The sequence below is a fragment of the Fundidesulfovibrio sp. YSD1 genome (assembly GCF_055397115.1).
The window spans coordinates 3,119,565-3,339,672 of the sequence record NZ_AP043666.1 but is presented as its reverse complement, the minus strand read 5'-3'; the positions used below and the strand labels follow the sequence as shown (position 1 = coordinate 3,339,672).

The 220,108-nt window shown below is 67.6% G+C and carries 205 protein-coding genes and 2 riboswitches (2 of these 207 only partly in view); of the genes, 99 read left to right on the top strand and 106 right to left on the bottom strand.

From position 1 onward, the window contains the following. The 3 genes from gcvPB to ACZ5V4_RS15515 all read left to right on the top strand — a co-directional run. Positions 1-202 carry the 3' portion of an aminomethyl-transferring glycine dehydrogenase subunit GcvPB gene (gene gcvPB / locus ACZ5V4_RS15525; RefSeq protein ID WP_464315779.1) on the top strand. It extends 1,244 nt beyond the left edge of the window, so only the last 202 of its 1,446 coding nucleotides appear in the window; the start codon falls outside the window, past its left edge; it ends in the stop codon at positions 200-202. A 191-nt stretch (positions 203-393) separates the two neighbouring features. Beyond that, complete coding sequence (locus tag ACZ5V4_RS15520) at positions 394-1,749, top strand: dihydrolipoyl dehydrogenase family protein (RefSeq protein ID WP_464315778.1); 1,356 nt, start codon at positions 394-396, stop codon at positions 1,747-1,749. 23 nt (positions 1,750-1,772) lie between these two features. Next, positions 1,773-3,683, top strand: coding sequence for a molybdopterin-dependent oxidoreductase (locus ACZ5V4_RS15515; protein WP_464315777.1), 1,911 nt, complete (start codon positions 1,773-1,775; stop codon positions 3,681-3,683). 160 nt (positions 3,684-3,843) lie between these two features. Here the strand turns inward: ACZ5V4_RS15515 and ACZ5V4_RS15510 are convergent, their stop codons facing one another. After that, entirely contained in the window at positions 3,844-5,100 is a 1,257-nt protein-coding gene (locus ACZ5V4_RS15510; RefSeq protein WP_464315776.1) for a serine hydroxymethyltransferase, read from the bottom strand. A 36-nt stretch (positions 5,101-5,136) separates the two neighbouring features. Continuing rightward, positions 5,137-5,220: riboswitch (ZMP/ZTP riboswitch) on the bottom strand. Between the two features lie 115 nt (positions 5,221-5,335). Between ACZ5V4_RS15510 and ACZ5V4_RS15505 the strand changes: the two genes are divergently transcribed. After that, positions 5,336-5,941, top strand: a complete 606-nt coding sequence (locus tag ACZ5V4_RS15505) for a Maf family protein (protein ID WP_464315775.1) — start codon at positions 5,336-5,338, stop codon at positions 5,939-5,941. A 190-nt stretch (positions 5,942-6,131) separates the two neighbouring features. Beyond that, positions 6,132-6,728 carry a hypothetical protein gene (locus tag ACZ5V4_RS15500; protein WP_464315774.1) on the top strand — a complete coding sequence of 199 codons (597 nt, stop codon included), beginning with the start codon at positions 6,132-6,134 and terminating at the stop codon, positions 6,726-6,728. A 338-nt stretch (positions 6,729-7,066) separates the two neighbouring features. On the opposite strand, the gene ACZ5V4_RS15495 is transcribed toward ACZ5V4_RS15500, so the two are convergent. Next, entirely contained in the window at positions 7,067-7,438 is a 372-nt protein-coding gene (locus ACZ5V4_RS15495) for a pyridoxamine 5'-phosphate oxidase family protein (protein WP_464315773.1), read from the bottom strand. A 132-nt stretch (positions 7,439-7,570) separates the two neighbouring features. On the opposite strand from ACZ5V4_RS15495, the gene ACZ5V4_RS15490 reads away from it, so the two are divergent. Beyond that, complete coding sequence (locus tag ACZ5V4_RS15490; RefSeq protein ID WP_464315772.1) at positions 7,571-8,059, top strand: Rrf2 family transcriptional regulator; 489 nt, start codon at positions 7,571-7,573, stop codon at positions 8,057-8,059. A gap of 94 nt (positions 8,060-8,153) precedes the next feature. Beyond that, on the top strand, positions 8,154-8,618 hold the full coding sequence (locus ACZ5V4_RS15485; RefSeq protein ID WP_464315771.1) for a phosphatidylglycerophosphatase A family protein: 465 nt from the start codon (positions 8,154-8,156) through the stop codon (positions 8,616-8,618). A 42-nt stretch (positions 8,619-8,660) separates the two neighbouring features. On the opposite strand, the gene ACZ5V4_RS15480 is transcribed toward ACZ5V4_RS15485, so the two are convergent. From ACZ5V4_RS15480 to ACZ5V4_RS15460, 5 genes are all read right to left on the bottom strand, one after another. Continuing rightward, complete coding sequence (locus ACZ5V4_RS15480; RefSeq protein WP_464315770.1) at positions 8,661-8,810, bottom strand: hypothetical protein; 150 nt, start codon at positions 8,808-8,810, stop codon at positions 8,661-8,663. A gap of 139 nt (positions 8,811-8,949) precedes the next feature. After that, positions 8,950-9,840: a tetratricopeptide repeat protein gene (locus tag ACZ5V4_RS15475; protein WP_464315769.1), complete on the bottom strand. Its 891-nt coding sequence runs from the start codon at positions 9,838-9,840 to the stop codon at positions 8,950-8,952. 128 nt (positions 9,841-9,968) lie between these two features. Next, entirely contained in the window at positions 9,969-10,784 is an 816-nt protein-coding gene (gene mutM / locus ACZ5V4_RS15470) for a bifunctional DNA-formamidopyrimidine glycosylase/DNA-(apurinic or apyrimidinic site) lyase (RefSeq protein ID WP_464315768.1), read from the bottom strand. Then, on the bottom strand, positions 10,784-12,013 hold the full coding sequence (locus tag ACZ5V4_RS15465) for a ChaN family lipoprotein (protein ID WP_464315767.1): 1,230 nt from the start codon (positions 12,011-12,013) through the stop codon (positions 10,784-10,786). Before ACZ5V4_RS15465 ends, mutM begins: the two co-directional genes overlap by 1 nt. 91 nt (positions 12,014-12,104) lie before the next feature. Then, positions 12,105-13,370: a phenylacetate--CoA ligase family protein gene (locus ACZ5V4_RS15460; RefSeq protein WP_464315766.1), complete on the bottom strand. Its 1,266-nt coding sequence runs from the start codon at positions 13,368-13,370 to the stop codon at positions 12,105-12,107. A gap of 288 nt (positions 13,371-13,658) precedes the next feature. Here ACZ5V4_RS15460 and ACZ5V4_RS15455 point away from each other — a divergent pair, with 288 nt between their 5' ends. Then, the gene (locus ACZ5V4_RS15455) at positions 13,659-14,558 is read left to right on the top strand and encodes an ethylbenzene dehydrogenase-related protein (RefSeq protein WP_464315765.1); all 900 of its coding nucleotides are present in this window, start codon (positions 13,659-13,661) and stop codon (positions 14,556-14,558) included. Continuing rightward, positions 14,559-17,465 carry an EAL domain-containing protein gene (locus ACZ5V4_RS15450; RefSeq protein ID WP_464315764.1) on the top strand — a complete coding sequence of 969 codons (2,907 nt, stop codon included), beginning with the start codon at positions 14,559-14,561 and terminating at the stop codon, positions 17,463-17,465. Positions 17,466-17,571: 106 nt separating this feature from the next. Here the strand turns inward: ACZ5V4_RS15450 and ACZ5V4_RS15445 are convergent, their stop codons facing one another. Genes ACZ5V4_RS15445 through ACZ5V4_RS15435 form a run of 3 tightly spaced genes read right to left on the bottom strand, consistent with a single transcriptional unit; the run spans position 17,572 to position 21,953 of the window. After that, on the bottom strand, positions 17,572-17,886 hold the full coding sequence (locus tag ACZ5V4_RS15445; protein WP_464317840.1) for a cupin domain-containing protein: 315 nt from the start codon (positions 17,884-17,886) through the stop codon (positions 17,572-17,574). A 51-nt stretch (positions 17,887-17,937) separates the two neighbouring features. Then, positions 17,938-19,299, bottom strand: a complete 1,362-nt coding sequence (locus ACZ5V4_RS15440; RefSeq protein ID WP_464315763.1) for a MinD/ParA family protein — start codon at positions 19,297-19,299, stop codon at positions 17,938-17,940. Further along, positions 19,296-21,953: an HDOD domain-containing protein gene (locus tag ACZ5V4_RS15435; protein ID WP_464315762.1), complete on the bottom strand. Its 2,658-nt coding sequence runs from the start codon at positions 21,951-21,953 to the stop codon at positions 19,296-19,298. The genes ACZ5V4_RS15440 and ACZ5V4_RS15435 overlap by 4 nt, the downstream gene beginning before the upstream one ends. A 187-nt stretch (positions 21,954-22,140) precedes the next feature. On the opposite strand from ACZ5V4_RS15435, the gene ACZ5V4_RS15430 reads away from it, so the two are divergent. Further along, positions 22,141-23,601, top strand: coding sequence for an HD-GYP domain-containing protein (locus ACZ5V4_RS15430; RefSeq protein WP_464315761.1), 1,461 nt, complete (start codon positions 22,141-22,143; stop codon positions 23,599-23,601). 135 nt (positions 23,602-23,736) lie between these two features. On the opposite strand, the gene ACZ5V4_RS15425 is transcribed toward ACZ5V4_RS15430, so the two are convergent. From ACZ5V4_RS15425 to ACZ5V4_RS15415, 3 genes are all read right to left on the bottom strand, one after another. Continuing rightward, positions 23,737-23,898 (bottom strand): rubredoxin, encoded by a 162-nt coding sequence (locus ACZ5V4_RS15425; RefSeq protein WP_464315760.1) that lies wholly within the window; start codon positions 23,896-23,898, stop codon positions 23,737-23,739. 10 nt (positions 23,899-23,908) lie between these two features. Continuing rightward, positions 23,909-24,403: a rubrerythrin family protein gene (locus ACZ5V4_RS15420; RefSeq protein ID WP_464315759.1), complete on the bottom strand. Its 495-nt coding sequence runs from the start codon at positions 24,401-24,403 to the stop codon at positions 23,909-23,911. 94 nt (positions 24,404-24,497) lie between these two features. Then, positions 24,498-24,962 (bottom strand): Fur family transcriptional regulator, encoded by a 465-nt coding sequence (locus tag ACZ5V4_RS15415; protein ID WP_464315758.1) that lies wholly within the window; start codon positions 24,960-24,962, stop codon positions 24,498-24,500. A gap of 169 nt (positions 24,963-25,131) precedes the next feature. On the opposite strand from ACZ5V4_RS15415, the gene purD reads away from it, so the two are divergent. The 3 genes from purD to ACZ5V4_RS15400 all read left to right on the top strand — a co-directional run bounded on the left by purD (position 25,132) and on the right by ACZ5V4_RS15400 (position 28,961). Then, positions 25,132-26,412 carry a phosphoribosylamine--glycine ligase gene (purD, locus tag ACZ5V4_RS15410; protein WP_464315757.1) on the top strand — a complete coding sequence of 427 codons (1,281 nt, stop codon included), beginning with the start codon at positions 25,132-25,134 and terminating at the stop codon, positions 26,410-26,412. Further along, positions 26,409-26,903: a 5-(carboxyamino)imidazole ribonucleotide mutase gene (gene purE / locus ACZ5V4_RS15405; RefSeq protein ID WP_464315756.1), complete on the top strand. Its 495-nt coding sequence runs from the start codon at positions 26,409-26,411 to the stop codon at positions 26,901-26,903. The genes purD and purE overlap by 4 nt, the downstream gene beginning before the upstream one ends. Positions 26,904-27,095: 192 nt before the next feature. Further along, positions 27,096-28,961 carry a sensor histidine kinase gene (locus tag ACZ5V4_RS15400; protein WP_464315755.1) on the top strand — a complete coding sequence of 622 codons (1,866 nt, stop codon included), beginning with the start codon at positions 27,096-27,098 and terminating at the stop codon, positions 28,959-28,961. 128 nt (positions 28,962-29,089) lie between these two features. Here the strand turns inward: ACZ5V4_RS15400 and recJ are convergent, their stop codons facing one another. The 7 genes from recJ to ACZ5V4_RS15365 all read right to left on the bottom strand — a co-directional run bounded on the left by recJ (position 29,090) and on the right by ACZ5V4_RS15365 (position 35,884). Beyond that, positions 29,090-30,787, bottom strand: coding sequence for a single-stranded-DNA-specific exonuclease RecJ (recJ, locus tag ACZ5V4_RS15395; protein WP_464315754.1), 1,698 nt, complete (start codon positions 30,785-30,787; stop codon positions 29,090-29,092). Positions 30,788-30,866: 79 nt separating this feature from the next. Further along, positions 30,867-31,727 carry an HDOD domain-containing protein gene (locus tag ACZ5V4_RS15390; RefSeq protein ID WP_464315753.1) on the bottom strand — a complete coding sequence of 287 codons (861 nt, stop codon included), beginning with the start codon at positions 31,725-31,727 and terminating at the stop codon, positions 30,867-30,869. Between the two features lie 7 nt (positions 31,728-31,734). Next, positions 31,735-32,610 (bottom strand): tetratricopeptide repeat protein, encoded by an 876-nt coding sequence (locus ACZ5V4_RS15385; protein ID WP_464315752.1) that lies wholly within the window; start codon positions 32,608-32,610, stop codon positions 31,735-31,737. A 104-nt stretch (positions 32,611-32,714) separates the two neighbouring features. Further along, positions 32,715-33,341 (bottom strand): guanylate kinase, encoded by a 627-nt coding sequence (gmk, locus tag ACZ5V4_RS15380; protein ID WP_464315751.1) that lies wholly within the window; start codon positions 33,339-33,341, stop codon positions 32,715-32,717. After that, positions 33,328-33,591, bottom strand: a complete 264-nt coding sequence (locus ACZ5V4_RS15375; protein WP_464315750.1) for a DUF370 domain-containing protein — start codon at positions 33,589-33,591, stop codon at positions 33,328-33,330. The genes gmk and ACZ5V4_RS15375 overlap by 14 nt, the downstream gene beginning before the upstream one ends. A gap of 9 nt (positions 33,592-33,600) precedes the next feature. Further along, a complete protein-coding gene (locus ACZ5V4_RS15370) occupies positions 33,601-34,482 on the bottom strand; it encodes a YicC/YloC family endoribonuclease (RefSeq protein WP_464315749.1) in 882 nt (293 codons plus the stop codon). Positions 34,483-34,612: 130 nt separating this feature from the next. Then, positions 34,613-35,884: a MiaB/RimO family radical SAM methylthiotransferase gene (locus ACZ5V4_RS15365; RefSeq protein ID WP_464315748.1), complete on the bottom strand. Its 1,272-nt coding sequence runs from the start codon at positions 35,882-35,884 to the stop codon at positions 34,613-34,615. Positions 35,885-36,072: 188 nt separating this feature from the next. Between ACZ5V4_RS15365 and ACZ5V4_RS15360 the strand changes: the two genes are divergently transcribed. The 8 genes from ACZ5V4_RS15360 (at position 36,073) to ACZ5V4_RS15325 (ending at position 45,754) form a co-directional block, all read left to right on the top strand. Further along, entirely contained in the window at positions 36,073-36,774 is a 702-nt protein-coding gene (locus tag ACZ5V4_RS15360; RefSeq protein ID WP_464315747.1) for an EAL domain-containing protein, read from the top strand. Positions 36,775-36,920: 146 nt separating this feature from the next. Then, on the top strand, positions 36,921-37,328 hold the full coding sequence (locus tag ACZ5V4_RS15355) for a Ros/MucR family transcriptional regulator (RefSeq protein ID WP_464315746.1): 408 nt from the start codon (positions 36,921-36,923) through the stop codon (positions 37,326-37,328). A 218-nt stretch (positions 37,329-37,546) separates the two neighbouring features. Next, entirely contained in the window at positions 37,547-37,786 is a 240-nt protein-coding gene (locus ACZ5V4_RS15350; RefSeq protein ID WP_464315745.1) for a hypothetical protein, read from the top strand. 570 nt (positions 37,787-38,356) lie between these two features. After that, entirely contained in the window at positions 38,357-39,805 is a 1,449-nt protein-coding gene (locus ACZ5V4_RS15345) for an outer membrane homotrimeric porin (protein WP_464315744.1), read from the top strand. 98 nt (positions 39,806-39,903) lie between these two features. Next, positions 39,904-40,446: a hypothetical protein gene (locus tag ACZ5V4_RS15340; RefSeq protein WP_464315743.1), complete on the top strand. Its 543-nt coding sequence runs from the start codon at positions 39,904-39,906 to the stop codon at positions 40,444-40,446. Positions 40,447-40,720: 274 nt separating this feature from the next. After that, positions 40,721-43,120 carry a glycosyltransferase gene (locus tag ACZ5V4_RS15335; protein ID WP_464315742.1) on the top strand — a complete coding sequence of 800 codons (2,400 nt, stop codon included), beginning with the start codon at positions 40,721-40,723 and terminating at the stop codon, positions 43,118-43,120. Between the two features lie 88 nt (positions 43,121-43,208). Beyond that, entirely contained in the window at positions 43,209-44,327 is a 1,119-nt protein-coding gene (locus tag ACZ5V4_RS15330; RefSeq protein WP_464315741.1) for an HD-GYP domain-containing protein, read from the top strand. 491 nt (positions 44,328-44,818) lie between these two features. Further along, positions 44,819-45,754 carry an alpha/beta hydrolase gene (locus ACZ5V4_RS15325; RefSeq protein ID WP_464315740.1) on the top strand — a complete coding sequence of 312 codons (936 nt, stop codon included), beginning with the start codon at positions 44,819-44,821 and terminating at the stop codon, positions 45,752-45,754. Between the two features lie 4 nt (positions 45,755-45,758). On the opposite strand, the gene ACZ5V4_RS15320 is transcribed toward ACZ5V4_RS15325, so the two are convergent. From ACZ5V4_RS15320 to ACZ5V4_RS15310, 3 genes are all read right to left on the bottom strand, one after another. Then, a complete protein-coding gene (locus tag ACZ5V4_RS15320; RefSeq protein WP_464315739.1) occupies positions 45,759-47,189 on the bottom strand; it encodes an SH3 domain-containing protein in 1,431 nt (476 codons plus the stop codon). Positions 47,190-47,324: 135 nt separating this feature from the next. Beyond that, positions 47,325-49,739: a methyl-accepting chemotaxis protein gene (locus ACZ5V4_RS15315; RefSeq protein WP_464315738.1), complete on the bottom strand. Its 2,415-nt coding sequence runs from the start codon at positions 49,737-49,739 to the stop codon at positions 47,325-47,327. 227 nt (positions 49,740-49,966) lie between these two features. Continuing rightward, positions 49,967-50,326, bottom strand: coding sequence for a hypothetical protein (locus ACZ5V4_RS15310; RefSeq protein WP_464315737.1), 360 nt, complete (start codon positions 50,324-50,326; stop codon positions 49,967-49,969). Positions 50,327-50,415: 89 nt separating this feature from the next. On the opposite strand from ACZ5V4_RS15310, the gene ACZ5V4_RS15305 reads away from it, so the two are divergent. The 7 genes from ACZ5V4_RS15305 to ACZ5V4_RS15275 all read left to right on the top strand — a co-directional run bounded on the left by ACZ5V4_RS15305 (position 50,416) and on the right by ACZ5V4_RS15275 (position 59,158). Then, positions 50,416-52,200 carry a sensor histidine kinase gene (locus tag ACZ5V4_RS15305; protein ID WP_464315736.1) on the top strand — a complete coding sequence of 595 codons (1,785 nt, stop codon included), beginning with the start codon at positions 50,416-50,418 and terminating at the stop codon, positions 52,198-52,200. Next, a complete protein-coding gene (locus ACZ5V4_RS15300) occupies positions 52,197-53,495 on the top strand; it encodes a GGDEF domain-containing response regulator (RefSeq protein ID WP_464315735.1) in 1,299 nt (432 codons plus the stop codon). Before ACZ5V4_RS15305 ends, ACZ5V4_RS15300 begins: the two co-directional genes overlap by 4 nt. Then, positions 53,495-55,735 (top strand): ribonuclease R, encoded by a 2,241-nt coding sequence (gene rnr, locus ACZ5V4_RS15295; RefSeq protein ID WP_464315734.1) that lies wholly within the window; start codon positions 53,495-53,497, stop codon positions 55,733-55,735. Before ACZ5V4_RS15300 ends, rnr begins: the two co-directional genes overlap by 1 nt. A 147-nt stretch (positions 55,736-55,882) precedes the next feature. After that, complete coding sequence (locus ACZ5V4_RS15290; RefSeq protein ID WP_464315733.1) at positions 55,883-57,010, top strand: sensor histidine kinase; 1,128 nt, start codon at positions 55,883-55,885, stop codon at positions 57,008-57,010. Between the two features lie 280 nt (positions 57,011-57,290). Further along, complete coding sequence (locus ACZ5V4_RS15285; RefSeq protein WP_464315732.1) at positions 57,291-57,692, top strand: S1 domain-containing protein; 402 nt, start codon at positions 57,291-57,293, stop codon at positions 57,690-57,692. A 250-nt stretch (positions 57,693-57,942) separates the two neighbouring features. Further along, a complete protein-coding gene (locus tag ACZ5V4_RS15280; protein ID WP_464315731.1) occupies positions 57,943-58,572 on the top strand; it encodes a DUF5343 domain-containing protein in 630 nt (209 codons plus the stop codon). Further along, positions 58,565-59,158: a Swt1 family HEPN domain-containing protein gene (locus tag ACZ5V4_RS15275; RefSeq protein WP_464315730.1), complete on the top strand. Its 594-nt coding sequence runs from the start codon at positions 58,565-58,567 to the stop codon at positions 59,156-59,158. The genes ACZ5V4_RS15280 and ACZ5V4_RS15275 overlap by 8 nt, the downstream gene beginning before the upstream one ends. A gap of 268 nt (positions 59,159-59,426) precedes the next feature. Here ACZ5V4_RS15275 and ACZ5V4_RS15270 read toward each other — a convergent pair whose 3' ends face one another. From ACZ5V4_RS15270 to ACZ5V4_RS15255, 4 genes are all read right to left on the bottom strand, one after another. Continuing rightward, positions 59,427-60,917 carry an ABC transporter substrate-binding protein gene (locus ACZ5V4_RS15270; RefSeq protein ID WP_464315729.1) on the bottom strand — a complete coding sequence of 497 codons (1,491 nt, stop codon included), beginning with the start codon at positions 60,915-60,917 and terminating at the stop codon, positions 59,427-59,429. Next, positions 60,917-61,210: a hypothetical protein gene (locus ACZ5V4_RS15265; protein ID WP_464315728.1), complete on the bottom strand. Its 294-nt coding sequence runs from the start codon at positions 61,208-61,210 to the stop codon at positions 60,917-60,919. The genes ACZ5V4_RS15270 and ACZ5V4_RS15265 overlap by 1 nt, the downstream gene beginning before the upstream one ends. Positions 61,211-61,276: 66 nt before the next feature. Continuing rightward, positions 61,277-62,668: a tRNA uridine-5-carboxymethylaminomethyl(34) synthesis GTPase MnmE gene (mnmE, locus tag ACZ5V4_RS15260; protein WP_464315727.1), complete on the bottom strand. Its 1,392-nt coding sequence runs from the start codon at positions 62,666-62,668 to the stop codon at positions 61,277-61,279. Positions 62,669-62,676: 8 nt separating this feature from the next. Continuing rightward, a complete protein-coding gene (locus ACZ5V4_RS15255; protein ID WP_464315726.1) occupies positions 62,677-64,941 on the bottom strand; it encodes a CHASE2 domain-containing protein in 2,265 nt (754 codons plus the stop codon). Positions 64,942-65,064: 123 nt separating this feature from the next. Here ACZ5V4_RS15255 and ACZ5V4_RS15250 point away from each other — a divergent pair, with 123 nt between their 5' ends. Next, the gene (locus ACZ5V4_RS15250) at positions 65,065-66,132 is read left to right on the top strand and encodes a VgrG-related protein (RefSeq protein WP_464315725.1); all 1,068 of its coding nucleotides are present in this window, start codon (positions 65,065-65,067) and stop codon (positions 66,130-66,132) included. Here the strand turns inward: ACZ5V4_RS15250 and ACZ5V4_RS15245 are convergent. Further along, positions 66,117-66,881 (bottom strand): ABC transporter ATP-binding protein, encoded by a 765-nt coding sequence (locus ACZ5V4_RS15245; RefSeq protein ID WP_464315724.1) that lies wholly within the window; start codon positions 66,879-66,881, stop codon positions 66,117-66,119. The genes ACZ5V4_RS15250 and ACZ5V4_RS15245 overlap by 16 nt on opposite strands. Positions 66,882-67,208: 327 nt before the next feature. Between ACZ5V4_RS15245 and ACZ5V4_RS15240 the strand changes: the two genes are divergently transcribed. The 5 genes from ACZ5V4_RS15240 to ACZ5V4_RS15220 all read left to right on the top strand — a co-directional run bounded on the left by ACZ5V4_RS15240 (position 67,209) and on the right by ACZ5V4_RS15220 (position 72,074). Next, entirely contained in the window at positions 67,209-67,826 is a 618-nt protein-coding gene (locus ACZ5V4_RS15240) for a winged helix-turn-helix transcriptional regulator (protein WP_464315723.1), read from the top strand. Then, entirely contained in the window at positions 67,823-68,935 is a 1,113-nt protein-coding gene (locus ACZ5V4_RS15235) for an N-acetylneuraminate synthase family protein (protein ID WP_464315722.1), read from the top strand. The genes ACZ5V4_RS15240 and ACZ5V4_RS15235 overlap by 4 nt, the downstream gene beginning before the upstream one ends. Positions 68,936-68,946: 11 nt before the next feature. Continuing rightward, on the top strand, positions 68,947-70,041 hold the full coding sequence (locus ACZ5V4_RS15230; protein ID WP_464315721.1) for a glycosyltransferase: 1,095 nt from the start codon (positions 68,947-68,949) through the stop codon (positions 70,039-70,041). Between the two features lie 78 nt (positions 70,042-70,119). Then, positions 70,120-70,674 (top strand): C-GCAxxG-C-C family protein, encoded by a 555-nt coding sequence (locus ACZ5V4_RS15225; protein WP_464315720.1) that lies wholly within the window; start codon positions 70,120-70,122, stop codon positions 70,672-70,674. A gap of 107 nt (positions 70,675-70,781) precedes the next feature. Then, on the top strand, positions 70,782-72,074 hold the full coding sequence (locus ACZ5V4_RS15220) for a peptidase associated/transthyretin-like domain-containing protein (protein WP_464315719.1): 1,293 nt from the start codon (positions 70,782-70,784) through the stop codon (positions 72,072-72,074). A 37-nt stretch (positions 72,075-72,111) separates the two neighbouring features. Here the strand turns inward: ACZ5V4_RS15220 and ACZ5V4_RS15215 are convergent, their stop codons facing one another. The 7 genes from ACZ5V4_RS15215 to ACZ5V4_RS15185 all read right to left on the bottom strand — a co-directional run bounded on the left by ACZ5V4_RS15215 (position 72,112) and on the right by ACZ5V4_RS15185 (position 80,084). After that, the gene (locus ACZ5V4_RS15215; protein WP_464315718.1) at positions 72,112-72,768 is read right to left on the bottom strand and encodes a DedA family protein; all 657 of its coding nucleotides are present in this window, start codon (positions 72,766-72,768) and stop codon (positions 72,112-72,114) included. 120 nt (positions 72,769-72,888) lie between these two features. Next, positions 72,889-73,941: an HlyD family secretion protein gene (locus ACZ5V4_RS15210; protein WP_464315717.1), complete on the bottom strand. Its 1,053-nt coding sequence runs from the start codon at positions 73,939-73,941 to the stop codon at positions 72,889-72,891. Further along, on the bottom strand, positions 73,938-74,639 hold the full coding sequence (locus ACZ5V4_RS15205) for an ABC transporter ATP-binding protein (RefSeq protein WP_464315716.1): 702 nt from the start codon (positions 74,637-74,639) through the stop codon (positions 73,938-73,940). The genes ACZ5V4_RS15210 and ACZ5V4_RS15205 overlap by 4 nt, the downstream gene beginning before the upstream one ends. A 2-nt stretch (positions 74,640-74,641) precedes the next feature. Further along, complete coding sequence (locus ACZ5V4_RS15200) at positions 74,642-75,772, bottom strand: ABC transporter permease (protein WP_464315715.1); 1,131 nt, start codon at positions 75,770-75,772, stop codon at positions 74,642-74,644. Positions 75,773-76,042: 270 nt separating this feature from the next. Next, the gene (locus ACZ5V4_RS15195) at positions 76,043-76,243 is read right to left on the bottom strand and encodes a hypothetical protein (protein WP_464315714.1); all 201 of its coding nucleotides are present in this window, start codon (positions 76,241-76,243) and stop codon (positions 76,043-76,045) included. A 239-nt stretch (positions 76,244-76,482) separates the two neighbouring features. Further along, a complete protein-coding gene (locus tag ACZ5V4_RS15190; protein ID WP_464315713.1) occupies positions 76,483-77,346 on the bottom strand; it encodes a PilZ domain-containing protein in 864 nt (287 codons plus the stop codon). A gap of 68 nt (positions 77,347-77,414) precedes the next feature. Next, positions 77,415-80,084, bottom strand: a complete 2,670-nt coding sequence (locus ACZ5V4_RS15185) for an ABC transporter substrate binding protein (RefSeq protein ID WP_464315712.1) — start codon at positions 80,082-80,084, stop codon at positions 77,415-77,417. 313 nt (positions 80,085-80,397) lie between these two features. Between ACZ5V4_RS15185 and ACZ5V4_RS15180 the strand changes: the two genes are divergently transcribed. The 3 genes from ACZ5V4_RS15180 to ACZ5V4_RS15170 all read left to right on the top strand — a co-directional run bounded on the left by ACZ5V4_RS15180 (position 80,398) and on the right by ACZ5V4_RS15170 (position 83,660). Further along, entirely contained in the window at positions 80,398-82,407 is a 2,010-nt protein-coding gene (locus tag ACZ5V4_RS15180) for a methyl-accepting chemotaxis protein (RefSeq protein WP_464315711.1), read from the top strand. Between the two features lie 117 nt (positions 82,408-82,524). Next, entirely contained in the window at positions 82,525-83,121 is a 597-nt protein-coding gene (locus ACZ5V4_RS15175; protein ID WP_464315710.1) for a CBS domain-containing protein, read from the top strand. Further along, on the top strand, positions 83,118-83,660 hold the full coding sequence (locus ACZ5V4_RS15170; protein ID WP_464315709.1) for an HPP family protein: 543 nt from the start codon (positions 83,118-83,120) through the stop codon (positions 83,658-83,660). Before ACZ5V4_RS15175 ends, ACZ5V4_RS15170 begins: the two co-directional genes overlap by 4 nt. Positions 83,661-83,676: 16 nt before the next feature. Here the strand turns inward: ACZ5V4_RS15170 and ACZ5V4_RS15165 are convergent, their stop codons facing one another. The 12 genes from ACZ5V4_RS15165 to rsmI form a co-directional block, all read right to left on the bottom strand. Next, entirely contained in the window at positions 83,677-85,443 is a 1,767-nt protein-coding gene (locus tag ACZ5V4_RS15165; RefSeq protein ID WP_464315708.1) for a chloride channel protein, read from the bottom strand. Between the two features lie 139 nt (positions 85,444-85,582). Beyond that, the gene (locus ACZ5V4_RS15160; protein ID WP_464315707.1) at positions 85,583-85,777 is read right to left on the bottom strand and encodes a hypothetical protein; all 195 of its coding nucleotides are present in this window, start codon (positions 85,775-85,777) and stop codon (positions 85,583-85,585) included. A gap of 70 nt (positions 85,778-85,847) precedes the next feature. Then, positions 85,848-86,135, bottom strand: coding sequence for a late competence development ComFB family protein (locus tag ACZ5V4_RS15155; RefSeq protein ID WP_464315706.1), 288 nt, complete (start codon positions 86,133-86,135; stop codon positions 85,848-85,850). A 236-nt stretch (positions 86,136-86,371) separates the two neighbouring features. After that, on the bottom strand, positions 86,372-87,349 hold the full coding sequence (gene galE, locus ACZ5V4_RS15150; protein WP_464315705.1) for a UDP-glucose 4-epimerase GalE: 978 nt from the start codon (positions 87,347-87,349) through the stop codon (positions 86,372-86,374). Beyond that, on the bottom strand, positions 87,346-89,217 hold the full coding sequence (locus ACZ5V4_RS15145; RefSeq protein ID WP_464315704.1) for a hypothetical protein: 1,872 nt from the start codon (positions 89,215-89,217) through the stop codon (positions 87,346-87,348). The genes galE and ACZ5V4_RS15145 overlap by 4 nt, the downstream gene beginning before the upstream one ends. A 382-nt stretch (positions 89,218-89,599) precedes the next feature. After that, positions 89,600-90,781 (bottom strand): glycosyltransferase, encoded by a 1,182-nt coding sequence (locus ACZ5V4_RS15140; RefSeq protein ID WP_464315703.1) that lies wholly within the window; start codon positions 90,779-90,781, stop codon positions 89,600-89,602. Then, complete coding sequence (locus tag ACZ5V4_RS15135) at positions 90,778-91,416, bottom strand: DUF4136 domain-containing protein (protein ID WP_464315702.1); 639 nt, start codon at positions 91,414-91,416, stop codon at positions 90,778-90,780. The genes ACZ5V4_RS15140 and ACZ5V4_RS15135 overlap by 4 nt, the downstream gene beginning before the upstream one ends. Before the next feature lie 20 nt (positions 91,417-91,436). Further along, positions 91,437-93,248: an ABC transporter ATP-binding protein gene (locus ACZ5V4_RS15130; RefSeq protein ID WP_464315701.1), complete on the bottom strand. Its 1,812-nt coding sequence runs from the start codon at positions 93,246-93,248 to the stop codon at positions 91,437-91,439. A 100-nt stretch (positions 93,249-93,348) separates the two neighbouring features. Further along, positions 93,349-96,120 (bottom strand): glycosyltransferase family 2 protein, encoded by a 2,772-nt coding sequence (locus ACZ5V4_RS15125; RefSeq protein WP_464315700.1) that lies wholly within the window; start codon positions 96,118-96,120, stop codon positions 93,349-93,351. A 297-nt stretch (positions 96,121-96,417) separates the two neighbouring features. Then, positions 96,418-96,765, bottom strand: a complete 348-nt coding sequence (locus tag ACZ5V4_RS15120) for an Hpt domain-containing protein (RefSeq protein WP_464315699.1) — start codon at positions 96,763-96,765, stop codon at positions 96,418-96,420. A gap of 50 nt (positions 96,766-96,815) precedes the next feature. Next, positions 96,816-98,330 carry a two-component system sensor histidine kinase NtrB gene (locus ACZ5V4_RS15115; protein WP_464315698.1) on the bottom strand — a complete coding sequence of 505 codons (1,515 nt, stop codon included), beginning with the start codon at positions 98,328-98,330 and terminating at the stop codon, positions 96,816-96,818. Continuing rightward, positions 98,323-99,168, bottom strand: coding sequence for a 16S rRNA (cytidine(1402)-2'-O)-methyltransferase (rsmI, locus tag ACZ5V4_RS15110; protein ID WP_464315697.1), 846 nt, complete (start codon positions 99,166-99,168; stop codon positions 98,323-98,325). Before rsmI ends, ACZ5V4_RS15115 begins: the two co-directional genes overlap by 8 nt. A gap of 78 nt (positions 99,169-99,246) precedes the next feature. Between rsmI and ACZ5V4_RS15105 the strand changes: the two genes are divergently transcribed. Continuing rightward, a complete protein-coding gene (locus tag ACZ5V4_RS15105; protein WP_464315696.1) occupies positions 99,247-99,450 on the top strand; it encodes a hypothetical protein in 204 nt (67 codons plus the stop codon). Positions 99,451-99,603: 153 nt separating this feature from the next. Here ACZ5V4_RS15105 and ACZ5V4_RS15100 read toward each other — a convergent pair whose 3' ends face one another. The 10 genes from ACZ5V4_RS15100 to ACZ5V4_RS15055 form a co-directional block, all read right to left on the bottom strand. Continuing rightward, positions 99,604-100,434 carry a PEP-CTERM sorting domain-containing protein gene (locus tag ACZ5V4_RS15100; protein ID WP_464315695.1) on the bottom strand — a complete coding sequence of 277 codons (831 nt, stop codon included), beginning with the start codon at positions 100,432-100,434 and terminating at the stop codon, positions 99,604-99,606. A 467-nt stretch (positions 100,435-100,901) separates the two neighbouring features. Continuing rightward, positions 100,902-101,306: a YraN family protein gene (locus ACZ5V4_RS15095; protein ID WP_464315694.1), complete on the bottom strand. Its 405-nt coding sequence runs from the start codon at positions 101,304-101,306 to the stop codon at positions 100,902-100,904. Then, on the bottom strand, positions 101,288-101,914 hold the full coding sequence (locus tag ACZ5V4_RS15090) for a ribonuclease HII (protein ID WP_464315693.1): 627 nt from the start codon (positions 101,912-101,914) through the stop codon (positions 101,288-101,290). Before ACZ5V4_RS15090 ends, ACZ5V4_RS15095 begins: the two co-directional genes overlap by 19 nt. Positions 101,915-102,104: 190 nt before the next feature. Beyond that, a complete protein-coding gene (rplS, locus tag ACZ5V4_RS15085; RefSeq protein ID WP_464315692.1) occupies positions 102,105-102,458 on the bottom strand; it encodes a 50S ribosomal protein L19 in 354 nt (117 codons plus the stop codon). A gap of 36 nt (positions 102,459-102,494) precedes the next feature. Continuing rightward, on the bottom strand, positions 102,495-103,772 hold the full coding sequence (trmD, locus tag ACZ5V4_RS15080; RefSeq protein ID WP_464315691.1) for a tRNA (guanosine(37)-N1)-methyltransferase TrmD: 1,278 nt from the start codon (positions 103,770-103,772) through the stop codon (positions 102,495-102,497). Between the two features lie 8 nt (positions 103,773-103,780). Beyond that, entirely contained in the window at positions 103,781-104,311 is a 531-nt protein-coding gene (gene rimM / locus ACZ5V4_RS15075; RefSeq protein WP_464315690.1) for a ribosome maturation factor RimM, read from the bottom strand. A 19-nt stretch (positions 104,312-104,330) separates the two neighbouring features. Further along, complete coding sequence (locus tag ACZ5V4_RS15070) at positions 104,331-104,564, bottom strand: KH domain-containing protein (RefSeq protein ID WP_464315689.1); 234 nt, start codon at positions 104,562-104,564, stop codon at positions 104,331-104,333. Positions 104,565-104,623: 59 nt separating this feature from the next. Continuing rightward, positions 104,624-104,869 (bottom strand): 30S ribosomal protein S16, encoded by a 246-nt coding sequence (rpsP, locus tag ACZ5V4_RS15065; protein ID WP_464315688.1) that lies wholly within the window; start codon positions 104,867-104,869, stop codon positions 104,624-104,626. A gap of 91 nt (positions 104,870-104,960) precedes the next feature. Further along, positions 104,961-106,418 (bottom strand): signal recognition particle protein, encoded by a 1,458-nt coding sequence (gene ffh, locus ACZ5V4_RS15060; protein WP_464315687.1) that lies wholly within the window; start codon positions 106,416-106,418, stop codon positions 104,961-104,963. A 103-nt stretch (positions 106,419-106,521) separates the two neighbouring features. Next, on the bottom strand, positions 106,522-107,712 hold the full coding sequence (locus ACZ5V4_RS15055; RefSeq protein WP_464315686.1) for a pyridoxal phosphate-dependent aminotransferase: 1,191 nt from the start codon (positions 107,710-107,712) through the stop codon (positions 106,522-106,524). Between the two features lie 208 nt (positions 107,713-107,920). Between ACZ5V4_RS15055 and ACZ5V4_RS15050 the strand changes: the two genes are divergently transcribed. Then, complete coding sequence (locus tag ACZ5V4_RS15050; protein ID WP_464315685.1) at positions 107,921-109,900, top strand: peptidase U32 family protein; 1,980 nt, start codon at positions 107,921-107,923, stop codon at positions 109,898-109,900. Between the two features lie 417 nt (positions 109,901-110,317). Here the strand turns inward: ACZ5V4_RS15050 and ACZ5V4_RS15045 are convergent, their stop codons facing one another. From ACZ5V4_RS15045 to ACZ5V4_RS15025, 5 genes are all read right to left on the bottom strand, one after another. Next, positions 110,318-110,515 (bottom strand): hypothetical protein, encoded by a 198-nt coding sequence (locus ACZ5V4_RS15045; protein ID WP_464315684.1) that lies wholly within the window; start codon positions 110,513-110,515, stop codon positions 110,318-110,320. A 31-nt stretch (positions 110,516-110,546) separates the two neighbouring features. Beyond that, complete coding sequence (locus ACZ5V4_RS15040) at positions 110,547-111,197, bottom strand: peroxiredoxin (protein ID WP_464315683.1); 651 nt, start codon at positions 111,195-111,197, stop codon at positions 110,547-110,549. Between the two features lie 63 nt (positions 111,198-111,260). Beyond that, on the bottom strand, positions 111,261-113,837 hold the full coding sequence (gene glnD / locus ACZ5V4_RS15035; RefSeq protein WP_464315682.1) for a [protein-PII] uridylyltransferase: 2,577 nt from the start codon (positions 113,835-113,837) through the stop codon (positions 111,261-111,263). Positions 113,838-113,891: 54 nt separating this feature from the next. After that, the gene (locus tag ACZ5V4_RS15030; protein WP_464315681.1) at positions 113,892-114,230 is read right to left on the bottom strand and encodes a P-II family nitrogen regulator; all 339 of its coding nucleotides are present in this window, start codon (positions 114,228-114,230) and stop codon (positions 113,892-113,894) included. A 19-nt stretch (positions 114,231-114,249) separates the two neighbouring features. Further along, positions 114,250-115,467 (bottom strand): ammonium transporter, encoded by a 1,218-nt coding sequence (locus ACZ5V4_RS15025; protein ID WP_464315680.1) that lies wholly within the window; start codon positions 115,465-115,467, stop codon positions 114,250-114,252. On the opposite strand from ACZ5V4_RS15025, the gene ACZ5V4_RS15020 reads away from it, so the two are divergent. Both ACZ5V4_RS15020 and ACZ5V4_RS15015 read left to right on the top strand, forming a co-directional pair. Then, entirely contained in the window at positions 115,442-115,687 is a 246-nt protein-coding gene (locus tag ACZ5V4_RS15020; RefSeq protein ID WP_464315679.1) for a hypothetical protein, read from the top strand. The two genes, ACZ5V4_RS15025 and ACZ5V4_RS15020, sit on opposite strands and share 26 nt — an antisense overlap. A gap of 212 nt (positions 115,688-115,899) precedes the next feature. Next, positions 115,900-117,360: an ATP-binding response regulator gene (locus ACZ5V4_RS15015; RefSeq protein ID WP_464315678.1), complete on the top strand. Its 1,461-nt coding sequence runs from the start codon at positions 115,900-115,902 to the stop codon at positions 117,358-117,360. A 241-nt stretch (positions 117,361-117,601) separates the two neighbouring features. On the opposite strand, the gene ACZ5V4_RS15010 is transcribed toward ACZ5V4_RS15015, so the two are convergent. After that, positions 117,602-118,012: a tetratricopeptide repeat protein gene (locus tag ACZ5V4_RS15010; RefSeq protein ID WP_464315677.1), complete on the bottom strand. Its 411-nt coding sequence runs from the start codon at positions 118,010-118,012 to the stop codon at positions 117,602-117,604. 162 nt (positions 118,013-118,174) lie between these two features. Between ACZ5V4_RS15010 and ACZ5V4_RS15005 the strand changes: the two genes are divergently transcribed. After that, on the top strand, positions 118,175-118,834 hold the full coding sequence (locus ACZ5V4_RS15005; protein WP_464315676.1) for an FkbM family methyltransferase: 660 nt from the start codon (positions 118,175-118,177) through the stop codon (positions 118,832-118,834). A gap of 42 nt (positions 118,835-118,876) precedes the next feature. Here ACZ5V4_RS15005 and ACZ5V4_RS15000 read toward each other — a convergent pair whose 3' ends face one another. From ACZ5V4_RS15000 to ACZ5V4_RS14970, 7 genes are all read right to left on the bottom strand, one after another. After that, complete coding sequence (locus ACZ5V4_RS15000; RefSeq protein ID WP_464315675.1) at positions 118,877-119,119, bottom strand: hypothetical protein; 243 nt, start codon at positions 119,117-119,119, stop codon at positions 118,877-118,879. Between the two features lie 193 nt (positions 119,120-119,312). After that, on the bottom strand, positions 119,313-120,107 hold the full coding sequence (locus ACZ5V4_RS14995) for a polysaccharide deacetylase family protein (RefSeq protein ID WP_464315674.1): 795 nt from the start codon (positions 120,105-120,107) through the stop codon (positions 119,313-119,315). Continuing rightward, positions 120,104-121,291, bottom strand: coding sequence for a glycosyltransferase family protein (locus ACZ5V4_RS14990; RefSeq protein WP_464315673.1), 1,188 nt, complete (start codon positions 121,289-121,291; stop codon positions 120,104-120,106). The genes ACZ5V4_RS14995 and ACZ5V4_RS14990 overlap by 4 nt, the downstream gene beginning before the upstream one ends. A 22-nt stretch (positions 121,292-121,313) precedes the next feature. Further along, positions 121,314-121,904: a histidine phosphatase family protein gene (locus ACZ5V4_RS14985; protein WP_464315672.1), complete on the bottom strand. Its 591-nt coding sequence runs from the start codon at positions 121,902-121,904 to the stop codon at positions 121,314-121,316. Next, positions 121,901-123,004, bottom strand: coding sequence for a glycosyltransferase family 4 protein (locus ACZ5V4_RS14980; protein WP_464315671.1), 1,104 nt, complete (start codon positions 123,002-123,004; stop codon positions 121,901-121,903). Before ACZ5V4_RS14980 ends, ACZ5V4_RS14985 begins: the two co-directional genes overlap by 4 nt. Positions 123,005-123,043: 39 nt before the next feature. Continuing rightward, the gene (locus ACZ5V4_RS14975) at positions 123,044-124,321 is read right to left on the bottom strand and encodes a glycosyltransferase (protein WP_464315670.1); all 1,278 of its coding nucleotides are present in this window, start codon (positions 124,319-124,321) and stop codon (positions 123,044-123,046) included. Beyond that, on the bottom strand, positions 124,318-125,514 hold the full coding sequence (locus ACZ5V4_RS14970; RefSeq protein WP_464317839.1) for a glycosyltransferase family protein: 1,197 nt from the start codon (positions 125,512-125,514) through the stop codon (positions 124,318-124,320). The genes ACZ5V4_RS14975 and ACZ5V4_RS14970 overlap by 4 nt, the downstream gene beginning before the upstream one ends. 152 nt (positions 125,515-125,666) lie before the next feature. Between ACZ5V4_RS14970 and ACZ5V4_RS14965 the strand changes: the two genes are divergently transcribed. Together ACZ5V4_RS14965 and ACZ5V4_RS14960 are read left to right on the top strand one after the other, a co-directional pair. After that, positions 125,667-126,884, top strand: a complete 1,218-nt coding sequence (locus ACZ5V4_RS14965; protein WP_464315669.1) for an HDOD domain-containing protein — start codon at positions 125,667-125,669, stop codon at positions 126,882-126,884. Beyond that, on the top strand, positions 126,856-128,850 hold the full coding sequence (locus ACZ5V4_RS14960; RefSeq protein WP_464315668.1) for a putative bifunctional diguanylate cyclase/phosphodiesterase: 1,995 nt from the start codon (positions 126,856-126,858) through the stop codon (positions 128,848-128,850). The genes ACZ5V4_RS14965 and ACZ5V4_RS14960 overlap by 29 nt, the downstream gene beginning before the upstream one ends. A 21-nt stretch (positions 128,851-128,871) precedes the next feature. Here ACZ5V4_RS14960 and ACZ5V4_RS14955 read toward each other — a convergent pair whose 3' ends face one another. Further along, positions 128,872-130,404: a sigma 54-interacting transcriptional regulator gene (locus tag ACZ5V4_RS14955; protein ID WP_464315667.1), complete on the bottom strand. Its 1,533-nt coding sequence runs from the start codon at positions 130,402-130,404 to the stop codon at positions 128,872-128,874. Between the two features lie 140 nt (positions 130,405-130,544). Here ACZ5V4_RS14955 and ACZ5V4_RS14950 point away from each other — a divergent pair, with 140 nt between their 5' ends. Both ACZ5V4_RS14950 and ppnP read left to right on the top strand, forming a co-directional pair. After that, a complete protein-coding gene (locus tag ACZ5V4_RS14950; RefSeq protein ID WP_464315666.1) occupies positions 130,545-131,483 on the top strand; it encodes a hypothetical protein in 939 nt (312 codons plus the stop codon). 25 nt (positions 131,484-131,508) lie between these two features. After that, positions 131,509-131,832: a pyrimidine/purine nucleoside phosphorylase gene (gene ppnP, locus ACZ5V4_RS14945; protein WP_464315665.1), complete on the top strand. Its 324-nt coding sequence runs from the start codon at positions 131,509-131,511 to the stop codon at positions 131,830-131,832. On the opposite strand, the gene ACZ5V4_RS14940 is transcribed toward ppnP, so the two are convergent. Further along, positions 131,833-132,255, bottom strand: a complete 423-nt coding sequence (locus ACZ5V4_RS14940) for a hypothetical protein (RefSeq protein WP_464315664.1) — start codon at positions 132,253-132,255, stop codon at positions 131,833-131,835. Between the two features lie 64 nt (positions 132,256-132,319). Further along, a complete protein-coding gene (locus tag ACZ5V4_RS14935) occupies positions 132,320-132,679 on the bottom strand; it encodes an iron-sulfur cluster assembly scaffold protein (protein WP_464315663.1) in 360 nt (119 codons plus the stop codon). A 482-nt stretch (positions 132,680-133,161) separates the two neighbouring features. Here ACZ5V4_RS14935 and ACZ5V4_RS14930 point away from each other — a divergent pair, with 482 nt between their 5' ends. Genes ACZ5V4_RS14930 through ACZ5V4_RS14920 form a run of 3 tightly spaced genes read left to right on the top strand, consistent with a single transcriptional unit; the run spans position 133,162 to position 136,424 of the window. Beyond that, positions 133,162-133,746 carry a zinc/iron-chelating domain-containing protein gene (locus tag ACZ5V4_RS14930; RefSeq protein ID WP_464315662.1) on the top strand — a complete coding sequence of 195 codons (585 nt, stop codon included), beginning with the start codon at positions 133,162-133,164 and terminating at the stop codon, positions 133,744-133,746. Then, entirely contained in the window at positions 133,739-136,039 is a 2,301-nt protein-coding gene (locus ACZ5V4_RS14925) for a penicillin-binding protein 1A (protein WP_464315661.1), read from the top strand. The genes ACZ5V4_RS14930 and ACZ5V4_RS14925 overlap by 8 nt, the downstream gene beginning before the upstream one ends. A 13-nt stretch (positions 136,040-136,052) precedes the next feature. Continuing rightward, complete coding sequence (locus ACZ5V4_RS14920; protein ID WP_464315660.1) at positions 136,053-136,424, top strand: hypothetical protein; 372 nt, start codon at positions 136,053-136,055, stop codon at positions 136,422-136,424. Between the two features lie 317 nt (positions 136,425-136,741). Here the strand turns inward: ACZ5V4_RS14920 and ACZ5V4_RS14915 are convergent, their stop codons facing one another. From ACZ5V4_RS14915 to ACZ5V4_RS14880, 8 genes are all read right to left on the bottom strand, one after another. After that, positions 136,742-137,842: a DUF1786 domain-containing protein gene (locus ACZ5V4_RS14915; RefSeq protein WP_464315659.1), complete on the bottom strand. Its 1,101-nt coding sequence runs from the start codon at positions 137,840-137,842 to the stop codon at positions 136,742-136,744. Beyond that, positions 137,843-138,427 (bottom strand): hypothetical protein, encoded by a 585-nt coding sequence (locus ACZ5V4_RS14910; protein WP_464315658.1) that lies wholly within the window; start codon positions 138,425-138,427, stop codon positions 137,843-137,845. Between the two features lie 3 nt (positions 138,428-138,430). Then, a complete protein-coding gene (locus ACZ5V4_RS14905) occupies positions 138,431-138,895 on the bottom strand; it encodes a hypothetical protein (protein WP_464315657.1) in 465 nt (154 codons plus the stop codon). Between the two features lie 5 nt (positions 138,896-138,900). Continuing rightward, the gene (locus ACZ5V4_RS14900; RefSeq protein WP_464315656.1) at positions 138,901-139,554 is read right to left on the bottom strand and encodes a CBS domain-containing protein; all 654 of its coding nucleotides are present in this window, start codon (positions 139,552-139,554) and stop codon (positions 138,901-138,903) included. Positions 139,555-139,625: 71 nt separating this feature from the next. Then, complete coding sequence (locus ACZ5V4_RS14895; protein ID WP_464315655.1) at positions 139,626-141,824, bottom strand: ATP-binding protein; 2,199 nt, start codon at positions 141,822-141,824, stop codon at positions 139,626-139,628. A gap of 7 nt (positions 141,825-141,831) precedes the next feature. Further along, complete coding sequence (locus tag ACZ5V4_RS14890) at positions 141,832-142,962, bottom strand: ABC transporter substrate-binding protein (RefSeq protein WP_464315654.1); 1,131 nt, start codon at positions 142,960-142,962, stop codon at positions 141,832-141,834. 203 nt (positions 142,963-143,165) lie between these two features. Continuing rightward, complete coding sequence (locus ACZ5V4_RS14885; protein ID WP_464315653.1) at positions 143,166-143,318, bottom strand: hypothetical protein; 153 nt, start codon at positions 143,316-143,318, stop codon at positions 143,166-143,168. A 298-nt stretch (positions 143,319-143,616) separates the two neighbouring features. Further along, on the bottom strand, positions 143,617-144,078 hold the full coding sequence (locus ACZ5V4_RS14880) for a hypothetical protein (protein ID WP_464315652.1): 462 nt from the start codon (positions 144,076-144,078) through the stop codon (positions 143,617-143,619). 311 nt (positions 144,079-144,389) lie between these two features. On the opposite strand from ACZ5V4_RS14880, the gene ACZ5V4_RS14875 reads away from it, so the two are divergent. Together ACZ5V4_RS14875 and eboE are read left to right on the top strand one after the other, a co-directional pair. Beyond that, complete coding sequence (locus ACZ5V4_RS14875) at positions 144,390-145,538, top strand: 3-dehydroquinate synthase (protein ID WP_464315651.1); 1,149 nt, start codon at positions 144,390-144,392, stop codon at positions 145,536-145,538. Further along, positions 145,535-146,710 carry a metabolite traffic protein EboE gene (eboE, locus tag ACZ5V4_RS14870; protein WP_464315650.1) on the top strand — a complete coding sequence of 392 codons (1,176 nt, stop codon included), beginning with the start codon at positions 145,535-145,537 and terminating at the stop codon, positions 146,708-146,710. Before ACZ5V4_RS14875 ends, eboE begins: the two co-directional genes overlap by 4 nt. 486 nt (positions 146,711-147,196) lie before the next feature. Here eboE and ACZ5V4_RS14865 read toward each other — a convergent pair whose 3' ends face one another. Continuing rightward, on the bottom strand, positions 147,197-148,357 hold the full coding sequence (locus ACZ5V4_RS14865) for a glycosyltransferase (RefSeq protein WP_464315649.1): 1,161 nt from the start codon (positions 148,355-148,357) through the stop codon (positions 147,197-147,199). A gap of 2 nt (positions 148,358-148,359) precedes the next feature. Then, positions 148,360-149,406 carry a polysaccharide deacetylase family protein gene (locus tag ACZ5V4_RS14860; protein ID WP_464315648.1) on the bottom strand — a complete coding sequence of 349 codons (1,047 nt, stop codon included), beginning with the start codon at positions 149,404-149,406 and terminating at the stop codon, positions 148,360-148,362. A 284-nt stretch (positions 149,407-149,690) separates the two neighbouring features. On the opposite strand from ACZ5V4_RS14860, the gene ACZ5V4_RS14855 reads away from it, so the two are divergent. Next, entirely contained in the window at positions 149,691-150,155 is a 465-nt protein-coding gene (locus tag ACZ5V4_RS14855; protein ID WP_464315647.1) for a hypothetical protein, read from the top strand. Between the two features lie 56 nt (positions 150,156-150,211). Here the strand turns inward: ACZ5V4_RS14855 and ACZ5V4_RS14850 are convergent, their stop codons facing one another. Beyond that, positions 150,212-151,201 carry a glycosyltransferase family protein gene (locus ACZ5V4_RS14850; protein WP_464315646.1) on the bottom strand — a complete coding sequence of 330 codons (990 nt, stop codon included), beginning with the start codon at positions 151,199-151,201 and terminating at the stop codon, positions 150,212-150,214. A 61-nt stretch (positions 151,202-151,262) separates the two neighbouring features. On the opposite strand from ACZ5V4_RS14850, the gene ACZ5V4_RS14845 reads away from it, so the two are divergent. The 3 genes from ACZ5V4_RS14845 (at position 151,263) to ACZ5V4_RS14835 (ending at position 154,412) form a co-directional block, all read left to right on the top strand. Next, a complete protein-coding gene (locus ACZ5V4_RS14845) occupies positions 151,263-152,588 on the top strand; it encodes an ATP-dependent 6-phosphofructokinase (protein ID WP_464315645.1) in 1,326 nt (441 codons plus the stop codon). A 27-nt stretch (positions 152,589-152,615) separates the two neighbouring features. After that, positions 152,616-152,778: riboswitch (cobalamin riboswitch) on the top strand. A 263-nt stretch (positions 152,779-153,041) separates the two neighbouring features. Beyond that, the gene (gene cobT, locus ACZ5V4_RS14840; protein ID WP_464315644.1) at positions 153,042-154,115 is read left to right on the top strand and encodes a nicotinate-nucleotide--dimethylbenzimidazole phosphoribosyltransferase; all 1,074 of its coding nucleotides are present in this window, start codon (positions 153,042-153,044) and stop codon (positions 154,113-154,115) included. A 102-nt stretch (positions 154,116-154,217) separates the two neighbouring features. Continuing rightward, the gene (locus ACZ5V4_RS14835; protein WP_464315643.1) at positions 154,218-154,412 is read left to right on the top strand and encodes a hypothetical protein; all 195 of its coding nucleotides are present in this window, start codon (positions 154,218-154,220) and stop codon (positions 154,410-154,412) included. A 9-nt stretch (positions 154,413-154,421) separates the two neighbouring features. Here the strand turns inward: ACZ5V4_RS14835 and ACZ5V4_RS14830 are convergent, their stop codons facing one another. Genes ACZ5V4_RS14830 through ACZ5V4_RS14815 form a run of 4 tightly spaced genes read right to left on the bottom strand, consistent with a single transcriptional unit; the run spans position 154,422 to position 157,533 of the window. Further along, positions 154,422-155,741, bottom strand: a complete 1,320-nt coding sequence (locus ACZ5V4_RS14830; protein ID WP_464315642.1) for a hypothetical protein — start codon at positions 155,739-155,741, stop codon at positions 154,422-154,424. Beyond that, on the bottom strand, positions 155,731-156,657 hold the full coding sequence (gene hemC, locus ACZ5V4_RS14825) for a hydroxymethylbilane synthase (protein WP_464315641.1): 927 nt from the start codon (positions 156,655-156,657) through the stop codon (positions 155,731-155,733). Before hemC ends, ACZ5V4_RS14830 begins: the two co-directional genes overlap by 11 nt. Then, the gene (locus ACZ5V4_RS14820; RefSeq protein WP_464315640.1) at positions 156,648-156,890 is read right to left on the bottom strand and encodes an FmdB family zinc ribbon protein; all 243 of its coding nucleotides are present in this window, start codon (positions 156,888-156,890) and stop codon (positions 156,648-156,650) included. Before ACZ5V4_RS14820 ends, hemC begins: the two co-directional genes overlap by 10 nt. A gap of 13 nt (positions 156,891-156,903) precedes the next feature. After that, positions 156,904-157,533, bottom strand: coding sequence for a D-sedoheptulose 7-phosphate isomerase (locus ACZ5V4_RS14815; protein ID WP_464315639.1), 630 nt, complete (start codon positions 157,531-157,533; stop codon positions 156,904-156,906). Between the two features lie 430 nt (positions 157,534-157,963). On the opposite strand from ACZ5V4_RS14815, the gene ACZ5V4_RS14810 reads away from it, so the two are divergent. The 8 genes from ACZ5V4_RS14810 to ACZ5V4_RS14775 all read left to right on the top strand — a co-directional run bounded on the left by ACZ5V4_RS14810 (position 157,964) and on the right by ACZ5V4_RS14775 (position 167,842). After that, positions 157,964-159,127, top strand: coding sequence for an ABC transporter substrate-binding protein (locus ACZ5V4_RS14810; protein WP_464315638.1), 1,164 nt, complete (start codon positions 157,964-157,966; stop codon positions 159,125-159,127). A gap of 99 nt (positions 159,128-159,226) precedes the next feature. Further along, positions 159,227-160,351 (top strand): branched-chain amino acid ABC transporter permease, encoded by a 1,125-nt coding sequence (locus tag ACZ5V4_RS14805; RefSeq protein WP_464315637.1) that lies wholly within the window; start codon positions 159,227-159,229, stop codon positions 160,349-160,351. A gap of 3 nt (positions 160,352-160,354) precedes the next feature. Then, complete coding sequence (locus ACZ5V4_RS14800; RefSeq protein ID WP_464315636.1) at positions 160,355-161,371, top strand: branched-chain amino acid ABC transporter permease; 1,017 nt, start codon at positions 160,355-160,357, stop codon at positions 161,369-161,371. A gap of 2 nt (positions 161,372-161,373) precedes the next feature. Next, positions 161,374-162,141, top strand: coding sequence for an ABC transporter ATP-binding protein (locus ACZ5V4_RS14795; protein WP_464315635.1), 768 nt, complete (start codon positions 161,374-161,376; stop codon positions 162,139-162,141). Further along, positions 162,138-162,863, top strand: a complete 726-nt coding sequence (locus ACZ5V4_RS14790; protein WP_464317838.1) for an ABC transporter ATP-binding protein — start codon at positions 162,138-162,140, stop codon at positions 162,861-162,863. Before ACZ5V4_RS14795 ends, ACZ5V4_RS14790 begins: the two co-directional genes overlap by 4 nt. Position 162,864: 1 nt before the next feature. Continuing rightward, entirely contained in the window at positions 162,865-163,413 is a 549-nt protein-coding gene (gene thrB, locus ACZ5V4_RS14785) for a homoserine kinase (RefSeq protein ID WP_464315634.1), read from the top strand. Positions 163,414-163,683: 270 nt separating this feature from the next. Further along, the gene (locus tag ACZ5V4_RS14780) at positions 163,684-165,336 is read left to right on the top strand and encodes a serine hydrolase domain-containing protein (RefSeq protein ID WP_464315633.1); all 1,653 of its coding nucleotides are present in this window, start codon (positions 163,684-163,686) and stop codon (positions 165,334-165,336) included. A 196-nt stretch (positions 165,337-165,532) separates the two neighbouring features. After that, complete coding sequence (locus ACZ5V4_RS14775; protein ID WP_464315632.1) at positions 165,533-167,842, top strand: ATP-binding protein; 2,310 nt, start codon at positions 165,533-165,535, stop codon at positions 167,840-167,842. On the opposite strand, the gene ACZ5V4_RS14770 is transcribed toward ACZ5V4_RS14775, so the two are convergent. Beyond that, a complete protein-coding gene (locus tag ACZ5V4_RS14770) occupies positions 167,833-168,729 on the bottom strand; it encodes a LysR family transcriptional regulator (protein WP_464315631.1) in 897 nt (298 codons plus the stop codon). The two genes, ACZ5V4_RS14775 and ACZ5V4_RS14770, sit on opposite strands and share 10 nt — an antisense overlap. Before the next feature lie 134 nt (positions 168,730-168,863). Between ACZ5V4_RS14770 and ACZ5V4_RS14765 the strand changes: the two genes are divergently transcribed. From ACZ5V4_RS14765 to ACZ5V4_RS14740, 6 genes are all read left to right on the top strand, one after another. After that, on the top strand, positions 168,864-169,256 hold the full coding sequence (locus ACZ5V4_RS14765) for a carboxymuconolactone decarboxylase family protein (RefSeq protein ID WP_464315630.1): 393 nt from the start codon (positions 168,864-168,866) through the stop codon (positions 169,254-169,256). Positions 169,257-169,320: 64 nt separating this feature from the next. Then, entirely contained in the window at positions 169,321-169,902 is a 582-nt protein-coding gene (locus tag ACZ5V4_RS14760) for a hypothetical protein (protein WP_464315629.1), read from the top strand. 54 nt (positions 169,903-169,956) lie between these two features. Further along, positions 169,957-171,240, top strand: coding sequence for a DUF401 family protein (locus ACZ5V4_RS14755; RefSeq protein ID WP_464315628.1), 1,284 nt, complete (start codon positions 169,957-169,959; stop codon positions 171,238-171,240). A gap of 44 nt (positions 171,241-171,284) precedes the next feature. After that, complete coding sequence (locus ACZ5V4_RS14750; protein ID WP_464315627.1) at positions 171,285-172,343, top strand: D-alanyl-D-alanine carboxypeptidase family protein; 1,059 nt, start codon at positions 171,285-171,287, stop codon at positions 172,341-172,343. Between the two features lie 541 nt (positions 172,344-172,884). Beyond that, positions 172,885-173,988 carry an alanine dehydrogenase gene (gene ald, locus ACZ5V4_RS14745; RefSeq protein WP_464315626.1) on the top strand — a complete coding sequence of 368 codons (1,104 nt, stop codon included), beginning with the start codon at positions 172,885-172,887 and terminating at the stop codon, positions 173,986-173,988. 103 nt (positions 173,989-174,091) lie between these two features. Then, entirely contained in the window at positions 174,092-174,784 is a 693-nt protein-coding gene (locus ACZ5V4_RS14740; RefSeq protein ID WP_464315625.1) for a flagellar brake protein, read from the top strand. Positions 174,785-174,818: 34 nt separating this feature from the next. Here the strand turns inward: ACZ5V4_RS14740 and ACZ5V4_RS14735 are convergent, their stop codons facing one another. Beyond that, positions 174,819-175,649, bottom strand: coding sequence for a tetratricopeptide repeat protein (locus tag ACZ5V4_RS14735; protein ID WP_464315624.1), 831 nt, complete (start codon positions 175,647-175,649; stop codon positions 174,819-174,821). Positions 175,650-176,055: 406 nt separating this feature from the next. Here ACZ5V4_RS14735 and fdnG point away from each other — a divergent pair, with 406 nt between their 5' ends. The 8 genes from fdnG to ACZ5V4_RS14695 all read left to right on the top strand — a co-directional run bounded on the left by fdnG (position 176,056) and on the right by ACZ5V4_RS14695 (position 185,727). Continuing rightward, entirely contained in the window at positions 176,056-179,085 is a 3,030-nt protein-coding gene (fdnG, locus tag ACZ5V4_RS14730; RefSeq protein ID WP_464315623.1) for a formate dehydrogenase-N subunit alpha, read from the top strand. 14 nt (positions 179,086-179,099) lie between these two features. Beyond that, the gene (locus ACZ5V4_RS14725) at positions 179,100-179,825 is read left to right on the top strand and encodes a 4Fe-4S dicluster domain-containing protein (protein WP_464315622.1); all 726 of its coding nucleotides are present in this window, start codon (positions 179,100-179,102) and stop codon (positions 179,823-179,825) included. Between the two features lie 255 nt (positions 179,826-180,080). Further along, on the top strand, positions 180,081-180,677 hold the full coding sequence (locus tag ACZ5V4_RS14720) for a peroxiredoxin family protein (protein WP_464315621.1): 597 nt from the start codon (positions 180,081-180,083) through the stop codon (positions 180,675-180,677). Between the two features lies 1 nt (position 180,678). Then, complete coding sequence (locus tag ACZ5V4_RS14715) at positions 180,679-181,269, top strand: peroxiredoxin (RefSeq protein ID WP_464315620.1); 591 nt, start codon at positions 180,679-180,681, stop codon at positions 181,267-181,269. Further along, positions 181,266-182,477: an ABC transporter substrate-binding protein gene (locus ACZ5V4_RS14710; protein WP_464315619.1), complete on the top strand. Its 1,212-nt coding sequence runs from the start codon at positions 181,266-181,268 to the stop codon at positions 182,475-182,477. The genes ACZ5V4_RS14715 and ACZ5V4_RS14710 overlap by 4 nt, the downstream gene beginning before the upstream one ends. A 48-nt stretch (positions 182,478-182,525) precedes the next feature. Continuing rightward, the gene (locus ACZ5V4_RS14705; protein ID WP_464315618.1) at positions 182,526-184,487 is read left to right on the top strand and encodes an ATP-binding protein; all 1,962 of its coding nucleotides are present in this window, start codon (positions 182,526-182,528) and stop codon (positions 184,485-184,487) included. Positions 184,488-184,494: 7 nt separating this feature from the next. Next, the gene (locus ACZ5V4_RS14700; RefSeq protein WP_464315617.1) at positions 184,495-185,205 is read left to right on the top strand and encodes a response regulator; all 711 of its coding nucleotides are present in this window, start codon (positions 184,495-184,497) and stop codon (positions 185,203-185,205) included. A 255-nt stretch (positions 185,206-185,460) separates the two neighbouring features. Then, a complete protein-coding gene (locus ACZ5V4_RS14695) occupies positions 185,461-185,727 on the top strand; it encodes an RNA recognition motif domain-containing protein (RefSeq protein ID WP_464315616.1) in 267 nt (88 codons plus the stop codon). Positions 185,728-185,808: 81 nt separating this feature from the next. Here ACZ5V4_RS14695 and ACZ5V4_RS14690 read toward each other — a convergent pair whose 3' ends face one another. The 4 genes from ACZ5V4_RS14690 to ACZ5V4_RS14675 all read right to left on the bottom strand — a co-directional run bounded on the left by ACZ5V4_RS14690 (position 185,809) and on the right by ACZ5V4_RS14675 (position 188,472). Further along, the gene (locus ACZ5V4_RS14690; protein WP_464315615.1) at positions 185,809-186,630 is read right to left on the bottom strand and encodes a transposase; all 822 of its coding nucleotides are present in this window, start codon (positions 186,628-186,630) and stop codon (positions 185,809-185,811) included. Between the two features lie 203 nt (positions 186,631-186,833). Further along, on the bottom strand, positions 186,834-187,718 hold the full coding sequence (locus tag ACZ5V4_RS14685) for a formate dehydrogenase accessory protein FdhE (protein WP_464315614.1): 885 nt from the start codon (positions 187,716-187,718) through the stop codon (positions 186,834-186,836). Between the two features lie 17 nt (positions 187,719-187,735). After that, positions 187,736-188,221, bottom strand: coding sequence for a DUF3426 domain-containing protein (locus ACZ5V4_RS14680; RefSeq protein WP_464315613.1), 486 nt, complete (start codon positions 188,219-188,221; stop codon positions 187,736-187,738). Positions 188,222-188,268: 47 nt separating this feature from the next. Then, positions 188,269-188,472, bottom strand: coding sequence for a hypothetical protein (locus ACZ5V4_RS14675; RefSeq protein ID WP_464315612.1), 204 nt, complete (start codon positions 188,470-188,472; stop codon positions 188,269-188,271). 128 nt (positions 188,473-188,600) lie between these two features. On the opposite strand from ACZ5V4_RS14675, the gene ACZ5V4_RS14670 reads away from it, so the two are divergent. Next, complete coding sequence (locus ACZ5V4_RS14670; RefSeq protein WP_464315611.1) at positions 188,601-188,993, top strand: hypothetical protein; 393 nt, start codon at positions 188,601-188,603, stop codon at positions 188,991-188,993. Here ACZ5V4_RS14670 and ACZ5V4_RS14665 read toward each other — a convergent pair. Further along, entirely contained in the window at positions 188,990-189,532 is a 543-nt protein-coding gene (locus ACZ5V4_RS14665; protein ID WP_464315610.1) for a chemotaxis protein CheD, read from the bottom strand. The two genes, ACZ5V4_RS14670 and ACZ5V4_RS14665, sit on opposite strands and share 4 nt — an antisense overlap. 153 nt (positions 189,533-189,685) lie before the next feature. Between ACZ5V4_RS14665 and ACZ5V4_RS14660 the strand changes: the two genes are divergently transcribed. Together ACZ5V4_RS14660 and ACZ5V4_RS14655 are read left to right on the top strand one after the other, a co-directional pair. Further along, positions 189,686-190,597: an ABC transporter ATP-binding protein gene (locus tag ACZ5V4_RS14660; protein WP_464315609.1), complete on the top strand. Its 912-nt coding sequence runs from the start codon at positions 189,686-189,688 to the stop codon at positions 190,595-190,597. Continuing rightward, positions 190,594-191,382 carry an ABC transporter permease gene (locus ACZ5V4_RS14655; RefSeq protein WP_464315608.1) on the top strand — a complete coding sequence of 263 codons (789 nt, stop codon included), beginning with the start codon at positions 190,594-190,596 and terminating at the stop codon, positions 191,380-191,382. Before ACZ5V4_RS14660 ends, ACZ5V4_RS14655 begins: the two co-directional genes overlap by 4 nt. Positions 191,383-191,531: 149 nt before the next feature. Here the strand turns inward: ACZ5V4_RS14655 and ACZ5V4_RS14650 are convergent, their stop codons facing one another. Then, positions 191,532-192,341 carry a hypothetical protein gene (locus ACZ5V4_RS14650; RefSeq protein ID WP_464315607.1) on the bottom strand — a complete coding sequence of 270 codons (810 nt, stop codon included), beginning with the start codon at positions 192,339-192,341 and terminating at the stop codon, positions 191,532-191,534. A 150-nt stretch (positions 192,342-192,491) separates the two neighbouring features. Between ACZ5V4_RS14650 and ACZ5V4_RS14645 the strand changes: the two genes are divergently transcribed. From ACZ5V4_RS14645 to smpB, 4 genes are read left to right on the top strand one after another with little or no spacing between them, the layout of a single operon-like run. Then, positions 192,492-193,244 (top strand): PTS system mannose/fructose/sorbose family transporter subunit IID, encoded by a 753-nt coding sequence (locus ACZ5V4_RS14645; RefSeq protein WP_464315606.1) that lies wholly within the window; start codon positions 192,492-192,494, stop codon positions 193,242-193,244. A 23-nt stretch (positions 193,245-193,267) separates the two neighbouring features. After that, a complete protein-coding gene (locus ACZ5V4_RS14640) occupies positions 193,268-193,576 on the top strand; it encodes an HPr family phosphocarrier protein (RefSeq protein ID WP_464315605.1) in 309 nt (102 codons plus the stop codon). Positions 193,577-193,594: 18 nt separating this feature from the next. Continuing rightward, entirely contained in the window at positions 193,595-195,388 is a 1,794-nt protein-coding gene (gene ptsP / locus ACZ5V4_RS14635; RefSeq protein WP_464315604.1) for a phosphoenolpyruvate--protein phosphotransferase, read from the top strand. Next, on the top strand, positions 195,385-195,855 hold the full coding sequence (gene smpB, locus ACZ5V4_RS14630; protein ID WP_464315603.1) for an SsrA-binding protein SmpB: 471 nt from the start codon (positions 195,385-195,387) through the stop codon (positions 195,853-195,855). The genes ptsP and smpB overlap by 4 nt, the downstream gene beginning before the upstream one ends. Before the next feature lie 12 nt (positions 195,856-195,867). On the opposite strand, the gene ACZ5V4_RS14625 is transcribed toward smpB, so the two are convergent. The 3 genes from ACZ5V4_RS14625 to ACZ5V4_RS14615 form a co-directional block, all read right to left on the bottom strand. Further along, positions 195,868-196,254, bottom strand: a complete 387-nt coding sequence (locus ACZ5V4_RS14625) for a YkgJ family cysteine cluster protein (RefSeq protein ID WP_464315602.1) — start codon at positions 196,252-196,254, stop codon at positions 195,868-195,870. A 32-nt stretch (positions 196,255-196,286) separates the two neighbouring features. Next, the gene (locus ACZ5V4_RS14620) at positions 196,287-197,189 is read right to left on the bottom strand and encodes a sulfite exporter TauE/SafE family protein (protein WP_464315601.1); all 903 of its coding nucleotides are present in this window, start codon (positions 197,187-197,189) and stop codon (positions 196,287-196,289) included. A 70-nt stretch (positions 197,190-197,259) separates the two neighbouring features. Next, positions 197,260-197,682 carry a universal stress protein gene (locus tag ACZ5V4_RS14615; RefSeq protein WP_464315600.1) on the bottom strand — a complete coding sequence of 141 codons (423 nt, stop codon included), beginning with the start codon at positions 197,680-197,682 and terminating at the stop codon, positions 197,260-197,262. Between the two features lie 204 nt (positions 197,683-197,886). Here ACZ5V4_RS14615 and ACZ5V4_RS14610 point away from each other — a divergent pair, with 204 nt between their 5' ends. The 5 genes from ACZ5V4_RS14610 to secA all read left to right on the top strand — a co-directional run bounded on the left by ACZ5V4_RS14610 (position 197,887) and on the right by secA (position 205,588). Beyond that, the gene (locus ACZ5V4_RS14610) at positions 197,887-198,927 is read left to right on the top strand and encodes a TOBE domain-containing protein (RefSeq protein WP_464315599.1); all 1,041 of its coding nucleotides are present in this window, start codon (positions 197,887-197,889) and stop codon (positions 198,925-198,927) included. 104 nt (positions 198,928-199,031) lie between these two features. Further along, positions 199,032-200,375 carry a dihydrolipoyl dehydrogenase family protein gene (locus tag ACZ5V4_RS14605; protein WP_464315598.1) on the top strand — a complete coding sequence of 448 codons (1,344 nt, stop codon included), beginning with the start codon at positions 199,032-199,034 and terminating at the stop codon, positions 200,373-200,375. Between the two features lie 13 nt (positions 200,376-200,388). Next, positions 200,389-201,774, top strand: coding sequence for an FAD-binding oxidoreductase (locus ACZ5V4_RS14600; protein ID WP_464315597.1), 1,386 nt, complete (start codon positions 200,389-200,391; stop codon positions 201,772-201,774). A gap of 58 nt (positions 201,775-201,832) precedes the next feature. Next, on the top strand, positions 201,833-203,038 hold the full coding sequence (locus ACZ5V4_RS14595; RefSeq protein ID WP_464315596.1) for a (Fe-S)-binding protein: 1,206 nt from the start codon (positions 201,833-201,835) through the stop codon (positions 203,036-203,038). A 36-nt stretch (positions 203,039-203,074) separates the two neighbouring features. After that, positions 203,075-205,588: a preprotein translocase subunit SecA gene (secA, locus tag ACZ5V4_RS14590; protein WP_464315595.1), complete on the top strand. Its 2,514-nt coding sequence runs from the start codon at positions 203,075-203,077 to the stop codon at positions 205,586-205,588. Between the two features lie 225 nt (positions 205,589-205,813). On the opposite strand, the gene ACZ5V4_RS14585 is transcribed toward secA, so the two are convergent. After that, complete coding sequence (locus ACZ5V4_RS14585) at positions 205,814-206,254, bottom strand: hypothetical protein (protein ID WP_464315594.1); 441 nt, start codon at positions 206,252-206,254, stop codon at positions 205,814-205,816. A 38-nt stretch (positions 206,255-206,292) separates the two neighbouring features. Further along, a complete protein-coding gene (locus ACZ5V4_RS14580) occupies positions 206,293-207,318 on the bottom strand; it encodes an SPOR domain-containing protein (protein ID WP_464315593.1) in 1,026 nt (341 codons plus the stop codon). Positions 207,319-207,407: 89 nt separating this feature from the next. On the opposite strand from ACZ5V4_RS14580, the gene rlmD reads away from it, so the two are divergent. The 3 genes from rlmD to ACZ5V4_RS14565 all read left to right on the top strand — a co-directional run bounded on the left by rlmD (position 207,408) and on the right by ACZ5V4_RS14565 (position 209,998). Then, entirely contained in the window at positions 207,408-208,751 is a 1,344-nt protein-coding gene (gene rlmD, locus ACZ5V4_RS14575; protein ID WP_464315592.1) for a 23S rRNA (uracil(1939)-C(5))-methyltransferase RlmD, read from the top strand. A 267-nt stretch (positions 208,752-209,018) separates the two neighbouring features. Beyond that, positions 209,019-209,246, top strand: a complete 228-nt coding sequence (locus tag ACZ5V4_RS14570) for a hypothetical protein (RefSeq protein ID WP_464315591.1) — start codon at positions 209,019-209,021, stop codon at positions 209,244-209,246. Then, the gene (locus ACZ5V4_RS14565) at positions 209,243-209,998 is read left to right on the top strand and encodes a hypothetical protein (protein ID WP_464315590.1); all 756 of its coding nucleotides are present in this window, start codon (positions 209,243-209,245) and stop codon (positions 209,996-209,998) included. The genes ACZ5V4_RS14570 and ACZ5V4_RS14565 overlap by 4 nt, the downstream gene beginning before the upstream one ends. A gap of 181 nt (positions 209,999-210,179) precedes the next feature. Here the strand turns inward: ACZ5V4_RS14565 and ACZ5V4_RS14560 are convergent, their stop codons facing one another. Next, positions 210,180-210,671, bottom strand: a complete 492-nt coding sequence (locus ACZ5V4_RS14560) for a pyridoxamine 5'-phosphate oxidase family protein (protein ID WP_464315589.1) — start codon at positions 210,669-210,671, stop codon at positions 210,180-210,182. A 281-nt stretch (positions 210,672-210,952) separates the two neighbouring features. After that, on the bottom strand, positions 210,953-211,651 hold the full coding sequence (locus tag ACZ5V4_RS14555; RefSeq protein WP_464315588.1) for a type 1 glutamine amidotransferase: 699 nt from the start codon (positions 211,649-211,651) through the stop codon (positions 210,953-210,955). 105 nt (positions 211,652-211,756) lie between these two features. On the opposite strand from ACZ5V4_RS14555, the gene ACZ5V4_RS14550 reads away from it, so the two are divergent. The 4 genes from ACZ5V4_RS14550 (at position 211,757) to ACZ5V4_RS14535 (ending at position 214,631) form a co-directional block, all read left to right on the top strand. Beyond that, positions 211,757-212,467 (top strand): TIGR04283 family arsenosugar biosynthesis glycosyltransferase, encoded by a 711-nt coding sequence (locus tag ACZ5V4_RS14550; RefSeq protein WP_464315587.1) that lies wholly within the window; start codon positions 211,757-211,759, stop codon positions 212,465-212,467. Continuing rightward, complete coding sequence (locus tag ACZ5V4_RS14545; RefSeq protein ID WP_464315586.1) at positions 212,464-213,126, top strand: TIGR04282 family arsenosugar biosynthesis glycosyltransferase; 663 nt, start codon at positions 212,464-212,466, stop codon at positions 213,124-213,126. Before ACZ5V4_RS14550 ends, ACZ5V4_RS14545 begins: the two co-directional genes overlap by 4 nt. A 120-nt stretch (positions 213,127-213,246) precedes the next feature. Beyond that, positions 213,247-213,999, top strand: a complete 753-nt coding sequence (locus ACZ5V4_RS14540; protein WP_464315585.1) for a hypothetical protein — start codon at positions 213,247-213,249, stop codon at positions 213,997-213,999. A gap of 77 nt (positions 214,000-214,076) precedes the next feature. After that, a complete protein-coding gene (locus tag ACZ5V4_RS14535) occupies positions 214,077-214,631 on the top strand; it encodes a hypothetical protein (protein ID WP_464315584.1) in 555 nt (184 codons plus the stop codon). 133 nt (positions 214,632-214,764) lie between these two features. Here ACZ5V4_RS14535 and ACZ5V4_RS14530 read toward each other — a convergent pair whose 3' ends face one another. The 3 genes from ACZ5V4_RS14530 to rfbA form a co-directional block, all read right to left on the bottom strand. Further along, entirely contained in the window at positions 214,765-215,094 is a 330-nt protein-coding gene (locus ACZ5V4_RS14530) for a YbjQ family protein (RefSeq protein ID WP_464315583.1), read from the bottom strand. Between the two features lie 197 nt (positions 215,095-215,291). Continuing rightward, positions 215,292-216,485 (bottom strand): bifunctional glutamate N-acetyltransferase/amino-acid acetyltransferase ArgJ, encoded by a 1,194-nt coding sequence (gene argJ, locus ACZ5V4_RS14525; protein ID WP_464315582.1) that lies wholly within the window; start codon positions 216,483-216,485, stop codon positions 215,292-215,294. A 1-nt stretch (position 216,486) separates the two neighbouring features. Then, positions 216,487-217,368: a glucose-1-phosphate thymidylyltransferase RfbA gene (rfbA, locus tag ACZ5V4_RS14520; RefSeq protein WP_464315581.1), complete on the bottom strand. Its 882-nt coding sequence runs from the start codon at positions 217,366-217,368 to the stop codon at positions 216,487-216,489. An 81-nt stretch (positions 217,369-217,449) separates the two neighbouring features. Between rfbA and ACZ5V4_RS14515 the strand changes: the two genes are divergently transcribed. The 3 genes from ACZ5V4_RS14515 to ACZ5V4_RS14505 form a co-directional block, all read left to right on the top strand. Next, positions 217,450-218,250 carry a MogA/MoaB family molybdenum cofactor biosynthesis protein gene (locus tag ACZ5V4_RS14515; protein WP_464315580.1) on the top strand — a complete coding sequence of 267 codons (801 nt, stop codon included), beginning with the start codon at positions 217,450-217,452 and terminating at the stop codon, positions 218,248-218,250. Positions 218,251-218,443: 193 nt separating this feature from the next. Then, positions 218,444-219,703, top strand: coding sequence for an HD domain-containing phosphohydrolase (locus ACZ5V4_RS14510; RefSeq protein WP_464315579.1), 1,260 nt, complete (start codon positions 218,444-218,446; stop codon positions 219,701-219,703). Positions 219,704-219,741: 38 nt separating this feature from the next. Then, positions 219,742-220,108, top strand: partial view of a UvrD-helicase domain-containing protein gene (locus tag ACZ5V4_RS14505; protein WP_464315578.1) — the start only. 2,819 nt of this gene lie beyond the right edge of the window; only the first 367 of its 3,186 coding nucleotides appear in the window; the start codon lies at positions 219,742-219,744; its stop codon lies off the right edge, out of view.

Here is a 220,108-nt window from a genome sequence, read left to right as displayed (position 1 = left end):
CGTCAAGGAATGCCTGATGTTCGAGCCCACCGAGACCGAGTCGCTGGACACGCTCGACCAGTTCGTGGCCGACCTGCGCGAGATCCTGGCCCTGGCCGAGTCCGACCCGGCCGCGGTGCAGGCCGCGCCGGTCACCCTGCCGGTCACGCGCCTGGACGAGACGGCGGCAGCGCGCAACATGCACATCACCGACGACCTCTAGGCTCGCCGGAAGAAGCGAAAACGCGGGCCGCCCGGAGACACATCCCGGGCGGCCCGTTTCTTTTGCCCGGGCCGCAGTGATCCTGTCTTGCAAGCCCGGGCCATGTTTTCCCTTGCCTTCGCGTATGCTCCAATCTACCAATCCCTGACGGCTTACATCCCATTCCCCTAACTACTACAGAAAGACACGCCATGGCATCCGATCTGCTCATCGTTGGAGGCGGCCCGGCCGGTTACGACGCGGCCCTGGCAGCGGCCAAGCGCGGCATCAAGACCACGCTCGTGGAAAAGGAACATCTGGGCGGCTCCTGCCTGAACTGGGGCTGCATCCCCACGAAGTTCCTGCTGGCCGCCGTGGCCCCCAAGGCCGAGCTGGAAGGCCAGGAAAAGATGAAGACCGCCTCGGGCACGGTCGAACTGAACCTGCCCGCCCTGGTGGACCGCAAGAAGCGCCACCTGGAGGCCACCCGCAAGGCCATGGCCGGGGAGCTCACGCGCCTTGGCGTGGAATTCGTCCAGGGCGAGCTCAAGATGATCGGCTCGCGCAAGTCCGTGCTGGAAGTGGCGGGCGAGGCCCAGGTGGTGGAGCACTCGCGCTGCATCCTGGCCACGGGCAGCCGCCCGGCCCACCGGCCCGGGCTCAAGGCCGACCACGACGTCATCCTCAATTCCGGCGACATTTTGGGGCTGCGCGAGGTCCCGGCGCACCTGCTGGTGGTCGGCGCGGGCTTCATCGGCCTGGAGCTGGCGCAGTTCTTCTCGCGCGCGGGTTCGAAGATCACGCTCGTCGAGGTGGCCCCGCGCATCGCCCCCACCGAGGACGAGGAGGTCGGCAAGGCCCTGCACCAGAGCTTCAAGCGCATGGGCTGGGACATCCGCGTGGGCGCGACCATCGCCTCCCTGGAGGCCGAAGGCGGCCAGGCCAGGCTGACCCTGGAGGACGGGGCCGTGATCACGGCGGACAAGTGCCTGCTGGCGGTCGGACGCCTGCCCAACTCGCGCAACCTGATGCTCGAGATGCTCGGGGCCGAGGTCAAGGGCGCGGGCTGGGTGCACACCGACGAGCACCTGCAGGCCACTCCCGGCATCTACGCCGTGGGCGACGTGAACGGACGCACCCTGCTGGCCCACGCCGCAGCGCATCAGGGCGAATGGGCCGTGCGCCACATGAGCGGCGAGGAGAAAGGCCCCTACGAGCCCGGCCCCATCCCGGGCTGCATGTACGGCGCGCCCGAGACCATGCGCGTGGGGCTTCTGGAGGCCGAGGCCAAGGCCCAGGGCATGGAGGTCTCGGTCAGCCGCGCGCAGTTGGTGGCCAACCCCATCGCCCAGGCCCACGGGGCCACGGGCGGGCTGGTGAAGTGCGTGTGGAGCGAAGGCAGGCTCATGGGCGTGACCGCCGTTGGCCACGGCGTGGCCTCGCTGGCCACGCTCTCCACGGTGATGGTCGGCCAGGGCTGGACGCGCAAGCAGTGCGCCGAGGTCATCTTTCCGCACCCGACCCTGGACGAGGCGCTGCGCTCGGCGCTTCTGGCCGAGGCGAAATAGGCGCGCCCGCCGGGAGGTTCCCCATGTCGCCAACGGTCCGCACGGCCTGCACCCGCCACTGCGGGGACGGCTGCTCCCTTCTCGTGGAGTCCGGCCAGGACGGCAAGGTCCTGGTGCGGGGCAACCCGGAACACCCCTTCACCAAGGGCTTCATCTGCGCCAAGACCGCGCGCTTCGGCGAGCGGCTCCGTAGCCCCAGGCGCATCACCGCCCCGCTGGTGCGCGACGGCGAGGGCCTGCGCGAGGCCTCCTGGGAGGAGGCCCTGGGGCTCGTGGCGGAACAGATCGGGCGGCTGCGCGCCACGCCCGAGCGCATGCTCCACGTCTTCTACTACGGCTCCTTCGGCATCCTGCACCAGGCCAGCAAACGGCTCTTCACCACGCTCGGGGCCTCCACCTTCTCGGGCTCGCCCTGCCTCTCGGCCGGGATAGCGGCCATGAACGCCGACTTCGGCGAGATCCGCCAGGGCCCGCTCGCCCAGGTGGAGGAGGCCTCCCGCGTGGTCAACTGGGGCCGCAACGCGTCAGCCCAGTCCGTGCACCTGGAGGCCATGCTCGCGCGGGCCAGGGCCAGGGGCGCGCGCGTGGTCTGCGTGCATCCCGGCGACCCGGGCTACGCGGGGTACGGCGAGGATGTGGTGCTCATCCGCCCGGGCACGGACCGCTTCCTGGCCGCCGCGGTGCTCAAGTCCCTGGCGCGGCGCGGGCACGTGAGCATGGAGGCCCTGGCGCGCTGCCGCCACGGGGAGCGCTTCCTGGAATTTCTCGACTCGCTGGACCAGTCCGCCCTGCTGGCCGCCTGCGGCGTGGACAGGGCCAAGGCGCGCCTGCTGGAGACCCTGTACGACGGCTCCGAGCCCACGGCCACGCTCATCGGCCGGGGGCTGCAGCGCTACGGCGCCGGCGGGGCCAACGTGCGCTTCATCGACGCCCTGGCCATGCTCTCGGGCAACGTGGGCAGGCCCGGCGGGGGCGTGTACTTCGCGCGCCCGGACCAGCGCCAGGCCGCCTGGAAGTGGGCCGACGCCAAGCCCGGCTACTCGCGCTCGTTTCCCGTGGCGCGCCTGGCCCAGGCAGTGGAGGCGGCCACCCCGCCCGTGGAGTTCGTCTGGGTGGAGGGCATGAACCCGGTCACGCAGCTGCCGGACAGCCTGGCCACCAAGCGCATGCTGGAAGAGCGCTTCACCGTCGTGGTCGAACCCTTCATGACCGACACGGCGCGCTGCGCCCGGGTCATCCTGCCGCCCGCCATCATGCTCGAATGCGAGGACATGGTGAAGAACGACGCGCACCAGTGCGTGAACCACGCCGCACGCGTCTTCGAGCCCATGGGTTTAAGCCTGCCCAACTTCGAGATCGCCGCGCGCCTCGGGGCCATGCTCTCGCCCGCCGTGGGCTACCCCTCCCCGGAGGAGGTCATGGACCAGGCCCTGCGCAAGGGCAGGCTGGCCGCCACCCTGGCCGAACTGCGCGAGAAGGGCTTCCTCTGCCTGGACGTCCCGGCCACCCCCTGGGAGGACGGCGTGTTCGCCCACAAGGACGGGCTCTACCGCCTGCCGGAGTCGTTGCCGCCCGCCCCCCCGGCGGACCCGGACTTTCCGCTGATGCTCTTGAGCACCATCCGCAAGGGCCACCTGCTCTCCCAGGTGCCCGAGGACGAGCAGGAGACGCCGCCGCGCGTGTACGTCTCGCCTGCCTGCGCGGCGCTCGAAGGCCTTGACCCCTCCCGCCCGGCGCTTCTGGAGAGCGTGCTCGGCTCCATGGAGGTGAAGGTGGAGACCCTCGACGGCCTGCACCCCGACGCTGTGTACTACCCCCGGGGCGACTGGCTCTCGCGCGGGGGCTGCGTGAACCGCCTGATCCGCCCCCTGGAGGCGGACATGGGCGGCCAGGTGGCCTACCACGAGGAGCGCGCCAGGCTCAGAAACGCCTGAGCCGCCGTCAGCGCTCCCCTCGACATCAGCGACAACGCCAGGACCGCCGCAGCCCCACGGCCTGCGGCGGTCCTTTTCATTCTCCGTCCCCCTCGTCGCACCCCGTTCCGGCGGGGCATGAGGCGCACTTGTCGAAGAGGGGCGTCCCCAGGACGCGGCGCTACAGCCCGGGCACGGGGAAGGCCTCGCACATCCTGGCCACGGCCTCGCGGACGTCCTTGCGCAGGCCCGCGTCGCCCGGGCGCGAGAGCACGTCGGCCATCCATCCGGCCAGCTTCTCCATCTCGGGCTCGCGCATGCCCCTGGCCGTGGCCGCCGGGGTGCCCATGCGCACGCCGCTGGGCCTGAGCGGCGGGTTGGGGTCGTCGGGCACGATCTGCTTGTTGGTGGTCATACCGGCCTCGTCCAGAAGCTCCTCGGCCACCTTGCCGTCCAGGCCGAAGCTCTCCCGGGTGTCGGCCACCAGCATGTGGTTGTCCGTGCCGCCCGTGACCAGCCTGGCCCCGCGCGAAAGCAGGGTCGCGGCCATGGCCTGGGCGTTGACCAGCACCTGGCGGGCGTAGTCCGCGAATTCGGGCCGCAAGGCCTTGCCCATGGCGATGGCGATGCCCGCGATCACGTTCATGTGCGGGCCGCCCTGAAGCCCCGGGAACACCGACTTGTCGATGGCCTTGGCCAGGGCCTCCCTGCACAGGACCATGCCCCCGCGCGGCCCCCTCAGGGACTTGTGCGAAGTGGTGGTGACCACGTCGAACCCGAAGTCGAAGGGGTTGCGCATCACCTTGCCCGCGACCAGCCCGGCGTAATGCGAGGCGTCGCACATGGCGTAGGCCCCGGCCTCGTCGGCCACGGCCCTGAAGGCGGCGTAGTCCAGGTCGCGCGGGTAGGAGGTATAGCCGCAGAGCACCAGCTTGGGCTTGTGCTCGCGCGCGAGGTCGGCCACCCGGTCGAAGTCGATGGAGCCGTCCGTGGGGTCGGTCTTGTAGCGCACGAAGTTGAAAAGCCTGCCCATGTGGGACACGGGCGCGCCGTGGGTGAGGTGCCCGCCGTGGGAGAGGTCCATGGCCAGGATGGTGTCGCCCGGCTCCAGAAGCGCCAGGTACACGGCCTGGTTCATGGGCGAGCCCGAAAGCGGCTGCACGTTGGCGTGCTCGCAGCCGAACACCTTGCAGGCGCGCTCGCGGGCCAGGTTCTCCACGCGGTCCGTGAACTCCTGGCCGCCGTAGTAGCGCCTGCCCGGGTAGCCCTCGGAGTACTTGTTGGTGAACACGCTGCCGAGCGCCGCAAGCACCTCGGGGTAGGTGTAGTTCTCGGACGGGATCAGCTCCACACCCCTGCCCTGGCGGATTTCCTCGCCGGTGAGGGTCTCGAACACGTCGGGGTCGGTCTTTGAAAGAAGGTCGCGGTAGGCGCGCATGGGCTCCTCCTCTGAAGGAAGGTTGGCGCCGCGTAGCGGCGCAGCCCAGGCGAGCGGCTTTGGCTGTGTTTCGCGCTCCCCCGTGGTTGCCCACGTTTCTCGCCAGTCACGCGAAACGGTGTGTGTCAGGCGTGAGGGTATTAGCGCGCGGCGCGCGCAGGCGTCAACACCCAGGTTGACCCTCGGGGTGCGCTGGGCTAGGCAGCGGCGGAAACGTTTTCGAGAGGAGCATGGCGTGGCGCAAGGAGCCTTCAGGGAAACGGCGGACATCATCCTGGCCTCGGGTTCGCCCAGGCGCAAGGAGCTTCTGGGATCGACCGGCATCGCCTTCAGGGTGCTGCCTTCCTCGGTGGAGGAGCCGGACCCGGACGCGGACGAGACGCCCGGCGGTTACGCGCTGCGCATGGCAAGGCTCAAGGCCCGTGACGTGGCCAAGGGGAACCCCGGGTCGTACGTGCTTGGGGCGGACACGGTGGTCGCAGTGGGCGCGCTGATCCTGGGCAAGCCCAAAGACGAGGCCGACGCCAGGCGCATGCTGTCCATGCTCTCGGGGCGCGAGCACACGGTGGTCACGGGGTGCTGCTTGATCGGGCCTGACGGCGAGACCGCCTGGGAAGAGGCCCCGGCGTCCAAGGTGACGTTCGCCGAACTCTCCGAGGACGCCATCGCGGCCTACGCCGCCACGGGAGAGCCCCTGGACAAGGCGGGCGGCTACGCGATCCAGGGCTTGGGGGCGTTCATGATCGCCCGCATCGAGGGGTCGTATACGAATGTCGTCGGGCTGCCGTTGGCGGAGGTGGTGGAGGTCCTTAAGCGTTCAGGGGCTATCGCCGCAAAATAAACATGAAAGCACCGGGCAAATACGGCTTCCCGACCGAACCCAATCCGTTTCCCCTTGCGGCCTGTAAGCTGAGGCCGTGCTGGGCCTCTGCAAAGGCATTCCTGCCTCAATACGTCAAAATACTAGTCTCTTGACATATTAAAAATCCCCGCCTAACCGTATCTCGAATAAATATTGAGGGAGGCTCAACATGCAGCACCTGCCGTTAGCCGTGCCGACTAGAAACGATTATTTTGCGAACAGCAGTACTCACTCCCCCCTTAGCGTGCGCTATCTACTCGCCTTCTTTGCAGTATTTTTTATTTATCTTTTCAGCTTGAATACAGTTCATGCCCAGTCACAAAACAAACAACATTTTAATGCCGAATTCCTTAAGCAGTATGAAGGAAAAGAAATCTGGACGAAAGTCAATGGCCAATCACTTGATAAAAACAAAGACTTCATAAAGATGCTCGAAGCCACATTCCCAAAGGCAGCGATAAAACATCTTTTGAATGGCTGGGGTCCTGCTAAATTCGAACAACCAACAATGGTGAGCGGACCAATCGGGCGTGATGGCAATCTCATGTCCATTGTTGTCTGCAAACCGCATTTTTGCCCTGATGATTTTGTCGAAGTATACATTGACCTTGACACAATGACAGCTCAAGGAATGGTATCAATAAATGACAATGCAAAATGGTACACGCCAGGAAGTAAATCATTTACCGTAAAAGGATTCGGAGGGTGTGCTGGCGACTTCAAATGTGCTCGAAAGATTATGTCTTCGATAAAGAATATGAAATAAATACAAACGTCATTTGCAAAGATTCTTGCACTTCCTGTATGCGACTGGGGCTTCGGCAGCGCCGAGGCCCCATTTTCCATCCCCTGGGGAGAGGCGCATACATCGTCGGGGGCACCGAAGACGCAGCATCATTTTGATCAATAATAATGTTGCCTGGTTGCCTGTCTTGTTGTTCGGGAAGGAACTGCTCACACAGGAGCCCCCCTTACGCTTGACCGATCCAGGGCGACAAGCCGCGAGAACCGTTGCACCTTGCGACATTCAAGCCCGGCCCGTCATGCGTCGCCATGACGGGCCGGACTCGCTTTTCGCGGCGCGCCGCCCGCGCGTGAGCCGCGCTAGATGGTCTGCTTGAGCGAGGTGACGGTGACCTCGAGGACGCGGGTGAGAAACGGAAACTTTCCCTTCATCATGTCGAACTCCGGCCCTTCCTTGATGAAGCGGGCCGTGCCCTCGAGAAGATAACCCGTGCCCATGCCCATGCGCCCCTGGACTTCCTTGCTCCCCAGCGTGAGCAGCACCTTGGCGTTCTTGAGCACCTTCTCATCGGTCTTGCGCATCTTCCAGGCCGGGATGAGGAGCGTGGCGTCGTCCGGCGTCACCAGGTAGGAGTTCCACGTGTTCACCACGTGGGCCTCGCCGTCCGCACACGTCACGATGGACACGACCCCTTCCTTTCCGATCACTTCCCTGAATTTCTCAGTGAACATTCTCTTTCTCCTTGGTTGACTGAATCATGGACAGAAACTATCCAAGATACACCTAGTCCGCAATTGACCGCGCGTCAAGACAAACACCGCGGCATGGGCTAGAATTCATCCACGTAAGCCGGGAGGTCGCAGGTGCAATTCAGTATTGGCGTGGAGTACGCTTTTCACTCGCTTTTCTACATGGTCGGCGTCCCCGAGGGCAAAACCGTCGGGATCAGGCGCATCGCGGCATTACACGGGATTACGGAGACTTACCTTTCGAAGATTTTTGCAAAGCTGCGCAAGGCGGAGATCGTCAAATCCATCCCCGGGGTCAAGGGCGGCTACGAGCTGGCGAGGAAAGCGGAGGACATCTCCTTCTGGGACGTCATCGAGGCCATCGAAGGCCCGGCCTACCTGTTCCAGTGCGTCGAGATCCGCAAGAAGAACATCTTCGTGGACGACCCTTCCGTCTTCTCCGACAAGTGCCCTTGCCTGATCAAGGTCGTCATCCAGGAAGCCGAGGACCTCATGCGCCAGCGCCTGCGCTCGCGCTCGCTCCAGTGGCTGTTCGACCAGGTGGGCACCGGCTTCTCCGACGAGAAGAAGGCCGCCATAGCCAGCTGGATCGACGCAATCTAGGCCTGGGCGCGGCGGCCGCCCCCGGTTGACCGCCCCCCGCGCGGAGTCTACCTTTCTCTTTCCGCATCAACCATCCACCCACAGGCGGCACCCCATGACCCTCCTCGAGCGCATCGCCACCAACTTCGCGTCCCTGGGCCCCGTGGGCAGGCTCCCCGTCTCGGGCACGTGGGGCTCGGCCGTGGCCGCCCTGGCCGCCCCGCTCCTCTTCATGCCCGCGCCCTTCACCGTGCGCCTCTTCATCCTGGCGCTGGTCTTCATAGGCGGCGGGCTGGCCTGCGACATCGTGGAGCGCCGCACCGGGCGCAAGGACCCTGGCCTGTGCGTCATCGACGAGGTGCTCGGCCAGTGGACGGCCTACCTGCCCTTCGCCGCGCTTTCGCCCTGGCAGCTCTTCTGGGGATTCGTGATCTTCAGGATATTCGACATCGCCAAGCCCGCGCCGGTGCGGGCCTCGGAGTGCTGGATGCCGGGGGGATTCGGGGTGATGCTGGACGACCTGCTGGCCGGGGTCTATTCGGCCATGGCCCTGGGGATTCTCACGGCAGTGGCGTTCTGAGGGGTTTAGCGCGAACGCGCCAAGCCGGACGGAGGGTGAGGACTAGCCGTTGCGCTTCTTCTCGCGCTTCTTGGCGTCCTCGAAGTTCAGGCGCAGCATGTTCTTCTTTTTCTCGCGCGTCTGAAAGGTCAGCCGCGCCCCGAGGTAGAAGCACGCCAGGATGATGATTCCCCAGATGATGTAGCCGCTCACGTCACGTTCCTTCCGGGGGCCGTCCCGGCTCCGGCTGTATGTTCCTTTCGGCGTGGGCGGTCAAGCGCGCCGCGCCCGGAAAAAGAAACGGCGCGTGGCCCGAAAGCCCGCGCCGCATCCGTTACGCCAGGGTGCCGGGCTATTCGCAGACACCGCCCTTGCGGGCGTTCTCCATCATCTCGCAGTCGCCCTTTTCGCAGGCCGTCTTGAAGTCGGCGCACATCTTGTCGGGCTGGTTGAGCTTCAGGTAGGCCGAGCCGCGCCCCTTGTACACTTCCGCGTCCGTGAAGCCCATCTGGATGGCCTTGTTGTAGTCGTCGATGGCCTTCTCGAAGCTGCCCAGTTTGAAGTGGGTGTGCCCGCGCATGACAACGGCCAGAGAATCCTTGTTGTTGTAGGCGATGGCTTTTTCGTAGTCGCCCAGGGCGTTGTCCAGGTGGTTGAGCATGAAATTGGCGTGGCCACGGCCCGCGAAGAAGCTGGCGTTCCTGGGGTCGAGCTTGATGGCCTGGTCGAACTGCACGAGGGCGTCGGAGTACTTGTTCTGCCGGCCGAGCTCCATGCCCTTCTCGTAGAGTTCCTGGGCCTGGGGGTTGGAGGCGGCGGCAACCGCCGCGACCCCGGCGGTCCCGGCCGCCGCGGCGGCCACGCCCGCCCCGGCTCCCTGGGGCTTGCGCAGGGCCTCGTCGGCCTTGCGCTGGGCCTCTTCGTTGCTCTGCACGAAGGCCGGGTTCTTCTTGCGCTTCTTGCTGGAGGACCTGGAGGATTTGGAGGATTTGGAGCCGGAGGAGGAGGCCTTCTCCTGCTTTGCGCCCTTGGAGGACGAGGATGCGCTTTTGGATGAAGAGGAAGCGCTCTTGGATTGCTTCGGACCGGACGAATCCTGCCCGGATTTCTTGGTCGTGGAGGACTTGGAGGACGACGTGCCCTGCTGGCCTTTCTTGACCGGTTCGGCCATGGCCGCCACGGGTTCAAGGCAGAAGGACAAGGCAGCAACAACGATGAAAAGAAGTAAGTATTTTCGGCGCATGATAAGTTCCGTGGACCCTTTCGGGGGCTTGGCCCCTTGGCCGCGAAGCGGACACTAGCCGCTTCCCAGGCACGGGGCAAGGGGCCGGGGCGCGCCGGATCATGAAGAAATTTTCATGTTCCGCGAGGTTAGGTTTGGCAGGACGGGCAGAACGTGGAGGTGCGCCCGGCGACCTTGGCGACTTTGAGCTTGCGCCCGCATTTCAGGCAGGGCTGGCCGCCGCGCCCGTAGACGCCGAAGGTCCACTGGAAGGAGCCCTCCACGCCGTGGGCCGTGCGATAGTCGCGGATGGTGCTGCCGCCCGCGTCGATGGCCCGGCGCAGCACGTCCTTGAGCGCCTCCTGGAGCGCGTCCAGTTTCTGCGGCGGGATGTCCCCGGCCTTGGCGTCCGGGCGGATGCCCGCGAGGAAGAGCGACTCGTCGGCGTAGATGTTGCCAACCCCGGCAAGCACGCGCTGGTCCAGGAGCAGGGCCTTCACGCGCCCTCCCCGGCCGGAAAGCGCCCTGGCCAGCCCCCCGGGGGGAAGCTCCAGCGGCTCGGGGCCGAAGCTCGCGTAGAACTCCCAGGAATCGATCATGCCCGGCCCGAACACGCGCGCCGAGCCGAAGCGGCGCATGTCCGCGAAGTTGAGCGCCCGGCCGTCGTCCAGGCCGACGCGCAGGCGCAGGTGCGGCTCGGGCGCGTCTCCCGGCCTGGCCACGTAGAGCCGCCCCGTCATGCGCAGGTGGAAGGCCATCACGCCCCCGCCCTCGGCGTCCACCAGGCAGAGCTTGCCCCTGCGCCGCACGCCCGCGACGGCCCGGCCCTCGAAATGCCTGGCATAGTCCGCCGGGTCGTCCCCGAAGGCGCGGCGGTCCAGCACCGTGAGCGCGCCGAAGCGCCGTCCGGCCAGCAGGGGCTCAAGGCCCTTGGCGATTGTCTCGACCTCGGGAAGCTCCGGCATCAGGACCCCTGGTCCGGCTTGGGCAGGGCGATGGTGATGGTCAGGGGCGAGCCTTCCCGCAGTATCTCCAGGGCAAGCCCCCCCTCCTCCTTCATGGCCTTGACCGTGGCCGAATGCAGATCCGACAGCGAGCCCACGGGCTGGCCCTGGGCCTTGACCAGCACGTCCCCGGCCTTGATCCCGGCGGATTCGGCGCGCGAGCCCGCCACCACGGCCGTGACCGTGACCCTGGAGTCCTCGATCTTGAGGGCCAGGCCCAGGCGCGGCCTGCGCACCTCGGGGCAGTAGAAGAAGACGTCCGCGTCCCTGGGGTCGGGCCTGCCCTGGCCCCTCCAGGGCATGACGAGCAGGCGCTGCCCCGCCGGATCGAAGCGCTCCAGGCGCATTGCGATGCCCCAGCCGCGCTCCACGTGCGCGCCTCCGGCCAGGATGACCACGGGCCTGCGCGTCTCCACGCGGGCCTCCAGGGCGCGGCGGGCCATGGTGGTGTCCCAGAGCCCCTGCACGGTGAGGAAGCTCTTCCACTCGGCCTCGCGGTCCTGCTCAGAGGGGAAGGGGTGGATGTCGAAAATCTTGCGCAGCTCCGCCTCCTGCTCGGAGGAGGGCATGATCACGGCCGAGGGCAGGCCCAGGCGCTGCTTGATGCCGAGGCTGGAGAGCCCGGTGCGGCCCACGGCGCGGGCGATGTCGCGCGGCGCGTTCAGGGCGAAGAGGGGCAGCTTGAGCTTGCGGGCCACCTCGAACACCGGCCTGTATACCTCGAAGGGATAGCCCCAGGACTTGTCCCAGTCGAGCTCCTGGGCCAGCCTGTCCACGGAGGTGAGGCCCTTGTTGAACCTGTCCAGGGCCTTCTGGCGGTCCAGGCTGACCATCTCGAGGCCCACGGCCGGGAAAACCCCGGCCTCGGCCATGAGCTCGATCACCCGGGCCTGGACCTGGTGGTCGCACGCGGAAGGATGGCCCTCGCCCACCAGCACGTAGGCCGCCTTGGCGGCCTGGGCAGCCACGAAGGCCGGGTCCAGGGGAGCGCCCGAGGTGTCCAGGAAGCTGCCCGGCTCGGGAAGGGGCACGGCCGGGGGGGCCGGGTCTGATTGGGGGGCGTGGTGCTTGCAGCCGGGAAGGGTGAGCATCAGGGCCGCCCAGAGGGCCGTAAGCAGGAGGAAGCGGCCGGAAGCCTCGAAGCGCCCGGCCGCGCAGGTGCGGGCCGGGGACGCCTGGATGTGCGCCATGTCGATCTCCCGCCCGGGCCGGACGGTCCCAAGGCCCCGGGCAGTTGGCAACCGGGGCGGGAGGGCCTCGCGCCAGCCCGCCCCGGTGGAATTAGTCCCACTTGCGCTTGTCTTCGATGGGCCTGATCTGCGCGGGCAGGGTGCCGGGGGCCAGCACCTTGAGCTCGGGGCGCAGCTTGATCTTCTCGCGGAACATGTGCAGCAGCTCGTCCTCGCGCTTGAAGTTGCTGGCCTCGATCATGAGCGTCATCTCGTCGATGCCGCCGGGGTTGGTGACCTCGATCTGCCAGCGCTTGATCTCCTCGAAACGCGCGATGACCTGCTCCACCTGGTGGGGGTAGACGAACATGCCCTTGATGCGCGCCGTGGTGTCCACGCGGCCCACGATGTTGCCGAGCCGGGGCGAGGTGCGCCCGCAGGAGCAGGGGGCGCGGTCGATGTAGGAGAGGTCGCCCGTGGCCAGGCGGATCAGCGGATAGGTCTTGTTGAAGGCCGTGACCACGATCTCGCCCACCTCGCCGTCCTTCAGCGGGATGCCGGTGTCGGGGTGGCAGATCTCCACGAAGGCGCGGTTGGCGATGTGCAGGCCGTTCTTCTGGAAGCACTCGTAGCCGATACAGCCCACGTCCGCCGTGCCGTAGCCCTGGCGCATGATCAGGTCGAACTTCTTCTCAAGGTTGGCGCGCATCTTCTCGGAGAACTTCTCGCCCGTGACGAAGGCCACCTCGAGGAAGAGGTCCTTGCGCAGGTTGAGCCCGGACTCCTCGCCCTTCTGGGCCAGGTGCATGAGGTAGCTCGGCGTGCCCACGAAGCCCGTGACGCGAAGCTTCTGCATGATCTCGAGCTGCGTGGCCGTGTTGCCCGGGCCGGCCGGGACCACGGCGCAACCCAGGTTGCGAAGCGGCTCCTCGAACATCAGGCCCGTGGGCGAGAGATGGTAGTTGAAGGTGCACTGCACCACGTCGCCCGAGCGGAAGCCCGTGGCGTAGAAGCCCTCGGTCCAGCCCCAGTAGTCGTCCTCGCGGTCCTCGGGGTCGAAGATGGGCCCGGGGGAGAGGAACACGCGGCGCAAATCGCCCAGGTCCTTGGTCAGAAGCCCGCCCAGGCGCGGCCCCATGGACTGCAGGAAGATGAGCTCCTTCTTCTTCAGGATCGGGATGTGCTTGAGATCGGAGAGCTGCTTGAACTTGCCGACCTGGAACTGGGCCCGGTCGAAGCGCTTCTTCACGTCCTCGGAATAGCGGTAGGCGTAGGTCAGGAGGTCCTTGAGCTGAATCTGGTAGTATTGGCGGCGTTCTGATTCATCGAGCACCTCGCGGCGGGAGTAGATGCCTTCGGTGCGGTCCTTGCGGGTCATATATGGGCTCCTTGTGCGGGCGGAAAATTCCTGAGTCTAGCATAAAAAGAAGGTTTTTCTAAACTGTCCGGCGAAACAAATCAAGGCCCGCCCGGACAACCGGGCCGTTTCCCCGCGCGCTCGCCGCCCTGCGCGCCGGAAACGCGCCGTGCGTACTCGCCACGCTCCCGTTTGACCGGTTATGCGGAATGCAGTAGGTACGGACCGCGCGCCACAACGGCGAACTGCATTGTTCGGATTGATTATGTTTTACGCATTATACGCTTGGAAAAGGTTGTCCGGTCTTTCATGAAGTCTTCACCGCTCGGGAAATCAGCCATTCTTCCGGCGCTCGCCCTGTTGTGTTGCGCCTTCTGCTTTCCCGAAGCCGCGCATAGCGAACCCCGCGCGCTCGTCGCCGCCCGCGTCGCTGTCCTGCCCGCTCCCGAATCCCCGGACGACCCGGCCTGGGCCGGGGCTTCCCCCGTCACGGTCCTGGACGCGGCCGCGCACGTCCCCATCACGCTGAGGGCCCTGCACGACGGCCGGACTGTGAGCATCCAGGCCGGCTTCCCCGACACGAATGAGGACAGGGAGCACCGCACCCTGCGCTGGGACCCCGCCGCCCGGGCCTACGCCGACGGCCCCGAGCGCGAGGACATGCTCCTGCTCAAATGGAGCATGTCCGGAAGCGACGCGGGCCTGACCCTCGCCGAGGACGCCCCCTACGCCGCCGACGAGTGGTGCTGGAGGGCCGGGCGCACCGACGGCTCGGGCCACGCCGACGACAGGGTCCAGACGTATTCGCTCCATCCCGACCCCTACGCCAAGGCCCTGGTCTCCAGGGGCGGCCGGGTCTTCTACCTGTCGCGCCAGGGCGACGCGGGCAAGGACCCCGCCGCGCCGCTGCTTTACCCCGGCTTTGCCGGCGACAAGGCCCCCAAGTACGCGCTCTCGGCCCCTGACGGCTCCCGCGCCGACGTGCGCGCCCGGGGCTACTGGCGCGACGGGGCCTGGACCGTGACCTTCCAGCGCGCGCTGGACACGGGCAACGAGGACGACGTGGCCTTCGAGGCCTCGGGCGCGCACGCCTTCGGCGTCTCGCGCTTCGAGACGGCGGGCGGCCCCCCGGAACCGGGCTCGCGGGAGCCCCTCTTCAACTGCGGCGAAGTGGGCGAAATACTGCTCTTGCGCTTCGGGGGCGGCTAGATGGGCATCGCGTCCCTGCACCGCCTTGCCCTCTTCCTGTGCCTGGTCTGCTTCGGCTCGGTGACGTGGTTCGCCCTGGACCATGCCAACCGCGCAAGCCACATGGCCGGCCGCTTCGCCGACGACCACATGGCCGCCTCGGAACTGGTCTCCGAGACGCAGGAATCCCTCGCCCAGGCGCGCCAGATCTGCGCCTACATGATCGACGACCGCCTGGTCCCCTTCCAGGACGTCCTGCTCCTCCTGGACGACGTCTCGGCCCAGGTGGAGCGGGAGCGGGCCGCCCTCCCGCCGCTGGCCGCGCTCGCCGGGCACCTGGCGAGGCTGCGCTCCGGGCTCCTGCAGATCGAGGCCATGCGCCAGGCCGGGGAATTCTCCGACACCATGACCCAGACCGTTGCCGCAGTGAAGGCTCACCTGGGCGCGGTGCAGGACGCCGCCGCCCCGGCGGGGCTCGCGGGGATGCGCGAGGAGGAGGCGGTGCTGCTGCGCGGGCACGCGGGGTCGCTGGCGAACTTCTGCAAGCGTTACCTGCGGGCCAAGCCCGACCGGCTGCCCGCATTTTTGGGGCTCATGGACAAGATCGCGGCCAACCTGGCGGAGCTGCGGGCCATGCCCGTGCTCTCGGCGGAGGCCCTGGCCATGGCCGCCTTCGAGCGCGAGGCGTCCGAGATCAAGGCCAAGGCGGTGCGGCTGCGCGTGAGCATCATGCAGGACCCGGAGTTCAGCCCGTCGGAAAGAAAGCGCCAGACCGTCGAACTGAGGACGCTCTGGGACCGGGCCGCCCACTCCGCCCAGGCCCTCAAGGACCGTCACGCGCGCGCCCTGCGCAGCGACGCCGAGGCCAACGTGCGCGCCATCGACGACGCCAACCGCCTGTTCATGCTGCTCCCGGCCGGGTGCCTGGCGCTGGCCCTGGCCCTCCTGCTGGTCACCCGCAAGCGCTTCTCCGGGGAGATGGAGCTTTTCAAGAGCGCCGCCGGGCGGATCGCCCAGGGCCGCCTGGACAGCCGCATCCAGCCCATGCGCGGCGGCGTGCTGGGCGAACTGGCCCAAGCCTTCAACCTCATGGCCGAGCGCCTGGAGGAGGAGCACGCCCGGGCCGGGAAGGCCATGGAGAAGCTCACCCTCTCCCACGGGCTTTTGGACATGAAGGTCCGCGAGCGCACGCGCGAGCTGACCCTGGCCCTGGAGAGCCTGCGCCTGAAGGACTCCTTCTTCCAGCACTCCAAGGAAGGCTTCGTGGTCTGCGACGAATCCCTGCGCATCATCGACGCCAACCAGGCCATGACGCACCTGACGGGCTACGGCCTGGAGGCCCTGGCGGGCCTCGCGCCGGACGCCTTCTGCCACAAGTCCTCGGCGGCCTCCTTCCGCGACGCCTTGGCGCGGGCCCTGGACTCGGAGGGGCGCTACGAGGGCGAGACCGAACTCGTCACCCGGCAGGGCCGGATGACCCCCGTGAAGGTGCTCTTCGCGCGCCTGGGCGGCGACGAGGCGGGCAAGCGCCGCCATGTGGGCATCTTCCTGGACGTGTCCGCGCGGCGCGGCGCGACGGCCGGAACTGGCAAGTCCGTCCGGGCGGACGCCCAGCCGGGCCTGCCCGACCGCGACGCCCTGCTGGCCGCGCTGCCGCGGCGCCTGGACGAAGCCCGCGCGAGGGGGCACAGCCTCGCGGTGATCCTGCTCGGCCTGGACGGATTCAAGAGCGTCAACAGCACGGCCGGGCACGCGGCGGGGGACGCGCTTCTCAACGTGGCCGGGCTGCGCATCGCCTCCTGCGTGCGCAAGGACGGCCTCGCCGCGCGCCTGGGCGGGGACGAGTTCGCCGTGGTGGCCGGCCCGCTGGAGTCGGAAGCCTTGGCGCTCGCCACGGCCAAGCGCGTGCTGGGCTGCTTCCGCGAGCCCTTCCGCGTCTCCGGGGAGACCCGCAGGCTTGGCGCCAGCATCGGCGTGGCGGTCTTTCCGGGCGACGGGCAGGACGCGCGGGAGCTGGTCAAGAACGCAGGGCTCGCGCTTTTGCGCGCCAAGCACCACGGGCGGGGCCGCATCGAGATGTTCACCCAGGAGCTCGACGCCCACTTCCGCGAGCGCATGGCCCTGGAGCGTGACCTGCACGAGGCCGTGCAGGAACGGCGCTTCCAGGTGCACTACCAGCCCATCGTGGACGCCGGGTCCCCCCGCGTGGCCGGGGCCGAGGCGCTGCTGCGCTGGACCAGGGACGGCGAGCCCGTGTCCCCCGGGGTGTTCATCCCCCTGTGCGAGGAGCTCGACATCATGGGCGAGGTGACGGCGCTTCTCCTGGACACCGCCACGCGCGACATGAAGGACTGGGAGGCCCGGGGCCTGACCCCGCACGTGAGCGTGAACATCTCCGCCCCGCAGTTCTGCGAGCCGGGCTTCACGGACAGGTTCGCGGCGGCGCTCAGGGCCCGCGCGGTGCCCTGCGCCAGGGTGGGGTTGGAGATCACCGAGACGGCCATCATGCAGGACCCTGCCGGGGCCGCCGAGACGCTGCGCCTGCTCAGGGAGCGGGGCCACTCCATCTCGGTGGACGACTTCGGCACGGGCTACTCCTCGCTGCGCTACCTCCAGAAGTTCCCGCTCACGGCGCTCAAGATAGACCGCCAGTTCGTCAAGGACCTGGAGTTCAAGCAGTCGCGCGCCATTGTCAGGGCCACCATCGCCATGGCCAGGGGCCTGGGGCTCACGGTCATCGCCGAGGGGGTGGAGACGCCCAGGCAGCTGGACATCCTGCGCGCAGAGGGCTGCGACTGCTACCAGGGCTTTCTCTTCAGCCCCGCCCTGCCCGCCAAGGACTTCGTGGCCCTGCTCGAGCGCGAAACACCCGAGGGTCGGTTCGCGCAACCCGCGCGGTCTGTCGGGAAAGGCTCAGTGCTGAACTGAACGCGGGCCGTTCGCGCCCGGTACGAAGCGCACCGGGGATGCCCGCACGGCAAGACCGGCAAGGCGGCGCGGGGGAGCAAAACCCCAGCGCCGCCTCTTCGCGTCATCAGATGGGCGGGGCGATGGTCACCAGCACGCGCATGTCCGTGATGGCCCGGACGCCGTGAGGCTCGGCGATGTCGCTTATGAGCACGTCGCCGGTCTTGGCCGGGATGGCGTCGTCCTCGGTGACGAACTCGCCCTCGCCGGAGAGCACCACGATGGAGAGCTGGCCCTCGATGTCGTGGGAGTGCACGGGCATGGACTGCCCGGCCTTGAAGTTGAAGTTGATGACCTTGAAATGCTCGGAATCATGGACGAGGAAGCTGTGGAAGGTGAGGTCGGTGAACTTGGCCTCGTCGAAAACTGCAACCTTCTTCATCATGGCCTGCTCCTTTCCCTCAAGGGTTTGAAAGGCCATGATAACGCACGATCAGCCCCGCGTCGAGGCTCGCGTCGAAAAAACCTGGTCCGGCCGCCCGTTTCCTGCCAGCCGCCTGACCATCACGGCCAGGTCCTCCAGCTTGAAGGGCATGTCCATCACGGCCCAAGGCCCCCCGCGCAGCCGGGGCACGTCGCGGCCCGTCACGCCGCGCACGTACGCCCAGGGCACGTCCCCCAGCTCCCCCAGGCGCGCGGCCAGCCCGGCCGCGTCCGCGCTCCAGTAGACCACGGCGGCCTGGGGCCGCGAGCCGCCGTTCACCAGGATTCCCGAAGAGACGAGGCTTTCGGTGAGGATTTCCCCGATGGAGGAGTCCGAACTGATCACGGCCACGCGCACGGGCCTGGCCTCGCGCCTCGGGGCGGCCCTGGCGGCGGCCTGGCCTCCCAGGCACTCGCGCGCCTCCGAGAGCAGTGCCCGAAGCCGCCTGCCCACCATGTCCTGCCCGGCCGCCTCGGGGCGGCCCACCAGCCCGGCCAGGCGCACGGCCGCGTCCAGGGCCTCGCGGGCCTTGTCCAGGCGAGCGCCCCCGGCGGCGGCCGGGGCCGCCTCGCGCATGCGCACCATGGCCCCGCTCATCACATCGGCGGGGTCGGCCGAGGCCGTCCCCGCCGGGAGCCTGGCCTCGTCCAGGGACTTGGCCAGGGCGAGCACGGCGCGCCCGGCGGCCGAGGCAGGGAAGATGTCCACCAGGGCGCGCTGCCTGGCCGCGGCCGCGGCCATGTGCGGGTCGTGGGGGATGTGGCCCGCGAGGCGCGCGTCCATCTTCAGGTACTTGCCCATGGCCGCGCGCAGGCGCTCGAAGATCTCCCTGGCTTCGCGGCCTGAGCGCACCCGGTTCAGCACCAGGTAGGGGCTGCGGCGCAGGCCGTTTTCCGAGAGCACCTTCACCAGGGCGTAGGCGTCGGTGATGGAGGACGGGTCCGGGTTGACCACCACGGCCAGCTCCGGGCAGGCCAGGCACATGGAGATCACCTGGCTCGAGATGCCGGGCGAGCCGTCCACCACCAGGTAGTCGTAGCCGGAGAGCTTGGAGAATTCCTGGGCCAGGAGCGTCCTGCCCTCGCGCGAGAGGTCCGCGAGCCTGGTGACGCCGGAGCCGCCGGGCACCACGTCCAGGTTCTGCCCGGCCGGGAACACGGCCTTCTCCATGGGCACGCCCTCGAAGAGCACGTGCTCGAGCGTGACCTGGGGGGAGATGCCGAGCAGCACGTCCACGTTGGAGAGGCCGAGGTCCGCGTCCAGCAGGCAGACCCGGCGGCCCATGCGCCCAAGGGCCAGGGAGAGGTTGACGCTGACGCTCGTCTTGCCGGTGCCGCCCTTGCCGCTGGCCACGGCCAGCACGCGGCTCATGCAGGGGGCTCTTTGCCAGCAAGCCTGCCGACCTCGGCCAGCAGCGCCTCCACCTGGAAGGGTTTGCGCAGGCAGGCGGCCGCGCCCAGGGCCTTGGCCTCCTCCATCTCCTCCTCGCTGGCCATGCCGGTGAGCACCAGCACGGGCATGCCGGGGGAGAGGAAGGTCGCGGCCTCGCGCAGGACGGCCAGCCCGTCGCGGCTGGGCATGCGGATGTCCAGGATCATGAGCTTGTAGCGGTTTTGCCGAAGCAGGGTGAGCGCCGTCTCGCCGTCCTCGGCCACCTCCACGGCGAAGCCGTTGGACTCGAGCGATTCGCGGAGGATGTCGCGTATGTGGCCCTCGTCGTCCACCACCAGGATGCTCGCGCGCTCCTTGCGCGCGCTCGAGGCCGCCGGGGCGGGCTTGGCCTGGGCGGTCAGGTCCCGGGGCAGGACCACGGTGAAGCTCGTGCCCTTGCCGGGCTCGCTCTCCACTGCGATGCGGCCCTTGTGGGCCTGGACGATGCCGTAGGCCGTGGAAAGCCCCAGGCCCGTGCCCTTGCCCTCGGGCTTGGTGGTGAAGAAGGGGTCGAAGACCTTCTCCAGGTTCTCCCGGGGGATGCCCACGCCCGTGTCCGCCACGGTGAAGCCCACGCTGTCGCTCGCGGGCTGGAAGGCGATGACGGCGGTGAGCGTGCCCCCGCCCTCCTCCATGGCGTGCTGGGCGTTCAGCACGAGGTTTAAGAGCACCTGCTCCAGTTGGCGCACGTCGGCCTTGATCTGGGGGGTCTGCGGGTCGTACTCGCGCAACACCTTCACGCCCTGGTTCACCAGGCTGCCCTCCAGGAAACCCAGCACGCGGTCCATGACTTCCCTGGGGGTCACGGTCTCCATGCGCGGGGCGGCCGGGCGGGCGAAATCCATGAGGCTGCCGAGGATGGCGCTGATGCGCTCGATCTGCTCCACCATCTGGCGCAGGCCCTTCTTCTTGGCGGGGTCCGTCTCGCGCATCTCCAGGAGTTGGGCGCGGGCCGAGATGATGGCCAGGGGGTTGTTGATCTCGTGGGCGGCCCCGGCGGCGAGCTGGCCCACGGCGGCCAGGCGCTGGGTCTTCAGGAGCTTGTCGTTCATCTCCTGCATGGAGCGCATCACCTGGGAGAGCCGCTCGGAGCGCATCTCGCAGCGCTTCATGAGCTCCAGGCGCCTGAAGGCCTGGGCCGCCAGCTGGGCAAGGAGGCTCATGGCCGAGCGCTCCTCCTGGGTCACGTTGCCCGCCGGGGGCACGAACAAAAGCTCGCCCAGGGCGCTGCCCGTGCCGGTCAGGTTGACCATGCCCACGCCGTCCAGGAAGTGCACGGGCGGGCCCTCGGGACCGGCCAGGGCCGAGGCCCGGGTGCGGCTGCCCGCGAGGTGCGCGGCGAAGGCCTCGGGCAGGAGGGAGTCCTGGCCCGGCTCGGGCGTGAGGTCCGGCCTCAGGCGCAAGAGCACCGGGCGCACGCCGCCCCCGAACCCCCAGGCGTGGCCCTCGGCGATGCGCGCCTCGGGAAAGACCATGCAGGCGAATCCCTGCGGGGAGGCGAAATCCTCGCAGAGGCGCCTGGCGATGGCGGCCATCACCTCCCCGGGCGTCTCGGCGGCGGTGATGTCCACGCCGGTGAGGGCCACGCGCGTGAGCGCCTGGAAGCCCAACTCCAGCTCCCTGCTCTTGCCGGAGAGCCCGAGGTTGGATTCGCCCAGGCGGCGGTTGGCGCGGCCCAGGGCCTTGCAGTAGAACGCGCCCGCGTCCTCCTGGATGTCGAAGATCCAGGACCGCTCGGCGAACTGCCGGCCCACCCCGGCCAGTATGTCGGCGGGCACGGCCGGGCTCTCCAGGCCCAGGGCGGCGGCGCCCGCGAGGAAGGAGGGATCGCGGGAGACGCCCGCCAGCGTGCCCGTGGCCTCGTGGGCGATCCTGTCGGCCAGGCCGACCATCAGCGCCAGCGGGTTGCGGGCGGCCTCCTGGATCAGGGCGGCCACGGGCTGGTGGTGCATCCAGACCGCCTCGACGAAGACCTCCGGCAGCCTCCAGCGTTCCAGGAGCCACTTCCCGGCCAGGCAGTGGTCCGTGCCCAGGACCTCCTGCTCGGTCTTGACCAGGCGCTGGCCCACGAGGAACTCGTCGCGCATGAGCGGCGCGTAGTCCTCGCCCCCGGCGGTGAGCAGCGCGAGCTTGCCGCAGTCGTGGATGAGCCCGGCTGCGAAGGCCGTGCCGGCCATGCGCGGCCTGACGTACCCGGCCAGGAGCTTGGCCGCGCAGGCGCAGGCCAGCGAATGCCTCCAGAACTCCTTGACCACTGCGTCGCCGTCGGCGAAGGCGGCGAAGAGCCCTTCGCGCACGCTCACGCACAGGGCCACGGTGCACAGGGTGTCGGTGCCGAGCAGCATGGCGGCCTGGCGGATGTCGTCCACGTGCTCGGCCCTGTTGAACCCGGCGGAGTTGGCCAGCCTCAGCACGCGGATGGACACGGCGGGGTCGGCCTCGATGGAGGAGACGAGTTCCTGGAAGTCGGGAAATTCGGCGGTGGCCACGGAAAGGATGCGCCCGGCGGATTCCGGGGCGGAGGGAAGATGCTCCATGCCCTCGATCAGTTTGCGCGTCCGTTCCGCCGTTTTCAGCAGAGGCTCCTGGAGCATGTGAGCACCATTGATGGCAGGCGTTGAAAAAAATGACGTCTTTTCCAGTCGATACATCATCCTCCAGGAAAAGCAAGCGCGCCCCGGAGAGGTGCGCAACTGCGTACTCCATACTGGACAAGGGGTTACATCCGTACTATTCGAGCGATGTGGTTGGTAACAATCTTCAATACCGGACGGCCCGACCATGAATCAGCTCAAGCCACGCATCATGCTAGTGGACGATGAGCCCGACCTTCTTGAAGTCTGTACCGAAACCCTTTCAGACCTCGCCTCCGAAATAATCCAGGCCAACGACGGCCTCGAAGCCATAGAACTGCTCGGGCGCGAGCCAGTGGACATCGTGGTCAGCGACCTGAGCATGCCCGGCGCTGGCGGCATAGAAGTGCTCAAGGCCGCCGCGCGCATCGCCCCGGGCACGGACGTGATCATGCTCACGGCCTACGGCACCATCGACAGCGCCGTGGAGTGCGTGAAGCTCGGCGCGGTGAACTACCTGCTCAAGCCCTTCAAGCTCGACGAATTGCGCCAGGCCGTGAAGAAGGCCCTGGAGGAGCGCGCGCTCAAGGCCAGCCAGTCGCGCACGGGCAACCTCTCGCGCATGCTCGCGCTCAACTCCGCGCTCGGCGGCCACAAGGACCTGAAGCTCCTCATCAAGGAGTTCCTCTCCCAGATCAAGAACGCCTTCGCTCCGGACGGCATCGCCTTCTTCGTGGACGGTTCCAAGGAGATGGGCCTGGGCTCGCAGATACTCATAGGCCCCTACTTCCGCGACAACCCGGCGGTGCGCTCCTGGTTCGAGACCCTGGCCGGGTCCGTGGCGGCCAAGGGCAGGCCCCTGCTCCTGGAGGAGCGCCTGCTCAGGGAAGCCTTCGCCGCCCACGGCAACGGTTCGGGCAACGTGCCCCGCTCGGCCATCGGGGCCTCGGTCGGGGGCAACGGCTCGCTGAGCGGGGCCATCGTGGTGCTCAAGGCGGGCGGCAGCGCGCCGTACACGCTAAACGAGCTCAACCTGCTCACGCTGTTCGCGGCCCACGCCTCCCTGTGCTTCGAGAGCCGCTCGGCCTGCGCCAAGCTGAAAAGCGTCAACGACGAGATCGTCTTCTCCCTCGTGCACGCCGTGGAGGCCAAGGACATGTACACGCGCGGCCACTCCGAGCGCGTGAGCCGCTACGCCGTGAAGCTGGCGCGCGGCATGGGGCTCACCGGGCGCGAGGTGGACCTTGTCGGCCGCGCGGGCGTGCTGCACGACATCGGCAAGATCGGCGTGCCCGACAACATCCTGAACAAGAAGGGCCCCCTGGACAGCGGCGAGATGCCCGCCATGCGCCAGCACCCCGCCATCGCCCGGACCATCCTGGGCAAGGTGGAGAGCCTCTGCGAGGTGCTGCCCATCGTCTACCACCACCACGAGCGCTACGACGGCGCGGGCTACCCCGACGGCCTGCGCGGCGACGAGATCCCCTTCCTGGCCAGACTCATAAGCGTGGTGGACGGGTTCGAGGCCATGACCTCCGACCGGGCCTACCACCGCGCGCGCTCCACCGACACGGCCAGGGACATCCTGACAGCCGGGGCCGGCACCCAGTGGGACGCCGACATCGTCAAGGCCTGGCTGCGCGTGCTGGAGCGCAACGGCGAGGCCTGACGCGCCCGCGCGCGGCTCACGCGCGCGGCCAGTACATCATCACCGGCACCCCGGCCAGGGCCAGGCCCGCTGGCACAAAAAAACCCCCCGCTCGCGCGGGGGGTTGACCGTCCGGAGGACGCCGCCAAGCGACGGCTATTCCTCAACCTTCTCGAAGTATTCCTTCTCCGCCCCGCACTTGGGGCAGACCCAGTCCTCGGGCACGTCGGCCCAGGCGGTGCCGGGCATCACGCCGTGTTCGACGTCGCCTTCGGCCGGGTCGTAGACATAGCCGCAGGGGCATTCCCATTTGTCCATGGCTGAGCTCCTAGCCGACGGTGTAGAAGGCCTTGGCCGCTGCGTTGCAGACCGGGCACTTGTCCGGGGCGTGGTCCTCGCAGGTGTAGCCGCACACGGAACAGATGTAGTACTCGGTTTCCTTCAGGCCCGCGGGGTCGGCCAGGGCCTTCTTGTACAGCTCGGCGTGGATCTTCTCCACCTCGTTGGCGTAGCGGAAGGTGCGCTCGGCCTGCTTGTTGCCCTCGGCCACGGCCTCCTCGATCATCTTGGGGTACATGCTCTCGAACTCGTGGGTCTCGCCCTCGATGGCAGCCTGGAGGTTCTCGGGGGTCGAGCCCACGCCCTTGAGCACGGAGAAGTGGGTCAGCGCGTGCACGGTCTCGGCTTCGGCGGTGGCGCGGAAAAGCTTGGCGACCTGCTTGAGCCCTTCCTTGTCGGCCTGCCTGGAAAAGGCGAGGTACTTGCGGTTGGCCTGGGATTCCCCGGCAAAGGCTTCCTTCAGATTCGCTTCGGACTTGGACATGATCCCTCCATATTTCGATTGATTATATTTTAGGAAAAATTCTGATTACAATCCTAAACCAAAACCGAGGTTCTGGTCAAGTCAAATCAAAAAATCAGGCGTTGCTCTCGGTCAGGCAGTCCCGGCAGACGCCGCGCAGCACCACGCGGCGGTCGTCCACGCGGCCCAGCCCGTGCGAGTCGCCGGGCAGGACGAGGTCGTCGAAGTCGCCCCACAGGAAGTCGTAGATGGACTTGCAGCGCGAGCATACGAAGTGGTGGTGCGGGCTGGTGTCGGCGTCGAAGCGGCCCTGGTCGCCGGTGACGGGCACGCGCATGATGAGCCCCAGGTCGTCGAAGGTGGACAGCGTGCGGTAGACCGTGTCCAGCGAGATGGTGGGCAGCCTGCGGCGCACGCGCCCGAAGACCATCTCCGCGCTGGGGTGGTCCTTGGCGCCGACCAGTTCCCTGAGGATCTCCAGGCGCTGGTGCGTCAGGCGCAGGCCCTTGTCCTGGGAGATGGCCTTGAACCTCTCCAGGGCGGAGTCGAAATCCATGGCCGTGCTTTGGGAGTGAAGCATACAAACCTCAACAAGGAACGTGTTTCAAGTCAGATAGCTCACTTGTTGTCGAAGTCAAGAATAAATCGGAATTTATCGCATCAAGGAAACCTACCGATGCGGTTCCGGGCGCGATTGCTTTCGCCCCCCACTTGCGATACCCCACGCCCAACGAAACCAAGGAGCGCACATGAAAGTCCTTCTGGTCGGCTCCGGCGGCCGCGAGCACGCCCTGGCCTGGAAACTCACCTCGAGCCCGCTCGTGGACAAGCTCTTCGTCGCTCCCGGCAACGGCGGCACCGCCCTCGTGGCCGAGAACGTCCCCATATCCGACACCGACGTGCCCGCCCTGACGGCCTTCGTCAGGGAAAACGGCGTGGACTTCGTTGTGGCCGGGCCCGAGGCCCCGCTGGTGGCCGGGCTCGCCGACGCCATGGCCGCGCTCGGCGTGCCCTGCTTCGGCCCGGACGCCTTCGCCGCGCGCCTGGAGGGCTCCAAGGCCTTCGCCAAAGAGATCATGCGCGAATCCGGCGTGCCCACGGCTGCCTTCGAGGTCTTCACGGACTACGCCCAGGCCCGCGCCCATGTGGAATCCCGACCGGTGCCCATGGTGGTCAAGGCCGACGGCCTGGCCGCCGGAAAGGGCGTGGTGGTGGCCAGGACGCGCGCGGAGGCCCTGGAAGCCATCGAGGAGATGATGGTCAAGCGCGCCTTCGGCGAGGCCGGAGACACCGTGGTGGTGGAGGACTGCGTGGTGGGCGAGGAGGCCTCGTTCCTGGCCTTCTGCGACGGCGAGCGCGTGGCGCTCATGCCCTCCTGCCAGGACCACAAGCCCGTGGGCGAGGGAGACACCGGCCCCAACACCGGCGGCATGGGCGCGTACAGCCCGGCCCCGGTGCTGCCCGAGGCCCTCTGGCCGGAAATGGCCGAAAAGGCGATACTCCCCATCGTGCGCACCATGGCGGCCAAGGGCCACCCCTTCAAGGGGGTGCTCTACGCCGGGCTCATGATGACCAAGGACGGGCCCTCGGTGCTCGAGTACAACGTGCGCTTCGGCGACCCCGAATGCCAGCCGCTGCTCGCCCGCCTCGAGTCCGACATCGCCCGGGTGATGCTCGACTGCGCCAAGGGCGAACTCGACCCCGCCTCCGTGGCCTGGAGCCGAAGGACCGCCCTGTGCGTGGTGGTGGCCGCCGAGGGCTACCCCGGCCCCTACCCCAAGGGCATGGAGATTACGGGCCTGGGCAAGGCCGAGGAGATCGAGGGGGTGAAGGTCTTCGTGGCCGGGGCGCGCCTGGAGGAAGGCACGCTGAGGACCACGGGCGGCCGGGTGCTCGGTGTCACGGCCCTGGGGGCGGACCTGGCCGAGGCCCAGGCAAGGGCCTACGAGGCCGTGCGGGCCGTGCGCTTCGACAAGTCCTATTTCCGCCGCGACATCGGCGCCAAGGGAATCAAGAGGATCAAGCAATGATCAGGGTGGCCATCTTCATCGGATCGATCTCGGACAAGGACGTGATGCAGCCCTGCTCCGACGTTCTCAAGCAGCTTGGCGTCGAGCACCTCTACACCGTGACCAGCGCGCACCGCACGCCCGAGCGCACCGAGAAGCTCGTTGCCGAGCTCGAGGCGCAGGGCTGCCAGGTGTTCATCTGCGCCGCGGGCATGGCCGCGCACCTGGCCGGTGCGGTGGCCGCGCGCACCATCAAGCCGGTGCTGGGCGTGCCCGTGAACGCCTCGCCCCTGGGCGGCATGGACGCCCTGCTCTCCACCGTGCAGATGCCTCCGGGCTTCCCGGTGGGCACCCTGGCCATCGACAAGGCCGGAGCGCGCAACGCCGCCTGGCTGGCCGCGCAGATTCTGGCGCTCCAGGACCCGGACATGGCGGCCAAGATCCAGGCCGCCCGCGAAGGCTTCGCCGCCGCCGTGGAGAAGGCGGCCGGGGAGCTCGGCGGGGCTGGCTGAGCGCCCTGCCCTGACATTAATGTTCTTTTTTTTGCCATTGCCTTGCCTATAGGCGGGGAATGACATAATAACCTCGCGAGGCAATTGTAAAATTGCCTCCGAGGTTTTTTGTCGCCGGCAGTCCGGGGGTAACCCGGCCCGGCATGCGCTCCTTCCCGGGCGTGCGGCCTTTACAAGCATCGCGGGCAGGCAATGAAGAATCTCCTCCGCTCCATCGAATGGAAGGAAGCCGCCCTCGGTTTGGCGCTCCTGACCCTCCTGGCTGCTACCGCCTCCTACAGCTACCTGCTGTTCCACACCTTCGCCGAGCTTTTCGGCATCGTCATCGCCTTCGGCGTGTTCATGTTCGCCTGGAACACGAGGCGCTTCCTGAAGGACGACTACCTGCTCTGCCTGGGCGTCGCCAGCTTCTTCGTGGCCATGCTGGACCTCCTGCACACCATGGCCTTCAAGGGCATGCTGATCTTCGATGGGTTCGACGACAACCTGCCCACCCAGCTGTGGATCGCCTCGCGCTACCTCCAGGGGGCGAGCTTCCTGATCGCACCCCTGTTCTTCAGGCGCAGGCTGCCCCTGGGGCCGGCCATGCTGGCCTGCTGCGCGCTCACGACGGCCGTGCTGCTCTCCCTCTTCCACTGGCGCGCCTTCCCGGACTGCTTCCTGCCGGGGGAAGGGCTCACCGACTTCAAGGTCGTCAGCGAATACGTCATCGGCTCCATGCTCGCCGGGGGCGGCCTGCTGCTCCTGCGCAACAGGTCCAGGTTCGACCCCCTGGTGCTGCGCCACCTCGTCATGGCCATCGGCGCGGCCGTGGTCACGGAGCTCTGCTTCACCGCCTACAAGACGCCCTACGCCTGGATGAACTTCACCGGGCACGTCTTCAAGATCCTCTCCTTCTACTTCCTCTACCGGGCCATCATCGAGACCGGCCTGAACAAGCCCCACGACCTGCTCTTCAGGGACCTCCAGCAGGAGGTCCGCGAGCGGCGCAAGGTGGAGGAATCCCTGCGCAAGAGCCGCGAGCTCCTGAGCAGGACCCAGAAGGCCGGAGGCGTGGGCGGCTTCGAGTGGGACCGGGAAAGCGGCGCGATGGCCTGGACCTCCCAGAGCTTCCGGCTCTTCGACGCCCCCCTGGACTTCGCCCCCAGCCTGGAGCGCATCCTCGAGCGCACCGTCCCCGAGGACCGCGCCCCGCTGCGGGAGGCCTTCGTGGACTCCGCCGAAAACGGCGCCCAACTCGACGCGGTGGCCAAGATCGCCACCTTCACGGAGCACAAGCGCTGGATCAGGTTCCTCGGGACTTCCCTGACCCGCGAGGGCAGGCCCGTGCTCACCGGCGTGATGCAGGACGTCTCGGACAGCAAGCGCCTGGAGATCCTGCGCGACGACATCGAGCGCATGACCCGCCACGACCTGAAGAACCCGCTCAACTCCATCATCGGCCTGCCCGCCGTGATCCTGTCCGACAAGGAAATGCCCCGCGAGGAGATCGACGAGTACCTCCAGCTCATCCGCCAGACCGGCTACAAGATGCTGGACATGGTCAACATCAACCTGGACCTGTTCAAGATGGAGCAGGGAACCTACGAGTTCGAGCCCGAGCCCGTGGATTTCGCGGCCATGTTGCGCAGGTTCGGGCTGGAGGCGGCGGGCAAGCTGCGCGCCAGGGAGGTCGGGCTCGAGGTGCTGCTCGACGGCGCCCCGGCCGGGGAACGCGGGCGCTTCGTGATGCTCGGGCAGGAGCTGCCCTGCTGGTCCATGCTCTGGAACCTCGTGGAGAACGCCATCCAGGCCTCGCCCAAGGGCGGGACGGTCACGGTGCGCATGGCGCGCCGAAACGGCAGCGGGTCGGTCTCTATCTCCAACAGGGGGGCGGTGCCCGAGGCCATCCGGCCCCGGTTCTTCGAGAAGTACGTCACGTCAGGGAAATCGGGAGGCACGGGGCTCGGCACCTACTCGGCCAAACTCATCGCCGAGACCATGGGCGGCGACATCTCGCTGGACACCTCCGACCCCGGGGGGACCACGGTCACCGTGACCCTGCCCATGGCGAACTGACGGGGCGGCCACGCACGCGCGTGCCTGGTGCCGCGTCCCTGAAAACATGAACATGTTTTCAAGGATAAAATAATTATTTCAAATCATTATCCACAAAATAAATGTAACTTTATTTTGTGGACGCCACACTACGCGTCCGCGCTCCAGTCCTTGACCCGAAGCTCCACGCTGCCGATGCCGTTGTAGGTGTCGAGCTTCGGCGTGAAGGCCAGCCTGAGCTTCCTGCCCAGCATCTCCGGACCGATCTCCCCGGCCATGCGCCAGGCCTTGGCCCTGAGCGTCACGGCCGCGTCCGGGTCGCGCACCTCCAGGAGCACGTGGTTGGCTCCGAACACGCGCCTCTCCTTCACGTCCAGCGCCGCCGAGGAGAACACCGGCTCTGGGTTGCCGCAGCCGAACGGCCCCAGCAGGGCCAGCTCCTTGAGCAGTTCCTGGCGGATGTCCGTGAACGGCAGCTCCCCGTCGAGCTTCAGCGTGGGCACGGGCTTGTCCTCGCCCAGCTGCCCCTCCACGGCATCGCGGAAGGCCTGGCGCAGGGCCTCCAGGTTGCCCGGGGCCAGGCTCAACCCCGCGGCCTGGTGGTGCCCGCCGAAGCCCAGGAGCAGCCCCTGGCAGGAGGCCAGGGCCGAGAAGAGGTCCACCTCCGGGATGGAGCGGCCCGAGCCCTTGAGCTTGCCGTTGTCCTCGGTGATCACCAGGGCCGGGCGGTAGTGCGCGTCCACCACGCGCGAGGCCACGATGCCTATGACGCCCTGGTGCCAGTGGGGCGCGTGCAGGACCATGGCCGGGCTCCCGGACTGGGCGTTGGCCTGCTCCATGGCCTCGCCCGCGATGGCGTCCTCCTCCTGGCGGCGCTTGACGTTGAGCTCGTCGAGCACCTTGGCCAGGGGCCTGGCCGAGGCCAGATCCGGGGCGAGCAGCAGGGCCAGGGCCTCGTCGGCGCGCCCCAGCCGGCCGGCGGCGTTGATGCGCGGGGCCAGGCCGAAGGTCACCTGGGTGGCCTCCAGGGGGGCCTTGGGGTAGTACCCGGAGGCCTCCTTCAGGGCGAAAAGGCCCGGCCTTTTGGCCTCGGCCAGGAGCAGCAGGCCGTTTTTGACGATGATCCGGTTCTGGCCCGTGAGGCTGACCACGTCGGCCAGGGTGCCCATGGCCGCGAAATCGAGGAACTGCCGGATGTCCACGGGCTCGCCCGGCAGGAGCTTGTTGAGCGCGGCGGCCAGGAAGAAGGCCACGCCCACCCCGGCCAGGTCGCGGCCCGGCCCGTCCCCCAGCTTGGGGTTGGCCACGGCCGAGGCGTCGGGCAGCTCGGGGCCGGGCAGGTGGTGGTCCGTGATCACGAGCTCGAGTCCCAGCTCCCTGGCGCGCCTGGCCTCGTCCACGGCGGTGATGCCGCAGTCCACGGTGAGCACCAGTTCCGTGCCCGCCTCCTTGAGCTTCTCCAGGCCCTGGGCGCTCAGGCCGTAGCCTTCCTCCAGGCGCGCGGGGATGTAGTGCCCCACCTCGACGCCCCGGCTGGCGAAGAAGTCCTTGAGGAGCGCCGTGGAGGTCACCCCGTCCACGTCGTAGTCGCCCCAGACGCTTATCCTGCGCCCCTGCGCCACGGCGCGGGCCACCGCCTCGGCGGCCCCGGCCAGGCCGGGTATCCGCTCCGGCGGCATGAGGTGGCGAAGCCCGGGGCTGAGGAAGACGTCCATCTCCTCGAGCGTGCAATGCCCCCTGCTCCACATCAGTTGCGCGAGCCTCGGCGAGACGCTCAACTTGTCCGCCCATTCGGCCAGGTAATGCGGGAACGGCTCGCCCGAACGGGAGCGCCAGAGTTTGCGCACGGAAAGCTCCTTAAGGTACGGCAAAGGGGAAAAACACAGGCCCGGGGCGGCGGCCGCTCTCCGGACGGGAAGGTATCGATCAGGCGGCAAGCCCGGAGGCGAAGATGCCAGGATCGTGCTTTTCGAGCAAGGCCTTGATCTGCCCGAGCATGGCCTCGGGGTCCAGGTGGAACTTGCCGAGCACCTCGCGCCACGGGCAGGAGACCACCTGGGCGGGGTCCAGCGCCACATGGGCCAGGGCGTCGGCCACGCAGAGCACCAGCGCCTCGCGCCTGTGCCCGGGGGAGTGCATGGGCGCGTGGTGCCAGTTCACGGGCTCGGTGAGGTCCGCCGGGAGGTTCCACGCCCCCATGACCATGGCCCCCACCACGCCGTGCTCGATGCCCCAGTGCTCCTCCTCGGCCTCGGAGTAGGAGAGCCCGCCCCCGGCCAGGGCCTCGATGGAGCGCCAGTCATCGGGGCGGTGCAGCGCGATGAGCAGCTTGCCCAGATCGTGCAGCACCCCGGCGGTGAAGAGGTTGTCCCCGTCGAGCCCGCCCATGAGCGGGGCCAGGTGCCTGGCCACCAGGGCCACGGTGAGCTGGTGTTCCCAGTAGCGGCCCACGGCGAACTCCCCGGGGAAGCCCTTGGCCGCCGTCAGGGCCTTCACGCCGACGGCCAGCACCAGGGAGCGCACCTCGTTCAGGCCCAGCACGGCGATGGCCCGGGCCACGGTGGTCACCTCCTGCTGCAGGCCGTAGAAGGCCGAGTTGGCCATGGTGAGCACCTTGGCGGTCAGGCCCTGGTCGCGGCTCAAGGTCTCGGCGATCTCGTCCAGCGGGGTCACGGAGCCCTGGCCGGTCTGGCTGAAGAGCTGGGTGAGCAGCGCAGGGGAATAGGGCAGGTCGTGCCGCAGGCCGGGCAGATCCAGGAGGAATTGCTGTCCGCGTTCCTGGCTCATGGGGGGCTCAGAAACCCACGTTCAGGGTGGCCGCGCCGGAGGGTTTCGCCGGGCTCGCGTCCTGGGGCAGGAGTTCGCGCACGCCGGGCAGGTCCGCCGTGATCAGGTTCTGGTCCACCAGGTACTTGACGAAGCGCCTGGCCTCGCCAAGCCCCGGGTTGATGGCCAGGGCGCGCTTCAGGTTCTCCAGGCACTCGGCGACGTTCTCCTTGTCGAACCAGGCGCGCGCGATGTTGTAGTAGAGGTTCTCGTCGGATTCGGCCAGGCTCTCGGCCTTGCGGTAGTATTCCAGGGCCTGGTCGAGCATGCGGTTCTTGCGCAGGCTGATGCCGAAGTCGTTGAAGAGGTGCTTGTGCTCCTGTTCGAAGGCGGCGTCCAGGCGCACCAGGCGCTCGAAGATGTCGTTGGCCTTGTGGGCCTCGCCCCGGTCCAGGTAGGTGAGCCCCAGGCCGAAGTTGGCCCGGACGTTCTCCTCGTCCACCTTGAGGGCCTGGCCGAACTCCAACTCGGCGCTGAAGACCTCGCCCTTCTCGCGGTGGCGCTCGCCCTTCTGGATGGTGCGCGAGAGTTCCTGGAGCTTGGGGTAGACCGTGGAGATGTAGAACTCGGGCTCGGGCGCGAACTTGGCCACCAGGTCCTCCAGCGTGATCTTGCGCTTGGGCCCGGAGGGGATGTAGTTCTTGTTCAGGGGCTGGATCTCCAGGAGGCCCTCCTCCAGTTCGTCCACGAACCAGTAGGTCTTCTGGATGGTCTTGCGCGTGGTGGTCCCGGTGCCGACCCGCTGGATGGACTGGGTCGAGAAGATGCCCTTGATCTTCTCCCGCTGCCGGGAGGGCTGCTTCTGAGCCTTCCGCTCCTCGTCCGCAATGCCGGGATCGCTCATGGTCTTGACTCCGGAACGAATGGAGCCGCGAGGCGGCTCCGACGCAATTGCCCGATCATTAACCGCAACCGCACCTTTGCGCAAGAGCGCCCCGGGGTGCGGAACTAAAGCGGCCAGGAGGCAAGGATCGATTCGATCAGCCCGGGATAGAGCGATGGCCGGGCCCGTTCCGCCACATACACCGAGCGCAGTTCGTCGTAGGCCTTCTCCAGGTCGTCGTTCACCAGAACATGGTCGAACCACCCGGCCTGCTCGATCTCCTGTTTTGCGTTGGCGATGCGTTTGGCCACCACTTCAGGAGAGTCCGAACCGCGTCCCGTGAGCCTGCGTTCCAGTTCCCGGCGCGAGGGCGGCAGGATGAAGAGCGTCCTGCCCAGGCCCAGGTTGGTCTTGAGGGCCTTGGCCCCCTGCACGTCGATGTCGAAGATCACGTCGCGGCCCTGCTCGAGCATCCCGAACACCATCCGCTTCTGCGTGCCGTAGTAGTTGCCGTGCACCTCGGCCCACTCCGCGAAGTGGCCCTTTTCGATGCGCTCGCGAAATTCGTCCACGCCTATGAACACGTAGTCCACGCCGTCGCGCTCGCCCGGCCTGGGCTTGCGCGTGGTGCAGGAGACCGAGTAGCCCACCTCGGGGAACTCGGCCAGCAGGCGCTTGATCAGCGTGCTCTTGCCCGCGCCCGAGGGGGCGGTGACGATGAGCGCCAGGCCCAGACGCTTATTTGGCTTCATCTTCGTCGTCCTGGCTGAAGCGTTGGGAGATCGTCTCGGCCTGGATGGCGGAGAGCACCACGTGCCCGGAATCCGTGACGATGATGGAGCGGGTCTTGCGGCCCTGGGTGGCGTCCACCAGGCGCTGGGATTCCTTGGCGTCCTCGCGCAGGCGGCGCATGGGCGAGGACGCGGGGTTCACGATGGCCACCACGCGGGAGCTGACCACGTAGTTGCCGAAACCGATGTTCAAGAGTCCTGTTTTCTGCACGGCGCGCCCCTACTCGATGTTCTGCACCTGCTCGCGGCACTTCTCCAGTTCGGCCTTGAACTCCACCACGATGCGGCTGACCTCGATGGACTGGGCCTTGTTGCCGCAGGTGTTGATCTCGCGGAAGGCCTCCTGGAGCAGGAAGTCCAGGCGCTTGCCCACGTCGCCCTCCTGGGCGAGCAGCTCGCGGATCTGGTCCAGGTGGCAGCCCAGGCGGGTGAGCTCCTCGGTGACGTCGAGCTTGTCGCTCATCACGGCCACCTCCTGGAGGATGCGCTCCTCCGAGGGCTCCACGCCGAGCTTCTCCAGCACCGAGGAGAGCCTGGTGCGCAGGCTCAGGAACTTCTCCTCCTTCACCTTGGGCGCGAGCTTCCTGATGTCGGCGTGCCAGCCCGTGAGCTTTTCGAGCCGCCCCAGTATGTCGGCGGCCAGAAGCCCGCCCTCGCGCACGCGCGAGGCGTTCAGGTCCTGAAGCGCCGCGGCCAGCCCGGCCTTGAGCGACCCAAGGAGCTCTTCCGGGGCGTCCTTCATGCCCTCCTGCCAGAGGTGGGAGATGGTCAGGATGCGCGTGAAGTCCGGCTCGAAGGCCTTCCCGGCATCGCGGGCCAAGTCCTCCACCGCGCGCAGCATGGCCAGGGCCAGGGGCTTATTGAGCGAGACGTCCAGCACCTCGGGCCTGCGCGGCTGGAAGTTGCAGGTCACTTCCAGGCGGCCGCGCTCCACGAAGCGGCGCACGGTCTTCTCCAGGTCGGGTTCGCTCGCGCGCAGGAAAAGCGGAAGGCGCCACTTGAGGTCCAGGTAGCGGCTGTTGACCGAGCGGGCCTCCCAGACCACGCTGGCGAAATCGTTCTCGGTGAGGCTGCGGCCGAAGCCGGTCATGCTCTTGGGCATAGTATGTTCCCGTGGCGCGGGCCGGTGGGCCGCGCGCCTGTTCTGTGTTGTTTCCTTCAAGCCCGTGGGCGTATCCGCGAAGATAGCGTCACAAACGGGTTTTCGTAAAGGGCCGGGCCGCGCGCGGGCATTACGGCCCGGACAACGGCTCGGCCAGCACGCGAAGCCCGTCCGTGCCCACTGGGCGCACCCGCAGGAGCCTTCCGGCGGGCACGGGCGAGGGCGAGGTCAGGCGGCACTCCGCGTAATATTCGCAGGCCCCGGCCCCGGGGTTCTCGCTCTCGACCGCCACGGTCAGCTCGCCCTTGGCCGCCAGCGCCGCCACGTAGCGCGCCTCCAGCTCCCCGGTGAGCGCGCGAAGACGCGCCGCCCGGCGCTTCTTGACCTCCGTGGGCAGCTGGCCGGGGGCCTTGGCCGCCAACGTGCCCGGGCGCCTGGAGTACGGAAACACGTGCGCGTAGGAGAGCCCGGCCCGCGTGCAGAAATCGAGCGTGGCCCCGAAGGCCTCCTCGCTCTCGCCCGGAAAGCCCGTGAGCAGGTCCGCGCCCAGGGCCACGTCCGGCCAGGTGCCGCGCAGGGCGTCCAGGAAGCCGAGCACGTCCTCCGGGCGGTAGTGCGCCCTGCCCATGGCCGCCAGCACCCCGGTGTCCGCGCTCTGCATGGACACGTGCAGGTGCGGGCAGACCATGCGCGAGGCTTCGAGCACCTCGAGCGCCCGCGGGCCAAGCATCCCCGGGTCCAGCGAGGAGAGCCTAAGGCGCGCCCGCCCGGCCCAGACGGGGGCGAGGCCCGCCTCCAGGCGCGAGAGCATTTCCCAGAAACCGCCGTCCTCGATGGTGAACTGGCCGAGGTTGATGCCCGAAAGTATGATCTCGCGGTGCCCGGCTTCGAGGAGCCTTTGGGCCTCGGCCAGGATCTGGCCGAAGGGGCGCGAGCGCGGCCCGCCCCTGGCCCGGGGCACGATGCAGTAGGTGCAGCAGTGCGAGCAGCCGTCCTGGATCTTGAGCACGGGCCTGGCGCGGTTGTAGCGCGAGATGGAGAACGCGGGCCATCCGTCCTCGGCGGCGGTCGCCCCGTCCGGCCAGGAGGCCAGCCCGGCCTTGGCCTCGCGCCCGATCACGGCCTCCACGCCCGGCAGCCCCTCGAAGGCCTCGGGCCCTGTCTGGGCCGCGCACCCGGCCACCAGGATGCGCGCCCCGGGGGCTTCGCGCCCGGCGCGGCGCACGGCGCCCCGGCTGTCGGCCACGGCCCCGGCCGTGACCGCGCAGGTGTGCACGAGGACAACGTCCGCGCCCAAAGGCCCGGAGGCCTCGGTCCAGCCCCGCGCGGTCCACGACTCGCGCAGGGATTGCGATTCGTACTGGTTGATCTTGCAGCCGAGCGTTTGAATGTGAAAGCGCATGCCTGCCCTTACACCAGCTCGCACCCAAGATGAAGCCCCGGTGAGTCCTGCAAACAGGACTAATTCCTACCTTAGGGACGAAATCAAGCCGAATGCAGGAATACAACAACCCGAGAGGTTGACTGTCCTCCGGAAAATACCGTAGGGACTTGACCAAGGTCTCGGCACGGTTCTTGTTTATCCGGGGTATGCTTCAATACCCTTCTATCATCAATGCGGTTCACAACGCCGACGGCAAGGAGATTCCCCTGCGGCCTCTGTACGAACTCGAGAACGGCTCCCTCGTCGCGGTGGAGATGTTTCCCGGGCTCAACGCCCCGGAATCCGACGGCCGCGCATGCCTGGACAATATCCGGGAGGTGCTGCGCATACGCCCGGGTTCGTTCTCCCAGAACGCCTACGTCTGCGTGAGCATGGGCGAGGCCGGCCTCCTGGACGCGGGCCTGCCCGGCAGGATCGCCTCGCTCGCGCTCAGGCTCGGTTCGACGCCGGGCAACCTGTGCCTGTTCTTCAGCGACCAGACCTGCCTCAAGCACGGGGCCAGGGCCCTGGACAGCCTGATCGCCAGCAAGCGCGCCGGTTTCAGGATCGGGTTGGACATCGAGGCCCTGAGCGAGATGCCGGGGCTTTTCGTGGAGTATCTGCCAGCCGACGTGCTCAGACTCAATCCGCTGGACGTCATGTCGCTTCCGGAAGACAAGGACACCGTGGAGATGGTGTTCGAGTTCACCCGCTACGCCGCGAACCTGCTCATGACCCCCGCCGCCAATGGCGTGCGCAACACGGAGCAGTTGAACATGCTGCGCGACATGGGCATCCGCATCGGGCAGGGGCCGCTCTTCGGCAATTCGGGAGCCTATGCGAACCGCTTCAATCCATCGGCTCCCTGACATTTATTTAGGGCCACGACCTAACGCATCACGCTGCCTTGCATGCGGGCTGCAATAGAAAAATGATTTTACATTTCCTAGCTTTTTGCTAGCATTAATCAGTTCGGGTCCTGCCCGAAGCCGTATCAGGTATGTAAGGAGTGCTCATGGATGACTATCTGAAAGAATCTCTGGAGATCGTCCGGGCTCAGGCGAAAGTCCGCGTGATGACGGCCCAGGAAATCGTGACCATGGTCCAGAACCTCGTCCAGGGCCTCAAGGCCGTCATGCAGGGAGGGCAGTTGCCCGCCGCAATGGCCGAGGACGCCACCGGAAAGGCCTTGGACCCCAAGAAGGCCATTCGGGAAAAGACCATCATCTGCATGGAGAGCGGCAAGGCCATGAAGGTGATCACCAAGCGCCACCTGGCCAAGCTCGGCCTCACCCCCGAGGAATACCGCGCCAAATGGGGCTACCCCAAGGACCTGCCCCTGGTCTGCAAGGAACTCCAGCGCGCCCGCCGCAAGAAGATGCAGGACATGCGCCTCTGGGAGCGCCGCAAGAAGGCGTCGTAACGGGCGCCGCAGCGGGAGAGGCCCGGCGGTCCGGCCCCGCGCTCTTCCACACCGGAGACGCGCCGCCCGGTCGCCACGGAACCACCCGGCGCGCCGGATCAGCTAATGAAAAGGGAGGCCCCGCCTCCCTTTTTCTCGTCCAGGGCCATTTCTGTTTACACCGGCAGCGAAACGTGAGAGTGATCCGCTAAGACCGTAGACTTCATGGGAGGTGCGCCATGACCGGTCCTTTCGATCCCTCTCTGCTGTATGCCGAGTGCTTTCGCTGCAAGGCCCCCGTGCTCAGGGCCGCAGACCCGTGCGAAGCCCTGCTGTGGATGGGCATCGCCCCCGAGAGCCTGGACGCCGACTGCCTGCTCCTCTACGACGGCTGCCCCAACTGTTCCCCGGGCAGACGCGACTACGAAGCGCGCTTCGTGCGCCTGCGCGCCAGGGAAAGACGCCCCGAAGCGCATTGACCTTCCGGGCGCGCGGCTTGCGCCCCCCTCTTCGACCCTGACCGGCCGGGAGGCGCCTTTCGTGCGCCCGCTCCATGACCTGCCGGGCTTCTCCCGCGTCCGCGCGAGTTCTTGCCTATCTTCCTTATTCTATGGTATGATAATCTAGTCGGACTCTAACCTTTCATCCTTGACATTGATTATCAAATTCACCTACTCATCCCCCCGTTACGGTTGCGTTGGCCCGGGCTTCGCACATCCGGCCGACATTATTGGCCGGGTTTCCGGAACCCGGACCCGGTCAATTACACAAAAATTACATTTCTGTGTAATTGCGCCTTGCAAGGCATGGCGTTTGACCGTAAACACGTCTCGGTTGCGTCACGGCATTTTGTTTGTCGAATGAAAGGGCAAGGGTCTGGTCCCACGGCGCGTCGCCCGCGCCGCAAAGCCCTTGGGCGCAGCCAGGGCATGGAGGGAAGAGGCGGGGGCGCGCATGCGCGCGGCTCTGACCGGGCGGCTTCCCACCCTGCGCCATGTCCCCCCTGGCTAGGGCAGCTTGTATTCAACTTGAGGAGGAGGAACATTTTGATGAAACGTATCCTGGCACTGGCCTTGCTTGTCAGCTTCGCCTTCGGCGCCGTGGCCCAGGCCGCCACCGAGGTCAAAATGACCGGTGACGCCCGCATTCATGCCAACTGGTGGAGCCAGGCCAACTTCACCGGCTGGACCGGCGACGGAACCCAGACCGGCGACGCCTTCACCATCTGGCAGCGCTTCCGCCTGCGTTCGGACTTCATCGCCAACGAGAACCTGAAGTTCCGCTTCGGCATCCGCGTCAACAACACCCCCTGGGGCAACGGCACCTACACCGTCGACAACCCGGCCGTGTCCATCCAGGTCTACCAGGCCTACCTGCAGTTCAAGTGGCCCGGCACCGACGTGGAGTTCACCATCGGCCGCCAGCCCCTGACCGTGGCCCAGAGCTCCTTCTTCGCGGGCAGCTCCCTGATCCTGGACACCGAAGTCGCCGCCGCCATGGTGAACATCCCCGTGGTCGCCGACACCTTCTCCATCACCGGCGGCTTCATGCGCCTGCTGGACAGCAACCGCGACTTCGACCCGACCACCACCCAGGTGCCCGACGAGTTCGACGGCTACTACCTGGCCCTGCCCATCACCCTGGACGGCTTCTCCGCCACCCCCTGGGGCCTGATCGCCGTCACCGGCAGCGCCGCCAACTACCTGGGCACCGGCGCCGGCTCCTGCGGCCTGTACAACGCCTCCCTGGCCCAGAACCTGTTCTCGGCCGGCACCTTCGCCGTGGCTCCCGGAACCTTCCGCAACTCCCACAACGTGTTCTGGTGGGCCGGCGGCGCTTTTGAAGTCACCGCCCTGGATCCCTTCAAGTTCTACGCCGACGTGATCTACGGCGAGGGCAACGGCGCCGACCGCGGCAAGAACCGCCGCGCCGGCTTCTTCTTCGACGTCGCCGCCGAGTACACCGGCTTCGACATGCTCACCCCCCAGGTCGCCTTCTGGTGGTCCACCGGTGAGGACTCCTCCCTGGGCAACGGCTCCGAGCGCCTGCCGACCATCGCCGGCTGCTGGGGCTCCAGCACCTCGTTCCTGTTCGACTCCGACCAGGCCTTCGTGAACACCTACGTGGGCGTCAACCCCGTGGGCACCTGGGGCTTCACCGCCTCGCTGAACAAGGTCAGCTTCGTCACCGACCTGACCCACCGCCTGACCGTGGCCTACATCCACGGCAACAACTCCTCGGCCGGCCTGCGTCGCGCCAACGCCGCCCTGGGCACCGGCACCTTCTACCAGATGGGCCGCGACCTGACCTCCAACGAGTACATCATCGGCGTCAACTTCGACACCCACTACAACATCTACGAGAACCTCGCCGCCATCGCCAACTTCGGCTGGGCCCACGGCGAGTTCGAGCGCTCCGTTTGGGGCCGCCGCTTCGTGAACCAGGCCAAGAACGGCGACCTCTTCATGGTCTCCTTCGGCCTGCAGTACAAGTTCTAAGAGAACCTGTACCCATGCCTTGCCGGCGGCCGGGGGAAACCCCGGCCGCTTTTTTTCGCCGCTTGCCACCCCGCCGCGTTTCGGAGTATCCGCCTTGCATGTCTCCAAACGGCGTGCCGGTTGCTCCTTTTCGGCTGGGGCTGTGTCTTCTCGCGCTCTTTTGCCTGACGCTCTCCGGCTGCGGAGCCAAGCTCTCGGCCTCGCACCTGCAGAAGAGGCCCTGGCAGGAAGCGGGCGAACGCCTGATCACCGCCAAGTTCATGCAGTTCGCCTACGCGACGCAGGCCCAGGACGAAAGCCTGCGCGTGACGGGCACGGCCCGGGCCGTGCGGGAGAACCTGCCCGCGTGGGCCGACTGGGTCTCCGGGCTCGTGGTCCACGCCTACCTCTGCGACGAGCACGGCAACGTGCTCGCCCAGGCTTCCAGACACTATCCCTCCCAGCCCGTGCCCGGCGCGGGCTTCGAGTTCGACTTCGTGATCAGGCACCAAAAGCGCGCCCCGGACGGCATCTTCCTGAGCTTCGGCTACAGCGCCATGTTCACCCCCAGCGCCCCGCCCCGCCAGGGCGGCCAGGGCAGCGGCGGCATCCACGGCAACTACGTCTTCTACGCCAGCGAGCAGGCCGCGCTGGCGCGCTGAGTCCGTCACTGTCCGGACATCCTCCCGCCTCCATCCGTCACCGAAACCTCGGGCCGCCGTAACCACCGGCGCGCCGGGCCGTGCTAGCCCCCCTGAAACCGCAGGGAGCACGGCCGAGAATGACACGCCCCGAGAACATCCGGACCATCGTCCGCCAGCAAGGAAAGCCCCGCGCGGCGCGGGCCGAAGCCCCCGCCTCCCCCGCCGCCAGACGCACCGCCATCGGCCCCCAGGGGCCGATTTTTCATTTCCCCCCCACGCAAGGAGCCAGGCCATGAAGATCGACCTCCACGTCCATTCCAAGCACTCCACCCGGCCTTCACAGTGGTTCTTGCAGAAGCTCGGCTGCCCCGAGAGCTTCACCGAGCCCGCCCGCCTCTACGACATCGCCAAGAAGCGCGGCATGTCCCTGGTGACCATCACCGACCACAACACCATCGCCGGGGCGCTGGAGATCGCCCACCTGCCCGGCGCGTTCGTGAGCGAGGAGATCACCACCTACTTCCCCGAGGACGGCTGCAAGGCGCACGTGCTGGCCCTGGACATCGCCGAGGTGCACCACCGCGAGTTCCAGAAGCTGCGCGAGAACGTCTACGACCTGACGGCCTACCTGCGCGAGCGCTCCATCACCCACGTGCTGGCCCACCCGCTCTTCGGCGTGAACGACAAGCTCACGCCCTGGCACTTCGAGCGCATGCTCCTGCTGTTCAACAACCTCGAGCTCAACGGCACCCGCGACAGCTACCAGAACGACCTGCTGAAAGAGATACTCGCCGGGCTCACCGCCAGGGACATGGAGCGCCTGGCCGACAAGCACGGCATCGAGCCGTACGGCGAAAAGCCCTGGGTCAAGAGCCTCACCGGAGGCTCCGACGACCACGGCTCCCTGAACATCGCCAGCATGCACACCAGGGTCACCGGGGCCAGGTCCCTGGCCGAATTCCTGGAGGGCGTGGACCAGGGCAGGTCGCGCCCGGCCGGCCGCCCGTCCACACCCAAGACCATGGCCCACAACCTCTACGCCATCGCCTACCAGTTCTATAAATCCAAGTTCAGGCTGGACCGCTACGTGGACAAGGACGTGTTCCTGACCTTCGCGGACCGCTTCCTCTCGGGCGACCCGGAGCGCAAGTCCGGCATGGCCTTCAGGCTCCAGTCGCTGTGGACGGGCGTCAAGCGCAAGACGCGCAGGCCCTCCCCGGATTCGCTGCCGGAGCTTTTGCGCCACGAGGCCGAGAACCTCATCCGCGAGGACAAGAGCCTCTACCTGGTGGCGCGCTCGGGCGCGAACGGCAACGCCCCCATGGAGGACGACTGGCTGCGCTTCGTCACCCGCGTCTCCAACAAGGTGCTCTCCGGCTTCGGGGACCGCCTGCTCGGGCAGCTCTCCGGGGCCAACGTGTTCGACCTGTTCAACGGCCTGGGCGCCGCCGGGGCGCTCTACACGGTGCTCGCGCCCTACTTCGTGGCCTACACCGTGTTCACCAAGGACAGGGCCATGGCCCGCGACGCCCACGCCGCGTTGCGCGGTCGGCCCAAGGACCGGCAGGTGCGCGTGGGCCACTTCACGGACACCTTCCACGACGTCAACGGCGTGGCCCTGACGCTTCGCATGCAGGTGAACATGGCCCGCAAGCACGGCAAGAACCTCCAGGTGGTCACCTGCTCCCGCGGCAGCGGGGAGGAGATGCCCGGCGTGCGCCAGTTCGAGCCCATCGGCAGCTGCGAGCTGCCCGAGTACCCTGGGCAGACCTTCCACTACCCGCCCTTTCTGGAGATGCTCGAATACGTCTACGAGCAGGGCTTCACGCACCTGCACTCGGCCACGCCCGGGCCCATCGGCCTGGCGGCGCTGGGCATCGCGCGCATCCTCAAGCTGCCCATCTACGGCACCTACCACACGGCCTTCCCGCAATACGCCAAGGTGCTCACCGGCGACGACGGCATGGAGGAGCTCATGTGGCGCTACATGCTCTGGTACTACAACCAGATGGACAAGGTCTTCGTGCCCTCCAGGGCCACAGGGGACGAGCTCGCGGCCAAGGGCGTCCCGGCCGGGAAGATCACCCTGTTCACGCGCGGCGTGGACATCGAGCGCTTCACCCCGGCCAAGCGCAACGGGGCGCTGAAGCGCTTCGGCGTCTCGGACGGGCCGAACCTCCTTTACGTGGGGCGCGTCTCGCGGGAGAAGAACCTGCACCTCCTGGAGGAGGCCTTCCTGAAGCTGCGGGGGAGCCACCCCGGAGCGAACCTGGTGGTGGCCGGGGACGGCCCCTACGCGGCCGAGATGAAGTCCCGGCTCGCGGGCAAGGGAGCGGTGTTCACCGGCTACCTCCAGGGCGAGGACCTGGCCCAGGTGTACGCCTCCAGCGACCTCTTCGTCTTCCCCAGCACCACCGACACCTTCGGCAACGTGGTCCTGGAGGCCCAGGCCTCGGGCCTGCCCGTGATCGTCACGGGCCAGGGGGGGCCCAGGGAGAACGTCACCGAGGGCGTCACCGGGCTCGTCGTGGAGGACGCCTGCGCCGAGGGGCTGGCCCGGGCCATGGAGGAGCTGGTGCGAAACGAGGCGGGCAGGCTCTGCATGGGACGCGCGGCCAGGGCCGCCATGGAGGACCGCTCCTTCGACCGCGCCTTCATGGAGACTTGGAAGCTCTACCGCTGCGCGTGCTAGGGCCGCACCCGGGCTTTACCCCGCCGCGCTGGGCATGTAATGCTCGCTTCGCGGCCCCTGGAACGCGGGGGCCGCGAAAGTGGCGCGAATGCTCAAGGAAATCCCCATCTCCCGGCTGGAGCCGGGCATGTACGTGGAGTGCTACGGCGAGGGAACGCTGGAAAGCCCCCTTTGCCGCGTGCGCGACCACATGCACACGCGCTCCCAGATCGAGGCCCTGGCCGCCCGGGGCGTGGCCACCGTGACCGTGGACACCTTCCGCTCCCCGCGCCCGGGCGCGCCCGATCCGGAGAAGGCCCGCAGGCTCTACCGCCACTGCCTCGCCCACGTCACGGACGTGATGCGCAAGGTGCGCGAGGGCCTGGCAGTGGACTTCTCTCAGTCCTTCCAGGCCGTGGACACCCTGATGCTCGGCGTGGAGGAGAACCCGGCCCACCTGGCGCTTCTGGCCAAGCTGCACGGCCACGACGACTACACACTGCGTCACAGCCTGAACGTCTCGCTCCTGAGTCTGCTCTTCGGCCGCCACCTGGGCCTGGACCGGGAATCCCTGCGCAGGCTGGCCTTCGCCGGGCTCTACCACGACGTGGGCAAGTTCCGCGTCCCGCTGGAGATCCTGAACAAGCCGGGCAGGCTCTCGGAGCGCGAGTTCGAGGTGATGAAACGGCACAGCGTGCTCGGCTACGAGATGCTCAAGCCCCAGCCCGGCATGACCGGGGACATCCTCGAGGGCGTGCTGCACCACCACGAGCGCTACGACGGCAAGGGCTATCCCCGGAACCTCAAGGCCGACGAGAAGGACCCCTTCTCGCGCATCATCACCATCGCCGACATCTACGACGCCCTGACCAGCGACCGCTGCTACAAGAAGGCCTTCACCCCGCACGACTCGGTCAAGGCCATGTTCTCCTGGCGCAACGAGAGCTTCCACCCCGGGCTCCTGGAGAAGTTCGTGGAGTGCTTCGGGGTCTATCCGCCCGGCTCCCTGGTGCGCCTGACCGACCAGACCTGCGCCGTGGTGGTGGAGTCGCGCCCGGAGAGCCCGGCCCGGCCCGTGGTGCAGGTGCGCTTCACCAGGAGGCTCGCGCCCAGGCTGCCGGAGCTCGTCGACCTCTCGGCCACGCCCCCGGCGGCCAAGGGCGGCGTGGACATCGAGGCCTGCCTGGACCCGCGCTCGCTCGGCATCAGCCTGGAGAACCTCGCATGAGGTTCGCTAGGGCTCGCGCCACCCTGTAATGCAAATCGATATTTATTTGCACGTGACACTCTCTGGCCAGCCCACGAGCCGGACGCCAGTGCCCGGCCTTCCCGGCTAGGCGCCATCCGGAAGGCGGCCACGGACTTCACCGCGCTGTTCCGGACCGGCCACGCACCCCTTTGCGGCCTTCCTCCCCGGCATCATCACACCAGCGCCCCGCTCCCGCTCCAACGGGTGGCCGCCTGTTCACGCTCGGCCCGTGCCTTCCACGCGCGCCCGCCCACGACCGGCCCGGGTCCGCGCGCATCCGGCAACTGGAACCGTTTCCCTTCTTTCCCCTCGCCCCTGTGCGCAAACATCGCCCCTTGATATTTTTGTCGATACAAATAACAATATGTGCGTCGATTAATCGTGCTAATCGATACGCATCAACCTCAACAAGGGGAGAGGCCATGCTCTTCGTGACAAACAGGGTTTTCACGCAAGGGCCGGAGACCGTCGTGGGACGGAAGGTTGATTTCGACCTCGCCAACACCAACGCGCAGCAGTCGATCTTCTTCTGTGAAAGGATGGAGACGAAAGAACGGGCGGAGATCACGGAGATCGGCTCCAAGGCCTTCCTGGGCAAGCTCAGGCGGATGAACGTGGACCAGATCCTCTTTTACATCCACGGCTTCAGCAACCTGCCGGAAAAGGACATCTTTCCGCGCACCGGGCAGCTCTCGGCGCTGTGCGAGGCCGAAGGCCTGAGCATCGCCGTGGTGCCGGTCATCTGGCCGTGCGACAACGACCTGGGCATGATAAAGGATTACTACGACGACCAGGTGGCCGCCGACGCGAGCAGCACCGCCTTCTCGCGGGCGCTCTCCAAGTTCCTGGAGTGGAGCGAGAGCCACGCGGCGGACGAGGTCCCATGCACCAAGCGCATCAACGTCCTGGCCCACTCCATGGGCAACCGCGTGCTGCGCGGCGCGCTGCTGGACTGGTCCATCGCCCTCAGCAAGCAGACGCCCTACGTCTTCCGCAACATCTTCATGGTGGCGGCGGACGTGGTCAACGAGACCCTGGCCAAGGGCGAAGACGGCGTCTTCATCTGCCGCAGCGCGCGAAACGTCGTGGTCTACCACGCCTCGGACGACCTGGCCCTGCGCTCGAGCAAGGTCGCCAACCTGCGCAACTCCATAGCCTCCAGGCGGCTCGGGCACACCGGACCGGAGGACATGTCCGCCACGCCCGACAACGTCTACGCCATCGATTGCGACGACGTGAACACCGTCTACGACAACCCCAAGGGCCACAGCTACTTCCTGGACGACCGCGACGGCAGCCAGGGCGCGGTGTTCAGGCACATCGCGGCCTGCATGCGCACCGGGCGCGTGCCGGTGGACGCCCCCGGCGGCAGGACCCTGACGATCGACGAAGCCTGGAAGCCTTAAGCGCCTATTGGGTCTGATCCGGGGCGGCGTCCGTCTCCGGCTCCGGGCCTTCCTTCTCGCCGGACGGGGCCAGGAGGGTAAGCCCGCGCACGCGGTTGAGCAGTATCCTCTCCGGGCCCACGTCCGGGTAGATTTCGCCAACGCGCAAGGTGGTGACCACGGCCTTGCCGATGACCTTGCGGCCTTCCTGGCCGCCCGGCTCGAGGGTGCGAAGCCCCCAGACGTTGTGGAACACGGCGGGGAAACCCTTGTACTGGCCCACGTAGAGCAGGATGTGCCCGGGCATCCACACGAGCGTGCCGAAGGGCACAGCCCTCTCCAGGATCACCTGCTCCTTCTGCTCGCGGCTCATGCCCTCGAGCGACACGAACGCGCCCGACTTGGCCTGGGCCGAGGAGTTGCGCGGCAGCCAGATGCCGAAGGGGGCCAGCACGTCGCGCGTGGCCGCCGAGCAGTCGCGCTTGCCGTCGAGCCCGCCCCATCCGTAGGCTTGGCCCATCATCTGGTTGATCACCCGGGCCACGTTGGCCGGGGTGGACTCCAGGGGCATGAGCGCGGCCTGCCCCTGGGTCAGCCAGGCCTGGCGCGTCTCGGCCCGGCCTCCCGGACCCGCGGCGGGCACGGCCAGGGCCAGGCGCACGCCGTCGGAGTCCTCGACGGGCAGCACCGCGCCCACTCCGGCGCGAAGCCCCCTGCCCGGGCCGGGCAGGAGCGCAACGTCCTCGGCGATCACGGCCGCGAAGGGTCTGGAAAGGTAGCGCGAGACGAACGCGTCGTCCACGTAGGCCAGGTCCTCGGTCTTCACCCAGCCCGGCGCGATGGCCGACTCCACCAGCGCCCAGGCCCCGTCTCGGCTCACGTGGTCCACCAAGACGGGCGTGCCCACCCACAGCGCGGACATCTGGAGGATGTCGAAGGGGTAGCCCTGGCCGGGCTTTCCGGGCGTGCCGAAGCGCGGGTCCATGGTGGGGATGGCGCGCAGGTTGGTGTTGTTCACGGCGATGGCCGGGCGGCGCGACCCGGCGAAATAGCGTAGGTTGGCGTTCCAGGTTATACGGTCCGCCCAGGGCTTGAGGCGCATCTGGCCGTTCTCGTCGTAGCCGGGGTTGCGCGAATAGGCGGCAAGCGAGCGCGCGGCGGACTTGCGGGCGTAGGCCGGGTTGCCCCCGCCGCGCCAGGGCGCGAAAAGCCGCTCCAGGTAGATCTCGGCGCGGGCCTTGGCCGCCTCCGGGCTCAAGACGGGCGCGGAGGCCTTGGGGTCGACGTAGGCGGAGGCGTCCTGGGGCATCTCCTTCAGGTCGTCCAGGGGCTTCTTGACGGTCCACTTGGGCTTGGGCTCGAAGGAGATGTCCGGCGTCTTGGGCTGGCAGGCCCCGAGAAGAACGGCCAGGGCCAGGACGAGCAAGGCCGGAAGTCTGCGATGCGCTTTGAACATGATATTCCTCGGATCGAACGTGCTTGCGCACTGTGAAGTGCCCGCCCCGGGCGGCGGGGTCAAGTCAAATGAGGCAAAAAGGCCGCGCCGTCCCGTCGGGGCGGCGCGGCCTTCATTTCTTCGGGGCGATGCCGGTCAGGAGGACAGCGACACGGTGCGCAGCCGCCCGGCCAGGTCGTTAAGGGCCGAGAGCGCGTGGGTGGACTCGTCCATGCCGCGTAGCGTCTCCTGGGAGACGGCGTTCACGTCCGTGAGCGCGCGGCTGATGTGCTCGCTCACGGAGGATTGCTCCTCGGCGGCCGTGGCGATGGCCTGCACCTGTCCGGCGGTCTGGTTGACCAACTCCACGATGCGGCTCAGGGTTTCGCCGGAGCGCCCGGAGAGGTCGGTGGCCTCGTCCACGGTCTTGGCGGCCTGCTCGGTGATGTCCAGGTTCTTCTTCGTCTCGCCCTGGATGGCGCCGATCACCTGCGTCACCTCGCCGGTGGCCTGCATGGTCTTCTCGGCCAGCTTGCGCACCTCGTCGGCCACCACGGCGAAGCCGCGCCCGGCCTCGCCCGCCCGCGCCGCCTCGATGGCCGCGTTCAGGGCCAGGAGGTTGGTCTGGTCCGCGATGTCCGAGATCACGGTGAGGATGCGCCCGATGTCCTGGGCGCGGCTTCCCAGGCGGGTCATGTTCTCCTGGAGCAGCTCGGTCTGGTTGCGCACGGCGTGGATCACCTCGGTGGCCTGGCGGACCACGTCCTCGCCCTCGCGGGCGGTCCGCCTGGCCTCCTCGGCCTGGCTGGAGGCGGCCTGGGCGCTTTTCGCCACGTCGTGGGCCGCGGCGGACATCTGGTTCATGGAGGTCATGGTCTCCTCCACGCGCCGCTGCTGCAGGGCCGCGCCCTGGTTGACCCCGTCCACCTGCGTGGAGATGGCCGTGAGCGAGGCGGTGATGGCCTCGGCCGCCGCCGTGATCTCGACGTTGACCTCCTTCAGGCTGCCCAGGTGGCGCTCCAACTCGTCCTCGCGGTCCACCACGGCGGTGATGTCCTGGGCCAGCTCCAGCCAGCCCAGCTCGTTGCCCTCGGGGTCCTTGATGGCTTTGACGAAGGGCTTGACGATGACGCGCCTGCCGCCCTGGTCGCAGCGGATGCGCGTCTCCTGGGCCACGCTGCCGCCGTCCTTGGTGGTCTGGATGGGGCAGGAGGCGGTGTCGCACACGCCGGTGCGGAAGATGTCCGCGCAGCGCATGCCGAGCACCTGCTCGCCCGGCTTGCCCGCGAACGCGGCCGTGGCCGTGTTGGCCAGCTTCACGCGCATGTCCTTGTCCACCACGAAGAGCGGGTCGGGCACGGAATCCAGCACGGCCTGGTTCAGGGTGATCAGGCGCGAGAGCTTGCCCATGAGCTGGTTGAACCAGCGGGCCAGCCTGGCCATCTCGTCCTTGGAGCCCTCGGGGAGCTTGGCCGTGAGGTCGGCCTTGTCCTCGGTGATGTCCTTGATCTTCTGGATGATGAGCTCCATGGGCGTGAGCACGTGGCGGGTGAAGGCGACGCTGGCGATGACCATGGGCACGAGCAGCAGCAGCGCGAGCAGCCCGGCCAGGGTGTACTTGGCCATGGAGATGAGCGCGGTCTCGGCCCGGGTGTCGATGGCCGCCACGGCCACGCCGATCTGCGCGCCCTTGTAGTCCTTGATGGGGAAGGCGCCCAGGGCCAGGTCGCCGTGGCGCGCGATGCTGAGCCCCTTCTGCCCCCCGGCGAGCAGCCCGGACGCCACCAGCTTCTCGGCCTGCTTGTCGCTCGAGCCGCTGACCAGCACGAACTTGCCGTCAAGCACGGGGTACTTGGCGGGGTCGCGCAGGGCTCCGGTGATGTTCAAGAATTCCGCGTTCATGTACAGGAGCACCTGCTGCCCGCTGCCGGAGGCGCTGGAGAGGATGGGCTGGAAGTCGGCCAGGGTCTCCACGGAACCCAACTGCTTGCCGGTTTCGTCGCGCACCGGGGCCACGCCGCGGATGGCGAACCCGCCTTCGCCCAACTCGATGCCGCGAAGCGCCTTGCCGGTACGGTTTACCTCCACCACGGTGGGCCTGAAGCCCGAGATGTCGTCGGAGATGTCCAGCTTCTTGCCGTCGCGCACGATCTGGGCGTCGCGCCACACGCGCACCAGGCTCCTGGCGTTGGGCAGGTGGTAGTGCAGCTGGAACTTGCGCCCGCCCATGTTGTCCGAGAAGCCCTTGAGCGCGCCGGCCAGCTCCGAGCGGATGCGCTCCCTGGCGCGCTGCACGGCCGGGTCGCGCTCGTCGTCGATCCTGCCGGAGAGGGCCTCGCGGTAGGCGTCCAGCACGGCCGGGACCTGCGTGAACAGGAGGGCCTGCTCCAGGGCCATGCGCGAAACGTTCTCCACGGCCCCTTCGATCTCGCCCGCCTTACCCTGAACGATCTGGCTGACGAATTTCTCCTCCAGATTATCGAGTGAGCGGTCCAAGACCCATAGGCAGACGCCGCCGAGCACAACGATGGCCGCGACAAAAGGCAAGAACATCTTCTTGCGAATACCCATGCATCCCCCCCGAATCATATAGATATATTCGATGAAGCTCAATAGATACCAATTTGTAATGAAATATGCCACAGGATTGTAACTTGTGAGAAAAAGAACGGATGGCTTACAGTGAGCGGCTTCCCGGGTGGACTCGGGGGATGGGGCAAGCGTGTGGTTCAGGGAAGAGACAATCCGGAAGCGACCGCCACCGGCCAGGAGGAACAAGCTCGGGGCCGGATGGCCGGTCAGGGTCTGACCGGCCCGTCAACTATCGATTCGTCCACACCTTTTGCGGAGAACCGCCAGACACGCACAGGGCCGAAACCGGCTTCCACGGCCACGAGCCTGCCCGTGGCGCCGGGGTCCACCAGGGAGGCGAGTTCCCAGCACATCCTGCGCAGGTCCTCCTCCCTGGCGTCCTTGAGCGAGCTCACGAAGCCGAAATCGTCCCCCGAGACGCGAAAATCAACGTAGGACGGGGCCATGGGCGCGAGCAATGCCTCGACGCTCGCGCGGATCTCGTCCTCCAGCGCGCCCAGGTCCTCGAAGGAGAGTTCGCCCCCATGCCTGATCTCGCAGAACAGATCGCACTCCAGCCTGTCCATCACCTACCTCCGCGCGAAGTATTTTCTTGAACCGTATGAAATTTCTGGCACAAAGAAAACGTGGCAAACCCTTACGCAGGACCACGGACATGAACGGTTCCGCCCCTCCCTCCGCGTTCGACACCTGCCTGGCGGAACTGAGCCGGGCCATCGCCGGGCTCGCCTCGCAACCCGCCCAGGCGTCCGGGAGCCTGGACGAGGCCGGGGGGCTGCTGGCCGGCGCGGCCACGCACATGCTGGGCACCGGGCGCGCCGCCGCCGCGCTCCTGGACAAGGCCAGGACCTCCCTCACGGTCCTGGCCGTGGCCCACGCCGGCGGCCCGGCCCAGGCCAGGAGCAGGCCCGCGCCGGCGCTCGCCCACGCACCCCTCTTCGACGCGCTCAAGGCGCGGCGCACCGCCTCGCCGGACGACCCCGGGCTGGGCCACGCCCTGGACGGGTTCGGCCGGGCCGTGTTCGGGGACGGCGACCACCGCGACCTCATGGCGGCGGGCATCTTCGTGCGCGGCGAGCTGGCGGGCGTGATCTGCCACGAGGGCCTCAGCGGCCCGGGAGCCAGGGCCGGGGGGCGAAGGGTGCTGCTCGCGTCCCTGGCGGACCTGGCCGCCCTGGCCCTGGAGGCCCGCGAGCGCGACCAGGAGCGCCGCGCCCGGGCCGAGAGCGAGGAGCGCCTGGCCACGCTCCTGCACTCGCTGCCGGACCAGGTCTGCTTCAAGGACGCGCGCGGCCGCTGGCTCGTGGCGAACCGTGCGTGGCTCACAGCGCACGGGGTTCCCGGCGAGGCCTACGAGGGCATGACCGGAGCCGGCCCCGGCCCGGACGTCGACCTGGACGGCGTGCCCACGGCTCTTCGCCTGAAGACCGACGCCGCAGCCTGGATCCTGGGCAGCACCGGCTACTGCCTGGTCAAGCAGGGACCGGACGGCGGCCAGGCCGCCCTGGAGGTGCTCAAGAAGGCCGTGGGGCCTCCCCGCCAGCCCAGGGGGCTCATGGTGATGGCGCGCGACGTCACCTCGCACCGCCAGGCCCTTGAGGAGCTGCGCGCCTCCAACGCCGAGCTCGAGGCCGTGACCGCCGAGCTCCAGGCCCTGAACGAAAGCCTGGAGGAGCGCGTGGCCGAGGCCACCCGGGAGAACAGGCGCAAGGACGCCCTGCTCGTGCAGCAATCGCGCATGGCGGCCATGGGCGAGATGATCGGCAACATCGCCCACCAGTGGCGCCAGCCCCTGAACTCGCTCGGGCTCCTGGTGACCAACATGACCCTGGACGCCTCGGATGGCTCCCTGGGCGAGGCCCAGGCCCAGGCCTACGACAGGCAGTGCCGCGAGATACTGAACTCCATGTCGCGGACCATCGACGACTTCCGCAACTTCTTCAAACCCGACAAGACCCGCCAGGACTTCCCCCTGGACGAGCCCGCGCGCGAGGCCCTGAGCCTGGTGCGCGCGAGCCTCGCCCACCAGGGCATCAAGGTGGCCACGGACTTCTCCGATGCGCCGAGGATCTCCGGGTACCGGGGCGAGTTCTCCCAGGTGGTGCTGAACCTCCTGGCCAACGCCCGCGACGCCGTGGCGGCCTCGGGCAGGCGGCACGGGCGCATCACGCTGCGCACGGCCACCGAGGGCGGCGAGGCCGTGCTCGTGGTGGCCGACGACGGCGGCGGAGTTCCCGAGGACGCGGCCCCGCGCGTCTTCGACCCCTACTTCACCACGAAACTGCGCGACAAGGGCACGGGGCTCGGGCTCTACATCTCCAGGCGCATCATCGAGGACCATATGGGCGGCAGCATCGCCTTCGCCAACAAGGAGGGCGGCGCGGAGTTCACCGTGCGCCTGCCCCTGGACGCGCCCGTCCCCGGCGGGGAGGACGCATGAACGCCGCGGACGTCCGGGACGCCCAGGACCAGACCCTCTCTCGCGCGCGCCTGCTCGTGGTGGAGGACGACCCGCTCACCCTGCACCAACTCACCAGGGTGCTCGCGCGCCTCGTGGGCGAGGTCGTCTCCGCGCAGGACGGGGAGCAGGGCCTTCAGGCGTTCCGCGAGCACCGGCCGGACATGGTCCTCACCGACCTGAACATGCCGGGCATGGGCGGCCTGGAGATGACCGCGGCGATCAAGGCCGAGTCCCCGGACACCCCCGTGATCGCGGCCACGGCGCACAACGACGAGCAGTACCTGCAGCGGGCCATCGAGGCGGGCGTGGACGGTTACGTGTCCAAGCCGGTGAGCCTGGACGCGCTGCGGCCCGTCCTCTACAAGAACGCGCGCCTGGCCCTGGCCCGCAAGGAGGAGGAGGAGGCCCGCAGGCAACTCTTCAGCTACCTCCTGGACATCAACCCGCACATGATCCTCTCCGCGTCGCGCGGCACGGTGGACTACGCCAACCAGACGTTCCTCCAGTTCGTGGGCTGCAAGACACTCGACGAACTGCTCTCGGGCAAGGCCGCGCATGCCGGCGAGATCCACGTGGACGGGCGGGCCTATTCCCTGGGCGACTTCTCCTGGATCGACCACGTGGCGCAGGCCGGGGACAGGCGCGCCAGGGCCTGCTTCCCCTCGCCCGGCCAAAGCTGCGGCCAGGGCAGCACCTTCTGGATCAACGTGCGCAAGTTCGAGGAACTGGGCCGCACCATCGCCACGCTCACCGACATCACGCCCCTGGAGCGCGAGCGCGTGCGCCTGCTGCACCGGGCCACCACGGACAGCCTCACGGGCGTGGCCAACCGCTTCGGGCTGGGCGAGTCGCTGGACGTGGAGCTCGCCCGGTTCAAGCGCTACAGGACCCCGCTCAGCCTGATCCTCTTCGACATCGACCACTTCAAGCTCGTCAACGACACCTGGGGGCACAACACCGGCGACCAGGTGCTCTCGAGCCTGGCCCACGTGGTGGCCGGGGGCATCCGGGGCACGGACGCGCTGGGGCGCTGGGGCGGCGAAGAGTTCCTGGTGCTTGCCCCGCTCACCCCCCTGGACGAGGCCCTGGACCTGGCCGAGCGCCTGCGCGCCACGGTGGCGCGCTTCGCCTTCCCGGGCGGGATCGCGCTCACGTGCAGCTTCGGCGTGGCCCAGGCCCGCGAGGGCGACGACGCGCAATCGCTGCTCGACCGGGTGGACTCCGCGCTGTACAAGGCCAAGGAGAACGGACGAAACAAAGTGGAGACGGCCTAGTGGCGAAACACGGCAGAAAGAAATCAGGCGAACCGGCCCTGGACCAGGCCTCGGTGCTCAGGCTCTTCAAGGAGCGCAACAAGCCCCTGACGGTCAAGGACGTGCTCAAGGCCCTGGGGGCGCCCAAGCTCCACAAGGCCAAGCTGACCCACATCCTGGAGGCCATGGCCCGCGAGGGCCGGATCATCCGCCTCCAGGGGGCCTGGGGCCTGGCCGAGAGCATGAACCTGGTTACGGGCAAGCTGGAGATCCAGCGCTCGGGCGTGGGCTACGTCCTCTGCGACGACAAGCGGCGCAAGGACATCTTCGTGAACCCGCGCGACTTCGGCGACGCCTGGCACGGCGACCGCGTGGCCGTGGCCGTCACCCGCCAGCGCGGCCCCAACGCCGAGGGGCGCGTGGCCCGCGTGCTGGAGCGGGGGTTTCCCGTCATGCCCTGCCGCGTGGAGCGGCGCATCCGCCAGGGCATCTACCTGTGCAGGCCCACCGACCCCCGCCATTCCCATGCCCTGCTCTTCGAAACGGGGCGCGACGGGATAGAGCCCTCGGCCGGGGACGTGCTCACCCTGGAGCCGGGCGAAAAGCTCGACCACCAGCTCTACGCCGGGACCCTGGCCGAATACCTGGGCGGCGAAACCGACGTGGCCGTGCAGGAGCGGCTGGTGAAGCTGAACCACGGCGTGCCCGGCCCCTTCCCCGAGGCCTGCCTGGACCAGGCCGCCCTGCTGCCCGCCGCGCCCTCGGAGGAGGACTTCGCCGGGCGCGAGGACCTGCGCGCCATGGACTTCGTGACCATCGACGGCGAGAAGGCCCGGGACTTCGACGACGCCATCTTCGTGGAGCGCCTGCGCCACGGCTTCAGGCTCTGGGTGGCCATCGCGGACGTCGCCCACTACGTGCCCGAGGACTCGCCCCTGGACGCGGAGGCGCTCGCGCGCGGCAACTCGTACTATTTCCCCCAGTCCGTGGAACCCATGTTCCCCGAGGCGCTCTCCAACGGGCTGTGCAGCCTGAACCCGCGCGTGCCGAGGCTGGCCATGGTGGCCCGGACGGAGTTCTCCTCCTCGGGCGTGCCCGGGGCCAGCGACTTCTTCCCGGCAGTCATCGAGAGCAAGGCCCGCCTGACCTACGACCAGGTGAACCGGGCGCTCATCCTCGGCGACGAGGCCGAGCGCGCGGGCATCGTCCACGTGATGCCCATGCTGGAGGAGGCCCTGGCCCTGGCCAGGCAGGTCAACGCCCGCCGCGGCGAGCGCGGCAGCCTGGACTTCGACCTGCCCGAGCCCGAGATACTGGTGAACCTCCAGGGCGAGACCGAGGACATCCGCCCGCGCGAGCGCCACTTCGCGCACCAGATCATCGAGGAGTTCATGATCGCGGCCAACGAGGCCGTGGCCCGCTTCCTCACCGAGCGCGGCCAGCCCCTGCCCTACCGCATCCACCCCGAGCCGGACCCGGACAAGCTGGAGACGCTCTTCTCCGTGCTCAGGCGCACGGACCTGGCCGCGAGCCTGCCGCCCGAGCCCTCGGTCAAGGCGCTCCAGGGGCTCTTGGCCGCCGCGCACGGCACGGACATGGAGTTTCTGGCCAGCAGGCTCCTTTTGCGGGCCATGATGCAGGCCAAGTACCACACCCAGAACCAGGGCCACTTCGGTCTGGCCTCGGAGTGCTACTGCCACTTCACCTCGCCCATCAGGCGCTACGCCGACCTCATGGTCCACCGGGGCCTCAAGGCCACGCTACTGGGGCTGCCCGCGCCCGTGAACGCGCGCAGGATGCAGAACGCCTGCGACCACGTGAGCCAGCGCGAGCGCGTGGCCATGGAGGCCGAGCGCGAGATCCTCAAGCGCCTGACCGTGCTCTTCCTGCGCGACAAGGTGGGCCAGCGCTTCGACGGCGTGATAAGCTCGCTCTCCGACTTCGGCTTCTGGGTGGAGCTCACCGACGTGCTGGCCGAGGGCATGGTACGGCTCTCCACCATCACCGACGACTACTACGCCTTCTTCCCCGAGCGCCAGGAGCTCCTGGGCCAGCACACGGGCAGGCGCTTCAGCCTGGGGCACGCGGTGCGCGTGGAGCTCACCGAGGTGAACCTGGGGCGCCTGGAGGTCAACCTGACCCTGTGCGAAGGCGAGGAGGGCCTGCCCCGCAAGCAACGCGGCAAGCTCGCCCAGCGCAAAAAGCCCGCGCCCAGATCCGCGCCCCCGCGCAAGGGCGGCAAGCAAGGCAAGAGGCGCTGAGAGGCCGGCCGAAATTCCGACCGGCCCGGTCCAGCTCGCATTTCCCTTGCCACGCGAAAAAACGTGTTGTAAATAACGCAAAGACGTTTTTCGCGATCCGGTGTCCTTGCGCAGTACTGTCAGGCGCGCCGCCGGGGGGAGCCCTGTTTGGACACCAGCGCCTCCGACCCTCATCCGGACCGGTCGCTGCCGCCGCTGCCCTTCATGACCGAAGCCGGCGGGGGAGGCAGATTCGACGAGCACAGCCTGGCCTACGTCATGGGCGAACCCTCCGAGTGCGCGCGCCCCTGGCTCGAGCCGGTCTTCGCCTGGAAGGGCGTGGTGGCCGAGGAGGACTGGACCGGCTTCGCCGAATGCGTGCGCGGCGCCGTGCGCCCGGGCGGTTCGTTCACGGCAACGTGCAGGATCGTGGCCGCGCACAGGCCGCCCGTGCTGGCCACGGTCACGGGGACCACCGTGCTGGACAAGTTCGGCCGCCCCTCCTGGCTGGAAGGCACCATCACCCCGCGCGCCGAGGCTCCGTTGTGCGTGGGCTGCCGCGAGGCGGGCCGGGAGGCCGGGAAAAAGGCCCGGGAGCTCACCCGCAACATCCTCTCCGTGGTCAGCCACGACATCCGCTCCCCGCTCATAAGCGTCATCGGCACGCTCCAGCTCCTGCGCCGCCAGGGCCTGACCGAGCGCCAGGAGGAGTTCGTCTCCCTGGCCTCGGAGTCCTGCGAGCGCATCCTGGAACTGGCCAAGAACATCCTGGACTTCGCCAAGCTCGACTCCGGCAGGGATACTCTTCGCACCGCCCCGGCGGACGTCGCCGCCGTGGCCGACTCCGTCACGGGGCTTCACCTGGAGGAGGCAATGCGCGGCGGTGTCTTCCTGGACCTGGAGACCTGCCCGGGCTTTCCGCGCGCGCTCATGTGCGACGAGGGCAAGCTGCGCCAGATCCTGGGCAACCTCATCTCCAACGCCATCAAGTTCGCGCCGGGCGGCGCGGCCGGCGTGCGCCTGGACCACGCCCCCAGGCCGGACGGACTCGTGAACGTGATCGTGAGCGTGACGGACACGGGCGCGGGCTTCGATCCCGCCCAGGCCCCGGCCCTGTTCGACCGGTTCTCCCAACTCTGCCACGACCCGCAGCAACGCCGCCAGGGGGCCGGGCTCGGGCTGGCCATCGTCAAGGGGCTGGTGGAGCTCTTCGGCGGGTCCATCTGCGCGGACTCCGCCCCTGGCCAAGGCGCGGCCTTTTACGTCAACCTGCCCTGCGCTCCCTGCCCGGACTGAACTCCGGCGGCCGCCTTTCCGCGCGGCCCGCCAGGCGGCATCACGAAAAAAGCCCCCAGCCGGACGGTCCGGCTGGGGGCTTTCGATTTGCTCGCGCGCCCGGGGCGAACGACTTCTTCCCGGCTGTGATCGAGAGCAAGGCCCGCCTAACCTACGCCCAGGTGAACCGGACGTTCATCTTCGGCGACGAGGCCAAGCGCGCGTGCATCACTCGCGTGATACCTATGCTGGAGGAGGCCCTAGCCCGGCAGGTCAACGCCGCAGCAGCGAGCAGGTGGCCATGGAGGCCAAGCGTAAGATTCCCAAGCGCCTGACCAAGCTTGTCCTGCGCGACAAAGTGGGCCAGCGCGTCGACGGGTGGATAAATTCGCTCTCGGACTTTGGCTTCTGGGTAGAGTTCACAAACGTGCTGGTCGAGGGCATGGCCCCGCCATTCACCATCACCGTCGACTACTACGCCTTCTTCCCCGAGCGCCAGGAACTCCTGGGCCAGCACACGGACAGGCGCTTTAGCCTGGGCCACCGGGGTGCGCGTGGAGCTCACCAAGGTGAACCTGAGGCGGTTGGAGATCAACCTGACCCTGTGCGAGGGCGAGGAAGGCTTGCCCCGCAAGCAGCGCGGCAAGCACGCACAGCGCAGGAAACCCGCGCCAAGAAGTGGCCCTCTGACAAACTGGATTAAACCAGCAGATAAAGCCCAGCACGGCACCTATTCCGCTGCCCTAATTCTTTAGCCCAGCGCAACCACTCAACAATGACTTGCGCAATCAAATATTCATTGTTGTAGCGAACCTGCTTGCCATCAAACAGTGGCCCTCCGTCCTACCGTTTTAATCGTCGGGCAACCCTTGACTCTGTGCGCAACCAGTGACATACGACTCTATACACGATCGACACACAAGAAAATCACACGCGAATAATCGGAGGTCCTTATGGCGCTCCTGAACGTCGCCATCCAAGTATCCAAACAGATCAGCAACTTGTTTCAAGTTATTCGAGAGGGACAAGCTCCTGCAAAATTCAACCGTGAGTTCCTCAAGGATATCGGATTCAAATCCTCAAACCATATGGCTTTCATACCACTTTTAAAAGGACTAGGTTTTTTGACATCTGATGGAGTCCCAACATCGCGCTACAAAGACTTTCTAGACGAGACCAAATGGAAGACTGTACTTGCTGAAGCAGTAAAAGAAGCATATTCTGATTTATTTACAATCAAAAGCCAGCCAACCAGAGCAGATTTCAAGGCAATAGCAGGAAAATTCAAAAGCTCTCTAAACATGTCTGAAATTACATCAAATCGCGCTGCCAGCACATTCCTAGCCCTTGTTGAAATATCTGACAAAGACACATTATACAAAAAGGAAGATACAAAACAAACCAACAAGCAAGAGAATAATGGTGAAACCTCAAACGACACCCCACAGGCAGCACCTGAAAAAAGCACTCCGAGCAGCAAAGTAAAATTAAACTACAATATACAAATACATCTCCCAGCAACAAAAGATCTTGAGGTATACAACGCCATATTCAAGTCACTCAGGAACCACATCATTGACTAAATCATCCAAAGAAATCAGAGACTTTGTCTTTCGGGGATTGTTGTTTGAATCCGAGACTGAGCACTTCCGAAAAGCTGGGATCAATGTTGGACTTGACATCGTCTCGACAGAAGAAAGTTTACTGCATGAGGCACTTGCACCATTCAGTATTCAACGTCGAAACCAAGCCCTTGAGATGGCGAGACTTTATGCAGTGTTACATGCATTTGAAAACGAAATGCGTTCTTTGATCCGAGATACTTTAGAGGAAAAAATCGGCAAAGACTGGTGGAACTCATCGGCAATCCCTTCAACCATAAAAAAAACCGCAGAATCACGCAAAATAACTGCCGAAACTGATTCGTGGCTTGAAGGATCAAAAGAAGAAACACTTGAATTTGTTGACTTCAGCGGAATATCCGCGATAATAATCCAAAACTGGGAACACTTTAAGGACATGATTCCAAGCCAAGATTGGATACGTCAACGAATGAATGAACTTGAGAAAGCACGCAATTTTGTTGCCCACAACAGAATGCTTCAACCGTCTGAGTTCCAAAGGGTATACATGTACATATCTGACTGGAACAAGGTGATTGGAATTTAAACGTATCAAAATTCTCATTGCACCAAGCACAAAAGCAGCTTCACCCATCGAAAAAAACAAACACAACATGATTTTATTGTTACTATCGATACATCGTCGCGCACAGGATTCTCGTGCTGGCAACAGGGAGAACAGTACTTAACAAGCTCCGCCGCCCTTTCTTGCTAGAAGCAACCATTACCCCACGCTCCTAGTCCTCTCAGCCACGAAAAAAGCCCCCAGCCGGACGGTCCGGCTGGGGGCTTTCGATTTGCTCGCGCGCCCGGGGCTATTTCTCGGGAGCGTTGACGATGAGCTGCTTCACGCTGCCCGGGTCGAACTGGTAGCGGGCGGTCTTCACCCAGTAGAACTTGCCGTCGATTCCCTTGATTGTCCAGAAATCGAAGTCGTAGTCCTCGCGGCGGTCGCCGTTCTCGTTGAGCGCCAGCCAGCCGGTGGCCCCGTAGAAGCGCTCCGCCGTGGCGGGCACGGCCTTTTTCAGCGCGGCCGGGTCGTCGCCGGAGGCCATCACCGAGTGGGCCGCCAGCCAGACCAGATCGTAGGCCACCAGGGCCTGGGTATCCACGAAGGCCTGGATGCGTTCCTCGAGGCGCTTCTCCAGGGCGGTGTAGAGCTCCGTGCCGGTCTCGCCGTAGCGGGCGAAGGCCATGCGCACCTTGGCCGCGAACTGGGCCACGGCCTGGTCCTGGATGATGGCCCCGCGCAGGGCGGAGTCGTCACCGCCGTACCAGCGCGCCTCTTCGAGCCCGGCCAGCTTGGCCGCCTCGCGCAGGATCCCGGCGGTCTGGGAGCCGCGCGCCGCCACCAGGATGGCCAGCTTCTTCTTGTCCTTCACGTTCTTATCTATCTGGGCCTTGAGGTCGGCCACGTAGGAGCCGAACTGCGACACCTCGGGCCTGAAGCGCGTGCCGGGCAGCACCTGCCCGCCCAGGTTGGCGAACTGGCCCTTCACGTGGGTGATGAGCTCGTCGCCGTACATGTCGCCCTCCCAGATGGGGATGAGCTGGGTGCAGCCTTCCTGGTTGGCCAGCACGGCCAGGGCCTCGGCCTGGAAGGCGTCGGAGGGCGAGAAGCGCAGCAGCGCGTCGCCCGGCTTGGCCAGGTACGGCCCGGCGCTGCCTTGGGAGAGCAGCAGGATGCCGTTCTTGCCCGCGAAATCGATGACCGCGTCCACCTCGTCGTCGGTGTAGGGGCCGACCACGAGCCGGACTCCGGACACGGCCAGGGCCTTGATCTTCTCCAGGGCCTTGGCCTTGGCCGACCCCGTGTCCTCGATCTGGAGCGCCACCCGCACCGGGGAACCGGCCTCGGCCAGGTATTCGTTCAGGTCCGCGGCCGCCATCTCCATGGCGACCTTGGAGCTCTGGCCCTGGCTGGAGTGGCCCCCGGTCAGGGGCAGGAGCGCGCCCACCACGATCCTGCCAGGGGAACCCTTGGCGCGGGCGGGCAGCGGCTGGGACTTGGGGCCCTTGGCCTGGGCGGGCTCTGCCTGGGAGTCGGCGGCCGGGGCCTTGGCCCCCTTGGGCTGGGGCTTGGCGGGCGCTTCGGGCGCGGCGGCGGCCGGGGCTTCCGCCGGGGCCTGGTCGAAGGGCACGACTTCCCCGGCCTTGGGCGCGGGCTTGGCGGCCGGCTTCGGCGCGGCCTTGGCGGGCGCGGCCGGAGCGGCCGGAGCGTCCTGGGCGCGGGAAGGCAGGGCCATGCCCAGGGTCAGACAAAGGGCGAGAAGGACTGTTCCCGCCAGGCGGGCGCGAAGATGCATCAAACGCCTCCGTGCGTTGGGTATGCCTTGGCCCCCAGGAAGTCGATGACAACGAAATAGATGTCCAGGGGGCAGACTTTTTCGTCAACCTCGGCGCAGTGCGGCAGTTCGGATTCCGCCGCCACGCAGAGGGCCTCGTAGACGCAGGTCAGCCTGTCCGGGCCGAAGTTGTCCCGGATGAGCCGGTCGAGTTCGTGAAGGTCTTCCGGGGCCGTGTCGGAAAGGCTCACGCGGACCTCTTCCCCGAACTCCAGGGAGAAGTGCTCAAGGTAGTCCGCGGCCAGTTCCTGCATGCCGGAAGCCTCCTCCTCTGTTTATAGTCCGGACCCGGCGAAAAGAAAACGGAAAATCGCGCGCCTCTACTTTCCGATGCAGAAGCCGTCGAAGATGGCGTCCAGCACGGACTGGGGGGTGATCTCGCCGGTGATCTCCCCCAGGAGCCCGCAGGCGGCCTCCAGACGCACGCCCAGGAGGTCCGGGGGCGTTCCGGCCTCCACCTCGCGCGCGAGCGCCGCGAGCTCGGCCAGGGCCTCGCGCAAAAGCGCGCACTCGCGGTCGTTGGGCGCGGGCTCGCTGTCCGGGGCCAGGCCCTCCCCGCCCAGAAGCCGCTCGCGCATGCGCGCGCAGAGCTCCGCCAGGCCCTCGCCCGTGCGCGCCGACACGCGCACGGCCTCGACGCCCAGCCCGGCCAGCTCCCGCGCCGGGTCGCGCCCGGCCGGGGCCAGGTCGCACTTGTTGACCACGCCGAGCACCTTGGCCGGGTCCGCCGTCAATTCGCCGCATTCGGAGGAGAGCTCCCCAGGGTCGAAATCCTTGGCCCCGTCCAGCACCAGAAGCGTCAGCGCCGAGCGGCCCACCAGGTCCAGGCAGCGCGAAAGCCCCAGGCGCTCCACCGGGTCGTCGGTGTCCCGAAGCCCGGCGGTGTCCACGATGCGCACGGGCAGGCCGTCCAGGTCCAGCTGTTCCTCCAGGTAGTCGCGCGTGGTGCCCGGGGCGTCGCAGACGATGGCCCGCTCCCGGCCCACCAGGGCGTTCATGAGGCTCGACTTGCCCGCGTTCACCGGCCCGGCCAGCACGGCCAGCGCCCCCTCGCGAAACGGCCTGGCGCGGCCGTGGGCCTCGACCAGGGCCTCGATGCGCGAAGACGCGCCGCGCAGGCCCGCAAGAAACGCCTCGGGCTCCATGCACTCCACCTCGTCCTCGGGGAAGTCCACGGCCAGGCAGATGTGCACGCGAAGCTCCTCCAGGCGCGCCTTGATCTCCCCCACGCGCCGGGCCATGAGCCCCTCCAGGCGCGCAAGCGCGAGCTCAGCCCCGGCCCGGCCGTCCGAGGCCACCAGCTCGGCCACGGCCTGGGCCTGGCTCAGGTCCATGCGCCCGGCCATGAAGGCCCGCCGGGTGAACTCCCCGGGCCGGGCCGGGCGCGCGCCGAGCGCCAGACACGCGGCCAGCACCGAGCGCAGCACCGCCGGGGAGCCGTGGCAGTTGAACTCCACCACGTCCTCGCCCGTGTAGGAGCCGGGGCCGGGCATGAAGGCGGCCAGGGCGTCGTCCAGGCGGCGGCCCGAGGCGTCCTTCAGCGTGCCGTGGTGCAGCCGGTAGGGCTTGAGGCCGGTGAAGCCCTGCCTGGGGGAGGAAAAAATCGCCTCGCCGATGCGCAGGGCCAGGGCGCCGCTTAGGCGCACGATGCCCACCCCGCCGCGCCCGGGCGGTGTGACCACGGCCGCGATGGTGTCGTAAACGTCCGTCATCGCCATCCTTATTTGCTCGTGTGTTCGAACACGCCGTCCCAGCCGGGGGCGGGCGGGTCGCGCTCCAGGTCCAGGCAGCGCGCCGCGAAGAGCGCGTAGAGTTCCCCGCCGGTGGCGGCGTGAAGCTCCTCGAAGACCCCGTGAGCCTCGTCGAAGCGCGCCTCGCGGTAGAGGGCCAGCCCCTCGTTCCAGCGCGCGAGCTCGGCCATGGACTCGGGGCCGAGGTCCGGCATGAGGCCGTAGACCGTCACGGCCTCGTGCTTGCCTTTCACGCGCACGCGGTCCACCTCGCGCCAGGGGAAGCCCTCGCCCGCGCCGTCGCGCACGGCCTGCGTGGCCAGGAGGTCCTGGTGGTAGTACTTGGTCAGGCCCTCCAGGCGCGAGCAGAGGTTCACGTTGTCGCCGATGAGGGTGTAGTCGAAGAGGTCCTCGGAGCCGAAGTTGCCCACGCGCGCGAGCCCCCGGTTGAGCCCGATGCCGATCTTAATCTCGAAGCCGTAGCGCGCCTTGAAGCCCTGGTTGAGCCGGGCGAGTTCGGCGAGCATGGCCTGGGCCGTCCGCACGGCCAGGCGCGGGTGGTCCGGCACGTCCGCCGGGGCGTTCCAGAAGGCCACCAGCGCGTCGCCGATGAACTTGTCCATGGTGCCCCGGTTGGCCGTGACCAGCCTGGTCATGGGCGTGAGGTACTCGTGGAGCAGGTCCACCACCTGGGTGGGCGTGAGCTTCTCGGACATGGTGGTGAAGCCGCGCACGTCGGTGAAGATGATGCTCACGTCCTTCTCTTCGCCGCTCAGGTTGAGCCTGCCGGGCTCGGCCACCAGCTCTTCCACCACCTGCGGGGAGAGGTAGTGCGAGAAGGCCGACTGGATGAAGCGCTTCTGGCGCTCCTCGCGCAGGAACTTGAGGAAGGTGAGCAGGGTGAAGTTCGCCCCCAGGGCCAATAGGGGCGTGAGCGGCGAGATGTAGAGGTCCAGGCGGTTCATGGCGTAGCCCGCGCCGAACCACACTGCCCCGGCCGCGCCCAGCGCCGTGGCCGCCGCCCAGACGGAGCGCGCGAAGATGAGCTGCACCGTGACGCCCAGGCCGAACACGGCCAAAAGCACCAGCTCCACGTACCACACGTCGGCCGGGCGGCGCAGGTAGCGGTCGGCGAGGATCATGTCCGCCACGGTGGCGTGGGCCTCGACGCCCGGGAAGGTGCGGTCCACGGGGGTGGCGCGCACGTCGTCCAGGCCCCTGGCCGAGGTGCCCACGAACACGACGCGCCCTTCCAGGGCCTGCCTGGGCGCGCGGCCCTGCATCACGTCCACGGCCGAGACGTACTCGATGGTGCGCGCCGGGCCGCGATAATCGAGGAGCATCCTGCCGTGCAGGTCCAGGGGGACGGTGCGCCTGCCCATGGGGCCGAGGTCCAGCACGTAGGCCAGGTCCTGGCCGCCGTAGGGGTTGCGGTCCACGGTGAGCACGGCGGACTTGTCCCCGAAGGCGCGCATGAGCGTGGCCACGGCCAGGCTCGGGTAGACGTCGCCGCGCCAGGAGATGGCCAGGGGCACCCAGCGCACCATGTTGTCCAGGTCGGGCGAGGAGTTGAAGAAGCCGGTCCAGCCGCAGGCCTCGGTGAGCACGGGCAGGGGCGCCACCACGGACGTGGCCGCCGCCACCTCAACGGGCCATGGCCCGGCCGTGGGCGAGCGCTTCACGGCCACCCTGGGCTTGGCCAAGGGCCGCGCGGCGTCCGCCCCGGCGCTGTCGGCGGCCTTGAAGGTGAAGAAGTAGCCCAGGACGTAGGGCCCGGCTGCCAGGGTCTCGGCCAGGAGCGCGTCGTTGTCGCGCAGCTTCTCGGGCAGGCCGGTGAAGTCCATGTCCACGCCCAGGCCTTGAAGCTCGCGGCGGATGCGCTCGGGCGAGGCCCGGTCGGGCTCGGCGAACACAGTGTCCAGGCCCACGGCCAGCACCCCGTACTGCTTGAGCCGGGCCAGGAGGAGCGCCCCCTGGTAGCGCGGCCAGGGCCACTGGCCCACCTCGGCCAGGCTCTTCTCGTCCAGGTCCACCACGGTCACGAGCCCGGTGACGGCCTCTTTGGGCCTGGCCTTCAGGAGCACGTCGTAGACCTTGTAGTCCAGGAAGGCCAGCCAGCCCGGGTTGGACCAGTGCAGGGCCGAAAGCGCCGCCGTGACCGCGAGCCCGGCCGCCAGAAGCGACAGCCGCCGCGCCGCGCCGTTCAGTCCCTTGAAAAATCGCGACCGGAACCGGTCTTTTCCTCGTCCCGCCACTTTTCTCTCTCAGCGAAATCGGATATGCGGCCCAATATGGCGGGCTGCCCTGCGGCAATCCCGAGCCCGCGAGCGGAACTCGAGGTGGAGCGCGAAACGACCCGCAATGGCCTTGTCGGCCGGATGATCGCACGCCTGGACCCGGAGAGCAAACGCCTCGTGCTCGCCGGGGTGGTTGGCTACGCCCTTTGCGTCTGGCAGGCGTTCTGCGCGAGCCCCCCCTGGCCGAAGCTCTCCCCGCCCGCGTTCCCGCACATCCTCGACCTGGCCGGGCCAGCCGCCAACCCGGCCACGGCCCGCAAGATGACCTGGGACATGCTGAGGAACAGGCCGCTTTCGCCCGGCGAGGTGCGCGCGCGCATCGACCTGAGCGCCGTGCGCCAAAGCGTGGACCCGGACGCCGTGAGCCCGGACGACCCCGACGCCTGGCCCAGGCTGGCCGGGCTCGGCTTCTGGGGCAAGTCGCGCGCGGTGTTCAGGCCCACGCCCACCTACACCATGGCCTGCATCATCGGCGAGGGCCAGGGCGCGAGGCCCGTCAACACGGCGCCGCCCGGCCACCTGGCCGCGCGCTTCGAATCAGGCCCCGACGGGGCGGCCTCGGTGGGCCACACCCCCTCGGCGGGCACCAGCTACGGCACGTTCCAGATCGCGGCCGGCACGCCCACCTACGCCAACTTCATCCGCTTCCTCAAGCACTCCGCCCCGGACCTGGCCGGGAGGCTCGCCTCCCACGGCCCGGCGGACACCGGGTCAACCGACGGGGCCGTGCCGGCCGAGTGGCGGCGCATCGCCACCGAGCATCCCAGGCGCTTCGAGAAGCTCCAGTACGAGTTCATCCTGAAGTCGCACTACCGCCCGGCCGTGGCGGAGATCTTCAGGCAGACCGGGGTGGACGTCTCGGCGCTCTCCCCGGCCAACCGCGAGGTGCTCTGGAGCACGGCCGTGCAGCACGGCGTGGGCGGGGCGGCGGAAATCTACGGCGCGGCCATCGGTGCGCTCCTGCCGCGCGTGGTGGAGGAGCCGCGCATGGTCCTCTTCGAGAAGGCGCTCATCGAGGAGGTCTACCGCCTGCGCCTGCGCTGCTGGGGCGAGAACCCGCGCGTGCTGGGCGGGGCCATGGTCACGCGCTACGGCAGGGAGAAGGCCCAGGCCCTCTCCATCCTGGACCGTCACTATTCCGGCACGTAGGCTTCCGAGAGCCCCTCGGCACCGGGCATGAAGGCCCGGATCATGGGGTGGCCGGACTCCCTCGCCTCCTGCGAAGTACCCGAGAAGACTATCTTTCCCTCGTCGAGCATGGCCACGCGGTCGGCCACCTCGAACACGTCCGGGATGTCGTGGCTGACCATCACGGCCGTGAACCCGAACGCCTTGCGCGAGCGGTCGATGAGCCGGTACACGGCCCACTTGCGCAGCGGGTCGAGCCCGGTGGTGGGCTCGTCGAAGAGCACGATGCGCGGCTCCGTGACAAGCGCCCTGGCCAGGGCCACGCGCTTCTGCATCCCTCCCGAGAGTTGCGACGGAAACTTGCCGGGCACCTCGGTGAGCTCCAGTTCGCCGAGCTTGCGCTCGACGCGGGCGCGCACCTCGTCCTCGCGCAGGCGGAGCTTCTCGCGCAGGGGCAGGGCGATGTTGTCGTAGACCGTCAAGGAATCGAACAGGGCCATGCCCTGGAACATGTAGGACATGACGGACTTGAGCCCCCGGCGCTCGGAAGCGCCCATCTCCCCCAGGGCCCTGCCCTCGAAGAAGACGTCGCCGCTGTCCGGGCGCAAAAGCCCCATGACGTGCTTGAGCAGCACGCTCTTGCCCTCGCCGCTCTTGCCGATGACGGCGGTGAGCCGCCCGGCCGGGATGTCCAGGTCCACGCCGCGCAGCACCCGGCGGCCGCCGAAGGATTTGACGAGGTTTCTGACCTCAATGAGAGCTCTGGTCACACGCTGCCTCCGACCGGGCTTCTTACCCGAGCCCCGGGCAAATGCAACACGCCGCGCGAAGCCTAGCGAACCTGCACGGGCATGATATTTGCTTGTGCAAAATCACCGCGCCTGGGGCTAAAGCAGCGGGAAAGTCCTGCCGATACATCGTTTACGAGCCGAATGGTTCACACGGCGCGCCCCGGGACATCACGCTGAAATGACGGGACATTTTGAAATGCGGCAAGCTCTTGTTATCCCTTGCGAAAGCAAGTACCCTAATCAGGTTCGGCACTTGGCGGCCGGGTACGGAGCGTTCGCCCCCTTAACGAACGGTGGAGCCAGGCCATGTTCCTCGTGAACAAGACGTACTACCGCCCGAGCAAGGCCGCACGCTACCTGGCCATCCTGGACTCCCTGGCCCAGGACAGCATGGTCAGCCAGAACGAGCTCGGCCGCAGGGCCAACATCTCCGGGGCCATGGTCAACCAGTACCTCAAGGAAATGGTGGACCACAACCTCATCGAGTACGAGCGGGTGAACGGCAAAAGCTACCGCTACCTGCTCACCGGAGAGGGCGAACACCGCAGGCGGGCCATGTTCTCGAATTTCGCGTCGGAAACGGTTCAGATTTACTCGGCCCTCAAGGCGGCCATCGGCCACAAGCTGAGGAGCCTCAAGGCCAGGGACCTCAGGAAGCTGGTGCTCTTCGGGGCTTCCGAGACCTGCGAAATCGTGCTCCAGGCCATCCGCGCCCTGGGCGGCTTCGAGGTCATGGCCCTGGTGGACAACGACCCCGCCAAGGCGGGCAAGACCCTCGGCGGACACGTCATTTCCCCGCCGGTGGCCCTCGAATCCCTGCGGCCCCAGGCCGTCTTGATCACCTCCTTCGGCTGCCAGGAGGAGATATACGGACAACTTTCCATGCTCGGTTCGCAGCAAAACGTGGAGATCATACGCCTATGAAAACCCTCCCCCCCATCCGTCTCAGGTCCGGCACGGCCATCGGCCATGGACGCCCCACGTTCGTGGTCGCCGAAATCGGCAACAACCACCAGGGGGAGCTGGCCATAGCCCGCCAGATGGTGGAAGAGGCCGCGCGCTCGGGGGTGGACGCGGTCAAGTTCCAGAAGCGCGACATGAACGCGCTCTTCACCGACGAGGGCCTGCGCATGCCCTACGGCGGCCCCAACAGCTTCGGAAAGACCTATGGCGAGCACCGCCTGGCCCTGGAGCTGCCCATCGAGGACATGGCCGAGCTCAAGGCCCTGGCCGAATCGTTGGGCATGGTCTTCTTCGCCTCCGCCTGGGACCAGGTGAGCCTGGGCGAACTTCTCGAGCTCGACGTCGAGCTCCTGAAGATCTGCTCCGCCGACCTGGTCAACGTGCCGCTCTTGCGCCAGGCCGGGGCCACCGGGCTGCCGGTGATCCTCTCCACGGGCATGAGCACGCTGGAGGACATCGACCTGGCCGTGGCCGAGCTGCGCCGCTTCCACGGAAACATCATCGTGCTGCACTGCAACTCCACCTACCCCTGCCCGGACGAGGCCGTGGGCCTGCCCGTGATGGCCGAGCTCTCCAAGCGCTACGGCCTGCACGTGGGCTACTCCGGCCACGAGCGCGGCATCGGCCCCAGCGTGGCCGCCGCGGCCCTGGGCGCGTGCGTGGTGGAGCGCCACTTCACCCTGGACAAGAACCTGCGCGGCACCGACCACCAGGCCTCCCTGGACCCGGCCGGGCTGACCCAGATGATGACGCTCATCCGCGAGGCCGAGGCCGCCATGGCCGTGTGCCGCAAGGAAGTGCACGAGAGCGAGCGCAAGGCCGCCGTGAAGCTGCGCAAGAGCGTGGTCTTCGCCCGCGACCTGCCCGCCGGGCACGTGCTCACCGAGGCCGACCTGACCGTCAAGTGCCCGGGCCACGGCGTGAGCCCGGCCCACTGGGACGAAATCCTGGGCCGCACCCTGGTGGGCGCCGTGCGCCACGAGGACCTGGTGCAGTGGGACCACCTGGCCCCCATGGTCAGCGCCCCGCGCGCCGTGGCGGGCGAGCTCTCGGTGGCCCAGACCCGCTAGCGCGTGGCCGCGTGAGGGCAGTCCACTTCAGCATCACGCCCCTGGCGGGCATGCCCGTGCGCCTGGTCCAGGCGCTGAACCGGCACACGGACGTCCGGGCCAGGCTCGTGGACCTCAAGCGCTTCGGGCTCTACGACCACGACGTGGTCTTCTCCGAGGCCCCCGACGAGGCCCTGGCCTTGGCCGAAGAGGCCGACGTCATCCACCTGCACAACTACCTGGACTACTCCTCCAGGCATTTCGGCGCCATCGACTTCGGCCGCCTCGAGCGCCAGGGCAAGCGCGTGGTGCGCCAGTTCCACTCCGACCCCTGGCTGGTGGCCCAGGTCATGGGCATCGCGCCCGAGGCCCTTCTGGCCCAGGACATCCCCTGCATCGCCATCGCCCAGTACCCCGAGCGGCTCTACCCCAGGGCCATGGTGGTGCCCAACTTCGTGCCCGAGACGGGCCAGGCCTACCTGCCCTCCTCCAAGACCCCGCGCTTCGACATCTTCTACAGCCCCACCAAGGAGTTCGGGGCCTGGGAAGACCGCTGGAGCACCAAGGGCAAGCCCGAGGCCACCCGCGTGATCGAACGCGTGGCCGCCAGGACGCGCGCCACGTACCGCATCGTCACGGGCGCGCCCCTGGACGAGGCCCTGGCGCTAAAACGCGCGAGCCGCATCGTCCTGGACGACATGGTCACGGGCAGCTACCACCTCACGGGCCTGGAAGGGCTCGCCCAGGGCAAGTGCGTGCTCTCCTGGCTGGACGAGCGCTCCCTGGCCCTCGTGCGCCACTTCTCGGGCTGCGAGGCGCACCCCTTCGTCAACTGCCGCCTTGAGGACGCCGCCGTGGTGCTCGAACACCTCCTGGCCGACCCGGCCATGGTGCGCGAGCTGGGCGCGCGCGGGCGCGAGTGGATCGCGGACCGCTGGCCCGAGGAGCGCATGATCCGGCGCTACGTCGAGGTCTACGAACTGCTCCTGGAGGACCCGGCCCTGGTGGCCCGCCAGGAGGAGCTCGCCCTGGACTCCCCGTCCCGGTATTTCCATTTCCGCACCCTTCCCGACCTGATCCATAGAGCGCGCAAAGAGGCCTGGACAGACCCCGCCGACCGTGTCTAATCGGGGTTTCCCGGAGAAGGGCCCGGCCGGTTTCCCGCCGCGCCCGCCCAGGACAATCCCCCGGACACGGAGCACCCCATGGGCATGGACCGCCGCCTCTTCCTCACCGGAGCCTGCTGCGCGGGAGCCGGGTTCACAGCCGGTTTCGCGCTGAACAAACCCGCGCGCGCGGCCCAGCCCGCTCCCGCCGCCAACGGCGAGGAGGCCGCGAAGCTCGCGCGCGAGCGCTTCCTCTCCCACTGGAACTGCACCCAGGCCGTGCTCGAGGCGCTCGGCCCGCTCACTGGCATGCCCCCCGAGGCGGTGACCAGGATCACCACGCCCTTCGCGGCCGGGATGTGGAACGGGCTGACCTGCGGCGCGGTCACCGGGGCCATGATGGCCATCGGCATGCGCTACGGAAGGGTGGGGGAAGGCGACGGCGCGGGCACTGACGAGGTGAAGGCCAGGCTCAGGAAGCTCACCGCCGCCATGGCCGCCAAGTTCGGCGACCTGAACTGCTCGGCGCTTTTGGGCACGGACATGGCCACGGACGAGGGCATCAAGCAGGCCGCCGAAAAGGGGGTCTTCAAAAGTAAATGCCCGCTCCTGGTGGAGGCGGCCACCATCGAGGCCGCCAAGCTCATGGCCTAGCGGCCCCCTTGCGCGAAAAGGCTCCGGGCGCGTAAGCAGGGAGCATGCGCTCACCCCGCCCCGGCGAAGCCTCCGCCGGGTGACGCCCCCGCGCCAAGGAGCCCGGCATGGACCGCAAGCAGGCCGTCATCCTGATCCACGGCATCGGCGAACAGAAGCCCAACCAGACCCTGCGCTCCTTCGTGCGCGCCGTGGCGGGCGACAGATTCTACAACAAGGCCGACCACATAAGCTCCATCCCGGAGATGCGCAGGCTGCAACTCTTCGGCGACAAGAACACCCACCCCACGGACTGCTACGAGCTCTACTGGGCGCACAACACCCAGGAGAAAGCCCTGCCCGTGGTGCTTTATTTCGCGCGCCTGCTTTTCAAGAAGAACAGCCAGTTCGACGCCAGGCAACTCAAGTACGTCACGCTCTTGCGCATCCTCTCCGTGGCGCTCCTGGCCTCGTTCCTCTACGCCTCGTTCTCTGACACGGGCGCCACGGCCGCCAAGATCGCCTCGGTGCTCCTTCCGCCGCTGATGTTGTACCTCACCTACCGCTTCGCCTACAACTACTTCGGCAAGGCTTCCGCCTACCTGAACCCGTCCCACGACAACATCGACAACAGGAGCAAAATAAGGAACCAGGGCATCGAGCTGCTCAGGAAGATACACCAGTCCGGGAAGTACTTCCGCGTTACCGTCGTCGGGCACAGCCTCGGCTCGGTTATCGGCTACGACATATTGCGCCACTACTGGAACACCATCGTTCCGGACGCCACCATGACCCCGCCCAAGGGAAAATACTTCGAGGAGTTCAGGCAAAAGGCCCGGGTGCTGGACGACCATTCCCTGCCGCGCGCCCAGCGCCTGGAACTCTTCCAGCAGGCCCAGCACGAGTTGTGGCGCAGGCTGCGCGGATGCGGCTTCCCCTGGCTGGTCACGGACCTGGTCACCTTAGGTTCGCCCCTGGCGCACGCGCCCGTGCTCATGTGGGAGAGCGCGGACGAGTTCGCCCAGCGCAAGGCCGAGCGCGAATACCCGGAATGCCCGCCCAACGGCTGGCGCGAGCGCGAGCTGAACTACCCCTATCCCCTGAAGACGCCCCAAGGCCCGCGCACCTTCAACCGCCCCGAGCAGGACTGCCTGTTCGCGCCCACGCGCTGGACCAACATCTACTTCGAGGGGGACAGGCTCTTTCGCGGGGACGTGGTCGGCGGCCCGCTGGCCGGGCTCTTCGGCCAGGGGGTGCGGGACGTGGCCGTGGACGCGCGGGGAGAGCCCCTGTTGTGCCACACCGGCTACTGGAGGCAGGACGCGAAGGCGAGCGGGCCGTACGCCGAGGCCCTCAAGGCGCTCCTCTCGGCCCTGCGCCTCCAGACCCGGCGCTCCAAAGAAGACTGGCCGGAGCCTTGAAGCCCCGGCCAGCCGGAAGAGACGATTGAAGCGAGGGCTACGGGCGCGCGGCCCTGGCGGCGGCGCGCCTGGCGCGCAGGAACTCGACGACGCCAGGCATGATCGAGAGCAGGATGATCAGGTAGATCACCTTGTTGAAGTTCTGCTTCACGATGGGCAGGTCGCCTACGAAGTAGCCCAGCCCGATGAGCCCGCCGATCCAGAGGATGCCCCCGGACACGGAGTAGGTCAAAAACTTAGTGTAGGTCATCTTGCCGATGCCCGCCACGAAGGGCGCGAAGGTGCGCACGATGGGCATGAACCGGGCGATGACGATGGTCTTGCCGCCGTGCTTCTCGTAGAAGGCGTGGGTTTTTTCCAGGTGCTTCTTGTTCAGGAGCTTGCTGTCTTCCCGGTGGAAGACGGCAGGCCCCAGGGTGCGCCCGATCCAGTAGTTGGTGTTGTCGCCCATGATGGCGGCGGTCATGAGCAGGCCGATGCAGAGGCCCGCGTCCAGGCTGCCCGCGCCGCAGAAAGCCCCGATGATGAAGAGCAGCGAATCGCCGGGCAAAAAGGGCGTGACCACGAGCCCGGTCTCGCAGAAGATGATCAGAAACAGCACCAGGTACGTCCAGGCGCCGTAGTTGTTCACGAGCATCTCCAGCGTTTCCTTGACGTGGCCGAGCATCCAGATGAACTGGGAGAGGATTTCCATTGACCGTCCTTGAGCGGTGTTCTTGGCGAAAGCCAGGGCAGTCCGCGCAGGGACGCGCGGACCCGGGCCTACATAAGGCCCCGGGACGCGCCAGGCAAGTGCAAAGGCCCAGCCCGAATTCTAAGACCCGGCCTTGGGGGCCGGGGCATTCTGTCCCTCCGGCCCGTCCAGGAGGATGAACACGTCCATGCGCATGCCCACGGGGATGCTCGTGCCGGGCTCGAACTCGATGAGCGTCTCCAGGACCTTGGTGTCCAGGCGCTCGGCCGGGTCGTCGGTGCGGATGTTCTTGCGCCCGAGCATGCGCGCGATGCGGATCACCTTGCCCTCGAAGCGCTTGTCGCCGTAGGCGTCGGCGGTGGCGTAGGCCCTCTGGCCCACCTTGAGCCTGGCCACGTCCTTCTCGTCCACGTCGGCGCGCACGCGGAGCGTGGACACGTCGCCCACGGTGACCACGGGCGAATCGAAATTGATGGAAACCATCTCGCCCGCGCGGCGGTGCTTGCGCAGCACCACGCCGTCGATGGGCGAGCGGGCGATGGCCTTCTCGGCCGTGGCCTTGGCCTCCTCCAGCTGGCTCAGGGCCAGGATGTATTCGGCCTGGGCGCGGCGGACGTCCTCCTCGCGGGCCGGGTCGTCGATCAGGTGGAAGCGCTCGCGGGCCTGGGTGGCCTTCTGCATGGCCACAAGGTATTCGCGCTCGGCCTGGTCGGCCTCCTCGCGCGAGATCACGCCCTGGGCCACCAGGCGCACGCGCCGCTCGTGCTCCTTGAGGGCGTTTCGCTGCACGGCCTCGGCCTCGCGCAGGGCCGCGGCGGCCTCCTGGCGCTCCATGACGCGCGCGCCCGAGACCACCTTGTCCAGGGCGGCCTTGTACGCGGCCACGGAGGACTCGGCCTGGTCCAGCTTCGCGCGCAGGTCGTCGTCCACCAGCCGGGCCACGGGCTGGCCCTTGGCCACGGTGTCGCCCTCCTCCACGTAGACCTCGCGGATCTTGCCCGGGATGTCGAAGCCCAGGCGCATCTCCTCGCTCACGGGCTCCACGCGCCCCGCCGCCGCCACCCACGCGCCGGACTGCGGAATGCGGCTGACCACCGTCTCCCCGTTCAACGCCACGGCGGGATTGATGAACGTGCCCGCCACGCACGCCAGCACAGCCAGTATCCTGATCATGTCCGGCTCTCCGAGAGGTTGAGCCGCCCGTCCTCGATGTGCACGATGCGGTCGGCGAATTCGAGAATTCGGTTGTCGTGGGTCACCACCACCACGCTGCGGCCGCGCTTCAAGGCCAGGTCGCGCAGAAGCCCGATCACCAGGCGACCGTTGACGGAGTCGAGCGCGGCCGTGGGCTCGTCCGCCAGGATTATCTCGGGGTCCCCGGCCAGGGCCCGGGCTATGGCCAGGCGCTGCTTCTGCCCGCCGGAGAGGTCCCCGGGCAGGCTCGAGAACTTGTCGCCGAGGCCCACGGAGGCCATGGCCTCCTCGGCCAGCAGCCGGGCCTCGGCCCCGCGCTTGCCCTTGAGGTCCAGGGCGACCATGACGTTCTCCACGGCCTTCAGCGTGGGGAACAGGTTGTAGTTCTGGAAGACGAAGCCGATGCGCTCGAGCCGCACGCCGCACAGGGCCTGCTCGGAGAGCCCGGCCACGTTCCGGCCGTGGATGACGAGGTCGCCCTCGTCCGGCCGCAGGATGCAGCCCATGATGGAAAGGAGCGTGGTCTTGCCGCTGCCCGACGGCCCCATGAAGAGCACCAGCTCGCCCGCGTGCACGTCCAGGGTCACGCCGTCCAGGGCCACGGTGCGGGCCTGGCCCGTGCCGAAAGCCTTGGAGAGGTTCTTGACCGAGATGGTCACGTCGCCGTTCGCGGCCATTGCTAGCGCCCCTTGAAGACCATCACCGGGTCGATCCGGGTGACCTTGTTGATGGAGATGAGCGCCGCGCCCACGCACATGCACACCGTGACCACGAAGAGCCCGCCCGCGAGCCACCCGGGCAGCAGGATGGAGGCCCCGCCCTTCTCGGAGAACTGCACGATGACGTAGCTGAGCGAGATGCCCAGCGTGTACCCGGCCAGGGCCGCTGCCAGGGCCTGGATGATGATGATCCGGTAGATGTACCAGTTGGCCGCGCCCATGGCCCGCAGGGTGCCGAACTCGGCCAGGTGGTCCATGGTGGTGGCGTAGAGGGTCTGGGCCACCACCACCACGCCCACCACGAGGCCCAGCACGGCGGCGATCAAGAGCGCCAGGCCCGCGCCCGTGGTGAACATCCAGTATTCCTGGGTCTTGGCGGAGAATTCCTTGCTGGTGAACACGTCCACGCCGTCCACGCGCGCGAGCAGGGCCTTCTTCACTTTCTCGAGCGAAGCCCCGGGCGCGAGCTTCACCAGGATGTAGGTGAAGCGGCCCTCGCGCAGGTTGTTGATGGTCTGGGCGATGGGCAGTGAGCAGAAGATGTAGGGCGAGGTGGTGAAGGAGCGGATGCCCCGGGTGAAGGCCACCACGCGCAGCCTGTGGCCGTTGACCTCCACGGTGTCGCCCAGGCGCGTGACGCCGAGCTTCTCCCGGTAGGCCTCGTCGATGACCACGGTGTCGGTGAGGTTGAGCGCGCTCACCGAGCCCTCGACCACGTTCCAGGGCGCGCCGAGCAGCCCGGGCAGGTCGTAGCCCACCACCTCGACGCTCTCGGTGCCGCCGTCGGGCTTCTTCCAGTTGGCGAACTGGACCACCAGGCGGCGCACCTCCGCCACTCCGGGCACGGACATGGCCTGGTAATACGCCTTCTGGGGCAGGGGCTGGGTGACGTCGAAGTTGCGCATGCCGCGCGCCGCGATCCAGATGTCGGCGTCGGTGTTGTCGATGACCGTGGACGTGGCCGAGGTGAAGCCCACGAAGAGCCCCGCCTGCACGGCGATGAGCACCACCGCGAAGACCACCCCCGTGAGCGTGACCACAAGGCGGACCTTGTCGTGGAGGAGGTTGCGGATGGCGATGGTGAAAGTCATGCCTGTTCATCCACTACGGATACCGGCCGGGACTGTGGGCTCGGGCGCGCCTGGGACTGCGCGGCGCAACGAACCTGCCCGGAAAGTCCCTGGCCGGGTGATGCGTTGGGAGATATCCCCCCCTGAATAATGCCCGGGGATACCGGGCTTACCTCGCGGTTTCACCTCGCGCGCCTACTGCCCGTCTGCCGGGGGAGCCTGCGTTTCCCGGCCGGCCCGCGCCCCCGGGGAGCGCGCGACTCCCGGCGTTCGCGAAACAGGCGTTCGGAATCAGCCCTCTCCCGGAATCTTCTCGCAATCGGGCCTGAAGCAGCAGGCGGGCTGGCCGCACACGGCGTACAGGCCGCGCCCGAAGCAAGGTTCGTAGCCTTCCGCCGTCTGGATCGCCCTGACCGCCGTTATCTTTGTCCAGCCGACGGCGACCTTGACGCCGACGGTCTTCGCCTTTTCGCGCAATTCGTTCATGTTCATGGTGCGTGCCCCTCCCACTGGGTGCTTACGCACATACTTAGACCATCTCGTTACGGCGTGCAATGCGCGCCGCGAAAAAAGCCGAAGGATTCCAAGCGGCGGCGCGCCGGGCATTCCAGGGCTCCGGCTCCGGCCCGGCAGGGGCCGGCGGCCCGCCCCCCGCTCCCGGCGAGATCTCCAGGCAACCAGCCGGAAACACGGGGATTATGCGGGTCCTACGGAATGGACCGGGGAAAGCCCTAGGCGGGCGCGGCCCGCTCGCGGCACATTGCCGCGTGCCACTCGAAGATCCGGTTGATCAGCTCCTCGGTCACGTTGTCGGCCACCGGGACCCAGCGCACCACGGCCCCCTCCTCCCCGCCCTTGCGGCCCACGTGCAGAAACTCGATCCCCACGTCCAGGTCCTTGGAGACGGGGTCCTCCAGGGAGCGGACCACGCGGCCCGAGAGCCAGAGCTCCCTGGGCTGGTTGCGCATCTCCTGGGCGAAGCGCAGGTAGACCGTGTACTCGTCGCCCACGGCGGGAAAGTGCCTGGAGTCGATGCAGAACTGTCTGTCGTAATGGACGCCCATGCCCCCGGCCGAGAGGTTTTCCAGCCTGCACGCCTTGACCTGGCGCAGCTCGGTGAGGCCGAGCAGGATGCTCTCGTTGTCGGTTTCCGGGGTCATGGCCCCCTTCCAGAGCAGAAGGGCCTCGAACCACTCGATCTCCGGGCGCACGCGCACGCTCCTGCGGCGCTGGGAGCGCGCCACCTTGGCCGGCATGGCGGCCACGAACTCCACGCCCCCGTGCCTGGCCTGCCTGACCTGCTCCACGCGGCTGGAAAACCCGTAGAAGCCGACGCCCCCCTTGCCCTCGCGGATGCGGAAGAAGCACTCGAAGCGCCGCCCGGAAAAATTCCCCGGCCCGCCGACGCCGTAGACGTCCAGGCGCAACGAATCCTTGCCGATGGCCGAGAGCGAGCAGCTAAGCCCCGTGAGCGTGGTCACCCCCTCCTCGAACACCAGGTCCATCTTGGCCCGCTGGGCCAGCGCCTGCTCCAGGGCGGCGCTTCCGGCTTCATCGAGGGAGGGGCCCTTCTTCTTGAACAGATCGAGTATCATGCGCGGTTCGCCTGAAGTTTCGGGAGAGGTACACGAGGCGCGTCCGCCAGGTCAACGCGGGCGGGGCTTCAGGCCTGGAGGCAGCGCAATGAATTGAGCGGCAGGCTCACGATGAACCGCGCGCCCGCTCCGGGCTCGGACTCCACCTGCATCTCGCCGCCGTGGTTCTCCTTGACGATGAAGTAGGACACGGAAAGCCCGAGCCCCGTGCCCTCGCCGGGGCCCTTGGTGGTGAAGAAGGGTTCGAAGACCTTGCGCTTGGTGGCCTCGTCCATGCCCGGCCCGTTGTCCGCGACCTCAACCTCGACGCAGTGCTCGCGCAGCCGGGTGGACACTGTGATGGACGGGTCCGGCGTCCTGGCCGCGAACATTGCCTGGGCCGCGTTGCGCACGATGTTGAAGATCACCTGCTGGATCTGGGCGGGGGAGCAACGCACGCTGGGGTTGGCGGGGTCGTAGTTCCGCACGATGGCGATGCGCTTGAAGTCGTAATTTTCCAGGAGGTTGTAGTCCTGAAGGCAGAGGTCCAGGGCCTTGTCGGCCAGCCCGTTCACGTCCACGGGCAGCCAGGCCGAGGTGCTGCGGCGGCTGAACTCCAGCATGTTGGAGACGATGGCCGCGGCCCTCTTGGCCGAGTCGCGCAGGCCCTCGAGCAGCGAGGGGATCTCCCGGCTGTCCAGGTAGGCGCGCACGCCCTCCATGGGCACGCCCGCGCCTTCGGCGGCCTTGCGGTTCACGGGCAGGTCGGCGCGCATCCTCGTGAGCACCACCTGGGCGCTCTGCATGATGCCGCCCAGGGGGTTGTTGATCTCGTGGGCCATGCCCGCGGCCAGCCCGCCCACGCTCATCATCTTCTCGGACTGGACCAGCATCTCCTCCATGCGGTGGCGGCCGGTGACGTCGTCCACGCGCACCACGGCCTCGGAAAGCCCGATGGTGCGCAGGGGGTAGATCATCACGTCGTAGGCGCGCTGACGGCCGTTCACCCCTTCGACGATCCTGGGAGGGAAGACGGTGCTGTCCTCGGCGATGGCCCTGCGCACGTCCTGCATCAGCCCGGCCAGCGAGGGCAGCGCCTCCCGGAAGCTCTCGGGCGAGCAGCCGCACTCCTCCCGGCCCTTGCTGTTCAGGTGGGTGATGCGCCCCTCGGCGTCCACCACGAGGATCACCGACGGCGAGGAGTCCAGGATGGCCTGGACGTAGTTGCGCGCCCTGACCATCTCGGCCTCGGCGTTGCGCAGGTCGGTGACGTCCGCGATCACGCCCACCAGCCCGGCGACCTTCCCGGCGGCGTCCCTGTAGAGGGCCTTGTGGAAGCGGATCTGCCGGGGGCCGTCCGGGGTCTGTTTCTCGAACTCGTAGATCTGCACCGGCCCGGCGGCGAAGAGGGCGTCGTCCTGGCGCTTGAAGTGGTCCGCCTCCTTCTTGCCGAAGACCTCGTGCACGGGCCGCCCGATCAGTTTCTCACGGGGCACGCCGATGAAGTCCTCCATGGCCTTGTTGCAGCCCTGGTAGACGCCTTGCGTGTCCTTGTAGAACACCGGGGTGGGCATGGCCTCCATGAGCGACTGGACGAAGTTCACCTGCTCCTTGAGCTGGTTCTGGACCTTGCGCCGGTAGCCCGCGTACAGGGCGAGCCCGCCGCTGACCACGGCCAGAAGCGCCATGGCTAGGCCGTAGACCCACACCAGCGGCCGGTTGGCCTCGTAGAAGCTCACGGGCTTGCCGAGCACCCGGCTGCCCGGGGGCAACTGGGCCTCTTCGATGCCGAAACGCTTCAGGACCGCGTGGTCGAACAGGTAACTGCCCGTCTCGTAGCTCACGGCGGGCAGGGCGGAAGCCTGGCCTCCCCTGAGCACGGCGGCCGCCATCTTGCCCGCCTCGTAGCCCTGGAGTTCCGAGGACATCACCTTGCCCCCGAGCACGCCCTGCCCCACCCAGGTGCTCCAGGTGGCGAAAACGGGCACGGGGCTGGCCTGGGCGATGCGCCTGGAGGCCGAAGGCGAATCGAGCGCGATCCCGCCCGCTTCGGGCCTGCCCACGGCCAGCACTATCCAGCCGTCGTCCAGGGACTTCAGGCGCTCCTCCACGGCCGCGATGTCCTGGCGGTCGTGGCGGTGGATCTCGAGGAGCCCGGCGAACTGGGCGAGTTCCCTGTCCAATTGGGACCTGAGGACCGAAAAATACGCAGAGGAGGACTCCAGCACCAATAGCTTTTTCGCCTTGGGCCTAAGGCGCATGGCCGTCTCGATGGTCTCCCTGAAGGCGAGCTTCTCCACCACGCCGCTGACTCCCTGCATCTCCGAGACGAAGGCCGGGGGAGGCGAACCGATGCCGCAGTAGATCACGGGCAAGCCCGGAGCCAGGGCCTCGCGGTGCTGCTTCCAGAAGCGCAGCGCGGTCCAGTCCGTGACGATGGCCACCTTGGGCTCCGTGGCCCGGACCATGACCGAGACCATCTCCTTGGTGGCGCCGAGCAGCCGGGGATAGTCCGGCGAGTTCCCCAGCCTGTCCGAGTCCAGGTAGGCCACCATCCGCGACTCCGAAAAGCCCTGCTCGCCGAGCGCCCTGGCGATTCCTTTCGAGAGGTTGTCGGTGCGCGTGTTGCCCTGGTTGTACGAATGCAGGATGAGCACGTCCGGCAAGCGATCTTCGCCCTGGGGCGATTCGGCCAAGGCGGAAAGGACGGCCAGCAGCGAAAGTGCCAAGGCCAGGATGGCTGAGCGCGTGAGCTTCATTGGGTCCGTTGCGGCGCCGCAGGCGCCGGGCAGAGTGAAAACATCCGGAAAGCATCTTCTCAGGATACGCCGCCTTCGTCAAAGCAAACGGTCCGCCGCCGAGGCGGGGCGAAGGCCCCATGAAACGAGGAGTCCGTCCGCCTTGGCCCATCCTACACCAAAATGGACCAGAAAGGGAGGGCTTGCGCCGCGCCCCTCGCCTCAGACATCAACTAATTGAAAATCTGTAATTTTTGCATTAAGGCCCCTTAAAAAAGTTCAGGGGGGAAGGCGCGGCAGGAGGCCGCGCGACAACAGCAGCTCTGGGGGGGGCATGAAAAACTTCAGCGTATCCAAAAAACTGATCTGCGGTTTCGCCGCGTCGGCCCTGATCGCGCTGGTGATCGGCCTCGTGGCCATCCAGCGCATGAACACGCTCACCGGCGAGCTCACGCGCCTTGGCGGGGTGAACCTGCCGGGAGTGGAGAACCTCCTGCGCATCAAGGCCGAGACCAACGCGGCGGACGCCTCCATGCGGGCGCTCTTGAGCCCCTTTTTGGACCACGCGGCGCGCGACAAGTGCTACGCCGACCTTGCCGCCAGCCGGGAAAAGCTCAAGAAAGCCGAGGCCACGTACGCTCCCCTGGCCAAATCCGGAGAGGAGGCCGCGCTCTGGGCCCGCTTCCCGGCGGTCAGCGACGCCCTGAACAAGTTCAACGACCAGGCCGTGGCCGTTTCCAAGCGGCTCCAGCAGGTGGACATCCTCAATCCCGACAGGCTGATGACCGACATGCAGCTCTTCCGGGGCGACCACTACGCCCTGCAGAGTCGCGTGGGCAGCCTGCTGCTGGAAGGCACGGCCTTCCAGGGCGGGGAGGACCCCACCGCCTGCAACTTCGGCAAGTGGATGCATGGCTACCAGACCAAGAACCCGGTCATGGCCAGGATTCTGGCCGACGTGAAGCCCCACCACGACCGCTTCCACCAGGCCGTGGGCGCCGTCAGGCAGGCCCGGGTCGCGGGCGACCTGGAGACCGCCAAGGCCATTTTCTCCAAGCAGATGATCCCCAGCGCCGAGAAGGTGTTCGAGCATTTCCGCGACATGCGCGCCGAGGCGCAGAAGTCCGTGGACATGTTCGGCGAACTGGGCCGCGTGCTCACCGTGGATTCGGTCAAGGCCAGGCAGGACCTCTTCGAGCTCATCGACGCCCTGGCGGCCGCGAACATGGCCGAGGCCGCCAAGGCCGTCGCCCAGGGCAGGCAGGAGGCGGCCACGGGCCGGGCCGTCACCGTGGCCGGAATGGCCGTGGGCGTGGCGCTGGCCCTGGTGCTGGGCGTGCTCATCGCCCGGGGCCTGACCAGGCCCATCGTGCGCGGCGTGGACTTCGCCAAGACCATGGCCAGGGGCGACCTCACGCGCGACCTCGACGTGCACAGGGGCGACGAGATCGGCGTGCTGGCCGACGCCCTGCGCGACATGACCTCCAGGCTCGCCAACGTCATCGGCGAGATCACCGAGGGCGCGGGCAACGTGTCCTCGGGCTCCATGCAGCTCTCGGCCACGGCCGAGACCCTCTCCCAGGGGGCCTCGCAGCAGGCGGCCAGCGTGCAGGAGATATCCTCCTCCATGGAGCAGATGAGCGCCAACATCCAGCAGAACGCCGACTACGCGGCCCGCACCGAGGCCATGGCCTCCAAGGCCGCGCGGGACGCGGAAGCGGGCGGCGACACCGTGGGGCGCACGGTGGAGGCCATGAAGCAGATCGCGGAGAAGATCTCCATCATCGAGGAGATCGCCCGCCAGACCAACCTCCTGGCCCTGAACGCGGCCATCGAGGCCGCGCGCGCGGGCGAGCACGGCAAGGGCTTCGCCGTGGTCGCGGCCGAGGTGCGCAAGCTGGCCGAGCGCTCCGGCGTGGCCGCGGGCGAGATATCCGCCCTTTCCTCCGGGTCCGTGGCCGTGGCCGAGGAGGCCGGGCGCATGCTCTCGGCCATCGTGCCCGACATCAGGAAGACCGCCGACCTGGTCCAGGAGATCGCGGCCGCGTCGCGCGAGCAGAGCTCCGGGGCCGAGCAGATCAACAAGGCCATCCAACAGCTCGACCAGGTGATCCAGCAGAACGCCTCGGCCTCCGAGGAACTGGCCTCCACCTCCGAGGAACTCTCCGGCCAAGCCGAGCAGCTCCTGTCCACGGTCTCCTTCTTCAAGACCGGAGCCGGGCAGCCCAGGGCGCTGGCTTCGGGAAACGGCGCCAAGCGGCGCGGCTCCGCCCGCCCGGCCCTTTCCCCGCGCAAGCCCGCGGCCCTGGAGGCCGCGTCCGAGGCGGACTTCGAAAAATTCTAGCGGGCGTTTTTTTTCGCGGGATGTGAGCCAGGTCACACCCCCCGGAGCGCCTCCGCCGTAAGCTTGCTCCAACGCCGCCCGGGCAGCCTCGAGGCTGCCCGGGCCAAGGAGCACGCCATGCCCGCCTGCCGCCCCGACCCCACTCCCCCCGACATCCTCGAAGCCATGCGCGCCCAGGGGTCCTTCGTGGACATCACCCCCGGCGACGCGGCCAAGCTCCTGGCGGCCGCCAGGGCCATGGCCGAGGAGCGCCTGCGCCGCACCGTCCTGGTGGGCCAGGTAATGACCCCCTCCCCCGTGACCCTGGACGCGTCCCTGGGCGTGCGCGAAGCCGCGCGCGTGCTGGCCCGCGCCGGGATCTCCGGTGCGCCCGTCCTCGACGGGGGGAGGCTCGCCGGGGTGGTCTCGCTCAAGGATTTCCTGGGCCTTTTGGGGCTTCCCCGCGAGGCGGGCCTGGCGGTGCTGGTCAGCGCCCTGATGGACGGCGCGTCCTGCACGGCCGAAGGCTGCGGGGAGGCCACCGTGGGCCGGGTGATGACCTCCCCGGCCGTGACGGCCTCGCCGGACACGCCCGCCTTCGAGGCCGCCTCGCTCATGTCGGCCAGGGGCATCAACCGGTTGCCCGTGATTTCTTCGAGCGGGGAACTCGCGGGCATCGTCAGCCGCTCCGACCTGGTGCGCGCCTTCGGCGAGCTCCTGGAGGGCGCGAAATGAGGGCCTATCTTTCCAAGATGAAGGGCGGCGAGGGGCAGAGCCCGCCAATCGTGGGGCTTCCGGAGACGCTCTGGTCCTGGCTGGGAGCCTTCGCGGGCATCGCGCTGCTGGGGTTCATGAACGAGCGCGTGGTGGACCGCGCGGACGCCGTTTTGCTCATCGGCTCCTTCGGGGCTTCGGCCGTGCTCCTCTACGGAGCGCCCAGAAGCCCCCTGGCCCAGCCGCGCAACCTGCTGGGCGGGCACGTGCTCTCGGCCCTGGTGGGGGTCACCGCCCGCCTGGCCCTGCCCGAGCCCGCGTGGCTGTGCGCCGCGCTGGCCGTGGCCACGGCCATCGCCGTGATGCACCTCACGGGCACGCTGCACCCCCCCGGAGGGGCCACCGCGCTCATCGCCGTGACCGGCGGGCCGAAGATAGAGGCCTTGGGCTACCTCTTCGCCCTGGTCCCGGCCGGGACGGGCGCGCTCATCCTGCTGGCCGTGGCCCTGGTGGTGAACAACCTGGCCAAGGGCAGGAAGTACCCGAACTACTGGTGGTGAGGGGCCGCCCCGGGCGTCAGCGCCCGGCCAGGCCCTGCGCCCCTTCCACGGCCAGGAGCGCGTGCAGGCTGAGCGAGCCGAGCACCCGGGCCGGGTCCTGCGGGTCCACCACCGGGAGCTGGCCCGCGCCGGTCTGCACGAAGGCCATCAGGGCCTGGTGCAGGTCCTGCTCGGGGTGCAGGAGCACGGCGGGGCGCGCCAGGTCGCGCGCCACCACCAGCGGGCGAAGCGGCGCCTCGAAGATCACCTTTCGCACGTCCTCAAGGGTCAGAAGCCCGGTGATCAGCCCGTCGCGCGAGCGCACGGGAAAGGCCTGGACGTCGGTCCCGGCGATGATGTCCGACAGGGCGGCCAGGGTGGTGCCCTCCTCGATCACGGCCATGCGCCCGGGCACGTAGGCGTCCGCCACCGTGAGCTGCTTGAGCGCGGCCTCGGCGGCCTCGCCCCGATGCGCCGGGGAGTGCACCTTGCCGCGCAACTGGTTCTCGTACAGGCTGAACCTGCCCGACAGCGACAGGGCCACCGCCGTGCAGAGCATCAGCGGAACCAGCAGGGCGTAGCCCTGGGTGAACTCGCAGACCATGATGAGCGGCCCCAAGGGGGCCTTGGCCGCGCAGGCGAAGAAGGCGCTCATGCCCACCAGCACGAACCCGCCGTGCACCGTGAGTTCCGGCCGCCACATCTGGCCGAGCTTGGCCACCAGCGCGCCGGTCATGCCGCCCACGAAGAGCCCGGGCGCGAACATGCCGCCCGAGAACCCCGAGCCGATGGTCAGGGACGTGGCCAGTATCTTGCCCAGAAGAAGCGCCGCGATGGTCAGGGCCGGGATCTGGCCCAGCACGGCCAGCTCCAGGCTGTCGTGCCCCGAACCCGCCACCCCGGGGAAGGCCGCGCCCAGAAGCCCCATGGCCAGGCCTCCGGCGGCCGTGGACAGGGTCAGGCCCCAGCGGGATTTCAGCCTGCCGAACACCTTGCGTTTGATGAAGAAGAATCCGTTCACGTAGAGCCACGCGCTGCCCGCGCAGGCCACCGCCACCAGCAGGTAAAACGGCAGTTCGGCCAGGGTGGCCGGGTGCAGGTCCGGCACGGCCAGGATGGGCTTGGTGCCGAGAAACACCGCGCAGACCATGTGCGCCGTCACCGAGGAGATGATGCAGGGCAAGAGGGCCTCGCCCTCGAAGTCCTCCGAGTAGAGCACCTCCACGGCGGTCATGGCCCCGCCCAGCGGCGAGCGGAAGATGGCCCCGAGGCCTCCGGCGGCTCCGGCCAGCAAGAGTATCCGGCGCTGCCTGTCCGTGAGGGTGAACCTGTCCGCCAGCCAGGAGCCGAAGCCCGCGCCCATGAAGGCCACCGGCCCCTCCTTGCCCGCGCTGCCGCCCGAGGCCAGGGTGAGGATGGACGTGGCCGTGCGCAGCACGGCGGCCAGGGGGCGGATGCGGCCCTCGGCGCGGTGGAAGGCCCCGATCATGGCGTCCGTGCCGTCCGTGCCCGAGGTCGCGGCCTCGGGCATGAAGCGGCTGACCACAAAGCCGGTGAGCGCCCCCACCAGAGTGGTGGCCACGGGCAGCACCCACGGGCGCGCGAGGGACCCCGCGGGATCGGCCGGGCTGTGGGAGAGCCCCATGAGCCCGCCCTGGGCGTAGCCGGACAGGAGGTCGAGGACCCAGGAGTAACCAGCGGTGAGGAGCCCGGCCACGGCCCCGACGCAGAGGAAGAGCACCACCCGCCGCACCCGGCGGGAGCGGAAGGAGGCGTCGAGCAACCTGTCGAGAACGGTCCTCACGCGCGGCTCCCCGCGCGGGGGCAAGGTTCGGTGTGGTGCATCTGGTCGGGACTCGTCCGGCGAATTGCCGGATTCTTCCACGATCCGGAAGGAATTTCCAGGGGCAGTCGCGACGCGCGACGACGAAACCGGCCGGAAGCTAGCTGTCCTTTGCGTCGCCCTCGGGCCTGTCCGCCTCGGTCTTCCAGTCGTCGCCGGGCTTCATGCCGATGGATTCCCAGAACATCTGGATGTTGTCGCGCCCCGTGGCCGGGGTCAGGTCGGGGCTGGTGCGCTCCTGCGGGGAATCGTCGTCGAAACCCGACGCCCCGCGCCTGAAGTCGTCTCCGCGCATGGTCGGTCCTCCTTGTGAAGAGGCCCGCGCCATAGGCCGTTTCGGCGCGGGGGTCAAGCGCGGCGGCGCGTCAGCGTTTGGGCCGCTCGCCCACGGTGCGCATGGCCCTGCGTAGGGCCGATTCGATGTGGGAGTCCTTGACGGGTTCGGAGAGGACGATGGTCCCGGCCTGGCGGTAGCGCGAGGGCAGCAGGTTCAGGGCCAGGGCGTAGATGTCCTGGACGTCCAGGGGGTCGAGTTCGCCCACGCCGTCCTCCTGCATGACCTTCTCGAAGAGCCTGGCCACCCGCGACTCGTTCTTGTTGCGGATGGCGCTCACATCCACTCCTTGCACGACGATCCGATCCTTGCTGCTCATCGGCTGGGGCCTCCGGGTGCCGGTTTTCGTGTCGATTCCTCGTTTCCCGGTTCCATCCGTAACAGGCTTGCCCCGCCGTGCAAAGCCCCCAGGCCAGGGCGCGCCCATTGGATGACCTAGGCCAGGGCGCGAAAAAGGCGGGGTGCGCCCACGGCGCCCCCCGCCTGATGGCGGCAAGGTTCGGTATTCGAAGCGGGGGCTGCCCGCGCCCCGGCAGGACTCCGTCCCGCCCCGGCCTAGCGGTGCTTCTCGTGCCAGCGCCAGGCAGTGCCCACGATGGTCTCGATGTCGCCCAGCTGGGGCTTCCAGCCCAGCAACTCGTAGGCCTTGTCCGCGCGGGCGTAGAGGCCCGGCGGGTCGCCGGGGCGGCGCGGGCCTTCGGTCACGGGGGTCTTTTTGCCCGAGACCTTCTCCACGGCGCGGATGACCTCGCGCACGGTCTGGCCGTTGCCCGTGCCCAGGTTGACGACCAGGCTCTCGTCCTGGTCCTGGAGGTATTCCAGGGCCTGGATGTGCGCCACGGCGAGGTCGGTGACGTGGATGTAGTCGCGCACGCAGGTGCCGTCGCGGGTGTCGTAGTCGGTGCCGAAGATCTGCACGTCCCCGCGCCTGCCCTGGGTGGCTTGGACCACCAGCGGGATCAGGTGCGTCTCGGGGTCGTGGTCCTCGCCGATCTCGCAGTCGGGGTCGGCCCCGGCCGCGTTGAAGTAGCGCAGGCTGGCGTAGCGGACGGCGTAGGCGGCGTCGAAGTCGCGCAGGGTCTGCTCCATCATCAGCTTGGTCCAGCCGTAGGGGTTGATGGGCCTCTGCGGATGGTCCTCGCGCAGGGGCAGCTCGTCGGGCACGCCGTAGGTGGCGCAGGTGCTGGAGAACACGATGTTCCTGCACCCCGCGCGGCGCATGGCCGAGAGAAGCGACAGCGTGCCCGCCACGTTGTTGCGGTAGTACTTCTCCGGGTCGGTCACCGACTCGCCCACGTAGGCGAAGGCCGCGAAGTGCAGCACGGCCAGGGGCTCGTAGCGCTTGAAGACCTGGTCCAGCACCTCGCCGTCCTGGATGTCGCCCTTGATGAGCGGCCCCCACTTCACGGCCCACTCGTGGCCGTAGACCATGTTGTCGAGGGTGATGGGTTCGTACCCGGCCTGCTTCAGGGCCTTGCAGGTGTGCGAGCCGATGTAGCCCGCGCCGCCGGTCACCAGTATGTTGCCTTTCATTTCTGGGCTCCCGCGTTGTCCACGGCCGAGCCAAGCACGGTGGTCCCGGGGCGTGCGGCCATGGTCAGTTCTCTGTAGAATTTGGTCACTTCGATGGCGATCTTCACTTCCTGCCCGGCCTTGAGCGCGTCCACGCCCAGAAGCTTTGCCGGGATGAGCCCCTCCACCTGGATGTGCGGCAGGGGCTTGTCGAGGGCCTTGACCAGCTCCTGGTCCTCGATGCGCCTCGCGGGCGCGCCGTTCTCGTAGACCCACAGCTCGGGCGAGAGCTCGAACCGCCCGGGCCAGACGCTGTGCGGCCTGGGGGCCAGGTGCACGCCCACGGTGACCGGGCCCGCGCCCGCGTCCGCCGTGATGCGGATCTGGTACGTCTCGGACAAGGGGAACCGGCCCTGGTAGTCCAGAAGCGCCAGGTCCACGTAGTTCTGGCCGATGTTGAAGAAGTACAAGCCCTCGGGCCCCCAGGAGAGGTGCACGTCCCCGAAGGGCGCGTACGGCTTAGGCGCGGCAAAACCAAGCACGCGCGTGGCGGCCTTGTCCTTCCAGTCCGTGAGCGAGCCGTCGGTCACGCTCCTGCCTGGTCCCGCGCGCAGGATCACCGGGGCCAAATCCCCGTCCGCCTTGTTCTTCCAGGCGCTCGCGGCGTGAATCTCCGGCACGCGGGCGTTCACCCTGGCGAAGGCCTCGGTCAAAAGCTCGTAGGGTTTGTCGTGGATGTCCACCAGGCCCATGTTGAAGTCCTCGCCGTCGCTGCGCCCGCCCGTGGGCTCGTCGGAGAACTGGAACCAGTGCACGCCCGCCACGTTGGGGAACGAGGCGAAGTTCTCCATGGCCTTGACCGCCCCGCGCGTGCGCTCTTCCTGGGTGCGCACGTGCATCAGGTGGCCGTTGTTCACGTTGCCGCTGCGGTTCTCGTCGGCGGCGAAGAAATATTCGGAGACGATGACCGGCGCGCCCGAGAGCTGGCCCAGGCCCTCGAAGTAGTACGGGGCCACCCAGCCGTCCTCGCAGTCCACGTTGTAGTTGGTGGAGAGCACGTCCACGAAGCCCTTCTGGGCCAGGACCGCGTTTTGGTCGTAGTACAGGGGCAGGCGGTCGCCCACCACCAGCGCGCGCGGGTCGGCCTTGCGCATGGCCCTGAAGGCCAGCTCGTAGTAGCGGCCCGCGATCATGCGCGTGAACTCCCCGATCACCGCGATGCCGCGGCCGCCGGGCCGAAGCTTCAGCGCCGCGCCCGGCTCTTTCAGCTTCTCGAAGCCGTCCAGGCCCTCGCCCGGGACGAAATCGACAAGGAGCTTCTCCCACTTGCCCTCGTAGCGGTCGTACATCAGTTGCCAGAGTACGCGCTTGGAGGAGAACGCCCAGCCGCGCTCCAGGTGCCACAAGAAGAGCGGCGAGTTCCACCAGCCGACCTCGTTGTCCGTGAAGTAGCCCAGGATGCGCGGGTTGTCCTTGTAGCTGGCCACGATCTCCCGGGCGATCTCGTCGGCCGTGTCCTGCATGGAGGGGTCGAAGATGTCGTACCAGTGGAGCTTGGAGTTTCGCCCCAGGTCGATCTCCGGGATGATGGGCATGGTCATGACAGCCGAAGCCTCGGACCAGCCCCCGGCCGTGTTGAAGCCCCAGGCGGCGAGGCGCGACTCGGCGCTCTCGCCCCAGGCCTGAAGCGACGGGTAGAACCGGCCCCAGTAGTAGGCGTGGGCCTTCTTGGCCTTCTCGTCGTCCGCGCCGCCGTTGGTGGTGTTCACGCCCAGCGAGAAGAAACGCTGGCCCTCGGGGGTCATGAGCCACTTCACGCCGTTGTCGCCGGACACGGACCAGCCCCGCGCCATGGCCAGCGACGGCAGCAAGAGCGCCATCACCACCACGCAGACAACAAGCCTCCGGCGGCCAGAGAGGGCCCTGCCCTCTCTGGACTCTCCCGCCAGGGGGATCATCCCTCTGGACCCTGCAATAGTTCTCTCAAGCATCACAACCTGCTTGTTTCGTTCAGCAAAGTTTACGGCCTGGTTCCCTTCCCGCCCTGCGGCCAGCCAGGCCTCGTGCCCGGGTGAGGAGCGGGGCGTGACGTGAGGCGCGGGGCCGAAACCCGCAGCGAGTCCTCGAGCGAGTAATGTTTCGGTTCCGCGCCTCGCGGCGCGACCCGATCCATACCCGGGCACGAGGCCCGCCCAACCGTCATTCCCGACGCTGGCCGGCTGTCCCGCCGGTTCCGGGCCCTCTCGCGGCGCGAGCCCGAACTCCCGGCCCCTACTCCAACGCTTCCTTCAGGAGCTTGCCGAGCACCGCGTCCGAGTCGAACCACTCTTTCGCGAACCTCTTCGCGGCCCTGGAGTGCTTCTCCCAATCCGCCCGGACCGCCTCGATCCCGGCCAAGGCCTCGTCTTCCGTCGAAAACGCGAGCACGCCCTCGCCCACGGGCATGAACTCCGAGAACCCGGTGTCCTGCACCACGCAGGGCCGCCCGGCCGCCAGATAACAGCTGCTCCTGCACGAGAACCAGCCGCTTTTGGACGCCACATAAGCGTTCTTGGCCATGGAGAACTCGGCGAACGAATCCCAGATGTAGTCGCGGTACAGCCAGGGCGTGGTGGACTTGGCGAATCCGTCCTCCAGCTTCCAGCCCTTGGCGGCCAGTTCCTCCCGGGGCGGCCTGCCCTGGCCCAGGGCCAACTCCAAGGTCGCGCCTGTCCTGCCCGGCAGATCGATGAATTTCAAGAATTCCATGTTCTTGCCGCCGTACTGCACGCCGTTCACCACCGGGCCGGACTCCTTGGGCTGCCACGAAAGCACCGTGGTGAACGCCTCCGAGGCCGGTTTTTTCGGCGTGTCCCAGCACTCGAGCACCATGGGCTGCCTGGTGGGCCGCCAGTCGAACACGCCCTTGGGGATCAGGCAGCCCTCTTTGCCGAAGTTCTCGGCGAAGCTGAAGAAGCGGTCGTGCATCTTCATGTGCTCGATGTTCTTCACGTCCTTCTCCGAGGCCGTGCCCGCCAGGTAGTCCGGGATGCCCGCCTGGGTGTACATGGGGTCGGAGTCGATGAGCACCTTCACCGGGATGGACTGGTACTCCTCGCGCAGCCAGAGCGTGGTGGAGATGTTGAAGACCACGTCCGCGCGCTTGACCACGCCGGCCAACTGCTCGCGGCTCAGGCCGTGGAAGTTGTCGCCCGGGTCGCGCACGCAGAAGCGCCGGGCCAGGTCGGGGTCCAGGGCGGCGAGGTAATCGGTCAGGTACTTGATGTGGTAGGAGTAGTCTTCCGTGAAGGTGACTTTGAACGGGTCGTAGGCCCAGCCGCCGGTGTCCTCGAGGTAGTAGACGTCGTGGCCCAGCTTGTGGAAGCCGTGCAGGTACTGGATGTAGTCCCAGGCCACGCCTCCCAGGGGGTAGGTGCAGGCCAGTCCGGAGACGATGACGGTGCGTTTCTTCATGGCTGCGGCCTCCGGCCGCGCTTGTCGGGATTGTAGGGGTGCACTTTGAGGGCGTCGTCCACCACCACGTAGGCTTCGGTGCTCTGGCCCATGTACTGGGCCACGGCCGCGGCCACGTAGGGCATGATCTTCTGGATGTCGCCGGTGGGGCCCTTGCTCACGAGCCTGATCTTCCAGACCATGTTCCTAGGACTGTTTGCCTTGTAGCGGGCCAGGTCCACGGCCTCCACGAGCACGTCGCGGGTGAAGTCGATGAAGAGCAGGCTCCGGGGGCTGCGCCCGGCCGGGCCTTCGTCGAAGTTCTCGAAGGGGGAGCGGTGCTCCTCGGTGACCTTGTAGGCCAGGTAGACGCCGAGGTCGGCCTCGTCCACCTTGCCCACCCGCTTGTAGCCCCTGGCCTCGAGGGCCGTGGCCAGCGAGTCGGCGGCCTTGGCGAAGTCGGCGTCCTTGGGCGGGTTCTCCATGACCCCTTGCAGGACCACGAAGCGCTTCCCGAAGTCGACCTTCTCGGCGTAGGCGTCCAGGTGGATGGCGTAGCTCGCGCCAGGCCCGGTGCCGCCGCAGCCGGAAAGCGCGAGCGCGGCCAGCAGGGCCAGCGCGGCCAGAAGCCGTCCTCTCGGGGGGTGGCGGTCCATGCCCTTCTCCTTCGGAAAGGTTACGGGGCTTCCTGGGGGGCCGGGGCCTTGGCGCCGCGCTCCTTGAGGGGCGCGAATTGCAGCGAATGCAGGCGCGCGAACTCCCCGCCCTTGTCCAGAAGCTCCTGGAACGTGCCCATTTCCCAGATCTTCTTGTCCTTCACCACGAGTATCAGGTCGGCCCGGCGCATCATGGAGAGGCGGTGGGCGATGACGAAGGTGGTGCGGTTCTGCATGAGCCGGTCCAGGCCTTCCATGATCAGGGCCTCGGTTCCGGCGTCGAGGGCGGAGGTGGGTTCGTCCAGGATCAGCAGCGGCGCGTCCTTCAGGAGCGCCCTGGCGATGGCCAGGCGCTGGCGCTGGCCTCCGGAGAGGTTGGAGCCGCGCTCGTCCAGGCGGGTGTCGTAGCCCTCGGGAAGGTTCTCGATGAACTCGTGGGCGTTGGCCAGGGTGGCGGCGCGGACGACTTCCTCGCGGGTGGCGCTTTTCTTGCCGTAGGCGATGTTGTCGTGCACGCTCATGGGGAAGAGGTGCGTGTCCTGGAGCACGATGGAGACCTGCTGGCGCAGGCTTTTCAGCTTCACGGACGTCAGATTCTGCCCATCGATCAGGATCGAGCCCTTCTGCGGGTCGTAGAAGCGCAGGAGCAGGCTGATGAGCGAGGTCTTGCCCGCGCCGGTCTGGCCCACCACGGCCACGGTCGAGCCGCCGGGGGCGCCGAAGGAGACGTCCGTGAGCACGGGGCGCGCCGGGTCGTAGCCGAAGGTGACGTTCTTGAATTCCACCGCGCCGGAGCGGATCTCCAGGGGCCTGGCGTCCGGGGCCTCGGGCACGGCCTTGTCCTCGGCGAGCACGTCCAGCACGCGCCGGGCCTGGGCAAGGGAGCCGCGAATCGCGCCCATGGTGTTGGCGATGTTGTTGAGCGGCGTGTAGAGCGAGGCCAGATACCCGAGGAAGACCAGCAGGTCGCCCGTGGTCAGGGTGTCCTCAAGCACGTGCATGGCGCCCACGTAGAGCACGAAGGCGGTGCCCGCGGCGGTGATGGCCCCGATGATCCAGCCGTAGGCGGTCTGGAGCGAATACAGCGAAAGCTTGCGCTCGAAGCTGTGCTTGGACTCGCTCAAAAAGCGCTGGCGCTCCTCGTCCTCGCGGGCGAAGGCCTGCACCAGGGAGATGGAGTTGAAGATGTTCTCCACCGTGGAATAGACCTTCGATTCCTTCATGTGGGACTCGTAGGTCAGGTTGCCGATCTTCTTGCTCACGGAGGCGATGGCCAGGATCAGAAGCGGCACCACGGCCATGGCGTAGAGCGTGAGCTCCCAGTCCAGGCCCATGAGCACGATGAACATGCCCGCCAGGAGCACCAGGCTGGTCAGCGTGGTGAACACGCCGTTCATCAGGAGCGTCTGCACCGAGTAGGTGTCGCCCATGAGCCTGTAGAGCAGGTCGCCCGTGGGGCGGGTCTGGTGGAAGAGCAGCGACTGGCGCTGGAGGTGGTCGAAGAGCTCGCAGCGGAAGTCCTGGACCATGTCCTGGCCCATGCGGATGGTCAGGTAGTTGTTGGCCAGCTGCACGAAGCCGGTGAGGAAGTGGATGGCCACCATGGAGATGGCCACCACGGCCAGCTGCGCGCTGGCGGTGAGGGTGTGGGCGTCGAGCGAGAAGCCCATGAACTCCAACGGCTTGCCCGCGATGACCTGGTCCACGGCCAGCTTGAGCGGCCAGGGCTTGAGCAGCTCCAGCGCCGAGAGCACGCCGACCAGCCCCAGGCAGAACAGGAACAGGAACTTGTAGGGCCGCAGGTACCCAAGCAGTTTCAGGAAGACGGCCATAATCTCGTGGGGGAAGTAAGGTTTCGACCGCATTCGGGCCGGAGAGGCTTAAGCCTCCCCGGCCCGGGCAGGGTCATACGCGAGTGCGTTCGCTATGTCACTACTGAAGCGGGGCGTCCACGGTCACGCGGGCGGACTCGGCCTTGGCCGGGGCCTCTTGGGCCACGTCCAGGGTCTCGGCGGTCTCGGCCACCACCACTTCCTTCACGGCCACGGAGGAGGCCTCCTTGGCGGCTTCGGGGGCGTTGGCCGCGCAGGCGGGCTCGTCCAGGGTGCAGCCGTGCTTGCAGGTCATCAGGTGCTGGGCCAGCTTGGTGACCATGGCGGCCGAGGAGGACATGCCCTTGGCGGTCCACAGCACGGTGAGCGCGGCGGCCCCGCCGCACGCGGCGGCCGGGATCAGCGCGCCCATGGCCAGGCACACGGCTCCGGCGGCCACGCACAGCCCGGTCAGGCCCAGGGCGAAGCCGGTGGGCGCGATGGACCCGGCCAGGCGCACGAAGCGCTTGTCTCCGCCGTGGTGTTCCACCGTGGCGCGCAGCTTCATGGCGGTCATGAGCCCGGGCTGCACGCGCAGGTCCCACGGGGTGGAGGAGGACGAGGCGTAGCCGGTGTCGGTCGAGTGGCTCACGTTCAGGGTGCGCAGCACGCGCAGGATGTGGTCCAGCACGTCCTCGCGCTCCAGCGAGGCGTTGTTCCAGAAGAAGCGGTGGAACTTGAGCCCGCGCCTGAAGATGGAGCAGGTGTCCTTGATGCGCTGCCAGAAGGTGTACTTGGGCAGGTTGGCTTCCTCGGGCAGGCCCAGCACGGCCATGCTGCCGCGGGACAGGCTCTTGCGGCCCGCGCGGCGCAGGTCCATGAGGGTCTGGTAGCGGGCCTTGCCGCGAATCCAGGGCTGGGCCAGCGTGAGCATGGTGATGACCACGCGCGACAGGAAGTTGTCGTGGGCCTTGGGCAGCTTGGCCTGGGCGGCGCGGTGGCCGACAAAAGCCAGGGTGGTCAAGAGCATGGCCGCGCCCACCGCGAACATGGGGGCGAAGGCGAAGCCGGTGGCCAGCACCGCGAAGGCGGCCATCATCCACTCGAAGGACAGCGGCAGATAGGCCATCAGGCTGCCCTTGGGCTCGTAAAGGGTCTGGAAGAGCCCGGAGCCGAACACGCCGTGGTAGATCACCGGGCGGGTGGAGAGAAGCGCGCCCGAGATGTCGCCGTAGATGCGCCCGGCCCAGCGGGAGTTGCCCAGCACGTTGAAGCGCTGCGGGTGCTTGGGCATGAGGAGCGCCTCGGCGCGGCCGTAGCCCTTCTGCTGCTTGAGGTAGGCCTTCACCGTGTTGCGGCGGTGGTGCCAGACCATCATGCCCGCGTGGAAGCCGATGGTGTGGCCCATGTCCATGAGCCTCCAGCACAGGTCCACGTCGTCGCCGGCCGCGCGGTAGGTGGCGTCGAAGCCGCCCAGGTCCAGCAGGGCCTCGCGGCGGTAGGCCATGTTGCAGCCGGGGATGTGCTCGGCGATCTCGTCGGTGATCAGCACGTGCGTGGGCGCGCCGGGGGACACGGCCACGCAGGCGGCGGTGCGGTTGTCCTCGGGCGGGGGCAGGTTGGGGCCGCCGATGGCCGCGAAGCGGCGGTCGCGGAAGGCCCAGGCCATATAGGTCAGCCAGTGGGGGTCCACGTAGCAGTCGGAGTCGGTGTAGGCGATGATCTCGCCCTTGGCCGCGTGCATGCCCACGTTGCGGGCGGCGGACAGGCCCAGGTTGGGCTGGTGGATCACGTGGATGAACGGGAACTTGGCGGCGTACTTGTCGCTGATCTCACCGGTCTTGTCGGTGGAGCCGTCGTCCACCACGATGACCTCGAAGTTGGGGTATTCCACGTGCTGGAAGCTGGCCAGGCAGCCCTCCATGGTGGAGTCCGCGTTGAAGGCGCAGACGATCACGGAGATCATGGGCTGCTCGGGCGGCAGCGGCGGCAGCGGGTTGGCGTAGGCCTTGGACACGGCCTCGAAGGCGGCCTTGGGCTTGCGGTCGGCGTCGACGATGCCGAACTTCCAGTCCTCGATGAGGTGGCCGCCGGTGTACCACTCGTCGGTCCAGGCGAAGACCATGGTGCCGGACACGCCTTCCTCGAAGGCGGCGCGGACCTGCCAGTCCAGGAAGGAGGCCTGGGCGGCCTCGCCGTGGCGGATGGAGTCCATGCCGAACTCGGAGAGCACCAGCGGGATGTCGCAGGCCACGTTCTGCAGGCGCTTCACGTAGGAGCGGAAGCTCTTCTCGTCGTGCAGGTAGACGTTGAAGCAGAGGAAATCCAGGAAGGGCAGCTTCAGGTACTCGGTGGACGGGTAGTTGGCGTAGGTCACCAGGCCCGTGGGGTCCTCGCGGCGCACGATGGCGGCCAGCTTGGCCAGGAACTTCTCCACCTTGCGGGCGCCGCTCCAGCGCACGATGTGGCTGGGGATCTCGTTGCCGATCAGGTAGGCCAGGAGGGCCGGGTGGCCGGCGCAGGCGCGGGCGGCCTCGCGCATGGCGTCCTTGATGGACTCCTTCACTTCCCACTGGTCGAGGAAGCACAGGTGCTGGGGCCAGGGGATGCCCACCATGACGTGGACGCCGTGGCGGGCGGCGGTGTCCAGGAACCACTTGGGCGGCACGTAGTACACGCGGATGGTGTTCACGCCGATGGAGCGCATCAGGCGGAAGTCCTCGGCCACGCGCTCGGGCTCGGGCAGGGGCTCGCCGTCGGCGTTCTCGGGGAACGGTCCGTAGGTCACGCCCTTGATGAAGAACTTCTTGTCGCCAAGAAACAGGAAGCGCCCGTGCACTCGGGGGCGCTCGAAGATGCTCTGACCGGCGGCTCCGCCTTCCATCTGGAACATGGTGTCCTCGTCCTTTCCGGCGTCGTGCGCCGGTTTTTTCGCTTGGTGGCTTCCGGGGCCCGGAAGCGGCGCGCAAGCGCGCGAGGCTGCGTAAGCAAGGGGGGTGCCAATGGAGGGGGAGCCCGGGAAGCCGCGCCAGGGCTCCTCGGGAAAGCGGCGGCGCGCTCCGGTTACGAAAATTGCGCACGAAGCGGTTACGATAATTTCCCTTGACGGATTTTCGCGAAACCGGGCGAAACCGGGAGGCGGCCCCGCGCGACGCGGGGGGAGCGACGGGCGGGGGTGCGGCGGCGCGCCCTACAGCCGCGCCTTGAGCTCCTCCATGGCCTTGGCGGTCTTGTCGAGCATGTCGAGCACGAGGGGAGTGAACGAGGCGATCCTCGCGGAGTCGCCGGTGCGCGAGGCGTGCTCCAGCTCGAAGCAGAGCTGGCGAAGGGGCTCGGCGTGCAGGGTGCCGCTGGCGCCCTTGAGCGAGTGCGCGAGCAGGACCATGGTCTTCGTGTCGTCGCCGGACAGGGCGCGCTCGAACTTGGACCGGCGCTCCGGGTACTCCTCGATGAAGACCTCGAAGATCTCCCGGATCAGCTCGCGGTCGTCCTCCATGCGCACCAGGAGTTTTTCCATGTCGACGAGTGGCAGTTCCATGATGTCTTCCTCGTGTCGCCCGCCCGGGGGAGGCGACCGGTTTCTCCGTTTCAGCCCTTGGCGGGCGCGTCCCCGGGCACGTCGAGCACCGGCGCGAGCCGCAGGGTCACGGTGGTGCCGTGGCCCTCGCGGCTGACCACCTCCACCTGCCCTCCCCAGTCCTCCACGGCCTTGCGGATGAGCGCCAGGCCCAGGCCGTAGCCCTTGCCCTTGGTGCTGAAGAACGGGCTGAAGACCCGCTCCAGCACGTCCTTGGGCATGCCCCGGCCGTTGTCGCTCACGCTGAGCCCCACCTGCCCGCCGGACATGGCCACCGCCACCTCCACGAAGCCCGGACCGTCCATGGCCTCCACGGCGTTGGTCACCAGGTGCATCACGGCGCGGCGCAGGGTGTCCTCGTGGGCCTTGACCCTGGGCAGGCGCTCGCCCGAGAGGAAGGATATCTCCACGCCCTTGGGCAGAAAGCCCGAGCGCATGGTGCTCACGGCCTCGCGGGCCACCCCGGCGGGGTCGATCTCCGTGGGCTGGTCCGCTCCGGGGCGCGAGAACCCGATCATCTCCTTGAGGATGCGATCGAGCTTGGCCGTCTCCTCCAGGATGATGCGCACCTTCTCGCGCTCGCGCTCCGAGAGGTTGGGCGACTTGAGCAGCGAGTTGGTGAAGCCCCCGATGGCGAAGAGCGGGTTTCTTATCTCGTGGGCCATGTAGGCCGAGAGCCGCTCCACCACGCCTATCTTCTCGGTCTGCTGGGCGCGCTTCTCCAGCTCCGTGCGCGTGGTGATGTCGCGGCGCATGACCATCACGTGGGTCAGGTTGTGCGAGGCGTCGTAGATCGGGTAGGCGTATTCCCGGAAGTACAGGAGCCGCCCCTCCTTGCTGATGCGCGTTTCCAGGGATTCGGCCTTGCGCCCGGTGCGCAGGGCCGAGTGAAACGGGCAGTCCTTGGTCTCGGGGTGGCAGAAGGGCACGTTGTCGCTCACGGACTGCACGTCCCAGCAGGGCCTGCCCGCCAGTTCCTCCTTGGAGAGGCCCCGGCGCACCACCACGTTGCGGTTGCAGTCCACCACGTTGCCGTGCTTGTCGAGCAGGAGGATGTCCTCGGGCACCTCGTCGATGATGGCCTGGAGCAGCACGCGCTGGTTGTCCAGGTTCAGCTGGCAGCGCGCGCTGATGGCCGCGAACTTGTTCAGCGCGCAAAGGAAGAAGGAGGCCGTGTGGTCGATGAAGCTGACCTGGTCCGGCAGGGACGTTACGATCTTCTTGACCTTGTAGCGCTTGCCGGAAAGCTCGATGAGCAGATTGATGTCCGGGTGCGCGGCGAGCATGGCCTGGTAGGTGTCATAGACGGGCAGTCCGGCCACGCGCGGGTCGCGCAGCTTCTCCTTCTCCGGGCCTGGCTCGCTCAGGGCCTTGAGCTCCATGGGCGGCAGGAACTCGCCCACGGACTCGTTGTGGATGATGTCCAGGATGGAGAGAAAACCCGGGCCCGTGCCCATGATGCCCACGCGGAAGGCGGTGTCCTCCATCTCCCACAGGCAGTAGCCCTCCGGCAGCTGGTTACCCATGCGTCCGCTCCTGCGCAGCCAGCATCTCGTAGATTTCCTTCACGCCCACGCCCTTGAGGCGCGCGGCCGCACGGCGGGCAACCTCCTTGGGCTTGCCGCCCCTGGCCAACTCCTGGGCGAGCACGTCGCGGGCCTCTTCCTCGCCGGAGTGGGCCTTTTCCAGCGCGGGGCCGAGCACCACGGTGATCTCGCCGAGCAGGTCGAGGTCCTTGCCCGCGAAATCCGAGATTCGCCCGCGCAGGAACTCCTCATGGGTCTTGGTCAGTTCCCTGGCGATCACGCAGTCGCGTTCGCCCAGCACCGAAAGCGCCTCGGAGAGGGACTTGCCCAGGCGGTCCTTGCGCTCGAAGAACACCAAGGTGCAGCCCGCGTCCGCGAAGCGCGCCAGCGCCTGGCGCACGTCGCCCGCCTTGCGCGGCAGAAAGCCCAGGAAAACGAAGGGCTGCGGGGCCAACCCCGACGCCGAGAGCGCGGCCATCACGGCCGACGGCCCGGGCACGGGGCGCACGGCGTGCCCGGCCTCGCGGCAGGCCCGGACCAGCAGGAAACCAGGATCGGAGAGCACGGGCGTGCCCGCGTCCGAGATGAGTGCGGCCTCGCCGCCCGCCTCCAGGTGGCCGAGCACCTGGGGGATGCGGCCTTCCTCGTTGTGGTCGTACAGGGAGAGGAAGCGCGCGGGCTCGATGGCGTGGGTGGAGAAGAGCCGCGCGGCCCTGCGGGTGTCCTCGCAGAGCACGAGGGTGGAGCGCGAGAGCACGTCGCGGGCCCTGGGCGTCAGGTCGCCGGGGTTGCCCAGGGGCGTGGCCACGATCCACAAAGTACCCGGAATTACGCTCATGAAGAGCTTATTTCACGGCGGCAACACGAATGCAAGCGGGCCATTGACAGCCTGCGGGGCCGGGAATAGGAGTTTTTCATGGCCGACTTCGAGTACAACCCGGGCACCGGCGGGCCCTTGTCCGTGGCCCTGTCGCAGAGCCTCGTGACCTTCGACCCGCAGCAGGCGGCCGTGGCGAAATTCGAGCGCACGCCCGTGAGCCAGCCCGTGTCCGTGAACGCCTGGACCCACGTCTACGAGCAGGCCGAAAAGGGCCGGATCGTCGGCAACGTGGTCATCTGAGAAGAGGAAGCCTCCGGCGGCCAAAGGGACGGGGTCCCTTTGGAATCCCCCTCCGCTTCGCGGGCGTCGCCGGTGGAACGACGAGTTTCGAACGAGGAACGGAGCCTGACGGCTCCGTTCCTCGTTTTTTTGTTGCCGGGGGAAATCCGGGGACTAGGCGGCTTTGCGGTCGCGGCGGCGCATGAAGCCGGCGCCGATGGCCCCCAGGCCCATGAGCAGCATGGTGCCGGGCTCGGGGGTTGCCACGGGGGCATCCGCGGCGGTGAACATGATCGCGGGGGTGTAGCCGGTCCAGCCGCTGTCCGCTCTGAAGAGCGACACGCCTGCCGCGCCGCCGTCGGAATAGAACGGGCCGTGGGACGTGTTCCAGAAAACGGAGTCGGCATCCAGATCGGTTCCGACCGAAGGACCGGACGTGTTGAGGCCGAAGTTGAGGGAGTTGTACGGCCCGGACACTCCTGTGGGATTATTGCCGTAGTGCTGGGTGTTGTACGAAAGCCCGAATACGATCTCGTCGGGGAGCGTGATGGCGAAGGACGTGGCGTCGAAGACGATGTTGAACAGAATGCCGTTCATGTCCCAGCCGTCAGGACGCAGCGGAACGGTCGCGGTGGTGGCCAGGCTCGCGATGAGGCTTCCCGGGGTGACGGCTCCCGGAGCCGGGTTGACGTTGTACAGGTTCAGCGTGAAATCCATGGAGTAGCCATTGGGGTACACGCCGCCCCAACCGGTATTCGTCGCATTGCCGGTGAACCATGCCCAGTCGCTCATGGCGACCGTGACGGACGTGAGATCCCTCTCCGTCCCGGCGAATTGGATGGCGTTTCCAAACTCTCGAGTCGAAGTGGCTTCGTATCCCAGGCTGGGGATGTTGTGCGGATAAGGAATGGGAAGGCTATTGTAGATTGTTGCTGCGCTGGCCGAACCGCAAACCACGGTAAGTGCAAAAACACATAACATCCAACGGAACATCATTTTTTTCATCCCGATCTCTCCACGGTCGTTGAGTGATGAAAGACTGTCTCATCATGCCATTGCCGCCGATTGCCGCCGACAGCCATCCAGGGCCTGGATTGGAGTCTGCAATTAAACTCTTCGCAACTCCCTGCTTGTGGCCGCCTTCTGCCGAAAAGCCGTACGATCCTGCGCTGTTGAGCAAAATACATGCCCGCTGGGGACATTCCGGAAAAGCAATGGACACGGCCGTCCGAGATGGGATATTCTGAAAAATTCTTTTTCCCGCGCATTCAACCTGTCAATATTGTCGACATTATTTCTGTAAAGAAATTCGACTCGCACTGGTTCCGCCATAAGCTGACTGCTTGCGGCGCCATGCAAGGCGCAAATCGCGGGCGAAACGGACAGGGGAGGCTTCCCGCGCGAGTGTCAGCCGGAAAGCGGGGGCTTGAGGCGGGGTGAAGTCAGAAAGGTGGGGGATGCGCCGGACGCGCCTACCAGGGCTGCCAGCCCCTGCCCGCGCCGCCGCCGTCGAACTCGGCCTGAAACGCGTCGGCCAGGTGCGAGGCTTCGAGCGCGCCCGCGCGCGCGACCACGCTGACCACGTCGAAACGGCAGGGCTTGTCCCAAAGCGAATTGGCGGAGAGGTATTCGGCGGCGGCGCGCACGATGCGGGCGCGCTTGCCCCGGTCCACGGCGTCGGTGCCGCTGGCCAGGCTGCCCTGCCCGCGCGTCTTGACCTCCACGAACACGACGTACTCCCCGTCGCGGCAGATCAGGTCCACCTCGCCCCTGCGGCAGAGGTAGTTGCGCTCGATCACGCTCATCCCGAGGGAACGCAGCAGGCGCGCGGCCGCCTCCTCCCCTTCCCGACCGAGCTTCAGATGCCCGGCAGGCACTGGAATTCCTCGCGCACCGTGGGCTTTTCCGGGAGCACGCCCCTGAACGTCAGGCGGTGCAGCGGGCACGGCCCGAGCGCGGCCACGGCCTTCAGGTGTTCGGCCGTGCCGTAGCCCTTGTGCCCGGCCAGTCCGTAGCCCGGGAAGCGCGCGTCCATGCGCTCCATGAACCTGTCGCGGAAGGTCTTGGCCAGGATCGAGGCCGCCGAGATGGCCGGGACGAGCGCGTCGCCGTCCACGATGGCCTTCTGGGCCAGGCCGTCGAACGGCAGCAGGCGCGAGGGGATGATCTTGTTGCCGTCCACCTCGAGCCGGGAGGGGCGAAGCTTCATCACGGCCACGGCCCGGGCCATGGCCATGAACGTGGCCTGGAGGATGTTCACCCGGTCGATCACCTCCGCGCGCACCACGCCCAGGCCCCAGGCCACGGCCTGGACCTTCACGGCCTTCTCCAGCGCCAGGCGGCGTTGCGCGGTGAGCTTCTTGGAGTCGGTCAGGCGGGGCAGATCGTACGAGGCGGGGAGGATGACCGCGGCGGCCACCACGGGCCCGGCCAGGCAGCCGCGCCCGGCCTCGTCCACTCCGGCGGTGAGGATGGCGAGTGACATGCGCGCCTAGGCCCCGCGCCCCGAGACGGGATAGCAAGCCGGACATCTCGGGAAGGGCCTTGCCGGGTGCTGGCGCATGCGGGGCTCCTTGAAAAAAGACCGGGGGAAAGCCCTTGCGAAGCAAAGGCTCTCCCCCGGCCCCCTATGGAATGCGTCCCGGCCGGGAGCTGGCCGGAGAAGACGACGGGGACTAGTTGTGCCAGTCGTTCTTGGTCTTGATGCGGGAGGCCTTGCCCCTGAGCTTGCGCAGGTAGTAGAGGCGCGAGCGGCGGACCTTGCCCTCGGCAACGATCTCCACGCGCTCGATGAAGGGCGAGTGCATGGGGAACACGCGCTCAACGCCCACGCCGTCGGACACCTTGCGCACGGTGAAGGTGCAGTTGGTGGAACCCTTGCGCAGCCTGAGCACCGCGCCCTGGAACACCTGGATGCGCTCCTTCTCGCCCTCGAGGATGCGGAAGTGCACCTTCACGGTGTCGCCGGGCTTGAACTGGGGCATATCCAGGCGGATGTGCTCGTTCTCGATCTGACGGATGATGTCCATGGCCTGTCTCCTTATGACTGGCTTCGCCGGGAAGCCCTAAAAAATATCGCCCAATATCCGGTCGGCGAGAATCGCGGCCGCGCTGCGCACCGAGAGGTGGTTGTACCCGCCGTAGGGCCTGACCGGGGCCAGGAGCGCGTGCGTGAGCGCCAAGGCCTCGGGCGCGAGCCCGGAACCGGTTCCGAACACGAGAAGCGCGGGACGCGAGCCGAGCGCTTCGCGCACCTGCCCCGGGGTGACCGCCCCGTCCGGCCTGGCGCTGGTGGCCAGGACCCAGGGGTCGCGCCCGGAAGCTTCCCGCACCTGGGAGACGGCCTCCGCGAGGGTCGCCGTCACCCGGACCTTCCCCAGCGCCTCCGCGCGGTCGGGGTTGGCCCTGCCTCCCGGTCCGTCCGTCCAATGTCTGGTCAGCGTCGCCGCCAGGGCCTGCTGGTCCTCCAGGGGAGTGACCACCATGAAGCCCGCCATCGCGTACGTTCGGGAAATGCGGGCTATATCGTGGAGGTCAAGGTTGGTCAAGGACACAGTGACGGTGTGGCCGAATTTGTTGAGCACCGGTCCGTGGACCAGCGCCACGTAAAGGTTGCGCGACAGGAGCGTGCGCGGCTCGGAGGCCAGGAAGGCCCTGTCCGCGCCGTCAAGCCTCGCCTCGGCCAGGAGCTCCGGCCGCCTGGCCAGGGTCTGGGAGAGCGCCTGCCGCCGCCGCCAGTCCGCCACCTTGGCGTGGTCCCCGCCCAGGAGCACGTCCGGGACCCTGAGCCCCTCGAAGACCTCCGGGCGCGTGTAGTGCGGGTATTCCAGGAGCCCGGCCGAGAAGCTCTCCTCCTCCCCGGACTCCTCCTTGCCCATGAACCCGGGCAAGAGTCTGGCCACGGACTCGATCAGGCACACTGCCGCCGACTCCCCGCCCGAGAGCACGAAATCGCCCACGGACACGAGTTCCACCGGAAAAAGGTCGAGCAGGCGCTCGTCGATCCCCTCGTAGCGCCCGCAGAGCACGGTCAGGGACTCCTCGCCCGCCAGCTCGCGCGAGAGCGCCTGGATCAGGGGCCTGCCCCTGGGCGAGAGCATCAGCACGCGCCCGGGGTTCTCCAGCGAGCGCAGGGCCGAGACCAGGGGCTGGAGCGCCATGACCATGCCCGGACCGCCGCCGTAGGGCCGGTCGTCCACGGACTTGTGCCTGTTCTCGGCGAAGTCGCGCGGGTTTTTCAGCGTGAAATCGACTATCCCCTGCTCCCTGGCCTTGCCCATGAGCCCGCAGGAAAGGGGGGAATCGAAGAATTCCGGAAAAAGCGTGAGGATGTTGAAGCGCATGGGCGCGGCTAGGCCAGGTACAGATCCAGGAGCCCGGGCGGGGGCGCGATGGTCACGCGGCGTGCGTCCATGTCGATCTCCGGCACGGTCTCCTCGGTGGCGGGGAGCAGGATCTCCCTGCCGCTCTCCGAGCGGATCAGCCAGACGTCCTGTTCGGGCAGGTCCTCGAAGCCCTCCAGCACGCCGACCTTGGAGCCGTCCTCGAGCACGACCTCGAAGCCCACGATCTCGTGCAGGTAGACCTCGCCTTCGTCCAGCTCGGGCAGATCGTCCGCCTTCACCACAACCTCCATGCCGCGCAGCTTTTCCGCGGCGTCGCGGTCCGCCACTCCGGCCACGGTAAGAAGAAGCCGGCCCTGGTGCGGGCGGCAGGAGAGCACCTCCAGGAAGCGTTCCCGCCCCCTGGGTGCGCGAAACCCGATCAAGGCCCCCGGCGAATAGAGCTGGGGGGAGCCCGCGTGGTTCTCCACGCTGAACTCCCCCCGGATTCCGTGAGGCTTGACCACCTCGCCGATGACTACCAGCTTGGGGTGATTCAATCCCGGCTCCTCCCGGATGCTACTCCAGGATTTCCAGCACTGAGCGCTTGCGCGCCTTGGTGGACGCCGCCCCCAGGATCGTACGCATGGCCCGGGCCGTGCGCCCCTGCTTCCCGATGACCTTTCCCAGGTCCTCTTTGGCGACCTTGAGCTCGATCACGGAGGTCTGCTCGCCTTCGATCTCCTTCACCTGCACGGCGTCGGGATTGTCGACGAGGGACCTGGCGACGTATTCAATCAAGTCCTTCAGCATGTGTTGGCGCCTCCGTGTTTTCGGCACAGTCCCGGCGCCGCATCCAGCCCGGACGAAGCTTACTGCTTCTCGCCGGCCTTGCGCAGAAGCGCGGCCACGGTGTCCGTGGGCTGGGCTCCGCACGCGATCCACTTGGCCACCTTCTCGGCGTCCACGCTGATCTCGGCGGGCTCAACCATGGGGTTGTAGTACCCCACGTACTCCAGGGCGCGGCCGTCGCGACGGGTCGCGCTGTCCATGGCGGCGATGCGGTAGAAGGGACGTTTCTTGGAACCCATTCTCGTGAGTCGAAGTTTCATGGCCATACTCAGTTCACCCCCGATGAGGATATGTAACGTGTTTTCATGTTCTGGCAACCCCGCCGCGCCCCTCCGCGAGCGGCGCGTGAAGGCGGCCCTAGCGCTTTTTCTTCTTCTTGCGCTTGTCCTTGTCCTTCTTCTTCTTGGTGGGGCTGCCCTTGCCGGACATGGCGCCCGCCAGCCCGGCCATGCCGGGCATCCCAGGCATTCCGGCGGGCATGCGCCCCCCCGGCATGGAGGGCATCTTGGGCATCTTGCCCCCGCCCATCATGCGCTGCATCATCATGCGCATCTGGTCGAAATTCTTGAGCAAAGCCGTCACGTCGCCAACCTGCACGCCGGAGCCCTTGGCGATGCGCTCCTTGCGGCTCTGGTTGATGATCTTGGGCTCCACGCGCTCGCGCTTGGTCATGGAGCTGATGATGGCCTCGAGCCTGGCCATCTCCTTCTCGGGCATCTGGATCTCGCCCAGCTGCTTGGTCAGCTTGCCCATGCCCGGGATCATCTTGAGGATGGTCTCCAACGACCCGAGCTTCTTCACCCTGCGCATCTGCGTGCGGAAGTCGTCCAGGGTGAACTGGGCCTGGCGCAGCTTGCGCTCCATCTCCTGGGCCTCGGTGGCGTCGAACTCCTCCTGGGCCTTCTCGATGAGCGAGAGGATGTCGCCCATGCCCAGGATGCGCGAAGCCGCGCGGTCCGGGTGGAAGATCTCCAGGTCCGAGGCCTTCTCGCCCATGCCCACGAACTTGATGGGCTTGCCCGTGACTTCCTTGATGGAGAGGGCCGCGCCGCCGCGCGCGTCGCCGTCCATCTTGGTCAGCACCACGCCCGAGATGTCCAGGCGCTCGTTGAAGCTGGCCGCCACCGTGACCGCGTCCTGGCCGGTCATGGCGTCGGCCACGAAGAGAATCTCGTGCGGGTTCACCGCGGCCTTGATGGCCTGAAGCTCCTCCATGAGGGGCTCGTCGATGTGCAGGCGGCCGGCGGTGTCCAGGATGACCACGTCGTGCCCGGCCTCCGTGGCCTTGGCCACGGCGTCGCGGCAGATGTCCACGGGGTTCATCTGCGTGGTGGACTGGTACGCGGGCACGTCCAGCTGCGAGGCCAGCTTGTGCAGCTGGTCGATGGCCGCCGGGCGGTAGACGTCGGCCGGGACCAGGTACGGCTTGCGCTTGTGCTGCCGCCGGAACCACAGGGCCAGCTTGGAGGTGGTGGTGGTCTTGCCCGAACCCTGCAGGCCGACCATCATGATCACCAGCGGCTTCTGCTTGAAGTCCACGGTCTGGGCCTCGCCCCCGAGCAGGGCCAGGATCTCCTCGTGGACGATCTTCACCACCATCTGGCCCGGAGTCAGGGACTTGAGCACGTCCTGGCCCAGGGCCCGCTCCTTCACGCGTTCCGTGAAGGCCTTGACCACCTTGAAGTTGACGTCGGCCTCCAGAAGGGCCAGGCGCACCTCGCGCAGGGCCTCCTGGATGTTGTCCTCATCCAGGCGGGCGTGGCCGCGTATCTTCTTGAATACCGACTCTAAGCGGTCTTGCAGGCTTTCGAACATGGTCCCTTCTTGGCCCTTTCTTGCGTGGCGGAAAAAATAAGCCCTCCCCCTTAGCCGGGGAGGGCCGTCAAGTCAAGGGGTCGCGGCGAATGGCCGCCCTGCCCTACTCCACGCCCATGATCGCGCGCGCGAAGCCCTCGGCCGCGCCCTCGATCACCTTCCTGTCCACGCAGAAGGTCAGGCGGAAGTAGCCCGGCATGCCGAAGCCCGTGCCGGGCACGGCCAGCACGCGCTGCTCGCAGAGCTTGCCCACGAAGGCCACGTCGTCGCCGCCAGGAGCCTTGGGGAAGAAGTAGAACGCCCCGGCGGGCATGGCGTACTCGTACCCGGCCGCGCTGAGCACCTTGGCCATGGCCTCGCGGCGCTCGGCGTAGACCGAGGCGTCCACCTGATGGCCCAAGGCGCGCACCAGGAGCGCCTGGCCGATGGCCGGGGCGTTGACGTAGCCCAGAATGCGGTTGGTGAACACGACGCCGTTCATGAGCTCCGCCTTGCCGGGCATGTCCGGGGCCACGGCCACGTAACCGATGCGCTCGCCCGCCAAGGACAGGTTCTTGGAAAAGGAGCTGACCACCACCGTGTACGGGTATATCTTCGGCAGCGAGGGAACCTCGGCCCCGCCGTAAGCCAAAAAGCGGTACGGCTCGTCGGAGAGGATCAGGATGGGGCGCTCGCGCTTCTCGTTCAGGCGCGTGAGCCCCTCGGCCAGCTGGCGCAGGGTGGACTTGGAGTAGATGCAGCCCGTGGGGTTGTTGGGCGAGTTGAGCATGACCACGCGGGTGCGCTCGGTCACCGCGCCCAGCATGGCGTCCACGTCCAGGTCGAACGAGGGCAGCCTGGCGGGCACCGTGACCAGCCTGCCGCCGTGGTTGCCCACGTAGAAGCCGTACTCGACGAAATAAGGCCTGGGGCAGATCACCTCGTCGCCCTGGCTGAGCACGGCCCGGAAGAAGGCGTTGATGCCCCCGGCCGCGCCGCAGGTGAGCAGGAGGTCCGAGCCCTCGAACGTGACGCCCTGCTCGGCGCTGACCTGGGCGGCCAGGGCCTCGCGCACGTGGGGGTAGCCGGCGTTGGGCATGTAGCCGAAGGCGAAGGGCTCGCCCGCGCGCGTGGCCAGGTCCGCCAGGCACTCGCCCACCACCGGCGGGGGCGGCAGGTCGGGGTTGCCCAGGCTGAAATCGTGGACGCGGTCGACGCCGTAGAGTTTTTTCATCTCCGCGCCCTGCTCGAAGATGCGCCTGATCCAGGAGCCCTTGGACAGGGCGTCGGCGATTTCGCCGGACAACAGCTTCATGTGATGCTCCCTAGGTAATTTGCAACGGGTGAAGATAGCGCGCTTGCCCCTTCACTTCAAGCTTGCCAAGTCGGCTCTTTGCGGATACATCCCCCGCCGCCTCTCTTTGAAAAAGTGCGCCCCCCGGGCGCGACATCATGCGTTGCCGGCAGCCTCGCGCCCACGCGCGGGCATTCACAAACCCGTTTCGATCATTACATTACGCCCCATGAACCACACCCCCGAGATCCTAGCCCCCGCCGGCGACGCCAACAGCTTCCTCGCCGCCATTTCCGCCGGAGCCGACGCCGTCTACTGCGGCCTCAAGCATTTTTCCGCGCGCATGCAGGCCGACAACTTCTCCATCCAGGAACTGGCCCGGCTGACCGCGCTCGCCCACCAGAAAGAGCGCAAGGTCTACGTGGCCATGAACACCCTGCTCAAGCCGGGCGAGGAGGCCAAGGCCGGACGCCTGGTTGACCGCCTGGCCCGCACCGTGCGCCCGGACGCGCTGATCGTCCAGGACCTGGGCATGGTCTCCGTGGCCCGCCAGGCCGGTTTCGCGGGCGAATTGCACCTCTCCACCCTGGCCAACGTGTCCTCCCAGTCCGCGCTGCCGCTCATGCCCTCGCTCGGCGTCAGCCGCGTGGTGCTGCCGCGCGAGCTCAACGTGGACGAGATGCGCCTGATGGCCGAGGCCTGCCCCGAGAACGTCTCCCTGGAGGCCTTCGTGCACGGCGCGCTGTGCCACAACGTCTCGGGCCGCTGCTGGTGGTCGAGCTTCTTCGGCGGCAAGAGCGGCCTGCGCGGGCGCTGCGTGCAGCCCTGCCGCCGCGTCTACACCCGCAAGGGCCAGCCCGGGCGCTACTTCTCCTGCCAGGACCTCTCCCTGGACGTGCTGGCCAAGGCGCTCCTGACCATCCCCCAGGTGAAGGCCTGGAAGATCGAGGGCCGCAAGAAAGGCCCCCACTACGTCTTCTACGTGACCACGGCCTACCGCATCCTGCGCGACGCCCCGGACGACCCGCACGCCAAGAAGGCCGCGCTCTCCTACATCGACCAGGCCCTGGGCAGGCCCGTGACCCACTACACCTTCCTGCCCCAGAAGCCGCGCAACCCCGTGGACTCCCTGGCCCAGACCGGCTCCGGCCAGCTCATCGGCCGCCTGACCATGAGCGCGGCCCGCAAGTACTTCATCAACCCGCGCCAGCCGCTCCTGCCGGGCGACCTCCTGCGCCTGGGCTACGAGGACGAGGCCGGGCACCAGGTGGTGCGCGTCACGCGGCCCATCCCCAAGGGCGGCCGCTACGACCTGACGCTTTCGGGCAAGGGTAAGGAGCGCCCCCGCGCGGGCATGAGCGTGTTCCTCATCGACCGCCGCGAGCCCGAGCTCTCGAGCCGCATAAACGCCCTGGAGGCGGAGCTCAGGCGCATCCCCGAGGTGGAAGCCCCCGAGTCCTCCTTCGAGCCGGCCTTCCCCAAGCCCTACAAGGCCCCGCGCGGCGTGCGCGCCGAATCCGTGCACATCTGGCGCCAGCCCCCCAAGGGCCCGGCCAAGGGCGCGGCGGGCGTGTGGGTGTCGGCCACCAAGACCCAGCACCTGCCGCTGGGGCGCGCGGCCTCCACGTGGTGGTGGCTGCCCCCGGTGATCTGGCCCAACGAGGAGAAGGACTTCGCGGACATCCTGGAGCTCATCCTCAAGCGCGGCGGCAAGCGCTTCGTGCTGAACGCGCCCTGGCAGACCGGGCTCATCGGCCGCAAGCGCCGCGAAATGGAGCTGTGGGCCGGGCCGTTCTGCAACGTGGCCAGCCCCCTGGCGCTGGAAAAGCTCAGGGGCATGGGCTTCGACGGGGCCGTCGTCAGCCCCGAGCTCTCCGGCGAGGAGATCATGGCCCTGCCCCGCAGGAGCCCCATGCCGCTCGGCATCGTGACCTCCGGGCTGTGGCCGCTCGGCATCAGCCGGACCATGACCCAGGACGTGAAGGCCTGCGAGCCGATCTCCAGCCCCAAGGGCGAGGTCTGCTTCATGACCCGCTACGGCCAGAACTACTGGATCTACCCCAACTGGGAGCTGGACCTCACCGCCAGGGAGGACGACCTCTCCCGCGCCGGGTACCTGCACCTGATCCACATGCGCGAACCCATGCCCAAGACCATCGAGCGCAACGAGCGCGGCTGCGTGTTCAACTGGGATATCGGCATGCTGTAGGGGAGAAGACCGGGCTCCGCCCGGACCCGCCAGGGGGATGATCCCCCTGGACCCTCAATGGCTTCGCGGGCATCACCGCCCACCTGGAATAATCGAAGGCCCCGTGATCCGCTTGCGCGGATCACGGGGCCTTCGATTCGTTTAATAAATCCAACCCCTCGCCGCTCGCGGCGACGGCGGTCCGCCGGGATGAGCGCCGCCTTGGGAGCGATCCCGGCGGCTCTCCCGCGCGCCCCTGGCATCCGTGTGTCCGGCTCACTGGTCCGCGAGCGACTTATCCGCACCTCTGTCCGGATCAACAGTGAAGCCCGCGAAGCCGTTGCCGGGTCAAGGGGGAGGCACTCCCCCTTGCGGGTCCGGGCGGAGCCCGGCGGGTGCAGGACGGAGTCCTGCCGGGGCGTGGGGCGGCGCACCGCCTCAGGCCAGGAGCAGCTTGGCCTCTCCCAGCTGCGTGGCGGCCAGGCGTCCGCCGCGCTCTTCCAGAAGTCCCTCGTCCACGAGCGCGCGCACGAGCATCCGCACCCTGTAGATGGGCAGCCCGGAGGCGCGGGCGGCCTCCTCCTCGGTGCCATATTCGCGAAGCGCGGCAAGCCCCGCGCGGCCAGTCTCGGTCAACGTCCCGTCCGGTTTGAGGCAGGCCATCGGCTCACAAACTCCTTTTGCAGTAGAACCAGTCCACGCAGTCGGGGCCACCGGCGGCCACGCGCTCCTGCGCGGCCTCCTGGGTCCTGGGCGCGGGCACGATCACCTTGTCCCCGGGCCGCCAGTTGGCCGGGGTGCCCACCTTGTGGGCGTCGGTGGTCTGGAGCGCGTCCACCAGGCGCACGATCTCGTCCATGTTGCGCCCTGTTGTCAGCGGGTACCAGATCACGGCCCGGACCACCTGGGCGGGGTCGATGACGAACACGCTGCGCGAGGCCTCGGTGCCGGACTCGCCGGGCATGAGCATGCCGTAGAGTTCGGCCACCTTGCGCGAGAGGTCGGCCACGATGGGGAATTCGATCTTCGCGCCGAAGACCTCCTCGATGCGCCGCACCCAGGCGATGTGCGAAAACACCGAGTCGATGGAGAGCCCGAGCAGCTCGCAGCCTTTTTCCCGGAGCGTGGCGTGGATTTCTGCGAAAGCCAGGAATTCGGTGGTGCACACCGGGGTGAAGTCCGCCGGGTGGGAGAAGAAGACGAGCCAGGAACCCTTGAAGTCCTCCAGGCGCAGCACGCCGTGGGTGGTCTCTGCCTCGAAGGCCGGGGCTTGTTCACCGATGCGCGGGATGCGCGGCGGGCAGGTTGTCTGGTCCATGCGGTCCTCCGTGGGAAGGCGGGGATCGCATTTCATAGCGCAGGCGGGCTTGGAAAGTCCACCTCAGGCGAGGCTCGCGAGCACCATGCGCGTGATCTCCTGGAGGCGCGCCCCGTCGGTCACCTTGCGGCCCTTTTCGCCGCGCACGTAGAAGAGGTCGAACACTTCCAGGCCGTGGGTGTCGATCTTGGCCATGTGCACTTCCAGGCCAAGCGAATCCAGGGCCACGGCGATGTCGTAGAGGAGCCCCAGGCGGTCGGCCGCGCGCACGTCCACCACGGTGAAGTATTCCGAGGCCTCGTTGTCCACCCGCACCCGGGGGCGGATGCCCATGTCCGGCTGTTTGGGGGCCAGCGGGGAGGAGCGCTTCTCCTGGATGCGGTAGTCCAGGGAGAGCTTCCCCGTGAGCGTGTAGCGCAGGGCGCGGCGCACCCTGGCCCAGAGTTCCTCCACGTAGAGCGCCTCGGGCGGGTTGGCGGTCTGGTAGTGGTGGATCTCGGTGCCGTCCTCCCAGAGGAAGAAGTCGGCCGAGCGGATGTTCACCCCGTGCAGGGCCAGCACCCCGGCCATGGCAGCGAAGAGCCCGGGCTGGTGCCTGGCGGCCAGGGTCACGCCCCAGCCGTCCCCGGCAGGGGAGGGTTTGGTCTCGATGACGCCCACGCCGCGCCCTGCCACGCTGGAGGGGCGCATGCGGAAGTCCTCCTCGAGGATTGCGTCCAACTCCGAGACCATCTTCATGTCGGCCAGGATGTCCTGGGCCTCGCGGCCCAGCAGATAGCGCGCGGGCATGGCGTCCAGGCAGGCCTGCATGCGCTCCTGTCCGAACAGGCTCCCGGCCTTGGCGCGCAGGGTGTCGCGCAGGGCCACCATGGCCTGGGCGTCGGAGCGGTCGAAGAGCGCGCCGCCCTCGAGCACTGAGCGGATGCGCCTGGCCAGCCCGCCGATGAGGCTCGCTTTCCAGTCGTTCCAGGCCGAGGGGCCGGTGGCCACTGAGTCGGCCATGGTCAAAAGCAACAGCATGTCCAGGCGCTCGGGCGTGCCCACGCGCCTGGCGCAGGCCGCGAGCACGTCGCGGTCGGTGATGTCGCGGCGCATGGCCACGTCGGCCAGCATCAGGTGCCTGAGCACCAGGAAGGAGACGTCGGACACGGCCTCGGGGTCGACGCCCAGGCGGGTGAGCGCGTCGCGGGCGATGTCCGCGCCCTTCTCGGAGTGGCCGCCGCCCAGGCCCTTGCCGATGTCGTGGAAGATCGCGCCCAGGAGAAGGCGCTCCGGGTGCGGCAGGCGGGCGTAGGTTTCGTGGAAGGGGTGGCCGGGCAGGGCCGCCTTCTTGATCTCAAGGATGGTCTCCACGGTGTGGCGGCCCACCGGGTGGATGTGGAAGACGTCGTACTGCACCATGTGCTGCACCCGGCCGAACTCCGGGATGATGGCCCCGAGCACGCCGGTCTCCAGCATGTCCGAGAGCGCGGCCCCGCCGTGGGGGTCGAGCAGGGCCTTTTCCAGAAGCCCGAAGGCGCGGCGTCCGCCCTCGTCGGTGGCGGCGAAGCTCTCGAAGCCGGGCAGGCCCTTCTCGATGGCGTGGCGCGCGCCGATGGCCAGGGGCTCGCCCAGGCGCAGGGCGTGGCCGAAGATGTCCAGCACGTCCTCGGGGCGGGCTCCCGCCCGGGGGGCGGGGTCGAAGTCGAGCCCGTGGCGCGTGAGCGCGACCTTGCCGCCGAGCGGCCGGGGCGTTCCTGGCTGGACCGGCCCGTGGCCGAGCATGGGCCACAGGGCGCGGCGCAGGATGCGGATCTCGGCCATGACCCGGTGCAGCTCGGTGAGGAAGACCTCCACGTCCTTCATCTCGCCGGAGGCCTCGAACTTGAGCCTCGGGGCCAGGCGCTGCTGGGCGTCCAGGCTCAGGCGGTCCTCCTTGCGGTTCTCGAGGATGTGCAGGTGGTTGCGCACGGTGAGCAGAAAAGAGAGGTGCGAGTCCAGGAGCGAGAGCCACTCCGGGGCCAGCCCGCCGCCGGACATGGCGTCCAGCTTGGAGAGCCAGCGCAGCTGGTGCACGTCGCGCAGGCCGCCCATGGCCTCCTTGAGGTTGGGCTCGAGCATGCCCGAGGCGTCGCCGTAGGCGGACTCGCGGCGCTGGTTGTGGCTTTCCAGCCACTGCTTGAAGCCTTCCGCCCGGCCCTTGAGGAGGCGCTTGTCGCGCTGGGAGGCGAAGTCGTCGAAGACGGCGCGGCTTCCGGCCAGGAAACGCGCGTCGATGAGCGAGGCGAACACCTGCCAGTCGTTCTTGCCGAGCTGCAGGCACTCCTTGACGGAGCGCACGCCGTGGCCCAGGTCCGCGCCCAGGTCCCACAGGGGAAAGAAGAGGGCCTTGGCCAGGTCGCGCGCCTCGCCCGGGACCTTGCCCGCGTAGACAACCAGCACGTCGATGTCGGAGCGCGGGCAGAGTTCGGCCCGGCCGTAGCCGCCCACGGCGACCACCGCGAATGGGGTCCTTGCCGGGGGGAGTTCGCCCACCCGGTCGAGGAAGTATGCGTCGTGGAGTCCCGAGAGCTTGGGGCAGAGGCCCGGGTCGGGTTCGGCCAGGATCCTCGCGCGCCCCGCCTCCAGGCGTTGGGCCGAATCGGGCTTTTTCTCGGGCATGGGGCGTGAAAAAGGGAGGCCGCGCGGGCGGCCCCCCTTTGGTGGTTCGATGCGTTAGATGGCGTCCTTGCCGGTTTCGCCGGTGCGGATGCGGACCACTTCCTCCACCGGGATGATGAACACCTTGCCGTCGCCGACCTCGCCGGTGCGGGCCGAGGACTCGACGGCCTTGAGCACCCCGGGGACGATGGCGGCGTCCACCACCAGCTCGATCTTGATCTTGGGCACGAAGTCGACCTGGTACTCGGCTCCGCGGTAGATCTCCTTGTGCCCGCGCTGGCGTCCGAAGCCCTTGACCTCGGAGACGGTCATGCCCTTGACGCCCGCTTCGGTGAGGGCCTTCTTGATGTCCTCCAGCTTGTAGGGCCGGGTGATGATCTCGATCTTACGCATGGGTTAGGCTCCTTCGTCCTTAGTTCTGGTAGCCGGCTTCGCCGTGCTGGGTCAGGTCCAGGCCCTTGACCTCTTCCTCTTCGGAGACGCGCACCTTCACGATGGCGTTGACGATGGCCAGGATGATCAGCGTGCCCACGAAGCAGAAGGCCCAGGTGGCCACGCAGGAGACGAACTGCACCCACAGCTGCTCGGGGTTGCCGTAGAGCAGGCCGTTGTTGCCGGCCTCGTTGACCTCCTTGGTGGCGAACAGGCCGGTGGCCAGGGCGCCCCAGGTGCCGCCGAGGCCGTGCACGCCGACCACGTCCAGGGCGTCATCGTACTTGAAGATGTGCTTCATGTTAACACCGAAGTAGCAGACCGCGCCCCCGACCAGGCCGATGACGATGGAGGCCATGGGGGTGACGAAACCGGCGGCCGGGGTGATGGCCACGAGGCCAGCGACCGCGCCGGAGGCCAGGCCCAGGGTGGTGGGCTTGCCGCGGTGCATCCACTCGGCCAGGATCCAGGACAGCGAGGCGGCCCCGGCGGCCAGGTGGGTGGTGACGAAGGCGGAGGAAGCCAGGCCGCCGGCGGTCAGGGCGGAGCCGGCGTTGAAGCCGAACCAGCCGAACCACAGCAGGCCGGCGCCCAGGATGGTCATGGGCAGGTTGTGGGGAATGAAGGGCTCGGAGCCGTAGTTCTTGCGCTTGCCCAGGAAGATGGCGAAGGCCAGGGCCGAAGCGCCGGAGCTCATGTGGACGACCGCGCCGCCCGCGAAGTCGAGCGCGCCCATGCCGGCCAGCCAGCCGCCGCCCCACACCCAGTGGGCCAGGGGGTTGTAGATCACCACGGCCCAGATCAGGCTGAAGAGAAGGAAGGCGCTGAATTTGATGCGCTCCGCGAAGGCGCCGGTGATGAGCGCGGGGGTGATGACCGCGAACATCATCTGGAAGACCATGAAGGCCAGGTGGGGGACGGTGTTGGCGTAGGTCTCGTGGGGGGTCTGCCCGACGCCAGCGAGGTTGAGGAAGTCGAGCCCGCCCACGATGCCGCCGATGTCCGAGCCGAAGGCCATGGAGTAGCCCAGAATGGCCCACTCGATGGAGATCAGCCCGATGAGCACGTAGCTGTGCATGAGGGTGGCCAGGACGTTTTTGGAGCGGACCATGCCGCCGTAGAACAGGCCAAGGCCCGGGGTCATGAGCAACACCAGGGCCGCCGAGATGAGAATGAATGCCGTGTCCGCCGCGTTCATCAGAAAAACCCTCCTGTTTTCGATGGTGGCCTTCCGGCGGGACACTCCCGCCGGAGGCCTGGTGCGCGCCTTTTCAAAACCGGGTCGCTCCTGCCTGCTCCGTCCGGTTCGGCTGCACGGCTTCAGAGATAGGGGCGTTTTTACACTTTTGCAAGTTTTTTCTGAAACCGCTCATTTTCAACCAACGCTGTTCAAAAATGTCATTTCAGTCATGTACTGAGGATAAATAGCTTGAATAATAAATTTTTATTTGCAAACAAGCGCCGGAAACCTTCTGCCATTTTTTTACAAGACATGCAAAATTTTTTCATTTTACACCAAAGCTCCATCGACGGGCATAAAACGAGGAAGGAACTCCGCGCGCCGCTTGCCATCCACGCCTGTTTGGGACAAAGAACATAAGGAAGAATCCGACAACTCCCTGGAAAAAATATGGCCGAATCCCCCTCGAATTCACGAGTGATCCTCACGGTGGACGATGATGTGGCGGTCCGCTCCACTCTCGCCGCCTGGATCGAGGATTCGGGCTACGCCGCGCTGGAGGCGTCCAGCGGGGTCGAAGGCCTGGAACTGCTCGCCGAGCGCAAGCCCGACCTCGTGCTTCTGGATCTGCGCATGCCGGTGATGGACGGGCTCACCTTCCTGGAGCACAAGAAGGAGTCCGGCGACGAGACCCCGGTGATCGTGGTCTCGGGCCGCGCCGACCTCCAGGACGCCATCCGCGCCTTCCGCCTGGGCGCGTGGGACTACATCACCAAGCCCATCGAGAGCTTCGACCTGCTCGAGCACGCCGTGTCGGTCATCTTCGAGCGCAAGGAGTTGGCGGAGAAGGTCCGTCGCGCCGAGGCCAAGTACTCGAACCTCGTGCAGAACGTGCCCCTGGTGATCTTCAGCCTGGACGCGAAGCTGGCGCTCAGGTTCGTGAACCGGGCCTGCCGGACCATGCTGGGCTACGCCCAGGAGGAGGCCCTGGCCGAGCCGGACTGGCTCTTCAAGCGCATCCACCCGGAAGACCGCGAGCAGTTGCGCCGCGTGCTCTCCCAGAGCCTGAACGACTGTGGGCTCACATTTTCAAAAACGTGCAGGCTCCTGCACAAGTCCGGGCGGGTGGTGCACGGCATCATCAAGTCCATCCCGCTGCCGGGATGCGGCGAGGAGGAGCCGCGCCAGGGCGTCGAGGGCGTGATCGTGGACATCACCGACCGCCTGATGCTCGAGAAGTACCTGGTGCAGAAGGAGAAGATCAAAACCCTGGGGGCCATCTCCGCCGAGGTGGCCCACGAGATACGAAACCCGCTGGTGGCCATCGGGGGCTTTGCCCGCAGGCTCTTGCGCAAGGAGCCGGGCCAGGCCGAGGCCGAGATCATCTTCGGCGAGTCGCAGCGCCTGGAGCGCATCCTCGACCGCATCCGCGACTACCTGAGCCCCGTGCGCATGCACCGCGCCAAGGTGAAGCTCGCCGACATCGTCCAGGACTGCCTGGAGCTCCTCGCCCCCGAACTGGAGGCCAACGGCGTGGTGCCGAGGCTCGAGACCGACAACGCCGTGTCCACCGTGGAGGAGGACCCGGACCTGCTCACCCAGGTGGTGATCAACCTGGTGCGCTCGAGCATCGGGTCCATGCCGCCCAAGGGGGAGATGTGGATCAGGAGCTTCGCCAGCGAGGGCTTCATGCACGTGGAGGTCGGGGCGGACCAGGCCCGGGCCGTGGAGGACGTGGAGAAGGTCTTCCTGCCCTTCGACGAAGGCGGGGACACCATCGGCCTCCCCTTCTGCTACCGCCTCCTGCGCACCATGGGGGGCTCGCTCTCGTTCGAGCAGAAGGACGGCAAAGGGATGTTCACCATGTCCGTGCCGCGCGCCGGGCTCCGGGGGGCCGAAGCAGGGAACTAGTTTACCGTTTCCGTCATTTTCACTGAAATCGCCAAATTTGTCTCGAAGCGGCCGCACGGCGACGGCGCGAGGGAAAAACGAAGAAGCCCCGGAAGGCGCGTGCGCCTTCCGGGGCTTCTTCATTCAACATTCTTGGGTATCGGGGGGGGGGTGGGTTCGCATCCGCTATAGGCAGTTCCTCCTGTGTGGGTTGCAGGGAGCCTTGCCGAGTATCGCCGCCCGTTCGGCCGTCCGGGCGGAGCTAGGCGCAGAGCGCCTGGTTGAGGTTGCCCTCTATTTTGCGGAACAGCGGATTTTCGCGGCCGAGCTTGCCTTCGACCAGTTCGAGTGCCCGGCCGAACTCTCCGGCGGCCTCGTCCCGGCGTTCGGCCAGCAGGTGCACCAGCCCCAGGTTGTTGCGCAGCTTGGCCTCGTACATGGACGTCCCGGCCTTGCGCGCCAGGTCGATGCCCTGTGACAGAAGGTCGCTGGCGTGATCGAGTTCGCCCGTCTGGCAGGCGGCCATGCCCTCCCGGTTCAGCCGGGTCAGGGCCTTGGCCCTGCATCCGCCGCCGGAGCAACCCGCCTGTTGCTCGGTCATGGGCCGAAGCAGGGTCTGAAACATGTCTCTCGGCCGGGTCTTCTTGCAGCCGATGCTCGACTTCGTGGTCATGGCGCACCTCCATGGCTTTGCGCCGGCACGGCGGGGGCGGACACCACCCAATTCGCTCCGGCCCCGCCATGTGCCGTCGTGCCGTGGTCCCTTCTTAAATGAAAATGATTTTCATTGTCAACAGCCCATTTCGAAAATTCCACCCCCGTGTTAGAAAAAAACATGCACGACCTCGAAGCACTCTGCCTGGACGCAGACCCCCTGGAAGCCTTGCGTGACGCCGCCGGAGCGTACGCCCAGCACGTGGTGGACGGCGGAGCCAACAAGGGCCGCACCGTGGCCAGGCTCCTCGACCTTTTCCCCGCCGCGCGAATCTACGCGTACGAACCGCAACCGAGGCTCGCGCGCAAGCTCGCCCGGCGCTTCGCGGACGAGCCGCGCGTCGCCGTGCGCCATGCAGGGCTCGGCTCCACGCCCGGGCCTCTTCGGCTGCACGTGCTGGAGAGCGCCACGTGCTCGTCGTTTCTCGCGCCCTCGGCAATCCGCGAGAAGCACGCGGACAAGCCCATGGGCGTCGCCCAGGTGGTGGAGGTTTCCGTGGTCCGGCTGGACCAGGACCTGGACGCCGCCCCCGCGGCCATGAAGCTCGACCTGCAAGGCTACGAGCTGGAGGCCCTGAAAGGCGCGTCCGGCGTGCTGGAGGGGGTCAGGGCGGTGCTGTGCGAGGTCTCCTCCCGGGAGCATTACGAGGGCCAGCCCCTGGCCCGGGACGTGATCGCCTGGATGGAAGACAGGGGGTTCACGCTGCTCGGGCTCTACGGCCCGTGGCGGGACGGCTCGGGCGCGCTGGTGGCGGCCGACGCCCTCTTCCGCCGCGCCTGAGCCCGGGGAGCCGCCGCCCCCCGGACGCCCAGGCCCGCGCGCCTATTCGTTGGCGGCGTCGATCAGCATCCTGTCCGGGGTGAAGATCACGTTCTTCTTGCCTCCGGCGGATTCGCTCCTCCACTCGCCTATCCCTTCGAGATAGGCGCTGTCCCTGTTCTTGAGGGCGTTGGTGATCACGGCGCCCACCACCGTGACCACCTGGGCGGCGTCCTCGTCGTTCTTGATGCACTGGGGCATGGCGCTTTTCAGCGCGTTGACGAACGTCCGCAGTTCCGCTGGCATGACGTCCTCCTTGGGTTGGGGTTGGCTGGCGGGAGAAATTTGGGTTCCATCCTACCCCATCGCCAGGGCGATGCAAGGGGGAAACGAAAAAAAGCCCCGCCTGGGCCTGGACCCTGGCGGGGCGACATCCGGGGAGGCCGTGAGGCTTCCCCCGAAATGGCCGGGGCTCAGGCCCCGGAAACATGCGGAACTTCTAGCCCTTGAGGAGCCCGGCGAAGTGCGCGAAGGCCACGCCCTTCCTGGCGGAAAGCTCGGCCAGGAGCGTTGCGAGAAATCCCAGCGCGGCCTGGTTCATGCGCTGGTGGTGCAGCATGATCCCCAGGCTTCCGCTCGAAAGCCCCTCCTCCATCTCGCCGAGCATGGCCGTAAGCGAGGCCTCGGGTGCGGGTTCCTTGCGGGTGTGCAGGTCCATGCGCACGGGGAAGTCCGGCAGGACGGCGGGCGGGTTGGGCCCGGCCCCCACGGTGCGCGAGAGGCCCTTGATGCCGATGGCGGGCATGGCCTCCATGGATTCGCCGTCGCAGCGGTTCCAAGGAGGGGTGAACACGGGCGTGAAATCCCGGCCCATGATCTCCTGAAGCCTCCTGAAGCCCTTGGAGAGGTCCATGCGCTTGTCGCGGGCCGGGCGTGCCTGGCCGAACTCGCGCTTCTTCGTGCCCTCGGGCTCGAAATTCATGTGCCGCCAGCCGTGCTGGCACCAGCAGAAGAGCTCCCCGTCCGGGGCGGCCTTCTTGAGCGCGGCCCAGCGGCTCTGGGTCAGCCACGCGGGCACCACGGCCATGTTCAGGGGCGCGCCCGCCGAAGCGAAGGCGGCGGCCATGGCCGTGAAGGCGTTGCCGGGCACGGCCACGTCGTCGGCCCGGAAGTAGACCACGGCGCGCCCCGAGGGGGCCTTCTCCAGGCCCTTGTCCAGGGCCCGGGCCAGGCGTTCGCGGTGGTTGTCGGGAAGCGCAAGCCAGACGGGAGAGACGTTGTTGGAGACGATCATGGGTGCTCGGTGAAAATGTTGAAACTTTGAGGCCACGGCCACGTCGTGACGAGCGCGGCCGTTCGCCGCGCGCCGTCCAGGCCAGGAAACAAGGGCCTGCCGGAACGCCCGGCCGCCAGAAGCCCGCGCACGAGCCGGGAGAGCCTTCCCGGGTCGAGGTCGGCCTCCTCGAGAAGGCCCAGAAGGCCCATTTCACGCAGCTTCCCGGCGCGGAAGCGCTGCTCCCTGTTCTGGTCGAAGGGCCAGACCAGGGCGGGTACGCCCGAGGCCAGCACGTTCATCGTGGTGTTGTACCCGGCCAAGGACAACGACACATCGGCCGCGGCCAGGATATCCAGGAAGTTCCCGGAGAACCGCGACACGAATATCCTCTCGTGCGCGGAGGAATCGGCCCGTAACCGCTGGAAGGCCTCCTCGTCAAGAAACGGGCCGGTGAAAATCTCGAGCCTCGGCGGATCGTCAGCCATGCCGAAGGGATAGGCTTTCACCGCCGAAAACAGCAGTTCCGAGCCCACCTTGCCTCCTCCGGCGCTGGCCACAACGAGCCTGTCGCCCTCCCCCAGGCCCATCTCCCGGCGCACCTTTTCGCGCGCCCCGGGCGAGGGAGCCTCGGTGACGAAGCCCGTGTAGGCCACGGGCACGGCGATCCCGGACGCCTCGGGAAAGGTCTCCTCCAGGGGGAAGAGCGAAGGGTCAGAGTGCACGAGCAGGCCGTCGAAGAGCGCGTTCAGGCGCGTGAGCACCCGGGCCTGGTACTTGGCCGGGTCCTTCTTCTCCACCAGGATGTCGCGCAGGCTGCACAGCACCCTGGGCCGCCCGAACTCGCCCCGGCGCGCGGCCGAAAGCACCGGCACGAGCTCGAACTCGAAGGCCCTGCGCCCGAAGGGGTAGAGCTCCACCACGAACACGTCCGGGCGTTCGCGCTCCATGACCTCCCGCAGGCGGGCGGCGCGGGCGGCCTTGACCGCCTCCACGTCGCCTTCCGCGAGCATGGCCGAAAACTCCTCGTCCATGGCCAGGGGGGGCAGCTGCTCGCGCACCACGTGCGGCGGCAGCGTCACCGGGACCTCGGGGCCTCCGGTGACGAAGACCACGCGGTGGCCTTCGAGCGCGCGCACGATGGCCAGCGAGCGCATCAGGTGCCCGAGCCCCAGCACGTGCTGGCAATAGAAGACGACTGTCATGTCCGGGCCTCCCCGCCAGGCTTCAAAGGGTCAGGTTGATGCGCTCGACCGCCAGGCAGCCGCCCTGGCAGGAGAGCAGGTGCAGGGCGCGCGGGGCGAGCATCCTGGGTTCGCTCGGCAGGTAGTCCCTGCCGGTGATGGCGTAGAGCACGGCCCGGATCACCCCCTCGTGGGTCACGGCCAGCACGGACTGCCCCTCGTGCCTGGCGGCCAGGGCGGTGAGCGCGTCCCAGGCGCGCGCCAGGAGCTCGCGCCTGTCCTCCCCGCCGGGCGGGCGGAAGGCCCAGCCCAGGGCCTCCTGGGGAGCCAGCGCGCCGGAAAGGCGCAGATCCTCTATGCCCTTGCCGGTCCACTGCCCGAACTCGTGCTCCACGAGTCCGGGCTCGGGCACGGGGGTGAGCCCAAGGCCCCTGCCCACCAGCTCGGCCGTGCGCGCGGCCCTGCCCAGCGGGCTGCAATAGAGGGCGGAAAATTCGTACGGGGCGAGCGTCGCGGCCCAGTTCCCGGCGGCCTCCTCCCCGGCCGGGGTCAGGGGGGAGTCCTGGCGGCCCTGGATGCGCCGGGCCACGTTCCATTCGGTCTGGGCGTGGCGGATGAGCGCGACGCGGGTCATGCGCGCACTCCCCGCCCGCACACACGGACCAGTTCACGCTCCACGGAGCCGAAATTCACGTCCGCGTCGTGGAAGGCGCGCACGTAAGCCGCGCCCTCGCGGCCCATGGCCTCGCGCCTGGGCGCGTCGCCCAGCAGGGAGCGCACGGCGGCAAGAAACGCCCCGTCGTCGAAGGGCGGGGTCAGAAGCGCGGTCTCGCCCCGGCGCACCACCTCGGGGATGCCCCCGTTGTCGAAGGCCACAACAGGCAGTCCCGTGGCCTGGGCCTCCAGGTAGACCATGCCCAGGCTCTCGCGGATGCCCGGGAACACGAACACGTCCCCGGCGGAGAACACCTCGAAGAGCCTGTCGCGCGCCACCTGCCCCAGGAAGCGGTGTCTGCCCGGCAGGTGTTTCCCGGCCAGGGCCTCCAGGCGGGCGCGCGTCTCGCCCGCGCCGCAGAGCACGAGCAGGAAGTCCTCGGCGAGCAGGCCCAGCCGGGTGATCAGGTATTCGAGCCCCTGGGTCTTCACGTCGTCGCGAAACATGGCCGCCGTGACGATGACGGGCCTGTCCCCCGCTCCCCAGGCCAGGCGCAGGGCCTCGCGGGCGGAGGCGTCGCGCGCGAAGGCCCCCGGCTCGATGCCCGGGGCCACGTAGCGCAGGCGCTCCTGGGGCAAAAGCCTGCGCAGGTTCTCCATGTCCAGGAGCCGGTTGGAGAAGACCACGTCCGCGGCCAGCAGGCTCCTTTTGTTGAGCTCGAAGCCCAGGCGCGTGGCCGGGTCCTTGCGGCGCTTGGTGGAGTAGATGCCCTGGAAGATGGCGTAGGGCACGCCCATGCGCCGCGAGGCCCAGGGGCCGATGACGTCCGGCGATTTGTAGTAGGCGTGGTGCGTGAGCCACACGTCGGCCCGGGTCCTGCCCGCGCGCAGGGCCTCCATGAGCGCCAGGGGCCACAGCCAGGGCCTCGAGGCCAGGTTGCGCGCCCGGAAGCGGCTGGCCACCCGCACCTCGTGCCCGCGCGACGCGAGGTGCCGCACGAGCCCCAGGGCCGTGGTCTGGTCGCCGCTGGGCCGGGGATGGTCCAGGGGCTTGAAGGGCGCGTAGAAGGCGACCTTCACGCCGGGCCGCCGGTCAGGGAGCACGCGCGGCGGGAGCGGTCAGCGTGCATGGTTCATGTGGGCGCCAAAGACCGAGGCCAGCTCGCCCACGAGCTTTCTGTTGTCGAAGTGATCAAGCACCCGCTGCCTGGCCGCCGGGATCACCACGGCGCGAAGCTCACCGTCCTCCAGGAGCCGCCTGGCGGCCTGGGCCAGGGCGTCGGGGTCCCGGGGGGGCACCAGCAGGCCGTGCTCGCCGCTTTCGATGAGCTCCGGGATGGCCGAGACCGCCGTGCAGGCCACGGGCACGCCCATGGCCATGGCCTCCACGAGCACGTTGGGGATGCCGTCGCGGTCGCCGTTGCCGCTGACCTCGCAGCCGAGCAGGAACAGGTCCGCGCCGCGCAGGAGTTCCACCACCACCTCGTGGGGCTTGGTGCCCAGCCACTTGACGCGCTCCCCGATGCCGAGTTCCCGGGCGAGCGCCTGAAGCTTCTCGCGGTCCTCGCCCGAGCCCACCAGGGTGAAGCGGAAGTCCAGGCCTTCCCCGGCGAGGCGGGCCAGGGCGCGAAACACCGTGGGCAGCCCCTTCTTGGCCGTGAGCCTGGCCACGGTGAGTATTTCGTAGGGCGACCCGGCGTGGATGCGCGGCTCGCCCGGATCGAAGAGCGCGGTGTCGATGCCGTGGTAGACGCGGTGCACCGTGGTGCCGCCCGTGCCGAGCTTCTCCAGGTGCTCCTTGTTGTAGCCGGTGCAGGTGGCCACGAAGCGCGCCGTGGCCATCTTCTCGCGCAGCCGTTGCGGGTCCTGGGTGTAGATGTCCTTGGCGTGGGCCGTGAAGCTGAAGGGCAGCCCGGTGAGGATGCTCGCGTAGGCGGCCACGGACGCGGGCGAATGCGCGAAGTGCGCGTGCAGGTGCGTGACCCCCGACCCCGGCAGCACGCGCGCGGCCAGATACCCGGCCTGGAGCAGGTGCTTGGCCGTGGCCGCCTTGCGCGTTTGGGCCAGCCTGCGAAGCATCACGCCCAGCCCCTTGAGGTAGCGCGCGGGGCTTTTGGCCAGGCAGGCCAGGTTGGCCGTGAGGAGCCTGCCCACGTTGCCCTGTATCGTCTCGGGCAGATAGTCCACGCGGGCCTTGATGCGCTTGACCGACTCGTGGGTGAAGTCCTCGCGCGGGTGGCGCATGGACAAAATGCGGATGGTGAAGCCCTGCTCCTCCAGGAGCGCGATCTCGTTGGAGATGAACGTCTCGGAGATGCGCGGGTAGCCCTTGAGGATCATGCCCAGGACCCGGGGCGCGCCCTCTTGGCCGGGCCGCCCCGCTGCGGGATTGGTCATTGGTCGATACCCCTGAATTCGGCGAGGCGAGAGCTTATCACTTCGAGCCCGGTGAAGCGGAAGCCGGAGATGCCCCGGCAGCAGGCGCGCGGGTCGCTTATCAACGCCGTGACCTTCTCCCCGAGCGTCCCGGGCGAAAGCTCGGACCAGGGCAGGTACTCGATCAGCCCGTGGCCCTTGAACACCTCGGCGCGGATGCGCTGCTCGAGCCTTGGCTCCTCGCGCGGCACCACCAGGGAGGGCTTGCCCAGGGAGAGGATCTCGCAGGTGGTGTTGTAGCCGCCCATGGAGACCACCACGTCGGCCAGGCCCATGAGCGCCTCCATGCGCCGGTGGAAGTGGTGGAACCTGGCCTTCACCTTGGCCGCGCGCTTGTGCACGTCCTCGCGCATGTGCTTGGGCATGAACGGGCCCGAGACCAGGATGGAGCGGAACGGCGGGCGCTCCATGTTCTCGAGCATGGTCAGGTAGGCGTCCATGAGCGGGTAGCCGTCGCCGCCGCCGCCCGTGGTCACGAGCACGAGGCGCTCCTTCTGGTTGAGGCTCTCCTCCTCGCGCATCTCGGCCACCTTGCCCCGCTTCGGCAGGGTCCTCGGGATGTAGCCGGTGAAGACCATCTTCTCGCTGACCTGGGGCGGAATGTCGTATTCGGCGATGGAATCGTAGTACTCGCGGTTCCCGTACACCCAGATTTCCGAATAGTAATGTTCCAGAACGTCGTAGATTCCCTTCTCGCGCCACTCCTTGCGGGTGGAGTCCGCGTCGTCCATGATGTCGCGCAGCCCGAGGATGGTGCGGCACTGGGGCATGCGCCTCCTGATCCACTTGAGCGTGGGCAGGACCTCGCGCTTGAGCCCCAGCGGGGCCTTGTCCACGATGAACAGGTGCGGCTGGAAGGCCTTGGCCGTGGCCACGATGATGTTGCGGCGGATGTTCAGGGCGTGCCGGGCGCTCAGGCGGATCGAGAGCGGCAGGTACTCCTCGTTGGTCTTCTTGATCATGCCCGGGATGCGCACGAAGTCCACGCCGTCCGGGAAATCGAACCGCCCCACCAGGGGCGAGCCCGTGAGGATGAGGACGTTCACCCCCTGTCCGCGCAGGTGCTGGGCTATGGCCATGGTGCGGCGGATATGCCCCAGGCCGTAGGTGTCATGCGAATACATCAGGATGTTGTACGTGGAGGGCGCGGCCATGGCGCGGGGCATATCCCAATTTTCCCCGCCTGAAAATCCCCGGCTTGCCAGAGTGGAAAGGCTCGGGTATTGCCGTACCGTAGGGTTCGTTGAAATTCGAGCATTTCCGGAGGAGTATGGGCACGGTCTACATTGAAGACCTCAGCCCGGGCATGGTGCTGTCATCCGACGTGCGCAGCCTCCAGGGCAGGCTTCTTTTCTCCAAGGGACTCACCCTGGACGAGCTCTCCATCCAGACGCTCAAGTTCTGGGGAGTCACCGAAACCCTCATCGAAGGGTACGACCAGGAGGGCCTCGACCGCGAGCGCATCAAGGGCCTCGATCCCTCGCTCGCCCGTTCGGCCTGGGAGATCACCTGCCACCGCCTGCGCCTCTCCGACCCGAACCACCCGGCCGTGCGCGAGCTCAAGCGCGTGACCTTCATCCACCTGGTCCAGGGCGGCGGCCCGCTGCCCGCCGAGCCCTCGCCCCTGGCCGCCAAGACGGGCGAACCCAAGAAGAGGCCGGACCTCACGCGCCTCTCCGGCGGGTCCGTGAAGCTGGCCACCCTGCCGCACATCGTGGCCCAGGTTCTGGACTCGCTGAAAAACCCCAACGTCTCCTTCGCCTACGTGGCCGAAATCATCGGCAAGGACACCTCCCTCGCCGCCAAACTCCTCAAGCTGGTCAACTCCGCCCTCTACGGTTTCCCCGAACCGGTGGAAACAATTTCCCGCGCCGTGACCGTGGTGGGCGCGAGCCGCCTGACCAACCTGGCCCTGGGCGTCTCGCTCATCAGCGTGTTCGGCTCCATCCCCCGGGAAATCCTCGACATGCGCTCCTTCTGGCGCCACAGCCTGGCCTGCGGCGTGCTGGCCCGCCTGCTGGCCGTGAACGCGGGGCACCCCAACGAGGAAAGATGTTTCGTGGCAGGGCTCTTGCATGACATCGGCAGACTGGTGATGCTCAAGAACCACCCGGCGCACGTGGCCCAGGCCATCGCCCAGTCGGCCGCCGACGGCAGGCCGCTCTACGAGGCCGAACGCGACCTGTGGTCCTTCGACCACGCCATGCTGGGCGGCAGGCTGCTGGCGGCCTGGAAGTTCCCCAGCGCCCTGGAGCGCGCCGTGGGCGAGCACCACCAGCCGGGGGTGCGCAACATCCACCCCGACGCGGCCCTGGTGCACCTGGCGGACATCATGACCCACGCCCTGGGCTTCGGCCAGAGCGGGTCCAGCGTGGCCCCGGCGCTCTCCCCTGCGGTGTGGGAGCACCTGAACATCCCCGGCAGCGCCCTGGGCTTCGCGGCGGCCCAGGCCGAGAGGCAACTGGAAGACATAGGACACATACTCCTGGCGGGAAATGAAAGCGACGAAGCCCGAGCAGTCTAAGGCGTCCGCCCACAAGGACCGCCTCGCCTACCTCGAAGAGGCCTACCGGCACACTCTGGAGTCCCTGGAGATGGCCGCGTCGCTTGGCGTCCCCGAGGGCGTGAAGCCGCTGGGCACGGTCAAGCAGATCCTGGACGAGACCGCCGCGCGGCTGCGCAAGCTCCTCAAGTTCAAGGCCATGGCCTTCTTTTTGGTGCGCGAGCCCGGGGGAGACTTCTACCTGGCCCGCTGCACCCCGCCCTCCAAGGCCCGGGCCATGGAGGAGGAGATGCGCCTCCTGGTGGAGAGCGGCTCGGCCGCCTGGGCCCTGCAGCGCAAGCGCCCGGTGTTCACCTCCTCCGGGGTCGGCGACGACCAGATGCTCCTGCACTCCATGGCCACGGCCCCGCGCATCAGGGGCATCTTCCTTGGGCTGCTGGGCCAGGACATCAAGAGCATCACCGACACCTCCCTCACGCTCCTGACCATCGTGCTGCGCGGCTGCGCCTCGCTGCTGGAAGGGCTCGAACTCTACGGCCTGCTGCGCCAGGCCAACGACGACCTCAAGTCCAAGGTGCGCGACCTGGAGGACTCCCAACGCTCGCTCAAGCGCGAGATCGAGCGCCGCCGCAAGGTGGAGGAGGCCCTCAAGCACCAAGCCCTGCACGACGCGCTCACGGGCCTGCCCAACCGCACCCTGATCCACGACCGCATCCAGCAGGCCATCAGGCGCTCGCACCGCCGCGAGGGAGTCTACTACGCCCTGGCCTTCATGGACCTGGACAAGTTCAAGCTCATCAACGACACCCTGGGCCACGACGCGGGCGACAAGCTCCTGGTCAAGGTGGGCGAGCGCATCGTGGAGTCCGTGCGCCAGCACGACACCGTGGCCCGCTTCGGCGGAGACGAATTCCTGATCTTCCTGGAGGAGATCGTCGTGCCGGGCGAGGCCATCCGCGTGGTCAAGCGCGTGCGCCAGGCCCTGGCCGCGCCCCTGGACATCGACGGGCACCTGGTGGCGGTCACGGGCAGCTTCGGCCTGGCCTACGGCCCTGTGCGCCAGGCCACCCCGGACAGGCTGCTCAAGCAGGCCAACACGGCCATGCACCTGGCCAAGGAGGCGGGCCGCAACCGCATCAAGGTGTTCAGCGCCAAGATGAGCGGCATGGTCAAGTCCCAGGCCTCGCTGCTCTCCGACCTGCGCCGCGCCGTGGACACGGGCCGCACGAGCGTGCTTTTCCTGCCGGTGCACTCGCCCGGCGCGTGCTCGCTCACCGGGTTCGAGGCCACCCCGTCCTGGCAGTCCAGGCAGAAGGGCACCCTCGCCGGGGAGGAGCTCATGCAGTTGGCCGCGCGCGAGGGCCTGGCCTGGCCGCTGTGGCTCTCCACCCTGGCCAAGGCCCTGGAGGTCGCCGGGGGCTGGAAACGCAACGGCGGGCCGGACGGGTTGGTGATGTCGGTGAGGCTCAACCTCAAGAGCCCGCCGCAGACCGGGCTCTTCGACGCGGTGAAGAAGGCCCTGGACAACGCCGGGCTGCCCGGCGACCGGCTGCGGCTGGAGATCACCGAGGAGGCCATGGTGGCCGGAGGCGACGCCATGGCCGCCCAGCTGGACGCGCTCAAGCAGGCCGGGGTCAGGATGTGCGCCGGGGATTTCGGCGAGCGCTTCTTCGCCTTCCAGGACGTGCACCCGGACCTCTTCGAGAGCCTGAAGATCGACCCGGCCAAGCTGCCGCACGTGTCCGAGGAACGCTCCAAGGCCCTGCTCGATTCGCTGGTGTCAATGGCCCAAGCCCTGGACATGGCCGTGCTCGCCGGAGGCTCCGGCCAGCCCGACGACCCGGCGCGGCCGGAGGGCGAATCCTGCGGCCTCCACGCCGGGGAAGGCTTCGTCAGGCCGCTCACGGCGGGCCAGGCCAGGGAGTTCGCCCTGGGGGCGCTTGGGAAGGGCGGGGGCAAGGCCCCCGGGGGCCAGGGGCAAGGTTGACGGGAATCTTCCGGTGCGGCCTCAGGGCACTTCCATGCCCAGCTGGCGGTATTCGTTCAACTTGTTGCGCAAGGTACGCACGGAGATGCCGAGCAGCTGCGCGGCCTGGGTGCGGTTGCCCGAAGTCTGGTCCAGGCTTCTCAATATCATCTCCCGCTCCAGCACCTCCAGGGGCACCACGCCCTGCGGCATGCGCGCGACTCCGCCCTCCTCGCCCGGCGCGGGCTCGCCCGCAACGCCGACTCCAGCCACGGCAGTGACCAGCTCCATGCTCACCGCGGGTTCGTCCTCCAGGGGGAACTCCTCGCCCTCCAGCAGGAAGTGCGCCTTCTCGATGGGCCCGTTTCCTGCCAGCAGCACGGCGCGCTCCATGAGGTTCTGGAGCTCGCGCACGTTGCCCGGCCAGTCGTAGGCCAGAAGCCAGTCGCGCGCCTCCACGGAGAAGGCCAGGGGCGAAAGCCCGTAGGCCTTGCGAAACTTGTCCACGAAGAACGAGGCCAGGCCCAGGATGTCCTGCCCGCGCTCGCGCAGGGGCGGCAGCTTCAGCGGGATGACGTTCAGGCGGTAGTAGAGGTCCTGGCGGAACTTGGCCTCCTCCACGTACTGCTCGAGCCTGCGGTTGGTGGTGGCCAGCACGCGCACGTCCACCTTCACGGTCTCGGTGCCGCCCACGCGGTCGAACTCGCCCTCCTGAAGCACGCGCAGGAGCTTGGCCTGCAGCCCCAGGTCCATCTCGGAAATTTCGTCCAGCAGGATGGTCCCGCCGCTGGCCAGCTCGAACTTGCCGAGCTTGCGCGCGATGGCCCCTGTGAAGGCCCCGCGCTCGTGACCGAAGAGTTCGCTCTCGAGAAGGTGCTCGGGCAGGGCCGCGCAGTTCAAGGCCACGAAGGGCTTGGCCGCGCGGTCGGAGTGGGCGTGCAGGAAGCGGGCGAACATCTCCTTGCCCGTGCCGGACTCGCCCGAGATGAGCACCGTGGCCTTGGACTTGGCCACCTGCCTGGCCAGGGCCAGCACGCGCAGCACCGCCGGATGGCTGCCGATGATGGCGAAGCGCTCGCCCGTGACGCCCTGCTGCTGAGGCTGCCTGCGCTGCTCCGGGGCCTGCTGGGCGGCGGGCGGGGCGGGGGATTGCAAGGCCTGCTCCCCGGGCGCGGCCTCTCCCGCACGGGGCGCCTGCCCGGCCTGCGCCTGCGGGGCCTCGGGGGCCGGGAGCATGGCCTCGAGCTTCTCCCAGAGAAGCGGCTCCAGCCAGTAGTCGCGCGCGCCCATCTCCAGGAAGGCCTGGGCCTCCTGGGCCGTGCCCCGGTCGGAAAAGACCACCACGGGCGGGAAATCCCCGGCGTCCCTGGCGGCCTCCAGCAGGGCCGAGGCCTGGTAGGCCCCGCCGATCTTGGCCTGGGTGAACACCACCGCCGGGGCGGACTTCTTCAGGTAGGCCAGCGCGCCGGACAGGCTGTCCGCGATGCCAACCTCGAGGCCGGTCTCCTTCAGTCTTGCGAAGAAGGGCGTGACTGCATGTGCCTGCGCCACGAAGAGGATGGAATTTCGCGCCATGTGAGCCTTCTATCCGCAAGTCAAAAGCATTTCAACGGGAACGCAATCTTTTCGCAGGGTTTCGCGCGACCTCTTTCCAGCCCGGAGACGATTGACAATTCCGGCAAATTCGCCACCATTGTCTCCCAGAGAGGTCGATCATGAATCCACTCGAGACGAAATACGGAACCCTGGGCCCGGCCGAGCACGTGGAGACCGGCCCGGACGGGTCGCTCGCGAGCCTTGTCCCGGCAGGGCTCTTCACCCTGGACACGCCACTCGGCAGGCTCACGCCCCAGTTCTCCACCGACGACATGCGCAGGCCCAAGGTGGAGCCGCTGATGTTCCACCCGAATGGGACCCTGCGCGCCATAGCCCTGGAGGAGCGTACCGAGGTGCCCACCCCCCTGGGCCCCATGCGGGCGGAGCTCCTGACCTTCTACCCCTGCGGCAGCCTGCGCCGTGTCTTCCCCCTGAACGGCAAGCTCTCGGGCTACTGGACCGAAAAGGAGGAGGCCGCCCTGGCCGGGCCCATGACCGTGGACACCCCCGCCGGGACCGTCACGGCCAGGCTTGTCGGCGTGCAGTTCTTCCCGGACGGCGGGCTCAGGAGCGTCACGCTCTGGCCCGGGGACACCGTGGAGGCGGACACCCCGGCCGGGCGCATGGCCGTGCGCATCGGGATGTCGTTTTACCGCTCCGGGAAGCTGCGCTCCGTGGAACCGGCCAGGCCCGTGGCCGTGCCCACGAGGCTCGGCCCTCTGGAGGCCTTCGACCCGGACGCCCTGGGCGTGCACGGGGACCTCAACTCCCTGGTCTTTAACGAGGACGGTTCCGTGGCCTCGCTCGGCGCGCCCGGCAACACCGTGGAAGTGACCCTGCCCGGGGGCCGGACCAGGCTCTTCGAACCGGCCAGAACGCCCAACCTCTGCGACGAGAGGCTCATGGACATCCAGCCCTTGTGGATTTCATTCCCTCCGGGCAAGATCGTCTTCGGCCGGGACGAGCCCGAGGGCTTCCCCCTGGCCGGGCACCAGTTCAAGACCGGCAGGCCGCTCACGGCCTTGCTCGGGCCCATTGGATACGACTGCGGCCTCTAGGCCCGGCAAACCCAAAGGACGAGACATGAACTCACCAGAATTCTTCGAAAACGTGAAAGCGAAAACCGTGGCCAACGTCTTCTTCGACGGCAAGGTGGTCAGCCATTCCATCTGGGACGCCTCGGGCAAGCGCCGCTCGCTTGGCGTATGCCAGCCGGGGAGCTACACCTTCACCACGGGCGACCCCGAGATCATGGAGATCACGGCCGGAAGCGTGCGCGCCAAGGTGGACGGGGAGGACGAATGGGGCGTTTACGGGCCGGGCCAGGCCTTCAACGTGCCCGCCAACACCTCCTTCGAGATGGTGGTGGAAGGCGGCGTGGCCCAGTACGTCTGCGTCTTCGGTTGATCAGGCATTCCTCGGGCGGGGCGCCTGCCCGGCGTCCCGCCTTTTTTCGCGGCCAGCGGCCAGCGGCCCGAAGAGGAGCGTGAGCGGCACCAGCACCCACAGCCGCCCGGCGGACACGTCGTAATCCGCCAGCATGGCCGAAAGGGCCATCCCCCGCAGCCAGCCCATGGAAAACTCGAAGCACACGGTCAGCCCGGCCCAGAACGCGCCCAGCGCCAGCAGGCGGGCGCGCCCGGCCACGTTTCTCACGCGCACGAAGCGCCGGATCACCGCCCAGAACACGGCGCACAGGAGCGCGGTGCAGGCCGCCCGAGCCGGGCCGTCCCCGAGGAGCGGGGCCAGGGCGAGGTCGCGGGCCGCACCCAAGGCCACGGCCAGGGCGAGCATGCCGAACCACGCGGCGAGGGCTGGGATCACGGGCATCGCGAGGGCTCCATAACAAAAAAAGGCCGCCCCTGGGGACGGCCTTTTTTGGCAGTTCGCCGCATTAGGCGGCCATTTTCTTTTCCCAGTCCCGCAGGGCGAGCTTGAGAGCGCCGATGGTGAAGACGTCGCAGTCGTAGTCGTCCTTGACCACGGACAGGTTGGGGCGCAGGTCCTCGTTGCTCATCGGGTAGAGTTCGTACACGGACTTGCCCTTGACCATGGTGATCAGGGCCGCCAGGCACTGGCGGCTGTAGAAGCAGCCTTCGGCCTTGCCGCCCGCGTCCACCACCACTTCATCGACGATGCGAAGCTGCACGGTGATGGCCTTCTTGCAGGTGGTGCAACCATGTACACCCTCTGCGTTACAATTATCGACAGGACGAATGACGTCGGCAAAAAGATCCTTCTTGCTCGTTTTCATGGCAATAGCCTCTAATATATAGGAAACAAAGGTTGCTGCCAGGGAGCGCGCACATGCTGAAAGCGAGCGCAGCTCCATGACGGCGCAAGAGACTGGAGGATGGAATAAGACCAAAAGGTTCAGTCGGAATGCGTCGCCACTTGCCTCACCACTGCCGAGGGCCGAATTACGACTCTCGCTTGCGCCCGTCAACAGAAAAAATCACCCGGCAACCCGCGCCAGCCGCCAAAATGACCGCGAAATGGGCGTGAGATTGCTAAATTTTTCACAAGATTACAGGCGCCCCAAGGACCCACTCGTGGCTAGAAAAAACATAATAGCGCGGATTCACTGAACTCACCGTCCCCGACCTGCCCGCTCGGAAGCGGACGCCGCCGGAAACGCGAAACCGTCTCGGCTATTCTCGCTGGGGGGGCTTTTCCGGTTGCCAGCAGCGCCGTCCGGTCATAATTGAATAGCCGCGACAGGACGCTCAAAAAGCCATGACACTCGAGAACTCGACCGACGCCAACGTCTGCGCGCGCTGCGCGCGCTTGAACCCAACGTGCTGCCGCCTGACCCCGGGCCAGGAGGACCTCTGCTTCCCCGTGTCCGAACTCGAGCGCCAGCGCATTGTCGAATACGGCCCCAGGATGTGCGGGCTCACGGGCGCGCCCAACTCCAAGGCCTTCCTGACCAACATCATGCGGCTCTTCCCGCGCGACCGGGCCGCGCTGGCGGCCGTTTTCCCGCCCCACGGCGAGCACCTGCGCCTGGCCACCCTGCCAAGCGGCGAGTGCGCCTTCCTGGGGCAGAAAGGCTGCATCCTCCCTCGGGAAGCCCGACCCTATTATTGCCGTCTGTTCCCGTTTTGGGTATCGGCAGGGGCCGTCACGGCCTTCGACGCCAAGGGATGCCTCGCGTGCGACGAGGGCCGAGCGGTGAGCGGCATGCTGCCGCTTCTGGGCATGACTCGATCCATGGTCCGGGAGTTGCACGGGCGTATGCGCATGGCCTGGGGACTGGCCCCCGGCGAGGGCGGAGACGAACCCGGCAAACAGCCGGCCAGAGTGGGAAACGATGCGTAAATTTCTGCTTTTCTTTGCTATCTTCATCGCGCTGACCATCATCGGCGCGGGCGTGGGGCTGGTGGGCGTCTATTTCTGGGCGGCCAGCGATCTGCCGGGATTCAAGAATCTTACCGAATACAAGCCCCCCGTGGTCTCCACGGTCTACACCCACGACGGCAAGGTGCTGGGCAACCTGTTCGCCGAGAAGCGCTTTTTGGCCTCGCTCGGGGACATGCCCGCGTTTCTGCCCAAGGCCTTCCTGGCCGCCGAGGACGCCTCCTTCTACCAGCACGAGGGCGTGGACCCCTTCGCCATCTTCAGGGCCTTCGTGAAGAACCTGAAGACCGGCGGGGCCAAGCAGGGCGGGTCCACCATCACCCAGCAGGTGGTCAAGCGCCTGCTGCTCACGCCCGAGCGCACCCTCAAGCGCAAGATCAAGGAAGCCATCCTGGCCTACCGCCTGGAGCGCTACCTGACCAAGGACGAGATCCTCACCATCTACCTCAACCAGATCTACCTGGGCTCGCGCGCCTACGGCGTGGAAGCGGCCGCGCGCACCTACTTCGGCGTGCACGTGGGCCAGCTCACCCTGGCCCAGGCCGCCGTGCTGGCCGGCCTGCCGCCGGCCCCCAGCCGCTACAGCCCCCTCAAGGACTACGAAGCGGCCAAGACCCGCCAGAAGTACGTCCTGGGCCGCCTGCTGGAGCTCGGCTGGATCAGCCAGCAGGAGCACGACGCGGCCGTGCGGGAACAGCTCGTCTTCAAGAGCATGGAGGAATCCACCTGGGGCGTGGGCGCGTACTACCTGGAGGAGGTCCGCCGCTGGCTGGTGGACCGCTTCGGCGAGGATATGGTCTACACCGGCGGGCTCAAGGTCTACACGGGCTGCGACCTCACCCACCAGGACGCGGCCGAGAAGGCCCTGAAGAACGCCCTGGTGGCCTCATCCAAGCGCCGGGGCTGGAAGGGCACGCTCGACTCCCTGCCGCCGGACAAGTGGAAGGATTTCCTGGCCCAGGACGCGAGCCCCGACGATTTCGTGAACGGCCAGTGGGTCAAGGCCCTGGTGGCCGAATCGAACAAGAAGGGCCTGGTGGTCAAATACGGCAGGCACACCGGGCTGGTGGACGCCAAGTACCTGGGCTGGACGCGCGGCAAGGGCCCCAAGGCGGGCGACGTGGTCTGGGTGTCGCGCCTGCCAGAGGACCCCAAGGCCAAGAACAAGCCCGTGAACGCGCCCAAGGCCGGGGAGGACCTCATCCTCCAGCAGGAGCCCGACGTGCAGGGCGCCATGGTCTCGCTGGACCCCAAGTCCGGCACCGTGCTGGCCTGCGTGGGCGGCTGGTCCTTCGAGAAGAGCCAGTTCAACCGCGCCACCCAGGCCCTGCGCCAGTGCGGCTCGGCCTTCAAGCCCATCGTCTACTCGGCGGCCATCGACGAGGGAATGACCCCGGGCACCCGGGTCATGGACAGCCCCTTCGTCTACGAGGACCCCATCACCCACAAGGTCTGGAAGCCCGAGAACTACGAGGGCGGCTTCCAGGGCGAGATGACCCTGCGCGCCGCCCTGGCCAAGTCGCGCAACCTGGTGACCATCCGCGTGGCCCAGCAGATCGGCATCCAGAAGGTGATCCAGCGCGCCAAGGACATGGGCATCGAGTCCGAGCTCGGGCCCTACCTGCCCATCTCGCTGGGCGCCGGGGCCGTGCACCTGATCAACCTCTGCCAAGCCTACACCGCCTTCGCCAACGGCGGCGAGACCGTGAAGCCGCGCTTCGTGACCAGGGTGGAAGGCCCCGACGGTCAGGAGCTCTTCGCCTCCGAGCCCGAGCACAGGCAGGCCATGTCGCCCCAGACGGCCTTCATCATGGCCAACATGCTCAAGGAGGTCGTGCGCGCGGGCACCGCGGGCAAGGCCATGGCCCTGGGCAGGCCCGTGGCGGGCAAGACCGGCACCACCAACGACGAGCAGGACGCCTGGTTCGTCGGCTTCACCCCCTACCTGCTCACCGGCGTGTACCTGGGCTTCGACCAGGTGCAGCCCATGGGCAAGGGCGAGACCGGCGGCACCGCCGCCCTGCCCGCCTTTGTCGAATACCGCCTGGCCGTGGAGCAGGCCTACCCCGCGCAGGACTTCCAGCAGCCCGAGGGCATCGTCTGGGCCAGCGTGGACGGCGTTTCCATGCCCTTCAAGGAGGGCCAGGAGAAGAGCGCCTTCGCGGGCATCATCGGCGGCGAGGGCAACGTGAACTTCTCCGACCCCAACGCGCCCCTGGCCACGGGCGAAGACCTGCTCAAACAGATGTACTGATCGGGAGCACCAGATGCAGACGCAGCCCGCAATCGCCAAGGTCCTGGACATGATCCGCGAGACCGCCCGGGACATCCGCCGGCTGGAGGCCGAGGGCCTCGAGGCCCTGCACGAAAAAGGGGACAAACAGGCCCACCGCTTCAAGATGATGGAGAAGTGCGAGCTTTTGGCCGACATGCAGGACCACGCCGAGCCCTACCTCAAGGGCGACGACCCCGTGACCGCGCAGCTGCGCCAGGGGCTCAAGGACTTCGCGCGCAGGGCCAACATGGCCCTGGACCTGGAGAGCATCTTCTTCATGTCCGCCCTGCTCTACCCCGACGACTACCAGGACGGCGAGCCCAATGACCTGGAGCGCTTCCTGGCCAGGTTCGAGAAACCGTAAGACGAACAGAGCTCCGCCCTGGAACCCGCCAGGGCCTTGCCCTGGACCCAGCAGAGGCAGTGCCTGCCCCTGCACCCGGCGGTAGCTTCGCGGGCTTCACCGCCCACTTGAACTACATCGGCTTAATAATCGAAGGCCCTTTGCCCCGCGCGAGCGCGGGGCAAAGGGCCTTCGAATTGTTCAATAAATCAAACTCGTCGCCGCTTGCGGCGACGGCGGTCCGCCGGGATAAGCGCCGCCTTGGGCGCGCTCCCGGCGGCATCTCTCGCGCTCCGGCCGCGCCCTGCCCCTTCGGCCTGCCGGTGAAGCCCGCGAAGCTAAGCGCCGGGGTCCGGGGGCAGGCATCTGCCCCCGGCGGGTGCAGGGCGGAGCCCTGCCGGGTCCAGGGCAGCGCCCTGGCCGGACCTCGCCTGCCAGGCCTTGAGCAGCCCGAAGCACCCTGTGAGCATCATGTCGCCGCCGGGCGCGGGGAAGTGCGCGTCCATGCCCGCAAGCTCGCTTCTCCTGGGCCCGATCACGTAGGTCTCCGCGAAGTCCGAGGGCATGTCCCGCACGGTGCAGCCGTGCCCTCCCCCGGCGAAGACCTCCTCGCAGGCCATCTCGCCGCGCCGGAAGCGCGCGAGCTGGGTCTCAAGCGTCAGGCGGTCCACCATGCCCGTATGGTGCTCGTACACTCCCGCCAGTTTGCCGCCGTGCACCAGGAGCCCCAGCACGTGGCTGTTGCCCATGTTCACCACGAGCGCCCCGCGCTCGTTTATGCGCTCTTGCGTCTCGCGGTCGAAAAGCACGCCCAGCGCGGCGGCCGGGCCGGTGTCCATGACGGGGCCGCCGCCGGTCGAGCGCTTGAGCGTGGCCAGCCGGGTCAGCTCGGGCGGCACGTCCTCGTAGAGCAAATCCTCGAGCCTGCCCGTGGAGCCCGCCAGGAAGCGCTCCCAAAGCTCGAAGCGCCCCAGGCGGCTGGAGCGGCCCGGGTGGCTGCCGTGGTCCTGGGCGCAGGCCAGGACCATGTCCGGCGGCTCGAGCCCGGCCTGGGCCAGGAGCGACTGCCAGAACCCCGGGTCGTAGTCGGCCAGGTGCACGGGCACGTGCCCGCGCGGGCAGTCCTCGCTCAAGGTGACGCCGTGGCGCGCGGCCGAGGGCGGGTCGTCGGTGATGGCCAGAGCCGCCTCGGGGTGCGCGGACACGGCCAGCCCGGCGGCCACGTGCTCGCGCAGGGCGCGCAGGAAGCCGCCGCCCATGTTCACGCCGCAGAGGTGGATGGGGCGCCCCGAGGCCGTCAGGGCTTTGATGCGCGCGGCCACCATGCGCGCGGGCGAGGGGATGACGAACTTGGGGCAGTTCTCCAGGGACCTGTCCGCCAGCCAGTACAGGGCGTCCTGGGTGCCGCTGCCGACATCCAGGCAGAGGATCGAGCGCATCTACTTCCCTCGTTTCACACCGTGCTTGAGGCTGGCCCCGGGATCGGAACCGGTCATGATCCGGCGCAGGAGCAGGAATTCCGGGTCGGGCACGCGCGAGACCAGGCGGTTGGCGGCGTCGCGCACCTCCACGGCGCTGTAGAGCGGCACGAAGGACTTGCCGTCCCCCGTGAAGCCGAACTCGGCCGCGTAGAACACCTGGGCCGCGTCGGAGCCCGCGCCCAGGTTCGCTGCCTCGCCCGGGAGCTCCATGGCCACGCTGAGCAGAACGGTGGGCGAGACGCCCTGCCCGCGCGAAATCCACTTGGGCTTGTCCTTGAACCAGCGGTAGCCCGCGATGGCCTGGCCCAGGGTCACGCCCGGGCGCACCTGGGGGAAGGTCCCGTTGGCCACGGCGTCGATGGCCTTGTCCCCGGTGCGGCTCGGGGCCACGGCGACCACGCCCGAGGGCGCGCCCTTGCCCGCGGCGTCCGGGCCGAAGGAGCCTCCGGGGCCGATGAACGCCGCGCCGAACACGGCGGAGAGCGAAAGCGCGGCCACCAGCCAGAGGATGGGGTCGCGCAGGATGGTCAGGACTTTCGCCATGGCCTACTCCACGGGGCAGGGAAGGTTCTTGAACACGTAGCTTATTTCGCCGGTGCCGCGCGCCTGGTCGAAGAAGGCCAGGATGTCCACCTGGGTCCCCGTGAAGGCGAGCATGCCCCCGGGCATGGCCCCGGGCTGGCCGTGTTTCTTGGCCAGTTCCGCCAGAACGGCGTCGAAACCGGCCTTGCCGCGCATCTCGATGTCCACGGTGTAGAGCTGCTTGTACATGAAGAGGTACGTCACCGAAGCCACGGGGGAGCCCATGAAGTGCAGGTCGTCCCCGGGGCGCTTGCAGCGAAGCCCCTCCTCGGAGTCCAGCTCGCAGGAGAAGGACGCGTCCGGGACGAACTCCTTGCCGAAGGGCACGCCCCTGAAGTCGCGCGGCTCGTCGCGCATGGCCGCCGCTGCCGGGAGGGCGGCGGCCAGGGCCAGCGCGACGGCGAGAAACAGGGCCAGGGCCTTCCGCATGTCTGTCAGCTCCATTCGCGGGCGAAGTTCCCGGCGGACTCCAGGGCGTAGCCCCTGGCCTCCAGGCCCTTGCGCACCTCGGTGTCGTCGGCGGCGTCCACGCGGATGACAACCATGCGCCTGCCGTCGTGGAAGAAGGTGCTGGTGGAGAGGATGCTCACGCCGAGCGACGCGATGACCTCGGCCACCTCGCGGATCACGCCCTTGCGGTCCTGCACCTCGAACACCAGGCGCGACCCGCCGAGCTTGAGCCCCATCTCCTCCACCAGGACCTCGAGCATCACGGTGCGGTTGATGTAGCCGATGAGCTTGCCCGCCTCGTCCACCACGCCGAGGCCCGCGAGGTTCTTGTCGTGCATGATCTGCGCAGCCTGCTCGATCTCCATGGAGGGCGGCACGGTGATGATGTCCTTGCGCATGACCATCTCCACGGTGAGCTTGGAGATGAGGTACAACGCCTCGTGGCGCTCCAGGGTGGAGAGCATGGAGGGCAGCGCCGCGGTGAGGTCCTCGTGGCGGACGTAGCCGACGAGCTTTTCCCCGTCCTTGACCAGGAGCATCCAGTACTCGTCCTTTTCGAGGATTTTCTTGGCCTCGGCCAGCGGCGTCTTCGGGGTAACGGGGTGGAAGTCCTTGAGCATCTTCAGGCCGACGTACATGCGATCCTCCTGGGATCAGAAGTGTGGATGGACCCTTTTAACCGGTATGCGCCCGATATGGGAGATTTTTTTCAGCCCGCGCCCGAGGCGCACCTGCTCACGGGCAGGCGGATGGCGAAGCGCGCGCCCTCGCCCGGGCGGGAATCCAGGCGGATGGAGCCTTTGTGCATGGTCACGATGATGTAGTAGGAGACCGAGAGCCCGAGCCCCGTGCCCTGGCCCACCTCCTTGGTGGTGAAGAAGGGCTCGAACACGCGCTCGCCTATTCCGGCCGGGACGCCGGGGCCGCTGTCGCGGATGGATATCTCCACCTCGTCGCCCACGGGCCGCGCCTCGATCCAGAGTTCCGGGGGCCTCGTGGGGGCGGTCTCGGTCATGGCCTGGGCCGCGTTCTTGAAGATGTTCAGGAGCACCTGCTCTATCTGGCTGCGGTTCACCGGGGCCTGGGGCAGGTCCGGGGCGTAGTCGCGGTGCACCTGGATGCTCTTGAAATCGAGGCGTTTTTTCAGCTCGTAGTCGTTGGCGGCCAGTTCCAGGGAACTCTCGATGATGTCCACCGGATTCATCGGGAGGTAGCCGGAGGTGGAGCGGCGCGAGAAGCCCAGCATGTTGGAGACGATCCTGCCCGCGCGCGCCCCCAACTCGCGGATGTTCTCCACCAGCTTGAAGATGTCCCTGCCCTCCAGGTAGGCGCGCACCGCACCGAGGTCCACCCCTGCCTCGCGCGCGGCGTCGCGGTTGGCCGGAAGCTCCGGGTCCAGGCGGCGGGTCAGGTTCTGGGCGGACATGAGGATGCCGCCCAGGGGGTTGTTGATCTCGTGGGCCATGCCGGCGGCCAACCCGCCCACGGTCATCATCTTCTCGGTGTGCACCATCACCTCTTCCATGCGCGTGCGCTCGGTGATGTCGTCGATGCGCAGCACCACGCCGTGGCTCTCCCCGGCGCGCAGGGGGTAGACCAGCACGTCCACGATGCGGCGTCCCACCCCGAAATCCAGGGTCAGCTTTTCCCACTTCACCGGCAGCCCCGACAGCGAGGTCTGCTCGATGGCGGGCAGGATGGGCGCAAGAAGGGGCACGGCCTCGCCCAAAGGCCTGCCCAGGGCCTGGGCGGGGTCCACGCCCGTGAGCTTGCGGGCCTCGTCGTTCCAGTTCTCGATGCGCCCCTCGGCGTCCAGCGAGGCCAAAAACGACGGCATGGCGTCCACCACCGAGGCCAAGCGCTGCTGGCTGAGCACCAGGGCCTGCTCCCTGGCCTTGAGGTTGCGCGCCATGGAGGAGAAGCTCTCCACCAGCGGCTCGAACTCCTTGAAGGCCGGGTTGATGGCCACGTCGTAGCGCCCCCCGGCCAGGGAACCGGCCTGGGCCGTCAACTCGGCCAGGGGCCTCAGCAGGCGGGACTGGAAAAGCAGCATGGCCAGCACGGAGCAGATGCCCACCACGGCCACCCCGCCCAGGGTGTAGGAATAGAGGTCCGTGACCGAGGCGTAGGCGTGCGAGGCGGGCTCGAAGACCACCACCCGCCAGCCCACGCCCTGCACGGGCGAGACGCTGAGTATCCCCGGGACGCCGCCGGACACGGCCTGGCCCGCCCGCTCGCCCTGGTTCTCCCCTGCGATCGGGAGCAGGCTCTCGCGGCGCAGCGCGGCCTCTGGGTCGGTGTGCCCGATGACCACGCCGCGCGCGTCGATCACCGCGATGAATCCGCCGCCCCGGGGAGGCAGGACCCCGGCCATCCTGGAGAGCTCCTCGAGGCTGAGTTGCATCACCACCACCCCGTCCCCGTAGGCCTGGGCAATGGTCACGGCGGCCTCGGAAGTCTGGGCCGAGATGAAGGAATCCGAAAAGACTGGCCCGGTGGCCTCGATGGCCAGTTGGAAATAGGGCTGGGAGGAATAATCGAGGCCGACCTCGTCGGGGTTGTGGGGGGCCACCGCCCGCACCCTGCCCTGCCTGTCCAGCACCTGCACCACGTTCAACACTTTGGTGAAGTGCATGATGTCCTGGATGGTGGAGGCCAGGCGCTCGCCCGCGAGGCCCTTTTCGAGCAGGATGAGGAGTTCGCGCATGGTGTGGGCGGGCTGGGCCACGGCGTTGCCCACCTCCCCGGCCAGGGCGTGGGCCAGGGCCAGGTTGCGCTTGGCCACGTCCTCGCGCATGCGCTCCGCCACGCGGGAAAAGACCGTGAACTGGAGCCCCACGCCGATGAACGCCAGGAGGACCAGGCCCGCGAAGAGCCTTACCCTGAGGCTCGTGTATCTGCGGCTCATGGCGTGCTCACCTCTTGGTCTTCAGGCGCCCGTCCTGGATGCCGATCAGGTGCATCGGACGGGTAACGTCGCCCGTGCCGTCCAGCACATAGCCGCCCTGGAGACCGGGGCGCTGGCCGAACCCCAGGATGATCCGGGCCAGTTCCCATCCGCGCGCGTCGGGACTCATGGCCAGCGCGTCCGCCAGCAGGAGCACGGCCTCGTAATTGTAGACGCTGGCATAGTCCGGCTCCCTGCCGAAGCGCCCGGCGAACTCGGCGGCGAAGGCCAGGTACGCCGGGTCCACGCTGTCCGGGTCGAAGGGCACCACGGACTCGAGCCCTTCCACTGCCCCGCCGCCGTTCTGGATGAGTTCCCGGGCCACACCCCACGTGGAGCTGAACAGGGGCACGCGCGGGTCCAGCATGCGCAGCCGCTGCGCGGCCAGGGCGCAGTCCAGGGGGCTCGCTACGAGCGCCACTCCGTCCGGTTGCCTTGCCAGCACGTCCGCCGCCAGTTTCTGGAAGGCCGGCTGCGTGCGCGAATCGTATTCCACCACCTCGAAGCGCGTCCCTCCCGAAGCGAGGAACCCTTCGCGGATGTTCGCCACGGCGGAATTCGTATAGGAAGCGTTGGCTCGGTCCGCCAGGGCCACGGCCGCCCCCAGGCCGCGCGCCTGGGCCATGTGCTTTCCGAGCGCGAAGGAGACGGAGGCGGTGGTGGGGATCAGGCGGATGAACAGGTCATCTTTTCCGGTGAGGTCGTCGGTGGCGACCGTGGGGCTGACCAGGAGCGCCCCGGCCCGCGTGGCCGCGTCCAGCATGGGCTGGGCCATGGCGCTGGCAAAGGGGCCGATCACGGCGCTTGCTCCCATGGCGTGCAGGCTCTTCACGGCCTCGCCGGCCGTCTCCGGGTTGAACCCGTCGTCCACGACCACCAGTTCAAGCCGCCTTCCGGCCACGCCGCCGCGTGCGTTGACGTGCTCCACCGCGAGCACCGCCCCGTCGCGCCCGGACCCTGAAAGCGCGGAAAACTTGCCGGTAAGGCAGGAGACGTACCCCAGCACGACGGGGTCGCGGCGGTTTTCGAGGCGCAGGTAGGCCAGCGCGCCCAGGGCGGCGAGGGCGAGCAGCAAGCCAGCCAGGACCATGCGTTTCATGCGTTTCTCCGTCCCCGGGCGGGCCAGCCCCGGAAGCGCGGCGCACCGGGCCGCCTGCTCCGGGCAGGCGCAGCGCGGGTTTGCTCACCTTCCGCATACGCCCGGGAGCCGCAGCTGTCAATTTAACCAACAATTTCCAGGAACAAGAACGGGGTGGCGCGGCGCCCGCCCCGAAAGGCGGGGAGGGGTGCGCGTGGGGAGGGTCAACCGAGCCAGGTGAGGCTGTAGATCCTGGCGTAGAAGGTGGTCATCCGCTTGGCTCCGGCCTTGCCCAGGCCGATGTCGCGGAGGCGGCAATAGACGTGGGCCGGGTTGAGCATGTGCTGCAGGTAGTTTCTGAGAAATCGCGTCATCATGACCGCCTCCAGCCGGCAAAGCCGGACTTCCGGAAAAAGACATGCATTCCGCATGCCGGGCCTTCAGGAAAACGACCCTCTCCCGGACCCACTGGCCTTATCGGTCCGGGCGGTAAAAGTGTTTAGCCCGCCGCGCCCCGCCCGCCGCCTCGCGGCCCTAAGCCCCCTCAATGCCACGTAAACCCGGGAACCGGCCCGGGACGCCGTTTTCCAGGTTCGCCCGGGCGGCGCGCGCGGGCATCCCGCGCGCGCCGTTTATCATCGCTCCCCCGCACCGACGGGGGAGGAAATTGCCCCGCTACTCGGTCTTGGCCGTGGCCGGCTTGCCCGTGGACGCGGTGGCCTTGGCTTCCTTGGCGTCCTTTCCGGCGGTGACGGCGTCGGTGGCCTTTACGGTGTCGGAATTCTTGACGGGCGCGGGCTTGGCCGTGGCCGCGTCCTTTTTCTCCAGGGTGGCCGGGGCCTTGGCCGCGTCGGCGTCCTTCTTCTCCGTCACGGCCGGAACCTTGGCCGCTTCGGCGGGCTTGGCCGCGGAGGCTTCCTTCTTCTCCAGCGCGGCCGGAGCCTTGGCGTCCTTGTTGTGCTTGAGCTCGGCGGCGGCAGCGGGCTTGGCGTCCAGCGCCTTCTTCTGGGAAGTCGCGGGAGCGGTCTTTTCCACCACGGGTTCCGCATCGTTCTTCACGGCCTTGTCGGACGCGAAGGCGATGGGAGCAGACAACAAGAGCACGCCAACAACACCGGTAGCAATGATGCGATTCATTGAAAAACTCTCCTGGATTCTATTGTTGCATCGTTTTTCATGGCCCACTGCGGGTCACGCGTTCACGATGAACACTGTAAAGCATCAAGCATGCCAAGTGCCGGCACCCCGGAAATGGCCGTTTTACGGGCATCGCCTCGCCAAGTGCATGGCCAAAGTACGGTTTTTGCCGCTTTCCCCTCCCGCCGAGTACGCTTTTTGCGCGCGCCCGCGACCGGCGCGCGAAGCTCCCCGAGCCGGGAGCCAAGCTCCACCCCGTGGCGCCCCGCGCGATTGACTGCCCGGCGCGCGCCGCCTACAAACATTGTCGCATGACCAGAACCATCCGCCAGACCATCGCCGTCAGTTTCGACTTCCCCGTCATCTTCACCCGAGGCGCCCTGGACCGGGACAACCCCGCCCTGGCCGGGCTCCTGGAGCGGGCCGGGCCCGGGCCGCACCGCGTGGCCGCCGTGGTGGACTCCGGCGCGGCCGAGGCCCTGCCCGGGCTCGCCGGGCGCGTGGACGAACGCCTCGCGGCCCTGCCGGGCGCGGTGCTGGCCGCGCCCGCGCTCACCGTGCCCGGCGGAGAGCGCGCCAAGGCCGACCTGGGCGTGTTCCGGGCCGTGCTGGACCACATCTTCGAGGCCAGGCTCTGCCGCCAGTCGTTCCTGCTGGTCCTGGGCGGGGGCGCGGTGCTGGACGCCGCCGGGTTCGCGGCGGCCACGGCCCACCGGGGCGTGCGCCTGATCCGCATGCCCTCCACGGCCCTGGCCCAGAACGACGCGGGCGTGGGGGTGAAGAACGCCGTGAACTTCTTCGGCCGCAAGAACTTCCTGGGCACGTTCGCCCCCCCCTTCGCGGTGCTGAACGACTTCGCCCTGCTGGACGCCCTGCCCGGGCGCGAAAAGCGCGCCGGGTTGGCCGAGGCCGTGAAGATCGCCCTGATCCGCGACAACGCCTTCTTCGAGCGCCTCTTCGCCGACCGCGCGAAACTGGCCCGCTTCGAGCCTAAGGCCTACGAACACTCCATCGAGCGCTGCGCGGAATTGCACCTGGAGCACATCGCCACCGGCGGCGACCCCTTCGAGTTCGGCTCGGCCCGGCCCCTGGACTTCGGCCACTGGAGCGCCCACGCCTTGGAGGAGGCCACGGCCGGGACCGCCCACGCCCTGGGGCACGGCGAGGCCGTGGCCATGGGCGTGGCCCTGGACAGCGCCTACTCGAACCTCGCGGGCCTGCTGCCCGGCGACGCCCTGGAGAAGGTGCTGGCCATCCTGCCGGACCTGGGCTTCACCCCCTGGCACCCGGCCCTCGAAGCCCTGGACATGCCCGCCGCCATCGAGGCCTTCCGGGAGCACCTAGGCGGCAGGCTCTTCCTCAGCATGCTCACGGGCCTGGGCTCGCGCGTGGAGATCGGGCAGGTGGATTTCTCCCTCATGCGCCGCGCCGCGCACATGCTCAGGGAGCGCTTCGCGTGAGCCGCCATCCCGTCACCTACTGCACCAACATCCACCCCGGCGAATCCTGGGCCGAGACGCGCGCCAACGTCGAGCGCCACACCCTGGCCGTGAAGGCCAGGCTAAGCCCGGACGCCCCCTTCCCCGTGGGCCTTCGCGTCTCGAACCTGGCCAGCCGCCAGGTGGACGAAGCCGAGGCCCTGGCCTTCAGGCGCTGGCTGGACGAGAACGGCCTGTACGTGGCCACCGTGAACGGATTTCCCTACGGCGAGTTCCACGGCCGCCCCGTGAAACAGGACGTGTACCTGCCCGACTGGCGCGACCCAGAGCGCGCGGCCTACACCTTGCGCCTGGCGGGCCTGCTGGCCGCCTGGCTGCCGGACGGCATGGAAGGCTCCATCTCCACGGTGCCCCTGGGGTTCAGGCGCGGGTTTCCCGAGGAGCATTTGGGCCCGGCGCTCGAGAACATGCGCGAGGCCCTGCGCGGACTCGCGGAGCTGGCCGGGCGCACCGGGCGCTTCATCCGCCTCTCCGTGGAGCCGGAGCCCGCCTGCCTGGTGGAGACCACGCCCGAACTCGTGACGCTCCACGAGCGCCTGGACCTGCCGGACGCCCTCGCGCCCCACTTCGCGGCCTGCTACGACTGCTGCCACCAGGCCCTCCAGTACGAGGACCCGGCCTGGTCGCTCGGGCTGCTCGAGCGAAGCGGCATCGCCATCGGGCACGTCCAGGTCTCCTCGGCGCTGCACCTGCCCTGCGGGGAGCTCGGGAAACTCTCGCGCTTCGACGAGCCGGTCTACCTGCACCAGAGCGTGGCCCGGGCCGACGGCGGGGAGCTTACCCGCTTCGACGACCTGGGCGAGGCCATCCGCGCGGCGCGCGCCGCGTGCGCCGGGAGCGGCGAGAGCGGCGAGGCCAAAGCCCCGGAAGACGCCCGGGGCGTGGCCGGGCGCGCGCGAAGCTGGCGCGTGCACTTCCACCTGCCGGTGTTTCTCAGGACGCTTCCCGAATGCGAAACCACGCAGGACTTTCTGAGCGCGTTTCTGCCCCTGCTGCCCGAGGACACGCCGCTGGAAGTGGAGACCTACACGTTCGGCGTTCTGCCCGAAGAGCTGCGCTCCGGGTCCGTGGTGGACTGCATCGTGCGGGAGATCGAGTGGGTGGAGGCCTGCCGCGCCGGCGACGGGGGATAAGGGCGGCAGAACGCGAGAAAACCCGGACGGGTGCGCCGGGGCAGGCGCATTCCAGCCTCCGGCGGCCAAAGGGCTCTCGCCCTTTGGAATCCCATGCGGGGTGTCGAAGGGATACGGGCGATTTTGCGCGGAAGTGGAATTCCCGGCGGGAATGAAAAAAGCCTCCCGAAGGAGGCTTGTTGACTGCAAAATTGCGGGAAGGGACAAAAGAAAAGATTTGCTGGCGCGATAGCCGGATTGCCGGCAGCCTCCCCTACCTTCAGGTGTGGCTCTTAACTTGCGCTTACGCAAATCTTTTGATGATGCGCCTCTCTGCGCTGGTTATGATGGCTGCGGTTTATTTCGCTCTTCCCTCCGCTGAGGTTGAACACCGTTGCCTCTTACTTTGAATGATAAGCACCCCGGGCCCGATGTGAAGGCCTCGGGCAAAAGAAAAAAAAGGCCGCCTGTGGAGGGCGGCCTTCCTGGTCGTGAGATCGCGGCAGGCTAGAAGCCGCAGGCCTTGAGGATTCCGCCCAGGACCTTGTCCGAGTCGAAATGGTCCTCGGCGATGCGCCTGGCCGCCGCGCGGTGCTTCGGGTAGTCGGCCAGCACGGTCTCGATGGCGGCCTTGGCGTTCTCCACGCCGTCGAAGGTGATCAGCCCTTCGCCCACGGGCAGGTACGTGCCGAAGCCCGTGTCCTCCACGATCACCGGCCTGCCCGAGGCCAGGTAGCTGGCGGAGCGGTCCGAGAACCAGCCGGACTTGAGCTTTATGTTCTGTTCCTTGGCCACGGTGAACTCGGCCGTCGAGTTCTGGATGTAGTCGTGGTAGGCCCAGATGTCCCGGGTGAGCTCCATGGCGTTCTTCACGTTCCAGCCGTGGGCCGCGAAGCGCTCGGCGTCCTTGTTCAGCCCGCTCATGGTCAAATCCAGGCTCACCCCGGGCAGCTTGGATGGCAGGTCGATGATCTGCTCGTACTTCTCGCACTTGCGCCAGGAGAGTTTCTTGCCCTCCACCACGATGTCGCGGCCCTTGGCGTCCCAGTTGCCGATGGTGGTGAAGCCCGAGCCGCTTCCCGCCAGCGCGGGCCACATGTCCAGGACGATGGGCACGCGCGTGGTGTGGTAGTCGATGCCGCACAGGTCGATGCCCGTGACCCCGGCCGGGATGTTGTGGCCCCAGGTGAAGAACACGTCGTGCTGCTTGAAGTAGCTGCGAGTCCACTCGTCCTCGGCGATCTTGGACTGGGTGAACACCGGGTCCGTGTCGATGATCGCGCGCACCTTGGCCTTGAGGTAGTGCTCGCGCAGGGGGATCACGCCCGAGACGTTCAGGAAGAGGTCCGCCTCGGAGCAGAAGCGCTCCAGGTCCTCGCGCTCCATGCCGTAGAGCTTGTTCTCGAAGATGGAGTTGTACGCCCAGCGGCCCGTGAGCCCGATGCGGTCGAAGGCCTCGGTCACGATCTTGCGGCCCTGGGTGGAGTCGGCGCAGGCGAAGCCCCTGTAGGGGTCGAAGGGCAGGGCCCACTCGGCCGTGTCCTCCACGAAGATCACCTCGTGGCCAAGGCGCATCAGCCCCTGCATGTAGTGCATGAACATCCACACCTGACCGCCCAGGGGGAAGCTGACGGCGTAGCCGCCGACGACGATCTTGAGTCTGCGCATGTTTACGAACCCTTCTTCACTATGGATTTGGTCTGCGGAACGGGCAGGTTCTTCTTCTGTTCGAGCATGATCCTCGTGCCCTCGCGCAACGTGACCACGGGGACGCCCTCCGAGGCCAGCCACGCGGAAATCGTGTCCAGGGTCGCGGCGGAAACGGGCTCCCAGCCGATCATGCTTTCCACCCCGTGGAAGCAGAAGACCGTCCAGCCGCCGTGTTCGAGGCTGTGGTCCTTGATGATGCGGATGTAGGACTGGGCCGAATCCCTGGCGTGAGCCATGAAGCGCTTAATGGCGAAACGGTCGAAAGAGGCCGGGCGGTTGTCGGAGTCGCGGCCCGCGCAAGCCTGCGCGTAATAGGGCCTGCACAGGGCTTCCACGTCGTCGGTCCAGTAGTTGTGGGGCGCGATGTAGGTGTCCACCTTGAAGCCCAGGGCCAGGAGCATGTCCCGGGACTGCTCCATCTCCCGCTGGTAGGAGCCGGCCCTGATGTCCAGCGCGGAGGGGTCGGACACCCGCAACGGGTTCAGGTGCAGCTCGGCGATGGCCCTGTCCAGCCAGTAGCTGCCGGGGGAGCCCAAAAGTTCGTTCAAGGACTCGGCCTCCCGCATGGGCTTGCCGTCCTGGTAGAGCCCGGCGATGCGCTCGTACTCGTACTGGGTCTGGAAGTGGCCGGGCTGGCGTTCGTCCGCGAACCAGCCGTTCACCGGCTCCTGGGCGTAGGTCTTGGGGATCTGCACGGGCCTGGGGTGCGTCAGGCTGTGCGAGGCGATCTCCCAGCCGTTTTGCTCCAGGTCGCGCACCTGCTCGACGTTCATGTAGTCGTTGTTGCCCGAGAGCATCCGTGTGACCACGATGCCCGCCGTGGCCACCTGGCCGCGCGCGCGCAGGATGGGCAGCGCGTAGGTGTGGTTGCTCACGATGCCGTCGTCGAAGGTGAGGGTCACCATGCCCTTGGGCAGGCCAGGCGAGGGCGCGGCCATGGCCGGGACGGGCAACGCGCAGGCAGCGCCCAGGGCTGCGGCGGCGGCGAGGAATTGGCGACGGTTCATGCGGACGAACTCCTTAGGATCGAATGCGGCATCGTGCTTGGAGCAAGCGCCAAGACGCAAGCACGGAGGCTGCACAAAGCAAAGAGCGGGCCATGTTGCCCCTTGAGCGGGAGGTTCCGGCCGCAGGCAACGTCCGGAAGCGGTCCATTATAGAAAATCAGGCCGAAAATCAAACACGATCTCCATCCCCCACGTGTACGAAAACTGCCCTCCGGCGGAAAAAACTGTAACCCTCGGTGGTTGACCCCGCCGGGCAACCTGCTAGGAGGCTCCACGGAGGCACCATGAAATCCTACGGCGTTGCCGCCCTGGCGGCCTGTCTCATCCTCGGCCTCGGTCTCGCGGAGACCGCCCGCTGCCAGTCCCGGCACTTCCAGGCGTCCCAACGCCACTTCGAGGAGATGGCCACCCAGGCATCGTCCCTCTCCGCCCAGGTGGACTCCGTGGCGGAAAAGAACCTCTGCAACCTCTTCACGGCCACGGCGCTCGCCTATTCCATCCGGGCCCACGTCATGGCCCAGTTGACCGACGTGGCGGACACCCTGCGCCAGCCCGAGGCCCAGGCCCTGCTCGCCCGCAAGCTCGCCGAGTCGCGCGCCTTCGTCACCAGGCACCTGGAGCTCGACCTCAAGGCCGTGGAAGGCCTTGCGGCGTCCAGCGGCAACGCCAAGGTGCGCAAGCTCGGCCTGCGCCTTGTCAACGAACTGCGCGTGTTCGAGAACAACACGACCAGCCTGGCGAAAAACTGACGGCCCGAGCCCCCTTCGCCTGGAGAACCCAGACCGTAAGCGACACGAAGTTTTTTCTAACCCAGACGCTCCCAGAAATCGAGCACTGCCTTTCGCTGCTCCTCCAGGCCGTAGGCACGGGCCGTGCGGGCACAGGCGGCGCGGACGCCCTCGAGTTCCGGGCCGTTTGCGCGCCACAGCGCGAGCGCGGCCTCCAGGGCCAGGGCGGCGCCCAGGGCGTCGTTGTCCGGCGCGTAAAACCCGTTGCCCCCCCAGGGGACCTCGTCCATGGGGCACTCCGGCAGGTAGCGCCCCGGGGCGGCCTGGCGCATGTAGTCCCAGCCGCCGAAGCCAGCGAACCCGGCCGGTATCGCCCCGCAGGCCATGGCCTCCAGCGGCGGCAGGGGGCAGCCCTCGGGGAAGCCCGTGGCCAGGAAGCAGTGGCACAGGCCCAGGGCTTCGGCCACCTGGGCCTGGCCCATGCCCGCTATCTCAACCCAGCGCACGTCGAAGTTGCCCCTGGCCGCCACGATGGAGCGGACCTGGTCCGCCAGGGCCTTGTTCTTGCGCGGCATGTAGGCCACGGTCAGTTCCCCGGGCTTGCGCTGCGGGGCCTTGAACACGCCGAGGTCGATGCCCGGCCGGAGCACCGGGGCCTCGGCCCCCAGGCACTGCCCGATGAACCAGGATACCGGGCGCGACACCGCCGCGAAGGACACCGGCAGCGAGCGCCAGTCCACGCCTTGTGGCAGGCCGTTGAAGAGGTAGGCCCAGTTCTGCACGTAGAGCAGGCAGCGCGCCCCGGCGGAGAGCCCCGGGGCCAGGGCGTTCACCCAGCCCTCGGGCACGACCCAGACGTCGGACGCGCGGAGTTCGGCGCGCGCTAGGTCCACGGCCGGGACGTCCGGGCCGGGTGGCCGCCACGCGGGCGGCTCGCGCAGGGCGAGGAAGGCCTCGCGCCCGGCCTCGCGCAGCATGGCGGCCATGCGCCAGAGCACGGCCACGCCGCCGGTGGGCTTGCGCACCGGGGGGACGAAGAAGAAAGTGCGTGAATGTCCTGGTTGCATGTCTCCCGACCGCCTTGCTAGTGTGGGCTCCGACAGCCATCCCTCAGCCGCGAGGTTTCGCATGCACGAGAGCGAGCGCTCAGGCCGCCCCTGGCCGCGCCTGACACCGGACCAGACCGCCGTGCCGTCGCTCGGCCCGGCCAAGATACCGAACCCGCGCCAGAATTCCCTGTTCGTGGACGATGAGCAAGGGGTTTTGGTGGACATCCTGGCGCCCGAGGGCCCGGACGCCCTCCCCCCCGCGCGCATGGAGCGCGCCGGGCCGCGCCGCAGCATCTATTTCGACCCGCCCAAGACAAAATGCGCCGTGGTCACCTGCGGCGGGCTCTGCCCGGGCATCAACGGCGTGATCCGCTCCATCGTCATGGAGGCCCACCACGGCTACCGGGTCTCGGCGGTGCTCGGGGTGCGCTACGGGCTGTCCGGGTTCGCGCCGAAAAACGCCCCCCGGGTCACGCGCCTGACGCCCGAGTGCGTCTCGGACATCCACGGCTTCGGCGGCACGGTGCTCGGCTCCTCGCGCGGGCCGCAGGACCCCGAGGAGGTGGTGGACGCCCTGGAGCGGCTCAATGTGGGCGTGCTCTTCGTGCTGGGCGGGGTGGGCACCATGCGCGCGGCCCGGGCCATCCACGAGGTCACGGAGCGCCGCAGGCTGCGCCTGGGCATCGTGTGCATCCCCAAGACCATCGACAACGACATCCACTTCGTCTCGCGCACCTTCGGCTTCGACACGGCCGTGGAAAAGGCCGTGGAGGCCATCCGCTGCGCCCACGTGGAGGCCATGGGCGCGCCCTACGGCATCGGACTCGTCAAGCTCATGGGCCGCGAGTCGGGCTTCATCGCGGCGGCCGCCTCGCTCTCCATCAAGGAGGTCAACTTCGTGCTCGTGCCCGAGCAGCCCTTCGCCCTGGACGGCCCGGGCGGGCTTCTCGAGACCCTGGAGGCCAGGCTCCTCAGGCGCGGCCACGCAGTGATCGTGGCGGCCGAGGGCGCGGGGCAGGAGCTCCTGCCCGAATCCGTGCTCACGGACGCCTCAGGCAACAGGATGCTGGGCGACATCTGCGGGCTTCTGCAGGCGCGCATCAAGGCCCACTTCAAGGGCAGGCTGCCCATCACGCTCAAGTACATCGACCCAAGCTACATCATCCGCTCCGTCCCGGCCGGCGCCGCGGACCTGGCCCAGTGCAACATGCTCGGGGCCATGGCCGTGCACGCGGGCATGGCGGGCAAGACCGGGATCATGGTCAGCACCCTGCACGAGGTCCCGGTGCACGTGCCCCTGCCCCTGGTGACGGCCGGACGCAAGAAGCTCGACCTGAACACCAGCTACTGGCAGCAGGTCATGGACTCCACGGGCCAGAACAACCCAAAGGCGTGCTCCCCTTGACCCGGAGGCGCAAGGCGGGCTAAGCCCTGCCCTGCCATTTCCGGCCGTTACGGAACTACGGTGAAAGTCCGTGGCGGTCCCGCCGCAGTAAGCGGAGACGATGCCCGTGAAGCCACTGTCCCTGGGGACGGGAAGGACGGGCGGAGGATGACCCGCGAGCCTGAAGACGGACGGCCGGAACCGTTTCGCGGATTGAACCCATGGTAACGGCGATCCCTTGACCCCCTCCCCGGGGGCCAGGGGATTTTTTATTTGCCCAACGGGAACGCCCAGGATTTCCCAAGCCCAAGGAGCGACCGCTCCGAGCGCCCCGGCGCCCTCCCTCCCCGTCCGGCCAGGACCGCGCAGGGGGCCGAAACCCGCAGGCGGCTTTGCGCCGAGTAACGTTTCGGTTCCCCGCGCGGTCCTGATGGCGGGGCGGGAGGACGCCGGGAGCGCGCACAAGGACACCCCATGCCTTCTTCCTTCGATTCCCTCGACTCCCTGCTCGCCTCCATCTCCCCGGTGGACGCCTCCCTGGCACCGAAAGTCCAGGCCCGCCTGGACGACCTGACCAAGCCCCGGGGCAGCCTGGGCCGCCTGGAAGAGCTCGCCCTGCGCCTGAGCCTCATCCAGGGCGGAGAGGCCCCCCAGCCCGACCCGGCCGTGATCTTCACCTGCGCGGGCGACCACGGCGTGGTGGAGGAGAACGTGAGCCTCTTCCCCCAGGAGGTCACGCGCCAGATGGTGCTCAACTTCATGGGCGGGGGCGCGGCCATCAACGTGCTGGCCCGCCAGGCCGGGGCCAGGCTGGTGGTGGTGGACGCGGGCAGCGCGGGCGGGCCTTTCCCCGAGCACCCGGGGCTCGTGCAGGCCAAGGTGGCCCCGGGCACGGCCAACATGGCCGTTGGCCCGGCCATGACCCGCGAGCAGTGCCTTCAGGCCCTGCTCACCGGGGCGAACCTGGCGCGCCGGGCCGCTGCCGAGGGCTGCCGCACCGTGGGCACCGGCGACATGGGCATCGGCAACACCACGCCGTCCACGGCGCTCTTCTGCTCGTTCCTGGGGCTTTCGCCCGAGGGCGTCACCGGACCGGGCACCGGCCTGGACGCGGACGGGGTCTCGCGCAAGGCCAGGGTGGTGGCCAAGTCTTTGGAGGCCAACCGCGAGGCCGTGACCTCGGGGGACGCGCTGTCCATCCTGGCCGCGCTGGGCGGGTTCGAGATCGCCTGCCTGGCCGGGGTGATCCTTGGCGGGGCGGCCTGCGAGATGGCCGTGCTGGTGGACGGGTTCATCTCCACGGCCGCGTGCGTGGCCGCGCTGCGCCTGGCTCCGGACGCCGCCGGGTACTGCTTCTTCAGCCACGCCTCGGCCGAGCCCGGCCACCAGGCCGTAATGCGCGCGCTCGACGCCAGGCCGCTCCTGGACCTGGGCATGCGCCTGGGCGAAGGCACCGGGGCGGCCCTGGCGCTTGTGCTCCTGCGCTCGGGGGCGGCGATCCTGAACGAAATGGCCACGTTCTCCCAGGCCGGGGTGAGCAAGGGCTAGGTCACCCTGGAATCAGGGAGTGACAAAAATCCGGGCAGGCACTATTCTTTCCTCAAAGGGCGGCCGCCTTCGGCCGCCCGCCTGGAAGGCAGGGGGAAGGCCATGTACGACGGACTCGTCCACGTAGCCGCCTATGACGGGCTGGTTCACTCGCCGGATGCGGTCGTCGCGCACCCGGCGGGCGAGTTCGCGGCCCATCCCCCGGGCCACGTGATCATCCCCACCCCTCCGGCCGACCAGGTCATCCACGTGATCATGGAGAACATCGTCGGCCACGTGGTCAACGAAATCATCTGACGCGTTCCCTCAGCGCGGTATGCGCGCAAGCCCCACCGCCACGAAGGACCACATCGACATCCCCCAGACAACCAGGCCCACGGCCCAGGTTGGCGCGGTGAAGCGCCCGAGCCTGTCCGCCCTGTGCGCCAGCAGGCAGCCGGTCATGGCCAGGATCGGGAAGAGGTAGCGCCCCTGGGGCTGGAAGTCGTTGTTCCAGGAGTGCCAGAAGGACTGCCCCACGGTCAGCAGGGAAAAGACCAACCACAGGCAAAGCGCCGCCCTGTCCGCCGGGCCCCGCAGGGCCAGGCCGGCGGCCGCGAGCACCATGAAGGCCAGCGCGGCCCTGCCGAGCCAGCGATAGAAGAGCAGCGGGGCCTCGATGTTCATCTCGCCGTACTTGCCGAAGGCGCTGCGGAAGGTGAACACGTGCCACTTCCACTCGCCCGTGAACATCTGCGTGAACGTGACTCCCTTGGAGCGCATGCGCGCCCCCCAGAACCCCTCGCTCGTCTCCTGAACCGAAGGCTTGAGCTCCGGCGCGGCCATCTGCTCGGCCACCCGCGTGGCCACGCCCGGGTCCTGGCCGTGCCTGGCCCAGGCGTCCAGGCCCACGCGCAGGCCGAACACCATGGCGGCCACGGCCACGGCCGCCGCCGCGCCCCGGAGCGTGAGCAGCGGCGCTCCGCCCCGCGCCCACGCGGCAAGGGCCACGGCCGAGGCGAAGTAGGCCACGAAGACGTAGTAGTTCTGTTTGGAGATGGCCAGGAGCCCGATGACGAGCCCCAGCTTGAGCGCGAGCCGACCCGTGCTTTCGCCGGAGGGCAGGGGCATGCGCGCGAAAAGGTACACGGCCATGAAGCACAGGGCCAGGGGCAGGGCGTCGCCGTTGAAGTAGCTGAAGACGTACCAGGCCTGCGGCGTGAGGAAGAGCGGCGCGAAGGCCATGCGCCGGGCCCCCTTGAGCCTGAAGCACAAAAACATGAGCCAGAGGAAGAGGCCCACGTTGAAAAAGCGCAGCCCCATGTAGTCCTGACCCGCCAGGGGCGCGATCAGGCGGGCGAACTTGCCCGCGAAGAAATAGACCACGTCCAACTGGTCGAGGTAGGAGATGCCGTAGTTGCTGTAGGCCCCCCGCGCGCGCTCGTCGCCGACCTTGGGCGGGTCCCAGTACTGCATGTAGTAGCGGCCCGCGCCCACGTGATCGCTCTCGTCCGGATGGACGTCGTAGGCGCTGGAAAAGGCCATGGAGGCCACGGCCCAGAAGGTGGCGGCCATGACCAGGAGCCAGGCCGCGTCCCAAAGCCTGGAGCCCGGCCCAGGCCGGGCTCCGGTCGTCTCACCGTGCATACACGCTCTTGAGGATCGTTTCGCCGCCCCGGGCCAGCACCTCTTCCGCCACGGCCCGCCCGAGGTTTTCGGCCTCGGCGCGAGGGGCCGTGAGCTCCCGGCGGATCATGGTCTTGCCCTCGGGGTCGGCCACCAGCCCGGTAAGCAGCACATCGGAGCCCTGGATGCGCCCGTACGCCGCGATGGGCACCTGGCAGCCGCCCTCCAGCCTGGCCAGGAAGGCCCGTTCCGCGCGCACGGCGTCGCGGGTGTCGGGGTGGTCCAGGAAGGCGGTGAGGTCCTTCATGCGCGTATCCGAAACGCGGTATTCGATGCCCAGCGCGCCCTGGGCCACGGCGGGCAGGAAGTCCGGCGGGGCCAGGCGCGAGGCCTTGGGCGCGGTGAGCCCCAGGCGGTTCAGCCCGGCGGCGGCCACCACGATGGCGTCGTACTGGCCGTCCAGAAGCTTGCCCACGCGCGTGTCCAAGTTGCCGCGCAGCATGCGCACGTCCAGGTCCGGGCGCAGGGCCAGGAGCTGCGACTGGCGACGCAGGCTGGACGTGCCCACGGACGCCCCCTGGGGCAGGTCCGCCAGGGCGCCGAATTCCACGGAAAGGAACATGTCCGCGAAGTCCTCGCGCTCGGGCACGGCCCCGAGGGTCAGGCCCTCGCGGCGCTCCACGGGCACGTCCTTCATGGAGTGGATGGCCAGGTCCGCGCGGCCGTCGGCCAGGGCCTCCTCTATCTCCTTCACGAAAAGGCCCTTGCCCCCGACCTTGGCCAGGGGCACGTCGAGGATCTTGTCGCCCTGGGTCTTCAGCACCAGGAGCTCGACCGAAAGCCCCCGGTGCTCGTTTTCGAGCAGGGCCTTGATGTGGTTGGCCTGCCAAAGCGCCAGCTTGCTGCCCCTGGTGGCGATGGTGATGGTCATTTGCACGTGGAGCAGCTCCCGCCCGAGCATCCGGCGCAGCCTCCCCCGCCGCCCCTGGGAGCGGGCACGGTGTGACCCTGGTAGCCTCCGGGGTTGTGCCCGGCGCTGTGGCGGCAGGCGCTCATGAGCTTGTGCGTCTCGGGGGAGGCGCACTTGGGGCAAGGCGGCACGGCGTCCCCGAAGACGAGCTCCTCGAAGTCGCAGCCGCATTTCTCGCAGCGGTATTCATAGATGGGCATGACGTCGCTCCTGTCATTCGCCGGAGTTTTCCGGCGCGTCGAGGTAGGGTTTGAGCTCGACCACGGCCTCGAAGAGGTAGTGGTCGGCGAGCTTGCACATGAGGTGTCCGCAGGCGATGTGGATCTCCTGGATGAGGGCGGTCACCGTGTGGGGCACGAGGATGGCCTGGTCGCTGAAGCGGACGATCTCGCCGTTCTTGCCGGTCATGCCCACGGTGGTCATGCCCTTTTCCCGGGCCAGCTTCATGGCCGCGACCACGTTGGGGCTGTTGCCCGAGGTGGAGATGCCCACCAGTACGTCGCCGGGGCGGCCCAGGGCCTGCACCTGCTTGGAGAACACCTGGTCGAAGCCGTAGTCGTTGCCGATAGCGGTAAGAATGGACGAGTCCGTGGTCAAGGCCACGGCGGGCAGGGGCGGCCGCTCCAGCTGGAAGCGGTTGACGAACTCCGCCGCGAGATGCTGGGCGTCGGCGGCGGAGCCGCCGTTTCCGCAAAAGAGTATCTTTCCACCCTTGGCCAGGCACAGGGCCAGGGTCCTGCCGATGGCCGCGACCGTGCGGGCGTTCTCGCGGAAGAAACGCTCGCGCAGTTCCGCGCCCTCCCGGGCGTGCTCGAGGACCAGCTCCAAGGCGTCCGTGGACATGGAGAATCTCCTGGGTGATTTGGCGGACTGGGGAAGATAACGGAAAGCCCCCCCGATGACAACGGCGCGCCGGATGCGCGGTTGCGGTTGCCATGCCCGCTGTTCCAGGGTAGTGGAACCCATTCTTTCCGATCTGCCGTAACCAGCGCCATTCTATGGAGAAAATCCGGTTGCGACGTGCGGTGAACGGAACACTCGTGCAACATTTCTCCAATATGTTTCTCCTACGGGAACAGCGCTTTGTTTCGCGGAGAGAAACACGACGCTTTTGAATGTCCGCTCAGCGGAACGAGGGAGTTTTTGCATTTTTGTACTTTTTTTTCGTTGACGGTTGCGCTATTTGAAAACCCGCCACGCACTGCGGGGCGTTCGTTTTGGGGAGCGGCCACCATCACGGGCTGATACGCCAACCCTAACCCAGGAGCGGTCAATGAAAAAACTCCTCGTTGCCTTGCTTGTCGCGGCATTCGCCTTCCCGGCGGCCGCCTTCGGCGCTGACACCCTCAAAATCGGCTTCAACATCCCCCTCACCGGCGACATCCCGAAGGTGGGCGAGATGAGCAAGAACGCCGCCGAGATGCTCAAGGAGAAGATCAACGGCGCGGGAGGCCTGGAGGTGGGCGGCAAGAAGTACATGCTCGACTTCGTGTACGTGGACAACGAGTCCAAGCCCGAATCGGCCGTGAACGCCTCGCTGAAGCTGATCGAGGGCGAGAAGGTGCTGGCCATGGTCGGCCCCCAGGGCTCCGGCCGCGCCATCCCCGCCGGCGAGATCGCCAACAACAACAAGACCGTGATGATCTCCGGCTGGTCCACCAACCCCAAGACCACCCAGGGCCGCCCCTTCGTGTTCCGCGCCTGCTTCCTGGACGATTTCCAAGGACCCGTGGCCGCCAAGTTCGCCACCGAGCAGCTGAAGGCCAAGACCGCCGCCGTGCTCTACGACGTGGCCTCCGACTACCCCAAGGGCCTGGCCGAGTTCTTCAAGAAGGACTTCGAGAAGCTGCACGGCCCCGGCTCCGTGGTCGCCTTCGAGACCTTCACCACCAAGGACGTGGACTTCTCGGCCCAGCTGACCAAGATCATCAAGGCCAAGCCCGACGTCCTGTTCACCCCCCAGTACTACAACGAGGTCCCGCTGATCGTTAAGCAGGCCCGCGAACTGGGCTACAAGGGCCCCATCCTGGGTTCCGACTCCTGGGGCTCCGCCGAGCTCATGACCCTGTGCGGCGACGACTGCAAGGGCCAGTACTTCGTGACCCACTACGCCGCCGCCGGCGCCAAGGGCGCGACCAAGGAGTTCATCGACGCCTTCAACGCCAAGTACAAGCAGATCCCCGACGACGTGGCCGCCCTGACCTGGGACGCCACCGGCATCGTGCTGGCCTCCGTGCAGAAGATGGGCTCCATCTCCGGCGACCTGGCCAAGGACCGCGTGGCCCTGCGCGAGGCCATGGCCTCCATGCGCGGCTTCGACGGCATCACCGGCAAGATGAGCTTCGACGGCAAGACCGGCGACCCGGTCAAGTGCGCCGTCATCGTCAAGATCAACGAAAAGGGCGAATTCACCTTCCACGAATCCGTCTGTCCGTAACCGTCACCCCGGGGCGGGGAGGCCTGAACGGGCCTGCCCGCCCCCTTTTTGCGTTTCCGGACTCTTTTGGTCCTCAATCAGTCAGACTCGGGACGGGACATGCTCGACACCTTCATCCAACAGGCGCTCAACGCCTTGCAGCTGGGGAGCTACTACTCCCTCATCGCCCTGGGCTACTGCCTGGTGTACGGAGTGCTGCTGCTGATCAACTTCGCCCACGGCGACATCTTCATGGTGGGGGCCTACATCGCCTTTTTCGCCGCAACGTTCATCATGGGCCAGCACGCGCTGATCCCGCCCGCCTCGCCCTTCGCGGTGAAGCTCGTGTTCGCGGGCTTCTTCGCGCTGATCCTCACGGCGGGGCTGTCGTTTCTCATCAAGCGAAAACCCCAGGCCGGGCCGAACTCCGGCTACGGCCACAAGGCGGTGCTGGCCGGGCTGTTCGTGGCCATCACGGCGGCCATCTACGTCTGGGGGCAGGACGTCTCCATCGCCACGGGCGCGGAAAAGATGGTCGTCTTCGCGGCCACCATCCCCCTGACCATGGTGCTCACCTCGTGCGTGGGCGTGTTCATCGAGCGCGTGGCCTACAAGCCGCTCAGGCTCAAGGGGGCCAACCGCCTCTACGTGGTCATCACCGCGCTCATGATGGGCATCATCCTGGAGTACGGCAACCTCTCGCTGCTCGGCACCAGCAGGCTCTCCTTCCCCACGATCCTGCCGCGCATGGTCTTCGAGATCGGCGAGGCCAGGATCACCCTCACCAAGCTCTCGGCCATCGCCGTGAGCTTCCTGGTGTTCGCCCTGCTCCAGTGGATCGTCACCCGCACCAAGCTGGGCATGGCCATGCGCGCCGTGTCCTACGACAAGTTCGCCGTGCCGCTCATGGGCATCCCCCTGGACGCGGTGATCGTGTTCACCTTCTTCCTGGGCTCGTCCATGGCGGGCCTGGCCGGCATGTTCTACGCCATGAACTTCCCGGTGCTGGACCCCTTCATGGGCGCGCTCGTTGGCTGGAAGGCCTTCGTGGCCGCCGTGGTGGGCGGTATCGGCGACATCCGGGGCGCCTTCGTGGGCGGCTTCCTGCTGGCCTTCTTGGAGGTCACGGTGGCGGCGGTGTTCAGCTCGGAGCTGCGCGACCTGATCAGCTTCACCATCCTTCTGGGCATCCTGACCTGGAAGCCAACCGGGCTGTTCGGCAAGCCCAAAACCACCAAGATCTAATCCATGGGCACCCGAATCACAGTACCCGCCGCGCTGTGCGCGCTGCTTGCGGTCATCATGGGCTCCGCCCACGCCGGGATTCTCGGCCAGTACGGCCTGACGTTCCTGTGCACCATGGGCATCTACATCATCCTTTCGGCCAGCCTGAACCTGGTCAACGGCTACATGGGCGAGTTCTCCTGCGGCCACGCGGGGTTCATGGCCGTGGGGGCCTACGCCTCGTCCATCCTGGGCGTGTTCCTCTTCGTGCCGGACAAGGTCTTCGGACAGCCCTGGCTGCCCATGGAACTGGCCCCCTGGGCCTTCCCCCTGGTGCTGGCGGCGGGCTTCGTGGCGGCGGCCCTGGCGGGCCTGGTGGTGGCCATCCCTTCTTTCAAGACGCGCGGCGACTACCTGGCGGTCATCACCCTGGCGGCCGGCTACATCATCAAGAGCGCCATCGAGAACGTGGAGGCCGTGGGCGGGCCCAGGGGCTTCATGGGCATGGGCAAGATCGTGCAGGGCATGGACGCCGTGGCCGACGTGCCCTGGATGCTCGTGTGGATCTTTTTGGGCGTGGTCTTCACCATCTGGATACTGCGGCGCTTCGTGTACTCCACCTACGGCAAGGGTGTGATGGCCATCCACCAGGACGAGGTGGCCGCCGAGATCATGAGCGTGAACACCAACAAGATGAAGCTGGTGGCCTTCATGCTCTCCTCGGGGCTGGCCGGGCTGGCGGGCGGGCTCTACGCCTACCTGGTGAGCTTCGTGAACCCGGCGTCCTTCACCATCCTGCGCTCCACCGAGTGCCTGGTGATGGTCTATCTGGGGGGCATGGGCTCGCTCACGGGCTCGGTGCTCTCGGCCATCGCCTTCGCCATCATGCTGGAGTTCCTGAAGCCCCTGGAGCAGCTCAAGTGGGTGGCCATCCCCCTGGTGCTCATCCTGCTCATGCAGTTCCGGCCCGAAGGCATCATGGGCAACCGCGAGCTTTCGGACGTTTTCCCCAAACTCAAGCGCTTCTACAGGTTCAAATAGACATGGCGCTTCTCGAAATCAAAGAACTCACCCAGCGTTTCGGCGGGCTCATCGCGGTCAACGACTTCGACGTGCGGCTCGAAGGCCGGGAGCTGAACGCGCTCATCGGCCCCAACGGCGCGGGCAAGACCACCGTGTTCAACCTGGTTAGCGGCTTCTACCAGCCGTCCTCGGGCTCCATCACCATAAACGGCGTGAACACCCGGGGCATGAAGCCCCACCAGGTCACCAGCCTGGGCGTGGCGCGCACCTTCCAGAACATCCGGCTCTGGAACGACATGAGCGTGCTCGATAACATCCGCGTGAGCCAGCACTACCGCCTGGGCTACTCGCTCACGGACTCGCTCTTGCGCACGCGCCGCTACGCGGACCGCGAGGCGGACATCGAGCGCACGGCAATGGAACTGCTCGAATTCATGGGCATGAAGGACCTTGCCGACGAATTCCCGCCCAACCTCTCCTACGGCACGCAGCGCAAGATCGAGATCGCCCGGGCGCTCTCCACCAAGCCCAAGCTGCTGCTCCTGGACGAGCCGGCCGCTGGCCTGCCCTCCACGGACGTGGTGGAGCTCATCAAGCTCATCGAGTGGATCCACAAGGAGTTCGACCTGGCCATCTGGATGATCGAACACCAGATGACCGTGGTCATGAGCCTGTGCAAGTGGATCAAGGTGATCGACTTCGGCGCCACCATCGCCGAGGGGACCCCCGAGGAAATCCGCAACAATCCCACGGTCATCAAGGCCTATCTGGGAGACGAGGCCATCTGATGCTTTCCGTCAGCAACCTTCGAGTCAAATACGGCAACATCGAGGCCCTGCACGGCGTGTCCTTCACCGTGAACAAGGGCGAGATCGTCACCCTCATCGGGGCCAACGGCGCGGGCAAGACCACCACGCTGCTCTCCATCGCCCGGCTCGGGCCTCCGGAAGGCCCCAAGGTGGTGGAGGGCGACATCACCTTCGACGGCAGGAGCCTGCTTCCCGTGCCGCCGCACCAGGTGGTGGCCGGGCTGCACATGGTCCTGGTGCCGGAAGGCCGTCACATCTTCGGCAACCTCTCGGTGATGGACAACCTGACCCTGGCCACCTACGCCCGCAAGGACAAGGACCGGCTGGAAAAGGACCTGGACTTCGTGTTCGAGCTCTTTCCGCGCCTGGGCGAGCGCCGCAAGCAGCGCGCCGAGTCGCTCTCGGGCGGCGAGCAGCAGATGCTGGCCGTCAGCCGCGCGCTCATGTCCGGGGCGGAGTTCATCCTCCTGGACGAGCCCAGCATGGGCCTTGCGCCGCTTCTGATGTACGACATGTTCCGCACGCTGAAAAAGCTCAACCAGCAGGGCATGACCATCCTGCTCGTGGAGCAGAACGCCAGGCTCGCCCTGGACTTCGCCCACAGGGGCTACGTGCTGGACACCGGGCGCATCGTGGCCGAGGGCCCCTGCGCCGAGTTGCGCGACAACCCCGAAGTGAAGAAGGCCTACCTGGGAGGGTAGCGTGGCCACGTTCTCCCCGCTGGGGCGCATTTCCGACGAGCAGTGCGTCAGCCTGATAGGCATCGCCGGGGCCGGGAAGTCCACCCTGGGCAAGGCCCTGGCCGCGCGGCTCGACTGGGCGCACCTGGACACGGACCGCCTGATCGAGGCCACCATGGGCCAGCCGCTGCAATCCATCATGGACGAGCGCGGCCTGAAGGGCTTCCTGGAAGTCGAGGAGGCCGTGGTCTCGCTTCTGGGGACCAAGCGCACGGTGGTCTCCACGGGCGGCAGCGTGGTCTACAGCGCCAGGGCCATGGACCGGCTGCGCTCCCTCGGCCCCGTCATCCATCTGCGCATCGAGTTGGACACGTTCCTGGACCGCGTGCGCGACGCCGAGGGCCGGGCCTTCGTGCGCCCGGCCGGGCACAGCCTGGCCGACGTGTACGCCGAGCGCGAGCCGCTTTACCTGCAAGCGTGCGATTTCTCGGTGCGCACGGACTGCGGCGGGATCGAGGAGTGCGTTGAAGAGTGCGCCGGGAGGCTGGCGGAACTTTTGTCGGGCGAGTAGGATCGTTTTCGGACTGTCGCCCGGTGTCGCCCTCGGCCCCCGCGCCCGGGCGACACCCGGGCATGAACGCGCGGACGGTGAGACAGGGATACGATCGACTGGGGCGGGAGTGCCGGTGGACGGCGCGAAGCGGAAGGGGATTCCAAAGGGCGGCTGCCCTTTGGCCGCCGGAGGCTCTTCATCGTGCGTATCTGGCTGATCGTTTGTTCCTTTCTCTTGACCGTTCCGGTCTGTCTCCCTTCCTGGGCCGCGACGAGCGGGCGAGAGCGCTTGGCCCGCGAGGTCGAGGGCTTCGTCGCCAGGCAGATGGCCCTGAACGGCGTGCGCGGGCTCTCCATGGCCGTGACGGACGCCTCGGGCGTGATCTGGTCCCGGGGCTTCGGCTGGGCCGACGAGGCCGGGCGCGTCCCTGCCCGGCCGGACACGGTCTACCGCGCGGGCTCCATCTCCAAGGTGGTCACGTCCGTGCGGGTGATGCAGTTGGCCGAGGCCGGGCGCGTGGACCTGGACACCGACGTGCGCCGCCTGGTCCCCGATTTCTCGGTGCGCAGCCGCTACGGCGACGCCTCGATCACCCCGCGCATGCTCATGTCCCACCGTTCGGGCCTGCCCACGGACGTTCTCGCGGGCATGTGGACCGAGCACCCCCAGACCCTGGCCCAGTACATCCCCACGCTCGCGCGCGAGAGCCTGGCCAGCCCGCCCGTGAACCAGTGGCGCTACTCCAACGTGGCCTTCAGCGTGCTCGGCCGGATGATCGAGAACGTCGAGGGCGCGGATTTCGCCGAGGCCATGCGCCGGGGCCTCCTCGAGCCGGCGGGCATGGCCAGTTCCAGCTTCGTGATGACCGCCGGGCTCTATCCGCGCTACGCCAAGGGCTACGCCAACGGGGCCGAGGCTCCGCGCCCCACCCTGCGCGACCAGCCCGCGGGCTCGCTCTTCACCACCGTGGAGGACTTGGCGGCCTTCGCGGCCACGGTTCTGGGCAACGGCAAGGGCGTTGTTTCCGAAGCCTCGCTGCGCCAGATGGCCACGCAGCAGTTCCCCGGTCTGGCGCTCGATTTCGGCTTCAGGATGGGGCTTGGCTGGATGCTCTCGGGCATGGAGCTCTCCGACGGGCGCGAGCTGGTCTGGCACGGCGGCGCGGCCCTGCCGCACCAGGCCTTCCTGGCCCTGGAGCCCGAGAGCGGGCTGGCCGTGGCCGTGTGCGCCAACACCACCGAGGCCTCGCGTTTCATCCCGCAGCTGACCGTGAAGACGCTGGAGCTGGCCATGGAGGCGGCCACGGGGCGGCGCATGCCCGCCCCGCCGAAGGCCATCGCGCCCAGACCCGTGAAGCTGCCCCGGGAGCGCCTGGAGGCCCTCGCCGGGGACTACGCCACGTTCGCGGCCGCGCCGGGCACGGTCAGGGTCGAGGACGGGACGCTCAGGGCGCGCTCGGGCGGCACTTCCGTGGAGCTGGTCCCGTCCGAGGGCGGTGTCCTGGCCATCAAGTCGGATGCGTTCTTCGGGCTCGTGCCCACGCTGCGCAAGGGGCTCTTCCTGGAGCCGGTCGCGGCGGCAGGCAGGAGTTTCCTGGTGCTTCGCGGCCAGTCCATGCCCACTCCCTTCGAGAAGCTCGAGCGCGCGCCCGTCCCCCGGGCCTGGCTCGCCCGCTTGGGCCGCTACGCCGCCGCCACGCCCGGCGAGGGCGTGCGCTACAAGACCCTAGAACTCGCCGTGCGCGGCGGCGTCCTGGTGGCCGAAGCCGGAGTGACGGCCGGACCGGAAGGCTCGCCCGTGTCCCAGGCAGTGTTCGCCCTGACCGTGGTTTCGGACGACGAGGCCGTGATCGCGGGGGTGGGCACCAACACGGGCTCGGTGGTGCGCGCCGAAGGGCTGGGCCTGTACCATTCCGGCTTCGATTTCAGGCCCCTGCGCTGACCCGCCTGCCCACTGGACATTTCTCCTGAAAAAGAGTCTATTATTGCCCGACTGCTAGAAACGGGATGCACTGGCTCGTAAGCTTCACGCAATGCATTGCCGCCCAATCGCGTCAATCCGGCCAGAACAACGCGCCAGTGCCCATGATCATGTATCAGTTGAAATGCCATTTGTTTATTCGATATAGAGGTTTGGAATGGAGCAGCAAAGCCAAGCGAAACGGTTTTCCTGGTCGATCCGCCGGGCACTGAACCTGATCGTGCTGCTGGCCGTGCTGCCCGCCATGGGCATCATCGCGGTCACGGGGTGGGAGAGCAAGACGCGCGCGGAGAAGAACGCGGTGGAGACGGCCCAAGGCCTGATCCGCAGCCTGGGCGCGATGCACCAGGGAATCGTGGGCGAGGCCAAGGGGGTGCTGACCACGCTGGCCATGCTCCCCATCGTGCGCATGCAAGACCGCGAAGCCTGCAACTGGCTCTTCGCGGGGCTCCTCAAGGGCAACCCCGGCTTCGCCAACATCGTCCTGACGGACCTCGAGGGCAAGGTGGCCGCCTCGGCGCGCCCCGAGGTCATAGGCATGGACCTCTCCGACCGGAAGTACTTCCAGGAAGCCCTGGCGAACAAGGGCTTCTCCGTGGGCGACTACACCCACAGCCGGGCCACGGGCCAGCCCGTGCAGGTCTTCTCGCTGCCCGTGCGGGACGCGGACGGCTCGGTCACGGGGGTCCTCGGCATGTCCTGCCCGCTGGACGCTTACGAAAAATTCCTGGCGGGGCTCAAGCTGCCGCCCTCGGCCCGAGTGACCCTGTCGGATTACAAGGGAATGCGCATGCTGGCCTACCCTTCGAGCCCGGCCTACCCCCTGGGCAAGCCCGTGACGGCGGACGTCTGGGAGCGCATGCGCCGCTCGCCGGGGGACGAGGGGATGATCAGGGCCGCGCGCCCCTCGGGGGAGGAAGGGCCGCTCGTGTTCAAGCGCCTGCGCCTCTCGGAGGTGGCGCCGCCGCACATGAACATCGGCGTCTCCTTCACCGACGAGGACATCTTCAAGGACGCCAACAGGCTTTTGGTGCGCGACCTGGGCCTCGTGCTCCTGGCGGCGGCCCTGGCCCTGTTCATGGCGCGCCTGATCCGCGACCGGCTGATCCTGCGCGACCTGGAGATGCTCGTGTCCGCCGCCCGGCGCCTGGGCGGGGGCGACCTCTCCGCGCGGGCCGACTCCGTCAAGGGGTGTCGCGAGACGCGCCAGCTCTCGGCCTCCTTCAACGACATGGCCCAGGCCCTGGAAACCCGCCAGGGCGAGCTGGAAGACGCGGCCAAGGCCCTGGGCAAGATGCGCAACATGCTGAACAACATCCTCGAATCCATGCCCTCGGCCGTCATCGGCCTGGACGGGCGGCGGGCGGTGACGCACTGGAACAGCGGGGCGGAACGCCTGACCGGGCTGGCGGCGAACTCGGCCCTGGGCAGGCCCCTGGACGAGGCCTTCCCCTGGCTGGCCGAGCAGGTCCCGAGCGCGGGAAGCCCCCGTTCCGGGGAGAGGGTGACGCAGTTCGAGGGCATCCCCCTGCCCGGCGCGGAAGACGCCCGCTACGTGGACGTCCTGGCCTACCCGCTCGTGGCCAACGGCGTCGACGGGGCGGTGGTGCGCGTGGACGACGTGACCAAGCGCGTGCGGCTGGAGATGCTCATGGTCCAGAACGAGAAGATGTCCATCATGGGCAGCCTGGCCGGAGGCATGGCGCACGAGATCAACAACCCGCTCTCGGGCATCCTCCAGTCCGTGCAGAACATCCAGCGCCGGGTCCAGCCCTCCATGGAGGCCAACCGGAAGGCGGCCCAGGAGACGGGCACCACGGTGGAGGCGGTGGAGGCCTACCTCCAGGCAAGGGGCATCCTGGGCTTCCTGGAGACGATCAAGGACTCCGGCCAGCGCGCGGCCAGGATCGTGAAGAACATGCTGGGCTTCATCCGCAAGAGCGCGTCGGCGCACATCGCGGTGCAATTGCCCGAGCTCCTGGACCGCACCCTGGAGATCGCGGCCACGGACTACGACCTGACCAAGAAGTTCGACTTCCGCAGCATCGCCGTGGTGCGCAAGTACGACCCGGACGTGCCCACCGTGTTCTGCTCGCCCACGGACCTGGAGCAGGTGGTCTACAACCTGCTGGCCAACGCGGCCCAGGCCATGGCCGGGGCCGCCTCCCCGGACAGGCCGCCCAGGTTGATCCTGCGCCTGCGGCGGGAGGACGACTTCGCGGTGATGGAGATAGAGGACAACGGGCCGGGCATGGAGGAGCACGTGCGCAGGCGCGTGTTCGAGCCGCTCTTCAGCACCAAGGGGCCTGGCGAAGGCACCGGCCTGGGGCTTTCGCTGGTCTACTTCATCGTGGTCAACACCTACGGCGGGTCCATCTCGGTGGAGTCCGAGAAGGGCGCGGGCGCGCGCTTCATCATCAAGCTGCCGCTCAACCGGGTGGAGCCCGGCGGCGCGCGTCAGGCCTGAGCGCTTCCCGGAGCGAAACGCTCCCGCGCCGCCTCCATGAAGGCGCGCGCCGCAGGGGTCAGCCAGCGGTCCCGGCGGCGCACCAAAAGCACCGACGCCGAAAGCGGCCCGCCCGCCCACTCGAGCGCCCTGAGCCTCCCCGCCCGCGCCTCGCCGGACACGGCGAAGGCCGGGACCACCGACACCCCGAGGCCTTCCATGACGCACCGCTTGACGATCTCCACGCTCGTGCACTCCACGATGGAGGGCTGCACGTGGGCCTGGTGCAGGGCGTCCTCGATGAGCCTGCGCGCGCTCCAGACGTAGCGCGTGAGGAAAAGCGGCCACGCGCCCAGGTCCTCGGGCCGCACCGGGCCGGAAAGGGGCGACTCCGGCGGGGCGATGACGGCCAGGCGCACGCTGGCGAGCTCCTCGACCTCGAGCGAGGGCCCCGAGAACGGCTCGGAGAGAATGAGCGCCAGGTCGGTGAACCCCTGCGAGAGGTCGCGGGCCAGGCCCTGGCGCGAGGCCGTGCCCAGGCTCACGCGCGTGTGCGGGAAGGACTCCCGGAAGCGGGCCAGCACCCCTGGCACGCACCACGCGCCGAGGCTCTCCGAGACGCGCACGGACAGCTCGCCCCCCTCCTCGCCGCCGGAGCCGAGCGCCCGCCTGGCCTCGGCCTCCATGTCCAGGAGCCTTCGCGCGTGGCGAAGAAGCCTCCCGCCCTGTTCCGTGAGCAGCACCTCCCGGCCGGTGCGGTCGAACACGGGGAAGCCCAGCTCGTCCTCCAGGGCCTTGACCTGGGCGGTCACGGTGGAGGGGGCCAGGTTGAGCGCGCCAGCCGCCCTCTTGAAGGAGCTGTGCGAGGCCACGGCCAGGAAAGTCCTCAGCAGGCGCAGGTCGAGCATGGTTCGATTTTCCTGAATCGACGATTCGAGCATTGTCGCTTGCCGTGGAGCTTGCCCGAAGCTACGCATATCCACAAGGGGCGGCCACGAAGCACATCCCGTTCGGAATAACCGAACCACACAAGGAGCCAGCCATGACAGCCGGAAAGGAAGCCCTGCGCGGCCTCGATCTCGAACGCAAGAAGGCCCACAAGAAGCTCCTGGACCTGAAATCCCCCGTGTACGCCGCTTTCCTGGACATGGAGCGCGCGGCCTACTCCGATGGGCAACTCCCCAAGGCGACGAAGGAGCTCATCGCCGTGGGCATCTCCGTGGTCATCGACTGCCGCTCCTGCATGCAGTGGCACATCGGCCAGGCCGCCGCGTCCGGGGCCACGCCGGGCCAGGTGCTGGAGGCCGTGGAGGTGGGCATCGAGATGGGCGGCGGCCCGGCCACGGTGTCGGCGCGCTTCGCCCTGGAGGTCATGGAGGACGTTTTCGGCACAGAAGCCATGGCCCAAGCGGGCAGGGAGCAAACGCGGCGTTGAGTTCGGGCGCGTTTGGCGGTATCGGGCCTTCTCGCCGGGGAAATCCCGGACTTCGGGAGGCCCTATGAAACACACGAGCAAGCGCGTCCTGTCCCGCCGCCTGGCGGCGCTCTACCAGAAGATGGCCCAGGCCTTCGCCCAGGCGGCCCCCGAGGGCTTCACCTGCGAGGGCTGCGCGCAAAACTGCTGCGTGAGCTACTTCCAGCACCACACGCACGTGGAGTGGCACTACCTCTGGGAGGGCTTAAACGCCCTGAGCGAAGACAAGCGCGCCCTCTACGTGCAGCGCGCCCGGGACTACGTGCTCAAGACCAGCGAGGCCCTTTCGCGCGGCGAGGTCCCCTCGGAGATGTGCCCGCTCAACGACGAGGGCAAATGCGGGGTCTACGAACACCGCATGATGATCTGCCGGATGTACGGCGTGCCCAACTTCCTGCTCGGGCGCTCGGGCCTGCGCGATTTCCCGGGCTGCCCGGCGTGCATGGAGCTCATCGGCGGGCGCGAACACGAGCGGGTGGACCGCACCGGGCTCTACCGCGAGCTCGCGCAGCTGGAGCTCGATTTCTTGGGCAGCAGGAGAAACCAGGCCCCCAAGGTGGACATGACCCTGGCCGAGATGATCCTGGCCGGCCCGCCCAAGCCGTAAGGGCGTCCCGCCGGGGCCGAAGAGACGCCACGACGGCGCAAAGGAAGACGTGCGATGATCTGGGAAGGCGTTCTGGCCCTGGCCAAGGTCCTGGCGGTGTTCGCGGCCATGCTCGCGGGCATGCGCCTGAAATTCGGCATCGGCCCGTCCATCCTGGCCGGGGGGCTTCTCATGGCGCTTCTCTTCGGCATGGGCCCCGTGGCCTGGGCCGTCACGGCCGCCAAGGCCGCGATGACGTGGCAGTGCGTGTCCCTGGCCCTGATCGTGGTGCTCATCCTCATGCTCTCGCACGTGCTCGAGCGCACGGGCCAGTCCATCAAGCTCATGGAGGCCCTCACGGGCTTCCTGCCCAGCCGCAGGCTCAGGCTGATCTTCTTCCCGGTGCTCATCGGGCTTCTGCCCATGCCCGGCGGGGCGGCCTTTTCCGCGCCCATGGTTCGCCAGACCGGCGAGCCGCTCAAGCTCTCCACCCAGGAGCTGGCCCTGGTCAACTACTGGTTCCGCCACGTCTGGGAGCTCTCCTGGCCGCTCTACCCCGGCATCATCATGACCGCCGGTCTTTTGAACCTGCCGCTCTCCACGGTGGTCCTGCACACGGGGCTCGGCACCTTGTGGTTCTTCGCGCTCGGGTGGTGGTTCATCCTGAGGCCCATGGGCCCGAAGCTCAAAGCCCTGGACGCCGCCCCGGGCGAACCGGCCAGGCGCGACGTCCGCGCGGTGGCGCGCCTGGGCCTGCCGCTCTTCATCGCCATCTGCGGGTCGTTCGCCCTGGAGGCGTCCGTGTCCTCGCTTTTCCCCGAGGCCTCCTTCGAGGTCGGCATCATGGGCGCGCTGGTGGCTGCCGTGGCCTGCGTGTTCGCCCAGAACAAGGCCGGGATGTCCTTTCTGTGGCAGAGCCTCATGCAGAAGGAGCTGCGCCAGACGCTTTTGATGGTGGCGGCCATCTTCGCCTTCAACGGCGTGATGGAGCAGGCCGGGGTGGTGCGCGAGATGGTCAAGCTGGGCGGCGGCGCGGCGCTCATAACCTCCGCGGTGTTCGTGCCCGCCCTGGTGGGCATGGTGGCGGGCATCACCATGGCCTTCGTGGGCGCGGCCTTCCCGCTGATGCTTGGCCTCCTGGACCAGCTGGGCATGCGCGACCAGGCCATGGCCTGGGCCATGCTCGCCCTTGTCTCGGGCTTCGCCGGGGTGATGGCCTCGCCCCTGCACATCTGCTTCGTGATGACCTGCCAGTACTTCGGCGTGGACCTGGCCCGCTCCTGGCGCGCGGTGGCGTTGCCGTGCCTGGCGCTCATGGGTTTCGGCGTGGCCTGGTTCTTCGTGCTGCGCGCCCTCTGATCCTTTGTTGACCTGAACCCTTGATGGCCGTAAGAACCGGCCGCATGAGGGTGCATTTCGACTGGAAAGGCCACTGCCCGCGTCTTTTGTGCCTGGCCCTGGCCCTGTTGCTTTCGTTGGCCTGGCTGTCCGATCCCGTTCACGCGGCCTCCTCCAGAGAGCGCAAGGCCGTATCCGGGGAATCCAAGTCCTCGAAGGGAATACAATCCTCTTCGGGCAAGGCCGCCGCCAAGCAGGGAAGAAAGAAACGCGCGGCCAAGGCCGTCCCTCCGCAGGACCAGAACGAGCTGCACCTGAACGTCAACGCCGCGTTCCTGATGAACCTGAACAACGGCAAGGTCTACTACGACCACGACGCCGACGAGCGCATCCCCCCCGCGTCCATCACCAAGGTGCTCACGCTCTTTCTCGTGCGCGAGGCAATGGCCCAGGGCAGGCTCAAGCCCGACACGCCCATCCCGGTGAGCCCGCTGGCCATCCGCACGGGCGGCTCCACCATGAGCCTGTACAAGGGCGAGAAGGTGCCCCTGTCCGAGATCATCAAAGGCATAAGCGTGGTCTCGGCCAACAACGCCTGCGTGGCCGTGGCCGAGTACATGGGCAAGGGCGACTCCAGGCGCTTCGTGGCCCAGATGAACGCCAAGGCCAAGAGCCTGGGCATGGCCAGAAGCACCTTCAAGAACCCCAACGGCCTGCCCGCCACCGGCCAGTATTCCACCGCGCGCGACATCGCCAAGCTCTCGGCCGCCTACCTCAAGCGCTTCCCCGAGAGCCTCTCCGTCCACTCCATGACCACCCACACCTACCACGGGGCCACCCACCGCAACGCCAACTCGCTGCTCAACCGCTACGAGGGCGTGGACGGGCTGAAGACCGGCTTCGTGTGCGCCTCGGGCTACAACATCACGGCCACGGCCAAGCGGGGCAACACCCGGCTGGTGGCGGTGGTGCTCGGCGCGCGCAACCCCATCGTGCGCGAGGTGGAGACGGCGCGCCTGCTCGAGTACGGCTTCAAGCGCGCCGCCGAGGAAGCCCCGGCCCCCACGCGCCAGAAGAAGAAGTCCCCGGCCAAGACCCACGCCCGGGCGGAAGCGGCCCGCTAGCAGCCTCCCCCGAATCACCGCTGGCGGCGGCGTAGCCTCGAACAAGCCAGAGCCCTCGCGTATGTGAACCACGCGCCGGGCCCTGGTTTTTTTTCGCGCCCCGCCGGCAGGCTTCTCGAGCGGGCTGCGGGGATCGGCTTTTTCAACGCGCGGCTCGCGGGCTGTGCCTCGCGCGCCGGGATCCGCTTTCCCCGCCCCGGCGGGCAGTCCTTTCTTTGCTCCTGCGTCCCGCGATTCCGCCTGGCCCGCCCGCCCTTCCAGGAAACGGCCCCGTGGCCGCGCGAAAAAACTTCCGCCCGCTTGTCCCCGCGCGTTCCATACGCTAACTGACACGCTGAAAACCCTGGCGCCCTCTGCTGTCCCGCATTTTTTGGCCGCACTCTTTTTCTCGGACTTCGAACAAGGGATATTGACAATTTCGTTGCTTTCGTGGAATTGCTCTCTTCGCGGAGAGGACGCCGGGTTTCTCATAGTTGGAACGGCATTCCTCCCACAGGAACAAAAGACGATCGCCCAAACACCCTCAACAAGGACAACATCAATGTTCATCGGCATTCCCAAGGAAATCAAGCCGCAGGAGAACCGGGTGGCCATGACCCCCGGCGGAGTGGCCTCCCTCGTTCGCGCGGGCCACACGGTCCTCGTTGAGGACGGCGCGGGCATCGGCTCGGGACTATCCAACGAGGAATACACGGCCGCGGGGGCCACTCTCACCGACGCCGCCAAGGCCTGGGGCGCGGAAATGGTCATCAAGGTCAAGGAGCCCATCCCCTCCGAGTACCAGTACCTGCGCCCGGGGCTTCTGCTCTTCACCTACCTGCACCTGGCCGCCGCCGAGGAACTGACCCGCACCCTGCTGGCCTCCAAGTGCACGGGCGTGGCCTACGAGACCGTGCAGCTGCCCGACGGCAGCCTGCCCCTGCTCATGCCCATGTCCGAGGTGGCCGGGCGCATGGCCACCCAGGTGGGCGCGCACTGCCTGGAGAAGAGCCAGGGCGGGCGCGGTATGCTCCTGGGCGGCGTGCCCGGCGTGGCCCCCGGCAAGGTGGTGGTGCTGGGCGGCGGCGTGGTGGGCACCAACGCGGCCAAGATGGCCCTGGGCCTGGGCGCCAACGTGACCATCATGGACGTCTCCCACAAGCGCCTGCAGTACCTGGACGACGTGTTCGGCGGCCGCCTGACCACCATCACCTCCACCGAGCCCAACATCCGCGAGGCCGTGGCCGGGGCCGACCTGGTCGTCGGCGGCGTGCTGATCGTGGGCGCCAAGGCCCCCAAGCTGGTCACGCGCGACATGCTCTCCACCATGAAGGAGGGCTCCGTGATCGTGGACGTCTCCGTGGACCAGGGCGGCTGCGTGGAGACCATCAAGCCCACCACCCACAAGGACCCCACCTACGTGGTGGACGGCGTGGTGCACTACGGCGTGGCCAACATGCCCGGCGCGGTGCCGCGCACCTCCACCTTCGCCCTGACCAACCAGACCCTGCCCTATGCGCTGAAGCTGGCGGCCAAGGGCCTGGACGCCCTGAAGGAAGACAAGAGCCTGCTCCTGGGCCTGAACACCCACAACGGCGTGCTCACCTGCAAGGCCGTGGGCGAGGCCTTCGGCATCGCCTGCGTGTCCCCGGAGGACATGTTCTAGGCCGGGACTGCCCGCGCGAAACGAGAGGGAGCCGCGAGGCTCCCTTTTTTTCCCCGGCGAGTGGCCGCTTTTCAAATCGGAAATGTTCCGGTATAATTACGGAATGCAGTCATCCGGCACGCGAACGGAGAACAGGTCCCGCCGCGACCTGGGCATGTTCGTGGCCTTCAAGCCGGGCCAGGCGGTCATGGTCCAGGCCATGGGCGACTCCCAGCGCTATTGGGGGCGCATCATCGGCACGGACCCCTACGAATACCTGTTCGTCAAGCTGCCCATGGTGCCGGGCATCACGCGCCTGGCCACGGCCGGGGCCTCGCTGACCCTGCGCCTGGAGACGGACGGCGAGCTGTTCGGGTTCTCCTGCGACGTGATCTCCGCCACGCACAAGCCCTACCCCCTGGTGGCGCTCACCTACCCCACGGCGGCCGAGCGGCTGCAGCTGCGCAAGTCCAGGCGGGTGAAGTGCCTGATCCCGGCCATGGTCGAGAACGACTTCTTCACCTCCCCGGCCGTGATCGTGGACCTGAGCCGCGGCGGGTGCAGGCTGGTGCTGGACATGTTCCAGAAGCAGAAGATCGTGAACCTGATGACCGGGGACAAGGTGAACCTGAGCCTGGCGCTGGAGCCGAAGGCCAGCATGGTCTGCCCGGCCCGGGTGGTGTCCATGGCGGACGCGTCCCAGGGCAGGTTCCTGAGCGCCAGCTTCGACGACGCGGACAAGGACGCCAGCGCGGCACTGGGCGAGTTCATGGACCGCCTGGAGACCGTCGACTCCATGCTCGACCCAAAGGGCTGACCGCCCCGCGTTCCCCTTCCCCCGCCGCCTGGGCCTAGCTCTCCTCCCAGGGCGCCCCGTCCAGGTCCAGCCCCTCGTAGTCGCGCTTCGGCGGCTCGGCCCCGGCCTCCCCGGGGGCATCGAGTTCCGGCTTGCGCCGGAGCAGGTGTGCGCGCATCAGCCGCGCCTCCTCGAAACCGCCGTTGAGCTCCAGGGCCCTGCCCACGCAGGAGAAGGCGCTGTCGAGGTCGCCCATTTCGTAGTGGATGCGGCAGGTGTTGAAGTGCAGGTGCTCGTCTTCGCCGTTCAGGGCGGCCGCCTTGGCGTAGTAGTCCAGGGCCTGCCCGTGCATGCCGGCCTTGCGCATCTGGATGCCGAAGCGGTTGAAGAGGTGGATGTGCTCCGGGGCGAAGGCCATCTCCAGCTCCATGATCCGCCCGAGGATGGCCTCGGCGTCCTCGAGCTTGCCCGCCGCCAGGTAGGACATGCCGAGCCCGAACACGCCCCGGATGTTCTCCTCGTCCACGGCCAGGGCGCGCGAGAAGCACTTCTGGGCCTGGTCCGGCCGCCCGGACTCCAGGTGGCCCTCTCCCTTCTGGAGCTCGGTCTCCAGGCCTTCCATGGCGGGCTTGACCTTGTTGTAGTAGAAGAGCGGCTCGGGCCGGTAGGAGTCCATGAACTCTTCCAGGGTGACCCCGCGCTTTCTTCCCGACGGCACGTTCTCGCTGTTGAGGGCCTGGAGTTGCACCGTGCCCTCCTGGTCGCCCTCGGCGTAGTAATAGATCGAACGGGCTTCCTGCCTGGCGGTGCCGCCCTGCCCCAGCTTGTTCGCCTTCTTGTCGGATACGACGATCTTGAAGGCCCGCTCCTGCCGATCATTGTTCATTGCCGCTCCAGGTCCGCTCGGTCCGGCTGACATGGCCCAACGCGGCGCGCTTTTCAAGCCCCCGGCGCGCCTATTCCAGCCGCTGTGTCAGAATGCGAAGAAGCCATGTTTTTTTGACTTCAAAGGCACTTGTCGCCTAACCGTCGCCACATGCGGAACAAGGGAGAACAGACACGGCGCGGCGTCGGTGGGGCGATGCCGCCGGTGGCCTTCCAAGGCCTGGGACTGTCCATGGACGCGGCCCTGTTCAAGGCGGCGCGCATGAGCGCCCGCCCTGCCGGGCCGCGTGCCGGCGCGCCGTCCGCCTGCCCTCCCGATCCAGCCGCGCCCTGGGGCGTGAAGCTCCTGGTAACTCTCGGCCGGTACACCCGTGCCGGCTGACGCAACCTCTGGCAGGAGGAAAGACATGTCACTGGAGAGGCGAGACTTTCTCAAACTGACTGCCGCGACGGCGGCGGTCACGGCCTTCGGAGGCCTGGGGCTGGACCTGACAACGGTCCACGCCGCCGCCGAACTGGCCAAGCTCAAGGGTTGCAAGCAGACCACCAGCGTGTGCTGCTACTGCTCCGTGGGCTGCGGCCTGATCGTCTCCACGGCGCAGGACGGCAAGGGCCGGGCCGTGAACGTGGAAGGCGACCCCGACCATCCCATCAACGAGGGGTCGTTGTGCCCCAAGGGCGCGTCCATCTGGCAGCTGGGCGAGAACAACCGGCGCCTCACCAAGGTGCTCTACCGCGCCCCCAACTCCGACAAGTGGCAGGAAAAGTCCTACGACTGGGCCCTCAAGGAGATCGCCAAGCGGGTCAAGAAGGTCCGCGACGCGGCCTTCGAGGCCAAGAACGCCAAGGGGCTCGAGGTCAACCGCCTGGAAGCCATCGCCTCCGTGGGCTCGGCGGCCATGGACAACGAGGAGTGCTGGATCTACCAGCAGATGCTGCGCGCGCTGGGCCTGACATACATCGAACATCAGGCCCGTATCTGACACAGCGCCACTGTAGCGGCTCTGGCAGAGTCGTTCGGGCGCGGCGCGATGACCAATCACTGGATCGACATCAAGAACAGTGATGCAGTTTTAGTAATCGGCTCCAACCCTGCCGAAAACCACCCCATTTCCTTCAAGTGGATCATGCGGGCCAAGGACGCGGGCGGCAAGCTCATCGTCGTGGACCCCCGCTTCACCAAGTCCGCCGCCAAGGCAGACTACTACGCCCCCATCCGTTCGGGCTCGGACATCGGCTTCTTCGGCGGCCTGATCAACTACATCGTTGGCAAGGACATGATGTTCAAGGACTACGTGGTGAACTACACCAACGCGTCCTTCATCCTTGGCGACAAGTACGAGTTCAAGGACGGCATGTTCTCCGGCTTCAACGCCGAGAAGAAGGCCTACGACAAGTCCGCCTGGGCTTTCGCGCGCGACGCCGAAGGCAAGATCAAGAAAGACCCCACCCTCCAGGACCCCAAGTGCGTCTTCCAGATCATGAAGAAGCACTACGAGCGCTATACCCTGGAGAACGTCTCCAAGATCACGGGCTGCCCGCAGGACAAGCTGGAGACCGTCTACAAGATGTTCTCCGAGACCGGCAAGCCCGAGAAGACCGGCACCGTGCTCTACGCCATGGGCCAGACCCAGCACACCGTGGGCGTGCAGAACATCCGGGCCATGTCCATCGTGCAGTTGCTGCTCGGCAACATCGGCACGGCGGGCGGCGGCATCAACGCGCTGCGCGGCGAGTCCAACGTGCAGGGCTCCACGGACCAGGGCCTGCTCTTCCACATCCTGCCCGGCTACGTGCCCTCGCCCGTGGCCTCCATGGCCGACCTCAAGGTCTACAACGAGAAGAACACCCCGGTCACCAAGGACCCCAAGTCCGCCAACTGGTGGGGTAACAGGCCCAAGTACCTGGCCAGCTACCTGAAGGCCATCTACCCCAAGCAGAAGCCCGAGGATTCCTACAAATGGCTGCCCAAGTGCGAGGACGGCAAGGACTACTCCTGGCTCTCGCTCTTCGACGCCATGTACAACGGGGCCTTCAAGGGCTTCTTCGCCTGGGGCCAGAACCCGGCGGCCTCCACGGCCAACGCCAACAAGGTCCGCGCGGCCATGGCCAAGCTGGACTGGATGGTCACGGTGAACATCTTCGACACCGAGACCGCTTCCTTCTGGAAGGGCCCGGGCATGGACCCCAAGAAGATCAAGACCGAGGTCTTCTTCCTGCCCTGCTGCGTGTCCATCGAGAAGGAAGGCTCCATCTCCAACTCGGGCCGCTGGATGCAGTGGCGCTACCCCGGGCCCAAGCCGCTGGGCAACACCAAGCCCGACGGCGACCTGATCTATGAGCTCTTCGAAGAGATCAAGAAGCTCTACAAGGCCGACAAGAAGGCCGTGTTCCCCGACCCGATCATGAACCTGAACTGGGACTTCGCCACCAACCACGCCTTCGACCCGCACAAGGTGGCCAAGCTCATCAACGGCTGGTTCATGACCGACAAGACCATCGGCGACAAGACCTACAAGGCCGGCGAGCCCGTGCCCGCCTTCGGCCTCCTGCAGGACGACGGCTCCACCTGCTCGGGCAACTGGATCTACTGCGGCTCCTACACGGACAAGAACATGGCCGCCCGCCGCGACAAGACCCAGACCCCCATGCAGGAGAAGATCGGCCTGTACCCCGGCTGGACCTGGTGCTGGCCGGTGAACCGCCGCATCCTCTACAGCCGCGCCTCAGTCGACCCGCAGGGCAAGCCCTACCAGCCCGACAAGGCCGTCATCGAATGGAAGGACGGCAAGTGGGTGGGCGACGTGCCCGACGGCCCCTGGCCGCCCATGGCCGACGAGAAGGCGGGCAAGAACCCCTTCATCATGACCACCGAGGGCTTCGCCCAGATCTTCGGCCCCGGCCGCAACGACGGCCCCCTGCCAGAGTACTACGAGCCCCTGGAGTGCCCGATCCCCGAGCATCCGTTCTCCAAGGTGCTGCACAACCCCACGGCCCTGACCTTCCAGGGGCCCACCGAGACGCGCGCCGTCTGCGACCCGCGCTTCCCGTTCGTGTGCTCCACCTACCGGGTCACGGAGCACTGGCAGACCGGCGTCATGACCCGCTGGACCCCCTGGCTGCTCGAGTGCGAGCCCCAGATGTTCGTGGAGATGAGCCCCGAGCTGGCCAAGCTGCGCGGCATCGCCGGCGGCGACAAGTGCATCGTGGAATCGGCGCGCGGCTCGCTGTGGGCCATCGCCATCGTCACCGAGCGCATCAAGCCCATGCAGGTCATGGGGCAGACGGTGCACATGGTGGGCATCCCCTGGCACTACGGGTGGGTCTTCCCCAAGGACGGCGGCGACTCCGCCAACCTGCTCACCCCCTCGGTCGGCGACCCGAACACGGGCATTCCGGAAACCAAGGCCTTCATGGTCAACGTGAAAAAGGCGTAGGGAGGTAAACGAAAATGTCAGGCAAGACCTTCTTCGTCGACCTCTCCCGTTGCACGGCATGCCGCGGTTGCCAGGTCGCCTGCAAGCAGTGGAAGCAGCTTCCGGCGGAACAGACCAAGAACACGGGCTCGCACCAGAACCCGCCCGACCTCTCGGCCATCACCCTCAAGGTGGTGCGCTTCAAGGAGGTCTCGGACGACAGCGGCCTCAAGCTGCTCTTCCTGCCCGACCAGTGCCGCCACTGCGTGGACCCGCCGTGCAAGGACGCGGGCGACGGCATCGTCAAGGACGCCATCACCAAGGACAAGGATACCGGCGCGGTCCTCTTCACCGAGAAGACCAAGGACCTGCCCCTGGACGTGATCAAGGGCGCGTGCCCCTACGACATCCCCAGGCAGGACCCCAAGACCAAGGTCATGACCAAGTGCGACATGTGCAACGACCGCGTGACCGCAGGCCACCTGCCCGCGTGCGTCAAGACCTGTCCCACCGGGGCCATGAACTTCGGCGAGCGCGCCGACATGCTGGCCATGGGCAAGAAGCGCTTCGAGGAGCTCAAGAAGACCAACCCCAAGGCCGTGCTCGTGGACTACGAGCAGGTCCGGGTGGTGTTTCTGACCGAGTACGCCCCCAACCTCTACCATAAGACGCTCATGTCCGACGCGACCGACCCGCGGGGCTACACCCGCTTCGCCGCGCTGGACATGCTGCTTGGCCCCCTGCGTCAGGCAAGGGGCTAGAGCCGGAACCGTAAGCCGCGCCCCGGCCGCCTTGGAGGCGGCCGGGGCTTCGACCCCCCAGCGAATGGCTCATGGGTTCCTTGAAACGAGGCGGACCGGCTGACCGGTCGTTTTCCGACGGGACTGGACCTCCCACATCGGAAAGCGGCGGGACCGGTCCGCCTTCTCTTTCCGGACGCCTCCGCCGGGCTCTTGGCTGTGGAAGGCCGTGCCGTTTTGGTCTATTGTCGCACCATACCATACGCGAGGATCATCATGAACACCGCCGCCCTCCTGTTGTGCGCGTTGCTGACACTCCTCCCGGCGACCCGGGCCATGGCCGCCGGAGCGACGCTCTCTGCCGACATGAAGCCCCTGCCCGTGGGCCAGGCCTTCCCGGACATCGTCTTCACGGGGCCGATCACGCCGGCCGAGGCCGGCCAGCTCGGGCTGCCCCCCGGGGGCGAGCCCTTCAAGGCGGCCGACATCAAGGCCCAGGCCGTGATCCTGGTGGTCTTCTCCATGTACTGTCCGTTCTGCCAGAAGGACGGCCCGGAACTGGCGAAGCTGAACAGCCTGATCGCGGCGCGCGGCCTCTCGAACAAGCTCAAGCTCGCGGGGCTGGGCGCGGGCAATTCGGCCTTCGAGGTCAACGTGTTCCGCGAGAAGTTCCGCATCTCCTTCCCCCTGATCCCGGACATGGACTTCTCCGCCTACAAGGCCCTGGGCCAGGTGGGCACGCCCTTCTATTACATCCTCAAGCGCCAGGGGCAGGGCTTCGTCATCGTGGACTCGCAGCTGGGCTGCATGACCTCGCCCGAGGCCTTCCTGGACGGCGTGCTGGCCAAGACCGGCCTCGGCAAGGGGAAATGACATGCTGCGCCCGACCCTCATCGCGGCCCTGGCGTTCTTCCTGGCCTCGGCCTGCGCGGCCCAGGCCCAGCCGTCCGTGCCCCAGCGCCTGATCTACGACCCGGGCGCGCTCAAGCCCCGGGACAGCGAGCTCAAGGTCAAGCCCGGGGACAAGGCCCCGGATTTCGACCTGCCGGGCATCGACGGCAAGCGCGTGCGCCTGGGCGACTACCTCGGCAAGAAGAACGTGGTGATCTCCTTCGTCCCGGCGGCCTGGACCCCGGTGTGCTCCGGGCAGTGGCCGGGCTACAACCTGGCCAGGAGCGTCTTCGAGGGGGCCGACGCCGTGCTCCTGGGCGTCAGCTGCGACAACCTGCCGTCGCTCCACGCCTGGGTGGCGGAGATGGGCGGGCTGTGGTTCCCGGTGGCCTCGGACTTCTGGCCGCACGGGGCGCTCGCCGCGAAGTACGGCGTGCTGCGCTCCGACGGCGTCAGCGAGCGCGCCCTGTTCGTCATCGACAAGCAGGGCGTGGTGCGCTTCGCCGAGGTCACGGACATCAACTCCCGGCCGGACCTGGGCGTGCTGGCCAAGGCCCTGGAGGGGCTCAGGTGATCCGCGCCGCCCTGGCCCTCCTGCTCGTGCTCCTGGCGGCCTGCGAGAGGCCCCCCGCGCCCCAGCCTCAGACCGGCAGGCAGGGCGTCACGGAAAGCGAGATCCGCATCGGGGCGAGCCTGCCGCTCACGGGCCACGCCGCCTACCTGGGCCAGGAGACCCTGCGCGGGGCCACGGCCTACATCGACCGCGTCAACGCCATGGGCGGGGTGCACGGGCGCAAGATCACGCTGGTGGCGCGCGACGACGGCTACGACCCGCCCCACTGCGTGGACAACACCCAGCGCCTGATCGTGGAGGACCAGGTCTTCGCCCTGTCCTGCTACGTGGGAACGCCCACCACCACGAAGATCCTGCCCATGCTCGTGGAGGCGCGCATCCCCCTGGTGGGGGCCTTCACCGGGGCCTACGACCTGCGCGAGCCCTTCCAGCGCTACGTGATCAACGTGCGGCCCTCCTACTACCAGGAGACGGCCGCCGCGGTGCGCCACCTCGTGGAGGACCTGGGGCTCAAGCGCGTGGGCGTGTTCTACCAGTACGACGCCTACGGCTTCGACGGGCTCAAGGGCACGGAGCTGGCCCTGCGCGGCTACAACCTGGCCCCCGTGGCCAGGGGCTCCTACGCCAGGGGCATCATGGACGTGGAGGAAGGGCTCTCCAAGATCCTCGAGGGCGAGGCGCAGGCCGTGGTGATCATCGGCACGTCCGCGCCCTCGGTGAAGTTCATCCGGCTGGCCAAGGAGCGCAACCCGGACCTGGTCTTCTACTGCGTGTCCTTCGTGGGCGCGGAGGAGGTGGCCAAGGGACTCGGCCCCGGGGAGGACGCCAAGGTGCTCATCTCCCAGGTGATGCCCCCGCCGGACCTGCCCGAGACCCAGGCCCTGCTCTGGGGCGTGCGTGAATACGAGGAACTGCTCGGCAACTCCCACCCGGGGCACTCCCCCACGGCGGTGGGCCTCGAAGGCTACGTGAACGCCAAGGTGCTGGTGGAGGGGCTCAAGCGCGCCGGGCCGGGCCTGGACCGCGAGCGCTTCATCGACGCCGTGGAGTCCATCCGGGACTACTCCCTGGGCCTGGCCGACACCCTGGCCTACGGGCCCAGCGACCACCAGGGGCTGGAGCGCGTCTACTTCACCAAGCTGGAGAAGGGCCGCTTCGTACTGGTCACGGACTGGTCGCGCCCCTTTTCCACGCGGGAATGCCCATGAGGCCTTCCGAGACGGCGGGGCGCGCCCACTGCCGCCCCGGGGGATGAGATGCTCACTCGCGTCCGCAAGCTGAGCCTGCGCAACAAGATCTTTTTGGCCACGGTTGGCGTGGTGCTGCTCATAAGCGGCGTCATCGCGCTCTTGGCCCGGGGCATCCTGGTGAGCAGCCTGAGCCGCGAGCTCGACCTGCGCGGCGCGGCCATCGCCCAGTCCATCGCGGAGCGCGGCGGGGGCTTCATCCTGGACAAGGACCGCGCCGGGCTCGTCTCGCTCATCTTCGACGCGGCGCAACTTGGCGAGCGCAAGGCCCTGGTGGCCTACATCTTCATCACCGACAACGAGGCCAACCTGCTGGCCCACACCTTCATCAGGCCCTTCCCGCCGGAACTCATGGCCATCGCGGGCAGGCCGGACAGCCAGGAGACCCTGTTCAGGCCCGTGAGCTTCGAGGGCAGCGAGGCCCTGGACATCTCCGTGCCCATCCAGGAGGGCATCTACACCCTGGGCCGGGTGCACGTGGGGCTCAAGCAGAGCCACATAGACAGCCTCGTGAGCAAGCTGCGGCTCACCTTCCTGGGCTTCATCTCCCTGGTGGTGGTGATCATCTTCCTCATCGCGCTGGTGCTTTCGGGCTACGTGGTCAAGCCGCTCTCGCGGCTCACCCGGGCGGCCGAGACCATCAGCCGGGGCAACCTGGAGCAGCCCGAGGACATCGGCGGCTCCCCCTGGAACCCCAAGGAGTGCCCGGCCTACTGCGACACGGACCTGCCCTGCTGGCACCTGGACGAGCAGGGCCCGGGCCGCGAGCGCCCGCCCAGGACCTGCAACCCTTGCAAGTTCTACCGCAAAAGTAGCGGCGACGAGGTGGTGCAACTGGCGGACGCCTTCGCCAACATGGTCTGGTCCATCAAGCTCTACCGCCACCGGCTGCGCGAATCCGAGGAGCGCTACCGGCCGCTCTTCGACGCCAACCCGGACCCGTTCTTCGTGCTGGACGTCTCCTCCATGCGCTTCCTGGACGCCAACCCCCGCGCCCAGGAGCTATACGGCTATTCCAAGCGCGAGCTGGCCTCCATGACCGTGGCGGACATCGAGCCCCCCGGCCCGGGCGCGGGGGTGCAGCGCTTCCTGCACGAGGGCGGCCCCGGCGACCACGTGCTCTACACGAAAGTCACCCACGTGACGCGCGGAGGCCGCACGATCTTCGTGAACATCCACGCCACCATGGCCCACTACAGGGGCAAGGACGTGGTGATCTTCTCGGCCACGGACATCTCCGACCTGGTGGAAAAGGACGCCCAGCTCATCCAGGCCAGCAAGATGAAGACCCTGGGCGAGATGAGCGCGGGCATGGCCCACGAGCTCAACCAGCCCTTGAACGCCATCAAGCTGGGCAGCGACTTCCTGAAGCTCACGGCCGTGAGCGGGCTTGAGCTGCCCAAGGAGCGCTTCCGCCAGGTGGCCGAGGAGATAAGCGCCCAGGTGGACCGCGCGGCCGGGATCATCTCGCACCTGCGCGAGTTCGGCCGCAAGTCGGACCTGACGCCCGACGAGGTGGACATCAACGTGCCCATCCGGGGCGTGTTCACCATCATAGGCAAGCAGCTCTCCATCCAGAACATCAAGGTGGAGCTTGACCTTACGGAGAATCTGCCCCACATCCTGGCCCACGCCAACAGGCTGGAGCAGGTGTTCTTCAACCTGGTGGCCAACGCGCGCGACGCGGTGCTCTCGGGCAGGCCCATGGGGGGGGAGATCGTCATCCGTTCCTGGCTGGAGGACGGCTCCGTGGCGGCGAGCGTCTCGGACACGGGGTGCGGCATCTCGCCCGGAGACCTGCGCAAGATCTTCGAGCCGTTCTTCACCACGAAGCGGACCGGGGAAGGCATGGGCCTGGGCCTGGCCATATCATACGGAATAGTCAAGGACTACGGCGGGGAGATACACGTGGGCAGCGAGGTGGGCTACGGCACCACCTTCAAGCTGCTTTTCCCTCCGGCCGCCGCGTGAGGCTTTCATGACGCAAGTTCTGGTCATCGACGACGAACGGCCCACCCTGGCCATGTTCGAGCTCCTGCTCCAGGCCATGGGCCACCAGCCCGTGGCGGCGGATTCGGGCGAACGGGGGCTCGAGCTCTTCGAGGCGGGCGACTACCCCATCGTGATCACGGACATCAAGATGCCCGGGATCGACGGCATGGACGTGCTCTCGCGCATCAAGGCGGGCCGCCCCGCCACCGAGGTGATCGTCATCACCGGGCACGGCGACGTGGAGCTGGCCCTGGCCGCGCTCAACCTCAAGGCCGCCGACTTCATCGACAAGCCCATCTCGCAGGAGGCCCTGGCCGGGGCGCTCTCGCGCGCCGAGCAGCGCATCCGCCGTCGCAGCGAGCACCAGCCCGCCACCGTCCTGCGCGAGGCCGAGGGCGTGCTCGTGCTGGACATCGCCGGGAACCTCTCCACCGATCTGGACGACGTGGCGGGCGAGATCGCCGCCAGGAAGCGCCTGGCCGGGCTTCTCATCACGGTCTCGGAGTGCGCCTCAATCAACGGCGCGGGCATCGCCGGGCTCACCGCCATCATCAGCGACCAGGCCGCGCGCTCGGTCCCCGTGGCGATCGCGTGCAAGCCCCGGAATTTCCGGAGGGTTTTCGAGGCCTCGGGGCTGTCGGAGCTGGCGGCGATCCATTCGAGCGAGGAGGACGGGCTGCGCTCTCTCCTGGGCTGAAAAAAGCCTGACGAAATCGTCAAAATGCTCGATTCGCCAAATTTTTTTATTGACGCAGTATTCAAATCCAGCTACCGCCGCTTTTACATGAGTTTGTATGTCCGGTTTCGCGGTATGCGGGGGGGACGGACCGGTCCAGGCAAACTCCTCACTTGGCTGCGCCTCGGCGCGTAGCGGGTGCGAAGACTTGCTGGATAGAACGGCGGGCAGGGTGCCCGCCGATTACGGTAACCTCTTGCAGGAGCATTTTCGAGTATGGTGACGAACATTTACGTCGGCAATCTGCCTTTCAGCGCCTCCGAAGACCAGGTGCGCCAGATGTTCGAGGCTTACGGCCAGGTCAACTCCGTGAAGCTCATCAATGACCGCGAAACGGGCCGTCCCCGTGGCTTCGGGTTCGTCGAGATGGAAGATGCCGGCGCCCAGCAAGCCATCCAGGCCCTGAACGGGGCCGACTGCGGTGGACGCACCATGAAAGTGAACGAAGCCCGCCCCCGCGAGCGCCGCCCCCAGCGCTGGTAATCTCCGCAAGCAGCGCACAAAAGCAGACGGCCCCTCTTCCCCTGGAAGACGGGCCGTTTTTCTTTTCCCCCGGGCCGGGGCTCACTGATCGTCTGCAGGGCGGAAGGCCAGGGCCACGCGCGTGACCAGGCCCGTCAGGTCCTCCCCCCTGTGGTTCCAGCGGAACTCCAGCTCCTTGAGGTAGTACGGGAACTTTTCCGCCGAGACCCCCTGGAGCCTGCCCAGGCTCGACTTGAGGTACTCCCAGAATCCGCCGTCCTCGTCCAGGGGCAGGGCCCCGTCGCGGTTCTTCAGCGCCGGGCTGACCCACTGCGGCCCGCCGCAGCACACCAGGCCCAGGTAGCCGCGCATGGGGCCGGTGTAGATCACCGAGCCCACGCGCGACGTCTTCAGCCTGAAGTGCAGCTTGAAAAGGGTCAGGTCCGTGGCGTCCACGTCGGGCACCAGGTCCACGAAGACCCAGTTCTCGCGCTCCATGATGCCGAAAACCGGCGGCCACGAGCCGTGGCTCCTGGCGGAGAGGGCCTGGCGGATCTGCCGGGCGTCGATGGCCTGGGAGAGGATTGCCTGGCGCAGGGCGTCCATGGCCTTGTAGACGGTGTTGTAGGCCACGCCGAGCTCGTCGGCGGCCTCCTTCACCTGCACCTCGCGCGAAAAAAGCGACACGAGCTCCAGCCACTGGGAACAACTCAAGCCCCCGGTGCCCATGAACCGGCCCGTGAGCTCGTGGAAGGTGTAGCCGCAGCCGCCGCAGCGCCGCCTTCCCGACCCGAGCAGGTAGACCCGCCCCGTGCGGCAACGCGGGCAGCCCGACGCGCCGATCTCCTCGCACAGCGAGGACACGCGCGCCTTGGCCGCCGCTTCCCTTTCAGCGGGGTTTTCCGAGCCCGGAAATGCCTCCATGCCGCCTGCCGAATCCAAGGTGTTTACGAATGGCGCCGTGTCCGCGCGTTTCGAAAACGTAATACCCGTTTTCCCGGGTCACGTCACCTGGACTCTGGGCGCGGCGGTCCGCCGGGCGCGCGGACGCCGCCGGGGATGGAGGGGGCCGGGGCCCCGTTGGAGGCGGGGAGGCTCTGGGCCTCCCCGTGAAAGCCGGACGCCGCCTAGAACCCCCAGGCGGACGGAGTGGGCCGCGAAAATCCCTTGCGCACGGCCAGGATGTCCAGGGTCAGGGACTCCACGTCGTCCAGCGCGGGCAGGCTCGGGCGGTCCAGGTCGCGGAAGTCGGTCAGCTTGATGTAGCCTTTGCAGGTCTCGCAGGTCTCCACGCGGTAGCCTTCCTCTTCCTCGGCCGTGAAATACGGCAGCTTGGCCGCGTCGCGCTCCTCGCAACAGGCGCACATGAGCCTGGTGACGCGGTAGTCCGCCCGGCAGAAGGAGCAGGAATTCACGCGCTGGCCTTCCTTGGTGCGCAACGAGCTGTGGAAGGCCAGGCTGCCGCAGACCGGGCAGGAGCTATGGTCCCAGGTGCGGCCCTCGGGCAGGGAGCGGCTCACGGCCTCGGCCAGGGCCATGATGGAGGGCGTCATGGAGGACTGGGCCAGGAAGGCCAGGGCCCTGGGCGCCTGGGGAGTGCGCTTGGCGAACTCCTCGAAGAAGGCGCCGTCGGCCTGCAGGTGCGCGGCGAAGGCCCTGGCGCGGAGTTCCGGTCCGCCTTCGAGCACCACCGCGGCGGCCTGGGCCATGGGGCCGCCCATGCCGGAAAGGAGCGCGGCGAAGCGCTCGAAGAGCCCGGCGGCCTGCTCCTCGTCGAAGCTGAACAGGGCGCGGGGCAGAAGTTGCGCGCCAAGGGCGACCCTGTCCAGCGAGGCCAGCGCGCCCTCTCCGGGCAAGGCCACGCGGGCGTTGGCGCGGGCCTCGTTCTGGGCCGGGAACACGGCCTCCACCAAGTCCAGAAGCTGGGCCGGGATGTGCGGCCTCTTGCGTAACATGGCCATCTTGCGGGTGAACAGATTCGCTTCCCGCTCCACGCTCGTGAACATCGTCATCCCCCCAGAATCTTAGGCTATTGAGAGCCCGCCACGCTCAGCGAGAACGAGGCGGCCTTGTCCGGCGGATCCCGGAACACGGCCATGAAACGCGCCGCCTGCCCGGGCGCGAGCCGGGTGGCCCCGCAGGGGTCCGCTCCGGGCGGGACGAGGCTTGCGCGCAGTTCCTCCCAGTCCAGGAACTTGAGCCCGGAGACGGTCGCTGTCAGGCCCGCCACGGGAAACTCCTGTGCCACAAGGCCGCCGCCATCGTCCAGAAGAGAGGCCTTGATAGCGATCAGGCACCGGGGCTCGGCCAGGTTGTTGGTCACCTCGCCCTCGATGACGTAGAGCTTGCCCGCGTGGCGGTTCTCCACGAAGTAGGCCCTGCCCTGGGACACGGTGAAGGCCGCCGGGGCCGGCTGGATCTTGGGGGCGGGCTCCTGGTGGGCGACGTAGAGCGCCAGCAGCGTGCCGATCAGGGACGCGGCCCCGAGCAGGGCGATCATCCTGGAAGCTTTCATCACGACTCCTCGGCTGCCGGGGATTCGGCTTTCGCGCGATGCGGCGCTCAGGCGATCAGCCGGACGATCCGGCCCTTGCCGGAGAGTTCAGCGGGTGTCCCCGCGTCGGACAGCCTGACGTCCGGCCTCGGGGGATCGACGGCCACGGACGAGGCCTTGACGCGCACCCCTGTGTCAGGCCCCATGGCCTCGGGCCGAGGCGCGCGCACGCGCTCGGCGGACGGCGTTGATTCGTAAGGGGGGATCTTCACGGCCCTTTGCCTCGCATGGCTTTCCTTATTCACTCACGCGGCCCGGCCTGGCAAGCCCCGCCGGGCTCTTGCCTAAGCACGCCGCGCGCGCTAATCATGCCGCCGGCCTGCCGGCCCCTGGAGCCTCCATGTTCGACCTCATACGCACGCTGCGCGAAAAAGACATCAATTCGACCAACCTGGGCAAGAACCGCCGCTACAGGCTTACGCGCGGGGACCGCTCCGTGAGCTTCAAGGGCAGGCTCCTCAGCTTCTACCACGCCGCCAGCGACTGCCTGGAGCCCGAGGCCCAGAACAAGACGCACCTCGAAAGCATCGCCATCTTCAGGACGCTCACGCGCTACCTGATCTACTACGTGCTCGAATACCAGAACAACGAGCACATCTCGGGCAAGCAGGTGCACCTGCACGCCACCGCGAGCCTCGAGGCGGCCGAACGCTTCATCGGGGCCATGACCTACGTGAACAAGCGCGCCTTCGCCCAGGCGGTCATCGAGGACGCCCGGGCCTCGGACCGCTAGCCCTCCCTGCGGTTCCTGACGCCCGGCTTCCAGGCGCACTGGCGCGAGCCGGGGGGGTCGAGCACCACGATCTTCATCTCGCCCGTGGACGTGAGGAAATAGACCTTGCGCCCGCTCTCCCCGCCCGTATCCACGTGGAACGGGCGGATGCGCAGCCTGTCCAGGGCCTCCATGGCCGCCTCCACGTTCTTGCGCCCCACCCCGCTCTGTTCGTCCACCAAGCCCGAAGCTCCGCCCACGAGGCTCACGCGCACGGCCCCGGGGCGCACGCCCAGCATGGCCAGCTCGCGCATCACGTACTCGAAGGCAGTGTCCACGTACTTGAACGGGGTGGCCCCGCCCGCCTGCTCGTAGTCCAGGTGTCGGGGCAGGAAGGCGTGGAAGAACGCGCCGATGCCCCGCCCGGGCACGTGGAACACCCCGCCCAGGCAGGAGCCGAGCACGGTCTGCACCAGGGTTTCCTCCGGGTAGACGCCGCCCTCGGCCACCTTGAGGTAGACGAGGGGGACATCAATCCTGTTCTTGAGCAATTGCTTCATCTCGGCGTGTTTTTTCCTTGGGGAAGAGCTCTGGCGGGGCGGCGAAGCCCCAATTAAATTAAATACCACCTTCATATCCCGGAGACAATACGCGGAGCCCCCGCCGTGCGCGCGGCGCTGGCGAAACCTGCCGCGATGGGTTATCAAGGCGGGATGAACGACGTCATAGAGGCCGTGGGCCTGCGCAAGAGTTACGGGGGCTTCACCGCCGTGGACGGGCTGGACATGCGCGTCAGGCGCGGCCAGGTCTACGGCCTGCTCGGCCCCAACGGGGCGGGCAAGACATCCACCATCCGCATGATCTACGGGTTCTCGCCCAAGACCGGGGGCGAACTCCGGGTGTTCGGCCTGGACGTGGCCACCCGCTGGCGCGACATCCGCGCGCGCATCGGGGTCTGCCAGCAGGACAACACCCTGGACCCGGACCTGACCGTGGAGCAGAACATCCTGGTCTTCGCCGGGTACTTCGCGCTTTCGCGCTCCGAGGCCAGGAAGCGCGCGGCCGAGCTGCTGACCTTCTTCGCCCTGGAAGGCAAGGCCGCGGCCGACGTGCGCGACCTCTCCGGCGGCATGGCCAGGCGGCTCATGCTGGCCAGGTGCCTGGTGAACCGCCCGGAGCTCCTGATCCTGGACGAGCCCACCACCGGGCTCGACCCCCAGTCGCGCCACCAGCTCTGGGACCGGCTCAGGGACCTGCGCGAGCGCGGGATGACCATCCTGCTCACCACGCACTACATGGAAGAGGCCGCCACGCTCTGCGACGAGCTGATCATCATGGACCACGGGCGCGACCTCGTGCGCGGCACGCCCCAGGAGCTCATCAACTCCCACACGGGCGCGGCCGTGCTCGAACTGATCGACCCGGACGACGAGGCCCGCGCCACGGCGACGGCCTCGGGCCTGGACGTGGAGGACCACGGCAGGCGCGTGTTGGTGTTCGCGGAATCCTTCGGCGAACTCGAAACCTTCAGGCAGGCCCTGCCGCAGGGCGGACGCTACACGGCCAGGCCCTCCTCGCTGGAAGACGTCTTCCTGCGCCTCACAGGCAGGGAGCTCAGGGAATGAAAAGCATACTTTCGAATCTCTCCTGGCGGCTGTGGCGGGTCTGGGCGCGCAACCTGATGGTCTACATGCGCACCTGGAAGGTGAACTTCATCCCGCCGCTGGCCGAGCCCGCGCTCTACATCCTGGCCTTCGGCGCGGGACTTGGCGGCATGGTGGGCGCCATCACCCTGGACGGCCGGGCCGTGGAGTACACGGCCTACATCGCCCCGGGCCTGCTGGCCGCTTCCGTGATGTGGCAGAGCTTCTACGAGAACACCTACGCCTCGTTCGTGCGCATGTACTACCAGAAGACCTTCGACGCCATGCTGGCCACGCCGCTCTCCCTGGAGGACGTGATCACGGCGGAGATACTCTGGGGCGCGACCAAGGCCACGGCCGGGACCGTGCTCATGGGCGCGGTGATCTCGCTGTTCGGCTACGTGGACCTGCCGGGCGGGCTCTGGCTGGTGCCGTTGTCGGTGGTCGGGGGGCTGGCCTTCGGATGCGCGGCCATGTGGATCACGGGCGTGACGCCCACCATCGACATGTTCAACCTGCCGATCTTTCTCTTCATCACGCCGATGTTCCTGTTCTCGGGGGCTTTCTTTCCGGTGGACGGGCTGCCCGGCTGGGCCTCGGGGCTCGCGCGGCTCCTGCCGCTCTACCACCTGACCGAGGCCAGCAGGGCGCTCTGCCTGGGGCGGGCCGGATGGGGGACGGTGGGCAACGCGCTCTACCTGGCGCTCTTCGCGGCCGCGTTCTACCCGCTGGCCGTGCGGGCCATGCGCAGGCGGCTCATCCGCTGACGGTCCGCCGAAGCAGCAAATTCTGGCAGCCTGCCTGGAAACCAGGCTGGCAAGGCGCGAGAAAAAGTCAAGCCCGACGCGTATTTCACATACGCGAGAGTTTGACTTTTTTGATGCAACATCGCCAGCGGGGATTTATGGGCAGGCTGCTAACCCATGACGCGCTTTTCGGTGAGGTCCAGGATCTCCTTGGCCTCGGCCAAGCTGGAATCGCGGTCCCAGGCGGCGCGGGCCGCGTCGTAGGCCTGGTCCCACCTGCCCATCTGGTAGAGCACGCGCGCCAGCGACACGTAGGTCTTGGGGTGGGCCCCGAAGCTGCGCAGGGCCTCGCGCAATATCGCCTCGGCCTTGGAGAGCTCGCCGATCTGCTTGCAGGCCTCCACGGCCAGGCCGTAGGCCTGGGCGTCCTTGGGGTTCAACTCCATGGCCTTCTGGGCGAAGGGGATCACGTCTGAGTCGAGGCCCGCCTCGGCGAGCATGGCCGCCGCCCTGGTGAAGATGCCGGGTTCCGCCGGGTTCTGCTCGCACACGGTGTTCAGGATCCGCCTGGCCGCCGGGAGGTTCTTCTCGCGCAGCGCGTCGGCGGCCTTCTCGAAGGCGTTGCCGATGCGCCGGGAGCGCTCCTCGTCGGCCGATTCCTGGGCCTTTTTCGCGGCCTTCTCCAGGTGCATGGCCAGGGCGGCCAGGGCCATGGCGAACTTCTTCTCCGACCCCCGGTTGAACTTGAAGGGGGCGCGCAGTTGGGCCTTGATGTCCGGCACCAGCTCGAGTTCGCGCAGCATGTCCATGAGCAGTATCTCCAGCTCGAACTTGGCCCTGCCCATGATGGCCGTGCTGGAGGCGTAGGACTCGAACGCCCTCGCGGAGGCGTTCAGCGCCTCCATGGCCATGAACCGCCGGGCGTAGTTCGTTGCCCGGGAGATGTCTTCCTTGATGGATTTGGCGTCCGCCCCGCTCATCTGCTACTCCCAAAGTCTGATAATGTAAGGCGTTAGCGCACCCTACACGCTACCCGGGGCCAAGGGCAAGCATCCGGGCCGGACTTGTCATTTCCCTGTGCATTTGCCACAACCGCCCAAGGGCCCAGGCCCCGAAAGACAAAAGACATCATGAAGAGCCCAGGCGCCCTCGACGCGAACATCCTCATCCGCACCTACCTGCGCTGCTATTTCGTGGGCGCGGCCTTCAACACGCGCGGGCTCCAGACCATCGGGCTGGCCCTGGCCCTGGAACCGGCCCTGGACGCGCTCTACCCCGACCCGGCGGAGCGCCGCAGGGCCTGGAAGCGCTACCTGAAGATCTACAACACGCACCCGTTCTGGACGCCCTTCCTCGTGGGCATCTTCCTGGCCCTGGAATCGCGCATCGCCCGCAGGCAGTTTCCCGAGGCCATGCTCGACCAGGTCAAGAGCACCGTGGTCTTCACGCTCTCGGCCGTGGGGGACTCCTTTTTCGGGGGCAGCCTGACCGTCTTCTGGGCCCTGGCCACGGCCTGCCTCTTGGCGGCCGGGCAGACATGGGCCGCGTTCTCGCTTGGCGCGCTCCTGTTTCTGGCGCTCAACGCCTTCAAGATATGCACGTTCATCCTTGGCTACCGCCAGGGGTTCGCGGCGCTGACGAGCATCCGCCACTGGGACCTGGTCAACTGGGGCCGGCGGCTCAAGGTGCTGAACGCCGCTCTGCTCGTCGTCCTGTGGGCCCTCGTCTGGCCCAGGGAAATGGACCCGCTGGCGTGGGGAGGGGGGGTGGCCTCGGTGATGGGGCTGGCCTACGCCTCGGGCAGGCTCAGGCTGAACCGGGAGGTGCTGGTGGCCGCCGCCATCGCCGCCGGTTTGTTTTTTCTCTGGATTCGTATACCATAGCGCGGTTTTGCACGGTGACCCAGATGCCCGAATCACTCTCCCCAGCCGAAACGAACCCCGGCGCGCCCGACGAGCAGGTGCGCCTCGTGTGCGTGATGAACGAACAGGGCCTGCACGCGCGCCCGGCCGCCAAGCTCGCCCAGGCGGCCCAGCGTTTCGAGGCCTCCATCACCATCTCCATGGGCACGCAGCAGGTTGACGCCAAGTCCATCCTGGACATCCTCACCCTCGCGGCGGGCCACGGTTCCAACCTGGAGCTGCGCGCCAGGGGCGGCGACGCCGGTCCGGCCGTGGAAATGCTCGCGGACATGTTCAAGAACCGCTTCCAATAACCAAGGAAGGCACCGCGCATGGCCCTGGCAACTCTCCCCGGCATCCCCATTTCGGCTGGCATCGCCATCGGGAAGGCCTATTTCATCAACCGCTCCGTCCTGGGGCAGGTTCCGCGCCAGTCCCTGGGCGGCGACCCGGCCGAGGTGGACGCCGAGGCCAAGCGCCTGAGCGACGCCTTCGCCCAGGCCAAGGCCGAGCTGGCCGCCATCCGCGAGCGCGTCCCGGCCGAGCTCAAGGAGCACGCCCTGATCATCGACTCGCACCTGATGATCATGAGCGACCCCAAGCTCCAGCTTTCGGCCGTCAACTACGTCGCCTCGCTGAAGATCAACGCCGAATGGGCCCTGGAAAAGGCCCTCGCCGACATCGAGGAGGCCTTCAACGCCCTCGACGACCCCTATTTCCGCGAACGCCTCCAGGACGTGCGCCTGGTGGCCGACCGCGTGCGCGGCCAGCTCATGGGCAAGAAGGTGGACTTCAAGGCCCTGGGCAGCCGCGCCGTGCTCCTGGCCCACGACCTGACCCCGGCCGACACCGTGGAGCTCCAGGTGGACAAGATCATGGGCTTCGCCACGGTGCAGGGCGGCAAGACCTCCCACGCGGGCATCCTGGCCAAGTCCCTGGGCATCCCGGCCGTGGTCGGCGCGGGGGGGCTCGAGGAGAACGTCCAGGACGGCAACCTGGTCATCGTGGACGGGCTCAAGGGCACGGTCATCGTGGAGCCCGACGAGGACGAGCTCGCGCGCTACGGCGACCTCAAGTACCAGTTCGAGTCCTACCGCGCGGGCATCATCAAGAACTGCCACCTGCCCGGCGAGACCCTGGACGGCTACCGCTTCAAGGTGAAGGCCAACATCGAGCTCTACGAGGAGGTCGCCCAGGTCATCGACAACGGCGGCGACGGCATAGGGCTCTTCCGCACCGAGTACACCTACCTGAACCGCACCAGCCTGCCCACCGAGGAGGAGCTCTTCGAGCACTACCTCGACCTGGCCGACATCCTGGCCCCCAGGCGGGTGATCCTGCGCACGCTGGACCTGGGCGCGGACAAGTTCATGGCCCACTTCGGCCGTCTGGAGGAGCAGAACCCGGCCATGGGGCTTCGCGCCGTGCGCTTCTGCCTGCGCCACCGCGAGCTCTTCCGCACCCAGATCCGCGCCATCCTGCGCGCCTCGGTGGTGGGCAACGTCTCCATCATGTTCCCCATGATCTCCGGGCTCAAGGAGCTGCGCCAGTCGCTCAAGCTCCTGCGCGAATGCCAGGCGGAACTCGACCGCGACGGCCTGCCCTACAACACCAGCATGCCCGTGGGCATGATGGTGGAGCTGCCCTCGGCCGTGATGACCGCCGAGATCATGGCCCGCGAGGTGGACTTCTTCTCCATCGGCACCAACGACCTCATCCAGTACTCCCTGGGCATCGACCGAACCAACCGGCACGTGTCCTACCTGTACCAGCCGCTGCACCCGGCCGTGGTGCGCTCCATCAAGCACGTGGTGGACGCCGCGCACCAGGCGGGCATCGAGTGCAACCTCTGCGGCGAGATGGCCTCGGACCCGTTCTGCGTGCCCATCCTCATGGGCATGCAGATCGACGCCATCAGCCTGAACCCGCAGACCATCCCAGGCATCAAGCACATCATCCGCCAGACCACCATGGACGACTGCAAGAAGCTCCTCAAGCAGGTGCTGGACAGCCCCACGGTGGCCAGGACGAACCAACTCGTACGCGAGACAATCTTCCAGAAATTCCCGGACCAGCTGTCGTTCTTCTATTCGCTGCTGGATTCCGAAGAAGGGCCCTCACAGTGAGTTCGAAAGCCGGCGAGGCCGTCAAGATCATCGCCCTCAACAAGAAAGCAAGGCATTTCTACGAGATACTCGGAACCATGGAAGCGGGGATCGCGCTCACCGGCTCCGAGGTCAAGAGCCTGCGCGCGGGCAAGGTCAACTTCAAGGACAGCTACGTGAAGTTCACCGGCAACTTCGAGGCCTTCGTGAGCGGGCTGCACATCAGCCCGTACGAGAACGCGGGCTACGCCCAGCACGAACCGGAACGCGACCGGAAACTGCTTCTGCACGAGCACGAAATCCGCGCCTGGAAAGCCAAGGTGGAACAGAAAGGGCTCACCGTGGTGCCGTTGAAGCTTTATTTAAAGCGCGGCCGCGTGAAGTTGGAAATCGGGCTGGCGCGCGGCAAGAACGTGCACGATAGAAGGGATACGCTGAAGGAAAGGGATCTGGATCGGGAGGCGCAGAGGGAGAGGGAGAGGTATTGATCCGTCCCCCCTCTACCTGAGCTCGAACCTGTACCCGCATCCAGGCAGCAGGTTCTGCCCCAGAAAGTATAAATTAGCTGTGGGATAGTCGCGGCAGAATTCCAGCCTGCCCGCGTAGTCGGCGCATTTGCCGCCATCGAGCATCGTACAGCGAAAGATCAGCGACCCGGCCGCGTCCCGGCCGGTCACCTCGAAGCGCTCGTAGCGTCCGTCGCGCTCCTTCACTTCCTGGAAGTGCCCCATCGACTCGATGAACCCGCCGTCCATCTGGATGCACAGGCTCTCGCAGCACCGCCCGCACTGAAGGCAGCTCCCCGCCACCTCCACCCGCCTGTGCGTCAGGACCGCTCCCGCATAGCGCACCGCTCCAAGAACCGCTTCCGGCGAAAACAGGTTCACGGCAGCCTCCTTGGCCGCGCGGGCCAGGCAAGCTACTTCAGGTAGTCGATGACGTACTTCACCCCCATGAACACGATGCAGGCCGAAAGGATCGTCTTGATGTACTTGGCTGGCACGAGCTTCTGGCAGCGCGCGCCCAGGTACATCCCGGCGAAGCCGCCCAGGCCGAAGAGCAGCCCGAGCGTCCAGTCCGGGGCCACGGCCATCCCGGGGTACCACGGGGCGATCATCTGGTAGAAGGTCACCCCGCACACGGACGTGATCAGCGTGCCCATGAGCGCGGCCCCGGCCACGGCGTGCACGGGCAGGCCGAAGAAGGCCACGAAGAACGGCGCGATGATCGCCCCGCCTCCTATGCCGTAGGTGCCGCCCACGATGCCCACCAAGAAGCACATGAAAAACACGCCCGGGGTGGAGAACCCGTGGGTGACGCCCTGGAAGCAGAACGAGACGCGCGTGAGCGAGAACGCGGTCTCGGTCACCGTGAAGTCCCCGGGGTTGCCGGGCACGGCGCAGGCCGGAGCCTTGGGGGGCGTCTTGCGCAGGTAGGTGTCGTAGACGAGGCGCAGGCCGATGTAGAGCAGCACCAGCGCGGCGAACAGCTTGAAGTCCTTGGCGTCGGGAAGCCAGCGCACCCTGATGTAGGCCCCCAGGAACACGCCCGGCATGGTGCCGATCACCGTGGCCCAGGTGAGCGGCCAGACCATCCGGCGCTCGCGGATGTAGCGGTACACCCCGCTGGGGATGGCCACTATGTTGTAGACCTGGTTCGTGGCGCTGACCGACGGGGAGGTGTAGCCCAGCACGCTCATCTGGAAGGGCAGCAGCAGGAAGGCCCCCGAGACGCCGCCCATGGACGTGAAGAACGAAACGCACAGCGCGACCAGGGGCGGCACGAACACGGACGTCTCCACTCCGGACACGGGGAATTGCATGACTCCCTCCTGCGTTGTTTCGCGCGTCCCGGCCCCGCGTGCCGCCGCGCCCTCGTGAGGCCCCTTTGAACTAACGGACCACGGCCACCGTGCACGGCGAATGGCGCATCACCCGCGAGGCCACCGTGCCCATCACGAAACGCCTGATGCCCTTGCGCCCGTGGCTTCCGAGCACGACCAGGTCCGCCCCGATGCGCTTGGCCTCGTCCAGGATGCCCTCGGCCGCGGTCTGCGCGCAGACCACCAGGGCGTCCATGTCCACGCCCTCGGCCAGGGCGTAGCCCTTGTTGCGCCCGGCGATCTTCTCGGCCTCGCTCACGAGCGCCATCCTGGCCAACCCGGCCATGTCCGGCAGAAGCTCTTCGATCTGCATGAGCCCCTCCACCACCGTGACCGAGGTCAGCCGCGCGCCGTGAAGCTTGGCCTCCCTCACGGCCCAGCGCAGCACCTTTTCGGAAAACACCGAATCGTCCAGGGCCACCAGAATCTCCATACGGCCTCCACCGCCCGCGCCCCCATCCGGGGACGCCTGGCGCACCTTCGGCCCCGCGATTTCCCAATCGCATGCCTCGGCTTTTTTGTCACGAAAAAATTTTTAATCGTGACATTTTTCCGATCCCTGCCCGCCGGACGTTGCCAAACGCCTGCCCGGCGTATAATCTCAGAATCAATGGACAACCTTTAGCAGGTTTTCTCGATGAAAACATCCGCCCGCACCCCGGGGCCGCCTGTGGCCGAAGGGGTGAAACACCTCGACTCCGTGCAACTGGAGGAGTTGACCCGCTGCTTCCGCTCCTGGCGCGACAGCGCTGGAGGGCCGTCCACGCGCCGGGCCAGGGGCCGCGTCTGGCTGGCGTTTCTTGTGCTGCGCACGGCCGGGTCCAAGCTCGGCGAAACCCTGGCCCTGGACGACCGGGAGGACATCGACTTCCGCACGGGCTCCATCCGCTTCAAGAACGAGGACGGCTCGCAGCGCGAGGTGCAGCTTCCCGAAGACGCGATCAAGGAGATCAAGGACTTCGTCACGGACCCATGGAACGCCGGGCTCGGGGGCGAAATCTTCCGCATGGACCAGGGCCACGTGCGCCGCAAGTTCCAGGAGGTCGGCGCGCTCTGCGGCCTGCCCCGGGAGCTCTGCAATCCCACCGTGCTCAGGCGCTCGCGGGCCATCGAGCTTCTGCGCGGCGGCATGCCCGTGAAGGTGGTGCAGAACGTGCTCGGGCTGACCACGGCCAACCTGGTGGCCAACTTCCTCGATTTCTCATCCGACGAGATGAAGCGCATCGTGGAGCGCCAGATCGTCAAGGAGACCTCGCGCAAGACCAGCGCGCGCAACACCTTCTTCGGCAAGGTCACGGCGGTCAGGCGCGGGGACATCCAGTCCGAGGTGGAGCTGACCACGCTGGGCGGCTTCAAGGTCTTGAGCGTGATCACCAACGGAAGCGTGAGGAACATGGGCCTGGCCGTGGGGTCCTACGCCACGGCCATCGTCAAGGCCCCCTGGGTGGTGCTCACCGGGAGGGACGAAGCGGCCGCCACCAGCGCGGGCAACAGGTTCACGGGCGTGGTGAGCGAGGTGATCAAGGGCCGCCTGGCAACGGAAGTGACCGTGACGCTGGAGGACGGCACGCGCATCTGCTCCATTTCGGCCAACGGCGGCGACACCCTGAGTTTTACGCCCGGCGACGCGGCCGGGGTGATGTTCGACGCTTCCTCGGTGATCCTCTTGATCGAGTGACGGTTTCCCCCCACGGCCCGGCAAAACACCCGCAGCGGCTTGTCCGGGAGGCGCAAACCGCGTAGAGGGCGAGGGAAATACCGTCCAGAGCCCCGGGAGGCCCCATGTCCATCCGCTACGACGTGCTCGTCATCGGTTCCGGAGCCGCCGGAGGCTCAGCCGCCCGCATCCTCAAGTCCGGCGGGCTCTCGGTGGCCATGGCCGAGTCCGGCGACTTCGGCGGCACGTGCGCCCTGCGCGGCTGCGAACCCAAGAAGGTCCTGGCCGAGACGGCCCACGCCGTGGCGCGCGTGCGCGAGATGCGCGAGCGAAACGGCGTGCGCGGCGACGTCTCCATCCACTGGCCGGACCTGGCCGCCCTCAAGCAGGGCTACGTGGACTCCGTGCCCCCGCGCGCCGAGAGCTCCTACGAGGCCTCCGGCATCGACCTCTACTACGGCCGGGCGCGCTTCACGGGGCCAGGCACCGTGGACGTGGACGGCGAGGAGATCGAGGCGGGCAAGGTCGTCATCGCCACGGGCTCGAAGCCCAGGCCGCTCACCTTCCCCGGCGTGGAGCACCTCTCCACCAGCGACGACTTCCTGAACCTGAAGACGCTTCCGGAGCGTATCGCCTTCATCGGCGGCGGCTACATCGCCATGGAATTCAGTCACATTGCCGCCATCGCCGGGGCGCGCGTGATGATGGCCGTGCGCGGCGGGCGCTGCCTGAAGCGCTTCGAGCCGGAACTCACCGAGGAGCTCTGCCGGGCCACCCACGCCCTCGGCGTGGAGGTGGTCTACAACTCGCCGCCCCACTCCATCGAGAAGACCGGCTCCGGGCTCTTGCTGCGCGCGGGAATTACCGGCGAGCAGCGCCTGGAGGCGGACATGGTCGTGCACGGCGCGGGCCGCGTGCCCGACCTGGACCCGCTCGACCTCAAGGCCGCAGGGATCGCCGTCAGCGGCGGGCTTCCCGTGCTGGACGAGTTCCTGAAGACCACCAACCCCAATGTCTACGCGGCGGGCGACGCGGCGGGCAGAAGCCAGCTCACGCCCACCGCGACCATGGAGGGCCGCGCGGCGGCGGCCAACATCCTGCACGGCGACCACGTCCGGCCGGACTACTCGCTGGTGCCGAGCGTCACCTTCACCCATCCGCCGCTGGGCGGCGTGGGCCTCACCGAGGAGCAGGCGCGCGCCAAGGGCGTCCCCCACGAGGTCCGGCGCAAGACCGGCCTGACCTGGCCGGAGCTCACGCGCCTCGGCATCCGCCACTCGGGCTACAAGCTCATCCTGGAGCCCGGCGGCGGCAGGCTCCTGGGGCTGTGCTACATGGGCGAGGACGCAGAGGAGGTGGTCAACGCGGCCGCGCTGGTCATGCGCATGGGCTTGACCCGCGACCAGATCATGGACATCCTCTGGGCCTACCCTTCCTTCGGGTACACGCTTCGATACATGCTGTCGTGATGCACAAGGTTCAATGACGCCCCCATCCCTGCCCGCTTCCGTCCTGGCCGAATTGCGCGCGCTCTTCCCCGGGGACGCCCTGCTCACGGGCCCCGAGGAGACGCTCGTCTTCGGCGCGGACGCCAGCCGCAAATCCGCCCCCCCGGCCGTGGTGGTCCGCCCGTCGGAGGTGCGCCAGGTCTCGGAGCTCCTGCGCATCGCCCACGCCGCGCGCGTGCCCGTGTACCCGCGCGGGCGCGGCACCAACGTGGTGGGCGGCTGCGTGCCCCTTTCCGGGGGCATCGTGGTCTGCACATCCAGGCTTGCCCGCATCCTGGACATTTCGGAAAGCGATTTCGTCTGCGAGTGCGAGCCCGGCGTGGTCACGGCGGAGCTCCAGCAGGCCTGCAAGGCCAAGGGGCTCCTCTACGCGCCGGACCCGGCCAGCGCGAAGTTCTCCACCATCGGCGGCAACCTGGCCCAGAACGCGGGCGGCATGCGCGCCGTGAAATACGGCTGCACGCGCGACTGGGTGCTGGGGCTCACCGTGGTGCTGCCCGGCGGCGAGGTGATCCGCACCGGCTCGCGCTGCCACAAGGACGTGGCCGGGCTCGACCTCACGCGGCTCCTCGTGGGCTCGGAAGGCACGCTCGGCTTCATCGCCTCGGCCGTGCTCAAGCTTCTGCCCCTGCCCGAGGCCCAGGCCTCGCTCTTGGCCGTGTTCGACTCCGAGGACGCGGCGCTCACCGCCGCGCGGGCCGTGTTCGCGGCGGGCATTTTGCCCACGGCCATGGAGTTCATGCCCCGGGAGGTGCTCACGGCCCTGGAGGCCATCTCGGACGCGCCCTGGCCGCCAGGCGCGGGCGCCGCGCTCCTGGTGCGCATCGACGGCTCGGCGGACGCGGTGCGCTCTGACCTCGCGAGGCTTTCGCGCGCGGTGGAGCCGGCCAGCCCCTCGCTTCTGCGGGAAGCCCTCACCCCCGAGGACGAGGAAGCCCTCTGGGAGCCGCGCCGCCAGATCAGCCAGGCCGCCTTCCACTACGGCCCGGACAAGCTCTCCGACGACATCGCCGTGCCGCGCGGCAGCGTGGGCGAGGCTGTGCGCCTGATCCGCGGGATCGGCCGGGAGCTCGACCTGACCATCCTGGCCTTCGGCCACCTGGGTGACGGCAACCTGCACGTGAACGTGATGCACGACGCCTCCGACCCGGGCCAGGCCAGGCGGGCCGCCGAGGCAAAAGCGCGCGTGCTGGACTTGACAATCTCGCTCGGCGGCACCATCTCCGGCGAGCACGGCGTGGGCCTGACCAAGCTGCCCTGGATGGAGCGCATGCGCGGGCGCGCCCAGCTTTCGCTCATGGCCTCGGTCAAGGCCGCCTTCGACCCCCACGGCATCATGAACCCGGGCAAGGCCTATTGACGCACCCCGTGCGCCGCGCCGCGAAATCCGGCCGGGCCCCGGCGCCGGCGATCCCACCATGAAACCTTTCGACACCCCCTCCTCGGGCCTTTGCGCCCACAAAAGCCGAGCCCCGGGCGCGGCCAGGCCTTCGTGCGTGCTCTGCGGCAAATGCCTGGAGGCCTGCCCGCTCTTCGCGGCCACCGGGCGCGAGGAGCTTTCGCCCAAGGCCAAGTTCTTGCTGGCCTCCACCCTCGAGGGCCAGCCCTCCGGGCTTTCGGAAAAGGCCGTGGCGGAGCTGGCGGGCAAGTGCCTGGGCTGCGGCAAGTGCGAGAAGGCCTGCCCCTTCGGGCTGTGCGCGCCCGAGATGGTCGCGTCCTTGAAGCAGGCCCACCCCGGACTCGACTCGAAGCTCTGGAGCGCCTGGATGACCAAGGCCGGGGTGCTCTGGCCGTTCATGGTCACGCTCTCGCGCTTCGCCCCGAGGCTCGGCTTCAAGACCTACGACGGCCTGCTGGACGGGCTCAAGGCCATGGCCCCCGGGACCAGGCTCCAGCCGTGGCTTGCGCCCGCGGCCTTCGAGGCTTGCGGTATGGGCCGCAAAGCCGTAGTGTTCCCGGGTTGCGTGGCCACGCACGCGCAGCGCCACTGGACCGGCGCGGCCGAGCGCCTGCTCTCGGGGCTGGGCTACCGGGTAGAACCAGCGCCCGATTTCGCCTGCTGCGGCTGCACGCTGGGCCACGCAGGCCTCAAGCAGGCCCAGCACGCCATGCGCCTGGCCAACGTGAAGGCCTGGCGCGACGCCGGACGCCCCGCCCTCATGAGCTTCTGCGCAACCTGCCGCTGCGGCCTCCGGGCCTACGCCGCAAGCGACCTCGGCTGGGAGCCCGGCGAAACCGAGGCCTGGCTCGCGGGGCTCACCCCCTTCGCCGATTTCGCGGCGCGCGTGCGCTACGAGGTGCTGCCCCAAGCCCCGGCCAGGGTCCACTACCACACGCCCTGCCACGGTTCGGGCGGCGGCCAGGAGCTCGACTTCCTGCGCGCGGCCCTGGGCGGGCGGCTCGTGGCCAAATCCGCCAAGAACCTCTGCTGCGGCTTCGGCGGATCACTCAAGCTCTCGGCCCCCGAGCTTTCCTCGCAGGTGGCCGGGCGCTGCATCGATTTTTATGGACCGGAACCCGGCGAGCAGATACTCACCGGTTGCTCGGGCTGCGTCATCCAGCTGCGCTCGCACGCCCCCAAAGGGGTCGGCGTGGGGCACTGGCTGGAGATCATCGGCATCTGATCCGCCTCAGGCCCGGGTTCGACTCAAGGAGACTCCATGTTCGCAAGCATCCTCAAGGTGATCGTCGGTTCGAAGAACGATCGCTATCTGAAAAGCCTCACGCCCACGGTCGACAAGATCAACTCCCTCGAAGCCGGGATCCAGGCTCTGGACCAGGGCGCCATGCAGACCCGCGTGGCCGAGCTCATGCAGGAGGCGGCCAACGGCGGCGCCCTGGACGACATGCTCCCCGAGACCTTCGCCCTGGTGCGCGAGGCGGGCAAGCGCACCCTGGACATGCGCCACTTCGACGTGCAGCTCATCGGCGGCATGGTCCTGCACCAGGGCAAGATCGCCGAGATGAAGACCGGCGAAGGCAAGACCCTGGTGGCCACCCTGCCCGCCGTCCTCAACGCCCTCTCGGGCAAGGGCGTGCACCTGATCACGGTCAACGATTACCTGGCCAAGCGCGACGCAGCCTGGATGGGCCAGATCTACAACTACCTGGGCCTGACCGTGGGCACCATCGTGCACGGCCTCACCGACGAGGAGCGCCAGGCGGCCTACGGCTCGCACATCACCTACGGCACCAACAACGAGTTCGGCTTCGACTACCTGCGCGACAACATGAAGTTCTACAAGGAGCAGCTGGTCCAGCGCGAGCTCAACTTCGCCATCGTGGACGAGGTGGACTCCATCCTCATCGACGAGGCGCGCACGCCGCTCATCATCTCGGGCCCGGCCGAGGAATCCACGGCCATGTACGCCCGGGTCAGCGCGCTCATCCCCATGCTCAAGCGCGACGCCCACTTCACCGTGGACGAGAAGGCCCGCACCATCATGCTCTCCGACGAGGGCGTGGCCCGCTGCGAGGAGATCTTCAAGGTCGAGAACCTCTACGACCCGGCCAACATCTCGCTGCAGCACCACGTGCTCCAGGGCCTGCGCGCCCACCATCTCTACGCCCGCGACGTGGACTACATCGTCAAGGACGGCCAGGTGGTCATCGTGGACGAGTTCACCGGCCGCCTCATGCCCGGGCGGCGCTACTCCGACGGCCTGCACCAGTCGCTGGAGGCCAAGGAGGGCGTGAAGGTGGAGAGCGAGAACCAGACGCTCGCCTCCATCACCTTCCAGAACTACTTCCGCATGTACAAGAAGCTCTCGGGCATGACCGGCACAGCCGACACCGAGGCCGTGGAGTTCAGGCAGATCTACGGGCTGGAAGTGGCCGTGATCCCCACGCACCGCCCCATGGTGCGCCTGGACCACCCGGACATGATCTACAAGACCCAGAAGGAGAAGTTCGAGGCCATCGTGGAGGACCTCAAGGCCCTGAACAAAAAAGGCCAGCCCGTGCTGGTGGGCACCATCTCCATCGAGAAGTCCGAGCTTCTTTCCCAGATGCTGAAAAAGGCGGGCGTGCCCCACGACGTGCTGAACGCCAAGCAGCACGAGCGCGAGGCCCAGATAGTGGCCGAGGCGGGCCACAAGGGCCGCGTGACCATCGCCACCAACATGGCCGGCCGCGGCACGGACATCAAGCTGGGCGAGGGCGTGCGCGAACTGGGCGGCCTCTTCATCCTGGGCACGGAGCGCCACGAGTCGCGGCGCATCGACAACCAGTTGCGCGGCCGCTCCGGCCGCCAGGGCGACCCCGGCGAGTCGCGCTTCTACCTGGCCCTGGACGACGACCTCATGCGTCTGTTCGGCTCCGACCGCCTGAAGGGCATCATGGAGCGCCTGGGCATGCAGGAGGGCGAGGCCATCGAGAACCGCATGGTCTCGAAAGCCATCGAGAACGCCCAGAAGCGCGTGGAAGGCCACAACTTCGAGATCCGCAAGCAGCTCCTGGACTTCGACAACGTCATGAACCAGCAGCGCGAGGTCATCTATTCGCGCCGCCGCCACTACATGTACACGGAGAACCCGCAGGAAGACCTGCTGGACTTCATCGACGACCAGCTGGAAGACATCTACATGCCTCTGGGGCTCTCCAAGCACGAGCCCGACCAGGAGACCCTGGAGATCGCCAGGGCGCGGCTGGAGGAGACCTTCAACGTCAGGCTCGAATCCGATCAGCCCATGCCCCCCAAGGAGGAGCTGCGCAACGCCATCGTGGGCCGTTTCGAGGCCCTGAAGGCCGCCGCTCCCGGGCACTACGAAGAGATCCTGCGCTACTTCCTGCTGGAAGCCCTGGACAAGCACTGGAAGGAACACCTCCTGAACATGGACCACCTGCGCGACGGCATCGGCCTGCGCGGCTACGGCCAGAAAGACCCCAAGCAGGAGTACAAGCGCGAGGGCTTCGAGATGTTCCAGGGGCTCCTGTCCATGATCGCCGAGAGCACCGTGCGCCAGCTCTCCAGGCTCCAGATCAGGGCCGAGGTGCGCGAGGAGGAGTTCACGCACAAGCAGTCCGCCTCGGACCTGCAGTACCAGGGCGCGGACGACGGCACGGAGAAGAAGGCCAAGCCGGTCAAGCGCGCCGAGCCCAAGGTCGGGCGCAACGACCCCTGCCCCTGCGGCAGCGGCAAGAAGTACAAGAAGTGCTGCGGCGCCAAGAAGTAAGCTGACGCGCGGGGCCTGGCCCCGGCATGGAAAATATCAGTGCGGCCCGCTCCACGAGGTTTTCGTGGAGCGGGCCGCACTGCGTTTCGGGCGTGAAGCCGCCACAGGTGACGGGCCAAGCGAAGGGCACAGGCCCAGGCTAAACTTATGGATGAATATGGGTGCGGATATGGGTGCACGGCCCGGAGCGCTCCGAGTGGGCGCGGCCTCGCCGTCCTCCCCCCGTCAGGAGCTCGCCTCGCCGAAGCTCAGCGCGTTGCCCACCGACGAGAGGAATATCCGCATCTCGTACAGGAAAAGGCCGATCTTGCTCGAGAACGCCGGGACGGTCTCGTGCTCCTTCAGGGCCTTGCCCCTGGCCCAGACGTTGTACAGCTGAAGGCGGTTCTTGGCGATGAAGCAGACCGTACCCTCCTCGAAACGGCGGGCGTGCTTCCTCTCCACGCAGACCACGGCCTCCCTGGGCGAGCCGTGCCCCTTGGGGCGTTGCACCACCTCGCCCACGACCGTCTTGTCGAGATAGAGCGTCGTTGGCATGTGCTTCACGTCCCTGTCGAAGACCAGCGTGAACGTGACGCAGTCCTTGGGCGCGGACGCGTGCGCCTCGGTCCTGAACGCCAAGCTGTCCAGGGACAGGAGGATCATGGCGTAGAAAAGTATGAACATCGCTTACACCTCGGCCGGTTCTGCTTGAGGCCCGCCACTCAGCGCCTGAGGATCGCGCCGGGGTAGCCCATCTCGGCCAGTTTCTGCCTGAACGCGTCCGGGCTGCCCTTGCCCCTGGCCAGCACCCGGTACACTTCCCTGCCGTTGACCTCGGCGCGCTCGAAGCTCGATTCGATGCCCCTGGCCGAGAGCCTGTCCGCCACTGTCTCGGCCTGCACCAGGCTCGGCAGCGCGGCCACCTGCATGATGATCTCCCCGTCGGAAGCCCCGGCCGGGGGCACGGGAGAAGCCGCGCCCGGGCCGGAGCGCGCGGGCTCCTGCACCTTGGGAGGCAGCGCGGCCGGTCCCGACTGGGCGCTTGGGGGCTGGGCCGAGGCCCTTTTCTCCTGCGGGGCCTGGGACGCGGCCGGGGCGGGCTCGGCGATCTGCTCCACCGCGAAGCGCCCGGCGGCCTTGGGGTCGTCCCCCATGACGTGGGCCGTGCCCGGAAGCTGCACGAAGGAATAGACCAGCTCGTAGCCGGCCACGCCGTGGCCGTCCGGCCGGATGGCCTCGGCCTCGCCTCCGCTGCAGCGGATCACGGCCAGGGCGCTGCCCTCCTTGCGGGCGCGCACCACCATCTCGCGCAGCACCTTGAGCAGGCGCAGGCGGCAGGCCGCGTCGTCGGGCGGCGTCTCCGAGAAGCCCTCGCGGCAGACCAGGGCCGTGAAGGTCTTCTCCTTGGTTATGTTCAGCGTCTTGGCGGGCACGAACATGTAGCCCAGGGTGTAGGCGTAGTCCGGGCAATGGGCCTGGTCGCGGCACGGGGCGTCCCATTTGACGCCCGCCTTCTCCAGGTTGTCGGTGAGCTCGGCCAGCACGGCCACGTTGCCCGGCCCGGCCTTCTCCGGCAGAAGCATCACCACCTCGGCGGCCAGTTGCGCGCACTCGTTCATGCGCCCGGAGGCGCCGCCTCCCTTGCGCAGGTCGCACACTGCCCGCACCTGCCAGTCGCGGCCCTGGGCCTGAACCTGGGCCGTCAGGGCGCACAGCAGCACGCACGCGGCCAGGACGAATACTCTCATCACTCACTTCCTCCAGCGGCCCCGATACCTTCATCCGGCGCGGTCCACAAGGCTTGCCTCGCGCGCTTTTGCCGGGCATGCTCGGGGACATGACCGACACACTGGAACTGACTATCGAACGCCCCGCGTTCGGCGGGGCCGGCCTTGCCCGCGCCGAAGGCATGATCGTTTTCGTGGAGGGGGCCCTGCCCGGCTCGCGCGTGCTGGCCAGGGTGACCAGGCGCGACAAGTCCTGCCTGCGCGCCGTGGCCGAACAGGTGATCGAACCCTCCCCGGGCGCGGCCGAGCCCTTCTGCCCGCATTTCGGAGTCTGCGGCGGTTGCACCTGGCAGGACGCGACCTACGAGGCGCAACTCGAATGGAAGCGCGAAATCGTGCGCGAGCAGCTGGAGCGCCTGGGCGGCGTGGACGCCCCGGTGGACGAGTGCCTGGCCTCGCCGCTCGCGCGCTTCTACCGCAACAAGATGGAGTTCTCCTTCGGCCAGGGCCGCGACCTGGGCCTGCGCCTTGGCCTGCGCGAGCGCTTCCACCCCGGGCGCGTGCTGGACGTGGAGACCTGCTTCCTCATGCCGGACCCGGCCATGCGCATGGTGGCCGCCGTGCGCGAGATCGCCCGCGCCACCCAGCTGCCGCCCTACTACTCCAAGACCGGCACGGGCGTGTGGCGCCACCTGGTGCTCAGGCGCTCCGAGGCCTCGGGGCGCTGGCTGGCCCAGCTCATCGTGGGGCCGTCCACGCCGTTCAAGCGCCTGAAGAACTTCTGCGACGACCTCTTGGGCCGCTTCGAGGAACTCGAGGGAGTGATCTTCGACCTAAGGCGCGACCGCTCCGACTTCGCCATCGGCGAAAGCAGGATCTGGTCCGCCGGAGAGGAGCACCTCACCGAGGAACTGGACGGGCTGACGCTTCGCGTGAGCGTGGAGGCCTTCTTCCAGACCAACACCCAGGCCGCCGCGCTCCTCTACGCCAGGGCCGCCGAGGCCGCGCGCCTGACCGGCTCCGAGAACGTCTGGGACCTCTACTGCGGGGCCGGGGGCCTAAGCCTCTTCCTGGCCCGCCAGGCCGCCAAGGTCACGGGCTTCGAGATATCGGAGGCAGCCGTGGAGGACGCGCGCGAAAACGCCGCCGCCAACGGGCTCGCCAACTGCTCCTTCGTCGCCGGGGACCTCAAGGACGCGGCCGCCAGGACCAAGGCCGCGCCCGACGTGGTGGCGCTGGACCCGCCGCGCGCGGGCCTGCACCCGGACACCACGGCCCTGCTCGCGCGCCTGGGCGCGCCGCGCGTGGTCTACGTGTCCTGCAACCCCTCCACCCTGGCGCGCGACCTGGGAAGGCTCTCCGGGCGCTACCGCGTGGAGCGGGTCACGCCCGTGGACCTCTTCCCGCACACCCCGCACATCGAGTGCGTGGCGGAGCTCACGCTGGCGGGCTAGTGTGACGTCCACAAAATAAATGCACATTTATTTTGTGGACAATATTCTGAAATAATTATCCTTACCCTTGAAAAACATGTTCATGTCTTTCAAGGGCCCGACACTAGTCGGCGCTCGAGAGCGTCTCGCCGTCCTGGCCGCCCACGGTGTCCAGCACCTCGTAGACCTCGTCGCCCTGCCACGGGGGACTTTTCCGCCCCGGGGCCTTTGCCTGGGTTAGATCAATCTAGAGCGGGACAACATTTGGGGCAACAATGGAGGGAGGACGTGCGTGACAAGCAAGGTTCGCGTGTCAGAAAAATCTCTCGACTGGAACGGCCGGGCGTGGCCGAAATTCTCAGGGGTATGCCCGAACGGCTCGGGTCGGTGAGCGACCCAGACGTATTGATCGAGATCAGCGAGCTTGCCGCCAAGTTGCACCTTGCCGCACAAAAACGGCTGGACGAAATATTCCCGATAGAAGATGTTTCGGAAAAACCCATGGAGGACGTATGAGGTACGCGATCTGTTGTTTCCTGGCGCTTCTGTTGGCGGGTTGTGCGGGCGTGAAAACCTCAAACATGACTCCTGCAGGGGTGAGTAGTCCGTTAAATTCAGTGGATTGTCCTTCTGGCACGGGAGCCCCTTGTGTAGCTACAGGCGAGTCCTTTTTTGCGAAGATAGGTGTGTCGGCAATTGAACACAGACTGCGGAAAGGATCACTGTTTTGCGTTGACGCGACGGTGTTAAATACCTCCAGCAAGACCATCCCCGGGTTCGTTCAAGCCGCATTAATTGATGCCACAGGATCTAGGCTACAGATTATCTCGCCAGATGAAGCCACGTATCTCTTCTATGGGGATACCCCAGAAACGGCTATCGCAACTGGGCAGGCGTTCAGTTCGGTAGTTAGCTCCCAAGCAGTGTCCACACCCGCCAACTATAACGGCACCGTTACCTTACGTCCAGACGTACACCAAGCACAACCGACTTTCACGGGAGAAATTGAGCTAACCCCGGCTCCGAACTATGGTGCTTCTGCTGCATCAGGATTTGCGGCGGGGGCGGCTCTTGGTGCGGCCGCCCGCGCAAAGGAAATACGGGAGGAGGTAGTTTTGAATCGCCAGAAACAGATGGTGACTGGGGTCGTCCCCCCAAATGGAAAAGTTACCGGGAGGCTATGGGCGTATGGCGCTTCCGGAGAATTATCCGTCATTCTTGAGGCCGGGGGGTCCGCTATGGCGTTTGATTTCAAACCTGCCAAATAGCAGCCTCGCCACGCACCTGGAACTGGTGCGGAACCAGCGCACCCTCTGGGGTATCAAGCGCGTGTTGCCCCAATAAAGGTATAGCCTGCGGGGGCGGCGTTGGTAGCGCCACCCCCGCGTTCTCTCATTTCGCTGCTTCCATCCGCGCCAGTGCGCGTTTCCGCAGGGCCCGGACCCGCTGTTACAGTTCCACGGCCCTACCGGCGTCGCCCTGCCACGGGGGATTGGCCTTGCCGGTCATCTCCTCCACGTCGATGCGCACCACGCAGGTCACGGCCAGCACCTTGTCGTCGTAGTGGCGTTCGGGGCCGTCGTAGTGGCGCATGATGATGTCCAGCGCCTCGCGCTTCTCGGCCGGGTCCTCCACGAAGACGGCCCGGCCCGCGCCCACCACCGACTTGAAGTGCGCCGTGAAGTCGCAGGCCTTCAGCTGGCGCGAGACGGCGTATTCCACCACGGCCTCGAAGCCCACGCGCTCGCAGCCGCGCAGGCACTCGGCCTTCTTGCCCTTGTAGGAGCCGTGGAAATAGATGACGCGGTCGCGGTAGCCGAAGCTCACCGGCACCACGTACGGCGTGCGGCCGTCCCACATGGCCAAGTGGATGTACTCGGCCCTGCACAGCAGCGCCTCGACCAGCTTGAAATCCTTCACTTCGCGTTCAGCCTTGCGCACGTGGAGCACTCCTTGGAGCTTGTTTAAGATGCCTCCGGCGGCCAGGGGGAGTGCCTCCCCCTGGACCCGGCAGTAGCTTCGCGTCCTTCACCGGTCATCTCTTCTTGGACCCGGCCATGCAGGGGTGTCCCCGCGGAGCCCGGGCGGGCCGTGCGCGCGGACGCGCGAGCCCCGGAGGGCGAAACCCGCAGGCGGCTTTGCGCCGAGTAATGTTTCGTCCTCCGGGGCTCGCGAGGACGAGCGCGCGGCCCGCCCGGGCTCCGCGCCCGATCCTTTTCCCCTCAAATCTCCCTGGCCATGTTGTCCAGAAGCCTGGCCAGCACCTGCTTCATCCCCGCAAGATGTCTCTCCCCGCCCGCGCGCATCTCCTCCACGGTCTGCACGTACGGCCCGGGCACCAGGTCGTCCACGCCGCCCACGGTCAAGTCTTCCATGCTCTCGGCCGTGGTCTCCAGGTGGAACTGAAGCCCCACCAGCTTCGCGCCCACGGCGAAGGCCTGGTTCACGCACGCCTCGGACGAGGCCGCCAGCACGGCCCCGCGCGGTACGGAGAACGTCTCGCCGTGCCAATGGAAGGCCGTGAACCCGGCGGGCACCCCGGCGAACGCCGGGCACGACGCGCCCCACGGCGTCAGCTTCACGGGGAACCAGCCGATCTCGCGGTGGGTATTCTTCGTCACGTGCCCGCCCAGCACCTCGGAGAGAAGCTGCGCGCCCAGGCACACGCCAAGAACGCTCCTGCCCCGCGCCACGGCCAGCTTCACGCAGTCCTTCTCCTCGCGCAGCCAGGGGAACTCCAGCTCGTCGTGGACGCTCATGGGCCCGCCCATGACAACCAGCATGTCGAAGGCGGCCGGGTCCGGCAGGGGGTCGCCCGCATGGAGGCGGCAGCGGGCGAGCTGATGCCCGCGTTCGGCGGCCCAGAGGGCGATGCCCGCGGGGTCCTCGAAATGCACGTGCTCGATGGAATGGATTCTCATGGCTGAACTCCTGCCCGGTGGTGTCCGTCTTTGGCCTTCGCGTCAAGTGCCGCGCCCAACTTGTGTTTGCGCCCTGGGCGCGGGTGTTGCTATCACCAGCGGGCCATGCCCCTCTCTTTTTCCGTCATCGTGCCGGTTCTGGGCGAAGAATCCCTGGTGAACCACCTCGTGGACCATCTGCGCACCGTGGGATACGGGCGAAACATCGAGATCGTCATCGCCGACGGCCATCCGGAGAGATCGACTCTGGCGGCGCTTTCCCGCTCCAACGTGCTGGCCGTGGCCGCCCCGCGCGGCCGCGCCCGGCAGATGAACGCGGGCGCGCGCCAGGCCTCGGGCGACGTGCTGCTCTTCCTGCACGCGGACTGCTCGCTCCCGGCCGGTGCGTTCGAGGCCATGGAGCGCGTGATCGAGGGCGGCCGCCAGGCGGGCGCGTTCGACCTGGGCATCCGCTCGGACAGGGCCTCGCTCAGGCTCGTCGCGAGCGTGGCCACCCTGCGCTCCCGGCTCACGCGCACGCCCTACGGCGACCAGGGCATCTTCGTCACGCGCAAGGCCTTCGAGGCCGTGGGCGGCTTCGCGGACCTGCCCATCCTGGAGGACGTGGACCTCGTGCGCAGGCTCAGACGCTCGGGGTTTCGCCTGGGCTTCGCCAAGGGCCGCGTGACCACCCTGCCCCGCCGCTGGGAGGCCGAGGGGGTCTGGCGCAGGACCCTGGCCAACTGGGCCATCATCGCGCTCTACCTGCTCGGCGTGGCCCCGGAAAAGCTCCTTCCCCTGCACCACCTGAAACACGCCAAGGGAGGCGACGCATGAAAAGCGGCTCCTGCATCCTGTTCATGGTGCGCTCGCCGCGCCCCGGCCGCACCAAGACGCGCCTGGCCCGGGCGCTTGGCGACGAGGCCGCCGCTTCGCTCTACCGCGCTTTCGTGGAGGACATGCTCGAGGCCCTGGAGGGATGCGGCGCGGACGTGGCCGTCTGGGTCGATCCGGCCGGTGACGTGCACGCGGTGCGCTCCTGGCTGGGAAGGGGCATCGCCTGCCTGCCCCAGCCCGGTGGAGACCTGGGCGCGCGCATGGAGCGCGCCTTCCAGTGGGCGTTCTGCCAGGGTTATTCCTCGGCCGCGGCGCTCGGGTCGGACCTGCCGCAACTGACCGCCAAGGGCGCGGGCCAACTGGCCCGGCTCCTGCGCTCGGAACCGGCGCTCATCGGCCCGAGCCCGGACGGCGGCTACTGGACCGTGGGCTTCGCGGCCGGGGCGTTCGTCCCCGGGGCGTTCAGGAACATGCCCTGGAGCTCGCCCGGGCTGTTCGCGCGGACCATGAACGTGATGGAGCCGCTGCAACCGGCGGTTCTGCCGGAGATGCGCGACATGGACACGGCGGAGGACCTGCGGGGGCTGATGGAGGCCTGCCCGCCAGGGGCCGCGCGCAGGACCATGGAGATACTCGAGGCGCTGCGGGGAGGATTTTGAGAGGAGGCCGGGCGACCGCCACGGGAAGCAGGCCAACGCGAACAAATAGCGCCATGGCGGTATGTGGCGTACATTCATAATATCATTGAGTAGAATCTCCAAAACAGTTAGGAGGTTCTCATGCAGTACCGCAAGCAGTCCGACACCCGCCTTCCCGCCGCGCACTCCCCCGCTACCCCGGCCTTCCAGGATTCGCCCTACGGCTCCTCCCCGCTCACCCCGGAAGAGACTCACCAGGCTTATGCGCGGCTTCTCAAGGTCGATCCCGCCGAGATCGATCCCGCGAGGATGGAACTCAAGAAGGACGTTTCCTTCGAGGCGCCCAGGTTCAAGCCCGTGGTCCGCCGAAAGCGGGAGATGCACGGCGGGGATGCCGAACCAAGCGCCTTCAACGAACCCAACGACCCCGAGAGCGACGCGGTTCGCGGCCGGAACTGGCAACACCTTTCGCCGGGACTGAAGGGCCGCGTCAGCGAACGCCTGAAGGGGACGCGCTTCGACGGCATGGACCTGGATTCCATCAAGGTCCACAATGGAGACAAGCCCTGGTTCATGCCGTCCTGGGCCGGAGGGATCACACTGGAGAATCACGTCTATATCGACCCAGACAACCCCGAGAAGCGGTTTGATCCGGACAACAATCAACATGATTTCAACCTATTGCTGGAGGAGGCAATACATTCCGGACAATACCAAAGCGGCATGACGCGTTTTGGATACATCTGGGATATCATCATGAAAGGCGGATACAACAACAGCACTTACGAGAGAGAAGCATGGCGCATTTCTGACCAAAAGAAAATTCCCCTATCAGACGTTCCACCAAAGCGCTCAAAAGAGGACATGCCAGATCAAAATGATCGTTGGTGGTAGCGTTTTTTTTACAATGAAGGCCGGTAGCCCAGGCACCGGCCTTCTAGACAACATTAAACAACACTTACGGATTCCACATGAGACGACACAACAAAATCGATGGCGCAATTATTATTCTAGCGCTAGTAACAGTTATCCTGACAGGGTGTTTTTCTCCTGCCCCAGTGAGCTACCGCGTTTATGGGAATCAATGCAAAGAATGGAGTTTTGGTGGCCCGAATGGCAGCATACAGTATGGTTTTCTAAAAACGAAACCGGACATGGACACGTTCTATGATTTTTATGTCTGCACGAACAGCACAAGACACCACAGGCATGTCAGCCCGAATTACTTCCGGGAAAACCCTTCCGAGGCAGCCGCGACGATCACCCGGAAGATCGGAAATGCCCGTGCGGACTTCGAAGTATTGCTCGTCTCCCTCGTCCTCATGAACATGCATTTTGACGGAATCTACAATGTCAGGGCAGACAAGGAACTTATGCGGGAGTGGCGGCTTGCCATCAGCAAGATGAACGAAAAATCCTGGTTCAGAGACACTTCCGCCGAATACTACAACAGTGTTGTCGATGCGAAGTGGGGTACAGTGCTGTTCCCGGCAGGCCAGCAGGCACCCGGAACGCCTGGAAGCTGACCGTACCGGCGGCTCCGGCCCGGCCGAAAAGCCTACCCTGCAAACAGCGCGCAACCGGCCCCGGGCGGTTCCTCCCGCGCCGGAATCACATGCTCCCCGGCCACAGGCCCAAACAGCACCACCTCTTGCGGCGCTACTCTTTCTCTACCCTCACTGCCGTGCCGTAACAGAGCACTTCGGTCACTCCGGCGGCCACCTCGTTGGCGTCGTAGCGCATGCCGATGATGGCGTTGGCTCCCTGCTGCGCCGCGTGGACGACCATGATATCGTAGGCTTCCTGGCGCGCGCGTTCGCACAACTCGGTGTACATGGAGATCTTGCCGCCGAAGAGCGTCTCGATGGCCGCTATGATGTTGCCGACGATGCTGCGCGAACGCACGGTGATGCCGCGCACCACGCCCAGGTGCTCCGCGATGCGGTAGCCTTCGAAGCCAAACGATGTGGTCACGAATTTATCGTTCATGAACGCTTCTTCTCATTTCCAAATAAAAACGGGAAGCGCGATTTTTCGCGCTTCCCGTTTGCTTGCACGTCCCGGCTCGCGGTGACGCCCGCGAAGCCGTTGCCGGGGTCCGGGGCCAGGCACTGGCCCCGGCTGGTCGAGGGCGGAGCCCTCGCGGGGTGCGGGGCAGCGCCCCGCCTCTTCCAGCCTTCCCGCTCCTAGGACCTGTAGTCCCCGTTGATCTTCACGTAATCGTAGGTCAAATCCGCCGCCAGGAGCACGTATTCGCCGTTGCCAGCGCCGAGGTCGATGTCCACGGCGATCTCGGTGCGGCGCATGTGCGGGGCCAGCAGGCTGTCCAGGTCGCCTTCCACGGGCTGGCCGTTCTTGAACACGTGGATCCCGCCGATGGCCACGGCGACGTTGGCCGGGTCGAAGTCCGCGCCGCTTCTGCCCACGGCGGCCACGATGCGGCCCCAGTTGGCGTCGCGGCCGAACATGGCGGTCTTGACCAGGGGGGAGTGCCCCACGGCGCGGGCGCAGGTTTCGGCCTGCATGTTGTCTTCGGCGCCGGTGACGCTCACGCGGATGATCTTGGTGCCGCCCTCGGCGTCCTCAACCACCATGAAGGCCAGGGCCTGGCAGATCTCGCCCAGCGCGGCCGAGAGCGCGGCCAGCTCCTCGTCGGAGTGGGCCTTCACGCCGGAGGCTCCGTTGGCCATGGCCAGCACGCAGTCGTTGGTGGAGGTGTCGCCGTCAACGGTGACGGCGTTGAAGCTGCCGTCCACGGCCGCGGCCAGCATGGCCTGCCAGCGGGCCTTGTCCACCTGGGCGTCGCAGATGATGAAGGAGAGCATGGTGGCCATGTTCGGGCAGATCATGCCCGCGCCCTTGGCCATGCCCAGGAGGCGCACCTCGCGTCCGCCGATCTCCACGGAGCCCCAGGCGATCTTGGGGAAGGCGTCGGTGGTCATGATGGCCTTGGCCGCGTCCAGGGGGCCGTTCTGGCCGAGCCTGGCGGTGAGCTCCGGCATCTGCTCGCGCCAGATGTCCATCTTGAGCTGCGGCCCGATCACGCCCGTGGAGGCGGGCAGGATCTCGGCGGGGGAGAGCCCCAGGCGCTCGGCGGCGAGCTTCAGGGTCTCGCGGCAGTTGGCCTTGCCCTGGTCGCCGGTGCAGGCGTTGGCCTGGCCCGCGTTGACCAGAAAAGCCCGGATGGCCTCGGATTTTTTTAGGTTCTCCCTGGCCACCACGACGGGCGCGGCCTGGAAGAGGTTGCGCGTGAACACTCCGGCCCCGGCCGCCGGGCGGTCGGAGACGATGAGCGCCACGTCGTCGCGGCCCTGGTAGCGGAAACCGGCGGCGTGCGTGGCGAAGCTGAAGCCGCCGGGAACGGGTACGATCTGCTCCATGTCACTCCACTCCTCTGGCTTCGCGGACAACGTCCATGAGGTACTGTCCGTACGAGTTCTTGAGCATGTCCTGGGCCAGGTGCTCGAGCTGCGAGTCGGAGATGTAGCCCATGCGGAAGGCGATCTCCTCCAGGCAGGAGACCTTGAGGCCCTGGCGGTCCTGGATTGCGTGCACGAAGCTGGCGGCCTGGTGCAGGGACTCGTGGGTGCCCGTGTCCAGCCAGGCGTAGCCCCGGCCCAAGAATTCCACCTTGAGCTGGCCGCGCTTCAGGTACTCGTTGTTCACGTCGGTGATCTCGAGCTCGCCGCGCGGCGAGGGCTTCAGGTTCTTCGAGATCTCGACCACCTGGTTGTCGTAGAAGTAGAGGCCGGTGACGGCGTACTTGCTCTTGGGCTTCTTGGGCTTCTCCTCGATGGAGATGACGTTCTTGCCCGCGTCGAACTCCACCACGCCGTAGCGCTCGGGGTCGCGCACCTTGTAGCCGAAGACCACGCCGCCCTGGTCGATCTGGGCGCAGCGCTGGAGAATCCCGGCCAAGCCCTGGCCGTAGAAGATGTTGTCGCCGAGCACCAGGCAGACCTTGTCCGCGCCGATGAACTCCTCGCCCAGGATGAAGGCCTGGGCCAGCCCCTCGGGCTTGGGCTGCACCTTGTAGGAGAGCCTGAGCCCGAGCCACGAGCCGTCGCCCAGCATCTCCTCGAAGCGGGGCAGGTCGTGCGGGGTGGAGATGATGAGGATGTCCCGGATGCCCGCCAGCATGAGCACGGACAGGGGGTAGTATATCATGGGCTTGTCGTAGACCGGCAGGAGCTGCTTGCTGACGACTCTGGTGATGGGATACAGTCTCGTGCCGGAGCCGCCGGCCAGGATGATGCCTTTCATGCTCGTCCTTTTGTATGCGGTATTCAGTTGAGGGCTTGTGGCCCATGCCCGGCAAATTTGCAACCGTCAAGGTGGTTTTGCATGAACTCTTCCGTTTTACTGGCCATAGCCCAGGAGACGACCATCCTCCCGGGCCAGCGCGTGTTCATCGCCGCCGGGGCTCCTGGCGGCGGGCTCTCCCCCGTGCTGCCCGCGGTGGGGGGGCTGCCGCCGCTCAAGGCCGGAACGTACCTGGGCCGCATGCCCGACACCCCGCTCTTCCAGGTGGCCGGGCGCATGCGCTGGCCCGAGGGCGGCGCGGCCCCGGCCCTGGATGTGATCCTGGCCGACGCCCTGGACGAGGTCTACCTGCCCACGGGCGCGGCCACCTTCCGCGCCTGGACCGGCGGGTACGGCCTGGCCTGGGTCACGCTCTCGGACAAGGGCGCGGCCGGGCTCAGGGACGACGCCTCGGGGCCGCTCATCGGCGACATGGTGGCCGCGGAGCTCGGGCTCTCCGTGATCCAGGGCCACATCCTGCCCGACGACACGCGCCAGCTCAAGGCCCTGATCACCGACCTGGCCCTCAACCAGCGCTTCGACATCGTGGTCACCACCGGCGGCACTGGCGTGGCCCCGCGCGACATCACCCCGGAGGCCACCCTGGCCGTGATCGAGGCGCGCCTGCCGGGGTTCGAGACCGCCATGCAGCTGGCGGGAATCCAGTCCACGCCCAAGGCCGTGATCTCGCGCGCCGTGGCCGGCTTCGTGGGCGGCTGCCTGGTGGTGAACCTGCCGGGCTCGCCCAAGGGCGTGCGCGAGACCCTGGCCGCCGTGCTGCCCGCCTTCGAGCACGCCCTGGAGAAACGCCACGGCGACCCCTCGGACTGCGGCGGCCCCTAGCGTCGCTAGGCCTTGAAGGGCATGGGCATGTGTTTCAAGGGCAAAGACAATCCTTTCAAGCTATTGCCAAAGGAATACATGTAGTTTCATCCTGCCGAGCCCACACCGGCAGCCCCGCCTGCCCGCTCCGGGAATCCTTGCCAGCGCGGCCCCTAAGGAATATCCTTAAGGCTGTCGGTTTCTGGAGTGATGCGTGGGCGTACGGCTTTTCGACATGGTTGGCTGCCTTTCCAGCGCCATGGACCTCGTGAGCCCGGAAGTGGTCGGGCACCATTGCCGGGTGGGCATCCTGGCGCTCAGGCTGGCCGAGGAGGCCGGGCTGTCCGGCGAGGCGCAGGCCGACCTGGCCCTCGCGGGCATGGTCCACGACGTGGGCGCGTTCTCCCTGAGCGACCGCCTGAGCGCCCTGGCCTTCGAGGCCAGCGACCAGACCCACCCCGAAATCGGCTATCGCCTGCTCTCGGGCTACCCGGGCTTTGCCCGCGCGGCCGGCCTGGTGCGCGCCCACCACACCCCGTGGAACCACGGCCGGGAGGCGGCGTCCTCCCCCGCGCCCGGCCTGGAGCTGGGCAATCTGCTCTGCCTGGCCGACCGGCTGGATACGCTGCTGCCGCGCCGCGCGGGAGCCCCCTTCGACCAGGACGCCGTGCTGGCCAGGATCCGCTCCGGGTCCGGGCGCATGTTCAACCCGGCCTGGGTGGAGGCCTTCGAGTCTCTCGCTTCCCGGGACGGCTTCCTGCGCCGGACCCTGCGCACCCCGGCCAACGCGGCCTGCCTGGCCGTTGCGGACGGGCACAACCCGGAACTCTCCGGGGCCGAGGTGGCGAAAATCTCCAGGCTCTTCAGCCAGATCATCGATTTCCGCTGCCGCTTCACCGCCACGCACTCGCGCGGGGTGGCGGCGACGGCCCTCGCGCTGGCCCGGGAGATGAACCTGGACGGCGACACCCGCGACCTCCTGGAGATCGCCAGCGAATTGCACGACCTGGGCAAGCTGGGCGTGCCCTCCGAGGTGATCATGAAGCCCGGCGCGCTGGACCTGGCCGAGATGGCGCTCATGCGCAGCCACGCCGAGTACGGCTTCAACGCCCTCTCGGGCACGCCGGGCATGGACGCGGTGGCGCTCCTCGTGGGCCAGCACCACGAGCGCCTGGACGGCAAGGGCTACCCCAACGGCGTGCGGGCCTCGGCCATCGGTCTGCCCTCGCGCATCCTGGCCGTGTCCGACGTGTTCACGGCCCTGGGCGAGGACAGGCCCTACCGCGAGGGCATGGCCATCTCGCGCATCGTTTCCGTGCTCGAGGACATGGCCCGGGAAAAGGCCCTGGACCCGGACGTGGTCTCGCTGGTGGCCGCCAGGCGCGCGGACCTGGACGAGGCGCGCAGGCAGGCCCAGTCCCAGGCGCTGGCCGATTTCGAGCGCTTCGCCGGGGGCCTTGCCCCCCTGGCCTGAAGACGCTAGGTTGCCCCAACCGAAGAAAGCGGGGCGACATGGATCAATACCGGGCCGACCTCCACATCCATTCGAAATACTCCAGGGCCACCAGCAAGGACCTGACGCCGAGGCACCTGGCCGCGTGGGCCAGGGTCAAGGGCCTCGACGTGGTGGCCACGGGCGACTTCACCCATCCGCAGTGGCTCTCCGAGCTTGAGGACCTGCTCGCCCCCGACGGCCACGGGCTTTTGACCCTCAAGGACGGCCGGGGCCTGGAGCCGGAAATCCCCTGGCTCACGGGCTACCCCCTGCCAGGCCACGCCAAGTTCATTCTTTCCGCAGAGATAAGCTCCATCTACAAGCGCGGCGGCAAGGTCCGCAAGGTCCACAACCTGGTCTACGTGCCCACCTTCGAGGCCGCCA

What these genes read in the sequence shown, in the direction of transcription:
- ACZ5V4_RS15520 (WP_464315778.1), top strand. Translation starts at nt 394, where the DNA reads ATGGCATCCGATCTGCTCATCGTTGGAGGCGGCCCGGCCGGTTACGAC.
- ACZ5V4_RS15515 (WP_464315777.1), top strand. Translation starts at nt 1,773, where the DNA reads ATGTCGCCAACGGTCCGCACGGCCTGCACCCGCCACTGCGGGGACGGC.
- ACZ5V4_RS15510 (WP_464315776.1), bottom strand. Translation starts at nt 5,100, where the DNA reads ATGCGCGCCTACCGCGACCTTCTTTCAAAGACCGACCCCGACGTGTTC.
- ACZ5V4_RS15500 (WP_464315774.1), top strand. Translation starts at nt 6,132, where the DNA reads ATGCAGCACCTGCCGTTAGCCGTGCCGACTAGAAACGATTATTTTGCG.
- ACZ5V4_RS15495 (WP_464315773.1), bottom strand. Translation starts at nt 7,438, where the DNA reads ATGTTCACTGAGAAATTCAGGGAAGTGATCGGAAAGGAAGGGGTCGTG.
- ACZ5V4_RS15485 (WP_464315771.1), top strand. Translation starts at nt 8,154, where the DNA reads ATGACCCTCCTCGAGCGCATCGCCACCAACTTCGCGTCCCTGGGCCCC.
- ACZ5V4_RS15475 (WP_464315769.1), bottom strand. Translation starts at nt 9,840, where the DNA reads ATGCGCCGAAAATACTTACTTCTTTTCATCGTTGTTGCTGCCTTGTCC.
- mutM (WP_464315768.1), bottom strand. Translation starts at nt 10,784, where the DNA reads ATGCCGGAGCTTCCCGAGGTCGAGACAATCGCCAAGGGCCTTGAGCCC.
- ACZ5V4_RS15465 (WP_464315767.1), bottom strand. Translation starts at nt 12,013, where the DNA reads ATGGCGCACATCCAGGCGTCCCCGGCCCGCACCTGCGCGGCCGGGCGC.
- ACZ5V4_RS15460 (WP_464315766.1), bottom strand. Translation starts at nt 13,370, where the DNA reads ATGACCCGCAAGGACCGCACCGAAGGCATCTACTCCCGCCGCGAGGTG.
- ACZ5V4_RS15455 (WP_464315765.1), top strand. Translation starts at nt 13,659, where the DNA reads ATGAAGTCTTCACCGCTCGGGAAATCAGCCATTCTTCCGGCGCTCGCC.
- ACZ5V4_RS15450 (WP_464315764.1), top strand. Translation starts at nt 14,559, where the DNA reads ATGGGCATCGCGTCCCTGCACCGCCTTGCCCTCTTCCTGTGCCTGGTC.
- ACZ5V4_RS15445 (WP_464317840.1), bottom strand. Translation starts at nt 17,886, where the DNA reads ATGAAGAAGGTTGCAGTTTTCGACGAGGCCAAGTTCACCGACCTCACC.
- ACZ5V4_RS15440 (WP_464315763.1), bottom strand. Translation starts at nt 19,299, where the DNA reads ATGAGCCGCGTGCTGGCCGTGGCCAGCGGCAAGGGCGGCACCGGCAAG.
- ACZ5V4_RS15435 (WP_464315762.1), bottom strand. Translation starts at nt 21,953, where the DNA reads ATGCTCCAGGAGCCTCTGCTGAAAACGGCGGAACGGACGCGCAAACTG.
- ACZ5V4_RS15430 (WP_464315761.1), top strand. Translation starts at nt 22,141, where the DNA reads ATGAATCAGCTCAAGCCACGCATCATGCTAGTGGACGATGAGCCCGAC.
- ACZ5V4_RS15425 (WP_464315760.1), bottom strand. Translation starts at nt 23,898, where the DNA reads ATGGACAAATGGGAATGCCCCTGCGGCTATGTCTACGACCCGGCCGAA.
- ACZ5V4_RS15420 (WP_464315759.1), bottom strand. Translation starts at nt 24,403, where the DNA reads ATGTCCAAGTCCGAAGCGAATCTGAAGGAAGCCTTTGCCGGGGAATCC.
- ACZ5V4_RS15415 (WP_464315758.1), bottom strand. Translation starts at nt 24,962, where the DNA reads ATGCTTCACTCCCAAAGCACGGCCATGGATTTCGACTCCGCCCTGGAG.
- purD (WP_464315757.1), top strand. Translation starts at nt 25,132, where the DNA reads ATGAAAGTCCTTCTGGTCGGCTCCGGCGGCCGCGAGCACGCCCTGGCC.
- purE (WP_464315756.1), top strand. Translation starts at nt 26,409, where the DNA reads ATGATCAGGGTGGCCATCTTCATCGGATCGATCTCGGACAAGGACGTG.
- ACZ5V4_RS15400 (WP_464315755.1), top strand. Translation starts at nt 27,096, where the DNA reads ATGAAGAATCTCCTCCGCTCCATCGAATGGAAGGAAGCCGCCCTCGGT.
- ACZ5V4_RS15390 (WP_464315753.1), bottom strand. Translation starts at nt 31,727, where the DNA reads ATGAGCCAGGAACGCGGACAGCAATTCCTCCTGGATCTGCCCGGCCTG.
- ACZ5V4_RS15385 (WP_464315752.1), bottom strand. Translation starts at nt 32,610, where the DNA reads ATGAGCGATCCCGGCATTGCGGACGAGGAGCGGAAGGCTCAGAAGCAG.
- gmk (WP_464315751.1), bottom strand. Translation starts at nt 33,341, where the DNA reads ATGAAGCCAAATAAGCGTCTGGGCCTGGCGCTCATCGTCACCGCCCCC.
- ACZ5V4_RS15370 (WP_464315749.1), bottom strand. Translation starts at nt 34,482, where the DNA reads ATGCCCAAGAGCATGACCGGCTTCGGCCGCAGCCTCACCGAGAACGAT.
- ACZ5V4_RS15365 (WP_464315748.1), bottom strand. Translation starts at nt 35,884, where the DNA reads ATGCGCTTTCACATTCAAACGCTCGGCTGCAAGATCAACCAGTACGAA.
- ACZ5V4_RS15360 (WP_464315747.1), top strand. Translation starts at nt 36,073, where the DNA reads ATGCTTCAATACCCTTCTATCATCAATGCGGTTCACAACGCCGACGGC.
- ACZ5V4_RS15355 (WP_464315746.1), top strand. Translation starts at nt 36,921, where the DNA reads ATGGATGACTATCTGAAAGAATCTCTGGAGATCGTCCGGGCTCAGGCG.
- ACZ5V4_RS15350 (WP_464315745.1), top strand. Translation starts at nt 37,547, where the DNA reads ATGACCGGTCCTTTCGATCCCTCTCTGCTGTATGCCGAGTGCTTTCGC.
- ACZ5V4_RS15345 (WP_464315744.1), top strand. Translation starts at nt 38,357, where the DNA reads ATGAAACGTATCCTGGCACTGGCCTTGCTTGTCAGCTTCGCCTTCGGC.
- ACZ5V4_RS15340 (WP_464315743.1), top strand. Translation starts at nt 39,904, where the DNA reads ATGTCTCCAAACGGCGTGCCGGTTGCTCCTTTTCGGCTGGGGCTGTGT.
- ACZ5V4_RS15335 (WP_464315742.1), top strand. Translation starts at nt 40,721, where the DNA reads ATGAAGATCGACCTCCACGTCCATTCCAAGCACTCCACCCGGCCTTCA.
- ACZ5V4_RS15330 (WP_464315741.1), top strand. Translation starts at nt 43,209, where the DNA reads ATGCTCAAGGAAATCCCCATCTCCCGGCTGGAGCCGGGCATGTACGTG.
- ACZ5V4_RS15320 (WP_464315739.1), bottom strand. Translation starts at nt 47,189, where the DNA reads ATGTTCAAAGCGCATCGCAGACTTCCGGCCTTGCTCGTCCTGGCCCTG.
- ACZ5V4_RS15315 (WP_464315738.1), bottom strand. Translation starts at nt 49,739, where the DNA reads ATGGGTATTCGCAAGAAGATGTTCTTGCCTTTTGTCGCGGCCATCGTT.
- ACZ5V4_RS15310 (WP_464315737.1), bottom strand. Translation starts at nt 50,326, where the DNA reads ATGGACAGGCTGGAGTGCGATCTGTTCTGCGAGATCAGGCATGGGGGC.
- ACZ5V4_RS15305 (WP_464315736.1), top strand. Translation starts at nt 50,416, where the DNA reads ATGAACGGTTCCGCCCCTCCCTCCGCGTTCGACACCTGCCTGGCGGAA.
- ACZ5V4_RS15300 (WP_464315735.1), top strand. Translation starts at nt 52,197, where the DNA reads ATGAACGCCGCGGACGTCCGGGACGCCCAGGACCAGACCCTCTCTCGC.
- ACZ5V4_RS15285 (WP_464315732.1), top strand. Translation starts at nt 57,291, where the DNA reads ATGGAGGCCAAGCGTAAGATTCCCAAGCGCCTGACCAAGCTTGTCCTG.
- ACZ5V4_RS15280 (WP_464315731.1), top strand. Translation starts at nt 57,943, where the DNA reads ATGGCGCTCCTGAACGTCGCCATCCAAGTATCCAAACAGATCAGCAAC.
- ACZ5V4_RS15270 (WP_464315729.1), bottom strand. Translation starts at nt 60,917, where the DNA reads ATGCATCTTCGCGCCCGCCTGGCGGGAACAGTCCTTCTCGCCCTTTGT.
- ACZ5V4_RS15265 (WP_464315728.1), bottom strand. Translation starts at nt 61,210, where the DNA reads ATGCAGGAACTGGCCGCGGACTACCTTGAGCACTTCTCCCTGGAGTTC.
- mnmE (WP_464315727.1), bottom strand. Translation starts at nt 62,668, where the DNA reads ATGACGGACGTTTACGACACCATCGCGGCCGTGGTCACACCGCCCGGG.
- ACZ5V4_RS15250 (WP_464315725.1), top strand. Translation starts at nt 65,065, where the DNA reads ATGATCGCACGCCTGGACCCGGAGAGCAAACGCCTCGTGCTCGCCGGG.
- ACZ5V4_RS15240 (WP_464315723.1), top strand. Translation starts at nt 67,209, where the DNA reads ATGTTCCTCGTGAACAAGACGTACTACCGCCCGAGCAAGGCCGCACGC.
- ACZ5V4_RS15235 (WP_464315722.1), top strand. Translation starts at nt 67,823, where the DNA reads ATGAAAACCCTCCCCCCCATCCGTCTCAGGTCCGGCACGGCCATCGGC.
- ACZ5V4_RS15225 (WP_464315720.1), top strand. Translation starts at nt 70,120, where the DNA reads ATGGGCATGGACCGCCGCCTCTTCCTCACCGGAGCCTGCTGCGCGGGA.
- ACZ5V4_RS15220 (WP_464315719.1), top strand. Translation starts at nt 70,782, where the DNA reads ATGGACCGCAAGCAGGCCGTCATCCTGATCCACGGCATCGGCGAACAG.
- ACZ5V4_RS15215 (WP_464315718.1), bottom strand. Translation starts at nt 72,768, where the DNA reads ATGGAAATCCTCTCCCAGTTCATCTGGATGCTCGGCCACGTCAAGGAA.
- ACZ5V4_RS15210 (WP_464315717.1), bottom strand. Translation starts at nt 73,941, where the DNA reads ATGATCAGGATACTGGCTGTGCTGGCGTGCGTGGCGGGCACGTTCATC.
- ACZ5V4_RS15205 (WP_464315716.1), bottom strand. Translation starts at nt 74,639, where the DNA reads ATGGCCGCGAACGGCGACGTGACCATCTCGGTCAAGAACCTCTCCAAG.
- ACZ5V4_RS15200 (WP_464315715.1), bottom strand. Translation starts at nt 75,772, where the DNA reads ATGACTTTCACCATCGCCATCCGCAACCTCCTCCACGACAAGGTCCGC.
- ACZ5V4_RS15195 (WP_464315714.1), bottom strand. Translation starts at nt 76,243, where the DNA reads ATGAACATGAACGAATTGCGCGAAAAGGCGAAGACCGTCGGCGTCAAG.
- ACZ5V4_RS15190 (WP_464315713.1), bottom strand. Translation starts at nt 77,346, where the DNA reads ATGATACTCGATCTGTTCAAGAAGAAGGGCCCCTCCCTCGATGAAGCC.
- ACZ5V4_RS15185 (WP_464315712.1), bottom strand. Translation starts at nt 80,084, where the DNA reads ATGAAGCTCACGCGCTCAGCCATCCTGGCCTTGGCACTTTCGCTGCTG.
- ACZ5V4_RS15180 (WP_464315711.1), top strand. Translation starts at nt 80,398, where the DNA reads ATGAAAAACTTCAGCGTATCCAAAAAACTGATCTGCGGTTTCGCCGCG.
- ACZ5V4_RS15175 (WP_464315710.1), top strand. Translation starts at nt 82,525, where the DNA reads ATGCCCGCCTGCCGCCCCGACCCCACTCCCCCCGACATCCTCGAAGCC.
- ACZ5V4_RS15170 (WP_464315709.1), top strand. Translation starts at nt 83,118, where the DNA reads ATGAGGGCCTATCTTTCCAAGATGAAGGGCGGCGAGGGGCAGAGCCCG.
- ACZ5V4_RS15160 (WP_464315707.1), bottom strand. Translation starts at nt 85,777, where the DNA reads ATGCGCGGAGACGACTTCAGGCGCGGGGCGTCGGGTTTCGACGACGAT.
- ACZ5V4_RS15155 (WP_464315706.1), bottom strand. Translation starts at nt 86,135, where the DNA reads ATGAGCAGCAAGGATCGGATCGTCGTGCAAGGAGTGGATGTGAGCGCC.
- galE (WP_464315705.1), bottom strand. Translation starts at nt 87,349, where the DNA reads ATGAAAGGCAACATACTGGTGACCGGCGGCGCGGGCTACATCGGCTCG.
- ACZ5V4_RS15140 (WP_464315703.1), bottom strand. Translation starts at nt 90,781, where the DNA reads ATGAAGAAACGCACCGTCATCGTCTCCGGACTGGCCTGCACCTACCCC.
- ACZ5V4_RS15135 (WP_464315702.1), bottom strand. Translation starts at nt 91,416, where the DNA reads ATGGACCGCCACCCCCCGAGAGGACGGCTTCTGGCCGCGCTGGCCCTG.
- ACZ5V4_RS15130 (WP_464315701.1), bottom strand. Translation starts at nt 93,248, where the DNA reads ATGGCCGTCTTCCTGAAACTGCTTGGGTACCTGCGGCCCTACAAGTTC.
- ACZ5V4_RS15125 (WP_464315700.1), bottom strand. Translation starts at nt 96,120, where the DNA reads ATGTTCCAGATGGAAGGCGGAGCCGCCGGTCAGAGCATCTTCGAGCGC.
- ACZ5V4_RS15120 (WP_464315699.1), bottom strand. Translation starts at nt 96,765, where the DNA reads ATGGAACTGCCACTCGTCGACATGGAAAAACTCCTGGTGCGCATGGAG.
- ACZ5V4_RS15115 (WP_464315698.1), bottom strand. Translation starts at nt 98,330, where the DNA reads ATGGGTAACCAGCTGCCGGAGGGCTACTGCCTGTGGGAGATGGAGGAC.
- rsmI (WP_464315697.1), bottom strand. Translation starts at nt 99,168, where the DNA reads ATGAGCGTAATTCCGGGTACTTTGTGGATCGTGGCCACGCCCCTGGGC.
- ACZ5V4_RS15105 (WP_464315696.1), top strand. Translation starts at nt 99,247, where the DNA reads ATGGCCGACTTCGAGTACAACCCGGGCACCGGCGGGCCCTTGTCCGTG.
- ACZ5V4_RS15100 (WP_464315695.1), bottom strand. Translation starts at nt 100,434, where the DNA reads ATGAAAAAAATGATGTTCCGTTGGATGTTATGTGTTTTTGCACTTACC.
- ACZ5V4_RS15090 (WP_464315693.1), bottom strand. Translation starts at nt 101,914, where the DNA reads ATGTCACTCGCCATCCTCACCGCCGGAGTGGACGAGGCCGGGCGCGGC.
- rplS (WP_464315692.1), bottom strand. Translation starts at nt 102,458, where the DNA reads ATGGACATCATCCGTCAGATCGAGAACGAGCACATCCGCCTGGATATG.
- trmD (WP_464315691.1), bottom strand. Translation starts at nt 103,772, where the DNA reads ATGCGCTTCAACATCCTCACGCTTTTTCCGGAATTCTTCGATTCCCCC.
- ACZ5V4_RS15070 (WP_464315689.1), bottom strand. Translation starts at nt 104,564, where the DNA reads ATGCTGAAGGACTTGATTGAATACGTCGCCAGGTCCCTCGTCGACAAT.
- rpsP (WP_464315688.1), bottom strand. Translation starts at nt 104,869, where the DNA reads ATGGCCATGAAACTTCGACTCACGAGAATGGGTTCCAAGAAACGTCCC.
- ffh (WP_464315687.1), bottom strand. Translation starts at nt 106,418, where the DNA reads ATGTTCGAAAGCCTGCAAGACCGCTTAGAGTCGGTATTCAAGAAGATA.
- ACZ5V4_RS15055 (WP_464315686.1), bottom strand. Translation starts at nt 107,712, where the DNA reads ATGAAGCTGTTGTCCGGCGAAATCGCCGACGCCCTGTCCAAGGGCTCC.
- ACZ5V4_RS15050 (WP_464315685.1), top strand. Translation starts at nt 107,921, where the DNA reads ATGAACCACACCCCCGAGATCCTAGCCCCCGCCGGCGACGCCAACAGC.
- ACZ5V4_RS15040 (WP_464315683.1), bottom strand. Translation starts at nt 111,197, where the DNA reads ATGGACCAGACAACCTGCCCGCCGCGCATCCCGCGCATCGGTGAACAA.
- glnD (WP_464315682.1), bottom strand. Translation starts at nt 113,837, where the DNA reads ATGCCCGAGAAAAAGCCCGATTCGGCCCAACGCCTGGAGGCGGGGCGC.
- ACZ5V4_RS15030 (WP_464315681.1), bottom strand. Translation starts at nt 114,230, where the DNA reads ATGCGTAAGATCGAGATCATCACCCGGCCCTACAAGCTGGAGGACATC.
- ACZ5V4_RS15020 (WP_464315679.1), top strand. Translation starts at nt 115,442, where the DNA reads ATGAATGCCGTGTCCGCCGCGTTCATCAGAAAAACCCTCCTGTTTTCG.
- ACZ5V4_RS15025 (WP_464315680.1), bottom strand. Translation starts at nt 115,467, where the DNA reads ATGAACGCGGCGGACACGGCATTCATTCTCATCTCGGCGGCCCTGGTG.
- ACZ5V4_RS15015 (WP_464315678.1), top strand. Translation starts at nt 115,900, where the DNA reads ATGGCCGAATCCCCCTCGAATTCACGAGTGATCCTCACGGTGGACGAT.
- ACZ5V4_RS15010 (WP_464315677.1), bottom strand. Translation starts at nt 118,012, where the DNA reads ATGACCACGAAGTCGAGCATCGGCTGCAAGAAGACCCGGCCGAGAGAC.
- ACZ5V4_RS15005 (WP_464315676.1), top strand. Translation starts at nt 118,175, where the DNA reads ATGCACGACCTCGAAGCACTCTGCCTGGACGCAGACCCCCTGGAAGCC.
- ACZ5V4_RS15000 (WP_464315675.1), bottom strand. Translation starts at nt 119,119, where the DNA reads ATGCCAGCGGAACTGCGGACGTTCGTCAACGCGCTGAAAAGCGCCATG.
- ACZ5V4_RS14995 (WP_464315674.1), bottom strand. Translation starts at nt 120,107, where the DNA reads ATGATCGTCTCCAACAACGTCTCTCCCGTCTGGCTTGCGCTTCCCGAC.
- ACZ5V4_RS14990 (WP_464315673.1), bottom strand. Translation starts at nt 121,291, where the DNA reads ATGACAGTCGTCTTCTATTGCCAGCACGTGCTGGGGCTCGGGCACCTG.
- ACZ5V4_RS14985 (WP_464315672.1), bottom strand. Translation starts at nt 121,904, where the DNA reads ATGACCCGCGTCGCGCTCATCCGCCACGCCCAGACCGAATGGAACGTG.
- ACZ5V4_RS14975 (WP_464315670.1), bottom strand. Translation starts at nt 124,321, where the DNA reads ATGACCAATCCCGCAGCGGGGCGGCCCGGCCAAGAGGGCGCGCCCCGG.
- ACZ5V4_RS14970 (WP_464317839.1), bottom strand. Translation starts at nt 125,514, where the DNA reads ATGGCCGCGCCCTCCACGTACAACATCCTGATGTATTCGCATGACACC.
- ACZ5V4_RS14965 (WP_464315669.1), top strand. Translation starts at nt 125,667, where the DNA reads ATGGTGCTGTCATCCGACGTGCGCAGCCTCCAGGGCAGGCTTCTTTTC.
- ACZ5V4_RS14960 (WP_464315668.1), top strand. Translation starts at nt 126,856, where the DNA reads ATGAAAGCGACGAAGCCCGAGCAGTCTAAGGCGTCCGCCCACAAGGAC.
- ACZ5V4_RS14955 (WP_464315667.1), bottom strand. Translation starts at nt 130,404, where the DNA reads ATGGCGCGAAATTCCATCCTCTTCGTGGCGCAGGCACATGCAGTCACG.
- ACZ5V4_RS14950 (WP_464315666.1), top strand. Translation starts at nt 130,545, where the DNA reads ATGAATCCACTCGAGACGAAATACGGAACCCTGGGCCCGGCCGAGCAC.
- ppnP (WP_464315665.1), top strand. Translation starts at nt 131,509, where the DNA reads ATGAACTCACCAGAATTCTTCGAAAACGTGAAAGCGAAAACCGTGGCC.
- ACZ5V4_RS14940 (WP_464315664.1), bottom strand. Translation starts at nt 132,255, where the DNA reads ATGCCCGTGATCCCAGCCCTCGCCGCGTGGTTCGGCATGCTCGCCCTG.
- ACZ5V4_RS14935 (WP_464315663.1), bottom strand. Translation starts at nt 132,679, where the DNA reads ATGAAAACGAGCAAGAAGGATCTTTTTGCCGACGTCATTCGTCCTGTC.
- ACZ5V4_RS14930 (WP_464315662.1), top strand. Translation starts at nt 133,162, where the DNA reads ATGACACTCGAGAACTCGACCGACGCCAACGTCTGCGCGCGCTGCGCG.
- ACZ5V4_RS14925 (WP_464315661.1), top strand. Translation starts at nt 133,739, where the DNA reads ATGCGTAAATTTCTGCTTTTCTTTGCTATCTTCATCGCGCTGACCATC.
- ACZ5V4_RS14920 (WP_464315660.1), top strand. Translation starts at nt 136,053, where the DNA reads ATGCAGACGCAGCCCGCAATCGCCAAGGTCCTGGACATGATCCGCGAG.
- ACZ5V4_RS14915 (WP_464315659.1), bottom strand. Translation starts at nt 137,842, where the DNA reads ATGCGCTCGATCCTCTGCCTGGATGTCGGCAGCGGCACCCAGGACGCC.
- ACZ5V4_RS14910 (WP_464315658.1), bottom strand. Translation starts at nt 138,427, where the DNA reads ATGGCGAAAGTCCTGACCATCCTGCGCGACCCCATCCTCTGGCTGGTG.
- ACZ5V4_RS14905 (WP_464315657.1), bottom strand. Translation starts at nt 138,895, where the DNA reads ATGCGGAAGGCCCTGGCCCTGTTTCTCGCCGTCGCGCTGGCCCTGGCC.
- ACZ5V4_RS14900 (WP_464315656.1), bottom strand. Translation starts at nt 139,554, where the DNA reads ATGTACGTCGGCCTGAAGATGCTCAAGGACTTCCACCCCGTTACCCCG.
- ACZ5V4_RS14895 (WP_464315655.1), bottom strand. Translation starts at nt 141,824, where the DNA reads ATGAGCCGCAGATACACGAGCCTCAGGGTAAGGCTCTTCGCGGGCCTG.
- ACZ5V4_RS14890 (WP_464315654.1), bottom strand. Translation starts at nt 142,962, where the DNA reads ATGAAACGCATGGTCCTGGCTGGCTTGCTGCTCGCCCTCGCCGCCCTG.
- ACZ5V4_RS14885 (WP_464315653.1), bottom strand. Translation starts at nt 143,318, where the DNA reads ATGATGACGCGATTTCTCAGAAACTACCTGCAGCACATGCTCAACCCG.
- ACZ5V4_RS14880 (WP_464315652.1), bottom strand. Translation starts at nt 144,078, where the DNA reads ATGAATCGCATCATTGCTACCGGTGTTGTTGGCGTGCTCTTGTTGTCT.
- ACZ5V4_RS14875 (WP_464315651.1), top strand. Translation starts at nt 144,390, where the DNA reads ATGACCAGAACCATCCGCCAGACCATCGCCGTCAGTTTCGACTTCCCC.
- ACZ5V4_RS14865 (WP_464315649.1), bottom strand. Translation starts at nt 148,357, where the DNA reads ATGCGCAGACTCAAGATCGTCGTCGGCGGCTACGCCGTCAGCTTCCCC.
- ACZ5V4_RS14860 (WP_464315648.1), bottom strand. Translation starts at nt 149,406, where the DNA reads ATGAACCGTCGCCAATTCCTCGCCGCCGCCGCAGCCCTGGGCGCTGCC.
- ACZ5V4_RS14855 (WP_464315647.1), top strand. Translation starts at nt 149,691, where the DNA reads ATGAAATCCTACGGCGTTGCCGCCCTGGCGGCCTGTCTCATCCTCGGC.
- ACZ5V4_RS14850 (WP_464315646.1), bottom strand. Translation starts at nt 151,201, where the DNA reads ATGCAACCAGGACATTCACGCACTTTCTTCTTCGTCCCCCCGGTGCGC.
- ACZ5V4_RS14845 (WP_464315645.1), top strand. Translation starts at nt 151,263, where the DNA reads ATGCACGAGAGCGAGCGCTCAGGCCGCCCCTGGCCGCGCCTGACACCG.
- cobT (WP_464315644.1), top strand. Translation starts at nt 153,042, where the DNA reads ATGCCTTCTTCCTTCGATTCCCTCGACTCCCTGCTCGCCTCCATCTCC.
- ACZ5V4_RS14835 (WP_464315643.1), top strand. Translation starts at nt 154,218, where the DNA reads ATGTACGACGGACTCGTCCACGTAGCCGCCTATGACGGGCTGGTTCAC.
- ACZ5V4_RS14830 (WP_464315642.1), bottom strand. Translation starts at nt 155,741, where the DNA reads ATGCACGGTGAGACGACCGGAGCCCGGCCTGGGCCGGGCTCCAGGCTT.
- ACZ5V4_RS14820 (WP_464315640.1), bottom strand. Translation starts at nt 156,890, where the DNA reads ATGCCCATCTATGAATACCGCTGCGAGAAATGCGGCTGCGACTTCGAG.
- ACZ5V4_RS14815 (WP_464315639.1), bottom strand. Translation starts at nt 157,533, where the DNA reads ATGTCCACGGACGCCTTGGAGCTGGTCCTCGAGCACGCCCGGGAGGGC.
- ACZ5V4_RS14810 (WP_464315638.1), top strand. Translation starts at nt 157,964, where the DNA reads ATGAAAAAACTCCTCGTTGCCTTGCTTGTCGCGGCATTCGCCTTCCCG.
- ACZ5V4_RS14805 (WP_464315637.1), top strand. Translation starts at nt 159,227, where the DNA reads ATGCTCGACACCTTCATCCAACAGGCGCTCAACGCCTTGCAGCTGGGG.
- ACZ5V4_RS14800 (WP_464315636.1), top strand. Translation starts at nt 160,355, where the DNA reads ATGGGCACCCGAATCACAGTACCCGCCGCGCTGTGCGCGCTGCTTGCG.
- ACZ5V4_RS14795 (WP_464315635.1), top strand. Translation starts at nt 161,374, where the DNA reads ATGGCGCTTCTCGAAATCAAAGAACTCACCCAGCGTTTCGGCGGGCTC.
- ACZ5V4_RS14775 (WP_464315632.1), top strand. Translation starts at nt 165,533, where the DNA reads ATGGAGCAGCAAAGCCAAGCGAAACGGTTTTCCTGGTCGATCCGCCGG.
- ACZ5V4_RS14770 (WP_464315631.1), bottom strand. Translation starts at nt 168,729, where the DNA reads ATGCTCGACCTGCGCCTGCTGAGGACTTTCCTGGCCGTGGCCTCGCAC.
- ACZ5V4_RS14765 (WP_464315630.1), top strand. Translation starts at nt 168,864, where the DNA reads ATGACAGCCGGAAAGGAAGCCCTGCGCGGCCTCGATCTCGAACGCAAG.
- ACZ5V4_RS14760 (WP_464315629.1), top strand. Translation starts at nt 169,321, where the DNA reads ATGAAACACACGAGCAAGCGCGTCCTGTCCCGCCGCCTGGCGGCGCTC.
- ACZ5V4_RS14755 (WP_464315628.1), top strand. Translation starts at nt 169,957, where the DNA reads ATGATCTGGGAAGGCGTTCTGGCCCTGGCCAAGGTCCTGGCGGTGTTC.
- ACZ5V4_RS14750 (WP_464315627.1), top strand. Translation starts at nt 171,285, where the DNA reads ATGAGGGTGCATTTCGACTGGAAAGGCCACTGCCCGCGTCTTTTGTGC.
- ald (WP_464315626.1), top strand. Translation starts at nt 172,885, where the DNA reads ATGTTCATCGGCATTCCCAAGGAAATCAAGCCGCAGGAGAACCGGGTG.
- ACZ5V4_RS14740 (WP_464315625.1), top strand. Translation starts at nt 174,092, where the DNA reads ATGCAGTCATCCGGCACGCGAACGGAGAACAGGTCCCGCCGCGACCTG.
- ACZ5V4_RS14735 (WP_464315624.1), bottom strand. Translation starts at nt 175,649, where the DNA reads ATGAACAATGATCGGCAGGAGCGGGCCTTCAAGATCGTCGTATCCGAC.
- ACZ5V4_RS14725 (WP_464315622.1), top strand. Translation starts at nt 179,100, where the DNA reads ATGTCAGGCAAGACCTTCTTCGTCGACCTCTCCCGTTGCACGGCATGC.
- ACZ5V4_RS14720 (WP_464315621.1), top strand. Translation starts at nt 180,081, where the DNA reads ATGAACACCGCCGCCCTCCTGTTGTGCGCGTTGCTGACACTCCTCCCG.
- ACZ5V4_RS14715 (WP_464315620.1), top strand. Translation starts at nt 180,679, where the DNA reads ATGCTGCGCCCGACCCTCATCGCGGCCCTGGCGTTCTTCCTGGCCTCG.
- ACZ5V4_RS14705 (WP_464315618.1), top strand. Translation starts at nt 182,526, where the DNA reads ATGCTCACTCGCGTCCGCAAGCTGAGCCTGCGCAACAAGATCTTTTTG.
- ACZ5V4_RS14700 (WP_464315617.1), top strand. Translation starts at nt 184,495, where the DNA reads ATGACGCAAGTTCTGGTCATCGACGACGAACGGCCCACCCTGGCCATG.
- ACZ5V4_RS14695 (WP_464315616.1), top strand. Translation starts at nt 185,461, where the DNA reads ATGGTGACGAACATTTACGTCGGCAATCTGCCTTTCAGCGCCTCCGAA.
- ACZ5V4_RS14690 (WP_464315615.1), bottom strand. Translation starts at nt 186,630, where the DNA reads ATGGAGGCATTTCCGGGCTCGGAAAACCCCGCTGAAAGGGAAGCGGCG.
- ACZ5V4_RS14685 (WP_464315614.1), bottom strand. Translation starts at nt 187,718, where the DNA reads ATGACGATGTTCACGAGCGTGGAGCGGGAAGCGAATCTGTTCACCCGC.
- ACZ5V4_RS14680 (WP_464315613.1), bottom strand. Translation starts at nt 188,221, where the DNA reads ATGAAAGCTTCCAGGATGATCGCCCTGCTCGGGGCCGCGTCCCTGATC.
- ACZ5V4_RS14670 (WP_464315611.1), top strand. Translation starts at nt 188,601, where the DNA reads ATGTTCGACCTCATACGCACGCTGCGCGAAAAAGACATCAATTCGACC.
- ACZ5V4_RS14665 (WP_464315610.1), bottom strand. Translation starts at nt 189,532, where the DNA reads ATGAAGCAATTGCTCAAGAACAGGATTGATGTCCCCCTCGTCTACCTC.
- ACZ5V4_RS14660 (WP_464315609.1), top strand. Translation starts at nt 189,686, where the DNA reads ATGAACGACGTCATAGAGGCCGTGGGCCTGCGCAAGAGTTACGGGGGC.
- ACZ5V4_RS14655 (WP_464315608.1), top strand. Translation starts at nt 190,594, where the DNA reads ATGAAAAGCATACTTTCGAATCTCTCCTGGCGGCTGTGGCGGGTCTGG.
- ACZ5V4_RS14650 (WP_464315607.1), bottom strand. Translation starts at nt 192,341, where the DNA reads ATGAGCGGGGCGGACGCCAAATCCATCAAGGAAGACATCTCCCGGGCA.
- ACZ5V4_RS14645 (WP_464315606.1), top strand. Translation starts at nt 192,492, where the DNA reads ATGAAGAGCCCAGGCGCCCTCGACGCGAACATCCTCATCCGCACCTAC.
- ACZ5V4_RS14640 (WP_464315605.1), top strand. Translation starts at nt 193,268, where the DNA reads ATGCCCGAATCACTCTCCCCAGCCGAAACGAACCCCGGCGCGCCCGAC.
- ptsP (WP_464315604.1), top strand. Translation starts at nt 193,595, where the DNA reads ATGGCCCTGGCAACTCTCCCCGGCATCCCCATTTCGGCTGGCATCGCC.
- ACZ5V4_RS14620 (WP_464315601.1), bottom strand. Translation starts at nt 197,189, where the DNA reads ATGCAATTCCCCGTGTCCGGAGTGGAGACGTCCGTGTTCGTGCCGCCC.
- ACZ5V4_RS14615 (WP_464315600.1), bottom strand. Translation starts at nt 197,682, where the DNA reads ATGGAGATTCTGGTGGCCCTGGACGATTCGGTGTTTTCCGAAAAGGTG.
- ACZ5V4_RS14610 (WP_464315599.1), top strand. Translation starts at nt 197,887, where the DNA reads ATGAAAACATCCGCCCGCACCCCGGGGCCGCCTGTGGCCGAAGGGGTG.
- ACZ5V4_RS14605 (WP_464315598.1), top strand. Translation starts at nt 199,032, where the DNA reads ATGTCCATCCGCTACGACGTGCTCGTCATCGGTTCCGGAGCCGCCGGA.
- ACZ5V4_RS14600 (WP_464315597.1), top strand. Translation starts at nt 200,389, where the DNA reads ATGACGCCCCCATCCCTGCCCGCTTCCGTCCTGGCCGAATTGCGCGCG.
- ACZ5V4_RS14595 (WP_464315596.1), top strand. Translation starts at nt 201,833, where the DNA reads ATGAAACCTTTCGACACCCCCTCCTCGGGCCTTTGCGCCCACAAAAGC.
- secA (WP_464315595.1), top strand. Translation starts at nt 203,075, where the DNA reads ATGTTCGCAAGCATCCTCAAGGTGATCGTCGGTTCGAAGAACGATCGC.
- ACZ5V4_RS14585 (WP_464315594.1), bottom strand. Translation starts at nt 206,254, where the DNA reads ATGTTCATACTTTTCTACGCCATGATCCTCCTGTCCCTGGACAGCTTG.
- ACZ5V4_RS14580 (WP_464315593.1), bottom strand. Translation starts at nt 207,318, where the DNA reads ATGAGAGTATTCGTCCTGGCCGCGTGCGTGCTGCTGTGCGCCCTGACG.
- rlmD (WP_464315592.1), top strand. Translation starts at nt 207,408, where the DNA reads ATGACCGACACACTGGAACTGACTATCGAACGCCCCGCGTTCGGCGGG.
- ACZ5V4_RS14565 (WP_464315590.1), top strand. Translation starts at nt 209,243, where the DNA reads ATGAGGTACGCGATCTGTTGTTTCCTGGCGCTTCTGTTGGCGGGTTGT.
- ACZ5V4_RS14555 (WP_464315588.1), bottom strand. Translation starts at nt 211,651, where the DNA reads ATGAGAATCCATTCCATCGAGCACGTGCATTTCGAGGACCCCGCGGGC.
- ACZ5V4_RS14550 (WP_464315587.1), top strand. Translation starts at nt 211,757, where the DNA reads ATGCCCCTCTCTTTTTCCGTCATCGTGCCGGTTCTGGGCGAAGAATCC.
- ACZ5V4_RS14545 (WP_464315586.1), top strand. Translation starts at nt 212,464, where the DNA reads ATGAAAAGCGGCTCCTGCATCCTGTTCATGGTGCGCTCGCCGCGCCCC.
- ACZ5V4_RS14540 (WP_464315585.1), top strand. Translation starts at nt 213,247, where the DNA reads ATGCAGTACCGCAAGCAGTCCGACACCCGCCTTCCCGCCGCGCACTCC.
- ACZ5V4_RS14535 (WP_464315584.1), top strand. Translation starts at nt 214,077, where the DNA reads ATGAGACGACACAACAAAATCGATGGCGCAATTATTATTCTAGCGCTA.
- ACZ5V4_RS14530 (WP_464315583.1), bottom strand. Translation starts at nt 215,094, where the DNA reads ATGAACGATAAATTCGTGACCACATCGTTTGGCTTCGAAGGCTACCGC.
- argJ (WP_464315582.1), bottom strand. Translation starts at nt 216,485, where the DNA reads ATGGAGCAGATCGTACCCGTTCCCGGCGGCTTCAGCTTCGCCACGCAC.
- rfbA (WP_464315581.1), bottom strand. Translation starts at nt 217,368, where the DNA reads ATGAAAGGCATCATCCTGGCCGGCGGCTCCGGCACGAGACTGTATCCC.
- ACZ5V4_RS14515 (WP_464315580.1), top strand. Translation starts at nt 217,450, where the DNA reads ATGAACTCTTCCGTTTTACTGGCCATAGCCCAGGAGACGACCATCCTC.